Origin of the sequence: Desulfobaculum xiamenense, from assembly GCF_011927665.1 — a bacterium.
Lineage (GTDB): Bacteria > Desulfobacterota > Desulfovibrionia > Desulfovibrionales > Desulfovibrionaceae > Desulfobaculum > Desulfobaculum xiamenense.
This window is the reverse complement of record NZ_JAATJA010000001.1, coordinates 1477387-1708072: the sequence shown is the minus strand read 5'-3', so window position 1 is coordinate 1708072 and position 230686 is coordinate 1477387. Positions and strand designations below refer to the sequence as shown.

198 protein-coding genes, 3 tRNA genes and 1 pseudogene (2 of these 202 running past the window's edge) are annotated in these 230686 nt (G+C 63.9%); 101 read left to right on the top strand and 101 right to left on the bottom strand.

The annotated features are described in order from the left end of the window. From GGQ74_RS07755 to GGQ74_RS07745, 3 genes are all read right to left on the bottom strand, one after another. Positions 1–143, bottom strand: partial view of a sigma 54-interacting transcriptional regulator gene (locus tag GGQ74_RS07755; protein ID WP_167940911.1) — the 5' end (the start) only. It extends 1978 nt beyond the left edge of the window; only the first 143 of its 2121 coding nucleotides appear in the window; the start codon lies at positions 141–143; its stop codon lies beyond the left edge, outside the window. A 654-nt stretch (positions 144–797) separates the two neighbouring features. Then, positions 798–1190 carry a hypothetical protein gene (locus GGQ74_RS07750; RefSeq protein ID WP_167940910.1) on the bottom strand — a complete coding sequence of 131 codons (393 nt, stop codon included), beginning with the start codon at positions 1188–1190 and terminating at the stop codon, positions 798–800. Positions 1191–1192: 2 nt separating this feature from the next. Next, entirely contained in the window at positions 1193–1957 is a 765-nt protein-coding gene (locus GGQ74_RS07745; protein WP_167940909.1) for a hypothetical protein, read from the bottom strand. A gap of 183 nt (positions 1958–2140) precedes the next feature. Between GGQ74_RS07745 and GGQ74_RS07740 the strand changes: the two are divergent. Continuing rightward, positions 2141–3309 (top strand): annotated as a pseudogene (locus tag GGQ74_RS07740) (IS3 family transposase). 14 nt (positions 3310–3323) lie between these two features. On the opposite strand, the gene GGQ74_RS16580 reads toward GGQ74_RS07740, so the two are convergent. Both GGQ74_RS16580 and GGQ74_RS07735 read right to left on the bottom strand, forming a co-directional pair. Then, positions 3324–3596 carry a DUF6538 domain-containing protein gene (locus GGQ74_RS16580; protein ID WP_425338086.1) on the bottom strand — a complete coding sequence of 91 codons (273 nt, stop codon included), beginning with the start codon at positions 3594–3596 and terminating at the stop codon, positions 3324–3326. Positions 3597–3731: 135 nt separating this feature from the next. After that, a tRNA-Ser gene (locus GGQ74_RS07735) sits at positions 3732–3823 on the bottom strand. A 359-nt stretch (positions 3824–4182) separates the two neighbouring features. Between GGQ74_RS07735 and GGQ74_RS07730 the strand changes: the two genes are divergently transcribed. Then, positions 4183–4854 carry an arylesterase gene (locus GGQ74_RS07730; RefSeq protein ID WP_342448592.1) on the top strand — a complete coding sequence of 224 codons (672 nt, stop codon included), beginning with the start codon at positions 4183–4185 and terminating at the stop codon, positions 4852–4854. 19 nt (positions 4855–4873) lie between these two features. On the opposite strand, the gene GGQ74_RS07725 is transcribed toward GGQ74_RS07730, so the two are convergent. Beyond that, positions 4874–7411, bottom strand: coding sequence for an ABC transporter permease (locus GGQ74_RS07725; RefSeq protein ID WP_167940907.1), 2538 nt, complete (start codon positions 7409–7411; stop codon positions 4874–4876). Beyond that, positions 7408–8100, bottom strand: a complete 693-nt coding sequence (locus GGQ74_RS07720; protein WP_167940906.1) for an ABC transporter ATP-binding protein — start codon at positions 8098–8100, stop codon at positions 7408–7410. The genes GGQ74_RS07725 and GGQ74_RS07720 overlap by 4 nt, the downstream gene beginning before the upstream one ends. A gap of 237 nt (positions 8101–8337) precedes the next feature. Between GGQ74_RS07720 and GGQ74_RS07715 the strand changes: the two genes are divergently transcribed. Both GGQ74_RS07715 and GGQ74_RS07710 read left to right on the top strand, forming a co-directional pair. Next, the gene (locus GGQ74_RS07715; protein WP_167940905.1) at positions 8338–8766 is read left to right on the top strand and encodes an FKBP-type peptidyl-prolyl cis-trans isomerase; all 429 of its coding nucleotides are present in this window, start codon (positions 8338–8340) and stop codon (positions 8764–8766) included. Positions 8767–8805: 39 nt separating this feature from the next. After that, entirely contained in the window at positions 8806–9384 is a 579-nt protein-coding gene (locus tag GGQ74_RS07710; RefSeq protein WP_167940904.1) for a GDSL-type esterase/lipase family protein, read from the top strand. Positions 9385–9395: 11 nt separating this feature from the next. Here the strand turns inward: GGQ74_RS07710 and GGQ74_RS07705 are convergent, their stop codons facing one another. From GGQ74_RS07705 to GGQ74_RS07660, 10 genes are all read right to left on the bottom strand, one after another. Beyond that, positions 9396–9623 carry a hypothetical protein gene (locus GGQ74_RS07705; protein ID WP_167940903.1) on the bottom strand — a complete coding sequence of 76 codons (228 nt, stop codon included), beginning with the start codon at positions 9621–9623 and terminating at the stop codon, positions 9396–9398. Positions 9624–9720: 97 nt separating this feature from the next. Continuing rightward, entirely contained in the window at positions 9721–11076 is a 1356-nt protein-coding gene (locus tag GGQ74_RS07700; protein ID WP_167940902.1) for a tetratricopeptide repeat protein, read from the bottom strand. A gap of 168 nt (positions 11077–11244) precedes the next feature. Further along, complete coding sequence (gene rnhA / locus GGQ74_RS07695; RefSeq protein ID WP_167940901.1) at positions 11245–11727, bottom strand: ribonuclease HI; 483 nt, start codon at positions 11725–11727, stop codon at positions 11245–11247. Continuing rightward, complete coding sequence (locus GGQ74_RS07690; protein WP_167940900.1) at positions 11724–12233, bottom strand: TPM domain-containing protein; 510 nt, start codon at positions 12231–12233, stop codon at positions 11724–11726. Before GGQ74_RS07690 ends, rnhA begins: the two co-directional genes overlap by 4 nt. Positions 12234–12319: 86 nt before the next feature. Next, positions 12320–13579 (bottom strand): ABC transporter permease, encoded by a 1260-nt coding sequence (locus GGQ74_RS07685; RefSeq protein ID WP_245168145.1) that lies wholly within the window; start codon positions 13577–13579, stop codon positions 12320–12322. Then, on the bottom strand, positions 13572–14246 hold the full coding sequence (locus GGQ74_RS07680; RefSeq protein WP_167940898.1) for an ABC transporter ATP-binding protein: 675 nt from the start codon (positions 14244–14246) through the stop codon (positions 13572–13574). The genes GGQ74_RS07685 and GGQ74_RS07680 overlap by 8 nt, the downstream gene beginning before the upstream one ends. Next, the gene (locus GGQ74_RS07675) at positions 14247–15482 is read right to left on the bottom strand and encodes an efflux RND transporter periplasmic adaptor subunit (RefSeq protein WP_167940897.1); all 1236 of its coding nucleotides are present in this window, start codon (positions 15480–15482) and stop codon (positions 14247–14249) included. Positions 15483–15533: 51 nt separating this feature from the next. Then, positions 15534–17285, bottom strand: a complete 1752-nt coding sequence (locus GGQ74_RS07670; protein ID WP_167940896.1) for an aldehyde ferredoxin oxidoreductase N-terminal domain-containing protein — start codon at positions 17283–17285, stop codon at positions 15534–15536. Next, on the bottom strand, positions 17278–17730 hold the full coding sequence (locus GGQ74_RS07665) for a 4Fe-4S binding protein (RefSeq protein ID WP_167940895.1): 453 nt from the start codon (positions 17728–17730) through the stop codon (positions 17278–17280). The genes GGQ74_RS07670 and GGQ74_RS07665 overlap by 8 nt, the downstream gene beginning before the upstream one ends. Before the next feature lie 53 nt (positions 17731–17783). Further along, a complete protein-coding gene (locus tag GGQ74_RS07660) occupies positions 17784–19151 on the bottom strand; it encodes a phosphomannomutase/phosphoglucomutase (RefSeq protein ID WP_167940894.1) in 1368 nt (455 codons plus the stop codon). Between the two features lie 269 nt (positions 19152–19420). Between GGQ74_RS07660 and hflK the strand changes: the two genes are divergently transcribed. Next, on the top strand, positions 19421–20437 hold the full coding sequence (gene hflK, locus GGQ74_RS07655; protein WP_342448591.1) for an FtsH protease activity modulator HflK: 1017 nt from the start codon (positions 19421–19423) through the stop codon (positions 20435–20437). Next, positions 20437–21288, top strand: a complete 852-nt coding sequence (gene hflC, locus GGQ74_RS07650) for a protease modulator HflC (RefSeq protein WP_167940892.1) — start codon at positions 20437–20439, stop codon at positions 21286–21288. Before hflK ends, hflC begins: the two co-directional genes overlap by 1 nt. 86 nt (positions 21289–21374) lie before the next feature. Here hflC and GGQ74_RS07645 read toward each other — a convergent pair whose 3' ends face one another. The 4 genes from GGQ74_RS07645 to GGQ74_RS07630 form a co-directional block, all read right to left on the bottom strand. Further along, the gene (locus GGQ74_RS07645; protein ID WP_167940891.1) at positions 21375–22928 is read right to left on the bottom strand and encodes a hypothetical protein; all 1554 of its coding nucleotides are present in this window, start codon (positions 22926–22928) and stop codon (positions 21375–21377) included. A 61-nt stretch (positions 22929–22989) separates the two neighbouring features. Next, positions 22990–24546 (bottom strand): hypothetical protein, encoded by a 1557-nt coding sequence (locus tag GGQ74_RS07640; protein ID WP_167940890.1) that lies wholly within the window; start codon positions 24544–24546, stop codon positions 22990–22992. A 46-nt stretch (positions 24547–24592) separates the two neighbouring features. Beyond that, the gene (locus GGQ74_RS07635) at positions 24593–26125 is read right to left on the bottom strand and encodes a prepilin-type N-terminal cleavage/methylation domain-containing protein (protein ID WP_167940889.1); all 1533 of its coding nucleotides are present in this window, start codon (positions 26123–26125) and stop codon (positions 24593–24595) included. 50 nt (positions 26126–26175) lie between these two features. Continuing rightward, positions 26176–26934: a prepilin-type N-terminal cleavage/methylation domain-containing protein gene (locus GGQ74_RS07630; RefSeq protein WP_167940888.1), complete on the bottom strand. Its 759-nt coding sequence runs from the start codon at positions 26932–26934 to the stop codon at positions 26176–26178. Between the two features lie 243 nt (positions 26935–27177). Here GGQ74_RS07630 and GGQ74_RS07625 point away from each other — a divergent pair, with 243 nt between their 5' ends. From GGQ74_RS07625 to GGQ74_RS07545, 17 genes are all read left to right on the top strand, one after another. Beyond that, the gene (locus tag GGQ74_RS07625) at positions 27178–27813 is read left to right on the top strand and encodes a hypothetical protein (RefSeq protein WP_167940887.1); all 636 of its coding nucleotides are present in this window, start codon (positions 27178–27180) and stop codon (positions 27811–27813) included. A gap of 2 nt (positions 27814–27815) precedes the next feature. Then, positions 27816–28736 carry a UshA-like (seleno)protein family 2 gene (locus tag GGQ74_RS07620; RefSeq protein ID WP_167940886.1) on the top strand — a complete coding sequence of 307 codons (921 nt, stop codon included), beginning with the start codon at positions 27816–27818 and terminating at the stop codon, positions 28734–28736. A 296-nt stretch (positions 28737–29032) separates the two neighbouring features. Continuing rightward, positions 29033–29794 (top strand): prepilin-type N-terminal cleavage/methylation domain-containing protein, encoded by a 762-nt coding sequence (locus GGQ74_RS07615; protein ID WP_167940885.1) that lies wholly within the window; start codon positions 29033–29035, stop codon positions 29792–29794. A gap of 65 nt (positions 29795–29859) precedes the next feature. Further along, on the top strand, positions 29860–30627 hold the full coding sequence (locus GGQ74_RS07610) for a prepilin-type N-terminal cleavage/methylation domain-containing protein (RefSeq protein WP_167940884.1): 768 nt from the start codon (positions 29860–29862) through the stop codon (positions 30625–30627). Between the two features lie 54 nt (positions 30628–30681). Beyond that, positions 30682–31410 (top strand): prepilin-type N-terminal cleavage/methylation domain-containing protein, encoded by a 729-nt coding sequence (locus GGQ74_RS07605; protein WP_167940883.1) that lies wholly within the window; start codon positions 30682–30684, stop codon positions 31408–31410. Positions 31411–31610: 200 nt separating this feature from the next. Beyond that, on the top strand, positions 31611–33323 hold the full coding sequence (locus GGQ74_RS07600; protein ID WP_167940882.1) for an ExeA family protein: 1713 nt from the start codon (positions 31611–31613) through the stop codon (positions 33321–33323). Between the two features lie 70 nt (positions 33324–33393). Further along, a complete protein-coding gene (locus tag GGQ74_RS07595) occupies positions 33394–35040 on the top strand; it encodes a GspE/PulE family protein (RefSeq protein ID WP_167940881.1) in 1647 nt (548 codons plus the stop codon). Between the two features lie 39 nt (positions 35041–35079). Beyond that, complete coding sequence (locus tag GGQ74_RS07590; RefSeq protein ID WP_167940880.1) at positions 35080–36306, top strand: type II secretion system F family protein; 1227 nt, start codon at positions 35080–35082, stop codon at positions 36304–36306. Between the two features lie 19 nt (positions 36307–36325). Then, entirely contained in the window at positions 36326–36832 is a 507-nt protein-coding gene (locus tag GGQ74_RS07585) for a hypothetical protein (protein ID WP_167940879.1), read from the top strand. Positions 36833–36871: 39 nt separating this feature from the next. Further along, positions 36872–38776, top strand: coding sequence for a hypothetical protein (locus tag GGQ74_RS07580; protein ID WP_167940878.1), 1905 nt, complete (start codon positions 36872–36874; stop codon positions 38774–38776). Beyond that, the gene (locus tag GGQ74_RS07575) at positions 38777–39439 is read left to right on the top strand and encodes a SctD/MshK family protein (RefSeq protein ID WP_167940877.1); all 663 of its coding nucleotides are present in this window, start codon (positions 38777–38779) and stop codon (positions 39437–39439) included. A 105-nt stretch (positions 39440–39544) separates the two neighbouring features. After that, positions 39545–41167, top strand: coding sequence for a hypothetical protein (locus tag GGQ74_RS07570; RefSeq protein ID WP_167940876.1), 1623 nt, complete (start codon positions 39545–39547; stop codon positions 41165–41167). Then, positions 41164–41976, top strand: a complete 813-nt coding sequence (locus tag GGQ74_RS07565; protein ID WP_167940875.1) for a tetratricopeptide repeat protein — start codon at positions 41164–41166, stop codon at positions 41974–41976. Before GGQ74_RS07570 ends, GGQ74_RS07565 begins: the two co-directional genes overlap by 4 nt. A gap of 298 nt (positions 41977–42274) precedes the next feature. Beyond that, on the top strand, positions 42275–44686 hold the full coding sequence (locus GGQ74_RS07560; RefSeq protein WP_245168144.1) for an HD domain-containing phosphohydrolase: 2412 nt from the start codon (positions 42275–42277) through the stop codon (positions 44684–44686). Between the two features lie 47 nt (positions 44687–44733). Next, the gene (locus GGQ74_RS07555) at positions 44734–45933 is read left to right on the top strand and encodes a cyclic nucleotide-binding domain-containing protein (protein WP_167940873.1); all 1200 of its coding nucleotides are present in this window, start codon (positions 44734–44736) and stop codon (positions 45931–45933) included. Next, on the top strand, positions 45930–46745 hold the full coding sequence (locus GGQ74_RS07550) for a MotA/TolQ/ExbB proton channel family protein (protein ID WP_167940872.1): 816 nt from the start codon (positions 45930–45932) through the stop codon (positions 46743–46745). Before GGQ74_RS07555 ends, GGQ74_RS07550 begins: the two co-directional genes overlap by 4 nt. After that, positions 46742–47437 (top strand): OmpA/MotB family protein, encoded by a 696-nt coding sequence (locus tag GGQ74_RS07545; protein WP_167940871.1) that lies wholly within the window; start codon positions 46742–46744, stop codon positions 47435–47437. Before GGQ74_RS07550 ends, GGQ74_RS07545 begins: the two co-directional genes overlap by 4 nt. Positions 47438–47533: 96 nt before the next feature. Here the strand turns inward: GGQ74_RS07545 and GGQ74_RS07540 are convergent, their stop codons facing one another. Next, positions 47534–49261: a hypothetical protein gene (locus tag GGQ74_RS07540; protein WP_167940870.1), complete on the bottom strand. Its 1728-nt coding sequence runs from the start codon at positions 49259–49261 to the stop codon at positions 47534–47536. Between the two features lie 292 nt (positions 49262–49553). Further along, on the bottom strand, positions 49554–50534 hold the full coding sequence (gene fliM / locus GGQ74_RS07535; RefSeq protein ID WP_167940869.1) for a flagellar motor switch protein FliM: 981 nt from the start codon (positions 50532–50534) through the stop codon (positions 49554–49556). A 413-nt stretch (positions 50535–50947) separates the two neighbouring features. Here fliM and GGQ74_RS07530 point away from each other — a divergent pair, with 413 nt between their 5' ends. Then, positions 50948–52060 carry a response regulator gene (locus GGQ74_RS07530; RefSeq protein WP_167940868.1) on the top strand — a complete coding sequence of 371 codons (1113 nt, stop codon included), beginning with the start codon at positions 50948–50950 and terminating at the stop codon, positions 52058–52060. A gap of 97 nt (positions 52061–52157) precedes the next feature. On the opposite strand, the gene GGQ74_RS07525 is transcribed toward GGQ74_RS07530, so the two are convergent. The 4 genes from GGQ74_RS07525 to GGQ74_RS07510 all read right to left on the bottom strand — a co-directional run bounded on the left by GGQ74_RS07525 (position 52158) and on the right by GGQ74_RS07510 (position 57198). Next, a complete protein-coding gene (locus GGQ74_RS07525; protein ID WP_245168143.1) occupies positions 52158–53270 on the bottom strand; it encodes a permease in 1113 nt (370 codons plus the stop codon). A 31-nt stretch (positions 53271–53301) separates the two neighbouring features. Then, the gene (locus tag GGQ74_RS07520) at positions 53302–53658 is read right to left on the bottom strand and encodes an ArsR/SmtB family transcription factor (RefSeq protein WP_167940867.1); all 357 of its coding nucleotides are present in this window, start codon (positions 53656–53658) and stop codon (positions 53302–53304) included. Between the two features lie 195 nt (positions 53659–53853). After that, positions 53854–56859, bottom strand: a complete 3006-nt coding sequence (locus tag GGQ74_RS07515; protein ID WP_167940866.1) for a PAS domain S-box protein — start codon at positions 56857–56859, stop codon at positions 53854–53856. Positions 56860–56997: 138 nt separating this feature from the next. Further along, on the bottom strand, positions 56998–57198 hold the full coding sequence (locus GGQ74_RS07510) for a hypothetical protein (RefSeq protein ID WP_167940865.1): 201 nt from the start codon (positions 57196–57198) through the stop codon (positions 56998–57000). Positions 57199–57477: 279 nt separating this feature from the next. Here GGQ74_RS07510 and GGQ74_RS07505 point away from each other — a divergent pair, with 279 nt between their 5' ends. The 3 genes from GGQ74_RS07505 (at position 57478) to GGQ74_RS07495 (ending at position 62396) form a co-directional block, all read left to right on the top strand. Continuing rightward, entirely contained in the window at positions 57478–58680 is a 1203-nt protein-coding gene (locus GGQ74_RS07505; protein WP_167940864.1) for a hypothetical protein, read from the top strand. A 184-nt stretch (positions 58681–58864) separates the two neighbouring features. Continuing rightward, positions 58865–59347 (top strand): Lrp/AsnC family transcriptional regulator, encoded by a 483-nt coding sequence (locus GGQ74_RS07500; RefSeq protein WP_167940863.1) that lies wholly within the window; start codon positions 58865–58867, stop codon positions 59345–59347. Positions 59348–59372: 25 nt separating this feature from the next. After that, positions 59373–62396, top strand: a complete 3024-nt coding sequence (locus tag GGQ74_RS07495) for a proline dehydrogenase family protein (RefSeq protein ID WP_167940862.1) — start codon at positions 59373–59375, stop codon at positions 62394–62396. 89 nt (positions 62397–62485) lie between these two features. Here the strand turns inward: GGQ74_RS07495 and pspF are convergent, their stop codons facing one another. Next, positions 62486–63514: a phage shock protein operon transcriptional activator gene (pspF, locus tag GGQ74_RS07490; RefSeq protein ID WP_167940861.1), complete on the bottom strand. Its 1029-nt coding sequence runs from the start codon at positions 63512–63514 to the stop codon at positions 62486–62488. A gap of 204 nt (positions 63515–63718) precedes the next feature. Between pspF and pspA the strand changes: the two genes are divergently transcribed. The 14 genes from pspA to GGQ74_RS07420 all read left to right on the top strand — a co-directional run bounded on the left by pspA (position 63719) and on the right by GGQ74_RS07420 (position 79259). Further along, a complete protein-coding gene (pspA, locus tag GGQ74_RS07485) occupies positions 63719–64396 on the top strand; it encodes a phage shock protein PspA (protein ID WP_167940860.1) in 678 nt (225 codons plus the stop codon). A 57-nt stretch (positions 64397–64453) separates the two neighbouring features. Beyond that, positions 64454–64711, top strand: coding sequence for a hypothetical protein (locus tag GGQ74_RS07480; RefSeq protein ID WP_167940859.1), 258 nt, complete (start codon positions 64454–64456; stop codon positions 64709–64711). Next, the gene (locus GGQ74_RS07475; protein WP_245168142.1) at positions 64692–65150 is read left to right on the top strand and encodes a PspC domain-containing protein; all 459 of its coding nucleotides are present in this window, start codon (positions 64692–64694) and stop codon (positions 65148–65150) included. Before GGQ74_RS07480 ends, GGQ74_RS07475 begins: the two co-directional genes overlap by 20 nt. 192 nt (positions 65151–65342) lie before the next feature. Continuing rightward, positions 65343–67490 (top strand): methyl-accepting chemotaxis protein, encoded by a 2148-nt coding sequence (locus tag GGQ74_RS16480; RefSeq protein ID WP_167940858.1) that lies wholly within the window; start codon positions 65343–65345, stop codon positions 67488–67490. 400 nt (positions 67491–67890) lie between these two features. Beyond that, the gene (locus GGQ74_RS07465; protein WP_167940857.1) at positions 67891–70032 is read left to right on the top strand and encodes a methyl-accepting chemotaxis protein; all 2142 of its coding nucleotides are present in this window, start codon (positions 67891–67893) and stop codon (positions 70030–70032) included. A gap of 598 nt (positions 70033–70630) precedes the next feature. After that, positions 70631–72772, top strand: coding sequence for a methyl-accepting chemotaxis protein (locus GGQ74_RS07460; protein WP_167940856.1), 2142 nt, complete (start codon positions 70631–70633; stop codon positions 72770–72772). Positions 72773–72882: 110 nt separating this feature from the next. Then, on the top strand, positions 72883–73263 hold the full coding sequence (locus tag GGQ74_RS07455) for a c-type cytochrome (RefSeq protein WP_245168141.1): 381 nt from the start codon (positions 72883–72885) through the stop codon (positions 73261–73263). After that, on the top strand, positions 73263–74234 hold the full coding sequence (locus GGQ74_RS07450) for an SCO family protein (protein WP_167940855.1): 972 nt from the start codon (positions 73263–73265) through the stop codon (positions 74232–74234). Before GGQ74_RS07455 ends, GGQ74_RS07450 begins: the two co-directional genes overlap by 1 nt. Continuing rightward, complete coding sequence (gene ctaD, locus GGQ74_RS07445; protein WP_167940854.1) at positions 74227–75852, top strand: cytochrome c oxidase subunit I; 1626 nt, start codon at positions 74227–74229, stop codon at positions 75850–75852. The genes GGQ74_RS07450 and ctaD overlap by 8 nt, the downstream gene beginning before the upstream one ends. Further along, positions 75842–76444 (top strand): cytochrome c oxidase subunit 3 family protein, encoded by a 603-nt coding sequence (locus tag GGQ74_RS07440; protein WP_167940853.1) that lies wholly within the window; start codon positions 75842–75844, stop codon positions 76442–76444. The genes ctaD and GGQ74_RS07440 overlap by 11 nt, the downstream gene beginning before the upstream one ends. Positions 76445–76459: 15 nt before the next feature. After that, entirely contained in the window at positions 76460–76747 is a 288-nt protein-coding gene (locus GGQ74_RS07435) for a cytochrome C oxidase subunit IV family protein (RefSeq protein WP_167940852.1), read from the top strand. A gap of 6 nt (positions 76748–76753) precedes the next feature. Next, the gene (gene coxB / locus GGQ74_RS07430; protein WP_167940851.1) at positions 76754–77968 is read left to right on the top strand and encodes a cytochrome c oxidase subunit II; all 1215 of its coding nucleotides are present in this window, start codon (positions 76754–76756) and stop codon (positions 77966–77968) included. Continuing rightward, positions 77968–78792 (top strand): protoheme IX farnesyltransferase, encoded by an 825-nt coding sequence (locus GGQ74_RS07425; RefSeq protein ID WP_167940850.1) that lies wholly within the window; start codon positions 77968–77970, stop codon positions 78790–78792. Before coxB ends, GGQ74_RS07425 begins: the two co-directional genes overlap by 1 nt. 38 nt (positions 78793–78830) lie before the next feature. Next, a complete protein-coding gene (locus tag GGQ74_RS07420; RefSeq protein ID WP_245168140.1) occupies positions 78831–79259 on the top strand; it encodes a DUF4079 family protein in 429 nt (142 codons plus the stop codon). A gap of 86 nt (positions 79260–79345) precedes the next feature. On the opposite strand, the gene GGQ74_RS07415 is transcribed toward GGQ74_RS07420, so the two are convergent. The 3 genes from GGQ74_RS07415 to fusA form a co-directional block, all read right to left on the bottom strand. Continuing rightward, a complete protein-coding gene (locus GGQ74_RS07415) occupies positions 79346–81004 on the bottom strand; it encodes a ribonuclease J (RefSeq protein WP_167940849.1) in 1659 nt (552 codons plus the stop codon). Then, on the bottom strand, positions 80997–81701 hold the full coding sequence (locus tag GGQ74_RS07410) for a lysophospholipid acyltransferase family protein (RefSeq protein ID WP_167940848.1): 705 nt from the start codon (positions 81699–81701) through the stop codon (positions 80997–80999). Before GGQ74_RS07410 ends, GGQ74_RS07415 begins: the two co-directional genes overlap by 8 nt. Positions 81702–81948: 247 nt before the next feature. Then, the gene (gene fusA, locus GGQ74_RS07405; protein WP_167940847.1) at positions 81949–84003 is read right to left on the bottom strand and encodes an elongation factor G; all 2055 of its coding nucleotides are present in this window, start codon (positions 84001–84003) and stop codon (positions 81949–81951) included. Positions 84004–84338: 335 nt separating this feature from the next. On the opposite strand from fusA, the gene GGQ74_RS07400 reads away from it, so the two are divergent. Both GGQ74_RS07400 and GGQ74_RS07395 read left to right on the top strand, forming a co-directional pair. After that, positions 84339–87290, top strand: coding sequence for a PAS domain S-box protein (locus tag GGQ74_RS07400; RefSeq protein ID WP_167940846.1), 2952 nt, complete (start codon positions 84339–84341; stop codon positions 87288–87290). After that, the gene (locus tag GGQ74_RS07395) at positions 87287–87679 is read left to right on the top strand and encodes a response regulator (protein ID WP_167940845.1); all 393 of its coding nucleotides are present in this window, start codon (positions 87287–87289) and stop codon (positions 87677–87679) included. The genes GGQ74_RS07400 and GGQ74_RS07395 overlap by 4 nt, the downstream gene beginning before the upstream one ends. 87 nt (positions 87680–87766) lie before the next feature. On the opposite strand, the gene flgM is transcribed toward GGQ74_RS07395, so the two are convergent. From flgM to GGQ74_RS07380, 3 genes are all read right to left on the bottom strand, one after another. Beyond that, positions 87767–88072 carry a flagellar biosynthesis anti-sigma factor FlgM gene (flgM, locus tag GGQ74_RS07390; protein ID WP_167940844.1) on the bottom strand — a complete coding sequence of 102 codons (306 nt, stop codon included), beginning with the start codon at positions 88070–88072 and terminating at the stop codon, positions 87767–87769. A gap of 141 nt (positions 88073–88213) precedes the next feature. Further along, the gene (locus GGQ74_RS07385) at positions 88214–88438 is read right to left on the bottom strand and encodes a hypothetical protein (RefSeq protein ID WP_167940843.1); all 225 of its coding nucleotides are present in this window, start codon (positions 88436–88438) and stop codon (positions 88214–88216) included. A gap of 120 nt (positions 88439–88558) precedes the next feature. Beyond that, a complete protein-coding gene (locus GGQ74_RS07380) occupies positions 88559–89092 on the bottom strand; it encodes a hypothetical protein (protein ID WP_167940842.1) in 534 nt (177 codons plus the stop codon). A gap of 134 nt (positions 89093–89226) precedes the next feature. Here GGQ74_RS07380 and GGQ74_RS07375 point away from each other — a divergent pair, with 134 nt between their 5' ends. Next, positions 89227–89520 (top strand): hypothetical protein, encoded by a 294-nt coding sequence (locus tag GGQ74_RS07375; protein WP_167940841.1) that lies wholly within the window; start codon positions 89227–89229, stop codon positions 89518–89520. Positions 89521–89541: 21 nt separating this feature from the next. On the opposite strand, the gene GGQ74_RS07370 is transcribed toward GGQ74_RS07375, so the two are convergent. Continuing rightward, a complete protein-coding gene (locus tag GGQ74_RS07370) occupies positions 89542–90339 on the bottom strand; it encodes a tetratricopeptide repeat protein (RefSeq protein WP_167940840.1) in 798 nt (265 codons plus the stop codon). A 214-nt stretch (positions 90340–90553) separates the two neighbouring features. Between GGQ74_RS07370 and GGQ74_RS07365 the strand changes: the two genes are divergently transcribed. Both GGQ74_RS07365 and GGQ74_RS07360 read left to right on the top strand, forming a co-directional pair. Continuing rightward, on the top strand, positions 90554–91102 hold the full coding sequence (locus GGQ74_RS07365; protein WP_167940839.1) for a TlpA family protein disulfide reductase: 549 nt from the start codon (positions 90554–90556) through the stop codon (positions 91100–91102). Positions 91103–91227: 125 nt separating this feature from the next. Continuing rightward, positions 91228–91590, top strand: coding sequence for a hypothetical protein (locus GGQ74_RS07360; protein WP_167940838.1), 363 nt, complete (start codon positions 91228–91230; stop codon positions 91588–91590). 57 nt (positions 91591–91647) lie between these two features. Here GGQ74_RS07360 and GGQ74_RS07355 read toward each other — a convergent pair whose 3' ends face one another. Together GGQ74_RS07355 and GGQ74_RS07350 are read right to left on the bottom strand one after the other, a co-directional pair. After that, on the bottom strand, positions 91648–92586 hold the full coding sequence (locus GGQ74_RS07355; protein WP_167940837.1) for an HD domain-containing protein: 939 nt from the start codon (positions 92584–92586) through the stop codon (positions 91648–91650). Between the two features lie 175 nt (positions 92587–92761). Beyond that, positions 92762–93208, bottom strand: a complete 447-nt coding sequence (locus GGQ74_RS07350; RefSeq protein ID WP_167940836.1) for an arsenate reductase ArsC — start codon at positions 93206–93208, stop codon at positions 92762–92764. A gap of 144 nt (positions 93209–93352) precedes the next feature. Between GGQ74_RS07350 and GGQ74_RS07345 the strand changes: the two genes are divergently transcribed. The 4 genes from GGQ74_RS07345 to GGQ74_RS07330 all read left to right on the top strand — a co-directional run bounded on the left by GGQ74_RS07345 (position 93353) and on the right by GGQ74_RS07330 (position 99925). Next, entirely contained in the window at positions 93353–93925 is a 573-nt protein-coding gene (locus GGQ74_RS07345) for a manganese efflux pump MntP (protein ID WP_167940835.1), read from the top strand. Between the two features lie 146 nt (positions 93926–94071). Continuing rightward, positions 94072–95286, top strand: coding sequence for a response regulator (locus GGQ74_RS07340; protein ID WP_167940834.1), 1215 nt, complete (start codon positions 94072–94074; stop codon positions 95284–95286). Further along, complete coding sequence (locus GGQ74_RS07335) at positions 95276–96478, top strand: HD domain-containing phosphohydrolase (protein ID WP_167940833.1); 1203 nt, start codon at positions 95276–95278, stop codon at positions 96476–96478. The genes GGQ74_RS07340 and GGQ74_RS07335 overlap by 11 nt, the downstream gene beginning before the upstream one ends. A gap of 123 nt (positions 96479–96601) precedes the next feature. Then, on the top strand, positions 96602–99925 hold the full coding sequence (locus tag GGQ74_RS07330; protein ID WP_167940832.1) for a diguanylate cyclase: 3324 nt from the start codon (positions 96602–96604) through the stop codon (positions 99923–99925). 37 nt (positions 99926–99962) lie between these two features. Here the strand turns inward: GGQ74_RS07330 and GGQ74_RS07325 are convergent, their stop codons facing one another. Both GGQ74_RS07325 and GGQ74_RS07320 read right to left on the bottom strand, forming a co-directional pair. After that, positions 99963–100241, bottom strand: coding sequence for a hypothetical protein (locus GGQ74_RS07325; protein ID WP_167940831.1), 279 nt, complete (start codon positions 100239–100241; stop codon positions 99963–99965). A 13-nt stretch (positions 100242–100254) separates the two neighbouring features. After that, positions 100255–100452, bottom strand: a complete 198-nt coding sequence (locus GGQ74_RS07320) for a hypothetical protein (protein ID WP_167940830.1) — start codon at positions 100450–100452, stop codon at positions 100255–100257. Positions 100453–100605: 153 nt separating this feature from the next. Between GGQ74_RS07320 and GGQ74_RS07315 the strand changes: the two genes are divergently transcribed. Then, on the top strand, positions 100606–101511 hold the full coding sequence (locus GGQ74_RS07315) for a DMT family transporter (protein ID WP_167940829.1): 906 nt from the start codon (positions 100606–100608) through the stop codon (positions 101509–101511). Positions 101512–101591: 80 nt separating this feature from the next. Here GGQ74_RS07315 and GGQ74_RS07310 read toward each other — a convergent pair whose 3' ends face one another. Further along, the gene (locus tag GGQ74_RS07310; protein ID WP_167940828.1) at positions 101592–102914 is read right to left on the bottom strand and encodes a M48 family metalloprotease; all 1323 of its coding nucleotides are present in this window, start codon (positions 102912–102914) and stop codon (positions 101592–101594) included. Positions 102915–103501: 587 nt separating this feature from the next. On the opposite strand from GGQ74_RS07310, the gene GGQ74_RS07305 reads away from it, so the two are divergent. The 11 genes from GGQ74_RS07305 to GGQ74_RS07255 all read left to right on the top strand — a co-directional run bounded on the left by GGQ74_RS07305 (position 103502) and on the right by GGQ74_RS07255 (position 113992). Continuing rightward, a complete protein-coding gene (locus GGQ74_RS07305; protein ID WP_167940827.1) occupies positions 103502–104107 on the top strand; it encodes a TetR/AcrR family transcriptional regulator in 606 nt (201 codons plus the stop codon). Then, positions 104101–106230 (top strand): SulP family inorganic anion transporter, encoded by a 2130-nt coding sequence (locus GGQ74_RS07300; RefSeq protein WP_167940826.1) that lies wholly within the window; start codon positions 104101–104103, stop codon positions 106228–106230. Before GGQ74_RS07305 ends, GGQ74_RS07300 begins: the two co-directional genes overlap by 7 nt. Before the next feature lie 15 nt (positions 106231–106245). Next, on the top strand, positions 106246–107454 hold the full coding sequence (locus GGQ74_RS07295; protein ID WP_167940825.1) for a response regulator: 1209 nt from the start codon (positions 106246–106248) through the stop codon (positions 107452–107454). 75 nt (positions 107455–107529) lie between these two features. Beyond that, positions 107530–109236 carry a sensor histidine kinase gene (locus GGQ74_RS07290; RefSeq protein WP_245168138.1) on the top strand — a complete coding sequence of 569 codons (1707 nt, stop codon included), beginning with the start codon at positions 107530–107532 and terminating at the stop codon, positions 109234–109236. An 11-nt stretch (positions 109237–109247) separates the two neighbouring features. After that, a complete protein-coding gene (locus tag GGQ74_RS07285; protein ID WP_167940824.1) occupies positions 109248–109628 on the top strand; it encodes a response regulator in 381 nt (126 codons plus the stop codon). After that, positions 109618–110244, top strand: a complete 627-nt coding sequence (locus GGQ74_RS07280; protein ID WP_167940823.1) for an ATP-binding protein — start codon at positions 109618–109620, stop codon at positions 110242–110244. Before GGQ74_RS07285 ends, GGQ74_RS07280 begins: the two co-directional genes overlap by 11 nt. Before the next feature lie 46 nt (positions 110245–110290). Then, a complete protein-coding gene (locus tag GGQ74_RS07275; RefSeq protein WP_167940822.1) occupies positions 110291–110722 on the top strand; it encodes a response regulator in 432 nt (143 codons plus the stop codon). A gap of 634 nt (positions 110723–111356) precedes the next feature. After that, the gene (locus tag GGQ74_RS07270; protein WP_167940821.1) at positions 111357–111722 is read left to right on the top strand and encodes a response regulator; all 366 of its coding nucleotides are present in this window, start codon (positions 111357–111359) and stop codon (positions 111720–111722) included. Positions 111723–111755: 33 nt separating this feature from the next. Continuing rightward, positions 111756–112184 carry a response regulator gene (locus GGQ74_RS07265; RefSeq protein ID WP_167940820.1) on the top strand — a complete coding sequence of 143 codons (429 nt, stop codon included), beginning with the start codon at positions 111756–111758 and terminating at the stop codon, positions 112182–112184. A gap of 212 nt (positions 112185–112396) precedes the next feature. Then, positions 112397–112738: a response regulator transcription factor gene (locus GGQ74_RS07260; RefSeq protein WP_167940819.1), complete on the top strand. Its 342-nt coding sequence runs from the start codon at positions 112397–112399 to the stop codon at positions 112736–112738. Between the two features lie 294 nt (positions 112739–113032). After that, positions 113033–113992, top strand: a complete 960-nt coding sequence (locus GGQ74_RS07255; RefSeq protein ID WP_167940818.1) for an AEC family transporter — start codon at positions 113033–113035, stop codon at positions 113990–113992. Between the two features lie 94 nt (positions 113993–114086). On the opposite strand, the gene GGQ74_RS07250 is transcribed toward GGQ74_RS07255, so the two are convergent. The 12 genes from GGQ74_RS07250 to GGQ74_RS07195 all read right to left on the bottom strand — a co-directional run bounded on the left by GGQ74_RS07250 (position 114087) and on the right by GGQ74_RS07195 (position 127208). Beyond that, positions 114087–114869 carry an amidohydrolase family protein gene (locus tag GGQ74_RS07250; protein WP_167941038.1) on the bottom strand — a complete coding sequence of 261 codons (783 nt, stop codon included), beginning with the start codon at positions 114867–114869 and terminating at the stop codon, positions 114087–114089. 207 nt (positions 114870–115076) lie between these two features. After that, on the bottom strand, positions 115077–115697 hold the full coding sequence (locus tag GGQ74_RS07245; protein ID WP_167940817.1) for a 2-oxoacid:acceptor oxidoreductase family protein: 621 nt from the start codon (positions 115695–115697) through the stop codon (positions 115077–115079). After that, the gene (locus GGQ74_RS07240) at positions 115694–116527 is read right to left on the bottom strand and encodes a 2-oxoacid:ferredoxin oxidoreductase subunit beta (RefSeq protein ID WP_167940816.1); all 834 of its coding nucleotides are present in this window, start codon (positions 116525–116527) and stop codon (positions 115694–115696) included. The genes GGQ74_RS07245 and GGQ74_RS07240 overlap by 4 nt, the downstream gene beginning before the upstream one ends. Positions 116528–116530: 3 nt before the next feature. After that, on the bottom strand, positions 116531–117685 hold the full coding sequence (locus GGQ74_RS07235) for a 2-oxoacid:acceptor oxidoreductase subunit alpha (RefSeq protein WP_167940815.1): 1155 nt from the start codon (positions 117683–117685) through the stop codon (positions 116531–116533). Further along, positions 117682–117927 carry a 4Fe-4S dicluster domain-containing protein gene (locus GGQ74_RS07230; protein WP_167940814.1) on the bottom strand — a complete coding sequence of 82 codons (246 nt, stop codon included), beginning with the start codon at positions 117925–117927 and terminating at the stop codon, positions 117682–117684. Before GGQ74_RS07230 ends, GGQ74_RS07235 begins: the two co-directional genes overlap by 4 nt. A 438-nt stretch (positions 117928–118365) precedes the next feature. Next, positions 118366–119061: an amino acid ABC transporter permease gene (locus GGQ74_RS07225; RefSeq protein WP_167940813.1), complete on the bottom strand. Its 696-nt coding sequence runs from the start codon at positions 119059–119061 to the stop codon at positions 118366–118368. Positions 119062–119073: 12 nt separating this feature from the next. Then, positions 119074–119775: an amino acid ABC transporter permease gene (locus tag GGQ74_RS07220; RefSeq protein ID WP_167940812.1), complete on the bottom strand. Its 702-nt coding sequence runs from the start codon at positions 119773–119775 to the stop codon at positions 119074–119076. 80 nt (positions 119776–119855) lie between these two features. Continuing rightward, positions 119856–120683, bottom strand: a complete 828-nt coding sequence (locus GGQ74_RS07215) for an ABC transporter substrate-binding protein (RefSeq protein WP_167940811.1) — start codon at positions 120681–120683, stop codon at positions 119856–119858. An 86-nt stretch (positions 120684–120769) separates the two neighbouring features. Further along, entirely contained in the window at positions 120770–121498 is a 729-nt protein-coding gene (locus tag GGQ74_RS07210) for an amino acid ABC transporter ATP-binding protein (protein ID WP_167940810.1), read from the bottom strand. A 394-nt stretch (positions 121499–121892) separates the two neighbouring features. Next, entirely contained in the window at positions 121893–123656 is a 1764-nt protein-coding gene (locus GGQ74_RS07205) for a chloride channel protein (RefSeq protein WP_209280081.1), read from the bottom strand. Between the two features lie 44 nt (positions 123657–123700). After that, positions 123701–124060, bottom strand: a complete 360-nt coding sequence (locus GGQ74_RS07200; protein ID WP_167940809.1) for a hypothetical protein — start codon at positions 124058–124060, stop codon at positions 123701–123703. A 142-nt stretch (positions 124061–124202) separates the two neighbouring features. Further along, positions 124203–127208 (bottom strand): hypothetical protein, encoded by a 3006-nt coding sequence (locus GGQ74_RS07195; RefSeq protein WP_167940808.1) that lies wholly within the window; start codon positions 127206–127208, stop codon positions 124203–124205. Between the two features lie 212 nt (positions 127209–127420). Here GGQ74_RS07195 and GGQ74_RS07190 point away from each other — a divergent pair, with 212 nt between their 5' ends. Further along, positions 127421–127705, top strand: a complete 285-nt coding sequence (locus GGQ74_RS07190) for a hypothetical protein (RefSeq protein ID WP_167940807.1) — start codon at positions 127421–127423, stop codon at positions 127703–127705. A gap of 171 nt (positions 127706–127876) precedes the next feature. Further along, on the top strand, positions 127877–128320 hold the full coding sequence (locus tag GGQ74_RS07185) for a cytochrome c (protein WP_167940806.1): 444 nt from the start codon (positions 127877–127879) through the stop codon (positions 128318–128320). A gap of 38 nt (positions 128321–128358) precedes the next feature. On the opposite strand, the gene GGQ74_RS07180 is transcribed toward GGQ74_RS07185, so the two are convergent. Continuing rightward, entirely contained in the window at positions 128359–129471 is a 1113-nt protein-coding gene (locus GGQ74_RS07180) for a PAS domain-containing response regulator (protein WP_167940805.1), read from the bottom strand. 389 nt (positions 129472–129860) lie between these two features. Between GGQ74_RS07180 and aroL the strand changes: the two genes are divergently transcribed. After that, positions 129861–130427, top strand: a complete 567-nt coding sequence (gene aroL, locus GGQ74_RS07175) for a shikimate kinase AroL (protein ID WP_167941036.1) — start codon at positions 129861–129863, stop codon at positions 130425–130427. 112 nt (positions 130428–130539) lie between these two features. Here aroL and GGQ74_RS07170 read toward each other — a convergent pair whose 3' ends face one another. Further along, complete coding sequence (locus GGQ74_RS07170; protein WP_167940804.1) at positions 130540–131646, bottom strand: polysaccharide deacetylase family protein; 1107 nt, start codon at positions 131644–131646, stop codon at positions 130540–130542. 112 nt (positions 131647–131758) lie between these two features. On the opposite strand from GGQ74_RS07170, the gene GGQ74_RS07165 reads away from it, so the two are divergent. From GGQ74_RS07165 to clpB, 3 genes are all read left to right on the top strand, one after another. Further along, the gene (locus GGQ74_RS07165) at positions 131759–132736 is read left to right on the top strand and encodes a DnaJ C-terminal domain-containing protein (RefSeq protein WP_167940803.1); all 978 of its coding nucleotides are present in this window, start codon (positions 131759–131761) and stop codon (positions 132734–132736) included. Positions 132737–132781: 45 nt separating this feature from the next. Continuing rightward, the gene (locus tag GGQ74_RS07160) at positions 132782–133096 is read left to right on the top strand and encodes a chaperone modulator CbpM (RefSeq protein ID WP_167940802.1); all 315 of its coding nucleotides are present in this window, start codon (positions 132782–132784) and stop codon (positions 133094–133096) included. Between the two features lie 84 nt (positions 133097–133180). Beyond that, positions 133181–135772, top strand: a complete 2592-nt coding sequence (gene clpB, locus GGQ74_RS07155; RefSeq protein ID WP_167940801.1) for an ATP-dependent chaperone ClpB — start codon at positions 133181–133183, stop codon at positions 135770–135772. Positions 135773–135877: 105 nt separating this feature from the next. Here clpB and GGQ74_RS07150 read toward each other — a convergent pair whose 3' ends face one another. Next, positions 135878–137047 carry an ATP-grasp domain-containing protein gene (locus GGQ74_RS07150; protein WP_167940800.1) on the bottom strand — a complete coding sequence of 390 codons (1170 nt, stop codon included), beginning with the start codon at positions 137045–137047 and terminating at the stop codon, positions 135878–135880. Between the two features lie 123 nt (positions 137048–137170). On the opposite strand from GGQ74_RS07150, the gene GGQ74_RS07145 reads away from it, so the two are divergent. Further along, the gene (locus GGQ74_RS07145) at positions 137171–137455 is read left to right on the top strand and encodes an FmdB family zinc ribbon protein (RefSeq protein WP_167940799.1); all 285 of its coding nucleotides are present in this window, start codon (positions 137171–137173) and stop codon (positions 137453–137455) included. Here GGQ74_RS07145 and GGQ74_RS07140 read toward each other — a convergent pair. Next, complete coding sequence (locus GGQ74_RS07140; RefSeq protein ID WP_167940798.1) at positions 137452–139149, bottom strand: radical SAM protein; 1698 nt, start codon at positions 139147–139149, stop codon at positions 137452–137454. The two genes, GGQ74_RS07145 and GGQ74_RS07140, sit on opposite strands and share 4 nt — an antisense overlap. A 142-nt stretch (positions 139150–139291) precedes the next feature. Between GGQ74_RS07140 and GGQ74_RS07135 the strand changes: the two genes are divergently transcribed. Next, entirely contained in the window at positions 139292–140479 is a 1188-nt protein-coding gene (locus GGQ74_RS07135; protein ID WP_167940797.1) for a cation:proton antiporter, read from the top strand. Positions 140480–140997: 518 nt separating this feature from the next. Here GGQ74_RS07135 and GGQ74_RS07130 read toward each other — a convergent pair. From GGQ74_RS07130 to mraZ, 16 genes are all read right to left on the bottom strand, one after another. After that, positions 140998–142356 (bottom strand): peptidoglycan DD-metalloendopeptidase family protein, encoded by a 1359-nt coding sequence (locus GGQ74_RS07130; protein ID WP_209280080.1) that lies wholly within the window; start codon positions 142354–142356, stop codon positions 140998–141000. A 129-nt stretch (positions 142357–142485) separates the two neighbouring features. Beyond that, entirely contained in the window at positions 142486–143787 is a 1302-nt protein-coding gene (gene ftsZ, locus GGQ74_RS07125; RefSeq protein ID WP_167940796.1) for a cell division protein FtsZ, read from the bottom strand. A gap of 59 nt (positions 143788–143846) precedes the next feature. Next, positions 143847–145073: a cell division protein FtsA gene (gene ftsA / locus GGQ74_RS07120; protein WP_167940795.1), complete on the bottom strand. Its 1227-nt coding sequence runs from the start codon at positions 145071–145073 to the stop codon at positions 143847–143849. Between the two features lie 43 nt (positions 145074–145116). Then, positions 145117–145923, bottom strand: a complete 807-nt coding sequence (locus GGQ74_RS07115) for a cell division protein FtsQ/DivIB (protein ID WP_167940794.1) — start codon at positions 145921–145923, stop codon at positions 145117–145119. Further along, the gene (gene murB, locus GGQ74_RS07110; protein WP_167941034.1) at positions 145920–146774 is read right to left on the bottom strand and encodes a UDP-N-acetylmuramate dehydrogenase; all 855 of its coding nucleotides are present in this window, start codon (positions 146772–146774) and stop codon (positions 145920–145922) included. Before murB ends, GGQ74_RS07115 begins: the two co-directional genes overlap by 4 nt. Positions 146775–146823: 49 nt before the next feature. Then, positions 146824–148194: a UDP-N-acetylmuramate--L-alanine ligase gene (murC, locus tag GGQ74_RS07105; RefSeq protein WP_167940793.1), complete on the bottom strand. Its 1371-nt coding sequence runs from the start codon at positions 148192–148194 to the stop codon at positions 146824–146826. A 31-nt stretch (positions 148195–148225) separates the two neighbouring features. Continuing rightward, positions 148226–149305 carry an undecaprenyldiphospho-muramoylpentapeptide beta-N-acetylglucosaminyltransferase gene (gene murG / locus GGQ74_RS07100; protein ID WP_167941033.1) on the bottom strand — a complete coding sequence of 360 codons (1080 nt, stop codon included), beginning with the start codon at positions 149303–149305 and terminating at the stop codon, positions 148226–148228. After that, positions 149305–150444, bottom strand: a complete 1140-nt coding sequence (gene ftsW, locus GGQ74_RS07095; protein WP_425338085.1) for a putative lipid II flippase FtsW — start codon at positions 150442–150444, stop codon at positions 149305–149307. The genes murG and ftsW overlap by 1 nt, the downstream gene beginning before the upstream one ends. Further along, on the bottom strand, positions 150441–151733 hold the full coding sequence (gene murD, locus GGQ74_RS07090; protein ID WP_167940792.1) for a UDP-N-acetylmuramoyl-L-alanine--D-glutamate ligase: 1293 nt from the start codon (positions 151731–151733) through the stop codon (positions 150441–150443). Before murD ends, ftsW begins: the two co-directional genes overlap by 4 nt. Positions 151734–151739: 6 nt before the next feature. Then, positions 151740–152816: a phospho-N-acetylmuramoyl-pentapeptide-transferase gene (gene mraY / locus GGQ74_RS07085; RefSeq protein WP_167940791.1), complete on the bottom strand. Its 1077-nt coding sequence runs from the start codon at positions 152814–152816 to the stop codon at positions 151740–151742. Next, a complete protein-coding gene (locus GGQ74_RS07080; protein WP_167940790.1) occupies positions 152813–154213 on the bottom strand; it encodes a UDP-N-acetylmuramoyl-tripeptide--D-alanyl-D-alanine ligase in 1401 nt (466 codons plus the stop codon). Before GGQ74_RS07080 ends, mraY begins: the two co-directional genes overlap by 4 nt. After that, the gene (locus GGQ74_RS07075; protein ID WP_167940789.1) at positions 154210–155649 is read right to left on the bottom strand and encodes a UDP-N-acetylmuramoyl-L-alanyl-D-glutamate--2,6-diaminopimelate ligase; all 1440 of its coding nucleotides are present in this window, start codon (positions 155647–155649) and stop codon (positions 154210–154212) included. The genes GGQ74_RS07080 and GGQ74_RS07075 overlap by 4 nt, the downstream gene beginning before the upstream one ends. Before the next feature lie 7 nt (positions 155650–155656). Then, on the bottom strand, positions 155657–157621 hold the full coding sequence (locus GGQ74_RS07070) for a penicillin-binding transpeptidase domain-containing protein (protein ID WP_167940788.1): 1965 nt from the start codon (positions 157619–157621) through the stop codon (positions 155657–155659). Beyond that, positions 157618–157935, bottom strand: a complete 318-nt coding sequence (locus GGQ74_RS07065; protein ID WP_167940787.1) for a hypothetical protein — start codon at positions 157933–157935, stop codon at positions 157618–157620. The genes GGQ74_RS07070 and GGQ74_RS07065 overlap by 4 nt, the downstream gene beginning before the upstream one ends. After that, a complete protein-coding gene (gene rsmH / locus GGQ74_RS07060) occupies positions 157932–158915 on the bottom strand; it encodes a 16S rRNA (cytosine(1402)-N(4))-methyltransferase RsmH (protein WP_167940786.1) in 984 nt (327 codons plus the stop codon). The genes GGQ74_RS07065 and rsmH overlap by 4 nt, the downstream gene beginning before the upstream one ends. A 21-nt stretch (positions 158916–158936) precedes the next feature. After that, complete coding sequence (gene mraZ, locus GGQ74_RS07055; protein WP_342448590.1) at positions 158937–159398, bottom strand: division/cell wall cluster transcriptional repressor MraZ; 462 nt, start codon at positions 159396–159398, stop codon at positions 158937–158939. Between the two features lie 522 nt (positions 159399–159920). On the opposite strand from mraZ, the gene GGQ74_RS07050 reads away from it, so the two are divergent. After that, entirely contained in the window at positions 159921–160913 is a 993-nt protein-coding gene (locus GGQ74_RS07050) for an HD-GYP domain-containing protein (protein ID WP_167940785.1), read from the top strand. Between the two features lie 105 nt (positions 160914–161018). Here GGQ74_RS07050 and GGQ74_RS07045 read toward each other — a convergent pair whose 3' ends face one another. The 3 genes from GGQ74_RS07045 to GGQ74_RS07035 all read right to left on the bottom strand — a co-directional run bounded on the left by GGQ74_RS07045 (position 161019) and on the right by GGQ74_RS07035 (position 165199). Next, the gene (locus GGQ74_RS07045) at positions 161019–162395 is read right to left on the bottom strand and encodes an aminopeptidase (RefSeq protein WP_167940784.1); all 1377 of its coding nucleotides are present in this window, start codon (positions 162393–162395) and stop codon (positions 161019–161021) included. A 69-nt stretch (positions 162396–162464) separates the two neighbouring features. Beyond that, positions 162465–163880 carry an L-seryl-tRNA(Sec) selenium transferase gene (selA, locus tag GGQ74_RS07040; RefSeq protein ID WP_167940783.1) on the bottom strand — a complete coding sequence of 472 codons (1416 nt, stop codon included), beginning with the start codon at positions 163878–163880 and terminating at the stop codon, positions 162465–162467. 14 nt (positions 163881–163894) lie between these two features. After that, on the bottom strand, positions 163895–165199 hold the full coding sequence (locus tag GGQ74_RS07035; protein ID WP_342448589.1) for a bifunctional folylpolyglutamate synthase/dihydrofolate synthase: 1305 nt from the start codon (positions 165197–165199) through the stop codon (positions 163895–163897). A 182-nt stretch (positions 165200–165381) separates the two neighbouring features. Here GGQ74_RS07035 and GGQ74_RS07030 point away from each other — a divergent pair. After that, positions 165382–165458, top strand: a tRNA-Arg gene (locus GGQ74_RS07030). 295 nt (positions 165459–165753) lie between these two features. Here GGQ74_RS07030 and GGQ74_RS07025 read toward each other — a convergent pair. After that, entirely contained in the window at positions 165754–167307 is a 1554-nt protein-coding gene (locus tag GGQ74_RS07025; protein WP_167940782.1) for a TolC family protein, read from the bottom strand. A gap of 450 nt (positions 167308–167757) precedes the next feature. Between GGQ74_RS07025 and GGQ74_RS07020 the strand changes: the two genes are divergently transcribed. Then, the gene (locus GGQ74_RS07020; RefSeq protein WP_167940781.1) at positions 167758–168501 is read left to right on the top strand and encodes a YkgJ family cysteine cluster protein; all 744 of its coding nucleotides are present in this window, start codon (positions 167758–167760) and stop codon (positions 168499–168501) included. A gap of 29 nt (positions 168502–168530) precedes the next feature. Here the strand turns inward: GGQ74_RS07020 and GGQ74_RS07015 are convergent, their stop codons facing one another. Beyond that, positions 168531–169016, bottom strand: a complete 486-nt coding sequence (locus GGQ74_RS07015; RefSeq protein WP_167940780.1) for a VOC family protein — start codon at positions 169014–169016, stop codon at positions 168531–168533. Between the two features lie 198 nt (positions 169017–169214). Between GGQ74_RS07015 and selB the strand changes: the two genes are divergently transcribed. Next, positions 169215–171122 carry a selenocysteine-specific translation elongation factor gene (gene selB, locus GGQ74_RS07010; RefSeq protein WP_167940779.1) on the top strand — a complete coding sequence of 636 codons (1908 nt, stop codon included), beginning with the start codon at positions 169215–169217 and terminating at the stop codon, positions 171120–171122. Positions 171123–171197: 75 nt separating this feature from the next. Here selB and GGQ74_RS07005 read toward each other — a convergent pair whose 3' ends face one another. After that, entirely contained in the window at positions 171198–171686 is a 489-nt protein-coding gene (locus tag GGQ74_RS07005; protein WP_167940778.1) for a hypothetical protein, read from the bottom strand. A 316-nt stretch (positions 171687–172002) separates the two neighbouring features. Here GGQ74_RS07005 and GGQ74_RS07000 point away from each other — a divergent pair, with 316 nt between their 5' ends. Continuing rightward, positions 172003–172173: a hypothetical protein gene (locus GGQ74_RS07000; protein ID WP_167940777.1), complete on the top strand. Its 171-nt coding sequence runs from the start codon at positions 172003–172005 to the stop codon at positions 172171–172173. 73 nt (positions 172174–172246) lie between these two features. Here GGQ74_RS07000 and GGQ74_RS06995 read toward each other — a convergent pair whose 3' ends face one another. Together GGQ74_RS06995 and GGQ74_RS06990 are read right to left on the bottom strand one after the other, a co-directional pair. Further along, positions 172247–172735 carry a hypothetical protein gene (locus GGQ74_RS06995; protein ID WP_167940776.1) on the bottom strand — a complete coding sequence of 163 codons (489 nt, stop codon included), beginning with the start codon at positions 172733–172735 and terminating at the stop codon, positions 172247–172249. 329 nt (positions 172736–173064) lie between these two features. After that, a tRNA-His gene (locus GGQ74_RS06990) sits at positions 173065–173140 on the bottom strand. An 85-nt stretch (positions 173141–173225) separates the two neighbouring features. Between GGQ74_RS06990 and murA the strand changes: the two genes are divergently transcribed. Continuing rightward, positions 173226–174479, top strand: a complete 1254-nt coding sequence (gene murA, locus GGQ74_RS06985) for a UDP-N-acetylglucosamine 1-carboxyvinyltransferase (RefSeq protein WP_167940775.1) — start codon at positions 173226–173228, stop codon at positions 174477–174479. Positions 174480–174614: 135 nt separating this feature from the next. Here murA and GGQ74_RS06980 read toward each other — a convergent pair whose 3' ends face one another. Beyond that, positions 174615–175556, bottom strand: a complete 942-nt coding sequence (locus GGQ74_RS06980; protein ID WP_245168137.1) for a Gfo/Idh/MocA family protein — start codon at positions 175554–175556, stop codon at positions 174615–174617. 194 nt (positions 175557–175750) lie between these two features. Between GGQ74_RS06980 and lpxB the strand changes: the two genes are divergently transcribed. Next, positions 175751–176908 (top strand): lipid-A-disaccharide synthase, encoded by a 1158-nt coding sequence (lpxB, locus tag GGQ74_RS06975; RefSeq protein WP_342448588.1) that lies wholly within the window; start codon positions 175751–175753, stop codon positions 176906–176908. A 29-nt stretch (positions 176909–176937) separates the two neighbouring features. Beyond that, positions 176938–179442 (top strand): DNA internalization-related competence protein ComEC/Rec2, encoded by a 2505-nt coding sequence (locus GGQ74_RS06970; RefSeq protein ID WP_167940773.1) that lies wholly within the window; start codon positions 176938–176940, stop codon positions 179440–179442. On the opposite strand, the gene GGQ74_RS06965 is transcribed toward GGQ74_RS06970, so the two are convergent. The 4 genes from GGQ74_RS06965 to GGQ74_RS06950 form a co-directional block, all read right to left on the bottom strand. Further along, positions 179424–180446, bottom strand: coding sequence for a glycosyltransferase family 2 protein (locus GGQ74_RS06965; RefSeq protein ID WP_167940772.1), 1023 nt, complete (start codon positions 180444–180446; stop codon positions 179424–179426). The genes GGQ74_RS06970 and GGQ74_RS06965 overlap by 19 nt on opposite strands. Before the next feature lie 110 nt (positions 180447–180556). After that, complete coding sequence (locus GGQ74_RS06960; RefSeq protein WP_167940771.1) at positions 180557–180943, bottom strand: DUF3568 family protein; 387 nt, start codon at positions 180941–180943, stop codon at positions 180557–180559. A gap of 191 nt (positions 180944–181134) precedes the next feature. Then, complete coding sequence (locus GGQ74_RS06955) at positions 181135–182034, bottom strand: PP-loop family protein (protein WP_167940770.1); 900 nt, start codon at positions 182032–182034, stop codon at positions 181135–181137. A gap of 4 nt (positions 182035–182038) precedes the next feature. After that, positions 182039–182236 (bottom strand): hypothetical protein, encoded by a 198-nt coding sequence (locus tag GGQ74_RS06950; protein WP_167940769.1) that lies wholly within the window; start codon positions 182234–182236, stop codon positions 182039–182041. Between the two features lie 218 nt (positions 182237–182454). On the opposite strand from GGQ74_RS06950, the gene GGQ74_RS06945 reads away from it, so the two are divergent. From GGQ74_RS06945 to GGQ74_RS06930, 4 genes are all read left to right on the top strand, one after another. Continuing rightward, positions 182455–182820 carry a response regulator gene (locus tag GGQ74_RS06945; protein WP_167940768.1) on the top strand — a complete coding sequence of 122 codons (366 nt, stop codon included), beginning with the start codon at positions 182455–182457 and terminating at the stop codon, positions 182818–182820. Positions 182821–182932: 112 nt separating this feature from the next. Beyond that, on the top strand, positions 182933–183565 hold the full coding sequence (locus tag GGQ74_RS06940) for a site-2 protease family protein (RefSeq protein WP_342448587.1): 633 nt from the start codon (positions 182933–182935) through the stop codon (positions 183563–183565). A 10-nt stretch (positions 183566–183575) separates the two neighbouring features. Further along, positions 183576–184571, top strand: a complete 996-nt coding sequence (gene trpS, locus GGQ74_RS06935) for a tryptophan--tRNA ligase (RefSeq protein WP_167940766.1) — start codon at positions 183576–183578, stop codon at positions 184569–184571. A 126-nt stretch (positions 184572–184697) separates the two neighbouring features. Beyond that, positions 184698–185957: a glycosyltransferase gene (locus tag GGQ74_RS06930; RefSeq protein WP_167940765.1), complete on the top strand. Its 1260-nt coding sequence runs from the start codon at positions 184698–184700 to the stop codon at positions 185955–185957. Positions 185958–185992: 35 nt separating this feature from the next. On the opposite strand, the gene GGQ74_RS06925 is transcribed toward GGQ74_RS06930, so the two are convergent. The 4 genes from GGQ74_RS06925 to GGQ74_RS06910 form a co-directional block, all read right to left on the bottom strand. Next, positions 185993–188245 carry a methyl-accepting chemotaxis protein gene (locus GGQ74_RS06925; RefSeq protein ID WP_167940764.1) on the bottom strand — a complete coding sequence of 751 codons (2253 nt, stop codon included), beginning with the start codon at positions 188243–188245 and terminating at the stop codon, positions 185993–185995. 163 nt (positions 188246–188408) lie between these two features. Beyond that, the gene (gene mltG, locus GGQ74_RS06920) at positions 188409–189434 is read right to left on the bottom strand and encodes an endolytic transglycosylase MltG (RefSeq protein ID WP_167940763.1); all 1026 of its coding nucleotides are present in this window, start codon (positions 189432–189434) and stop codon (positions 188409–188411) included. Further along, complete coding sequence (gene ruvX, locus GGQ74_RS06915) at positions 189431–189850, bottom strand: Holliday junction resolvase RuvX (RefSeq protein ID WP_167940762.1); 420 nt, start codon at positions 189848–189850, stop codon at positions 189431–189433. The genes mltG and ruvX overlap by 4 nt, the downstream gene beginning before the upstream one ends. A gap of 11 nt (positions 189851–189861) precedes the next feature. Next, complete coding sequence (locus GGQ74_RS06910; RefSeq protein WP_167940761.1) at positions 189862–193431, bottom strand: FAD-binding and (Fe-S)-binding domain-containing protein; 3570 nt, start codon at positions 193429–193431, stop codon at positions 189862–189864. Between the two features lie 186 nt (positions 193432–193617). On the opposite strand from GGQ74_RS06910, the gene GGQ74_RS16475 reads away from it, so the two are divergent. After that, positions 193618–194253, top strand: a complete 636-nt coding sequence (locus GGQ74_RS16475; RefSeq protein ID WP_167940760.1) for a CPBP family glutamic-type intramembrane protease — start codon at positions 193618–193620, stop codon at positions 194251–194253. A 63-nt stretch (positions 194254–194316) separates the two neighbouring features. Here GGQ74_RS16475 and cysQ read toward each other — a convergent pair whose 3' ends face one another. The 3 genes from cysQ to GGQ74_RS06890 form a co-directional block, all read right to left on the bottom strand. Next, entirely contained in the window at positions 194317–195096 is a 780-nt protein-coding gene (cysQ, locus tag GGQ74_RS06900; RefSeq protein WP_245168136.1) for a 3'(2'),5'-bisphosphate nucleotidase CysQ, read from the bottom strand. 26 nt (positions 195097–195122) lie between these two features. Further along, positions 195123–195599 (bottom strand): acyl-CoA thioesterase, encoded by a 477-nt coding sequence (locus GGQ74_RS06895; RefSeq protein WP_167940759.1) that lies wholly within the window; start codon positions 195597–195599, stop codon positions 195123–195125. Between the two features lie 91 nt (positions 195600–195690). Beyond that, a complete protein-coding gene (locus tag GGQ74_RS06890) occupies positions 195691–198162 on the bottom strand; it encodes a PAS domain S-box protein (protein ID WP_167940758.1) in 2472 nt (823 codons plus the stop codon). Between the two features lie 149 nt (positions 198163–198311). Here GGQ74_RS06890 and GGQ74_RS06885 point away from each other — a divergent pair, with 149 nt between their 5' ends. Further along, positions 198312–198899, top strand: coding sequence for a peptidylprolyl isomerase (locus tag GGQ74_RS06885; RefSeq protein ID WP_167940757.1), 588 nt, complete (start codon positions 198312–198314; stop codon positions 198897–198899). Positions 198900–198993: 94 nt separating this feature from the next. Here GGQ74_RS06885 and GGQ74_RS06880 read toward each other — a convergent pair whose 3' ends face one another. From GGQ74_RS06880 to GGQ74_RS06865, 4 genes are read right to left on the bottom strand one after another with little or no spacing between them, the layout of a single operon-like run. Continuing rightward, positions 198994–199632: an ABC-type transport auxiliary lipoprotein family protein gene (locus GGQ74_RS06880; RefSeq protein ID WP_167940756.1), complete on the bottom strand. Its 639-nt coding sequence runs from the start codon at positions 199630–199632 to the stop codon at positions 198994–198996. Next, positions 199629–200789 carry an MlaD family protein gene (locus GGQ74_RS06875; RefSeq protein ID WP_167940755.1) on the bottom strand — a complete coding sequence of 387 codons (1161 nt, stop codon included), beginning with the start codon at positions 200787–200789 and terminating at the stop codon, positions 199629–199631. The genes GGQ74_RS06880 and GGQ74_RS06875 overlap by 4 nt, the downstream gene beginning before the upstream one ends. Continuing rightward, positions 200786–201550: an ABC transporter ATP-binding protein gene (locus GGQ74_RS06870; protein ID WP_167940754.1), complete on the bottom strand. Its 765-nt coding sequence runs from the start codon at positions 201548–201550 to the stop codon at positions 200786–200788. The genes GGQ74_RS06875 and GGQ74_RS06870 overlap by 4 nt, the downstream gene beginning before the upstream one ends. Position 201551: 1 nt before the next feature. Beyond that, a complete protein-coding gene (locus tag GGQ74_RS06865) occupies positions 201552–202691 on the bottom strand; it encodes an ABC transporter permease (protein ID WP_167940753.1) in 1140 nt (379 codons plus the stop codon). Positions 202692–202934: 243 nt separating this feature from the next. Here GGQ74_RS06865 and GGQ74_RS06860 point away from each other — a divergent pair, with 243 nt between their 5' ends. The 10 genes from GGQ74_RS06860 to GGQ74_RS06815 all read left to right on the top strand — a co-directional run bounded on the left by GGQ74_RS06860 (position 202935) and on the right by GGQ74_RS06815 (position 215183). Beyond that, entirely contained in the window at positions 202935–203537 is a 603-nt protein-coding gene (locus GGQ74_RS06860; protein ID WP_167940752.1) for a TetR/AcrR family transcriptional regulator, read from the top strand. Positions 203538–203609: 72 nt separating this feature from the next. Beyond that, on the top strand, positions 203610–204971 hold the full coding sequence (locus GGQ74_RS06855; protein ID WP_167940751.1) for an efflux RND transporter periplasmic adaptor subunit: 1362 nt from the start codon (positions 203610–203612) through the stop codon (positions 204969–204971). Continuing rightward, entirely contained in the window at positions 204968–208087 is a 3120-nt protein-coding gene (locus tag GGQ74_RS06850) for an efflux RND transporter permease subunit (RefSeq protein ID WP_167940750.1), read from the top strand. The genes GGQ74_RS06855 and GGQ74_RS06850 overlap by 4 nt, the downstream gene beginning before the upstream one ends. 60 nt (positions 208088–208147) lie before the next feature. Beyond that, a complete protein-coding gene (locus tag GGQ74_RS06845; protein ID WP_167940749.1) occupies positions 208148–208831 on the top strand; it encodes a Crp/Fnr family transcriptional regulator in 684 nt (227 codons plus the stop codon). Between the two features lie 16 nt (positions 208832–208847). Continuing rightward, the gene (locus GGQ74_RS06840) at positions 208848–209375 is read left to right on the top strand and encodes a PH domain-containing protein (RefSeq protein WP_167940748.1); all 528 of its coding nucleotides are present in this window, start codon (positions 208848–208850) and stop codon (positions 209373–209375) included. Between the two features lie 243 nt (positions 209376–209618). Continuing rightward, complete coding sequence (gene hcp, locus GGQ74_RS06835) at positions 209619–211238, top strand: hydroxylamine reductase (RefSeq protein ID WP_167940747.1); 1620 nt, start codon at positions 209619–209621, stop codon at positions 211236–211238. A gap of 174 nt (positions 211239–211412) precedes the next feature. Continuing rightward, positions 211413–211970: a cytochrome c3 family protein gene (locus GGQ74_RS06830; protein WP_167940746.1), complete on the top strand. Its 558-nt coding sequence runs from the start codon at positions 211413–211415 to the stop codon at positions 211968–211970. A gap of 35 nt (positions 211971–212005) precedes the next feature. Then, positions 212006–213394, top strand: coding sequence for a multiheme c-type cytochrome (locus GGQ74_RS06825; RefSeq protein ID WP_167940745.1), 1389 nt, complete (start codon positions 212006–212008; stop codon positions 213392–213394). A 186-nt stretch (positions 213395–213580) separates the two neighbouring features. Beyond that, the gene (locus tag GGQ74_RS06820) at positions 213581–214351 is read left to right on the top strand and encodes an ATP-binding protein (protein WP_167940744.1); all 771 of its coding nucleotides are present in this window, start codon (positions 213581–213583) and stop codon (positions 214349–214351) included. Between the two features lie 148 nt (positions 214352–214499). Next, the gene (locus tag GGQ74_RS06815; protein ID WP_167940743.1) at positions 214500–215183 is read left to right on the top strand and encodes a flagellar brake domain-containing protein; all 684 of its coding nucleotides are present in this window, start codon (positions 214500–214502) and stop codon (positions 215181–215183) included. A 57-nt stretch (positions 215184–215240) separates the two neighbouring features. On the opposite strand, the gene GGQ74_RS06810 is transcribed toward GGQ74_RS06815, so the two are convergent. Continuing rightward, entirely contained in the window at positions 215241–216575 is a 1335-nt protein-coding gene (locus GGQ74_RS06810) for a sensor domain-containing diguanylate cyclase (protein WP_167940742.1), read from the bottom strand. Between the two features lie 181 nt (positions 216576–216756). Here GGQ74_RS06810 and GGQ74_RS06805 point away from each other — a divergent pair, with 181 nt between their 5' ends. After that, a complete protein-coding gene (locus GGQ74_RS06805) occupies positions 216757–218160 on the top strand; it encodes a sigma-54-dependent transcriptional regulator (protein ID WP_167940741.1) in 1404 nt (467 codons plus the stop codon). A 225-nt stretch (positions 218161–218385) separates the two neighbouring features. Further along, a complete protein-coding gene (locus GGQ74_RS06800; protein ID WP_167940740.1) occupies positions 218386–220398 on the top strand; it encodes a HAMP domain-containing methyl-accepting chemotaxis protein in 2013 nt (670 codons plus the stop codon). A gap of 121 nt (positions 220399–220519) precedes the next feature. Here GGQ74_RS06800 and GGQ74_RS16270 read toward each other — a convergent pair whose 3' ends face one another. Together GGQ74_RS16270 and GGQ74_RS06795 are read right to left on the bottom strand one after the other, a co-directional pair. Next, the gene (locus GGQ74_RS16270; protein WP_342448599.1) at positions 220520–222520 is read right to left on the bottom strand and encodes a ribonucleoside triphosphate reductase; all 2001 of its coding nucleotides are present in this window, start codon (positions 222518–222520) and stop codon (positions 220520–220522) included. Next, positions 222444–223193: an anaerobic ribonucleoside-triphosphate reductase activating protein gene (locus tag GGQ74_RS06795; RefSeq protein WP_167940739.1), complete on the bottom strand. Its 750-nt coding sequence runs from the start codon at positions 223191–223193 to the stop codon at positions 222444–222446. The genes GGQ74_RS16270 and GGQ74_RS06795 overlap by 77 nt, the downstream gene beginning before the upstream one ends. Positions 223194–224274: 1081 nt before the next feature. Between GGQ74_RS06795 and GGQ74_RS06790 the strand changes: the two genes are divergently transcribed. Next, entirely contained in the window at positions 224275–224748 is a 474-nt protein-coding gene (locus GGQ74_RS06790) for a response regulator (protein WP_167940738.1), read from the top strand. A 78-nt stretch (positions 224749–224826) separates the two neighbouring features. Here the strand turns inward: GGQ74_RS06790 and GGQ74_RS06785 are convergent, their stop codons facing one another. Then, on the bottom strand, positions 224827–225954 hold the full coding sequence (locus tag GGQ74_RS06785) for an iron-containing alcohol dehydrogenase family protein (RefSeq protein ID WP_167940737.1): 1128 nt from the start codon (positions 225952–225954) through the stop codon (positions 224827–224829). 389 nt (positions 225955–226343) lie between these two features. Here GGQ74_RS06785 and phnD point away from each other — a divergent pair, with 389 nt between their 5' ends. The 4 genes from phnD (at position 226344) to phnE (GGQ74_RS06765) (ending at position 229795) form a co-directional block, all read left to right on the top strand. Next, positions 226344–227348: a phosphate/phosphite/phosphonate ABC transporter substrate-binding protein gene (gene phnD, locus GGQ74_RS06780; protein WP_167940736.1), complete on the top strand. Its 1005-nt coding sequence runs from the start codon at positions 226344–226346 to the stop codon at positions 227346–227348. A 103-nt stretch (positions 227349–227451) separates the two neighbouring features. Further along, complete coding sequence (gene phnC, locus GGQ74_RS06775; RefSeq protein ID WP_167940735.1) at positions 227452–228219, top strand: phosphonate ABC transporter ATP-binding protein; 768 nt, start codon at positions 227452–227454, stop codon at positions 228217–228219. Then, positions 228216–229004: a phosphonate ABC transporter, permease protein PhnE gene (gene phnE / locus GGQ74_RS06770; RefSeq protein WP_167940734.1), complete on the top strand. Its 789-nt coding sequence runs from the start codon at positions 228216–228218 to the stop codon at positions 229002–229004. The genes phnC and phnE (GGQ74_RS06770) overlap by 4 nt, the downstream gene beginning before the upstream one ends. After that, complete coding sequence (phnE, locus tag GGQ74_RS06765; protein WP_167940733.1) at positions 229001–229795, top strand: phosphonate ABC transporter, permease protein PhnE; 795 nt, start codon at positions 229001–229003, stop codon at positions 229793–229795. The genes phnE (GGQ74_RS06770) and phnE (GGQ74_RS06765) overlap by 4 nt, the downstream gene beginning before the upstream one ends. Before the next feature lie 189 nt (positions 229796–229984). Here the strand turns inward: phnE (GGQ74_RS06765) and GGQ74_RS06760 are convergent, their stop codons facing one another. Then, positions 229985–230686, bottom strand: partial view of a motility protein A gene (locus GGQ74_RS06760; protein ID WP_167940732.1) — the 3' portion only. It continues 303 nt past the right edge of the window; 702 of the gene's 1005 nt are visible here — the last part of the coding sequence; its start codon lies beyond the right edge, outside the window — the gene reads right to left on this strand; its stop codon occupies positions 229985–229987.

Genomic DNA, 230686 nt, shown 5'->3' with positions numbered 1-230686 from the left:
CGGCCCCAAAGGCTGCGAGGCAGGGTGTTCTCTCCAAGGAGGAGAACGATTCTGCCGTCGCTATCCAGGCGGATGATGCACAGCCCGGGAAGCGGCAAGGCGTCTGCGTCGGCGATTGGCAAGTGGGGGGCGTAGTTCTGCATGCTGTGGGATGGAACGACGGATGTCGTTGAACGTTGTGGTGAAGTTGAGAATCATTTTCATGCTGAAAACGTATCGCTATGCCAAATGCCATGTTCCGTCAATGGCTGCGGGCAGCGCCGTTTCGTGGGGCGCGGCTTTTCGCGGAGATGCCGACGCGAATGGAATCCCTGCGCGGGGATACGGTGGGGACGAAGAACGCTGCTGGGAGCGTTACGGGGGGGGCGCTTTTACAGGTGATATCACTTGCGCTAGGGCGCGATCGGCGCGTCGCCCCAGGTGCCTGCCCCGGTAACGTGCTGGGGCGGCACGGTCGCGGGAGCGCTCATCGCTCGTGGCGAATGCGCAATGCGGCGGGGGGCAGTGGACATAAAAAAGCTCCCCGGACGGTAACATCGCGGGGAGCTTGGAATTTGCTTGGGCCTTCGAACGGTATCGGAGGGGGAGGGGGAGGGATACACAAATTCGCACCCAACCACCCCGAAATCAAGAAGCGTTAACCCACCGTTTTTACGATAGGAATCACTCGAAAAAATCTGACACTTCGTTGCAAGCGATTTTTGCTAATTTGCCCCAGACTTTCCCCAAAGGCAAGTCGCTGCAAATTAGAATCGAATATTACAATAGTATCAGTTTTTTAATAGCTTGCTTTGCTCCTAACAAGCTTTGATCACTGACTGCCTAAATACTCGCCCCGCAAATTTCAGCTTATCACAGTTAATAGTAAATGTTTGAGAAGGGAAATAAGCACCTCCCTCATCAGGCTGTAGTAAGCATAGGTTCGGCATCCTTCCAAGCAACCCTGACAAGTAGACCATTAGTAACGAAGCAAAAGTTGAATGGCTAGGAAGGATTAAGGTAATTGAGACAGTACCATCAAGAGGAATATCTATTTGTTTTGTAATTTCTTTAAACTGCCCATCTAAATCTTCTGAGAAATCAATCAATTTAAAAAATATTTCTTGAAGATAGTCGTAATCTTCTTCAAGCTTCGTTTTAGCCTCAATATTAAGCGGATGTCCTGATATGTTAATTAGAGCAGATTTCATTATTAGCGTGTCCTATTTTCGCAAGTAACCTTTAAGCCTCGTTCAATAAGGTATGGGATGATCGAAGGCTCAAATTCCATCGAATAAAATTTAATAGTTCCATCTTTGTGGAGGTTATACAAAAAATTACGCCCACCACTAGGAAGATAAAAAGTATAGGCATTATCTCGAATTTGGCAATCAGTCACTGTCAGCGATTTTTCAACTTTCTTTGCAACTTCACCTCGCTGCACATTTTCCTTATTACCAAAACGCTCCATAATATCATCGATTAACCATTCTTTAGGGCATTTATCACCACCAGCATTGGGGGTCTTATATGCAATAATTCTCGTATTTTCTGAAGAATACCATATCAATCGAGAAAATTCTCGCATAATTCCTAGAAGGGTATCTCTGTGGGGCTCTTTAAAGTGCTCAGGATGGTCAAAGCCTCGAAGGTAAGCAGATACACCATTTGCATTCTTTAACCCATCAAGAACCCGTCTCATCCACTCTTCATCGGAAATTAACAAACTTGCTTCACTAATCTTCGTCTCAGAAGGCTTTGTATGTAAAACTCTCTTGCCAAGCCGCAATAAGGTCATTGCTAAGCAAAGAGAAAAACACACAATAACAAGCGAAATAAGCCCCTGAAATAAATATGGGGGAAGACTCTTTTCAATTCCCATAATCGCAAAAGCCACTCCAACAGAAATGACTGCAAGAATGCTAGGATCAACACTCTTCATGCGAGAAATCATTTTCAACTCCGCTACTTCTATCACACCACACCTCGCCAAAATTTGATCAACATATAGAAATAATTCTGTAAACCAATTAAACAGCTTTGCCAATACCCTTCATTTCAGTTTTGTTAAATAAGTATTGTGAGATGGATCACTAGAGGTGAAGTGGTCCCCAAAACTCGGACGGGTGTATAAGTTGGAGCCGAGACAAGCGGAGGGATCATGTCCAAGAGCAAGAGAAATCGTTACTCGGCGGAATTCAAGGGCAAGGTAGCCGAAGAGGACTTGAAAGGGGAAGAGGCACGGGCTCAACTGGCCGTCAGGTTTGACGCTCATCCGAATTTTGTCGCTCAATGGAAGAAGCAGGCTCAGGAAGGTCTGGTAGGCATTTTCTCCGGCAAGGTCGAAAGGCAATCCGCAAATAACGACTTGCAGATCAAAGAACTCCACGCCAAGATCGGCCAGTTGATCGTGGAGCGTGATTTTTTAGCCAAAGCCTTCGGTCGTTGAGCCTCGCCCGAAGGAGAGGGATGGTCGAACCTAGTCATTCCCGGCTCAGCATCGCTAGGCAATGCCGTCTTCTTGGCTTTAGCCGCTCCGGTTTCTACTATGAGGAAGCTGGCGAGAGCGGGTTGGATATGACGCTCCCGCGTTTGATAGACGAGTAGTTTCTTGAAACGCTCTGGTGTGGACGCAGATAGATGACTCGCCGTCTTCGACAGCTCGGCTATGAGGTTGGGGGCAAGCGAATTCGCCGACTGATGCGCAAGATGGGGGTGATGGCGATTTACCAGAAGCCGCGAACGAGCCAACCACATCCGGCGCACAAGGTATATCCGTACTTGCTACGTGGGATCGCAGCCGAAAAGATCAATCAAGTCTGGTGCGCCGACATCAGCTACATCCCGATGCGTCGTGGGTTTCTGTATCTGGTGGCCATAATGGACTGGCACAGCCGGAAAGCTTTGTCTTGGCGGTTGTCGAACACCATGGAGACCGACTTCAGTGTGGCGGCGCTAGAGAATGCGCTTCGACTGTACGGGAAGCCTGACATTTTCAATACCGATCGGGGCAGCCAGTTCACGAGTTTGGAGTTCACCCAGGCGCTTAAAGACGCTGACATACGGATATCGATGGATGGCCGAGGTCGCTGGATGGATAACGTCATGACCGAACGCCTCTGGCGATCCTTGAAATACGAATGTGTCTATCTGCAGGCTTTTGAAACGTGAAGCGAGGCAAGAATGGGCATTGGCAACTGGATCAGCTATTACAATGGCGACCGTCCGCATTCCAGCCTAGGCGGCAGGACGCCTGACGAAGTATACTTCGGAAGACCAGAGCTAGGGGTGGGGCCATTCCTGCCTCTGCCTGCCTCTCAGGCGGCATAACTGGGCAACTGGCTTCACCTTATTGAGGCCGCCAACCTGTCCGAAGGATGGGGACCACCTCTAAGATCTTCATAATCAAGAGCTGTGCTTTGCTTCGTAGCTAACTCATGCCATCGCCTTTCAATAGATTCACGCAGACCTTTAGCGACACGAACAGCCTCCCGCTTGTCAGCGGTTCTTAAGCTCTTCTTGATTACCTTCCGATTATTCTCGAAAGCTTGATACTCAGATGGGATACGAAGACAAAAACGCCAGCCGCTACCGTGGCGTTCAATGTTTTTCGGCATAGATATGTGCCCCAGCTACTGAGTCACGAATGGGTGAAAATACCCCATTAGTGCCCCATTAAGTGCTACTGGAAGCGTCAGGCAGACATTAGATACAAGAAAACCCCTTGATAAATCAACGGGTTAATCTCTTAATGGCGGAGGGGGAGGGATTCGAACCCCCGGTGAGCGTGAGCCCACAACGGTTTTCAAGACCGTCGCAATAAACCGAACTCTGCCACCCCTCCGGTAGGCGCAGGGGTGGAATATATTCGGGAAATGGGGCAAAGTAAACCATTTCGGGCGGTCTCGGGCCGAAGGCGGGAGTTTTGGGCGTTGTGCGTGTGGTTTCGTCTCGTTGGTGCGCGGCGTGCTGGCGGGGCTGGATTCGCGCTGGGCGTAGGCTTCGGACGCTTTTCGCCGTGTGGGCGATGGGTGTGGGCGTAGTGATTTCGTCGCGCCTGTTTGTCCGTCGGTCACCCGCTTGCATTCCATGTGGATGCCGGTCCGCCGTGGCGCTCTTTCGTCACATGCGGTGAAATCTTCCATCGCGGTTGGCCCGTCGTTTGCCATGTCGGGGGCCTTGCGAAAGCCGGGGGAAATGCGCGTGAGTCAGTTGCTGAAAGCCGTATCCTGTGCGCTGGTTGTGCTGGTCGCCATCTTCGCGGTGTCTCCGTTCGCTTCGGCGCGGACGCTGTCGCTTCTGGCCTTTGGGGACAGCATCACCGCCGGGTACGGTCTCGGCGCGGACCAGTCCTACCCGGCGCGGCTGGAAGCCCTGCTTCGTGCGCAGGGGGTGGACGTGCGGGTGATCAATGCCGGTGTGTCCGGCGACACGACGTCCGGCGGACTTGCCCGTCTGCCGTGGATTCTTGAATTGCGTCCCGATGCCGCCATTCTCGCCCTCGGTGCCAACGACGCACTGCGCGGACTCGACCCCACCCTGACCCGCGACAATCTCTCCCGCATGCTGGAACTCTTCGCCGAGGCCGGGGTGCCCGTGCTGCTCGCGGGAATGCGCGCATCGGGAAACAATGGCGACGACTTTCAGCGCCGTTTCGACGCCCTGTATCCCGCACTTGCTCACGAACATGGGGTGGTCCTGTATCCGTTTCTGCTGGACGGCGTGGCTCTCGACTCCGCCCTGAACCAGAGCGACGGCATCCATCCCAATGCCGACGGCGCGCAGCGCATCGCGCTGAATCTGTTCCCCTTTGTTCTCGACCTTCTCGATGTCGCCGCGTCGCAGCCGCATTCCGCCTCGTCGCCCGCGCCCTGATTTCTTCCTCCCCACGTACCTATTCGTTGCGCAGCACGGTCCACGCGCTTTGCGCCAGTGTCCGCCGCACGCCAAGAAGCCCCAGCATGACGGTCGCCGCCACGCCGCCCGCCGGAATGGCGAGCATTGGTCCGACGGGCAGAATCCATTGCGTTTCGAGGACGAAATGCACGAAGGTCCACGCCCCGGCCACGCCAAGCGCCGTTGCGAGGAGCGCCGCGGCCGCGCCGAGCAACGCGAATTCGAGGGTGAGGGCGAGCATGATGTCGCGCGGCGTGGCTCCGAGGACCTTGAAGATCACGGCGTCGCGGTGGCGGGAGCGCAGATTCGCCCGCAGCGCCTCGGACAGCACGAGCAGCCCGGCCAGTAGCGTGACAGCCGCCGTGGCGCGCACGGCAAGCCCGATGTTATCGATGATGCCCTGCACGTCCGCCAGAACGCGACGCATGGAAATGACGACGACGTGCGGAAAACGCTTCGTGAGCATGGCGAAGAGCGACGCCTCCGCGCCCGGTTCGGCGTAGGCCGTGGCGATGAAGGTGTAGGGCGCGTTCTCCAGCACTCCGGGGCCGAAAATGATGGCGTGGTTCACGGCGGCGGTCGTCCAGTCGATATGCCGCGTGCAGACGACGCTCGCCGTGATCGGACGGCCGAGGATGTTGACGGTCAGCGTGTCGCCAAGGCGCATCCCGAAGCCCTTGGCGATGTCGTGATCGAGGCAGATGACGGGCGGCCCCGCGTAATCGCCGTCCCACCATGTTCCGGAGGCGAGGGTGATCTTGTCCGGCTGCGCGTGGGCGAAGGTCAGTGAGCGGTCGGAATTGAGCGCCCACGCCACGGATGGGTCCACGTCCTCGGGTCGGGCGGGGCGGCCGTTGATGTGGGTGATGCGCCCGCGCACGGACGGCTCGCGTTCGAGGCGCGAGACGCCGGGGATGTCCAGCGCCGCCTGCGCAAGTTCCGCCATGTCCGCCCGTGGGATGTCCACGAGGAAGTAGGACGGTGCCTGTCCCGGAGTGCGTCTGCCAGCGATGTCCTGAATGTTGCCGTCCACGAGCGCCACGCTGGTTAGGACCGTCAGCCCGAGGCCGAGGGAGAAGATGACGCTGCCCGTGGACGCGCCGGGGCGGTGGATGTTGGCCAGCGCCTGACGCAGGTGGGGTTGCGCGGGCGAGGGGATGCGGCTGGCCGTGCGGCGCACGATGCGTGCGTAGACGAAGAGGACACCCGCACAGATGACGGCCGCAGCGGCGAAACCGAAGGTTACCGCGCGCGCGTCGGCGGTGAGCCATAACAGCGCGAAGAAGGCCAGCGTTGCGAGGGCCGTCGCGCCGATGGCGGCTGGCGTTGGGCGCTGCGGGGCGGCGTCCGCATAGCCCCGGAACAGCCGCGCCGGACCGATGCGCCCCGCCGAGGATAGCGGCCACAGCGAAAAGGCCAGCGCAGTGAGTAGCCCGTAGGCCACGGCTTCGACCATGGGTTCGAGATGCAGACCGTTGCCGATGGGCACGCCGAGGCGCTCGGCCAGCGGCTCGGCAACGGCCGCCGCTGCAGCGGCCCCGCCGACGGCACCCGTTACGCAGCCCGCGAGGGCCAGCGCCAGAACCTGCGTGAGGTACACGCTGGTGGTCATGCGCCGCGACGCGCCAAGGGCTTTCATCACGGCGATGGTCCGCAGGCGTCCGGCGAGAAATCCCCGCACCGCGCCCGCGACGCCCACGCCGCCGACAAGCAGTGCCGAAAGCCCCACGAGGGTCAGGTACATGTCCATGGTGTCCGTGAAGCGCCGGAGGCCGCGCGCGGATTGGTTGAAGCGGTGGATACGCCAGTCCGCGCCGGGATGGGCGGCTTCCAGTTCGCTTTCCAGCGCGGAGACCTGCTCCAGCGTGGCGACGCCGGGCAGGCGTAGGTTCAGGACGTGACGGGCGAGGGTGTCCGGCCGGAGGAGTCCTGAGGCGGCCAGCCCCGAGGTGGAGATCATGATTCGTGGGCCGAGGCCGAAGAATTGCGACACGCGGTCCGGCTCGCGCAGGATGACGTCCGTGACGCGCAAGTGCCCCTCGCCGACGTTGATGACGTCGCCGAGGTTGATGCCGAGCCGGGCGAGGAGTTCCTGTTCCACCACCGCGCCGTGGATGCCGCCCTTCAGGGCGAGGGCCGTGGCGAGCGGTTTGCCCGAGGCCAGTTCGACGGAGCCGTAGAGGGGGTAGCTTGCGTCCACGGCCTTGAGTTCGGCGAGGGTGGCCGCGCCCGAGTCGGAGCGGGCCATGGTGCGCATGCGCACGATGTGGCTGACGCGCCCCCGCGCGGCCAGGAGTTCGGCGACGTCGGGCGGCGGAGCAAGCTGGGAGCGGATGATCTGGAGGTCGCCCCCCAGCAGGCGGCGCGCGTCGGTGCGCAGCCCTGCGTCCACGGAGGCCGAGAAGGAGCCGACAGCGGCGATGGTTGCCGCGCCGAGGGCGAGACAGGCGAGAAAGACGGCGAATCCCCGCGCGCCGCCGCGCAGTTCGCGCCGGGCAAGGCGCAGGGCGAGGCCGATATCCGTCGCGATGCTCATGGCACGCCGCCGTTCAACTTGCCGTCGGCCATGCGCACGGTACGCGAACAGCGTGCTGCGAGCCGCTCGTCGTGCGTGACGAGGACGAGGGTGGTGCCGAAGCGTTCGCGTAGGGAGAAGAGCAGGTCCATGATGCGCTGGCCCGTTGCGGCATCGAGGTTGCCGGTCGGCTCGTCGGCCAACAGAAGCGGCGGCTCGGGAGCGAAGGCGCGGGCGATGGCCACACGCTGCTGCTCGCCGCCGGAGAGCTGCGAAGGATAGTGCCGCGCGCGTGCGGAAAGGCCCACCTCGTCGAGGCACTGGGCCGCGCGGGCGGCTGCGTCCGGGCGGCGGGAGAATTCGAGGGGCAGGGCGACGTTTTCGAGGGCGGTCATGGTCGGCACCAGATGGAAGGCCTGAAAGACCACCCCCACGTGGGCACTGCGGAAGCGGGCCAGCGCGTCTTCGCCGAGGGTGGCGAGCCGATGCCCGGCCACGGTGATCTCGCCGGAGCTTGGGTGTTCCAGCCCGGCTAGCACCATGAGCATGGTCGTCTTGCCGGAGCCGGAGGGGCCGACCACGCTGACGGTTTCACCGGCGCTCACGCGAAACGTCACGCCGCGCAGGATGTCCACGGTTCCGCCAGCCGCGCCGAGCGAGAGCCGGACGTCGCGCATGTCAATGAGGGCATCGGAGGCGTTCGCTGTCATGCGGATTCCCCGTTGGGAGGTTGAAGGCGTTTGGTTCGATAATGCGGCAATGTGGGCGCGCAGGCAAGGGTGGGCGCGGTGTTGCGGTTGCGCCGCGCGCCGCGAGCGGGTAGGGTGGTCGGGCCGTGGGCGCGCGCCGACGGCATCGACTCCGGGGCGTCGTCGAAGCGGACGATGCCCTTCGCGAGACATGAAGAAATAACGCCGCCAAGCGGCACATGCACAAGGAGAGGCACAATGCCCCAGGCCAAGAGCGGCGATACCGTCCGCGTTCACTACACCGGCACGCTCGACGACGGAACCGAATTCGATTCCTCGCGCGATCGCGACCCCCTCGAATTCGTCGTCGGCGCTGGAGCCGTCATCGCCGGTTTTGATAACGCCGTGGACGGCATGGAGCCCGGCCAGAGCAAGTCCGTGCACATCCCCTGTGCCGAGGCCTATGGCGAATACGTGCAGGAAGCCGTGGCCATGATCCCCCGCGAGCACTTCCCCGATCACATCGTGCCCGAACTCGGCATGGCGCTGCAGATTCCGCAGGAAGGCGGAACTCCGGTGGTGGTGACCGTCACCGCCGTGACCGACGAGGCCATCACCCTCGACGGCAACCATCCTCTGGCGGGCAAGGATCTCACCTTCGAGATCTCCCTCGTCGAGATCGTCTAGTACGCGAAAGGGGGGCCTTGGCCCCCCTTTTTTCATGGCATGAAGCAGGATCGACAGCTCACGCTTCTCGCCTTTGGCGACAGCATCACCTCCGGCTGGGGGCTGCCCTTCGGGCTGTCCTTTCCGTCGCTTCTGGAAGAGCGCCTGCGCGAGGCGGACGGCATCGCCATCCTCGTGCGCAATGCGGGTGTGCCGGGCGACACCACGGCCCATGGCCTGTCGCGCCTGCCCGGCGAACTCGTGCGCGGTCCGGATTGCGCCATCCTCGCCCTCGGCATCAACGATTTCCTCGCAGAGCGGCCCGTGGAACGGGTGGAGGCGAACCTCGACGCCATGCTCGCGCTCTTCACGCGAAGCGAGGTGCCCGTGCTGCTGGCCGGAGTGCGCGGCATCGGCGTGTTCGAACCGGACTATGCCGAGAATTTCGCGGCCATTTTCCCTCGTCTGGCGGCGCGATACGACGCGCTGCTCCTTCCCGATCTACTCGACGGGGTGGCGGGCATTCCTGCCCTGAATCAGCCCGACGGTCTGCATCCCAACGCCGACGGAGCGCGGCGTATCGCCGACGGTGTGCACCCGCTGGCGCTGCGCCTCGTGGAGCGCTGTTTTCGCGTGTAGCTGCGTCCGGTCTATTCCTCTCCGAGCAGGATTGTCTTCAGATCCTCAAGCGTTCCCTTCCACGCCACATGCTGGCCGATGGACAGGCTGATCACCGGAGCCTGATCCGCGTTGATTTCCACGACGATTTCCTCGTCGGGCAGGGCGAAGACGGCTTCGGCCCATGCCTCGGCGGGCAGGCCGGACACTTCGCAGTCGTGATCCGTGCGCAGGTCGCACGATATGCGTCGTTCACTCATGATGCTCACTCCTTGAATCCGTATGGTGCCGCAACGGCGGCGGGCGGATTGTGCGACATGGCGGGATGATGCGCAAGTGGCGCGATGCGTCGGCGGCTCACTCGTCCTCGCCGATCATCTCGCGGATGAGCTTCTCGTTGCGCTTCGAGAGGTCCTTGAACTTGCAGCCGATGATCTTCGGCGAGACGCGACGCACAATGGCCGAGAGCTTCTTGAGCTTCACGGTGCCCATAACCACGAGGTCGAACTCAATGACCTCGCCTTCCTGAAATTTTGCGTTCATGGGCTTGAACCCGATGCCGCCGAGGCTCACGTCCACAACGGGCAGGCTTTCCTGCGTGCGGGGCAGGCGCACCGCACGGTCCGCGAACTGTAAGCGCTTGTGCCTGCGTTGTTCGGAACCGTCTTTTTCCGCCACGGCCTCGTCGAGAATCTGGACCTCCAGCTCTTCGGCTTCGCTGCGCTTGCCGTAGTACCATTCCTCGCCGGTCAGCTTCAGGAACAGGTCCTTGGCGGCGGGGATTTCGCCGAGGGAATCGAGAATGGCGCGCAGGGTTTCCTCGGCGCGTTCGTTCTGGCCCGTTTCCATGTAGGCTTCCGACAGGCTGACGGCGATGTCCGGGTCCGATGGGGCCAGCGCGTGGGCGTGCTCGTAGGCGGCCACGGCCTCCTCGCCGCGCGTTTCCTGACGCAGGCGGTCGCCAGCGGCCTTGAAGGGGTTCGGCGCGTCGGGGATGGCCTTGCGCACCTCGGTGTAGAGGCTTTCGGCCTGTGGGGCGTTGCCCGTGTAGGCATAGATTTCGGAGGCCTTGAGCAGATGGCGCATGGCTCCGTCGATGTCGCCCTTGCCCCGGTGCGCCTCGGCAAGGCCCTTGTAGGCTTCGGGGAAGTCCGGGGTGCGGCGCAGGGCGGCGGCTAGCTTCTTCATGGCCACGTCGAAGCGCCGCATGCGCAGGTCCTCCCACGCGGCGGCAAAGAGCTTTCGCGCCTCGGCCTCGGGTTTGGAGAGTTGCGGCGGTTGCGGTTTTGCCTCGGTCTGGGCGGAGGCCTGGTCCGGTGCTGATGGCGTTACGCCGGTGCGCTTGAGCGCCTTGAGCACCTCGGTTACGAGGTCGCGCGGGCCGAAGGGCTTACGGATAAAGCCCGAGGCACCGGCCTTGGCGGCGCGGGTGAGTTCGTCGGGCGATTGGTCGCGGATCATTATGACGATGGGGATGTGCTGACCCGAGGTGCGCAGCTTGCGCAGCAGGACGAAGTCCGCAGCGGCGACGATGCCCCAGTCCAGCACGGCGGCGTGCGCGCCGGGGGTGCGGATGCGCTCCCACGCCTCGCGGACGTCGGCGGCCATGCGGGGTTCGGCCATGCCCGCATCCGTGAGCACCTTGTGCAGCAGGTCCCGCGCCGTGGCGTTTGGTTCGGCCACAACGAGGCACAGGGTTTCCAGTCCCGGCATTGTTCCCCCGCGCGTCAGGGCGTGAATGACAGCGCAAGGATACACGATGCTTGCGCGTTCGTCACCGTGCAACGCAAATGCGCGGATACGGCGTCGCCAGCGCGAAACGAAGCGCCCCGGACGGTGCGGAACCGTCCGGGGCACATGGTATTTCGGAAGGTAGGGAAATCAGGCGGTGTAGCCGGTGTCCACGGGCTGACCGGGCGTGGCCGCCGCAGTCTTGGCGAGCACGTCGCAGCGTTCGTTGTCCGGATTGCCGCTGTGGCCCTTGACCCACTCGTAGCGGATGGTGTGGGCCTTGAGCAGGGGGATGATCTTCAGCCACAGGTCCTTGTTCTTGACGGGTTTCTTGCCCGCGGTCATCCAGCCCTTCTTCTGCCAGTTGGCCAGCCAGCCCTGTCGGATGGCGTCGAGGAAGTACTTGGAGTCCGAGTAGAGGACGACGCTGCATGGGCGCGTCAGCGCCGTGAGCGCCTCGATGACGGCCGTGAGTTCCATGCGGTTGTTCGTCGTCTGGCGGAAGCCGCCGGAAAGCTCGCGGGCCGTGTCGCCGAAGCGCAGCACCGCGCCCCAGCCGCCGGGGCCGGGATTGCCGAGGGCGGAGCCGTCGGTGTGGATGATGACGGTCGTCCTGTCGTTCGATTCGGTCATTTGTCGTCCTTGGCGTCGAGTCCGATGAGGCGTTCCCACGTCATGGCCAGCGCCTTGACCAGCCCCGTCGGCCAACTGTCGTTTTCGAAATGGTAGGGCATGTGCCTGTCGCGCAACTCCGCGATGAATTCGTGGCCCAGCGCGCGTTCGACCAGCGGCGGCATGACGATGGTGGTCGTCTTGTCGCGCACGTCCAGCCCGAAGAATATGGTCTTGGAGTCGAGGACCGGAACCTCCACCGGGCCGTCGGCGATTTTGATCCGCAGTTCGAGGCCGAATTCCTTCTCGAACATGCGGGAGAGTTCGAGGAGATTCTTTTTTTGCTCCTTGCTGAGCGTGCCCGTGGCGTCGTGCAGGGCGGAGCGGGCCTGGATGACCTCGATGGCGCGGTCGAAGTGGCGGGTGTAGAGCCAGCCGACACCGACGAACACGCAGATGAGCAGCATGATGCGCAAAAAGCGCATGCCGCCGGATTCGTCCTTGGGCGGCAGCATGTTGAATCGCATGGGAACTCCTTGGCGGGTGTCGTTCTGCGGGGCGGATGGGTCCGCCGCATCGGTCCGGGGAAAGGTATGCGTTGCGCCTGTGCGGGTCAAGACGCGGCTGGCCCGGCGTCTCGCCGCAGGGCGGAGACGGGGTCCATGCGCGCGGCCATGCGTGCCGGGCGGATGCCGAAGATCACGCCGATGAGGGCCGAGGAGCCAAGCGCGATGCAGAACACCTTGCCCGAGAATTGGATGTCCAGAATGCCGAGGCGGGTGAGGGCCTGCCCGAGGCCCATGCCGAGCCCCATGCCCAGAAGCGCCCCGGCGGTGGTCAGGATGATCGCCTCCATGAGGAACTGCATGGTGAGCATCCAACCGGTGGCGCCGAGGGCCTTGCGCAGGCCGATCTCCGTGGTCCGCTCCGTGACGCCGATGTAGAAGAGGTTGGCGAGCACGAACCCGCCGACGACCATCGCCACGGCGGCGGTCACGCCGAGGAAGGCCACCAGCCCGCCCTTGAGCATGCTGATGAAGCCGATGATCTCGTCGGCGGTGAGGATGGAGAAGTCGTCCGCGTCGTCCGGCCCGAGCCGGTGCAGATGGCGCAGCAGGGAGCGCAGGTTCTCCACGTGGGTGGGCATGTATTCCGGTTCGTGGAATTTCACGCGCAGGGCGCGGAAGTATTGCCTGTCGAGGTTGAAGCGCTGGGTGAGGGTGGTTAGCGGTAGCACCACGCGTTCGTCGATGTTGCCACCGCCGCCGGTGAAGCCGCGGTAGGCCAGCTTGCCCACCACGAGGACGGGGATGTCCTTTAGGTAGATCACCTGTCCCACCGGCGAGCGGTCGCCGAAAAGTTCCTCGGCCACGGCGTCGCCGACGAGGGCGATCTTCGCGCCGCGCGCGACGTCCTCTTCCGTGAAGTCGCGCCCTTCGGAAAGCGGCCAGTTCCAGACGTCGGAATAGCCTTCTGTCGCGCCGACCACCACGGGGATGACCATGTTGCGGTTTCCGGCGCGGGCCGTCACGTTGCCCTGCCCGCGCATGGGCACCACCAGATACGCTCCGGGCAGGGACTGGCGCAGGGCGTGTACGTCGGACCACGAGAGGGTGTTGGTGCGTTTGCCCAGCGCGTTGCTCTGGATGTCTCCGCCGAGGATGAAGGCCGCGTCTGGCCCGAACATGTCCATGATTTCCATGGTGCGGCGTTCCGCGCCGTCGATGGCGGTGACGATGACCGTTAGCGCCGCGATGCCGAGCCCGATGGCCGTCACCACGAAGGCGCTGCGTAGCTTGTAGGCCCACACGGCTTCCGTGGCGAAGCCCGCGGCCCGCACCACGTGCCGCCAGACAACCGCGACGCTAGGCAATGCGCCCGTCCGCAAGGTTGATGCGCGTGCGTGCATGGCGTGCGGTGTCCTCGTCGTGGGTGACCATGACCACGGTGGTGCCGTCCGCGTTGATGCGCGAGAGAAGGGTCATGATTTCCGCGCTGGTCGTGGAGTCGAGCTGTCCCGTGGGTTCGTCGGCGAAGACCACGCGGGGGCTGTTGAGCAGGGCGCGGGCCAGCGCCACGCGCTGCTGCTGACCGCCGGAGAGCTGCGAGGGGCGGAAATCCGCCCGGTCGGCAAGGCCCACCAGTTCGAGCAGCTCCTGCGCGCGCGTCGAGAGGCTGCGGCGCGACTCGTGGCCGTACAGCCCCGGCAGCAGGACGTTTTCGAGCGCCGAGGCGTAGGAGATGAGATAGAAGCTCTGGAACACGAAGCCGAAGTGCCGGTTGCGCAGCATGCTGCGGTGGTCGTCGTCCATGTCCGCCACGTTTTCGCCTTCGAGAACGTAGTTGCCGGAGGACGGACGGTCGAGCAGGCCGAGGATGTGGAGCAGGGTGGACTTGCCCGATCCGGACGGTCCCTGCAGGGCCACGAAGTCCCCGGGCATGATGTCGAGGCTTATGCCCTTGAGCACTTCGGTGGTCATGTCCCCATGGGCGTAGCTGCGGCGGATGTCTTCGAGGCGGATGATCGGCGTGGCGGACATCTAGCGCTTCTTCCCCTTCTTTGCGTCGCCGGGTAGCACGAGTCGGGTGGCCACGGTGTCGCCCTCGGCGAGACCGTCGAGCACTTCCGTGGAGTTCGCGCCGGAGAGGCCGAGGGTCGGCGTTACGCGGACGGCCTTGCCGTTTTTCATCACGAACACGACCTGTTCGCCATTCACCCACTTGAGGGCGGCGTTGGGCAGGGCGGGCACGTCCTTTCGCGTCTCGACCACGATGCGGCACTGGGTGGTCATCTCCGGGCGCAACTGGAGGGCGGTTTCTCCGTCGATGGTCACCAGCGCCTGATAGTAGACGATGTTGTCGCGCACTTCGGGCTGGGGGTAGATCTGGTCGATGGCACCGTGGAAGACCTTGTCCGGGAAGGCGTCCACCTGGAATTCCACGGGCATGCCGTGGCGGACCTGCCCGATGTCCGTCTCGTCGACGTAGATCCACATTTCGAGGCGCGTGGGGTCGAGCACGGTGATGAGGTTGGTGACTTGCAGGCCGGAGACCACGGTCTCGCCCTCCTGCGCCGTCACCTGACTGACCACCCCCGCGATGGGGCTGTGGATCGTGGTGTAGGACAGGCGGGTGCGGATGGAGTCGAGGCTGGCCTCGGCCTCGGCCACGCCGCGCTCGGCCTTTGTGCGTTCCTTGCCGAATTCGCCCCGGATGCGGGCCAGCGCGGCCTCGCGGGCGCGAAGCTGGCTGGCCTTGACCTCGGCCTTCTGGGTCGCGTCGTCGAGGGTGTCGCGCGGGACGAGGTCCTGCTCGAAGAGGCGCTGCTGGCGGGCGAGGAAGTCGCGGGCGTAGGCGTCCTCGGCACGGGCGGCCTCCAGTTCGGCCTCGGCTTCCGCGATCTGCAGGGGGTAGACCGTGCGCACGCGGGAAAGCTCCGTGCGGGCGCGACCGAGGCGTGCCTCCGCCTCGGCCTGCTGGGCGCGCAGTTCGCGGTCGTCGATGACGGCGATGAGGTCGTTCTCGCGCACCTCGTCGCCGACCTTGACCCGCATCTGCGTGATGCGGCCGGTGGCCTGCGCGCCGATCTTGACGATGGCGCCCACCTGCGCCTTGACGATGCCCGTCGCGTCGAGCTGCTTTCGCACCTCGCCGCGCTGGATGGTCGCCGTGGAGAGAACTTCCGGAGCGCCGGAGTCGCGCCCAGAGAGCCAGACGAAGACGATGCCCGCTGCCAGAGCCAGTGCCAGAACGATGAGGATGAGTCTTCTTCGCACGTGATGTTCCTGTCGAGTCGGAGTCTTGTGAACGGGAGACGTGCGTCGAGGCTACTCTTCGCCGCCCGCGAGGTCCAGTATGGCCGCGGCGTACTTCTCCTTGAGCTCGTTGAGGAAGGCTTCGTCCATGGTACCCTTCCATGTTTCCACTTCGAGGAAGCGGCGGGGAATCTTCACCGCGCGCGGGTCGAATCCGCAGGCGATTTTCATTCGCCAGCGCAGGATTTGCATCTCGCGGGCCAGCTCGTCCAGTCTGTCCGCCGCGTCGGAAAGCCCAACGGACCGGAGCGCCTCGCGCAGTCTGTCCGCGTCGTAGACCTTGCGGGCGAACAGACACGAAACCATGCTCGTGAGCATCACGCGCATGCGTTCGTCCTCGATCATGTAGGCCACGGCGTCGTCCGCGTCCTTCTCACCGGGTTTTTTCTTCTGATCGTAGGAGTATGCGCCGCTGTCGAGGTGCGAGTGCCTGAAGCCGAGGGCCTGTGACACGAAATAGACTTCGCCCGTGGCGTAGCCCGCCATTTCCTGTCCGAGCACGCAGGCGAAGTCCTCGCCGCCGTAGTGTGCGGCCGCCTTCAGCGTGCCCTCACCGAGCAGGCGGTAGAATTCGTTGACGCGTCCGCCAAGCAGCGCGACGGCGTCCGCGAAGCCCGCCTTTTCGCCGTTCACCAGTGGAACGAGGGTTTCCTTCTCGGTGATGATGCCCTTGTCCAACGCCTCGGCCGCCCACGCCAGCGCGACGCCCGCGCTCATGACGTCCAGCCCCTGCCGCTCGCATTCGTCGAGGATGGTCAGCACGTCGGAGGCCGCTGTCAGCCCGAGCATGGAGCCGCAGGCGAAAATCGGCTCGTAGTCGTAGGAGACCTGGCGGTAGAGGTATTCGTTTTCGTCGGCGAATTTCTCGCGCAACAGGCCGATGTGGATGCAGCCCACGGGGCAGCCCGCGCAGGCCGTCTGACGCAGCAGCAACTGTTCCGCGAAGCGTTCTCCGGAGATGCCGTCGATCTCGGGGCGGGTGGTGTGGCGCAGGTTGTCCCACGGCAGAGCGCGCAGTTCGTTGAGGGCGAGCAGGTTCTCGGCGGTGCCGAGGTTATGGTACTTGCTCATCATGCCGGTGCTGGTGACCTGCGCGTAGATTTCCTTGAACTGCTTCTTGTACTCCTTGCCGTCCGGCAGGGGGAGTTCGCGGTCGCCGATGACGGCGATGCCCTTCAGGTTCTTGGCCCCCATCACCGCGCCGGAGCCGAGCCTGCCGAAGTGGCGGAAGGAATCGACGTTGATGCAGGCGTAGGCCACTTGATTCTCGCCCGCCGGGCCGATGCGGATGATGCTGCCGTGGCCGTGGGTGGGGGTGCGCTTGCGCAGGTACTTGCCCGCGCTGAACACGTCGCGCCCGCGCAGGTATTCCACGCCTTCCACGTGCAGCTTGCGCCCGCCGATGGACAGGAAGGACAGTTCCTTCGCCTGTCCGGTGACGACGATGGCGTCATACCCAGCGAAGCGCATGGACAGCGCGAGCCTGCCCCCGGCGTGGGATTCCGCGTACTCTTCGTTGTAGGGCGACTTGAAGGCGCACACGACCTTGCTCATGAGCGGGAAGATGCCCGTGAGCGGGCCGATGGCGAAGATAAGCGGCTGGGACGGATGATGGGCCGGGAGCTTCGGGTCGCCGTAATGCTCGAAGAGCGCGGCGGCGAGGCCGGAGCCGCCGAGGACCTGACTGACGGGCGCGAAGTCGGAGCGCTTGCCCTGTCCTGTCTCAAGATCGACATGCAGGATGTGGAATGGGCGATCACTCATCGTGTCCCTCCTCGCCCGCCTGTGCGGGCTGCGGTCCGGTCGTCCCGACCTCGACGAGTTCGAGGCACTCGTGTGGGCAGAAGGGGACGCAGCGGCCGCAGTGTATGCAGACGTAGGGAAGCCCGTCCTCAAGGCTCATGTGGATGGCGTCCACGGGGCAGGCCTTGGCGCATTCGCCGCAGCGGATGCACAGTTCACGACGCACGCGCACGCCGCCGCCCTTGCGCTGGGCAAAGGCCCCGGTGGGGCAGGCCACCGCGCAGGGCGCGGGATCGCAGGCCAGACAGTAGCGCGCTTCGAAGCCGGTGGTCAGGCCGCCTGCGGAACCGATGCGGATGCCAGCCCGTGACCAGGACAGGCAGTCATGCACAAGGCGCGAGCAGGCGAGCGAGCACGAATGGCAGCCGATACACCGCTCCATGTGGCTTGCTCGAAGTATCTTCATGATTCGGCCTCGGCGTCGTGCCGGGCGTGCCCGGCACGACGGTCTGTTTCAGGTTAGGACATCTCGCGTATCCACTGGGCCAGCGGTACCTCGATGACCTTGCGGATTTCCTCCAGACGCTCGGGGGATTCGGCCTCGAAGCGCAGCACCAGCACCGGCTGGGTGTTGGAGGCGCGCAGAAGGCCCCAGCCGTCGGGGAAGGTGATACGCACGCCGTCCACGTCGATGATGTCGTAGAGCTTGCGGAAGTGGTCCTGCGCGCGGCGCACCACGTCGAACTTGATGGCGTCTGGGCAGTCGGTGCGGATTTCCGGGGTGTTGTAGGTGACGGGCCAGTCCGCGAGGTAGGTGCTGAGCGCCACGCCGGGCTTGCCGCTCACGATCTCCACGATGCGAAGCGCGGCGTAGCAGCCGTCGTCAAAGCCGTAGTAGCGATCGGCGAAGAACATGTGGCCGCTCATCTCGCCGGCGAGCTGCGCCCCGGTCTGCTGCATGCGGGCCTTGATGAGGGAGTGCCCGGTCTGGCCCATGATCGGAACGCCGCCGTGGGCAGCGATGTCCGCGTACATGAGGTGTGTGCATTTGACCTCGCCGATGACCGTCGCGCCGGGGATGCGTTCCAGCACGGAACGGGCGAAGATGGTCAGCAGCTTGTCGCCGTAGATCATGTCGCCCTTCTCGTCGATGACGCCGATGCGGTCGCCGTCGCCGTCGAGGCCGATGCCGAGTTCCGCGCCTTCCTTCTTCACCCGTGCGATGAGGTCGGTCATGTACTTGGGAACGATGGGGTCCGGGTGATGGTTCGGGAAGTCGCCGTCCGGCTCGCAGTACTGGTCGATGACCTCGGCGCCCACACGCTGGAGCAGTTCGCGGCAGACCTCGCCCGCCGCGCCGTTGCCGCCGTCGAGCACCACGCGCACCGGGCGTTTCAGCTTGATCTGGGCGGCCAGTTCGTCGAGGTAGGAGGGCACGATGTCGTGCTCGGCGGCCACGCCGTTTCCGGTCTCGAACTGACCGGCGGCCATGATGCGGTAGATTTCCTGAATCTCCTCGGAGTGGATGGTGGTCTCTCCGGCCCAAACCTTGAAGCCGTTGAATTCTGGCGGATTATGGCTGGCGGTGATCATGACGCCCGCCTTGTAGCCGAGCGTCTTGCAGCCGAAGTAGAACAGCGGGGTGGCGACCATGTTGAGGAAGAGGACGTCCACGCCCGTGGAGGTCAGACCGCTGATGATGCTCTTCTGATATTGGGGCGAGGAGTGCCTGCAATCGTGAGCGACGACGGCCCGCGTGTATCCGTGGCGCTTGAAATATGTTCCGCAGGCCTTGCCGAGTGTTTCGACCCATTGTGCGTCGAAATCGACATCCACGACGCCGCGGATGTCGTAGGCCCTGAATATCTCCTGATTGACCGCTTTCATCTCTCCTCCGTATTTGTTGGCATTTCCGCACGCATAGTGATTGCGGAACCGGGCTTTAACATACTACACTTAAACGTGCGTGTGCGTTTTTTCAAGCGCGGGACCCCTCAATTGGAAACCCCCGCCGTTGCCGCTCCGTGCGGACGAGGGCGGGGGTGCTGGTGTCACAGTCGGCTTGACCTGTGTAATCATAAGACTTAATTGGTGCCATTATGAATTGGGATTGGGAAAAACTCCAGGAAAAACGGAAGAGACAGCCGGGCAGCGGTATGCCGAACATCGGCGAAGTCAACGTCGACTGGGACCGCTTCAGGAACTTCAGGTTCCCCGCCTGGAAGATTGTTTTCGGGGTCGCGGCCCTTCTGTGGCTGGCCTCGGGCATCTACATCGTCGGACCGGACGAGGTCGGCGTGGTCCAGCGCTTCGGCGCATTCGACCGGCAGACGGAACCCGGCCCCCACTACAGGTGGCCATTCCCCGTCGAGAGCGTGCAGACGCCCAAGGTCACGCAGATCCGCCGCGTTGAGGTGGGCCTGCGCACTGTCGGCCGTCGTGCCGCCTCCTCGCCGAGCCAGTTCCAGGATGTGCCGCAGGAATCGCTCATGCTCACGGGTGACGAGAACATCGTCGACGTGCAGTTCATCGTCCAGTATCTCATCAGCGATGCGCGGGCCTTCCTGTTCAACGTCAAGGACCAGCACGAGACCGTGAAGAGCGTCGCCGAGGCCGCCATGCGCGAAGTCATCGGCCGCAATCGCATCGACGCGGTGCTGACCTCCGACAAGCTGGCCGTGCAGAACGAGGCCCGGGACCAGATGCAGGAAGTGCTTGATCGCTACGGCTCCGGCGTGCGCGTGGTGGCCGTGCAGTTGCAGAACGTGCATCCGCCTAAGGAAGTCATCGACGCCTTCAAGGACGTGGCATCCGCCCGCGAGGACAAGAGCCGCTTCATCAACGAGGCCGACGCCTACAGAAACGACCTGCTGCCCAAGGCGCGCGGTCAGGCGGCCGCGCTGCTCAACCAGGCCGAGGCCTACAAGCAGACCCAGATCAAGAGGGCCGAGGGCGAGGCCGCGCGCTTCGTCTCCGTGCTCAAGGAATACGAGAAGGCCAAGGACGTGACCCGCAAGCGCATGTACCTCGAAACGATGGAAAAGATTCTCTCCAACCCCGAGATGGAGAAGATCATCATGTCCGACGAGGCGCTTCGCGGAGCCGTGCCCTACCTGCCCCTGTCGCCCCTTGGCGGACGTTCCGCCGCTGCGGGCAAAGGAGGAACCAACTAATGGCTCCCAACAAGTCCATTCCTCTGCTGGTGCTTCTGGCCGTTCTGTTTCTGGCCGGATCGCAGAGCATGTATACCGTCGATCAGACCGAGATGGGCATCGTGCTCCAGCTCGGCAAGCCTGTGGGTGGCGTGAAGGGCCCCGGCCTGCATCTCAAGGTGCCCTTCATCCAGAACGTCATCTTCTTCGACGCGCGCGTGCTCGAATACGACGCGCGGCCCGAGGAAATCCTGACCAGCGACAAGAAGGCCATGCTGGTCGACAACTACACCAAGTGGCGCATCGTGGATCCGCTCCAGTTCTACCGGACGCTTCGCACGGTGATCAACGCCCAGTCGCGCCTTGACGACATCATCTACTCCCAGCTGCGCGTGGCCCTTGGCCGCTACACGCTGGTGGACGTGGTGGCCGACAAGCGCGCCCAGATCATGCGCGAGGTGACCGCGAGGTCGTCCGAGCTGATCGGCGAGTACGGCATTGAGGTGGTGGACGTGCGCATCAAGCGCACCGATCTGCCGCCCGAGAACGAACGCGCCATTTTCGGCCGCATGCGCGCCGAGCGTGAGCGGCAGGCCAAGCAGTACCGCTCCGAGGGCACTGAGGAGTCGGCCAAGGTCAAGTCCGCCGCCGACAGGGAACGTGCGGTCATCCTCGCCGATGCCGAGCGCGAGGCGCAGGTGCTACGCGGCGAGGGCGAGGCCGAGGCCACCCGCATCTTCGCCGAATCCCTCAAGCGCTCGCCGGAGTTCTTCGCCTTCAAGCGTAGCCTCGATGCCTACGAGAAGAGCTTCAAGGACAACACGCGCGTGCTCCTGACGCCCAAGAGCGAATTCCTCGAATTCATGCGCTAGCCCAAGCGGCCAGCGTTTAGGACAATCGAAGGCCCGTCTCCCCTGTGGAGACGGGCCTTTTTCGCGCTTGGGATTTCTTGTGCAACCTAGGGCTTGAAGCGGATGCGGAAGTCCGAGATGGAGGCGTTGTAGGTGGAGTATTGCGAGCTGTAGGTCCAGCCGAAGCGGAAGCGGTACAGCTGGTTCGCGCCTATGCCGAGGTTCGTGGAATTGGTGATCTGTGGGGCGTCTGTGGCCGGGACGTAGGAACCGAAGTTTTCCAGATCGTCCGTGAGGTCGGCGCAGTCTGCGTTGGTGCAGTTGTGCCAGACGCGGATGTCGATGTCCTGCGTGGTGGCGTTCCAGTCCACCTCCATGCGGAAGGGGATTTCCTGAAAAGCGGGAGCGGTCAGTTCTAGCCAGTAGGGGACGCCCTCGTCGTACACGCCATCCGTTCCATTGCGCGGGCCAACGGTGTCGTCCGGGTTTCCCGTGCCAGCTCCGGTCCGGGCGGTGTGGGTGGCGTCATCGTTGCGGTTGGCGTTGTTGCGCCAGTAGAGGATGGCGACATGGTTGCCGGCCTGATTAGCTCCCGAGTATGCCGGATCACTTGTCCCACTGTGATAGTTGGCGTCGAACTCCACGCCGACTTTGGGCTGGTCGATGCCGTCAGTACCGCCGCGCTGCGAGGCGTAGCCGAGGTCGTCGCCCGCGCTACCGCCGCACAGGCGGGCGGGGTCGTCATTCAGGTTGTTCGTGGAATTCACTCCGCAGAAGGCGAAGGTATGTCCGCCGCCTGCCTCGCCCATGTTCCACAGGAAGTAGGCGCGGAAGCCCGAGCCGAACAGGCATTCGCCGTCGGTGCAGTTGGCTTCGGTGGCGTTGCCCATGTACCACAGGCATGCGATGTCGTCGGAGCCTGTGCGGGTGATGGTGAATCCGTCGCCGTCTACATTGAGGTCGAAGGGGGTTCTCCCGGCGCTGCGGGTGACGTAGCCGTCGCCCGGTGCGCTCAATGGAAACGCGCCCATGTCCTGCTCGAAGGAGACGTCTGATCCGCCGGGGCCGGTGTGCTCCGCGTCGTCGCAGTTCACCTTGCCATGCAGATAGGTGAGCTTCACGTATTCGAAGAGGTCGTCGAACTGCCGGGTAGCGTCCTCGGTGCTGGTGTCGCCGAGGGGCTGGACGGGCAGGGTGGCCGTGCCACTACCGGGCAGGGCGTTGAAGTCGCGCTGGGTGTTGGGGCCGAAGCTGGCCACCGCGAAGGCCACGTCCGCAACCGATGCCCCGGAGGGTTCGGTGACGGTGAGCAGTGTGGCGTTGTTCGCGCAGATGCCGGAGTTGGTGAGCTTGGAGCCGCCGCTCACGTCAGCAACGAAATAGTACAGGGGCTGGCCCCACGCGTCCTTCTGGGTGGCGATGACCGCTGGCACGACATTGCCCGTGCCCGGCGTGGGCAGTGCGAAGCTGGGCGAGGCGAGCATTTCGCCGATGATCTCGTCGCGGGCCTGCCGGACGAGGTCGCGGCTGTCGGCAACCTTGTCCGTGCCTATCTGCGAAAGGATGCGCGGCAGCGTGGTCGAGACGATGAGCCCGATGATGACCACGATGATCGCCATTTCGATGAGGCTGAAGGCATTTCGCCAGGGTGGATGATCCATGCGCTCCTCCTCTTTCGTCTTCGATGGGGCTGCAATGCCCGATGCGCATCCGTTTCCCCGGTCAGGGCTTGAAGCGGATGCGGAAGTCCGAGATCGTGGCGTTGTAGCTCCCGTTCTGTAGGCTGTAGGTCCACCCGAAGCGGAAACGGACCAATTCGCCCGGGCCTATGTCGAGAGTGGTCGAGTTGGTGAGTTGGGGGGCATCCGTCGCGGGGTTGTACGATCCGAACGTGTCCAGATCGCCGGAGAGGTCGCCGCAGTCGGCGTTGGTGCAGTTGTACCATGCGTCGATGTTCATGACCTGCGAGGTCGCGTTCCATTCCACTTCGATGCGGAACGGAATTTGTTGCGATGGGGCGGTGTTCTCCAACCACAGGGCGGTGCGTTCGTCGTATACGCCATCTGCACCCACCGTTGGGGAGTTGTCGGCCGGGTTGCCGGTGCCGGGTTGGTTGTGCTCCCAGTGGTAGGTGTCGTCATTGCGGGTGTTGTTGTTGCGCCAGTAGAGGATGCCCACATGGTTCGCGCTATCGTCGGCGATGCCGAAGACTTGCGGGTCGCGGTAGGAACTGAAGGTGCTTGTTGCATAGGCGTCGAACTCGATGGCGGCCTTGGGCGGGTCTATGCCATCCGTTCCGCCGCGTTGTGAGGCATAGCCGAGGTCGTCGCGGGCCGAGCCACCGCAGAGCCTTGTCGGGTCGCTATTGAGCCCCGTGGTGGAATTGACGCCGCAGAAGGCGAAGGTGTGTCCGCCTCTCGACGTGCCCATGTTCCACAGGAAATAGGCACGGAAGCCCGATCCGAAGAGGCATTCGCCATTGGTGCAGTTGGCCTCGGAAGCGTCACCCATATACCACAGGCAGGCGAAGTCGTTGGTTCCCGTATTGTCCACGACGAAGCCATCGCCGGTGAGATTGATGGTAAAGGGAAAGCGGGAACCGGTCGTTGGTCGCACATAGCCGCTCCCCCCGGCGAGGGGAAAGTCATCCATGTTGTCGCTGAAAGACACGTCCGATCCGCCGGGACCGGTGTGCTCCGCGTCGTCACAGTTCACCTTGCCATGCAGATAGGTGAGCTTCACGAATTCGATGAGGTCGTCGAACTGCCGGGTGGCGTCCTCGGCGCTGGTGTCGCCGAGGGGCTGGACGGGCAGGGTGGCCGTGCCGCTACCGGGCAGTGCGTTGAAATCTCGTTGGGTGTTGGGGCCAAAGCTGGCCACCACGAAGGCCACGTCCGCAACCGATGCTCCAGAGGGTTCGGTGACGGTGAGTAGCGTGGCGTTGTTGTCGCAGATGCCGGAACTGGTGAGCTTGGACCCGCCGCTCACGTCAGCAACGAAATAGTACAGGGGCTGGCCCCACGCGTCCTTCTGGGTGGCGATGACCGCTGGCACGACATTGCCCGTGCCCGGCGTGGGCAGGGCGAAGTTGGACGAGGCGAGCATTTCTCCGATGATCTCGTCGCGGGCCTGCCGGACGAGGTTGCGGCTGTCCGCCACCTTGTCCGTGCCTATCTGCGAAAGGATGCGCGGCAGCGTGGTCGAGACAATGAGTCCGATGATGACCACGATGATGGCCATTTCGATGAGGCTGAAGGCATTCCGCCGTGGTGCGCGCATGCGCTTCTCCTTGGACGGGCGTCCCTGTTTGTTTTGTGGAGTAGGCCTAACGGAAACGGAAGCCGAAGTCGGCGATGGTGATCTCCTGACTGTTGAAGCTGGAGACCGTCCAGCCGAAGAGGATGCGGTCGAAGGAGCCGAGGTCGTTGTCGTAGTATATGGTGGAGTTGGCGTAGGGGGCGGTGGTGTCGGTGTAGTCGGCGGTGAGGTCACTGAATGTGGTGCAGTCCGCGGTGGCGCAGTCGCGTATCCATGTCTTGATGTCGTAGCGGTAGATGTGCTGGACCGCGTCCTCGATGGTGCGGTTGGCCTCCACGCGGACCGAGTATTCGAAGCCGTCCTCCCATTCGGTGACCGAGGCCGGGATGTACACGCCGTTTTCGAGGGCCGCGTTGGCCGGGTTGCGCGCCTGCGTGGTCAGCCCGGCATTCGTGTAGGCGTTTGGGGTGCTCACGGTGGCGTTGTGCTGGTTGTCGTTGTCGCGGGTTGCGCCCCAGTAGACCACGGCGAGGTGGTTGCGGGCGTCTGTAGGCAGAAGCTGAGTGTCCCACGCGTCGCCGTCGTTGGGGAAGGCGTCGATCTCCACGCCGAGCTTGGGCGGGGCGAGGCTGCCATCGCCAGCTCCGCCGGTGCCGGAATAGGCGAGCCGCGCGCCGGATATGCCGCAGTCCGCCGGGGTGTTGTCCGTGGCCTGTACCACGGCGAAGGTGAAGCCGTCGCCAGCGGTCTTACTGTCGCCGCTGGTGTCCGGGGTGACGTGCTTGAAGGTGAAGAAGGCCCGGAAGCCGTCGTCGAAGTCGCAGGTGCCGTTGGTGCAGTTGCCGCTGGCCTCGCTGCCCTGGTACCACACGCAGCCCGCGTCGCCGCTGCCGGTGCCGTCGCCGAGGGTTACCGTTCCCGCTTCAAGGTCCACGCTCACCGCGCCGGAGGAACTACCGGGCGGAGAGATGCCGGTGGCTTGCCCGCTGAAGTCCGCGATGTTCTTGCCGAAGCTCACGTCGGAACCGCGCGGCACGAAGGACTCGGTGGCCGTGTTGGTGCAGACCTTGTTGCGCAGGTAGTTGTAGGACACAAACTCCACCACGTCGTCGTAGTTGAAGCCCTGTCCGTCCGTGCCGTAGGTGCGCGGGTCGGTGACGGTGAAGTCCGTGTTGGTGGCGTTGGTGGTTTCGAGGTTGTTGTTGCGGCCCGGACTGATGAGCACGAAGGCGATGTCCGTGAAGGAGTCCGTGCCGCCGGGATTGACCTTGTCCACCTGCATGCCGTCGGCCAGCGAGGAGGAGCACAGGTCCGTGCCCGTCATGCCGGAGTCGGCGACGTAGATGATGGTGTTGCCGTAGGGGTCCTTCTCCACGCCGAGGTCCGAGAGGCTGGTCGGCAGCACCTTGTTGATGAGGGCGTAGCCGATGATCTCATTCTTGATCTTGGTCATGAAGTCCTTGGCCGCCACGCTTTTCTCGTGCTTGATGAAGTCTGTGACGATGGGCAGTGTGAGCCCGATGATGAGGCCCATGATCACGAGGACGATGGCGAGTTCCACCAGCGTAAAGGCCGTCTTGCGGCGGGGTCTCGTGTGCACGTCGCACTCCTTTGGCGCGTCGACGCTGCGCCGTTTGCCGTGTCCGGCAGCTAGTCGGAAAGGATGCTCCTCAATTCCGGGGCGGTGACGTAGAGATAGAGATCGTCGTCGCCTCTGTCCGGGTCCGCTCCCGCGTAGTCCGGCAGCGCGCCGAAATCGAAGTTCGGCGGGTCGTCTGGGTCGAGGACGGCGATGTGCTGCGTTCCTGCGCCTTCCTCGAAGAGCTTGCGGTAGCTGTCGTCGTCGAGCTGACCGTCCTTGCCGGGACTGACGAGCACGAAGACGATGTAGCGCACGGTGTTGCCGTCCTTGTCCACGATGATGGAGCGCGTGGAGGACGGGGCCGTGGCGTTGTGCCCCTTGGCGGGATTGTCGGTGATGTAGGCCGGGGCGCTTTCGCCGAGGGGGGTGTCGCTGGGGTCGCGCACGCCTTCGATGAGGAACAGCCGATTGCCCCATGCGTCGAGGAATCCGCACATGCAGGCGTCCACGTCTTTGCCCGTGGCGTTGACGTTCGCGGGGTCGCAGTCCGTGTTGTCGGTGCGGCCCGCCGTGGCGTCGCCGGAATAGGACGGGTAGGCGTTGGAGTAGTACATCCGCTTCACCAGACAGTTGCGGACCTCGATGAGCACGGCGTTGGTCTTGCCCAGTCTGCGCCCTTCCCACACGGTGACCCATGCGAAGCTCGACGCGGAGATGAGGATGCCCACGATGACCACCACGATGGCCATTTCGATGATCGTGAAGCCGCGCGTACGCGCAGGGGCGGTGACGCCCCCCGGGCGATTTCCGTTCCGGATGTTCTGCATATTCTTTAATGTCCCGGAATAGATGATTTTTGATTTGGTAACACCATGACACGTTTTATGCGTGATGGCAATACGGGTGCATGAAAAATGGCCGTTCATGCATATCCAGCGCAATAGTCCGGCGTTAATTGCTGTTGGTTGCTTGTGATGGATTCGATCAGACTTTTGATGAGTCTTTTGCGTGTCGTCTTGAAACGGTTCGCATTCTCACGTAATGTTCGTTGAATGAGAGAACTCCATTACATGGATCGCCACATTCGGCGGGTTCGCGAAGTCGCGCATGGTCGGAACTGGCGGGTCTGTCGCGCCGGGCGGCGCGGCTTTGCGATTTCCGAGCTGCTCGTCGGCGTGTTGCTGCTTTTCGCGGTGCTGCTGGGGTTGCTCTACATCTGGACCACGGACGAGGGCACGCAGGGACGCGGGCTCGACGTTACGCCCTATCGGACGGCAAATGCCGTCTACGCCTATAATCTTCTTGAAAGCTACCGCGTCGCGGTCATGAATTACATTGACATGTACGGGCATTTGCCGGGCGACGAAGGAGCCGTCAACGGCACGGGCCGCGGGGACTGGCGCATAGAGCGCGCCCTCGGCGAGGACGCGCTTGCCGTTGCCGAGCTTCACGCCTCCGGCGTCGTGCCGACGGCGAACCCGCGCGTGCGCGGGTGTGCGCTTGATCTGTACTGGGTATCCCTCGTGGCCGACGGCAGGGAGCTTGGCGGCGCGAACTACTTCGTGTTGCGCGGATTCAACGCCGACGAGGCACGGGCCATGGATTGGAAATTCGACGACAAGCGCGCCGACGCGGGGAACATTCTCTATTCTCCTGTGGATGACGAACATGTGGATCTGTTCCTGAAAATCAAGCTGGATGGGTGAGCATGAGGCAGCGTTTCTTCTCCTGTGGACATGAAGATGGCGGATCGAATCGTGTGGTCGGTTTCGTTGTCGGGCTGTGCATTAGCGTACTCGCATGGGCAGGGGTGTGTTTCGCGGCGGAGCCTGTGCCGTTGTCCATCGTGTTCACGGGGAACACGCTTGGCTGGTACGAGGCCTGCCCCACCTGCGGCGGGCGCGGCGGCATCGGCGGGCTGGGGCGCAGGGCGACGGTCTTCGCGGATGTCCGTGCACAGCAGGGCGAGGCGGTGCTCTTTCTGGGTGGGGCCTACGAGTTCATGCATTTTCGCAAGGACGCCAAGGGCGGACAGGACCTCGCGAACGCGCTGGTCACCGCCTACGGCATGCTGGACTACGACGCATTGACCATCGCGCCCGCCGAGGCGAGGTGGTTGGCCGATGCGGGCGTGGATATGCGCGAGGACTGGACGACGCTTGGCGACGCGCCGAGGACTGCGGTCATTGAGCGCGCGGGGGTGCGCGTTGGAGTCGTCATGTTTCCCGCGCCTGCGGATATCGTTGCCGGGCCGGATGCCGCGCGGAAGGAGCAGGCGGTTCGCGCCGCGCGGGAGCTGCGGCCCAGCGTGGACATCCTCGTCGGCATGAGCCCATGGGGCGAGAAGGCCGAAGCCGCCTTTCTGCGTGAGTACGATGGAGCCGTGGACCTGCTTTTCGGTACAGGACCGGGCATGGGCGATGGCTTCCGGATGAGTCCCGGCGGCGGAACGCTCTGGCTGCGCAGTGTGTTCGATGGCAGGGGGGTGATGCGGGTCGATGTGCTGCGGCGTCCGACGGCGGGTGAAGGAAACTTTGCACTAGTCGAGGATTTTCGTGTGACGAGCATCGCGTTGGATGGTACGGTGAAATATGACATCCGTGTAGCCAACCTCTTTAGTTGGCTGTAGCGGGATGGTGGGAAAGGAGGGAAATTGCTCGCATTTGCTATGCGAGCGCAATAATTGACATTGTTAAAAAGATCAGCGTTTCCAGAGTGTTGCAACAGGTCAGCGAAAAGGGCTGATGAATGCAATACGGAACAGAAGGCGTCGGTTGTTGACGTTGGAGTGTGCCTCTGGCACATACTGTAAATAGGGGGAATAGCCCTTACGGCCGCATGGAACCGAGCCGGAAGCCGCTGCCTGCGAGGCACGGTTGGCTGCCCCGGCTTCAATGCATCAGCAAAAGCGCGGGAGGAACAGGAATGCGTTTGCTTCAGGCTGAAAAAAGGAAGGTCTCCGGCTTCACGCTCGTGGAGATGGCCATCGTGCTGGTCATCATCGGCATCATCCTTGCGGGCGTGATGAAGGGACGCGACATCGTTCGCGGCTCTCAGGTCAAACAATTTTCACAGGGGTACGCCCAGAAGTGGGTTACCATCGCCTCCACCTACTACGACAAGGTGGGGCAGCACTTCATGGACGGGCAGGACAACGGCAATAGCGTCGTCAGTTCGCCAAATGGCGAGATGGATGACGTGATTCTCGCCTCGGCAGACGCCAACTACTCTGCGGCGAGCCGGGCCACGGGATTGCAGGCCCTGCGCAACGTGGGCATCACTCCCTGCACCATGATCAAGAGTGACCTGAACAACGACGCGGCCACCACCAGTTGCGACAATGGCTACAACATCTGGGAGCGCACGGTCGAGGGCGAGTGGAGTGGTAAGTCCACCGTGGGCGTGGCCTTCTTCAACTTCCTCGTCAACAACGCGCGCCGCAACTGCGTGGTCATCGGCGGAGTGCCCGTGGACGTGGCCATCGGTCTCGACACGCTGATCGACGGTCAGGCCGACGGCGAGAACGGGCTGTGCCTCAACATGTCGAACTACGCCACCGCGTTCAACCCCGGTGACTGGCAGGACATCACCGACCCCGGCGGGACCACGAGCCTGAGCCTGTACAGGTGGCCTGATCAGGACGAAGCAGCCAAGCTGGCCAACGTGGTGCTGGTGCTGGATTTCTAGGCCGTTTCCGGGATACGGCGCCAAGCGCCGCAACATGACCAACAAGCCGACTGGAGGCAGCAATAATGAGGTCCATCAAGGAATACCGTGAAGGCAAAAGAGGCTTCACGCTGGTGGAAATGGCCATTGTCCTCGTGATCATCGGCATTATCCTCGCCGGCGTGATGAAGGGGCGCGACATCGTTCGCGGCTCCCAGATCAAGCAGTTTTCGCAGGGCTTTGCCCAGAAGTGGCTGACCATCGCCTCGACGTATTACGACAAGAAGGGCCAGCCCCTGTTCGACGGCCCCACCAACGGCAGCAATGCCACGACCACCCCGCCCGACGGGCGCATGGACGGCCGCATGCTGGCCCAGCCCGCTGGCGGCGAGGCCGGACAGTTCGCGGATGACCGCGACAACGTGCTGACCTATCTGCGCCTCGTGGGCATCGAGCCGTGCACCATGATCAAGAGCGATCTGGAGGATGCCAGCGCGGATTGTGGAGCTGGTGGTTACAACGTCTTCGAGCGCATGGTGGACGGCGAATTCACTGGTAAGCAGCGCGTGGGCGTGGGCTTCTACAACTACGTGATCAGCACCGGCGGTCCCAACCGCAATGTCGTGCTTATTCAGAACGTCCCCGTGGATGTGGGTATCGGTCTGGATACGGTCATCGACGGACAGGCCGATGGTCAGGGCGGAAGCTGCATCGTCGTCAACCTGAGCGCCGCCAATGCGGACTACTCGACGAACGCCTTCACTCCCGCAGCCACGGGTTCGACGGTGACTCCGCTCGCCTGGGGAACGGACAGCACGATGCTTGCCGTCATCGGACTGGTGCTGGACTACTAGGAACGTTTCACGGGCTTTCGAGAAAAGCCGTCATCGAGAACATGGGGGAACGTCATGGAAAAGCGCGTAGTGAAAGGCTTCACGCTTGTTGAAATGGCCATCGTGCTGGTCATCATCGGCATCATCCTTGCCGGCGTGATGAAAGGCAGGGATATCGTGCGCGGCTCGCAGGTCAAGCAGTTCTCGCAGGGCTTTGCCCAGAAGTGGATGACCATCGCGACCACGTACATGGACAAGACCGGGCAGGCGCTGGCGGATGGCACCGCCAACGGCGGTACCGCCGCCAATGCCAACGGCTACATGGACAACCTGTTCATGGGCACCAACAACCTCACGCAGTACGACGAGGTGCTCAATGCCACGCGGGACGTGGGCATTGAACCCTGCACCATGATCAAGACCGACCTCGCCAACGACACGAACAACAACTGCCCCAACGGCTACAACGTGTTCATGCGGAACGTCGAGGGTGAGACCAGCGGTAAGTCGCGCGTGGTCGTCGGGTTCTATGCCGAGCAGATCGGCGCAAACGGTCCGTTCCGCAATATCGTCGTGCTCCAGAATGTGCCTTCCGATGTGGCGCAGGGCCTCGATACGCTCATCGACGGACAGGCCGACTCGGCCAACGGCGCGTGCGTGGGCATTGCCAGCGCGACGACCGAGGTCATCAACGCGGCTAACGCCGCGCTTGGCACAGGAGGCGCGCTGACGCTGCTTACGAGCTATCCGTCGGCAAACTCCGCGAACAAGTATGTCGTTGTGGGACTCGTACTCGACTACTAGGCGGGGCCGCCTTCGTGATGAAGCGATGAATGGGACGGCAGGCTCCGCATGTGGGGTCTGCCGCCCTTTCGATGCGGGGGCGCTGAGCCACGCCCGCAGACGGGTTTCGAATCATCTTCCACGCGGTGCGACGGCGCGGTGGGGCCGTGCCGGAAACGGACAGTTCGCGTTCACCTTCATGCGATACGCAAGGGCCGGACATGACCAACGACATCTTCCAAGCACTCGGGCTGGACCGCAATCCGTTCTCCATGGCCGCCGACACGGATGGATACTTCCACACCGAGGCGACCAAGCAGATTCTCGATGAACTCGCCTTCGGCATCCTGTCGCGCAAGGGCTTCCTGTTGCTTACCGGCGAGGTGGGGGTGGGCAAGACCTCGCTCCTCTACCAGCTGCTGCGCCGTCTCGACGGCGAGGAGTTGGCCACGGCGTGGATATTCAACACCATGCTCAACAAGGAGGAACTGCTGCTGGCCATCGCGCGCGATTTCGGCATCGACGCGCCGCGCACGGCCAACGTGGCCGGGCTGGTGGACCTGCTCCAGACCTTTCTCGTCGAGCGCAATTCTGAGGGACGCAACTGCGCCATCATCGTGGACGAGGCGCACAATCTGAGCCTGCCCGCCATGGAGGCGCTACGCATGCTCTCCAACCTGGAGTTGGAGGGGCGAAAACTCGTCCAGATTCTGCTGGTGGGGCAGCCGGAACTCAAAGCCCGGCTCGATGAGCCGAAGCTCCGGCAGTTGCGCAGCCGCATCACCATCTACAAGGAGCTTCTGCCGTTTAACCGCGAGGAAACGGGGCGCTTCGTCAACTTCAAGCTGTCGAGCGCCTCGTCGCCGTTTCGGCTGTCGGGTGCGCCGCTCAAGATTCTGCACATGGCCACCTGTGGCAACACCCGCATGATCAATCTGGTCATGGAACGGGCGCTCTACGCGTCTGTGGCCTTCGGGGAAAAGGAGCTGTCCGCGCGTGCACTGCGGGCGGCTGTTGCCGAGATCGGCACCTGTCAGGTGGAGGTGGCCGAGCGGATGGGCGCGGCGCGGCGACGCGTGAACCTTGCGTTGACCGGCGTGGCGGCCGCGGTGGCCGTCGCGTTGGCGTTCGCTCCGCTCATGCCCAGCGGATCGGGGCAGACGAGCGTTGCCCGCATGGCCATGACATCGGTGCTTTCAATGCAGCTCTTGGACGAAAAGGAAAATGATGCTGGCAAGTTGGATGCGGATAGCGCATTCGTGAACGTTGATGGGCGCAGCGAAGGGACTGTGTCTGCTGATGAGCAACATGGCGTTGATATTGAAAATGTGAAGATGCGTGTCGCAAATTCAGAAAATGCATCGTCAATGGCCATTCAGGTTGCGGCTGTAGAAGAAAATAGAAACTTGACAGCCGATACTAAAACTGCGACATCATTAGATACTGGGGTAGAGTCCGTCCGGAGCGATGCGTATCCCGAGGAGTACGGTAAATTCCTCGGCGCGGCGGGGCTTGAGAAGCATCTGGCCGATCTGGACCGGGCTGTCAGAGAGGGGAAGATCGACATTCTCGAAGAGGTGCTGCCCGAGCCGTGGCAGGTTCTCGAACTCGACAGGCTGCCTGCCCAGACGGGCATGACCTTCGCCTCGTTCCCCTGGAAGAAGATCGTTCGGGACGACCCTGCGTGGCTGGTGCTGTGGGAACCGCCCTTCGTGGTGCAGGACTTCTACTACGGCTATCGCAATGAGGACATCCTGAAGCTCCAGAAGATGCTCAAGGTCCTCGGGTACTACTGGGGACCGGACGACGGAATGGTCGGCCCCGTCACATGGCGCGCCATCAACGGCTTCCAGAAGGACATGAAGCTCAAGCGCACCATGTGGCCCGACCCCGAAACGGTGTTCTGGCTCATTGTCATGTCGAAGCAGGGCTGAAGCCGCCGCCCCGTTGGCGGGCGGCCCCGGCACTCGGACGCCGGGAAACCATCACCATAAAGGTGGATATATGGCCGGACCCATTCGAATAGGCGACCTGCTCCGCGACAGGGGATTCATTGGCGACGAGCATATCCGCTACGCGTTGCAGGTGCAGCGCGTGACGAAGGAGAAGCTCGGCCAGGTGCTGACGCGTACGGGTCTCGTCTCCGAGTACGACCTCGTGCATACCGTGGCCCAGCAGCTCGAACTGGACCACGTGAATCTCGACAGCATTTCGCCGGATTTCCAGCTCCTCAAGCGCTTCAACCGCAACACCTGCCTCGCCATGCGCATCTTCCCCTACGGTGTGCGCGACAATCAGGTCGTCGCGGCCATTTCGGACATTCCCGAGTCCAAGGCGGAGCAGTTCATCGTCCGCGCAACGGGCATGAAGCCGCTGTTCACCATGGCCGAGGAAAGTCGCGTCATCTCCGCCATCTACAATTTCTTCTATTTTTTGGACAACCCGGTCGAAAAGCTCATGCAGCGCGAGGTGGGCATCATCGCCGCCGACACCAGCCGGACGGTCAGCCCCGACACGCTCATCAACTACATCCTGCTTCTGGCGGTTAAGCAGCGCGCCACGGACGTGCATCTGCGGCCCATGGCCCGCGGCATCGCCGTGGCCTTCCGCGTGGACGGCGTGCTGCGCAACATGGCCTTCCTGCCGCCGCAGCTCTCTCGCGTGACCACATCCATCAAGCTGCAGGCGGGCATGGACATCGCCGAGCAGCGCCTGCCGCAGGACGGCCGCTGGACGGCGAACCTCCTCGAACGGCGCTACGACATCCGCGTGTCGTCGGTTGTGACGCCCTTCGGCGAGAACATCGTCATGCGTCTGCTCTCGCAGGAGCGGGCCAGCCTGTCGCTGCCCGCCCTCGGCTTCCTTGAAGATGACGTGCGCACCATCGGCAGGCTGTTCGACGAGCCGTTCGGCATTTTGCTGCTCACCGGCCCGACCGGATCGGGCAAGACCACCACGCTGGTCACCGGTCTGACCACGCTGGATCTGCTCGGCAAGAACGTGATCACCGTCGAGAACCCCATCGAATATGTGGTGCCGCTGGCGCGGCAGACGCAGGTCAACGAGGGCGCTGGGTATGGCTTCTCCAACGCCATGCGCCACTTCCTGCGTCACGACCCGGACGTCATCCTCATCGGCGAAATGCGCGACGAGGAGACGGCGTCCACGGCTCTCACCGCGGCCACCACCGGTCACCTCGTGCTGTCCACCCTGCATACGAACACGGCCATCGGCTCCATTCCGCGCCTTCAGGGCCTCGGCATGGATACGCAGATGCTGGCCGAAAGCCTCATCGGCGTGGTCAGCCAGCGTCTGGTGCGCACCATTTGCCCGCACTGCAAGGTGGAATACGCGCCGTCGCAGGAGGAGATCGACTACCTCGGCGAGACCGTGGAGAAACTCTACCGGGGGCAGGGCTGCGAGGCCTGCAACCACTCCGGCTACATCGGCCGGACGCTGGTCTACGAGATTCTGGTCGTGGACCGCGATGTGCGCGAGGCCATGGAAAAGGACATCGAACTGACCCAGCTGGAGGACATGCTTCGGCGCAAGGGATTCAAGACCATGTTCGACATAGGCATCGTGAAGGCGCGAAGTGGCGCGACCACGGTGGAAGAACTGCAACGCGTGCTCGGAAAGACGCGCTACTAGCGTCGCCCGGGCCACAACCGGAAACCAGCAGGATAGAGCATGCCAATATTCCGGTTCAAGCTCCTGACCGCACAGGGCAAGGTCGATAGGGGAGTGGTGGAGCTTCCCTTCGACGACGACGCCCCGGCCATCCGCTATCTGGAGCGGCAGGGCGGGGTGGTCATCGCCATTCAGCGGCTGGGCACCGTGATGTCGTGGGTCACGAAGTTGGCCACGCAGGGCTTTGCGCGCGTCAGCCGTTCCGACCTCGCCGAGTTTTTCAACAATATGTCTATGCTGCTTGGGGCTGGCGTTCCCGTGCTGTCGTCCATGGACGAGATCATGCAGGAGATCAAGAACCCGATGCTGCTCATGACGCTCAAGTTCATGCGCACCGACATCGAGAGCGGGCAGACCTTCGGCGAGGCGCTGGCGCGTCATCCCAAGGTCTTCAACCCTCTCGTGCAGTACATGTGCCGCATCGGCGAGGAAACCGGTATGCTGGACCAGATGTGCAAGAAGTCTGGCGAGCACCTCGAACACATCGAGGAGATCGTCAGCGGCACCAAGCGCGCCTTGGTCTACCCCGGCTTCATCCTCGGCGTGGTCATCCTGTCGTGCTTTTTCTGGTTCTATTTCGTGGTGCCGCGCATCGTGAAACTCTTTTCGGACATGGGCGTGGCCACGCCAACCCCCACGCGCATACTCATCGCCATTTCCAACTGGTTCCAGCTCTATTTCGGATGGACGGTCATCGGCGTCGTGGGCAGCGTGATTCTGCTGAACTACGCGCGGAAAAAGAGCGTGCGCGTGCATTACGTGATGGACTACATCGCGCTGCGCATCCCCATCTTCTCGACCATCATTGAGACGTCCATCATCGCGCGCGTCACGGAGTATCTGGGCATTTTGCTCGGGGCGGGCGTGGGCGTGCTGCGCACCCTCGAAATCATCACCGAGTCCATGACCAACATGGTCTACAAGGGACGGCTCATCCTCGTGCAGGATGGCGTTCGCAACGGCAACCCGCTTTCGGACTCCATGAAGCAGTCCGAGGCACTGCATCCGTTCGCCGTGCGCATGGTGTCCGTCGGCGAGCAGACGGGCCGCATAGAAGAACAGACGGCCTACGTGGCCAAGCTCTACCGGGACAAGCTCGCGGCGTTGGTGGAGGTTCTGGGCAAGACGCTGGAACCGGCCATGCTCGTGTTCATGGGACTCCTGTTCGGAGCCATTTTCGCGGGCCTGCTGCTGCCCATCTACGACATGATCGGCAAGGTCGGCTAGCCGGCCGCAAGGAGACGGTATGCGTTGGATCGTCAGTGTGATTCTGAGCGTGGCGTTCGCGGCGGGCATCGTGCTGTTCTATCAGGTGTGGATGGACTTCCGCGTTTCGCAGGCGGAGATCGAGTTCCTCAACACCGAGATGCAGAACTACCGCCGCGTGGAGAAGCTCTTTGCCGAGCAGGAGGAGAAGGTCGTGGTGGTCAATGGGCTGTGGGAGCAGATTCAGCAGGTGGGGCTGGCCCCGGACAACTGGTTGCTCTATCCGCTGTCCATCGGGCGGACCATGGAATGGCGCGATCTCGAAAAGCTTCTGTACCTCGCGTCCAACGATCCGGACAAGGGCGGGTACTGGTTCCGCCCCACGGCGCTTCGCGTGACGCGTGTCGTCGTCGCTCCGGAATCCGCTGAAGGCACGGCGCCCGCGCAGCCTCCCGCCGGCGAGAAGCCTGCGGCGGGAGGTCCACTGCCGAAGCAGATGTACGAAACGGTCATGCAGGGCGAGTTCATGATCCCGAAGAACAGGTAGCGCGAATCCCACAGGCATTTAGCGAAGCGGGGACCGATGATGACTGATCCCAAGAAGAATACCGGGCGGCAGCCGGAAGAGATCGAGGAAGGCACCGGGACGACACAGCCGGGAGTGCCGGAACTCGAACTTGAGGACATCTCCTGGGAACTCGAGGATTCGTCCGCTGCGGGCAAAACGCCGCCGGAACCCGAGGCGCCCGAACCTGCGCCTGCGGCCCTCGATCCCTTCGCGTCCGAGGTCGCCGACGAGGCACGCGCCGACATGGAGGCTACGGCCGGGGAAGAAGCGGCAACTTCCGACGAAGGCTACGCCCTCGTTGATGAGGAGTACGCGGAGCAGGATGCCGCCCCCGAGGAGTACGAGACCGACGCGCAGGAGGTTTCCGGCGAATACGGGACCGAAGCCGAATCCGCCGAACTGGAGCAGGAGCCGGAGCCAGCCTACGAGGAGGAGGCTCCGCAGGAGGTCGGATACGAACTCGAATCCGAATCTGCCCCCGAGCCTGAACCCGAGCCTGAACCCGAGCCGGAGCCGCAGAGCGTCGCGCCTGCCGCACCACCGCGCATGGAATACGAGGAGGACGAGGAGAGCGCGGAGGCGACCTATAGCCGCGACTGGGGCTGGAAGACCAGCCGGTCTGGATTCTCGCCCTTCGTGTTTGAGCTTGGCGGCGTGAAGCACATGTTCAGCTCGCGCGGCATCGACATCATCGAGGATATTTCCGCCCTTGGCGGCTACTTCAAATACCTTGTGGACAATGTGGACGCGCCGGGCATGGGGCTTCTGACCCTGTCTACGGAGTTCAAGTACGCCGGGGTGCTGGCGCGCAAGAACCTTGAGGAGTCCGGCGAGCTGACGCCCGAAGGCAGCCTGCACATCTTCTCGCGGCGCAAGCTGGAGGGCGGGCAGGTCAGCGTGTTCTACGAGGTGCTGCCCCGCAACCGTCATGTCGGACTCATGGAGCTGTACAACAGTTCGGTCGACGGTTTCGTCATTCTCGACAGCGTGTCCATGATGTACGGGCTGCTGCGCAGGAAGGGGCGCGGTGTGCATGCGCTGGCGCTGCACCTGCCCGGAACCATCGTGCTCGTCGCGGGCAAGAACGGCGACGTGCATCTGGCCCGGCGCTACACCCTCGTCGGCGACGACGAGCAGGCGCTGGTGGAAGGCATCTTCGCCCTCGAACAGGACCTTGTGGCCCTCGAAAAGAACATGGGCCAGAAGATTAGCCACGTGGACTGGACCGAGGCCCTGACACCCACGCTGGAGCTGCCGCAGCCCGACGTTGATATTCCGATCATTCCCACGGCCGTGCACGAGTTCACGCTCAATGGCGAACGGGTGTGGTCTGCGCTGCCGCAGGTCGTGTCCGCCGTGCCGACGAGCGGCAACCTCGGCCCGAAGGAAGAGGCCTACCTGCGGCCTCTGGAACAGGCCGAAAAGTGGCTGTGGGCCGTTCTGCTGGCCATGGCCCTTGTCGCGGGCGCGGGCGTGTACGCCATTCAGGGCGTGCGTGGGCAGGTGAAGTCGCAGGTGCAGAGCATCAAGATGCAGATGAACGAGCTGGAGAATCGTCTGCGCTCGCGGGCGGTGAATGTGGCCTTCGAGGACGTGGACCCGGCGCTGAATCTGGCCAACGGGTTCCGTCAGGCCGCGTTGTCACCGCCTTTTGGCGAGATGTGGAACTTCCTCTCGTCGCTTCGGCCCGGTTCCATACGGGTGGACGGTCTGGAACTGCGCTACTCGCAGGATTTCGTGGATGTGCGGCTTGAGGGGCAGGTGGAGATGGAGCTTGCCGGGGCGCAGCAGGTCTTCACGGCCTACATCGAGGACATGGAGCGCGCGGGCTTCACGGTGACGGGACAGCAGCTCGATCTGGACCTCGAAGGAAACTACTACACGCTCAACGTCCGTTGGCCTCTGACCGAGAAGGGGGACTAGATGCACCCAGGCAGGCGGAACATACTCATACGCTGGGTCGGGTACGGCATCGTGGTGCTGGGGACGGTGGGGTGGCTCGCCACCAAGGATCACCAGATCCCGACGTTCAAGTCCACGGTGCTCGAACGGCTTGCTCCCAAGCAGGTCGCCATACCCACCGACGAGGCCACGAAGGCCATCCGGGCCGCCATCGATGTGCTCAAGGGGGCCAAGGCCACCTATGCCAAGGTCGATGTCGTGGACCCGGCACTCATCGTGCTCGAAGAGGAGGTCCTCAAGGAGCAGGGGCGCCAGAGCCTTCAGCTTTCGTCCATCTCCATCGGACCGAAGAGCCGCCACGTGGTGCTTTCCGGCGCGGTGTACCAAGAGGGGGACACGCTGCCCGACGGCAGGCTGATCAAGCGTATCGAGCCGGATGCAGTTGTCTTCGGCGTTGGCGACACCGAGGAACGCCAGAACTGGCAGCCGCCCTTCAGGGTGGAGCTGCGGCGTCCCGAAAGGGACAAGACCGAAAAGGTCTTCGACCCCACGCAGACGCAACCCGGAGCCGAGTCCGTCGAAGGGCACGCCGGCACCGGAACGGTAGATGTCGGGCAGTTGCCTCCGGACCTGACTCCGGATCAGGCATTGCAGATTCTGCAGCAGCTCGGGAAACAGAAGTAGGGGCGCGGCATGCTCGAGACTATACGCAATACGACAGTGAGCGGCTCAAAGGGCAGGACCATATCCGGGCCTCTTTCGTCCGGGAGGGGGGGCAAGGTGCCGACCATGCGCAGGTACATGATCGTTTTCGGTCTGATGGCGATGTCGCTGGGGGTGCTTTCGTGCGGTAATCCGTCCACGAAACAGCTTGAGACGAACCTCGAGTACGACGCGCTCTACAAGAGCATCCGCTCGGAGAACGAGGAGTTCCTGAAGGCTCGCGCGCAGGAGGATCAGCTGCAGGCGGAGAAGGGCCTTCTGGCGGAAGCCATCGAGCCGGTGCTCCCGGAGTTCAACCCGCTGGAGGAGACGCGGATTTCCATCAGCGTGCAGGAAGAGACCATCCACAATGTCCTCTTCCTTATCGCGCGAAACTCCGGGCTGAATCTGGTCATCGAACCAGGCATCAGCCTTGAGAACCGCATCACCATCAGCTTCGAGGACGCCTCGTCGGCCCTCGTGGTGGAGAAGCTTCTGGAGGCCTACGATCTGGCGTGGGAGGTGAAGGACAACATCCTCTACGTCCAGCGCTGGAACGAGCGGACCTTCGAGCTTGATTTCGTCAACGTCACTTCGGAGGTCACCACCGCCAGCGGCGGCGACATCTTTGGCAACCTCGGTTCCGAGGGCGCAAGCGGCGAGCTCAAGGGCGAGTTCACGCTGGCCACCACCATCGGCGGCACGCTGGAGGACGACTCGCTCTACGGCCTGATCCTCGAAACCGTGGACGCCATCATCAATGAGGCCAGCGGCAACATGCAGGGCGGCGGCGGAGGCGGAGGCGGCGGTGGCGTGTCATCCGACGAGAACGGTTTCTTCGCCCTCGATCCACTGGCCGGTCAGCTCTACGTGCGCACCACGCCGGGCAAGCTGCGTGCCGTGGCCAAGATGCTCAACAACCTGAAGGCCAAGCTGTCGCGGCAGGTGGTCATCGACGCGCGCATCCTGCAAGTGGTGCTCGACGACGAGTGGAATCTCGGCATCGACTGGAGCTATGTGGACCAGCGCCTGAGCGCGGGCGATTCCGGCTCCACCTTCGAGTTCCTGAGCCGCTCGAACAAGGCCTTCGACCAGCGCAACTGGGCGGATGACAAGACCATCCTGCGCATGACCGGCTTCACCAAGGGCGATATCGCCATCAATGCGGCCATCGAGGCCATGCAGACCTTCGGCGGCGTGAAGACCGTGGCCAACCCGCATGTGCGCGTGCGCCACGGGCAGCCCGCGCTGTTTACCTCCGGCGAATCGGCGAAGTACGTCAGCGCCATCAATCGCGAAATCGACGATAACAACAAGACGACCTACAGCGTGGAAACCTCCACGGTGTTCAACGGCGTGATGCTCGGCGTCATCTGCTTCGTCAACGACGATAACAAGATCGACATGCAGGTCTACCCCATCAAGAGTGAGGTGGACCCGTCGAGCCTGACGCGCGTTACGGTCACGGCGGATGACGATCAGATATCCCTGCCCAAGGTCGAGGTGAAGAATGTGAGCACCAACGTCCGCGTGAGCGACGGCGACACCATCATCCTCGGCGGCCTCATCGACAAGGTCACGGGCAAGACGGATACGGGCGTTCCCGGGCTGGCGCAGGTGCCGGGACTCGGCTGGCTGTTCAAGAGCCGCGCCCAGTCCGAGCGGGTGCGCGAACTCGTGATCATCATGAACATCAGGATAGTGCAATGAGCGTCATCTACCGCAGTCTTCAGCAATTGAAGAAGGAAGAGGCGGCGCGGGAGACGCGTCAGACGCCGCAAGCCGTGGCTCCGCGCATGAGCAAGCTCGTGCTTCGGGCGCTGGCCTACACGGCCGTGCTCGTGCTGCTGGTCGGCTCCGGCCTGTTCTTCATCAAGCAGGAGGTGCAGCAGATCGAGATTCCGCCGCCGCCGGACCTGCCCACCGCGCCGACGGCGAAACTTCAGGAGCGCGGCGCGGCGGTGGAGAAGATTCTGGAGGGCGACATCAGCGCCGAACTGGCGCGGCCGACGCGGCAGATGGATTCCGGCATTCAGGAGCCGATCATCAAGCAGCGGCTCTATCGCCCCCCGCAGGAGGAAACCGCGAAGGAGGCCGTGGACCTCACCAAGCCCACCAAGGCTCTGGAGACCCATTTCGCCAAGCGCGCGCGTTCCAATGAGGAGGTGCTCTCGCTCCAGCGCAAGCTCATCCAGTCCTCCGAGACGGGCGACCTGAGCACGTCCAAGGATCTGCTGGATAAGATGACCACGGAGATAGGCCGCAAGGAGAGCGCCACCAAGTACAAGTGGGAAGGCTATCTGGCCCTCAAGGAAAAGCGCTATGCCGACGCCGAGAACTACTACCGGCGCGCGGTGGGCATTCGTCCCGGCGACTTCGTGAGCAATCTGAACCTTGCCTATGCGCTTCTGGGGCAGGACAAGCGTGACGAGGCCATTGGCATATACCGTGCGCTTGTGGAGCGTTACCCCATGAACGAGAAGGTGCTGCAACTCGGGCGCATTCTCGGTGAGCGCTGATGAATTTTTGCATCATGGATCATCGAGGCCCCGCAGGATGAAACGCCTGCGGGGCCTTCGTCCTTTTCGGGCGATGTCATGGGCGTTGCGTAGTGCTCCCGCACGAGGGGGTTTCCGCGAATTGGCTTGTGCATGAACGTTGTATCGCGTATGTTTTGCATATGAAATCGGCATGATGGAACATGGATGGCGGCGCATTTTTCCGCTGGCTGGCAACGGGAATGTTCTGCAAAAGGCGGTTGTTATGGAATCACGTGAACGCGGAAGCGGCGCAACCTCTCCCATGAGCGGAGAGGCATTGCACGATCACCTGAGTACCTACGCCGAGATCGGCATGGCGCTTTCCGGCGAGTCGGACGTCAACCGCCTGTTGGAGATGATCGTCTACGAGGCCCGAAAGATCACCGGGGCGGACGCCGGGACGCTGTACATGGTCGGCGACGACGGGTCGCGGCTCGATTTCGTCATCCTCCAGAACGAGACCATGAACACCCGCATGGGCGGCACCACGGGCGTGAGCATCAACCTGCCGCCGGTGCCGCTGTACGTGGACGGCGAGCCGAACCACGCCAACGTCTCCTCCCATGTCGCCGTCACCGGCGATATCGTCAATATCGACGACGTCTACGAGTCCGAGGAATTCGACTTCACCGGCCCTCGCAAGTACGACGCCGCCACGGGCTACCGCTCCAAGTCCATGCTGGTCATCCCCATGCGCAATCACGAAAACGAGATCATGGGCGTGCTCCAGCTCCTCAACGCCACCGATCCGACAAGTCCGGACGGCATCGGCGGCTTCACGGACGACCGCGTCATGCTGGTGGCCTCGCTGGCCTCGCAGGCCGCGGCGGCGCTGACCAAGACCCAACTCATCCAGGATCTCAAGGACCTCTTCTACGCATTCATCAAGAGCATCGCCAACGCGATTGAAGAAAAGTCCCCCTACACGGGCGGTCACATCAACCGCGTGGTGGATATCACCATGATGATCGCCGAGGAGATCAACCGTCTCGACGAGGGACCGTTCAAGGACGTCTTCTTCACCGAGGACGAGATGGAGGAGCTTAAGCTGGCGGCGTGGCTTCACGACGTCGGCAAGATCATCACCCCGGAATACGTGGTGGACAAGTCCTCCAAGCTCGAAACCATTTTCGACCGCGTGCACATGGTCAAGGCGCGGCTCGACCTCATCGCCAAGGTCATGGAAGCCGATTTCATGCGCCGCATGCTCGACCTCTACGAGTCCGGCTCCCCCGATTTAGCCGCACTGGACGCCCTGCACACGGAGCGCGACGAGGCGCTGGCCAAGCTGGCGGACGATAGCGCCTTCGTGCTGTCCTGCAACGAGCCGGGCGAGTTCATGAGCGACGAGCGCATCGAGCGGCTCAAGGGCATTGCGGCCAGAACTTTCACCGTGGATGGTGAGACGCAGACCTACCTCACCGATGACGAACTGAAGAACCTCTGCATCCGCAAGGGCACCCTCACCGGCGAGGAGCGGGGCATCATCGAGAACCATGCCCGCATGACGGGAAAGATGCTCGGCGAACTGCCCTTTCCCAAGAAGCTGTCCCGCGTGCCGGAGTACGCCAGCGCTCACCATGAGAAGATGGACGGCACGGGCTATCCGCTCGGGCTATCGGGTGACGAATTGGCCCTGCAGTCGCGCATCATGGCTGTGGCCGACATCTTCGAGGCGCTCACCGCCAAGGACCGTCCCTACAAGAAGCCCATGCCGCTGTCGCAGGCGGTGAAGATTCTTGGGTTCATGAAGAAGGACAAACACGTCGATCCGAACGTGCATGACCTGTTTCTCTCTTCCGGCCTCTTTCGCGAATACGCCGAGCATGAACTCAATCCCGACCAATTCGACGAGGTGGTCGTCAACCCCTGCCTGACCGAGCGTCGGGTGCTCATTGCCTCGACCGCACCCGAGGAGGGCGTGGAGGATATCCTGACTGGCTGGGGGGCGCAGATCGAGCGTGTGGCGGACGCCGCGCAGGCCGAAGGGCTGCTGCGCGAGGCCTTCGAGAAGGGCGAGCCGTTCAAGCTAGCGATTCTGGATGCGGACCTGCCCGAAGGCGGCGGATTCGCCGTGGCCGAGGCGTTGGTCAAGGTTCCGGGCTTTCCCGCGTGGTCGCTGGCGGTGGTCGCGTCCGGGCATGTTCCGGGAAATGCCAGCCTTGCGGTGGGATTGGGGCTTGCAGGGTACTTGGTCGCTCCTGTAGAGGTGGAGGAGCTTCGCAAACTGGTCCAGTGCATGGAGGAGCGGGCGAAGCGGGCCGCCGTGGCCGTTCACGCCAAGATGTGCCGCCTCGACGAGGATGACGGTGCGTCGCGCCGCATTCTCGTCGTGGATGATTCAGCCAACTCGCGGATGCTCGTGCAGTACTATCTCAAGGGCACACCCTATGAGGTGGAGTTCGCCGAGAGCGGGCGGCGGGGTGTGGCGGCCTTCGGGCAGACGGCCTACGCCCTGGTGCTCATGGGCTCCCAGCTTGCGGACATGCCCGGACATGCGGCCATCGACGCCATGCGGAGCATGGAACGCGAGGCCAGGCTGTGTGCGACGCCGTTCATCGCGCTGACTCCGCACTATGTTGCGGATGCCGGGCCGGAGAGCCTACGTGTGGGATACAATGATTTTCTGGCGAAGCCCATTGCCAAGCAGGACCTCCTGGCGATGGTCGATCGATACATGAACCGATAGGCGCGGGTGGCGGTCCACAAGCATCCCGCGCACGGAAAAGACGCCGAATGGACCTCAATTCCTCCACGAAATACAAGACGCTCCACAAGGGGCAGATCATCTTCAAGGAAGGCCAGAAAGGCTCCGTCGCCTACATGCTCAAGAAGGGGACGGCGACGGTCTTCCGTACCCAGAACAACAAGCGTCTCGTGCTGGCCCGCATTCTGCCCGGACAGGTCTTCGGCGAGGAGGGCCTCTTTACTGCTGGCCCGCGTAACGCCTCGGCCGTGGCCGAGGAACCGTGCGAACTCATCGTCATCGATCAGGACGTGTTCCGGACCATGCTCCTCAAGTGCCCCGGTCCGATTCAGCGGCTGATGCGTTCGCTGGTGGAGCAGGTGCACGGCATGCAGGGCAGGCTGGCCGAGAGCGTGACCAGCAACGTGCTGACCAGCGTGTGTGGCGTGCTGGAACTCATGCATCGTGCGCTGTGCGCCACGGAGCGGACCAACGGAAGCAGGCATGGCGTGAGCTATGCGGAGCTTTCCCGCCAGTGCAAGGACATTCTGCTCGTCTCCCAGCTTGAGATCGACGAGATATTGGCACGGCTGGGTAAGCTCAAGATCGTGGAAATCACCGACGTGCGCGAACCGGTCATGAAGCGCGACGCGCTGGGCCGCATGCGCCGCCAGTCCGATTTTCTCAAGGATCGCTACGTAGCCATTCCCGAGCCGGACAAGTTCATGACCGTGGTCCGCAATCTCAGTCAGGAAATGGGCGGCGCGCGTCCGCCATTCACCGAATGTCTCGAATTCGTGGATGTCTACGATTTTGCGAAGAGCGTTGGGGCCGACCCGGAGATCATCTACCGCAAGATGGGCTACAAGGAGATTCCCGAGACCTATTTCTTTTTCCACAAGCCCACCGTGGACGAGTGGGCCAAGGAGATGGGCGAGGAATTCTTCAAGCGCGTCAAGCGCAAGCGGGTGAACGTGGACGAACTGGAGACCGTGGACGACATCGTCCACGTGGACAATACCACCCTGCAGGAGGCCTTCTCGCGCATCGGCTATCACAAGATGGCGCTTTTGGCCGCGATGGCTGGTGAGGAGGCGCGCGGAAAGATTTTTGGCAACCTGTCGAAGAAGATAGCGGCCATCGTTCGTGACGAGTCCGGCTCCATGGAAGGGGTGGAGGAAATGGAAGCCGCTGACGCCGAAGACGAACTCATGGAGATCATCAGGGACATCAAGGGGAGCACCAAGTGAACGTCGCAACGCTGATCGGCATCATCTTCGGCATGGCCGTTCTCGGCTTCGCCACATGGTTCTCCACCGCCAGCGCGTGGGTCTTCCTGAATGGTCCCGGCCTCGCCATCGTCCTTGGCGGCACTGCGGCTGCGACCTTCATCTGCTATCCCATGCGCGAGGTTGCTCGCGTGTTCCAGATCTTTCTCATCGCCCTCGGGCGCGAGGAATTGCCCATCGGCGAGTACATCGGCGCGCTGCACAACCTCGCCGATGCCGCCTCGCGCGGGGGGACCATGCGCCTTGAGAAGAAGCTCCCCGGCATCGAAAACGAGTTCATGAAGGACGCCGTGCAGATGCTTGTGGATGGCTACCCGCGCGAGGAACTGCGCGAGATTCTCGATACCCGCATCCATCAGACCTACGAGCAGGAAATGTCCGCCGCGGGCATCTATCGCACCATGGCCCGGCTGGCCCCGGCCTTCGGTATCATCGGCACGCTCATCGGCCTCATCGGCATGATGCAGGCCATGGGCTCGAACCTGCGCGAGATTGGCCCGGCCATGGCCACCGCGCTGACCACCACCCTCTATGGCATTCTGCTCGCGAACATGGTCTTTCTGCCCATCGCCGTGAAGGTGGAGAAGCGCATCGAGGAGCGGGCCATTCTCATGTCCGTCATCCGCGACGGCATGCTGTTCATCAAGGACCGCACGCCCGCGCTCATCGTGCTCGACAAGCTCAAGGCCTACCTGCCGCCCCGGCGCTGGGGGTCCATCAGCGTTTCGCGCAAGGCTGCGCCCGCGCGTCCGGCATCGGGCGGTCGGGCATGATTCGCTTCTCCGAGCGCCGCGCCGCCAACGAGCGCGATGCCGGGAGCTGGGAATTGTCCTTCGCGGACATGATGACCCTCATCCTGTGCTTCTTCATCCTCGTCGTGGCGGTGAGCGAGGTGGACTCGCGCCAGTATTCGCAGGTTGCCGAATCCCTTGGCGACGCCATGAACGTCCGCAAGCCCGCCAACGCCACCAAGGCCGAGGACGTGCCGGAGTCCGTGCGCATCCGCATCCGCACCCTCGCCCAGATCGAGAAGGACCTTGCCCAGCGCATCGGGCATGAGCGCGACGCTGTGGATATCGAGAAGCGTCCCGACGCCGTGGCCGTGAATCTGCATGGCGCGGTGTTTTTCGACCTCGGCAGCGCGGAGTTGACCCCGCGTGCGCTGGCCACCCTCGATCACATTCTTCCCGCCCTGCAGGGTGTGCCCTATCGGCTGACCGTGGAGGGCCACACGGACGACATTCCCATCCAGTCCGAAATTTTTCCTTCCAACTGGGAGCTTTCCGCCGCGCGTGCATCGGCCGTGGCGCGCCACCTCATCGACAAGGGCTTTCCGCCGGAGCAGATACAGGTGAAGGGACTGGCTGACACGCGGCCCAAGTTCGCCAACCGCGACGCCTTCGGCAATCCCATTCCCGAAAATCAGGCGCGTAACAGGCGCATCGTGCTGCTTGTGGAGCCCTGATCCGCAGGCGCGTTTTCTAAAGCGATGCGAACCGCATGAAAAAGGCCGGACATTGTCCGGCCTTTTTTGTGTGCAAAATGCGGCGTGGCGGGGCGGTCAGCGCTCGGCGACGAGCCGTGCGGCTGCGGCCCGCAGTTGCGCGGCGTCCATGCCTGGCTTGAGCGACGGATGGTACATGAGGCGCAGAGCGTTGGCGTCGGCATCAGGAAGTTCGCAGGACCGCTTCTGCACGGAGGTGCAGGCCGTGGAGAAGACGCTGTCTCCAGCGCCGGGCACGCAGCCCGTGACGCCGAGGGCGCGAAGCGTCTCCCGCAGGATGGTGCGCGGGGTGGCGGCGTCGCGGTAGAGCACCACGTTGGCCGATTCGATGCTCTGGTCCGGTGCATAGGTGTTGCGGGTGTAGCCGTCGAGTCCGTCGCCGCCGTCGAGCAGGAAGACCGAGATGTTTGGCTCGAACTCCGTGACACGCAGGGAGATGCTCACCGTCTCCTTGAGCACGGCGTTGATGCGCTCTACGGCGTCGGCCACCATGGCGCGCTCCCGGTCGTCGCGCGCTCCGAGGATGCGCACCCGCGCGTCGCCGGTCCACTTGGTGAGGATCATGCTGCGCGCCGGTGTGCCGTCCTGCGCCATCTGGTCGTCCTTGTCGTGCAGGGCGAGGAGGACGAGGCGGTCTATGGCCGCGTCGTCGAAGAGTCGTATGGGCTGTGGGGCGGGGCGGGCGGTTTTCGGCGTGCGCGTCGGGCTGACCGCCGCCACGAGGGCCACGGGCGGAGCCGGAGGCGCGATGCGCGTGTCGCTGGGGGAGCAGGCCGGGGAATATGGATGGAAATCGGTTTCCGGAGCGGCTGCCTGCGCCGGCGGCTGTACCGGGGACTTTGACGGAGCGAGGGTTACGACTTCGAGGGGCGGCTCGACGGACGCGTGTTCCTCGGCTGCTGCGGTGGTGTCGGAATCTGCCGCTGTCGGTGCCGGTGTCGCTGTCGCTGTCACTGTCGCCATTGGAGCTGGGGCCGGTGCCTCGGCCTGCGCGTCCGCGATTGCGGCGGGATGGGCGGAACTAGGCGTTGGCGTTGGCGTGACACTGCGGGGAACTTGCTCGCCCGCAGGGGGAGCGGGTTCCGGAGTTGCGGTAGGCGTCGGAGCCGTACTGAGGGACGGCGCGGGGGCGGCTTTGGGCGTGGGCGCGTGTGTCTGCGCCGCAGGCGTGCATGGTTGTCCCGCGCTGGGTGCGACGGCTTGGGGTTTGACTGTGGAGGGCGCGACGGTCTGTGGCGCGACGGGCTGGAGCGTGTTGGGCTGTGGCGCGCTTGGCGTATCGGTCAGCATGCCAGCATCCGTGGCGGGCGTCGTGACGGACCGGTGCTGCTGTGACATTTCGGGAGCAGGCGTTGCGGCGACGGGGGGTGTGGCCTGTGGCGTCGTGTGTTTGCCGCCGTCGCTGCGGATGCGGTAGCGCTTGTCCATGTCGGCTGGCGGGGTCGGTGCCTTCGGAGCCGTTGGGCCGGGGACCGGGGCGACGGCGGCAGGCGGCGCGATGGCCGGTGCCTTGGGTGTCGCGGCGATGGGAATCTGCCCCGTCGTTTTCGCGGTTGGCGTGTTTGCGCCGGGGCCGGGCGATTTCATGAGGCTCTTCCAGTCCACCCGGTCGGTCGCGGTCCGCTCGCGCGAGAGGAGTTTGTCCCAGTCGATATCCGGGGAGGCCTTGCGTTCTCGCGCGACGGCCTTCCAATCCACGTGGTCCGAATCGCCCCCTGCGGCCGGAACCGCCGGGAGGATGGTCGCGATGAGCAGGGCCAACGTCACAATGCGGGGCGTGCGCATGCCGGATTCCTCTTCACTGGTGTTGAGCCGTGCGCGCCGTGTGCGGAGCAGCGCCGGGCCGGAAATGAGTCACGCATGACCCTAGTTGAAAATGTCTTTGGAGCCAAGAGCTTGCGTGAGATTGCGTGGCGTGTGCGTGCGAAATCGCTGTTCGTGTCGGGCAGGCCTCGAAATATGCGGATGGAGGGGATGGGGACGGCCTGATGGCGCGTCTTCTGGTGTATGGTGTGCCGCAAAAGAAAATCCCGCCGGGGGCGGGATTTTTTGTCGTGGATGGGGGCTGACGGTCTGGTTAGGCGTAGCGCGGCTCTTCCTCGCGCACGACCTGAAAGGCCTTGCTGCCCTTGACCGTTCCGGGCAGGCCGAAGAATTTTTTCACGCCCTGCACCTCGGCGGTGAGCAGTTCCTCTGTGTCCGTGTCGAGGAGCAGAATGTCGCCGATGTCGAGGTTGAGGAGCTGGCGGCCGGTGATTTTGCTGCGGCCCAGTTCGATGACCAGTTCCACCGGCGTTTCGAGCAGGCGCTCTTTGAAACGCGCGATCCACGCGTGGTCCACCTCAAGGCGTTCCGACTGGAAGGACGCGTGCAGCTTGGAGCGGATGGGTTCGAGGGTGGCGTAGGGCAGGCAGGCGATCATCGAACCGATGGCGTTTTCCAGTTCCACCTCGAAGGTGACCACGATGACCACGTCGGACGGCGGAACGATGGCCGCGAACTGCGGGTTGATCTCCGAGCGCGTCAGCTCGATGTGCACCTCGTGCACGGGACGCCACGCGTCCTCCATGTTCGAGAGGGCGATCTTGACCACGCGGTCCACGATGGCCTGTTCGATGGGCGTGAAGTCGCGGCCCTCGACCTTGGGCTGGCTGCCCGCGCCGCCGAAGAAATTTTCCACCAGCGCGAAGACCAGCCGCGAGTCCACGACCAGCAGGGCGTTGCCGCGCAGGGGGTCCATCTTGAAGATGTTGATGGACGTGGGCACCGGCAGCGAGCGCATGAAGTCGCCGAACTTCGACATGTCGATGGAGATGGGGTTCAGGTCCACGCGCTTGCGCATGGCGTTGGCCAGCGCATTGGTGCACAGCCGCGCGAAGCGGTCGTTGACGATTTCGAGAACCGGCATGCGGCCGCGGATGATGCGGTCCTGGTTCGCGAGGTCGAACGATACGACACCGGAGTCGTCCTCCGGTATTTCCGCCTCCGCTTCGATTTCGCCTCCGGAAAGGCCTCGAAGTAGCGCGTCGACTTCGTCCTGATCGAGAATCTTGCTCATTTTTCCGCCTCTTGCCTGTTCAACGGGCGGCAGAAAACGCCGCCTCGGAAAATGTCGTGCCCATACACTACGGTACGCCGCCGCCATGCGCAATGCCTGATAAGCGGCGGTAGCGCAAGGGATTGTCCGTTGGTTCGCGCGGCTTGTCGCGGCGCGTCGGCTTGTGCCCCTGTGCGTGGTGCGCCAAGCGATGCAAGACGCGAACCACTCGCTGCGAAATTATCGGGATGGACCGCCGTGCCCCGCTGTGCGGGCGGATGGGGGTGATTCGTGCGTGTCGCATCCCATGGATGACGTTGGAAATTTGACGTGAACCCGCGCTGGGCGGTTGCCCCCCGGGGGCGGGGAAAAGTCTGGATCAACCGGCACATCTTGGGTTAATCCCTTGCAAAATCGCATGCGGAAACCTACAAATGACATATCAACCATTTTCAAGCAGACGTCTGTGGGGCACGAATGTGGGCATAAGCTTCAAACAGGTGGCCATAGTCTCGGGGATGGAGGACCATCTGCGCCGGGACAAGCTGACCATGCAGAAGTTCCGCCCTGGGCGCGTGCTTACCTTTTCGTCCGGTGAGGAGGCGCTTGCCGTGCTCGGCGGCGAGGACGTGGACATCGTTATCTGCGACACCCGCCTGGCGGACATGGACGGCACGCACTTCATTCGCATCCTGCGCCAGATCCCACGCTTCCGGACCACCCCGGTGATGATGGTCACCACGGAGAACGCCAAGAACGCCGTGCTCGACGCCATTTCCTCGGGCTGTACGGGCTATGTGCTGCGGCCCTATTCCTTCGAGACGTTCCAGCGACACATCGTCATGGCCCAGCAGCTTCAACGCTTCAGCGAGATCGAGGTGGAGCAGCTCAAGGCCGCGCAGGATATGGTGGCGCAGGGCGACTTCGACGACGCCATCGAGGAATTCGAGGAAATACTTACCCTGCAGGACGAGGCCCAGAAGTACTACGACATGGGCTGCGACTATCTTTTTCGGCAGAAGTTCGGCAAGGCCATCGTCTCCTTCAACAAGGCCCTCAAGATCAATGACCTCTTCGCCGAGGCCTATCATGGTCTCGCGCAGGCCTACATGGGCAAGGGCGATTCCGAGAAGTACAAGAACTACATGCAGAAGGCCGCTGAGGTCCATGCGCAGTTCGACAGGATGGAGGAGGCCAAGACCCTCTTCATCGAGATTCTCAAGCACGACGTGCGCGCCCCCAATCCGTACAACACACTGGGCGTGCGGCTGCGGCGCAACGGTGACTATCCCGGTGCGGTGCATGCCTACAAGCGGGCGCTCGAATTGACGCCGGACGACGAGAACGTCCACTACAACCTCGCCAAAGCCTTCCACTACATGGGCGACCGGGAGAAGGCCACGACGGAGCTTATCGATGCGTTGCAGTGCAACAGCGATTTTCCGGAGGCGCTCAAGTTTCATCAGGAACTGCTCGGCACGCCGTGGCGCGGCGTCGCCGTGCGGCGTCCGGCGTCGGAGGTGTCGCAGACCATCAAGGACGTGTGACCCGTCGCGTTTCGTCGGACTTTCATGACGCGAACGGCCCGCCGTTCTCCCTTTGGAGAGCGGCGGGCCGTTTCGTTGTCGTGAGGGAGCGATGGAGCTAGAGCACCATGTTGAAGAGATAGCCCACCAGCAGAATGCCGCAGCCCACGACGCCCACGAAGACGCCGATGAGGCGGGGCTTGAGCACCCTGCGCAGGATGACGATTTCCGGCAGGGACAGGGCGATGACGCTCATCATGAACGCGAGCACCGTGCCGAGTGCCGCGCCCTTGGCGAACAGCGCCGAGGCGATGGGGATGATGCCCGCGGCGTTGGTGTAGAGGGGGATGCCGAGGGCCACGGCGGCGGGGACGGACCACCACGCGCTCTTGCCCATGAACGAAGCCATGAATCCTTCCGGCACGTAGCCATGGATGCCCGCGCCGACGGCGATGCCCGCGAGAACGTAGGGCCACACGCGGGAGACGATGTCGCGCACGGCCTCCAGCCCCTTGTCCATGCGGTCCTGCCTGCCCAGAGCCTTCTGTGCGCCATTCTCGGTCGTCGCCAGCCGCACCCAGTCCTCGATGTGGTTCTCCATGCCGAGCCTGCCGATCACCCAGCCCGCCACAATGGCCACGGCAAGTCCCGTTACGAGATAGAGCGCGGCCACGCGCCAGCCGAATAGGCCATAGAGCATGACCACGGCGATCTCGTTGACCATGGGCGCGGAGATGAGGAACGACAGCGTGACGCCGAGCGGAATGCCTGCCGTGACGAAGCCGATGAACAGCGGAACGGCCGAGCACGAGCAGAACGGCGTGACGATGCCGAGACAGGCCGCGAGGATGTTGCCGATGAATTCACCGCGCCCGGAGAGAAGCCTGCGCGTGAGCGCCGGAGTGAAGAAGCTGCGCACGATGCCTACCGCGAAGACGACCAGCGTGAGCAGCATGAGCACCTTCGGCGTGTCGTAGAAAAAGAAGCGCACGGCCTCGCCGAAGTGGGTCCCCGGCGTCAGGCCGAACAGGTCGAACGCCGCGAAGTCCGCCGCGTCGGGCAGCCATGCGTAGATCGTGCCCCATAGGGCGAGCCAGACGGGAAGCAGCCCGTAATGGGCGAGGGGGGAGCGGCGCACGGGCGTTGCTCCCTGCCCCGCGCACGCGCATGGTTCGCTTTCGGGACGGGGGGCGGCGATGTCTGCCATCGGTTTCAGTTCGAATTGTGCCATGGTGGTATGTCCTGTGCGGGCGGACGTGCCGTCAGCAGGATTTGGGGGTTGCGCAGAGTTCGCTGCGGTCGAATTCGTGCAGCCGGGCGATGAGGGCTGCGGTTTCGGGGTCGGCGTCCAGCCAGCCGTCGAGATGGTCGAGCATGGCGCGGGCGTAGGGCGAATCCCCGTCGGCCAGCGCGTAATCGACCCACGGGCCGTTTCTGCGGCGTAGCACGAGTCCCGCGTCCTCCAGTACCTTAAGATGGCGGGACACGGTGGGCTGGGCCAGCTCCAGCGCCGCGCGCATCTCGCAGACGCACATGCCGTGGCGATGCTGGAGCATCTTGAGAATTCGCACCCTGCCGGGATCGGACAGGGCCTTCATGACGGCGATGAATTGGTTCATGCGGAGTCCTCCATATGTATGAATTGCTATATGACGATATGGAGAGGCGTGTCAAGGTGCGTGGAGGATGGGGGAGGGGCGGGAAATGCGTGGGAAAGGGCGGTGCGGGCGTGGCGCGTTTGGCGAGATGTGTCTGGGAGGGGATGCGTCTGGCCCGGTACGTCTGGTCCGGTACGCTTGGAGTGAGGCGGGGCGTCAGCAGGTTCCGCCGATGGGCATGTCCGGCATGTCCGGGTCGTACTCGGCCACCCTGTTGCGACCGGCGTGCTTGGCCGCGTAGAGCGCCTTGTCGGCCCGGGCCATGATGCAGTCTATGTCCGTTTCCTCGGGCAGGATCGTTGCCATTCCTATGGAGACCGTGAAGGTGATGTCGTGGTGCTCGTAGCTGACGGCGGTCCGCTCCAGTTCCTCGCGCAGGCGTTCGGCGGCGCGCATGGCGTTGTCGCGGTCCGACTCGATGACTAGCGCCGCGAATTCCTCTCCGCCCAGTCTGCCGAAGAGGTCACTCTCGCGCAGTACGTGTTTGCATACGCGTACCAGCGCCTTGAGCACTTCGTCGCCAGCGGCGTGGCCGTAGGTGTCGTTGATGGTCTTGAAGTGGTCGATGTCGAGCATGAGGAAGGCGGGCGGGGTGCCGTAGCGCTGGGAACGGTGCAGTTCCTGCCCTGCGCGTTCGAGGAAGCAGCGGCGGTTGTTGGCTCCGGTCAGCGGGTCGGTGGTGGCCATGCGCTTGAGTTCGGTCTCCAGTCGCTTGCGGTCGGTGATATCGACCATGGAGACGATGACCTTGCCCCATGAATCCTCGTATCCCGGCGCGACGCTCAGGTGGATGGACACATGGCGAATGTTGCCCTTGAGGGTGTGACGGGTGGTTTCGATTGTTGCGTGCAGGCGGCCCTTGGCGAGGTTAACGAGTTCCTCGCGGAAGGACGACATGTCCGCGTCGGTGAGGAAGGTTTCCAGGCCGGGCAGCAGCTCGAATTTGCTCTCGGCCTCGAAGATGGCCAGCGTGGCCTGGTTGACGTCCAGAAGCCGGACCAGCGCCGCGCATTGCCGCACGGCCTCGTCGTGGGACGCGAAGTAGGTGTCGAAGTCGAGCACGCCCGAGTCGGCGAGGTCCTCCATGTACTGTTTGACGAGGGAAAAGTCCTCCTCCCATAGCGAGATGGGCGAATTCTCGAACAGCCCGCGAAAGCGCGCCTCGCTTAGGCGGAGCATGATGTTGCTGCGTTTGCGATCGGTGATGTCGCGACAGATGGCCTCCACGGCCACGGGCTCGCCCCTGTCGTAGATGAGCTGCATGTTGCACTCGGCGGTGAGCACGTGCCCGTCCTTGCGACGCAGGGCGATTTCGCGCAGCCGGACCTCGCGCTTCTGCCGCAGTTCTTCCATCAGTTCGTTGCGCATTTCCGGGGATGCGTGGATGTCGTTCATGTTCATGTGCAGGATGTTTTCGATGTCGTAGCCGAGCATGGACGGCAGGGCCTTGTTGACGAGAATGGGCCAGCCTTCGAGATCGCCGAGGTAGTAGGCGTCTTGCATATTCTCGAAGATGCGACGGAATTTTTCCTCGCTGAGCTTCAGGGCGTCCTGCATGCGGTTCTTCTCCGTCACGTCGTGGATGACGGAGTAGAGCAGTTGCGTGCCGCGGTATGTGACTGGGCCTGTGTAGACCTCGACCTCGCGGACGTCCCCGTTGGCAAGCCGATGGCGGAAGGTGAAGTGGTCGCGCTGCTCGGTGCGGGCGCGGTGCATTTCGTGGAGCGTTTCCTCGGGCGAGAGCATGTTGATGTCGGTGATGCGCATGGAGACGAGGGTGTCCCTGTCGTATCCGTAGAAGTCGCAAGCGGCGGGGTTCGCGTCCCGGATGGCTCCGGTTTGCGGGTCGATGATGAGCATGATGGAGTGGTTGTTCTGGAAGAACGTGCGGTGGTACTCCTCGCTCTGGCGCAGCGCCTTTTCGGCCTTCTTGCGGTCGCTGATGTCACGGATGGTGGCCATGATGGCGTCCCTGTTCGCGAACTGGACGCGTCGCAGGAAGACTTCCATGTCGAAGGACGATGCGTCGCGGGGGCGGCGCCCCTTCCATTCGAAAAGCCTTGGTTCTCCCTTTCGTGCCTGTTCCCAGAATACGGGCAGAAGGCCGGATGGATTGTCGGGGCTGGAGAGGTCCTTCTCGATGGACATCCGCAGTGCCTCGGCGCGTGTGAGGTCGAAAATGGACAGCATGGATTCGTTCACGTCGATGATTGAGCCGTCGAGGTCGTGGATGACGACGGCGTCGTAGGTGCTGTCGAAGATGCGGCGAAAGCGTTCCTCGGAGCGCTGTGCCGCGCGTTCGGCGTTTCGGAATTCGGTGATGTCGTTGAGGATGACGGTCAGCGTGACGTGCTCGTCGCCGTAGCGTTCGAGGGGAGCGCAGGCGATGTCGAAGCTGAACATCCTGCCGCCGAGTGAAATTTCGCGTTGCATCCGCAGGGCACCGGGGCGACCGGGAGGTGGCAGCGCCTCGGCCAGCCACGGGAGCAGGTCGCCGATGTAGGGCGTGGCGTCCGTCGGGGCGGGCGCATGGCCGCCTTGCGGGGTCTCGCCGCGCGTGCGGTCTACTAGCAGTTGTGCCGCATGGTTCATGCGATCCACATGGTACATCGCGTCGAGCAGGAAGACCGGCGAGGCGAGATTCTCGAACAGGTGGACGTAGCGGTTTTTTTCGCTTGTCAGCTCGCGGTTTCTGCCCTGAAGTTCGGCAAGTGTCGCATCGTGCGAAAGCCCGGTCCATTCCACGCACAGTGCCATCTCGAAGCGGTCGAAGGTGCGCAGGATGAAGGCTGCCATGGCGGTGCGCCTGTCCTCGGGGGCCTTTTGGTCAACGAGATCGAGATAGGCTTGCCGGTAGTACTTGAGTAGCCCCAAAAACATTTGCAGGGGGACACCGCGCGTGCGGTGACGGATGGCTTCCTTTACCCCGAAGGCGGTGATGGGGTCGTCCTCGAAGTCCTCTCCGGGCGGGAACTGGGGCAGTGTGTCGCCGTGGAACGCGCAGGCCTTTGTCATGGCATCGGACAGTCCGGCCACGGACATGCGCCAGTCCTCGGGCCGCGAGGATGTGCTGGCCGTGTAGCCGTGCTGCTTCGCATGGGCGAGGATGTGCTCAAGGAGCCAGTCCTCTTCCTGCGAAATGAGTCTCGACAGATCCTGCATGGCGACTTCCCTTCGGTGGACCGATGGTCTGGAGTCTGTGCCCGCGTGGTGAACATGAGGGCATCATATCGAGAATCGCAGAGAATGGGGGGCAAGGCAAGGGTGCTGGCACGGATGAGGCACCAATCGCTGTGGTGTTCAGTCGGGGTGGTATAGGGCCTTTTCCTGCTCCACCCACCATGGCTCCTCGCGCGGGTAGTAGAGGGGGCAGTTGCGGGTGTCGATGCGCGTATAGCCCCACGGCGCGGGGTTGTCGTGGCAGGCAGGGGCGGCGGTGAGACGATCAATGCCCACGGTCAGCGCGATGCTCAGTACGAGGAAGAGAATGGTCAGTCGCAATGTGTCGAGGCTCCGCTGGGAAAAAAGTGCAGCATGGGGCGGGGCATGCATGAAATATGCCCGTGTAGCGGGGCAATTCGGCGGCACGCGATTTTTTGTGCCCGTAACGTCTCGGCATTTCGTCCAGAGTCGCTCCCGTCGGGTGCCCAGCGTCGAGGAAACGTTGCACAGCCTTGCTTTCCGCATGTGGAACGGGTAGGGTTCCTCATGTGTCGCGCCTGCGACACGAGATCGACATCCACCCGTGACCCGGCCGGTCACCGAAACCATACTCGACATATGAACACGAATACATCTCTGCGCCGGGGGCTTGCCTCGGCACTGCGCATGGCGGGCGGCACGCTGATCATGCTGTGTCTGCTCAATGCCATTTTCATTGGTGCGGCTTTTGCCTCCGGCAGCGGCTCCATGCTCGAACCCAAGGCCCGCAGCGCCGCCGAACCGTCCGTTCCCGAGAACGTGCTCGCCGCCGTAGAGGGCCTCATCGGCATGACCAAGGACCCCTCGCGGCCCTTCGACGCGGCGGCGGCGGCTCCGCTTCTTGATTTCGTTGCCGAATCCGGGCGCACCGGGGACATGACCCTGCCCGACCGCGACGGAGCCAATGGCGTGTGCGTCAGCGAGACCATCGGAAGTCCGCTCTCGCGCATTCTCCAGTATGGCTACAATCCCGAGATTCCCGCCTATGTCGTGCTGCCCTCTGTGGTGCGCGTCAGCGGCTGGTACCCCGGAAGCGATATGGTCAATTCCCGCCCCCGCCTGTGGGAGCAGCTGGAATCGCTGACCGAGCCGGTAGTCCTGCGCGGGCGCGAGTTCGAGCAGATCACCCCGGATGTGTTCAGCGGCGGCTACTACAGCTATGATCTGTCCCGCCTGCTGGTGCTTACGCGGCACAACGGGCGCGGCGTGCTCATCTCCATTTCCCGGCAGGACGGTCCCTCGTCCGTGGGCCGCAAGGGCGCGGTGCTCGACGACGCATCGTGGCACTACCTCTATTCCAACGAGGAGGGGCTGACCAAGGGCGGCATCGGCTGGATGGATACCTACATGTACGATTCCGCTTCGGTCTCCGTGTATGTCGAGGGGGGCGCGGACAGCGCCCAGACGTCCACCATGGTCTTCAAGTGGCTCAAGGCTGGCTGGTCCGGCATCAACGTGGTGCGCCCCAAGCACATCATCACCGGCTGCCGCCGCTTCACCGAGGCCTTCCGGCAGGTCATGGAGTCCGACCGTCTGCCCGACGCCACGGCCATCGCCTGCAAGGTGCGCGAGTTCATGACCATGACCAACGACGAGCTGGAATCCATGCTGCAAGGCTACGCCCGCGAGATAGAATCCCGCTGGGGCGACAACCCCCTGCTGCGCGAGCGCACGTTCGCACGGCTCATGAAGGGGGACAGCTACATCGCCGCCCTCTCGCGCGACGAGCGCATCAGCCTGCTCATCAAGGGCTATCTGCGTTCGGCGCTTGGCGTGTCCTGATCGGGCACCCTGAATCGTTATGCATGCGAAACGGCGCTTCCCCATGCGGGGGAGCGCCGTTTTTTCGTGTGGCGCGCGGTGGTGGGGCGTATCGATCCATTGCGTCGTTTCGTCGCCGCACGGCCCTAACTGCCGAATTCCATTCTTGACAAGTGCGTGTGTTTCGAATCTTCTTCTGTACGTTATGAGCAAAAGAAAAATCGACGAGACTGACAGACGGATCATCGTTGCGTTGCAGGAAAACGCGCGCGTGCGCAACGCGGAGATCGCCCGCCGTATCGGCATGGCACCTTCCGCCGTGCTCGAACGCATCCGCAGGCTCGAAGCCAGCGGCGTGATCCAGGGCTACGAGGCCCGCATCAATCCCATGGCCATCGACTGTGGGTTGACCGCGTTCACCTTTGTCCGGTCCGAGGAAGGGGTCGGCTCCACGCTCGCGGGCGAGGAACTGGCCAAGATTCCCGAGGTGCTCGAAGTGCACCACACCGCCGGGCATGATTGTTATCTGCTCAAGGTCCGCGTGGCGGACACGCAGGCGCTGGGACAGCTACTGCGTCGCATCGGGCAGGTGGAGACCGTGCGCGATACGCGAACGACGATCGTCCTGACGACGGTCAAGGAAACGCTGGAGCTGCCGCTTGGCGGCGGCGCGGAGGAATCCCGCTAGACTGCACATCCATCAGGGAGTTGGCATGAATACGTCGGAACTGGAGACACGGATCATCGAGCGAGGCAGGACGTTCTTCGAGGCCATGAATGGCGAGGCCCCTTCCGTGTTCGACAAGGGCTGGTGGACTGGAAAGGTCATGGACTGGAGCATGCGCGACGAGGACTTCAAGGTGAAGCTCTTCCGCTTCGTGGACGCGTTGCCCGCCCTGACCACCAACGAATCCCTCAACCGGCACATCCGCGAATACTTCGCCGCCGATTCCGGCGAGTTGCCGCCTGTCCTGCGCGCCGGGCTCAAGAGCGCCAGCGTGGTGGGGCGGCTTCGCGGCAACTTCGTGGTCAAGGGCATCTCGAAGAACATCGAGCGCCTCGCCCGCCAGTTCATTGTCGGTGAGGACGCGAAGGAGGCGGTGAAGACGCTCCAGCGCCTGCGCAAGGACGGCTTCGCCTTCACCATCGACATCCTCGGCGAGGCCACCGTGGGCGAGACCGAGGCCGAAGCCCGCCTGCAGGAGCACCTCGACCTGCTCGCCGCGTTGGAGGTGGCCCGGCGCAAGTTCAAGCCCCTCGGCGGCTCCAACGGCGAATTCGACTGGGGCGGCGAGCCGATCATCAATCTTTCCGTGAAGGCCTCGGCCTTCTGTTCCCAGTCCTTCCCCCGCGATTTCGAAGGCTCCGTGCGTGGCATCTACAACCGCCTCGCCCCGGTCTACCGCCGCATCATTGAGATTGGCGGGGCCATGTGCATCGACATGGAGTCCCTCGACCAGCGCGACATCACCATCGAGGTCTTCAAGCGGCTGCGGTCGCACGACGAATTCCGCCACTATCCCCACCTCGGCATCGTGTTGCAGAGCTATCTGCGCGACGTGGATGACGACGTGGCGGGGCTTGTCGATTGGCTGCGCTCCGAGGGGCTGCCGAGCACCATCCGGCTGGTCAAGGGCGCGTACTGGGATCACGAGGTGGTCCGCGCGCGTCAGCAGGGCCTCGCCGTGCCCGTATACACCGTCAAGGCCGAGACCGACGCCGCCTACGAGCGCAACGCGCGGCGCATCCTCGAAAATGCGGACATCTGCCGCCTTGCCTGCGCCTCGCACAATGTGCGGACTATTGCCGCCGTCATGGAGATGGCCCGCGAGCTGGGCGTGCCCGAGGAGCGTTACGAATTTCAGGCGCTATACGGAATGGCCGAACCGGTGCGCAAGGGACTGCTCAGCGTGGCCGGACGCGTGCGGTTGTATTGTCCGTACGGTGAACTGGTGCCCGGTATGGCCTATCTCGTGCGCAGGCTGTTGGAGAATACCTCCAACGAGTCCTTCCTGCGCCGAAGCTTCGCGGACGAGACGGAGACGGACAGCCTGCTGGAAAATCCCGAGGAGACGGCTCGTCGCGAGCGTGCCGCGCGTCCCGTGCGTCCGGACAGCGGACCTGGCGTCGCGCCCTTCGTCAACGAGCCTGCGGCGGACTTCACGCAGGCCGCCGTGCGCCACGCCTTTCCCAAGGCCATCGCCCGTATCCGCCGCGAATTCGGGGCCACGCATCCGCTCTTCATCGGCGGGGAGAATGTCGTCACCGGCGACGTGCTCGATTCGTACAATCCTGCGGACGTGTCGGAGATCGTCGGGTCCGTGTGTCAGGCCGGTCCCGCCGAGATCGACGCCGCCATCGCCGCGGCCGAGGAGGCGCTACCCGCGTGGCGCGCCACGCCGGTGGCCGAGCGGACCAAGTGTCTGTTCGAGGCCGCCCGCATCGCCAGAAGCCGCATCTTCGACCTCGCGGTGCTTCAGGTGCTGGAGGTGGGCAAGCAGTGGGATCAGGCCCACGCCGACGTCGCCGAGGCCATTGATTTCTTCGAGTACTACGGGCGCGAGATGCTGCGCCTTGGTGCCGACCGGCGCATGGGCCGCGTGCCGGGCGAGGTGAATCGCTACCGCTACCGTCCGCGCGGCGTGGCGGCGGTCATCGCGCCGTGGAATTTCCCGCTGGCCATTTCCGCGGGCATGTGCTCCGCGGCGCTGGTCACCGGAAACTGCGTGCTCTACAAGCCGTCCGGCCTGTCGTCCGTGACTGGGCGCGTGCTGGCGGATCTGTTCGTCGAGGCCGGAATTCCTGCCGGGGTGTTCAACTTCGTGCCGGGGCGCAGTTCGGTCATGGGCGATCATCTCGTGGGGCACCCGTCCGTGAATCTCATCGCCTTCACCGGCTCGGAGCGGGTGGGGCTGCACATCATGCAGATGGCCGCGCAGGTCGCTCCGGGACAGCGGCACCTGAAGCGCGTGGTGGCCGAGATGGGCGGAAAGAACGCCTGCATCATCGACGACGACGCCGAACTGGACGAGGCCGTCAGGCATGTCCTGTATTCCGCATTCGGCTATCAGGGGCAGAAGTGCTCGGCCTGTTCGCGGGTCATCGTGCATGAGGCCATCTACGACCGGTTCGTGCCCCGGCTGGTGGACGCGGCGCGTTCCATGCGCATCGGCCCCGCCGAGGACCCGGCCTGCGTCATGGGGCCGCTGGTGGACCGTGTGGCGCAGCAGTCTGTGCTGGAGTTCATCGACGTGGCCCGCGCGGAGGGGAGCGTGCTCCTCTCGCGTATGCCGGACGGCGGTCCGGGCGGTGTGGACGCCTCGCAGGGCTGCTATGTGCCGCTGACCATCGTCGAGGGCATCACGCCCGAGCACCGCATCGCGCAGGAGGAGGCCTTCGGCCCCGTGCTGGCCGTCATGAAGGCCAAGGATTTCGATCAGGCCATCGAGTGGGCCAATTCCACGCGCTTCGCCCTCACCGGGGCGGTGTTCAGCCGCAGCCCGGCGCACCTCGAACAGGCGGCGCGGGATTTCGCGGTGGGCAATCTCTACCTCAATCGCAACTGCACGGGCGCGCTTGTCGAGCGTCAGCCCTTCGGCGGATTCGCCATGTCGGGCATCGGCTCCAAGGCGGGCGGACCGGATTATCTGCTCCAGTTCATGGAGCCGTATGTGGTCACGGAAAACACCATGCGCCGGGGCTTCGCGCCCATAGGCAGCGACGACGACTGGGTCTGATACGTCGTTCGGACAACACGCATGCAACGAAACCCCCGCCGGAAACGGCGGGGGTTTTTCGTTCTGCGCGGGTGATTTTGCGTGGGTGATCAGTCCGCCAGTTCCGGCGTGTACTTGCGGTAGAGGGTGCGGAACTGGTTGTAGGTCAGGCCGAGGAGTTCCGCCGCCTTGCGCTGGTTATGGCGCGCACGGTCGAGTGCGTCGGTGAGAAGGGCGATTTCGAATTGACGCACCGCCTCGGGGAATCCGCCATCCGGCAGGTCCGCCGAAGGCATGGACTCCGGCGCGGACGACGCGGGCGGTGTCTGGCGCGTCTCGTCGGCGCTTGGCATCTCGCGGGGGCGGAAGGGCGAGGCGAATGGGTCGAGCTGGATGTCGTCGATGCGCTCACTCTGGGCGCGGTAGGTGGCGCGTTCCACGGCGTTTCGCAATTCGCGGACGTTGCCGGGCCAGTCGTGGGTGAGGAGCGTACGCTGCGCGGTGGCGCTGAACGCGGGCACATCGCCACGCCCAAGTTCGACGGCCATGCGCGCCGCGAAATGCGTTGCCAGCAGGAGGATGTCGTCGCGCCGGGCGCGAAGGGGCGGGATGGTCAGCACCTCGAAGCTCAACCTGTCGAGGAGGTCGCGCTTGAAGCGCCCGGCTTGCGCCAGCGCGGGGAGATCGGCGTTGGTCGCGCCGATGATGCGCACGTCCACCCGCAGGGGGGTGGAGCCGCCCACGCGGTCGAACTCGCCGTATTCGACCACGCGCAGGATCTTTTCCTGTGCGGTCAGGGGCATGTTGCCGATTTCGTCGAGGAAGAGGGTGCCGGAGTCGGCGGCCTCGAAGCGTCCGGCGCGGCGGGCGGCCGCTCCGGTGAACGCGCCGGCCTCGTGGCCGAAGAGTTCCGATTCGAGGAGGGATGGGGCAAGGGCCGCGCAGTTCAGCGTACCGAACGGCCCCTGCCACCGGGGCGAGAGAAAATGCAGGCGTCTGGCGGCAAGCTCCTTGCCTGTGCCGCGCTCACCGACGATGAGCACGGGCCTGTCCACGGCTGCGGCTTGGGACAGGTGCTCCATGAACCCGAGAAAAACATCCGATTGCCCGATGACTTCGAGGGCTGCTGAAGCTGCCATGCGCCTGATTTGGTGGTCGTATTGACCAATGTTTGGAGGTAAAATGCAATAGTTGGTGTAAACTAACACCACGGCGTGCTCGTGTCAAATGGAAAAAGAGCTTTTATTTCGGTATGTTATGTCAAGATGCACGGTTGGCATGCTTGGTGCTTTTCCCCATAGAGCGATTCATGATAACCGGACAACGACCGCAGGAGGAAAACCATGGGCGTGTTCACCCGATTCAAGGATATCGTCAGTTCCAATCTCAATTCGCTTCTGGACCGCGCCGAGGATCCCGAAAAGCTCATCCGGCTCATGGTGCAGGAGATGGAGGAGACGCTGGTCGAACTCAAGTCGTCCTGCGCGAAGTTCATGGCTGACAGGAAGAACCTCGAACGCGAGTTCGAGGGCGTGCGCGAGAGCGCCACAAAGTGGACCATGCGTGCCGAGTTGGCCGTGGACAAGGGGCGCGACGATCTCGCTCGCGAGGCTCTGGCCGAGAAGGCCGTGTGGCAGCGCAGACTGGAAAGCCTTGACGAAGAGGCCGCGCATCTGGATGCTCTTGTGGAGCAGGCCCGCGATGACATCGCCCGCCTTGAGGACAAGCTCGCCTCGGCCCGCGAGAAGCAGCGCCTGCTGGTGCAGCGCCACGCCCGCGCCACAGAGCGCAAGCGGGCCGGACACACGCTGACGCGCGCCGAAAGCGGCGACGCCATGCTCCGTTTCGACAAGTTCGAGAGCCGCATCGAACGTCTGGAGGCAGAGGCCGAACTGGCTGCGCCCGCTAGACGGACGAACCTCGAAGACGAATTCGTCCTTCTGGAGAAGGAAGACGGCATAGAGGCGGAACTGGCCCGGATGAAGCAGGCGGCGCAGAACAAGGACTCCGGGGAACGCTAACATTATCCCGGCGGCCCGCGCGGCCCGCGCGGGTGCAACACGAAGGAACGGGACCCTATGCATCATTTCGGAATCTGGTTCATCCTGCTGCCTCTGGCTGTGGTCGTGGGTATTGTCTTTCTGGTCGCGAAGATGTTTTCCGGCATCTTTTCCCGCAGCGAACCGCAGGAGCGGGTGGACGAAACCCGCATGATTCAGGAGATGTACAGCAGCATGAACCGGCTGGAGGAACGCATGGACGTGCTGGAGACCCTGCTTTTCGAGCAGGAGAAGCGCGACGAGGGAGGCAAGGCCGATGCGCGCAAGGACTCATAGGGGCTGCCGGGGCGACGGTATGAACGGACGCCAGCGCGGTAACGGCTGGGAGTCGTGGAACTGCGGTCCAAGGCGCGGCGGGGCGGGGCTGTATCGCTCGCGCAATGCCGTGTTTCTCGGTGTGTGTCAGGGCTTGGCCAACCATTTCGATATTTCGGTCTTCTGGCTTCGGTTCTTCACGGTGCTTCTCGTGCTGTTCACGGGGCTGTGGCCCGGCGTGTTCCTGTATTTCATGGCCGCGATCATCATGCGGCGCGAGCCGGTAGTGCCGGTGCATTCGCCCTCGGAGCGCGAATTCTACGACTCCTACGCTCGCTCGCGGTCACTGGCTCTTGGCCGGTTGCGCGAGAAATTCGAGCGCCTCGAACGCCGTATCCGGCGCGCCGAGGACATTGTGACCTCGTCCGATTTCCAGTGGGAGCGCCGCATGCGCGGCTAGTTTCCGGATACGCACGCTGATGAACGGGCGCGGCACCCTTGAGGGACCGCGCCTTTTTTGCGGCTGTCGCGCAGGGCGTCGCTCCGGGGAAGACACGGCGTGGCGGGCATGCTACCATGGTGGGAAAGTGTCGGTCCGGCCGAGTGATGCGGGGATTTTGGGCGGCGGATGCCGAGGGGCAAGGAGGACGCAGTGTACTCGTTTCGTTCCATCAAGGGGAAGATCGTCTTCTCGTCAGGGTTGTGTCTGGTGGTGACCATTCTCGCGGTCATCGCGTATTCGACGACGTCGTCGCGGACCGAGGCCTTGCGTACTGCGCTGGGTGAGGCCACCAATCAGGCCACCATCGAGTCGCTCAAGGTGCGCAGCCGGTTCGAGGTCGGCCTCGACGCCGCGCGGGGCCTTTCGCAAACCTTCCTTGGCATCAAGGAGGAGTGGACGGAGCCGTCGCGCGATGTGCTCAACGGCATTCTGCGTACCGTGGCCGACGGCAACGACGATCTCCTCGGAACGTGGACGGTGTGGGAGTCGAACGCGTTGGATGGGCGCGACGCGGAGCACGTGAAGTACGACGAGGGGCACGATCAGACCGGACGGTTCGTCCCCTACTGGAACAAGGTGGGCGGGCTGCATCTGGAGCCGTGCTCCACCTACGAGGACCCGCAGGCCGGATCGTGGTACTTCCGCCCGCTCAACTCCGGGCGTGAAACGGTGCTGGAGCCGTTCGCCTACGAGATTGGCGGCAAGACGGTCATGGTGGTCAGCCTTGCGGTGCCGGTGCGCGTGGACGGCACGTCTATCGCCGTGGCCGGGGTGGACCTCGCCGTGGATTTCCTTCAGACGCTTGCCGATTCCATCGAACTCTTCGGCGAAAAGGCCGACGTGGTTCTCGTGAGCCATGCCGCGACCATCGCCGCCCATACGGGGAAGCCGGAACAGGCGGGCAAGGCGCTCTCCGAGGTCTTCGCCGACGCCGACGACGTGATGCGGCGCATCGAGGGCGGCAAGCCGTTCCATGACTTCGCGGACGGGCGGCTGCGCATCGTCGTTCCCATGACTTTCGGGGCCAGCGGGACCTACTGGGCCGTGAGCATGTCCATTCGCGAGGGCGTCATCTATTCGGTCGCCAACGCCATGGCCATGCGCTCCACGCTTATCGGCGGGGCGTGCGTCGTGGGCGCGCTGATCGTGTTGTGGTTCGTCGCGGGCGTGCTGGCCCGTCCCATCCGGGAGACGGCCCACGCGGTCAACGGCATCGCCGAGGGAAATCTCGATGTGCGCCTTGCCCCGCGCGGGCGTGACGAGGTGGCAGTGATGCAGGGTGCGGTCAACGTCATGGCCGGAAAGCTGCGCGAGAACATCGCCGAGATCGAGAGTCAGGTCATGCTGGCGCAAGAGAAGACCGCGCAGGCCGAAAGCGCCATGGCCGAGGCCGAGCAGGCCAAGGCGCGGGCCGAGCGCGCGCGGGCGGAGGGCATGTTGCAGGCGGCGGAAAAGCTCGCCAGCGTGGTCGAGCGTATCTCCACCGCCACGGAGGAGATTTCCGCGCAGTCGGACGAGATCCGCAAGGGCACCGAGGTGCAGCGCGAGCGCATTTCCTCGACGGCCACGGCCATGGAGGAGATGAACGCCACGGTGCTTGAGGTGGCGCAGAACGCGGGCAACGCCGCCGAGCAGGGGTCCGACGCGCGGGACAAGGCGCAGGAGGGCGCGGATGTCGTGGAGCGTTCCATCAAGGCCATGACCACCACCCAGCGTCAGGCCCAGCAATTGCGCGACAACATGGCCCAGCTCGACGAGAAGGCCAAGGCCATTGGGCATATCATGACCGTCATCGACGACATCGCGGACCAGACGAATCTGTTGGCGCTGAACGCTGCCATCGAGGCCGCCCGCGCGGGCGACGCCGGGCGTGGTTTCGCTGTCGTCGCCGACGAGGTGCGAAAGCTCGCCGAGAAGACCATGACCGCCACCAAGGAGGTCGGGGATTCCATCAAGGCCATCCAGCAGGTGGCGGACAGCAACGTGTCGTCCATGGAACTGGCGGTTAAGGACCTCGACGATGCCGTGGACCTCGCCAATCGTTCCGGTGAGGCGCTCAAGGCCATCGTGGTGGGCACGGAGTCGTCTGCCGGGCAGATTCAGGGCATCGCCACCGCGGCAGAGGAGCAGTCGGCCGCCAGTGAGGAGATCAACCACTCCATCGACGAGATCAACCGCATCGCCATGGACACTGCCCGTAGCGTGGAGGAGTCCACCGAGGCACTGCGTGAGTTGGCGCAGCAGGCCAGCGACCTGTCGGCGCTCATTCAGGAACTTCGGGACGAGGCGGAAATGTAGGCCGCCTAGCCACTGTCTTGGCAAGGCCCTCGCGATGGACGCATCGCGGGGGCTTTTTGTTGCATGGTCGAAAGAAGCGCGGATGGAGCGAGCTGTGTGGCGCGAATGTTGCTCCATAATGGCGGGGCGTTGCGTGCGGTGGACATGCGTTTTGCCTTGTTTCGTGACGCCTTGTGCGTACGGACGTAGATGCGGCGCGGTGTCCGGGCGTTCTGTCGCTGTGGCGATGGACGCGTGGTCCGCATCGGGGCGGCGTCGGACATGGCGCGACTCGCGGTGAGTGTGTCGCATTGGGCGACATCTCTGTCGTACGCAGACCCGGCAGTCTGGAAAAGCATCAAGGATGGGGTGTGCCACGTGTTTTGGGCGAGTCCCTCATCTGACATTCGGGGAGGAAACCGTGTTCGCTTTTCATTCGATCAGAACGAAGACTATGTTCTTTGCGGGGCTGTGCCTTGTTGCGTCGCTCATGACGGTATTGGCCTGCTCGACGTATTTGGCCCGTGAGGCCGCACAGGAAAATGCCCTGCGCGAGGCCACCGCGCAGGCGCGGATGGAGGCATCCCGCATCCGTGAGCGCATCGATACGGGCTTGACCATCGCTCGTAGCACGGCACAGATGCTGGCAGGGTACAGGAAGGACACCGCTGGCGCGGCCGAGCGCAGTCAGATCATCTCCATGCAGTACGAGATCGCCTCGCTGAACGAGGCCGTTCTGGGCGTGTGGTCCGGCTGGGAGCCCAATGCCTTTGACGGGCGTGACGACGAGTTCCGCTCCGCGCCGGGCTGCAAGGCTGACGGCCGTTTCGTGCCCTACTGGAACCGCGTGGGTGGCATGCATTTCCAGGACATCAAGGCCGACCTCGACTCCGGCGCATGGTACACGAATCCCCGCGATAGCGGCCGCGAGACCGTGCTCGATCCCATCGTGTACGACATGAGCGGTCAGCGGGTGACGGTGGTTTCGCTGGCCGCACCCATTCGCGTGGACGGGCGGTCCGTAGGTGTGGTCGGCGTGGATGTGACGGGCGATTTCCTTGAGGAATTGGCCGACTCAGTCACCCTGTTCGGGGTGCGTGCGGAGGTGACCCTTGTCAGCGGCAGTGGCGTCATGCTGGCCCATACCGATCGGCCCGACGCCATCGGCAAGCCGTACGCCGATGCGGAGCCCGAGGCGCGAATGATTATGAAAGCCATGTCGCGCGGTGAGGAACGTCATTTTTCCCGCAACGGTCAGCTGCATATCGCCGTGCCTGTGTCGTTCGGAAAGAGCGGAACCATCTGGGGACTGGCCCTTGAAGTGGACGAGGACATCATCTTCGACCGCGCCAATGCCATGGCTGTGCAGACGGCGCTCATCGGTGGCGGCTGCCTCGCGCTGGCCATGATTGTGCTGTGGTTTCTCTCCGGTCGCCTTGTGCGCCCCATTCAGGATACCGCCGTGGCCGTCAAACGCATTGCCGACGGCGACCTCGACGTGAAGCTCGACGTGCGCGGGGACGATGAGGTGTCCAACATGCAGGCTGCCGTGAATGTCATGGTGGAGCACCTGCGCAAGAATATCACCGAGATCGAGAATCAGGTTCGCGTGGCGCGGGAGAAGACAGCACAGGCCGAGGCGGCCATGGTCGAGGCCGAAGAGGCCGGACGTCGCGCCGACCGGGCGCGCTCTGAGGGCCTTTTGCAGGCCGCCGACAGGCTCGGGGTGGTGGTGGAACGCATTTCCACGGCCATGGAGGAAATCTCCGCCCAGTCCGAGGAAATTCGACGCGGTACCGATGTGCAGAAGGACCGTATCGCCTCTACGGCCACGGCCATGGAGGAGATGAACGCCACGGTGCTGGAGGTGGCCCAGAATGCAGGGGATGCCGCCAATCAGGGCGCATCCGCCATGACCAGCGCCCGTGACGGGCGCGAGGTGGTCGGCAAGTCCATCGAGGCAATGGGTACCACCCAGAAGCACACCGACGAATTGCACAAGGCCATGGAGCAGCTCGACGAGCAGGCCCGTGCCATCGGCAGCATCATGAACGTCATCGACGACATTGCGGACCAGACGAACCTGCTGGCGCTCAACGCCGCCATCGAGGCCGCTCGCGCGGGCGACGCCGGGCGCGGCTTCGCCGTGGTCGCCGACGAGGTGCGCAAGCTGGCCGAGAAGACCATGAACGCCACCAAGGAAGTCGGCTCGTCCATCGTGGCCATCCAGAAGGTGGCCGAGAGCAACATCACGTCCATGGAGCGTGCCACCAAGGATCTTCAGGGCGCGGTGGAATACGCCAACCGCTCCGGTGAGATGCTTGGGACCATCGTCACCGGCACCGAGGCGGCCGCCAGCCAGATTCAGGGCATCGCCACCGCTGCGGCCCAGCAGTCCGCCGCCAGCGACGAGATCAACCGCTCCATCGAGGAGGTCAATCGTATCACGCTGGACACTGCGCGCAGCATCGAGGAGACCGTTGACGCCCTGCGCGAGATGACCCAGCAGACCGCCGGTCTGGCCACACTCATTCAGGAGCTTCGCGACGAGGCCGAAATGTAAAAGAGTGCGAGGAATTCATGAAAAGGCTCCACAGCTATGGCTGTGGAGCCTTTTTTATGGCTTCTGGCCGACGGTCGGTGTGCTTTGTCGTGGATCGCAATGAGTTGCCACGCGGGGAGTTTCTGCGTTGGTCGCGATGTATCGCTCGTCCTGTCGGCTACACTGTGTCGTCTGATCGCGATTATGAAAATATGCTGCTTCGGGCCTAAAAAGTTTAGTGGATACACTTTTTGATTTCAGTAAGTTATGGAGAGTGATCGTGTTCAGAATATCAGTTTTTGGATTTTAGTGATATGTCAGTTTATACCAATATGTAAAAATGTGGTTGCATGGCGCATTGATGCATGGCAAATCTCTGCGTCCACTATTTTTGATGTAGACAAGCTGACCGACGGGATGGGTGAGCGGTGCGCAGGACGTTCCGGCACGCAAGCTCGTGCGGCAGTGCGGGCGCTGCGTGACAGTGCCGGATTGGCTGGAGTGCGAGAGATCATCACCATGCAGGGCCGCTGCTCCGCTGAGCGGACATGCGCCCTGCGCGACGAGTGCGTGAAGCGCAACCGTCGGAAAGTGTCATTTCCATTTTCAGGAGGATTTCGTGTTAGCGTTTCGTTCGATCAAGACGAAGACTCTGTTTTTCACGGGTATGTGCCTTGTGGCGACGCTTATGGTCGTCATCGCCTGCTCGACCTATTCGGCGCGCGAGGAAGCCCTCGAGATGGCCGTCCAGGAGGCCTCCGCACGGGCAACCATCGAGGCCGATAAGATTCGTTCGCGCATCAATCAGGGCCTGACCATCGCGCGCAGCACGGCCAATACCTTCGAGGGCTACAAGAAGGACACCTCGGGCACGCCCGAGCGCAGCCAGATCATGGCCATGCAGTATGAGCTGTCCGCCCAGAACGAGAATGTGCTCGGCGTGTGGTCCGGCTGGGAGCCCAATGCCTTTGACGGCCGCGACGCCGAGTTCGCCGCCATCGAGGGCAACCGCCCCGACGGCCGCTTCGTGCCGTACTGGAACCGCGTGGGCGGCATGCATTTCCAGGTCATCACCGTCGATATCGACGCGGGCAAGTGGTATACCGACGCGCGCGACTCTGGCCGCGAGGCCGTGCTCGACCCCGTCACCTACAAGCTCAACGGCGAGACGGTGACCCTTGTGTCGCTGACCTCGCCCGTGCGCCTCAATGGCCGGTCCATCGGCGTTGTCGGTGTGGACCTTGCCGCAGACTTTCTCCAGAAGCTGGCCGACTCCGTCACCCTGTTCGGCACCCGTGCCGACGTTGTCATCGTGAGCCACAGCGGCGTCATGATCGGGCGTACCGATCATCCGGATGCCATCGGCAAGCCCTTTGACGACGTGGAGCCTGATGCCCACAAGATCATGAGAGCCATGTCTCGCGGCGAGAGCATGCATTTCTTCCGCGACGGCAAGTTGAACATTGCCGTTCCCGTGCCCCTTGGCGAGGGCGGAACCTCCTGGGCCGTGTCCCTCGCTGTGGATGAGAATCTCATCTTCGCCCCGGTCAACGCCATGGCCCTGCAGACGGCGCTCATTGGCGGCGGCTGCCTCGTGCTGGCCATGATCGTGCTGTGGTTCCTTGTGGGCCGTCTGGCCCGCCCGATTCAAGACACGGCCTCTGCGGTTAACCGCATCGCCGAGGGCGACCTCGACGTGAAGCTCGACGTGCACGGCCACGACGAAGTGGCCGACATGCAGGTCGCCGTGAACGTCATGGTGGAGCACCTGCGCAAGAATATCGCCGAGATCGAGAATCAGGTCAGCGTGGCGCGGGAGAAGACCGCACAGGCCGAGAAGGCCATGGCCGAGGCCGAAGAGGCCGGACGCCGCGCCGACCGGGCGCGTTCCGAGGGCCTTATGCAGGCCGCCGACAAGCTCGGCGTGGTGGTGGAGCGCATCTCCACGGCCATGGAGGAAATCTCCGCTCAGTCCGAGGAAATCCGGCGTGGCACCGACGTGCAGAAGGATCGCATCACCGCCACGGCTACGGCCATGGAGGAGATGAACGCCACGGTGCTCGAAGTGGCCCAGAACGCCGGGCACGCCGCCAATCAGGGCGCATCGGCCATGACCAGCGCCCGCGACGGGCGCGAGGTGGTCGGCAAGTCCATCGACGCCATGGGCACCACTCAGAAGCACACCGATGAACTGCGTGTGGCCATGGAGCAGCTCGACGAGCAGGCCCGCGCCATCGGCAGCATCATGAACGTCATCGACGACATCGCGGATCAGACGAACCTGCTGGCGCTGAACGCCGCCATCGAGGCCGCCCGCGCTGGCGACGCCGGACGCGGCTTTGCCGTGGTCGCCGACGAGGTGCGCAAGCTGGCCGAGAAGACCATGAACGCCACCAAGGAAGTCGGCTCGTCCATCGTGGCCATCCAGAAGGTGGCGGAGAGCAACATCACGTCCATGGAGCGCGCCGCCAAGGATCTTCAGGGCGCGGTGGAATACGCCAACCGCTCCGGCGAGATGCTCGGCACCATCGTCACCGGCACCGAGGCGGCCGCCAGCCAGATTCAGGGCATCGCGACCGCTGCGGCCCAGCAGTCCGCCGCCAGCGACGAGATCAATCGCTCCATCGAGGAGGTCAACCGCATCACGTTGGACACCGCGCGCAGCATCGACGAGACCGTTGACGCCCTGCGCGAGATGACCCAGCAGACCGCCGGTCTGGCCACCCTCATTCAGGAGCTTCGCGACGAGGCCAACGCCTGATCGTACCGATTCATCTGACCCTACGGCCCCCCGCGACGCTTGCGTCGCGGGGGGCTTTTGTTTGGGGCGATGATGACGACGGCATGGGAAAGTGCGCTTCCGGGGTGAAAATGTCCCCTGCCTGTGGTATGGTCACCGATGGTGGATTCTCCATCATCGAAATCAATCCCATGGAGGGACGAATGCGCTATCTTGTCGTTGTTTCAGTGTTTTTCTTTATGCTGGTCATGGGGGTCTTCGCTACCGCGCAGGCGGACGGGCGCGGCGTGTACGTGAAGTGCATCGGTTGCCACGGCGTGGACGGCAGCAAGCATGCCTTGAACGTCAGCCCGCCCATCAAGGGCCAGAGCGCCGGGGAGCTCGAACGCAAGCTCTTCGGGTATCTGGACGGCAGTTTTGGCGGCGACAAGAAGATCGTCATGACCAACGTGCTGAAGAAGCTGTCCGAAGAGGATATTCGGGAGGTTTCGAAGTACGTGTCGGAGTTCTGATGCGTTGGCTACGGGCGTGGGCGCTATGCCTCGCGCTGTGGCTGTGCTGCGTCGCGTGGGGCGGATGGCCTGCCGCCGCCGGCGATGGGGCGGTGCCGCAGCCCGTCGAATCCGCAGGCATGCACCACGCGGAACATGGGGATGCGCATGCTCCGGCCGAGCATGGGCACGAAGCCGCGAAGGTCCCGCCCGGTCACGACCACGAGGCCATGATGCGCGAGCTGGCGACATCCGCTAGCGACGCGGCACCCACTCCCGAGATGGACGTGGGCGTTGACGAGCATCTGGGCGCGTATCTACCCGAGGGGTTGACCTTCACCGACTCGGATGGCGATGCCGTGGATCTGCGCGCGGCGGCGAGCGTTCCGAGCATCATCCTGCCTGTGTACTTCACCTGTCCGAGCGTGTGCAATCTGATGCTTTCGTCCTTCGCGCGGATTCTGCCCGAGGTGCCGCTCGATGCCGGACGCGAGCTGCGCGTCATCGCCGTGAGTTTCGACGAACTGGATACCCCGGCCGTGGCCGCCGCCAGCAAACGCAACTACATGGCCGCGCTGCGCGGGGGATTCCCGCCGGAACACTGGCTGTTTCTCACCGGCGACAAGGCGACCATCGACCGCGCCATGGACGCCATCGGCTTCGGCTTCGCGCGCCGGGGCGACGCCTTCGTGCATCCGGCCGTGGCTGTGGCCGTGGCGCCGGACGGGAAGATCGTACGCTATCTCTACGGCACGGACTTCCTGCCCTTCGATGTGACCATGGCCGCCACCGAGGCCGCGCAGGGGCGGGTGGGCCTGTCCGTGAAGCGCCTTCTGTCCTATTGCTTCGACTACGATCCGCAGGGGCGGCGCTACGTGTTCGACACGATGCGCGTGGTTGGCGGGTCCATCCTCGGCCTCGCGCTGGTGCTGTTCATCGTGCTCATGCTGGCCGGGCGCAGGACACGCGGCAAGGGGGAACGCGATGGCTGATTCCGGGGCTGCGGGAAACGGCTTCCTCGGGCCGGTGGCGGGGGCGGGGCACGTGCGGGCGTGGTTGTTCTCGACGGACCACAAGCGCATCGGGCTGCTCTATCTGACGTGCATCCTCGTCATGTTCGTGGTGGGGGTGCTCCTCGGGCTGGCAATCCGGCTGGAGCTCATCGCTCCGGGCGAGACGATCATGGGCGCGCAGACCTATAACGCCGTGTTCACCCTGCACGGGGTGGTCATGATCTTCCTTGTGGTCATCCCGAGCATTCCCGCCGCATTCGGCAATATCATCCTGCCGCTGCACATCGGTGCCGAGGACGTGGCCTTTCCGCGTCTCAACAACTTTTCGTGGTGGCTCTACGTCATCGGGGCGTGCATCGCCGTGAGCGCGCTGTTCACCGGCGACGGCCCGCCGGACACCGGCTGGACCTTCTACGTGCCGTTCTCCGCCGTGACCACCACCAACGTGGGGCTGGCCGTGACGGCGGTGTTCATCCTCGGGTTCTCGTCCATCCTTACCGGACTCAACTTCATCGTGACCATCCACCGCCTGCGCGCGCCGGGCATGGGCTGGGGGCGGCTGCCGCTCTTCGTGTGGACGCTCTACGCCACGGCGTGGATACAGGTGCTGGCCACGCCCATCCTCGGCATTACGGCGCTCCTCATCGTGGCGGAGCGGGTGCTCGGCATGGGCATTTTCGATCCCGCGCGCGGGGGCGATCCCATCCTCTACCAGCACCTGTTTTGGATCTACTCGCACCCGGCGGTGTACATCATGATTCTTCCCGCCATGGGCGTGGTTTCCGAGATCATTCCCGTCTTCTCGCGAAAGCGCATCTTCGGGTATGGAACCATCGCCGCGTCGAGCCTCGCCATCGCCTTTGCGGGATCGCTGGTGTGGGCGCATCACATGTTCACCAGCGGCATGAGTGACACGGCGGTGCTCGTCTTTTCGCTTTTGACCTTCGTGGTGGCCATTCCTTCGGCGGTGAAGGTCTTCAACTGGGTGGCGACGCTCTACAAGGGAGCCATTCGTCTCGAACCACCGTTGACCTTCGCGCTGTGCTTCGTGTTTCTGTTCTGCGTGGGCGGGCTGACCGGGCTGGTCCTCGGCAGCGCGGGCACGGACGTCCACGTGCACGACACGTATTTCGTGGTGGGGCATTTCCATTACGTGATCTTCGGCGGCACGGGCTTCGGGCTGTTCGGGGCCATGCACTACTGGTTCCCCAAGATATTCGGCAGGATGTACGACCGCCGCAGGGCGAACGCGAGCGCGCTCATCCTCGCCGTGGGACTGAACGTGCTGTATTTTCCCATGCTCATCCTCGGGCTTCAGGGCATGCCCCGGCGCTATTACGATTACCTGCCCCAGTACACGGACATGCATGTCGTCTCCACCGTTGGCTCGTGGATTGTGGCCGTCGGGCTTGCGCTGATGTTCTGGAATCTGTGGCGCGGGCTCCGCGCTGGTCAGCGCGTGGGAGCCAATCCGTGGGGCGCGGCCACGCTGGAGTGGACCCTGTCCTCCCCGCCGCCGCATCACAATTTCGCGCGGGAGCCTGTGGTCACGGCCGGGCCCTACGAGTTCGCGGAGGTGCGCCTCGATGACGCATGAGGTGCAGCCTGACTACATAGGCGCGAAGATGGGCATGTGGCTGTTCCTGTTCACCGAGATACTGCTTTTCGGCGGGCTCTTCGTGCTGTTCGCCGTGCACCTTTCGCGCTATCCGGCCGGGTTCCACGCCGGAAGCGCGACGCTCAGCGTTCCCTTTGGCAGCGCGAACACGGTGGTGCTCATCACCAGCAGTCTGACCATGGCCCTTGCGGTGACGGCTGTGCAACGTGGCGAGCGTCGCCGGACGCTGGCGCTACTCGGCGCGACGGTGGGGCTGGCGGGCGTGTTCCTGATCAACAAGTTCTTCGAGTGGAGCGCCAAGTTCCAGCACGGCATTTACCCTGGCTCGGAGCACATGCTGGAGATGGAAAAGGGGCAGGCCGCGTTCTACGCGATGTACTACGCCATGACCGGCCTGCACGGGCTACACGTGGTCATCGGCATGTGCGTCATCGCGTGGGTGATGGGGCTGGTGGCGGCGGGGCGTGTGCACCGGGACCGCTTCGTGACGTTGGAGAATGCCGGGCTGTACTGGCATCTGGTGGATCTGGTGTGGATTTACCTGTTCCCGCTCTTCTATCTTGTGACGTGAGGCGGAGGCGCAGGCATGGACGACGGCGGACGGCATCACGTGCTTCCCTACCGGCTACTGGTCGGCGTGTGGGGCGGGCTTCTGACCCTGACGGGCATTACCGTGTGGGCCTCGACAATTGATTTCGGCTTTCTGAATGTGGTCATCGCCCTGACCATAGCCACGTCCAAGGCGCTCTTGGTGGTGCTGGTGTTCATGCATCTGCGCTACGAGAACCGCACGTTTCACGCCATGGTCCTGACGGCCTTCGTCATCCTCGCCATCTTCATCGGCTTCACCTTCTTCGATACGGCGTACAGGTAGGTGGGCATGAATTCCGTGGTCAACGCAGTCGCCAAGGTCGATCAGGCTTTTCTGTTCATCCTCGCGGTGTCGGTGGGCATACTGCTGTTGGTTACGGGGCTGATGCTGTGGTTCGTCTACCGCTACCACCATTCACGCCACCCGCGGGCCGAGGAGGTGCGCGAGAGCGTGTGGATGGAGGTGGCATGGACCATCATCCCAACCATCCTCGCCATGGGCATGTTCTGGTTCGGCTGGGATAGCTTCCGGGCCTTGCAGTCGGCTCCGCAGAGCGCGTTGCAGGTGCGGGTGGAGGGGCGCATGTGGTCGTGGGCCTTCATCTATCCCAACGGACGGCGAAGCGGCATGCTCTACGTACCGCAGGGCACGCCGGTGCGGCTGTCCATGACCTCGCTGGACGTGCTGCACAGCTTCTACGTGCCGGCATTTCGTATCAAGCGCGACACCGTGCCGGGCATGGCGACGTATGCGTGGTTCATGCCCGAGCGGGAGGGCGACTACGACATCCTGTGCGCCGAATACTGTGGGCTGAAGCACGCCAACATGCTGGGCACCGTCCGGGTGGTGGCGCGCGAGGCCTTTGACGAATGGTACGCGGGAACCGGTGCGCGCGGCACCGCGCGCGGCGAGGAACTGCTGGCGCAGTACGGGTGCACGGCCTGCCATTCCCTCGACGGTACCGATGGAGTGGGGCCGACCCTGCGCGACGTGTTCGGCATGACGCGCGTGCTGGTCATGCCGGACGGCTCCGAGCGCGAGGTCCGAGTGGACGGGGACTATCTGCGTCGGGCGATCCTCGACCCCGGCGCGGAATTGCTCAAGGGCTATCAGCCAGTGATGCCGCCCTACGAGGGGGTCATCCCCGATGAAGACCTGCGGGACTTGATCGGCTGGATATCCAGCCGCAGCGAGGGCGTGGACGCCGGGCGCGAGGTCGCCGAGGCGCAGGGTTGCCTTGGCTGCCATTCCACGGACGGTTCCGAGGTGGCGGGGCCGAGTTTCAAGGGTCTCTTCGGACGCCGGGGCATGGTCGAGCGCGCTGGACGGCGCGAGGAAGTCACGGTGGACGAGGCGTACCTGCGTGAGGCCATCGTTGAGCCGCAAGCCGCCGTGCCGGAAGGATACCAGCCCATCATGCCCGCCTACACGGAGCTTTCAGCCGAGGACATGGACAGCCTGCTGCGCTGGCTCACGTCCCTCGGGAAGCGGGACGGCGGATGATGCGCGATGTCGTTGCGCTCGTGCGTCCTCGGATTTCGGCGATGGTCGCCGGGGCTGCCGCCTTCGGGTATCTGCTGGCCGGAAACGTGTCGGTGTGGCGGCTTGTCGGTGCGGTAGGCGGGGCGTTTTTCCTCTGCGCGGGATGTTCGGCCCTCAATCAGGTGCAGGAATGGCGTATCGACGCGCGCATGTCCCGCACCGCCAGTCGGCCGGTGGCTTCGGGACGCATGACGCCTGCCGCTGGGGCTGGGGCGGCGGCGCTGACCATGGGCCTTGGGGCCGGGCTGTACTGGATGGCGGGTGGCGCGTTGGTTCTCGCCGTCTGCGCCGGGGTGGTCGCGCTGTACAACGGGCTGTACACGCCGCTCAAGCGCCATACGAGTTTTGCAGTGCTTGTCGGCGGCGTGGCCGGTGCGCTGCCGCCGTACACGGGCTGGCTGTGCGCCGGTGGAGAGCCGCTCGACACGGGAATTCTGGGCGTGGGGCTAATGATCTACCTGTGGCAGGTGCCGCACTTCTGGATGCTGGCCGAATTGCACCGGGAGGACTTCGCGGCGGCCGGGTTGCCGGTGACGCCACTTCGGATGCCGCGCAGAATTTTCAACCCGCTCATGTATCTGTGGGTGGTGGGATATTTCACCGCCGCGCTGGCCCTGCCGGTTCTGGTCGATGCGCCTGGGGCGGCGCTTGGCGTGACGGCGGCCAGCGCCGCGTGCGGCGTGGGCGTTGGTCTGTGCGGCATGTGGGGGCGCACGGGGCGGGCCATGGTCTGGCTCAACGCGTCATTGCCATTGGTTTGCGTGGCCGTGCTGCTGGGGCTGTAGACGCCGCGTCCGGCGGCGCATCCCGTGGAGGGACGAGAATGTTGCTGTGGATTCATCCCGCGCTACAACTGGCGTGTACGCTTCTGGCCTGCCATGTGCTGTGGCTCGGGGCGCGGCGGTTCATGGCGCTACACCTCGGGCGCAAGAGGGTGTTCAACTGGAAGCGCCACGCTCTGCTGGGGCGGGTGGTGCTCATCGTGTGGTTCGTCGCCTTCGTGTGGGGGGCGGCCATGACGCGCATCCAGTGGGGATCGTCCGACCTGACGGGCACGCATTACGTGGTGGGGCTCGTGATGTTGCCGCTTCTGATCACGGGGTATGCCACCGGCGAGGTGCTCGACCGCAAGCGGGCGCGGCGTACGGTGCTGCCGCTGGTCCATGGCGCGAATAATCTGCTGCTCTTCGCGCTGGCCGTGTGGCAGGTGGTGACGGGCGTGTGGGTGGTGCGGACGTTTTTGCTTTCCTGACGCTTTTGCCAGACGCGAAAAAAGGCCCGCCATTATCGGAATGGCGGGCCTTTTGGCGTTCAATTTTGGTGTGTCGTGCGGGCGCGCTAGATCTGCATCACCAGCGGCACCACCACGGGGTCGCGGTCGATGACGCGGCGGAAGAAGCGGCGCAGCGAGGAGCGGATGCGCTCCTTAAGCTTGCTGGTGTCGCCGGGCTGCACGTTCTCGAAGATGTCGAGGACGATGCATTTGGCGTCTTCCAGCAGGTGGCTGTACTGCTGCTCGAACACGAAGCCCTTGGAGGAGATGTCCGGGCCGACGAGGATTTCGCCGGTCTCCACGTCCACGACGAGGGTCACGATGACCATGCCCTCGCCGCCCAGAAGCTGGCGCTCCTTGAGCACGGTCTGGCCCACGTCGCCCACGCCCTTGCCGTCCACGAGAATCTGGTCCACGGGCACGCGCTCTTCGAGGCGGATGCCGCCATCGGCCAGCAGGGTGAGCGGATCGCCGTTCTCAAGCACCATGGCTCGTTCCGGGGCGACGCCGCATTCCCGCGCCAGCCGGGCGTGCTTGACCAGATGGCGGTATTCGCCATGCACGGGCACGAAGAACTTCGGCTGCACGGTTTCGAGCATGATCTTGAGTTCCTCGCGATGGGCGTGGCCCGATGCGTGGATGGCCTGTACGCTCTCGTAGAGCACCTCCGCGCCGAGGCGGTAGAGGTTGTCGATGACCTTGGTGATGGCGCGGACGTTGCCGGGGATGAAGCGCGAGGACATGAGCACGAGGTCGCCCTCGTGGATGGACAGCTCGCGGTGCTCGCCAGAGGCGATGCGCGAGAGCGAGGCCAGCGGCTCGCCCTGCGAGCCGGTCACCAGCAGCACGACTTCGGAGTCGGGCAGGGAGGGCAGGTCTTCCATGGCAATGAAGGTGCTGTCCTTCACGCGCAGGTAGCCGAGTTCGCGGGCCAGTTCGATGTTGCGCACGAGGCTTCTGCCGTTGACGGCGACCTTGCGCCCGAACTGCGCCGCGAGGTCGAAGACCTCCTGCATGCGCTGGATGTGGCTCGAAAAGAGGGTGACGATGATGCGCCCGTCGTGGCGGGAGAAGATGTCGTGCAGGGAGTTCTTGATCTCTCGCTCGGTGAGGGCGAAGCCGTCGCGCTCCACGTTGGTGGAGTCGGAAAGCATGAGCGCGACCTCCCCGTCCTCGGCGAAGTGCTTGAAGCCGTCGAGGTCCGTGGCCACGCCGTGCAGGGGGTAGCGGTCGATCTTGAAGTCGCCCGTGTGCACGATGCGCCCCGCCGGGGTTTCGATGCCCATGCCGAATCCGCCGACGATGGAGTGGCAGACCGGAAAGAAGGTGACTGCGAAGTCGCCAAGCACGATGCGGTCGTGCCCCTCGACCTTGCACAGGGTGGTGGTGTCGAGCTGGTCGTGCTCGCGCAGCTTGCCCTGAACGAGACCGAGGGTGAATTCGGAACCGTAGACCGGCGCGTCCACGTGCTGCAGAAGCCACGGCAGCGCGCCGATGTGGTCCTCGTGTCCGTGGGTGAGCAGAATGCCCTTGAGGCGTTTCTTGTTCTCCACGACGTAGTCGAAGCGGGGAATGACCACGTCGATGCCGAAGAGGTAGTCCTCCGGGAACATCAGGCCGCAGTCGATGAGAATCATGGAGTCTTCCGTCTCCATGACCATGCAGTTCATGCCAATCTCACCCAATCCGCCAAGGGGCGTGAGGGTGACGTTCTTTTCAGCCATTGAGTTGCTCCGTGTAGGCCGCGCTCATCGCGCGGTACAGGTCTTCCTTGAATATTTCGCGTTCTTTCAATGTGTAGCGCCCCTGCGTGCTGATGGGCGGCAGGGCGCGGATGGTTATGGTGCGCTGCGGTCCGAAGCACAGGTTGTGCTTGGGCAGTGCTTCGCCGGAGCCGGAGATGGTCACGGGGACCACCGGCAGGCCGGTTTTGAGGGCGATGATCATGCCGCCGATCTTGAATTCCTGCAGGCAGGAGAGATCCGTGGCGCGTGTGCCCTCGGGAAAGATGACGATGCTCTGTCCGGCGCGGACGCGTTCGGCCGCCTTGTCCACGCTTTTCATGGCGCTTCTGCGGTTGCCGCGGTCGATGGGAATGTTGCCGGCATTGATCATAGCCTTGCCGAAGAGCGGAATGTTGAAGAGCCCCTTCTTGGCGACGAAGCCGATCTGCCACGGCGCAAGGGCCGTGGTCAGCGCTGGAATGTCAAGCTGGCTCTGATGGTTGGCCATGAAGATGTAGGTCTGGTTCGGGTCGAGATCGCCAAGACGCACGTCGAGGGTGATGCCCGTGCAGTGGATTGCGGCGCGGCCCCATGTCCGTGCGCACCATTTCGCGGCGCTCGGCACGCAGATGGCCAGCAGGGTCAGTGCGGCCGTCAGCGGGAGGTAGCGGGCGTAGAAGAGAATGGTTCGAAGCATGATGAAGACGTTTTCCTTGTTGCCGGGATGGTTTCGGAGAGTGCCCGGTCCCCGGCGATGGCAATGTACTGGAAATGACAACGACAAACAAGGCGCGGTTTCCCACCGGTCGCGCGCGGATTTTCCGGGGACTGCCGCGGCGTGCGGCGTGGGGCGGTGGTCTCTTGCATTTCTGTGGACGCGTGAAACGAAAAGAGGCCGCCCCGCGCAGGGCGGGACGGCCTCGGGCCTATCGAACGGGGGAGAGCTATTCCTCGGCTTCGGCGGCGGCGACGACCTTGTCGGTCACCTGCGGCGGAGCCTCCTCGTAGTGATCGAACTCCATGGTGAAGGTTCCCTGTCCACCCGTCATGGAGCGCAGATCGGGAGCGTACTTCAGCACTTCCTCCATGGGAACGTGGGCCTTGATCTCGGTGACGCCGCTTTGCGAGTCGGAACCGAGCACCTTGCCCCGGCGGCTGGAAAGGTCGCCGATGACGTCGCCCATGAAGTCGTCGGGAACGAAGACGGAGATGAGCACCACCGGTTCGAGGAGCACCGGGCGCGCCGTTTCGGCGGCCTTCTTGAAGGCCAGCGAACCGGCGATCTTGAACGCCATTTCCGACGAGTCCACCGGATGGAAGGAGCCGTCGTAGAGGTGCACCTTGAAATCCACCACCGGATAGCCAGCAAGGATGCCACGTGCGGCGGCCTCCTGGATGCCCTTGTCCACGGCGGGGATGTACTGGCGCGGAATGGCACCGCCCACGATCTCGTCCTCGAACGTGTAGCCCGTGCCGCGTGGCTGGGGTTCGAGGCGGATGAAGCAGTCGCCGAACTGGCCGCGCCCGCCGGACTGCTTCTTGTGGCGGCCCTGCACGTCGGCCTTGCCCTTGAAGGTCTCGCGGTAGGGAATCTTGGGGGTCTTGAGCCGGATGCCGGTCTTGTGGCGGCGACGTGCGCGCTCCACGGAGATTTCGATGTGCAACTGGCCCATGCCCGAAAGCAGGATGTCTCCGGTTTCGGCGTCGCGCGTCAGGTTGAGGCAGATGTCCTCGTCGAGGAGCTTCTGCACGGCGGTGTAGACCTTATCTTCCTCACCCTTTTCCTCGGGCGCGAGGGCGTAGGAGATGAGGGCCGGGGGCAGGGCAGGCTTGGCCAGCGTGAAGGGGTCCTTCTCGCTGCACAGCGTGTCGCCGGTGCGCACGGTCTTCAGCTTGGCCACGGCCACGATGGCTCCGGGGCCGACCGCGTCCTTGGAGGGCTTCTGGTTCTTGCCCTCTAGGAGCAGAAGCGAGCCGATGCGTTCCTTTTCGCCGTTGGTGGTATTGAGCAGCGTGGAGTCTGCGGCGAGGGTGCCGGAGAGGACGCGCAGAACGGACAGTTGCCCCGCGAAGGGGTCGGCCAGCGTCTTGAACACGAAGGCCGCCACTGGAGCGTCAGGGTCGGATGCGCGATCGCCGTCTGTGCCGGGCCACGGCGTGTGATCGAGCGGCGAGGGGAAGACGTCCTGCACGAGGTCGAGCAGGATGGAGCCGCCCATGTTCGAGAGCGCGGAGCCGCAGACCACGGGAACCAGCTCGCCGGAGAGTACGCCCAGCCGCAGCCCGCGCACGATGTCCTCGGGGGAGAGTTCGCCTTCTTCGAGGTACTTCTCCATGAGTTCCTCGTCGCTCTCGGCGATGTTCTCGATCATGGTTTCACGCAGGGTTTCGATGTCCGAGGCCATGTCGCCGGGCAATGCGCCCTCGCGCACCGCGCCGTTCTCCTCGAAGAACAGCGCCTTCAGGTTCATCACGTCCGCCACGCCGGAGAACGTCTCGCGGGAGCCGATGGGCGCAAAGAGGAGCACTGGCTTGATGCCGAGCATGCTCTGGAGGCTGTCGTAGGCCATGTTGAAGTCGGCCCTGTCGCGGTCCATCTTGTTGACGAAGATGAGGGCGGGGCGCTTGGCCTTCTTGACCTCGGTCCACAGGCGTCTGGTGAGGGGTTTGGCTCCGTCCACGGCGTCGACGACGAACAGCACGCCGTCGGTGGCCGCGAGGTGGTAGGCGATATCGCCCGTGAAATTGTTGTCGCCGGGAGTGTCGATGAGAAAGTGGGGGTTCTTCTTCCAGTCGTAGGTGGCGAAGGCTGGCTGGATGGAGCCGCGGCGCTTGATTTCCTCGGGTTCCGTATCGAGGGCTGTTGTGCCCTCCTCGATCTTCCCGAGGCGGTTGATGACACCGGTCTGGAGCAGCAGCATCTCGGCGACCGTGGTCTTGCCACTGCCGCCGTGTCCTACAAGTGCGTAGGTCCTTTGGGTGTTTTGCGCATCCGACATTGGTCTCTCCCTTTGCTGTGTATTAATTCCGGGTGACCGCAGCGCCTCAAGCGCACCGCCGAACCCGGAAACAGGTCCGCGGATGTTATTTTTCAAGGTGTTAGAGCTATACGAAGCAGGATTCAAAGTTGTCAAGCTCAACCGAAGCGGGCATGATGATTAAAATGGGCCGCTGGAGCATTACGGCAGCGATTTGGCCCGTCGTTTGGACAAGGTTCGCCGTCGATGGCATAACGAGAAAAAGGACCCGGCCAGCCCGGGGCCTTTCGAATGACAGACGGAAGGCGCGCGGGAATGTCCCGTGGATGGAGTGAGCGGATGGCGGAAGAGAGGCCATGACCATACTGACGAGAATCATCGCGATCATGGTGATCGTTCTGGTTTTCTGCCAGCCTGCGGCCTCCCGCGTGGAGCCTGATCCGCTCACGCCAGTGGAGCGCGCATGGATCGAAAAGCACGCGGATTCCATCACCTTCGTCTATGACGACAAGTTCCCTCCCTTCGAGTTTCGCGACGGACGCGGGCGTTTCGCCGGCCTTGGGGCGGACTATCTGCACCTCATCGAGCAGAAGCTCGGCGTCACGTTCAATACCCGCACGCATTCCGACTGGAACGTGGTCCTCGGGTGGCTGCGCACCGGCGAGGGCGACGCCATCACCATGCTCACCAAGACGCCGGAACGGACGGCGTTTCTTATCTACACGGAACCCTATGTGGACGTGCCCTGCGTCATCGTGGTCCGGCGCGACAATCAGGACGTGCAGCGGTTGGAGGATTTGCGTAACCGACGGGTGGCCGTGGTCAGCGGCTACGCCATCGAGAGTTTCATCCGCGACAACTACGGCGATATCTTCGAGATAGTCCCCGTGCCCAACGCCCAGTCCGGCCTGCGCGACGTGTCGTTCCAGGCCGTGGACGCCTTCGTGGTCAATACGGGGCTGGCGGCCTACTACATCGGTCAGGAGGGCCTCTCCAACCTCAAGGTCGCCGGGGATGCCGTCTTCACCTACAAATTCCGCATGGGCGTGCGCAAGGACATGCCCATCCTGCGCGATGTCCTGCAGAAGGGACTCGATCTCATTACCGAGGAAGAGCGGCAGGACCTGCGCGAGCGCTGGTATTCCATCAGCACGGACACGCATCGCCTGACCATCGTCCTGCGTGTGGTGACGGTGGGGCTGCTGGTGGCCGTGGGGACGGTGGTGGGGTTCTCGGCGGTGAACAGGACGCTCAAGCGCAAGGTGCGCGAGCGGACGCTGGCGTTGGAACGCGAGCTGGACGAGAAGATGCGCATGGCCGAGAACCTGCGCCGTAGCGAGGAGCGCTACGAGCTTGTGGTGCGTGGGGCCAACGACGGCATCTGGGACTGGGACGTACGTAGCGGCGTGGTCTATTTCTCCCCGCGCTGGAAGGCGATCATCGGGTATCAGGATCACGAGATCGAGAACCGCGAGGACGAGTGGCTCTCGCGCATTCATCCAGACGATCGCACCATGGTGCTCAAGGCCAATGCCGACTGCCGCGATGGTGTCGTGGAACAGTTCGAGGTGGAATATCGCCTGCGGCACAAGGACGGCACCTATCGCTGGGTTCTTGGCCGCGGCATCGCCGTGCGTGACGAGACCGGCACGGCCTACCGCATGGCTGGGACGCACTCCGACATCACCGGGCGCAAGCGCGCCGCCGAGGAGCTTTCGCGATCAAATCGTCTCTTTCGCGCTGTGCTGCATCAGGCACCCTTCGGTATCCAGATTGCGCAGGGCAATGCCCAGTCGTGGCTGCTCACCGCCTCCAACCGCGAGGCGAACCGTATTCTTGGCTTCCCCGATGAAGGAGTGGGCACCACGGGCATGGTGGGTGGGGAATTCGTCAATCGTCAGAATGTCACCTTTTCCATGTTCTCCACGTCCGGCGACCAGTTGGGGCTGGAAGAGGCCCCGTTGGTCAAAGTGATGAGCCGGGGCGAGAAGACGAGCGGCGGGGAATTGCTGATGCGTCGCGCCGACGGCCGCGAGTTGGTCATTCTCGTCGATGCCGCGCCCGTTCATGATGAGGATGGACGTCTTGTGGCTGGCGTGAGCATCTTCGTGGACATTACGGAGCGCAAGCGCGCCGAGGTGGACCGCAAACGGCTTCGCAATCTTCTGCAGGCCATCATCGACTCCATGCCGTCGGCGCTCGTCGCCGTGGACGCGCAGGGGCTTGTGACGCAGTGGAACCGGGAGGCCCGGCAGTTGACCGGGCGTGGCATGTTCGATGCGGTCGGTCGCCCGCTGGAGGAGGTCTTCCCGGATCTTGCGGGCGAGATGGAGCGCATCCGCGAGGCCATGCGACGCCGTGAGACCCGAATCTTTCCGCGCCGTCCGCGCATGACGGCGGACGGGCAGCGCTACGAGGATGTCGCCATCTATCCGCTGCGTTTCCAGGGGCTGGGGGGGGCCGTGGTGCGCGTGGACGACGTGACTGAGCGCACGCGTATCGAGGAGATGATGGTGCAGGCGGAGAAGATGCTCTCCGTGGGTGGGCTGGCCGCGGGCATGGCGCACGAGATCAACAATCCGTTGGGCATCATCATGCAGTGCGCGGAAAGCTCCCTGCGGCGCGTTTCGCCGCGTATCAAGGCGAATCGCGAGGTCGCCGAGCGTCTGGGGCTGGACCTTGATTCCATGCGCGAGTACATGGAGGAAAGGGGCATCACCGGGTACATGCAGGGCATACGTGATGCCGGAATCCGCGCGGCGCGCATCGTCGCCAACATGCTGGAGTTCAGCCGACGCAGCGAATCGCGCGTGCAGCCGTGCAACCTGAACGCCATGCTGGATTCGACGCTGGAGCTGGCCGCCAACGATTACGATTTGAAGAAGAAGTTCGATTTCAGGCAGTTGACCATTACCCGCGAGTACGATCCGGACCTGCCGAACGTGTCGTGCAGTTTTACGGAGATTGAGCAGGTGCTGCTGAATCTGTTTAAGAACGCGGCGCAGGCTCTGGCGGAGATGAAGGAACGTCCCGAGACGCCGGGGATGGTCATCCGTACCCGGCGCGAAGGGCACATGGCGGTCATCGAGGTGGCCGACAACGGTCCCGGCATGGAGGAGAACGTGCGCAAGCGCGTCTTCGAACCGTTCTTCACCACCAAGCCGGTGGGAACCGGAACGGGGCTTGGGCTTTCGGTGTCCTATTTCATCGTATGCACGAACCACGGCGGGCAGTTCGACGTGGAATCCGCGCCCGGCAGAGGCGCGAAGTTCACAATCAGACTGCCACTGGGAGAAAGCGAGACATGAGCTTCGAGTCACCCGTCATACTCATCGTCGATGACGAGGCTCTCATCCGTGCGACTCTGGCGGATTTCTTCGAGGATTGCGGCTTTGACGTCCATACCGCGGGGAGCGGGGAGGAAGGACTGGAGAAGCTTGCCGCACTCGCCCCGGATTTCGTGACGGTGGACATGCGTCTGCCCGGCATGGATGGGAACGATTTCATTTTGGCCGCGTTGGCGATCAGGCCGGGCCTGCGGTTCCTCATCTTCACCGGTTCGGCGGACTACGTGCTGCCCATGCCGCTACGCAACGCGGGGCTGACGCCGGAGCACGTATTCATGAAACCCGTGCAGTCGCTGGAGGCGTTGCTCGGCGCGCTGGAGAAGCTTTACGGGTTCAAGGCCGAATTGTGAGGGCTTGCCGCGTACGCCGGTGCAATGCCGATGGACGCGGAAATGCTCCCGCCCTTTGCCGGGCGGGGGAAGAATGACGGGGGCTGATCAGCGCCAGAGGTCCAGCTCTTCCGAGACGATTTTCTCGGCGATGGCGCGCCCGTTTGGGGCGTAGGTTCCGTTCTGAACCATGGCCTTGAGCCGGGCGACCTTGTCCTCGCGGATGCCGGTGGAATCCGCGGCGGTTTCGCGCGCGGTGGAGAGCAGCCGCGCCCCGTCGCTGACGGAGACGGCGTCCCTGCTTTTGGGCGTCGAATCCTTGACGCCGGACGCGAGCTCCTCGCGTTCCCGGTCCTGCTGGATGCGGAACTGGTCGTACGGTGTCCTGCCGACTCCGATTCCCTTGATGTTCACGTTCGTCCTCCCCGGACCCTGATGGCACGCATCGGGTCTGTCTTCCAGATTATGCATCGCGAGCCTTTCGTGTCAATTCGCATGGCGCGCATACCATGGAAGATATGCAGACATCGTGCCACCATGTGGCCCGTGAGGAGCTCAGACCTCCAGCCCCACGGACTGGATGAGCTCCCCGCGCGAATTGTAGACCGGCGAGGCCTCAATGGCGACGAGCTTCCCTGCCATCGCCGGGTCGGCGTAGACCTTCCGGCTCAACCGCGCCCTCTGGATGTTCTTCATCGCCTCGGCCAGCGTCTGGCCCTTACGGACCGGCGCGACAGGCCATTCCCTTGACGCATCGTTGACGATACTGATCCCGGCCATGACGAAACCTCCCTGTTTCGGAGATGGCGTTCAGCATGTGCGTTGCTGCCGATGCATGTTCTATCGGCGCAATGTGGCGAAATCTTTAGAGTGCGCGTGCGGCTTGGGTTCCCTGGGAAATTACGTTCCCGGACGGGCGTTCTTGAGGCGTGGGCAGTTGGCTGTCAGAGCGCAGGTGGGGCATCCGCCGCGCCACGGCATGGGGGTGAGCACGGCGTAGCGTCGGCCGAGGACGTTCTCGTCCGCCCAGTCCAGCCCGAGGCTGCGTATGGCTTCGGAGACGGATGGGTCGGGCGGTGGCACCGGGGCGCAGCCGTTGTCGGCGATCTGCGGCACAAGTTCCGCCGCCGCGCTCATGAGCAGGTCGAGGGCCAGTACATGCAGCAGGAAGGACCAGCGCGGCGCGTCGGGCCATGAGGCGTCGATGTCCGCCTCGACCTCCTCGTCCAGCCATGCCAGCAGGCGGCTTCCAGTGGGGGAGGCGATGACGACCGCCGTCAATTTCCCGGTCCATCGTTCCCACTGTGTGGCCAGTTCCGCCCGTTCGTCCCGCGTGAGCGTCGTGGCCTGTGAAAGGGCCAGAAAGCGCTGCGTCTCGAAAACGGGCTTCGGATAGAGCGGCGTGATGCCGGGGCGTGCGGTGGCGTGCGTCATGTGGAGAGCATAGCGCACAACGGCGGCGGCGTCAGTAGCGTGAGGCTTTACACCGTGGGCGGGGTGCCGTAGTTTCGAAGATGGAGGCACTCCCCGGCGCGGCAGGAGCCGTCCTGCGGGAGTGGACGATCCTCATGCTGTTCACTGATGACAATGCGCATGCGGCGGCTTTCCGTAGGATGTTCGTCCGCCTGCCACCCTACACCATGTACAATCTGCGCGAGTCGCGCGCGGCCGAACTCGTGCGGCGCGAGGCTACCTACGACGCGGGGTTCGCCCAGCGCACGGAGCCGGGGATGCCCGTGCATACGCGCATGGCGTCCAACGCCGCGCTCAATCTTGATCCCGCAGCCGGGCACGGCGACGCGTTCGGCCCGCGCAGTCTTCCCGAGTCCGATACTGGGCTTGTCATGCGCGCCCGCGCGTAGGTGGGGTCGGTCCGGCCTTTCTCATATTCCGCTGATAACGATGGAACTGTCCTTGTCGGGCCTGAGGCGCAGGAGAGCCTTGCGAAGCAGCCGCGCCTCGCCGAGCGCCGGATTCAGGCGCAGGCATTCTTCGATGGCGATCATGGCCTTGTCGATGTCCTGTGCCTCGTAGTGGGCGCGGGCCACGTTGAACAGCAGGTGGTCGTCGTTCTCGCCGAGTTCCATGGCCCGTGTGTAGTAGGCGATGCATTCGCGGAACATGCCGTTGCGGCGCAGGCGGATGCCGAATTCGTTGAAGAGGTGCTTGTGCGCCTCGGTGAAGGCCGCGTCGAGGCTGACGATCTTTTCGAGGGTGCTGCGCGATTTGTCCAGTTCGCCTTGTTCGAGGTAGGTCAGGCCGATGCCGAAGTTGGCGCGGATGTGATCCTCGTCCACCTCAAGGGCCTGAACGTACTGGAATTCCGCGCTGTACAGTTCGCCCTTCTCGCGGTGGTCGTCGGCCACGTCCACGGTCTGCTCCAGTTCGCGCATGCGCGGGGCGACTTGCGACATGAACATGTCTGGTTCCGGCACGAAGTCGCGCAGCACATCTTCCGGGGTGGTGGGAACGGCGTTGCCGGTGGGCACGAGGTTCTTATTCACGGGACGCATGGTCGTGTCGCCGTTCTCGGTGCGCTCGACGAACCAGAGCTTCTTGGTGACGGTCCTGCGTTTGGTCGCGCCGAAGCCGACAGTGGCCGACACCTCCTCGGAAAAGACCCCGGCGAAGGGGCAGGGGAGATGGTCCAGGGCTGGTGGGGTGATCGGGGGGGCTGTCATGGGCGATACGTTGCGCTGACGCGGCGATGGTTGACGGTCGTGAGTCGTGCTCGTTTCATCCATGAATAATCCGACAGCATGTGGCGCGGTGAAAGGTCGGCAGAATGGATGTGTGGCCGAATATCGCCGTGATTGGCCGATTTTCGCAGCAAAGCTCGACGAAACGCCGAAAATGTCGCGTATGGTTCGTTCGCGCGTGATTGTGGAGGGTTGGATGGCAAAAAAAGATGCAGGTGTTTCGTTCGGACTGTGGTGGCGGGCTGCGGTGCCGGTCGCGCTTGTGCTGCTGGTGGCATGCATGCCGTGGTCCGCGCGGGGAGAATACCTCGGCACCATCGACGCGCGGGGAATCGAGCGTCTGATCGCGCAGGCGCAGGGGCGGGCCGTGGTGGTGTCGTTCTTTGCGACGTGGTGCAGTCCGTGCCGCGAGGAGACGCCGGAGTTCATCGCCCTGCGCGACGAGGTGTCGCATGAGGACCTGCTCTTCGTTGGCGTATCGCTCGACTTCGATGAGGAGGCGCTTACGGGGTATGTTCGAAGCGAGGGCGTGAATTATCCGGTGTATCTCGCCGAGCCGGGCGTTGCCGCGCATTTCGGCGTGGAGGGCATTCCGGCGCTTCTGATCTGGGACGCGGAAGGGACGCTTCGGTCCGCGCAGGCGGGCTACCTGCCACGCGAGGAAATGCGCGCGCTGGTCATGCGCTACATTGGGCGCGGGGCGGATGTGTCGCAAGGGCGTTCACGGACAGCCTCGGGCGGTTGAGTCACGTGCGAGCGCGGAATTTCGCGCGGAGTCTTGCGCGGGGGCGTCGGGGAAGATAGGCTGGAGGCAAGCCTTGCCCGTGGGCATCTGCACCCTACGGGCGCGACGCAACAAGGAGTAGGCCCATGACACGACAGTTTTCCTTTGTGAAGTACGAGAACGAGGTGCTTCCCGAGTACCGGGATCGACTCAACAAGGCGGAATCATCGGAGGATGTGCGCAATACCTTCGCCTACATGGTGCAGGAGCTGTTCCGCAGGGCGCTCGACGGGCGCGACGTGCTGGAGTTCGACGACGTCGTGCTCGCCCCGGATACGGCCGAGGGCTACAGCATGAGCGAGCAGGTCATGGCGCGGGAGGAGATCGCCTCGCTGTGGGAGGACTCCGACCTCGGGCGCGTGCTGGGCGATCTGGCGGATTCGGCGCAAAAACGCATCATCCGCCTCGAAAAGCACGAGGAGAAAACGGATTCGAAGATACGGAACTGATGTTCCGGGATCGAAGGCACACCCCGCTTCGGCGGGGTGTTTCGTTTCGTGGGAGCGCTACTTGCCGTTATGCAGCGTGCCGCCTATGCCGTTGCGCTTGAGGGATTTGAGGAAGCAGTCGAAGGAGTCGCCGCACGTTTCCACAAGGTGTCGCAGGTGGCGGAGATTCTTCCTGATGGACACCTGGTAGAGGTCGCAGTCCAGCCCGTGGGTCTTTTTGAAATGCGCATGCATGTAGCCGCGCATGCCGCCGAGGGCGGTGTCGAGGCGAGGGCGTGCCACGCTGTCGTAGAAGGCCTGCGTCTTGGCCAGCAGGTCCAGTTCCGAATCGAAGCCAGGCAAGCCCGCCTCGCGGAATTCCTGAAAGAGCAGCAGGAGTTTTTCGAGATAGTTGCGGTCCGCAATCTGAGCGATGAGGTCCGCCGAACCGACGATGCGCCCGGCCGTATGCGACTGGCGGGTAGGGAACGGAATGTCCTTCGGGTGCAGGGTCAGGCGGGTGCAGTCGATGACGCAGGCGAGTTCGGCAAGGCGCACCTCGCCGACATTGCGCGCGGACAGGTAGCTGCGCATGAGGGTGATGGAGCGGTCCTCGTGCCCGACGGTGTATTTCGCGCCGGAGCCTTCCGTATCCGCGTTTTCCTGGAGAAGGCCCATGTCGTGGAAATAGGAGCCGAGGATGGCGAGGGCGAAGGTGTCCGGATCGCTGTCTCCATCGAGAAGGTGGATGCCGTGCAGCAGGCGGGCGGACGCAAGCACGACGGACAGCGTGTGCTCCAGATCGTGGTAGCTGGTGTTGCTGGCGCGATAGCCGGGATAGCGCCCGGCGAAGAGACGCAACGTGTCGGCATGCAATTCCTTGAGCAGGGCCGGAAGCGAACCGAAACCGCAGTCTCGATGTATGCGCTCGACTTCGGCGATGACGGCCGATGCGTCTGCCGGGTTGAGCAGGTCGTAGAGGTGCGGGACGTCCTCGACCGGGATGTTCTGTGGCATGCTGTCTCCGCGATGGTGCGCATCCTGTCGCCATCCGGTCCGTTTTGGGGACAAATCCTGTGATGACGAAGCGTTGCATGTCATATGCCGCAAGGCATGACATATGGATTCGAATCCTACTCGAAATGATTGAAGATTGTAAAGCGGGTGGAGGCACGAACGGCCTCGGGGCGGATCAGCGCGCGGTGATGAGGGCCGCAAGAGTGCCGATGAACTCGCGGATTTCGTCGCGCACCCTGCGATAGGGGGCGAGGGCGATGTCCGGCGGAGAGCTTTGCGCGGCAAGGGATGGCGGATCGTCGAAGCCCCTGTGTAGGACGCGTGGCGCTCCGGGGAAGAAGGGGCAGGCCTCGCGGGCGTGGCTGCACAGCGTGATCACGAGATCGAACTCGCGGATGTCGAGTTCATCTATTGTCTTGGAGAACTGGGCGGAGATGTCCACGCCAACTTCGGCCATGGCTGTGACGGCCCGAGGGGCGAGGCGGGTCTTCATGACTCCGGCGCTACGCACGGTGAACTGCGGATGCATGGCGCGCGCGAACCCTTCGGCCATCTGGCTGCGGCAGGAGTTGCCCGTGCACAGGAAGAGAACTTTGCCTGCGGATGTGGATGACGCGTTCATGGGTGGAGCCTAGCACGGCCGTGTGACGATTGCGAGACGGCGGAAGGCTTCGGACCTTGCCAACCGTGGCGTGATGTGTTCTGTGTGGCCGCGGCGGCTGGTGCTTCGACCAGTCCGCATAACCTCTTCGGATTCCGAACTCACATGATCGAAATACTCGCCATAGCCGTGGCTCTCGCCATGGATGCCTTTGCCGTCGCCGTCGCCACCGGCGCCGGGCTTTCCCGTCTGACCCCTCGCCATGTGTTTCGTCTGGCATGGCACTTCGGGCTGTTTCAGGCCGTCATGCCCGTGGCCGGGTGGTGGATGGGGCTGACCGTACGGTCCTTTGTGGAGGACTGGGCGCACTGGTGCGCGTTCGGACTTTTGGCCTTCATCGGCGTGCGCATGTTCGCCGAGGCCATGAACGACGAGTGCGAATGCCGTGACGACGACCCCACCTGCGGGGCTACACTCGTCATGCTGTCCGTGGCCACGAGTATCGACGCACTGGCTGTCGGCGCGGGCTATTCGCTCATGGGCCGTCCCATTCTCATGCCCTCCGTGGTCATTGGCGTGGTCGCCTTTGCGTTCACGGCGGCGGGTATCTGCCTCGGGCGTCTGCTCGGCGCGGCATGCAGCTTCGGCCGCTACGCTGGCATGATCGGCGGAATCACCCTTGTCGGCATCGGGCTGAACCTGCTGCGCGAGAAGGGCGTTTTCGCGTCCCTTTTCTAGTCGCGTCGCGCCGCTGGCGCTTCCTTTTCACTTTTCCCTCTGCACGTGTTTGCGTTTTGACGTATGATGGTTCGAGGACCGTCGTGCGCGGGACGTGTCGCGCCCGGCGTGTTCGGTCCGCTTCCGCGTGAATGTGGGGAATCCGCATGCTCAGACGCATACTCTTCGTCGATGACGAACCGAATGTCCTGTCCGGCTTGCGGCGCATGCTGCACGGCATGCGCCGCGAGTGGGACATGCGCTTTGCAGCGAGCGGAGCCGAGGCCCTGACGCTGCTCGCGAGCGAGCCATTCGACGTGGTGGTGAGCGACATGCGCATGCCCGTGATGGATGGCGCGGCGCTTCTGCACGAGGTCATGGATCGGCACCCCGGCGTGGCGCGCATCGTACTGTCCGGTCATTCGGACCTCGATCTCGTCGTGCGTTCCGTACTCCCCGCCCATCAATACATCTCCAAGCCCTGCACGCAGGAAAAGCTCTGCGAGATCATCGCGCGGGCGCTTTCGGTGCAGGAGCTGCTTTCGGGTTCCGACATCCGCGAGATGGTCTCGCGCATCGAATCGTTGCCCTCGCTCCCGGAATCCTGCCGTCTGCTCAACGAGGAGCTTGCATCGCCGGAGCCGAGTCTTGCGCGGGTGGGTGCCATCATCTCGCGTGACATCGCCATGAGCGCCAAGGTGCTCAAGCTGGTCAACTCGTCGTTCTTCGGCTTCGCCGCGCACATTGCCAGTCCCGAACAGGCGGTGACCATGCTCGGGCTGCGCATCATGCGGGCGCTGGTGCTTTCCGTGCACATTTTCACCGAATTCGACAGCGCGGCCCTGCGTGACGTTTCGATTTCGCGGCTGTGGGAACATAGCATGCGCGTGTCCATGGTGTGCCGCAAGATAGCCTCGGCCATGGGGCTCGATCAGGTGGGGCAGGATCAGTGTTTCATTGCGGGGCTGCTGCACGACGTCGGAAAGCTCGTGCTCGCTGCGACGCTTCCGGAGCGCTACGCCGGGGTCATCGCCTGCGTCCGGCGCGAGAACCGGCTTGTGCGGGAGGTGGAATTCGAGACGCTCGGCACCACGCATGCCGAGGTCGGGGCGTACCTCATGGGGTTGTGGGGGTTGCCCGATCCGGTCATCGAGGCCGTGGCCTTCCATCATGCGCCCATGCACGCCGAGGGGGGAATGCGGCCTGTGGGCGCGGTGCATATCGCGAACTGGCTGGACCGCGAGTGTCATGTCATCAACAGCGAGTATGCCCGTGAATCGCTGGACATGGAATTCGTTGAACGGCTTGGTTGCACGGATAGACTGGAGCAGTGGGCGGGCTTCGTCGAGGCCGCGGAGGAGGGGACGGGCGATGAGCGATGAGCGGCGCAAGATTCTTTTTGTCGATGACGACGCCAACCTGCTGGCCTCGTACGCCCGCCAGTTGCGTAAGCGCTACGACGTGGAAACGGCGGAGAGCGGCGCCGCTGGCCTGCGGGCCGTGGGCGAGCTCGGACCGTTTTGCGTCATCGTCTCGGACTTCAGGATGCCGGGCATCGACGGTCTACAATTCCTGTCTGCCTGCCGGGAGGTCTCGCCCGATTCCTCGCGAATCCTTCTTACCGGGTTTGCGGAGTTGGAAGTGGCCATCAAGGCCGTGAACGAGGGGAGCATCTTTAGGCTGTTGACCAAGCCCTGTCACCCCGAGATTCTGGTTCGTGCCCTCTCCGACGGTGTGCGGCAGTACGAGCTGGTGCAGTCCGAGCGGGAGTTACTGGAGGAGACGGTGCGCGGCAGCGTGCGCGTGCTGAGTGACGTGATCGGACTCACTCGGCCTGATGTGTTCGGGCAGATTTCACGCATCATGCCCCTTGTGCGAAAGCTATCCATTCTGATGGACGATCCCCAGCCGTGGATGACGGAAACGGCGGCCATGCTTTGCCTTCTGGGGTTCATCACGCTCCCTGAGAAGCTTGTGCGCCGCGTGAATCTGGGGCGGACGCTGACGTCCGAGGAGTATGCCATGTTCGCCGGGCATGCGGAGGTGGCGTCCCGGCTGGTCATGCGCATTCCGCGCATGGAGGAGGTCGGGCGCATCATCGCCTATCAGGACAAGTTCTACGATGGACGCGGGCTTCCGCAGGATGCCGTCGCCGGCGATCTTATTCCCCTTGGAGCGCGCATTCTCAAGGTGTTGCTGGATTTCGACCGCGCCGTCGAGTCCGGTATGAATAGGCCAGAGGCGTTGACGGCGCTGGGGGGCCGTCACGGCTGGTACGATCCGCGCATCGTGTCCACCCTTGGCTCCATGGTCAAGGACGAAGGGCAGTACTGCGTGAAGACGGTGAACATGGATGCCCTGCAGGAGAGCATGGTCCTCGCGGAGGACATCATGCTCGAACGTGGCGGAAAGCTTGTTCGCGTCCTTGCGCGCGGGCAGGAGATGAGCCGGGTGACCATCGCCTATCTTCGGAAGTACCAGCAGAATTTCTCCATGTCTTCGAAGGTGCGGGTCATCATACCATGGGAATGCGTCGAGGATGAGTCGGCTTCCTCGACGCCGGAGTCGTCGTAGTTCTGCGGTTTAGAAGGCGATGTGGACACTTCGGATATCGTCATGGTATCGAGACGCGAAGGACGGCAGAGTTTCTCCCGCATGCCGTTCCTTTCGCGAAGTCCTGTCTTCTCTGGAGATTCAATGTTTCCAATCATCCTGAATTGTTGCGCGCGGCGCATGCTTGCGATCGCGGTCATTGTCTGCGCTCTGCTTGCCGTGGTCGAACACGCTCGTGCGGATATTCTGGACCATTCGGGTGCGGACGCGACGGATACTGTCGTCGTGCGCAGCGTCGAGCTTCCGCGTTACATGGAGTTGAGCGGCGGCGCGCCCTCGGGGTTCGCCGCCGAGTTGTGCCGCGAGATCGCCTCCCGTAGCGGTGACGAGGTCCGCTTCGAGCTTGGCACATGGCGGCAGGCGCTACATTGCGCCGAGGCGGATGCCTTGTGTGCGGCCATTCCCGTGGCGCAGTTGCCGGGGCGCGAGGCCCGATTCAAGTGGGTCGGCCCGATCAGCTACGAACGGACATGGCTGTTCGCCGCGCAGGACTCGAACATCAAGTTGCGGACGCTTTCGGATGCGCGCCGCATGAGTGGGATAGCCGTGGTTCACGGCTCGTCGCATGAGCATATCCTCGTGGAGGCTGGGTTCGCCAACGTGGTCAGCTACGCCAGCCTGCGCCAGTGCATCGACGCCCTCGGCGAAGGGCGGGTGCAACTCATGGTCTGCGACGAATCCATGGTGCGCGGGTTGGCCAGCGCGGCGGGCTACGGCCCGGATGCCTTCAAGCCCGCGTTTCTGCTGCGCGAGAACCCGACCTACATCGCCTTTTCCCGCGACACGCCGGATTTCGTGGTGGAGCGCTGGCAGATCGAACTGGGCAACATCAAGCGCGACGGTACGTACGCGCGGCTCATGGAGACGTGGTTTCCGGAATCGGAGGCTGGGCAGACCGGGTCCGGCGTCTTTTCACGGATTGTCCTTTCGGATGCCGAAAAGGCGTGGCTGGAGCGCCACCGCACGGTTCGTGTGGTCGTCGATCCCGACTATCCGCCTTTTGATTTCAAGGCCCCGGACGGACGCCACCAGGGTGTGGCCTCGGATTATCTAGCGATCATTTCGGGTATGACCGGCCTGCGCTTCGAACTGGTCGAGGCGAGCACGTGGCCCGAGGCCCTGACGGCCATTCGCAGTGGGCAGGCCGATCTCATCCCCGCCATGATTCGGACGCTGGACAGACGGCGTCATTTCGAATTTACGGACCCGTTTTTGCGTTTCCCCATCGTGGTGTTCACGCGTACGGAGCATCTGTTTTGTACGGGGCTTGACGATTTCGGAAAAGAAACGATCGCCACGGTCAAGGGCTATTATCTTCAGGAAAATCTGCGCAGGGACTACCCCGACATCCGCATTGCCGCCTACGATTCCGTGCGCGCCGCGCTGCGGGCCGTTTCGTCCGGCGAGGCGGAAGCCTTCGTGGGTAATCTGGCTGTCGCGTCCTTCATTGTCCGGCAGGAGGGGCTGACCAATCTCAAGGTCGCCTGTCGGGTGAGCAACGCCCCCGAGGCCCTGTGTATGGGGGTGCGTCCGGACTGGCCGGAACTGGCGGGCATCATTGACAAGGTGCTTGAGGCTGTCCCCATGCAACAACGCACGGCGGTCTATGACCGATGGGTTGCGTTGCCAGTGGACTCAGGGCCTGATCTTTCCCGGCTACGCAAGTGGGGGCTGAGCGTGGGGGTGCCGCTCGTGGCACTTTTCGCGGTGATGCTGCTGGTCAACTGGCGGCTGCGGCGTGAGGTGCGCGAGCGCAGGCGTGCGGAGGCCGGGCTGGCCGATAGCGAGCGGCGCTATCGCGATCTTTTCGACAATGCGCAGGTGGGCATGTTCCAGTCCCATTCCGGAAGCGGAGAGGTGCTACGCGCCAACCGGTGTGCCGTGCAGATGTTCGGCTACGATGACTCCAGCTGCTTCGAGGCGGAGTTCCATTTTCTCGAAAGCTTTGTGGATCACGATGATCTCGCCCGGTTGCGCGAGCGGCTGGACGAGGCCGGGCATGTCGCCAACTTCACGACGCGCATGCGCCGCCGCGACGGGGCGGTGATCTGGGTGCGAACCTCGCTACGACGGGACCGACAGTCCGGCGTGGTGACCGGCGTGGTCGACGACGTGACCTCGCGCCGTCAGATGGAGCACAAGCTGCGCGAGAGCGAGGAACTGCATCGCAGCGTGGTCGAGAATTCCAATGACGGCATCGCCATCGTGGACGAGAATCTGCGGCTCGTCTTCTTTAACCGCAGGGCGCGGGAGCTGTTTGGCTTCTCGGCGGAAAGCCCTGTCATGGCGGACTTTTCGCGGGCCTTCCTTGAGGTGGATAGGTTGCGCGTGATGCGCGAGGGGATTGGCTGCGCGTCGGGGACCTGTCAGGCGCGCATGCATGGGGCCGATGGCAGGCCGCTTGACGTGGAGATATCGTCATCGGGCATCGTCTACGAGGGACGGCCTGCCGCGCTTGCCGTCATTCGCGATATCACGTCCCGCAAGCGCGCGGAGATGGCGCTACGCGAAAGCGAGGAGCGCCTCGCTCTCGCGCTGGACAGCGCGGACTACGGCCTGTGGGAAATCTGGCCGCAGACCGGACGCCTTGAACTGCCCGTGCGCATGTTCTGCGAGAACTTCGGCTATGAGTCGCAGGATGTGCCGCTGACCATGGAGGACACCCTCTCGCACGTGCATCCCGAGGATGCGCGGACGCTACGCGAGGCGTTGCGCGCCTTCGTCAGTGGGGAGCTGGACCAGCTTTCGACCGAATTCCGACTGCGCGACAGGTCCGGGCAGTGGCGCTGGCTCAACGTGGCAGGGCGCATCGTGGAACGCGGCGCAAGTGGTGAGGTGGCACGCATCATCGGCCTGTGCACGGACGTCACCGCGCGGCGTGCGGCGGAGGAACGTCTGCGGGAACTGGCTGTGACCGATGGGCTGACCACGCTGTTCACGCGCAGGCATTTTATGGAGTTGGCCGAACGCGAAGTGCGCCGGGCCCGTCGTGGTGGCACCACCGTGGCGCTCCTCATGATGGATGCCGACAATTTCAAGAGCATAAACGATACTCACGGCCACGCCGTGGGCGATGCGGTGCTGCGCGGGCTGGCCCGCGCCGGAAGTGCCGTCGTGCGCGAGGTGGACATCTTCGGACGGATCGGCGGCGAGGAATTCGCCATTGTTTTGCCGGATACCGAGATGGAGCGGGCATGCGCCGTTGCGGAGCGGCTACGCGCGGCCATTGGCGGCCTGTCCGTCCCACTGCCCGACGGCCGAGGGGCCATCCGGTTCACGGTGAGCATCGGCGTGGCGGTGGCGGACGGCGAGGAAAGCCTTGAGGGGCTGTTCGCGGCAGCCGACGAGGCCCTGTACCGCGCCAAGTCCGAGGGGCGCGACAGGGTGGCCGTGGCGCGGCGCGATTGAGCGCAACGCAGGCGCGTTTCGCGTGTCTCGCTCCCCGTCAGACCTCCTGAATGGGGTGGACTTCCTTGCAGTAGTCGTCCCAGTCCGCGCAGGTCTTGGAGATGTCCTCGATGTGGAGCTTGCCGCACGACGCGCAGGTCAGCTCCATCCTCGGCGCACGCCCGCCAAGGGCCTTCTGTTTGCGTCCGCTCAGTTCGAGGGGGGCGTCTCCGGGAGTGGATTCGAGGGCCTTCAACTCGCGCGCGGTGAGGTGCAGCGTCGCCTTCACGCCACAGTCCGGGCATTCGGTGCGCACGGTGTATTTCTTCTCGCCCATGGCGTCCCTCCGTTCAGGCTTCGTTGAAGTGCCCGCACTGGGTGCACATGAAGGAGCATATCCTACCCTTGCCCTCCACCACCTCGCATTCAACTTCCTCCATGTTGGAGCAGTTGCCGCACTGGACGAGCGCCATGCCGCTGACGGGATCGTAGCGGTATTCCTCGCCGTCGATGACCACCGTTTCCGTGAAGCGTTCGAAGTCGATCATGGGGGTACCTCCATGTTGCGATATTCGCCGGGGGCGGGGAGAAGGTCAAGAGGGCGAAGCGGTGGGCGCGACGGACCGATGATCGCTGTTGCCGGGGATGACGCTTGCGGGTAAGGAGTATCGCCCCGACCATGTCGGGCGTATGGAGATGATATGGGGAGTTCGGAGAGTCAGGCCGCACCGGGGCGCGGCATTTCGAAGGGCGTGCTGTGCGTCGCGGCGGGCACGGTTTTCTTCAGCATGAGTAGCGTACTGGTCAAGATGGCCGGACAGCGGCTGCCGTTCATGGAACTGGTCCTCGGGCGCAGTGTGTTCGGCCTTGTGCTGTGCTGGTGGCTGATGCGCCGGAGCGGCGTGCCGGAACTCGGGCACAACCGACGGCTCCTGTTCCTGCGCGGTGTGCTCGGATTCGGCGGGCTGGCCGCCTCGTTCTATGCCATCACGCACATGCCGCTGGCCGACGCCATCGTGCTCTTCTACAGCAATCCCGTCTTTGCCGTCGCCATTTCGCTCTTCTTTCTCGGCGAGCGTCTGGACGCTCGCGCCGTGGCCTGCATTCCGCTGTGTCTGGCCGGGGTGATGCTCGTGACGCGCCCGCCGATCATCTTCGGAGCCTCGGGGACGGACGTCGCCGGGCTGGCCTACGGCGTGGCGCTGTTCGCGGCGGTCTCTTCGGCCGGGGCGTACACCACCATGCACCACCTCGGGCGTAGCGAACATCCGCTGGTCATCGTGCTCTACCTGTACATCGTGTCCATTCCGATTTCGCTTGTGGCGAGCATTCCGGGCTGGGTCGCCCCCACGTGGACGGAATGGGCCATGCTGGCGGGAATTGGAACGTTGACGCAGGTGGGGCAGATGCTTCTCACGCGCGGGCTTGCGATGGAATCCACAGGGACGGCCACGGCCACGGGCTGCCTGCAGGTGGTGTTCACGGCGTTGTGGGGCATGCTGTTTTTTGACGAATATCCCGATGCGCTGGCCCTTGCCGGGGCGGGATGCATTGTGGCCAGCACGCTCGTCCTGTCCGGGACCATACGCCTGTGGCGGCGGGCCTGACGCGGCGAGCGTCGTCGGTATGCGCAAAAGGGGGCGGCATCCGTGGATGCCGCCCCCTTTTGCGTGGTGGAACGGAAAACTTAGCGCTTGGGGCGGATGTAGCCCCAGTTCTGGAGGCGGCCGTAAGCGTGGGTGGCGAATTCGCCTTCGCCTCCGCTTTGCAGGAAGCGGGAGTATTCGCGCGCGGCGGCGTCGCGCTGGCCCATGGATTCGAGGCAGACGCCCTTGAGATAGACGGTGTTGGCGTTGCCGGGGAGCATGCGCTCGTAGTCGTGGAAGGCGCGAAGAGCCCCCGCACTGTCGCCGAGGCCGAGGCTGGCCATGCCCTTCATGTGCAGGGCCTGCGGTTCGGCGGGCTTCACCTCGTGGGCGGTCTTGGCGTAGCGGGCGGCTTCGGCGTCATGCTTCAGGGCGAGCTGACACTTGGACATCATGAGCAGGCCCGCATAGTCGTCGGGCATGTCCTTGAGCGCCTGCGAGAATTTTTTTTCCGCGTCGGCGAACTGTTTCTTGCCCATGTGCTTCTCGCCGTCCTGCAGGGCTTCGATGGCTTTTCGCCTTGCGCGCAGGCTGGCCGTGGAGTCCATGAACCGTTCGCGGCCCAGGGGCAGGCCCTTGGCGTTGGCGTAGAACTCGTCCATTTCGTTGATGGCGTTCTCGCGGCGTTCTTCGCTCATGGGATGGGAGGCGAAAAGCATGTCCAGCGCACTGGGCTTCTTGTCGTGCAGGTCCACGAGGTGCTGTTGCAGGCCGACCATGCCCTTCGGCGAGTAGCCACTCTTGACCATGTATTCCATGCCCAGCGAGTCCGCCTGCCGTTCGTCCTCGCGGCTGTAGAAGGCCAGTAGCGCGCCGGAGGCCACGCCGCCAAGCCCTGCGGCCAGCGCCGCGTAGCTTTTCTGGCGTGTGCCGACGTAGGCGGCAACGCCCGTGGCGAGGGCCGAAATCACCATGCCCTTGGACATGCGCGAGGCGGTGTGCCGGGCGTTGACGTGGCCGAGTTCGTGGCCGAGCAGGGCGGAGAGTTCCGCCTCGTTTTCCAGCGTGAGCATGATGCCGCGCGTGCAGGCGATGGAGCCGCCAGGAAAGGCGTAGGCATTGACGTACACGGCGTCCACGCAGTGGAAGTTATAGGGCATGTCCGGGCGGTGGACGTGACGAGCCATGGCCGCGCCCGTGGACGAGACGTAGGCGTTGAGCGCGGTGTCGGACGTTGTCCCGTAGTCCGTCGAGAACTGGTGCGGGGCGTTTTTCTTGTCGACGTCGATTTCCTGCGAGGGCGACATCAGCATGAACTGCTGCTGTCCGGTCACGGGGTTGGCGGCGCATCCGGTCAGCGCTCCGGCCGCCGAAAGACCTGCCAGCTTCAGGAATTGTCGTCTGCTTAGAATGTCGGTTGGCATGCGGGCCTCCTTGGGTGCCTTCGTGCCATGTACCACGCCGCGCCCCGGCGAAACAAGAGACACGCCGGTGGTTCCCTCGGGCGATTCGATGGTATGCTCGGGTGAAGAGCGTGATTCGCGCGTCTCGCGGAAAAGGCGGCGCTGGCCGAGGGGCGGCGTGGACGGGCGCGATGTAGAAAAATGGCCTTGTGTATGTCTATTTCGCGTCCATAGCCCGCAATGCAGACATTTTCCATGGGAAGTGTCTTCCGGATGACCGTTTTTAGGAATGATGCGATGTCCGGTACATGCGTCAAGTCAATGCACAAGCTTGGGGAAAAAGTCACAAAATGTATGGGAATGCCGAACATTGAACTTTCGGGGATGCCGCCGGGAACCCGCGTCGTGCCTGACACCGTGGGCGTCACTCCTTGCGTAGTGGAAATTCGTTTTCCAATTTATCGAATGAATACGGCGTGTTATTGTACAAATAAAAGTATTCACTCATATATATGCTGCGCTTGACAATGTGAAATCGAGAACATAAGGGAGAGAAGTGCCGAGTGGATACTCGGGAAAACCGAGTGAGCACTCGGGTAGGAGAATGCATGTCGTACAAGCGCAAGATACTGGAGACGGCCGCGGAACTGTTTGCAGCCAAAGGCTACAAGGATACGTCCATAGCGGAGTTGTCCCGGCTCACCGGTGCGGCTGAAGGCACGATCTTCCACCACTTCAAGAACAAGGAACAGATTTACATCAGTGTTCTCGAAGAGGTGAAGAATGCCATCGTCGGACGGGTCGAGGACGGGGTGGCCGCCAAGGAGGATCGTAGCGGGCTGGAGACCGTGCTGGAGCTTGTCGCCCTGTTCTTCCGTCTCTCCGAGGAGATGCACGTGGAGTTCAGACTCCTTTTCCGCTCCCATCTCTATCATCTTGCGGGCACGAACCCCGGTCTGCGGCAGGATGTCGAAGCGATCTACAACTGTTTCGTGGATATTCTGGTGGACGCCCTGCGCAAGGGAGTGCGCGACGGTTCCATCCGCCAGAACGTGTCCGCGCAGCGGGAGGCCCTGATCCTGTTCTCCATGATCTGCGGCCTGTTGCGCTTTAAGATGCTCAACCTGTTTCCGGTGCGTTCGCTGTATGGTGATGTTATGATTTCCTGCGAAAACATGCTGAAACCACAACCGATGGAAGGGTGTTCATGCTGACCCGAATCTTTCCGTTCCTGTCCTGGATCAAGGGATATGGAGCGCAGCAGTTGAGGGCCGATCTCACGTCCGGCCTCACGGTGGCGCTGGTTCTCATCCCGCAGTCCATGGCCTACGCGCAGCTTGCCGGGCTGCCCGCGTACTATGGTCTCTACGCGTCGTTCCTGCCGCCGCTGGTTGCGGCGCTGTTCGGTTCGAGCCGCCAGCTCGCCACCGGCCCCGTGGCCGTGGTCTCGCTGATGACGGCTGCCTCGTTGGAACCTTTGGCTACCGCGGGCAGCGAGGCCTTCATCGCCTACGCGGTCCTGCTCGCCTTCAGCGTTGGCCTCTTCCAGTTCCTGCTTGGCGCGCTGCGCCTCGGGCTTGTGGTGAATTTTCTTTCGCATCCGGTGGTCAACGGCTTCACCAACGCCGCGGCCATCATCATCGCGTCGAGCCAGCTTTCGAAGCTGTTCGGCGTGTACGTGGACAAGGCCGATCACCACTACGAGACCATCATCCGCGTGGTTCAGGCCGCCGTGGATTACACCCACTGGCCCACACTGGCCATGGGCGTTTTGGCGTTCGTCATCATGATCGGCCTTAAGCGCATGGCACCCAAGGCACCAAACGTGCTTGTGGCCGTCGTGGTTACCACTCTTCTGTCGTGGGGGCTTGGCTTCGAGCACAACACCAAGGCCGACATCAACGCCATCCGCTCACCCGAGGCAGTGGAAGCCGTGGTGGCCTTCAATGAGGTCACCAGCACCATTCCCAAGCTCGGCGAGGCACGTACGGATCTGAACACCCGCTACGCCCATGCTGTCGAGACGCAGGGTATGCACTCCATCGTCGCCCTCGACCTCAAGCATGACATTGAGGTCACCAACATTCGCATAGAGGACCTCAAGCGCAAGGCGCACCTGTGGCGCACCAAGCTGCGCGGCATGAAGTTCGACGGCGTGGCCGAGGACGGCGGACTGGCCTTCTATCTCGCCGGAACGGCCCCGAATCCCGAACAGGCCGACGGCCGCGTGTGGCGTCTGAAGATCGGCAACAAGGTCGTCGACACCGAGGCCCTGTCCATGATGGGCGGCGGAGCGGTTGTCGGCACCGTGCCGAGCGGCCTGCCCACGCTCACCGTGCCGCATCTCGATCTCGGCGCGATGCTCCAGCTTCTGCCCTTTGCGGCCATCATTTCGCTTTTGGGCTTCATGGAAGCCATCTCCATCGCCAAGGCCATGGCCGCCAAGACCGGCCAGCGCCTCGACCCGAATCAGGAACTCATCGGTCAGGGACTGGCCAATATGCTCGGTGCCATTGGCAAGAGCTATCCGGTCTCCGGCTCCTTCTCGCGCTCGGCGGTCAACCTCGCCTCCGGCGCGGCCACGGGCCTCTCCAGCGTGTTCACTTCGCTGGTCGTGGTCATCGTGCTCATGTTCTTCACGCCGCTTCTGTACCATCTGCCGCAGTCCGTGCTGGCGGCGGTCATCATGATGGCAGTCATCGGCCTGCTCAACGTGAAGGGCTTCGTCCACGCGTGGAAGGCTCAGTGGTACGACGGCGCCATCTCCATTCTGTCCTTCATGTGTACGCTGGCCTTTGCCCCCCATCTGGACAAGGGCATCATGGTTGGCGTGGTGCTTTCGCTCGGCGTGTTCCTCTACAAGAGCATGCGCCCCACCGTGGCCAGCCTGTCCATGTCTGCGGACAAGGCGCTTCGCGACTGCTCCGTGCATGGTCTGCGCGAGTGCGAGCATGTGGCGGTGGTCCGCTTCGACGGCACCCTGTTCTTCGCCAATGCGAGCTACCTTGAGGACCGCATCACGGACATCCTCCAGACCAAGCCGAACCTGCGCCACATCCACGTGGTCGCCAACGGCATCGCCGATATGGACGCCTCCGGCGAGGAAGCGCTGTCGCTCATCGTCAAGCGCCTGCGCAGCGCCGGCTACGGCGTGTCCTTCTCCGGCGTGAACGAGAAGGTGCAGGCCGTCATGAAGCGCACGCACCTTTACGAGTCCATCGGCGCGGAGAACATCTACGCCACCCAGGCCGATGCCCTGCCCGTCATTCATGCCAAGGCGCACGAGGGGACCGCTGAAAAGGATTGCCCCCTGACCGTGGCCTGTCCGGTCAACTAGCAAAGGAGACCCATCATGGCTGTGATCGACATCTTCAATGCGGCATACGTGAAGTCCGAAGAGGTCGCCGCCCTCGTGGCCGCCGAGTTGGGCCTTGCGGCGGTGCGTGACGCGGAGATCCTCTCCGCCACATCCGAGCGCTTCGGCATCGCCGAATCCCGCCTGCACCGGACGCTTTTCGGCAAGCCCAGCGTGTTCAACTCCTTTACCCACGAACGCGAGCGCAGCGTGGCCTGCATGCGCGCCACGCTGGCCGAACAGTTGCGCCGCGATGACCTGCTGCTCTTCGGCTGGACGGGGCTGCTCATTCCCCGCACCATATCGCACCTCCTGCGGGCGCTTCTTGCGGCGGACCTGCCTTTCCGGGCGTCCGTGGCCACCGCGACAGAGGGCGTCAATGCCGAGGAGGCCATGCGACTTGTTCACAAGGCCGACGAATCGCTGTACACGTGGACGGAGTACGTCTGCGGCGGAAATCCGTGGGACGAGAGCCTCTACGACGTCGTCGTTCCCATGGGAAAGAAGAGCGTGGAGCAGGCCGCGGAATTCATCGTGGACAACGCTCGCCGCGCGGTGCTGGTGCCCACGGCGCAGTCCTCGCAGGCGGTGACGGACTTCGCCCTCGCGGCGCGCGTCGAACTGGCGCTGGCCGAGGAAGGGCACAGTGTGGGCGTCGAGGCCAAGAATGGCGTCGTCTCACTCACCATCAATAAGAACGTGATCATGCTGTCCCGCCTTGAAGAGGAACTCAAGCGCCTCGTGTCGCCGGTCAAGGGCGTGCGGGACGTGGTGACCCGTGTGGGCAAGGACTTTTATCAGGCGGACATCTACCGCCGGGCCGACTTCAGCCTGCCGAGCAAGGTGCTTCTGGTCGATGACGAGCGCGAGTTCGTCGAGACCCTCTCGGAGCGCCTCACCATGCGCGACGTGGGTTCCGCAGTGGTGTACGACGGCAAGCAGGCTCTGGACCTCCTGCAGGAGGAGGAGCCGGAAGTCATGATCCTCGACCTCAAGATGCCCGGCATGGACGGCATCGAGGTGCTACGCCGCGTGCGGCGCGACCATCCCAATGTCGCGGTCATCATCCTGACCGGACATGGCTCCGACAGGGATCGCGAAACCTGCATGGCCCTTGGCGCCTTCGCCTACCTGCAGAAGCCCGTGGACATCGACGTGCTGTCCTCCACGGTGAAGAGCGCGTACGACAAGGTGCGTGCGTCCTAGCGAATATCGGGCGAATATCCGGCGGAAGGGGCCGCGAGCCTCTTCCGCCGATGCGGGAAAGCGGGAGTGTAGCGAATGCTGAGGTTGATCAAGCGATTGCAGCCGGATTTCTGGGTCAGCGGCTCGGACGATCAGGGCATTCTCAACTACCGACGGCTGTGGGCCATGGTGGTGGGGATCATGCTTGTGGTCTCCATTTTGCCGTTGGTGGTCATGTCCTTCACGGACTACAGCATCAGCCGCAGCATGGCCAAGGCCGAGAACTCGCACCGCATCATGCGCCTCGTCTCCAACAGCCGCCGTTCCGTGGCGGCGTTTCTGGAGGAGCGACGCTCCGCCCTCGAATTCGCCGTGCGCCATCTTTCTCGAGGTGAGCTTGCCGATAGCGAGCGTCTGGGCACCGTGCTCGGCGACCTCAAGGCCACCTTCGGCGGCTTCACCGACATCGGCTTCGTCGGTTCCGACGGCATCCAGAAGGCCTACGCCGGTCCGCACAAGCTTGTGGGGCTCGACTATTCCGGGCAGGACTGGTTCCGGCAGGTGCTGGCCCGTGGTGTCTACATCAGCCCCGTCTTTCGCGGATTCCGCGACATTCCGCACATGGTCGTGGCGGTGCGCCACGATCAGCCCAATGGTGATTTCTACGTGCTGCGTGCCACGCTCGACACGCAGCGCTTCAACGATCTGCTGCTGGCCCTCAATATTGGCCCCGGCGGCGACGTGTTCATCATGAATTCCGACGGCTTCCTCCAGACGCCGTCGCGGCGCTCCGGTTCGGTGCTCGAACAGGCGCACTATCCCGTTCCCCCGTATTCCGAGACCACGCAGGTGGTGCAGGTCCAGTCCGAGGACGGCACGCCCATGCTCATGGGCTACGCCTACATCAAAGGCTCGCCCTTCATCCTTTCGCTGGTCAACGAGAGCCGCATGGCCATGAATCCGTGGTGGGCCGTGCGCGTGCAGATGTTCGGCTTTTCGGCCTTGAGCATCACCATCATCGTCATCGTCGTCCTCGGCGTGGCGACAACCCTTGTCCGCCGCGTGCAGGAGGCGGACCAGCGCCGCACCGTGGCCATGCACCGCGCCGAACACGCCAACAAGCTCGCGTCCATCGGACGCCTTGCCGCAGGCGTCGCACATGAGATAAACAACCCGCTTGCCGTCATCAGCCAGAAGGCCGGACTGATGAAGGATTTGCTGACATTTCCCGATCTGACGCCCGCCAACCGCGAGCGCCTCGTGGGACTGGCCGACGCCGTCCTCGGGTCCGTGGAGCGCTGCGGCACCATTACGCACAGGCTGCTCGGCTTTGCCCGGCACATCGACGTGCGCCTCGAAACCGTGGATCTCGAACCCATCATTCGCGAAGTGCTGGGCTTCCTCGAAAAGGAGGCGCAGTACCGCAACATTTCCGTGGACGTGCGGACCGCTCCCGAGGTGAAGCCCATCGATAGCGATCGGGGGCAGTTGCAGCAGATATTCCTGAACATCATCAACAACGCCTTCGCGGCGGTGGATGATGGCGGCAGAGTGGACATAGAGGTCACCAGCGTGGACGAGGCGCACATGGCGGTGCGCATCGCCGACAACGGCTGCGGCATCAATTCCGAGCACATGAAGCGCATCTTCGACCCCTTCTTCTCCACCAAGGGGGACAAGGGGACGGGCCTTGGCCTGTCCATCACCTACGGACTCGTTCAGAAGCTCGGTGCGGAAATGCATGTGGATAGCGCGGAGGGCGAGGGCACTGCCTTCACCATCGTGTTCCCGGTGAAAAAGTAAGGGAGGACAAGGTGCGGATACTGCTTGTTGACGACGAAGCCGAGCTGGTGGAAACACTGGCCGAACGCCTCGAACTTCGGGGCATCGACGCCGACTATGCCCTGTCCGGTGAGGAGGCGCTTCGGCTGTCCCGAGAAAACATTTACGATCTGGCCGTGGTGGACATGAGAATGCCCGGTATGAGCGGACTCGATATCATGAAGGTCATTTCCGGCGAGCATCCGCAGATGCGTTTTATCTTCCTGACCGGGCACGGTTCGCACGACGACTGCGTGGCCGGGCGCGAGGCCGGGGCCAGCGCGTATCTCATGAAGCCCGTGCGCCTGAGCGTCCTGCTCGAAAGCATTCAGGCCGCCCTGGACGGCCGGGAGGTGGAAGGCGATGTCTGCTGAGAATCGTTGCTCTGACACCGGGCTGGCCTGCTTCGGTAGGGTGGTTGCCAGCGCGTCCCACGAGTTCAAGAATCATCTGGCGACGATTCGTGAGAAGGCCGGGCTGCTGTCCGATTTGCTCGCCATGTCGGCGCGCGGACGGGAGGTCGATCCCGCGCGGTTGGCCGGGCTCGCCGCCGACATCCAGCAGCGAACCGTCGAGGCCGACGAGGCCGTGAAGCGGCTCAATTCCTTTGCGCACAGCGTGGATACCCTCCTGTGTGAGGTGAATGTCGACGCGCATGTGCAGCTCGCCGTGGGCCTTTTCGCACGGCTGGCTGCCCAGCGTGGTGTCACCGTGGATGTGGACGCGACGAGTGGGGTGGAGCTGAGCACCAGCTCCTTTGCGCTGTTGCAGACGCTGTTTGCGTGTCTTGACGCGGCGACGGCCGTTGCCGGGAGCGGCGCGACACTTCGGGTGTCCGTTGCCGCCGTCGGACGTGGCGCGCGCATCGGCTTTGCGGGGACGGTCCCGCAGGAAGTGCCTGATGTCGCTCCGCTGCTTGAAATGTTGAATGCGGAACTTGTGACTGGCCCCGAAGTTGGACTGGAACTGCGGCTTTCGATCGGGGCGTGATGCCACGGCATCGCGTGCGGAAGCGAAACGTAAGGAGAGTGTGACAATGGCCGATGTGAACGTTCTGCTTGTTGACGACAACAAGGACTTCGTCGAGACCCTGGCCGAGCGCATGCAGGCCAGAGGCATGAATGCCGCCGCCGTGTTCGATGGCGGTCAGGCCCTCGCCGCAGCCGAAGCCCGCCGTTACGACGCCGTGGTGCTTGATCTTCAGATGCCCGGCATGGACGGCATCGAGACCTTGAAGCGCCTCAAGGAAATGAACGACGAGTTGCAGATCATCCTGCTTTCCGGTCACGCCACGGTGCAGCTCACCGTCGAGGCCATGAAGCTCGGAGCGCTCGACTTCATGGAGAAGCCCGTGGATCTGGCGACCCTCGTGGAGAAGATCCGTGTGGCGCAGGCCAAGCGCATGGTCCTCGAAGAGGCCCACAACAACGAGAAAATCAACGATATCCTTTCCCGTTCCGCCTGGTAGGGCGAGCGGGCAGACATACGCACGCGTGGCCAGGCGGTGGCCGCGGTTGTGCGCGAATTTCCCGGCGCTGCAAGGGCACCGCATCACCGGGGACTCTCCCTGACCATCAAGAAGGAAGACTGCGTCCGTCATTTCATCACCTCCTCTCGACGGGCGTGACAACAAGGGAGAATTCCGGAGGGCCGAAGCGGTGGTGCGCGACGGCCCTCCGGAAATCACTTTTCATCGCCGTCGGGATTGGCCGCCTCTCTGGCCCGTTTTCGCAGGGCTTGTTTTCATTCATCACGTCCCTCTCTTATCCCTTCATCACCGCATGCGTCGGCGTGACGGGCGATTTCGTCGATCCGGCCGAGCGGCCGATCTTTCGGCGGGGGCGCTCCACGCAGTGTCCGCGTCTGTCCGGATGAACAACGTTTCATGCGAAATTCCGCACAAGCTCACATGTTTCGCCGCCCCCCATGGACGCGACGGATGTGGTATGCTACGCACCATGACTTCGTACCATTGGTGCGTTGTGATGCTTGCGACCTCATGGGTAAGGGGTTGCATGCCGTCCGCCGGTTCGCGGCGGGGCATGCAGTGCGCATGAGACGCTTTTTGCTCTTTCCGTTGAAGCGAAGGGAGACTAGAATAGATGCGACTGCTCGTTGTTGGTGAAGACGCGGCGTTGGCCGCCGACTTCGCCGAACGTCTGACCCGGTTGGGGGTGCATGTCGATGGGGCCGCAGATCCCCGGCAGGCGCTCACCCTTGCCCGCATGATCCGCTACGACGTGGCGCTTATCGCGGGGGACATGCCAAGTGTCAGGCGGGCGGATATGGTCAAGGGACTGCGGGGCCTGCAGCCCACGCTGTGCGTGATCTCGCTTGGCGAGGCGCGTTGCGGCGGGCATGAGATCCCGGAGTGCGAGTGTCTTGCCCCGCGTGCCTACAGGTTGCTGTCGCTGATCGGGGCCGCGTTGGAAGATCAGGCCGCCTTTCCGGCGGCGATTCCGGCCTAGCCGGGAGGAACCACGAATCGTCCGGAGTGCCACATGACCCAGCCTAGAGTCCTTCTCGTCGACGACAATGTGGAGTTCGTGACCACGCTGGCCGAGCGCATGCAACTGCGCGGACTCACGGTCACGGCGGTAACCAGCGGTGGCGACGCCATCGACAGAATCGAGCACAAGGTGTTCGACGTCGTGGTCCTCGACCTGCGTATGCCGGGCATGGACGGCATCGAGACACTAAGGCGTATCAAGGAACTCAACGACGAGGTCCAGATCGTCATCCTCTCCGGCCATGCCACCATCGAACTCGGCGTGGAGGCCATGAAGCTCGGCGCTCTCGATTTCGTGCTCAAGCCCGTGGACATCGACCTGCTGCTCTCCAAGATATCGCTGGCGCAGGCCCGCAGGCTCATCCTTGAGGAAGAGCACAACGAGCAGAAGATCAAGGACATTCTGGCTCGTCACATCTAGTGATATTTCGATTTTCGGTGAGGGGCGGACCGGGCGTGGCGCGGTCCGCCCCTTTGCGCCCTGTACCATGGTGGGCGCAACATTCGCACATGGTACGTTTTTTTTCTGGACAGCCAGATTGTCCGGTGCTAGACGGTCCTCTCCGCACCGAGGTTTGATTGAACAATCAATCAGTATTTGGTGCGTGACCCCCCTGTGCAGGAGAGAAAGGCATGCGCATTCTCGTGGTGGAAGACGAACGGAAACTGCGTTTCCCCCTGGCCGAACGGCTCGCCGCAAGGCGGATCGATGCGGACTGCGCCGCTGGCGCGCGTGAGGCCGTCATGTTTGCACGCATGATGCGCTACGACGCCGCCGTGATCGACGTGCAGGACGCGGCCGGAGAGGGCGCTGGCATCCAGCGGGCCCTTACCCGCATGCAGCCTTGGATGCAGGTCCTCGTAGTGGCAGGGCAGGGAGCTGGAAAGGGTTCCATGCCCGGCGCGGAATCCGAGGTCATCGTCACGAGACTCGCCCGGGCCCTTACCCGTGGCGACGATGCACTTTGTGCCTGAGTCCTGAACTTTTGTGTATTTCGAGACAAGGGAGGCCGATTTCGGTCTCCCTTTCTCCTTTTGGAGACGAGCCGTGTTGGTGAACCAAGCCGTTTCGATGGGATGGGAGTGCCATCCGCCGCCGTGGGGCGGCGTCTCCCGCGCACGGGTGTGAGCGTGCGCATGAATGACGATGTGTGCGGAGCGCGAAGCGCTTCCGCGAGTGGTCCCGGTCGGTATGTGTCGACCGGGCCGAATTTTTTCGAAACCCGCAGTGCGGGAAGGGGCGCAGATGGCGTCCCGTGGAGTCCCTAGATGTTTATGATTGTTGTTTCCTCTCTGGTGCCGTTGTTTCTCATGGTCCTTGCGGGCTGGTTCGCCCGGAGACGGAACATCCTCGCCGCCGGTGCCGCTTCGGCCCTTAACGATTTTGTGTATTACTTCAGCTTCCCCGCGCTGATCTTCGTCTCGCTGGCCACCACGCCCATCGCGGAAATCTTTCAGGGTAGGTTCATCGCTGGCTTCACGCTGGCCATGATTGCCTCGTACGTGATCATGTTCGTCATTTCGAGCATGCTGTTCAAGGCGCATCACACCGAGAGTTGCCTGCGGTCCACCTCGGCCAGCTATCCGAACTGCGGCTATCTCGGCTTTCCGATCATGCTGTCCCTGTTCCACGGCAGCAAGCAGGCCTACGTGGCTTCCACGCTGGCCGTGCTGGTGCCCACGCTGATCATCATGCTCGTGGTGGCGGAGTTCGAGTACGACCGCTCTCATGGCAGCGCCTCGCTCAAGGCCATGGCCGGTCGCGTGTTCATGTCCATGGTTCGTACGCCAGTCATCCTGTCCGCCTTCGCGGGTGTCGGCTTTTCGCTGACGGGGTGGACCATTCCGGAATTTTTGGCCAGCGCCATGCGTAACTTCGGCATGGCCTCCATTCCCTGCGCGCTGTTCGCCGTGGGCATGCTGGTGGCCCGTATGGAGATGGAACTCAAGGTGCGTCACGTGTTGTCCGTGAACATCGTGAAGATCATCATCCAGCCCATCCTTGCCGCTGCGTTCCTCATCCTGTTCGAGGTGAGCGGAAAGATGCTGCTCATGGGCATTCTGCTGGCTGGCATGCCCACCGCCGCCACGGCGTGCATCCTGTCGCAGGTCTACAGGACGTGCGAGACCGAGACCTCGGCCACGGTCTTCATATCCATGCTGCTCTACGCGCCGATCTTCGCGGCCACGGTGTTCGTGGCCGACGGATTCGGGCTGGCCGTCGGCTAGCTCGGGCGTAACGCGAAGCCTTAACGGGCGCGGCGGGAAACCGTCGCGCCCGTTTTTTTGTGGCGGAAAGGACTGGCCGGATGGCGGCCGGGGATCAGAGCAGGGCGTGGGCGTTGGTGAGCAGTTCGTCCATCTCGCCCGAGGTGAGCGACAGGCGCGTCTTCAGGTGCTCCATTTCGTCGCCGGGATCGAAGAGCGGGTAGTCGCTGCCGAAGAGGATGCGCTCGCGCGGGTGGCGGCGCACGATCTCGTGGAGCGTGGCGTCGTCGATGAGGCACAGGGTGCTGGAGGTGTCGATGTACACGTCGGAACCGGCAAGCCCGTCGAGCACCCACTGCCAGTGCATGAATCCGCCCATGTGCGCGGCGATGATGTCCAGCTTCGGGAATTCGCGGTGCAGGTTCAGCACCTTGTAGGGGTCCGAGGGATTGCGGCCCGGGGGCTGACGGTCGCCCACATGGATCATGACCGTGAACCGGCCCGCCATGGCCTCGAAGATGGGCTTCATGGCCGCGTCGTCCAGCCAGTAGCCCTGAAAGTCCGGGTGGAGCTTGATGCCGTGGATGCCTGCGGCCTCCAGCTGATCGAGCGCCCATTCCCAGCGGTCGAAGCCCGGGTGAACGCTGCCGAAGGCGATGATTTCCTCGTAGCGCGTGGCGAGGTCGATGGCCCAGTTGTTGGCTGGGATGACCTGATCGGGCGTTGTCGCGGCGGTGTGGACCACTGCGCGGTCGATGCCCGCCCGGCGGATGCGCGTCAGCAGGTCGCTGACGACGCCCGTTCCCACGGGCGGAAGGCCGTAGTGCCCTTCGAGCTGCGCCAGCACCTTATCGGCTATCTTGGGATGGAATGCGTGGGTGTGGATATCGTAGAACATGACGGGGAAGTGTGTACCCATTGCATGCGAAATGCAAGACGCTGCGGGTGCGGCGATGGATATGCGCAGCGATTTTCGGTCGCGAGGGAAACGCGGCGGCACACAGGTGGCAGGCCGGGGCGCGCAGCGCCTTGGCCGGGATGACGACGCGACGAGGCCGAACGTCGCGCTGCGGCGTCCGGCCTCGGGTGGTTCGATGCGGTTGGGCTAGTCGCGGTCCGTGTCGCGCATGGACTCGCCACCGCCGGGCTGGGTCCATACTGCGGGCGGTTCGCCGAAGGTTGCATTGGCGGCGCGGTAGCCCATGGTGAAGGCCTTGATGTTCACGTCCACGATTTTTGCGGGCAGGGACTCGGCAAGCGTCTTCTTCATGATGTTGCGCCGCGCGAAGGGCAAGAGGAAGGTGCACGCGCCGAGTACGATGGTGTTCATGGCCTGCACGAGGCCCAGCTTGTCCTGCGCCATCTCCGTGAACGGCAGGCCGAGGTACTGGTTGGTGGGCACCTGCTTGACCAGCGAGGTGTTGACCAGAAGTGCGGCCTGCGGCTTGAGCAGGTGGAAGTACTTGTTGCACGCCTCCTGCGAGAGGGCCACGAGCAGGTCGAGCTTTTCGGTCTTTGGGTAGCTGATGGGATGGGTACTCACCACGAGGTCTGTGCGGCTGGCTCCGCCGCGCGCCTCGGGACCGTAGCTTTGGGTCTGGGTGACGTGAAAGCCGTGCCCAAGGGCCAGCGCCTGCCCCATGACCTTGCCGAGGGTGATGACGCCCTGCCCGCCGAGGCCGGACAGGCAGATTTCGAAGCGGTCGATCTGATACTGCATCTTCATGCCTTCCCCCCGGCGAGTTTGCGGCGCATTTCGGCGTGGCGGTCCTCCAGCGGGAGCTCGTCGCGTTCGGCGAAGATGCCGATGGGGATGCGCTTCGCGGCCGTCTCCGGCGAGAGCTTTTCGTAGGATTCGAGGGGGACGGCGTTCTTCTTGAGCCACATGTACATGTCCACCGGGGTCTTGAAGGCGTTCTTGCGTCCGAACTGGGTGTGGCAGGGGGTGAGGATTTCCACCACGTTGAAGCCCCGGCGGGTGAGGGCCTGCTGGACAAGCCGGTCAAGCGTCTTGACGTGGAACACCGTGCCGCGGGCCACGAAGTTCGCGCCCGCCGCCGTGGCCATGTTCACGATGTCGAAGGGCTTTTCCAGCGCGCCGTAGGGCGAGGTGGTGGTCCAACTTTCGGTTGGCGTGGTGGACGAGCACTGCCCGCCGGTCATCCCGTAGATGAAGTTGTTGAGCACGAGCACGGTCAGCCCGATGTTGCGCCGCGCGGCGTGGATGAAGTGGTTGCCGCCGATGGACAAGGCGTCGCCGTCACCCATGACGACGATGACGTGCATGCCCGGCCGGGCCATTTTGATGCCCGTGGCGATGGTCAGTGCGCGGCCGTGCACGGCGTGGACGGTGTTGAAGTCCACATAGACGGCCATGCGGCCCGAGCAGCCGATGCCCGCCACGAGGGCCACGTCGTCCTTGGCGATGGATAGGGCGTGGACGCTGCGGATGAGGGAGCCGAGCACGATGCCATGCCCGCAGCCGGGACAGAAGACATGGGGGAACTTCTTGTCGTGGCGCAGGTAGTGGTGGATGAGCTGTGTCACTTCGGCCATGGTCTACCCCTTCCTCAGTTTGTCGTGGATTTGGGATGGCGTGATGATGCTGCCGTCCACGCGGTTGATGGTCACGACCTTGGCGCGGCCGTTGTTCACGCGCTTCACCTCGCGCGACATCTGGCCCATGTTCATCTCGGGGACGATGACGGTGTGGCAGGTGCGCAGGTGGCGTTCGAGGGCCGCGCGGGGGAAGGGGAACAGGGTGGAGAGCTTGAGCAGTCCGGCCCGGATGCCCTCCTGCCGCGCTTGCGTCACGGCCAACTGCGCCGAGCGCGCCACGCTGCCGTAGGCCACCACCAGCGTTTCCACGTCGTCGCAGTGGTAGTCGTCCGTGATCTGGATATCGAAGAAGAACTGATCGATCTTGCGGAACTGGCGTTCGATGGCCTGCACGATCTCGTCAGGCTTGCCGGTGGGGAAGCCCTTGTCGTCGTGGGTGAGACCGGTGACGTGGAAGCGGTAGCCGGAGCCGACGGGCGGCATGGGCGGCACGCCGCGCACGGTTTCCTCGAAGGGCTTGTACCATTCCGGCGGCATGGACGGTTGCAGGCGCTCGATGACCTCCAGCGTGCCTGGGGTGGGGATGACGATCTTCTCGCGCGTGTGGGCCGTGACTTCGTCGAGAAGCAGGATGACCGGCACGCGGTAGCGTTCCGCGAAGTTGAAGGCCCGTACGGTCATGTGCAGGCACTCCTGCACGTCCGAGGCCGAGAGCACGATGATGGAGTGGTCACCGTGGGTGCCCCAGCGCGCCTGCTGCACGTCGCCCTGCGCGGGGCTGGTGGGTAGGCCGGTGCTCGGCCCGCCGCGCATCACGTTGACCAGCACCAGCGGCACCTCGGCCATGCACGCGTAGCCGATGAGTTCCTGCATCAGCGAGAAGCCCGGACCGGAGGTGGCGGTCATGGCCTTGCGCCCGGCCAGTGAGGCCCCGATGACGGAGCCGAGGCTCGCTATCTCATCCTCCATCTGCATGAATACGCCGCTTTCGGTGAGCGGCAGCCGCGCGGCCATGCCTTCCATGATCTCCGAGGACGGGGTGATGGGGTAGCCGCCGTAGTAGCTGCATCCCGCCAGAAGCGCTCCCTCGACCACCGCTTCCGCGCCGAGGGCAAAGATTTCCCGGCCCTTGCCGTTCTTGCGTTTCGAACTCATTCTTCCCCTCCTTCGGTCGCGGTTGCACCCTTCTTCGGGGTGACGACGATGGCGAAGTCCGGGCAGTGGAGTTCGCAGAAGCCGCAGTTGATGCAGTCCTCCTCCCGAACGGCCTTCGCGCACCCCGCCACGGGGTCCAGCTCCAGCACCTTGCCGGGACAGAAGGCGACGCACAGCCCGCAGGCCTTGCACCAGTCGGGGTACACGGTGATCTTCGTCTGTCCTTTTTTGGTCTTGGCCATGGTTCTTCCCGCAGGCTGGACGGTAGGCAAACAAAAAGGGCAATCCTCAACTGAGGATTACCCTTTACGCCGTATTCAGAATGGGCTGGCCTGTTGCACGAAAGCCGTCCGCCATGTGTCTGTGGTTGTAGCACCTTCGAAACAGCCGATGAATGCTACCTGTAGCGCATGTGCACAGTATCCGCAACATCATTTTAGAAAAATGCATGGCGACGATGTGGATGTGTCAAATCATGCATATGGTCGAGGCTGTGTGTCGTGCGGTATGGAGATGTGACACATACGTTCCTGTTGCGCGGGCTTTGAGCGATAAATCCTTCGCATCGGTCGGAAAATGGTGCGTCTTGCTGCGTGTCCCGTCTGGTGGGTGAACGATGAAGCGCCGGTGCGGATGTCTCCGCATCGGCGCTTTCGCGTTCGTGTAGTGGGGCGTCGCGCTCAGCGGCCGCGTGCCTGATAGCGCGCGAGCTTGCGCTCCAGCCTGCGGCTCAATGATGTGAGTACGTAGCAGACGATGAAGTACATGACGAGGATGGTCACGAATATCTCCATCGGTGCGACGAGCACGCGGTTGTTGACCTGATCGGCCGCGAGCATGAGTTCCGGCACGCCGATGATGGAGGCGAGGGATGTGTCCTTGGTCAGGCTGACGAACTGGTTGACGAAGGACGGAATCATGTTGCGCAGCGCCTGCGGCAGAATGACGTGGCGCAGCGCCTGCGCATGGGAAAGCCCGGTGCCGCGTGCGGCTTCCATCTGGCCGCGTGGCAGGGCCATGACGCCCGCGCGCACGATCTCCGCCACGTAGGCCCCGGTGAAGACGATGAACGCCACCAGCGAGCTTTGCAGCGAGGGCACGGGGTGCCCGAGGATGACCGGCGCGAGGAAGTAGAACCAGAAGATGAGCATGAGCAGTGGGATGCCGCGGATGATCTCGATGTAGATGAGCGCCGGGATGCGCACCCACGCGTTTCGCGACATGCGCATCAGTCCTGCGCCCAGCCCCAGCCAGAACGCGCCGAAGATGCCGCCGAGGGCGAGGAGGATGCTCATGGCCAGCCCGCCCAGCGGACCCTCGGGATAGGCCCCGATGAGGAAGTAGTCGAAATTGTCCCAGACGATGTTCCAGTTCATGTGTCTCGCTCTCTAGTACTTGATGGTTCGCAGGAAGTGGCGGTTGTACTGCGTGATGCCGAACGAGACCACAAGGGAGATGCACAGGTAGATGAGCGTGGACACCGTGAAGGCTTCGAAGCCGCGGAAGGTGTAGGACTCGATCTGCCGCGCCATGTAGGTCAGCTCCATGATGCCGATGGTCATGCACAGCGACGAGTTCTTGATGAGGTTCAGCGACTGGGAGATCAGCGGCGGAACGATGATCCGAAACGCCTGCGGCAGAACGACGTAGAGCTGGGCCTGAATGAAGGACAGCCCCGTTGCGCGCGACGCCTCAAGCTGTGTTCTGGGGATGGAGAACACGCCGGAGCGCAGTTCCTCGGCGATGAAGGCCGAGGTGTACACCGTGAGCGCGATGACGCCGGAGGCAAACTCGAAATCGCCCGCGTAGAGCCATTCCTTGACCGGCTGGGGGAACAGCGGGTCCGAGCCGAAATACCAGAAGTAGATCTGCACCAGAAGCGGCGTGTTCCGGAAAAATTCGGTGTAGGCGAGGCTCAGCCACACGAGGGGGCGCACGCCGGACATCCGGAGCACCGCGATCACCGTGCCCATGATGAGCGACAGGATGAGGGACACGGAGGAAATCTTGAGGGTGAGAATCAGCCCGTCGATGATCCAGTCCGCATACTGGCCGGTGAGGACGAGCTTCCAGTCGAATACGTAATTCAATGTGGGCCTTCCGCAGGGTTTTCATTGCGGGCCGGGGCGCGTGGGGCGTCCCGGCCCATTGGGCACGGATTGGGGGAGGACTACTCCATGGCTCCGGGCCAGATTTCCATCTTCCAGGAGGTGGGCAGGTAGTAGTTGGTGTCGGGGCCGAACCACTTGTTGTAGACGGTCATGTACTCGCCGGACAGCCACATCTGGGCCAGGGACTTGTTCACGAAGTCGCGGAAGTCGGAGTCGTTCTCGGGCAGGCCGAGACCGTAGGGCTCGTCGGCGATGTAGTCGCCAGCGATCTCCCACATCTCGGGGTTCGGGTCGGAACCCTTGAGGCCGAGGAGGATGGTGGAGTCCGTGGTCACGGCGGCGACCTTGCCCTGCTTCAGGGCGAGGAAGGCCTGCGGGTAGCCCTCGAAGGAGATGACGGTGCAGTCGGGCTGGGCGGCCTTGATGTTCTTCTCGGAGGTGGAGCCCTTGGCGGTGCCGACCTTCTTTCCTGCCAGATCGGCCACGGAGGCGATGCCGGAACCCTTTTTCACGAGGATCTTCTGGCCGTCCATGAAGTAGGTGATGGAGAAGTCGATGACGTCGTCGCGGGAATACTTGTGGGTCATGGTAGCGGCGGCGATGTCGATGGAACCCTGCGTCAGCATGGGAATCCGGGTGGCGGAGGTCACGGGGGCCAGTTCCAGCTCCACGCCGAGCTTGTTGGCGATGTAGCGGCAGATGTCCACGTCCATGCCCACGAGCTGCTTGCTATCGGGGTCCACGAATCCGAAGGGCACCACGGCGTCCTTCACGCCGCAGATGAGCTTGCCTCGGGCCTGGATGTCCTCGATCTTTCCGGCGAAGGCCGCGGTGGCGAGAAGTATCAGGCACAGGCTCAGTACGGAAACCAGAATCCTCTTCTGCATCTCTCTTCCTCCATGCGTAGGTGTTTGCCGCGGTGATCCGCGGAAAATATGCGACAGGGACGGCAGCCGGCGCGTGGGGCGTCCGGCTACAGGATTTCCCGAAGGAACGCCCGCGTGCGCTCGTGCGTGGGATTGGCGAAGAACGTGAGGGGTTCGCCCTGCTCGATGACCTCGCCGCCATCCATGAACAGCACGCGGTCGGCCACCTCGCGCGCGAAGCCCATTTCGTGGGTCACGCAGACCATGGTCATGCCGTCGCGGGCCAGATCCTTCATGACGTTGAGCACTTCGCCAATCATTTCCGGGTCGAGGGCGGAGGTTGGCTCGTCGAAGAGCATGACCTTGGGGCGCATGGCTAGTGCGCGGGCGATGGCCACGCGCTGCTGCTGGCCGCCGGAAAGCTCGGCCGGGTACTTGTGGGCCTGATCGGCCAGCCCCACGCGTTCGAGGAGCGCAAGGGCGATGTCGTTGGCCTCGCCCTGCGGCATCTTGCGCACCTTGGTGGGCGCTAGCGTGATGTTTTTCAGAACGGTGAGGTGGGGGTAGAGGTTGAACTGCTGGAACACGATGCCGATTTCGGTGCGCAGTTCGTTGACGTCGACGTTCTTGTCGTGGAGGTCGCGGCCTTCGAAGGTGATGGTGCCTTTCTGGTAGTCTTCGAGCCGGTTCACGCAACGGATGAGTGTGCTCTTGCCGGAGCCGCTGGGACCGCAGACGACCAGCACCTCGCCCTTGTCGACCTTTTCGTTGATTCCCTTCAGGACGTGGAAGTCGTCATACCATTTGTGGACGTTCTTGAATTCGATGATGGACATTGGACCTTCCGGCTCGGGGTTTATCGACTGACAACGCGCGGCGGGCCTTGCGCGACGCGGCTTCCCTGCGCTTTTTCGTGCGTGATTTGACGCGACTGTGAAAATGAAAAAACGTTTCGGGACGGATATTCATTGGTCAAATTGACTGTTTTGTCAAGCATGGTGGAAAAAGTGGGGGTTTGGTCAGTTGATCAATTTGAGTTTTAACAAAAATGTCTACACGGACATCACGGGGCGGGAAATGCCCCGGCCCGTGGTCGTTGACGGAGGTTGGAGCGGCTGCGGGGGCCGCGCGAAACGCACCGGGCGTGCGGGACCGGATGGTATCGCGATGCGCCGAAGGCGGCCGCCATGGCCGGGCGTAGCGGCCGCGCCGGGAGCGTGAGCGCAGCGGTCAGGAATCTTCGATTTCGCGGCGGATGACGGCCTTGTCGTAGGCGGCGAGGACGTCCTTCTGGCGTAGGGTGCCGATGACGCGCCGGTCCGCGCCGTGGCGGACCACCGGCAACTGCGAGATGCCGTGTGTGCTCATGACGCGCAGGGCAGACTGAATGCTGTCGTCCGGGCGGACGGTGACTACGTCGCGCGTGGCGACGTCCTGTGCGATGACGAGGCGGTGCAGGGCCTCCTCGTGCATGATGGGGCGGATGTCGCGGAAGGAGATGATGCCGGTGAGGTTTTCGTCAGCATCGGTGACGTGCAGGTAGGAGACGTCGGCGTTTCTGAATGTGGCGATGATGTCGATGAGCGGCATGGATTGCGGGATGATGGCCGGGTTGGGGGTCATGAACCGCCCCACCCGCAGGTTGCGCAGGATGTTCTGTTCCATGCCGCCGGAGATGTCGATGCCGCGCATGCGTAGCTTGATGGTGTAGATGGAGCCTTCGCGTAGCGACGAGGCCACGAGGGTGGCGATGATGCAGGTGATCATCATGGGCAGGATGATCTTGTAGTCGCCGGTCATCTCGAAAATGATGAGGATGGCGGTGATGGGCGCGTGGGTGGTGCCCGCCACCACCGCCCCCATGCCCACCAGCGCGTACGCGCCGGACGGTGCAGCCACGGCGGGGAAGAGCTGGCCTGCGGCCCAGCCGAAGAAGCCGCCGCACATGGCTCCGATGAACAGCGACGGCGCGAAGATGCCGCCCGAGCCGCCGGAGCCGAGGGTGCATGACGTGGCCATGATTTTTACCGCGATGAGCGTGAGGAGCATGAGTCCCGAAAGCTGGCCGGTGAGGGCCATGTTCATGCCGCCGTAGCCGACGCCGAAGGCGTGGGGCCACTGGAGGATGATGCCGCCGAGGAGTAGACCGCCGATGGCGGGCTTGAGCCAGTTGGGCAGAGGGAGCTTCGCGAACAGGTCCTCGGCCTTGTAGAGCGTGGAGATGAAGGCCACGGCGCACAGCGCGGCGAAGATGCCCAGAAGCGGGTAGATGCCGAATTCCCACAGCGAGCGGATTTCGTAGAGCGGGAGTTGGAAGGTGGGCAGGTCGCCCCAGTAGTGGCGGGAGATGGCCGTGGCCGTCACCGAGGAGAGCACCACCGGCGAGAACGAGGCCAGCCCGAAGTCGCCCACCAGCACCTCCAGCGCGAACAGAACGCCCGCGATGGGGGCGTTGAACGTGGCGGCTATGCCCGCCGCCGCGCCGCAGCCGACCATGGTTCGCTGCTCCATGACCGGAACGCGGAAGTACTGTCCGATGGTGGAGCCGATGCTCGATCCGATCTGGACCATGGGACCTTCGCGCCCCGACGAGCCGCCCGAGCCGATGCACACCGCCGAGGCCAGAATCTTGATGAGGGCCACGCGCTTGCGGATGCGTCCGCCCTTGAGGGCGAGGGCGGTCATGACCTCGGGAACGCCGTGCCCGCGTGCCTCGCTGGCTCCGAAATGCACGACGAGTCCGACGATGAGCCCGCCGAGGGCGGGCGTCAGCGCGAGACGCCATCCCGGAATGGCGGCGGCGAAGCCGAGGATGTCACCCCGTTGCTGGTAGAAGACGTATTGCGCCCATTGCAGGACGTGATGGAACAGAATGGCCCCGTAGCCGGAAAGAACGCCGATGCAGATGGCGAGGAGCAGGCCGAAGACCCGCGTGTCGAAGACGAGGCGGCGAATGCCGGCGGATATGTCGAGGCAGGCGTGGGGAATTCGCAACGCTCGCAGGCCCTCCTGTTGCGCGATCGGTTGCGGCGTGTGCGCTACACGTCCCTGAAGCGGGGAACCACGCGTGTTCTGAGTCCCATGCGTTCCAGCGCCCGTGCGTGGTCATCGGCGGCGGGGCGTTCCACGTGGCGTCCGGCCACGACCTGCGCGGTGTCCGTATTATCCCATACCCAGATGTATTCGCGCATGGTGAGGCCGTGCGCGTCGAGCATTTCACGCAGTTCGCGGCGGGCGAGTTCGCGCTGTTCGAAGTCGTCCGGATTGAGGGCACGCCCGCAGACGAGCACCCACCAGCCCTCCTCGGGCTGGTCTTCCGGCGGTCCGTCGTGGATGATCCTGCGCAGGGCGATGGTCATCGAGTTGATGAGTGCGGCAATGTCCGGGATCGGGGTCATGCGTCCACCTCCGGAGAGCGGCCGGTATCCCTTGTTTGTGAATAATGTGCATAACATGCCGGAAAAAGACAATAGATAAATGATCAGCCCGGCGAATGGGCGGGAGTTCTTCGGAAATGTGCGGCGGGCGGGGGCTTTGTGTTCAGACGCGTTTTTTGGGGGCGGGGGTCGAGAGCTTGTTGTAGGCGCGGATGATGGCGTAGCGCCATTCGAGGTCCGCGCGCAGGGCCTTGATGATGGACTTGGCGTCCTTGCCTTCCAACGCTCCGCTCTCGAAGCGGCGCTTGAGCTCGGCGGCGATGAAGGAGTCGAGGCTTAAAAGCAGCAGGATGGCCGTGCGGCGCGTGTCGAGGCCGAGGGCATCCAGCGGGGCGTTTTCGAAGGCCATGAGCGAGGCCACGAATTCCTGATCGCGCTCCAGTTCCGCTGGTGGATTCTCCACGCGGGTCTTTCGCATGTGGGAGATGATGTCCGCAATGCCCTTGCTGCATATCTGCTTGAGGCCAGCGGCGAGCTTCTTGCGCGCTTCAGGATCGCCCTCGTCGCCGAAGCGGGACATGGCTTCCTCCACCGTGCAGCTCGTGCGCAAGACGTCGTTGAGCGAGAGATTGGCGAGGGATTCGCTGCTCTTGGCAAGCTCCGCAATGGCGAAATAGACCGGTTTGAGGAACGTGGACACGGTGCGCTTCATTTCCTTCGATTCCACGCAGGAATTCATGAACAGCAGGAAGCGCCCCGGCGAGGCGAAGACCTTGTCGATGGTCAGACACGACTCCGAAAGCTGGCGCAGTGTGGCGACGTCGTTGCGCAGGGTCTCGACGTCCACGAGATGCCGGGGGCGGGTGAGCACCATCCCGAGTTCGGCGAGGCGTTCGTCCTTCAGGAACTTCAGGGCCTCGTGCAGGTCGTCGCCCACGGTGCCGCTCTCGGCGGCGTTGCGGATGGTCTCGAAGCGCTTGAGGACCTCGCGCGTCAGTTCGCGTCCCGAGTCGTCGAGCAGGCATTCGTTCTTCGCGTCGGCCTCTCCAAGGACGATGCGCAGGAAGTATTCGAGCTTCAGCAGGTTGCCGACAAGCGCGTCGGCGTAGTCGTCGATGAACGAGCGGCCGACGCCGAGAGCCAGACAGGCGCGCCCGAGACGTCCGCGGATGTTCATGACCACGTCGGCTGGCAGCGCGGCGCGCACCTGCTTGCCGCCGTGTTCGGCGTCGGAGGCGGGGCTGACGCTTAGCGCGTTGTAGCGGCGGACGGTTTCGAGCACGAGCAACATGAGGCGGCGCAGCGCGGGCATGAGTTCGCCGGGGGCAAGCTCGCGCAGTTGTTCGGCGATGGCGGAGCTCATGGGGCGCTTCGGGTCCGGGCGGCCCTTCCATGCAGCGCGGATAATGTCGAGCCGTTCGCGGGCGTAGCTCGACAGGCGCGGGATGAGTAGGTCAACCATGCGTTCTGCGTCGAAGGGCAGGTCCTTGAGCTCGGCCTTCTGCATGGCGAAGAGTTCGTTGAGAAGGGCCTTGTCGTCCGCGAAGTCCTTGTCTTCGACGGTGAAGGGGACGCTCACGACCTTGCGGATGAGTTCCTTGGGGCGCGTCTGCTTGAGGATGCGCACCTCGTTTTCGATGCGGTCGAGGTTTGCGATGGCGTCGGCATCCTTCGCGAGAAGCTTGCGCAGGTGGGTGAGAGCTGCTCCCGGCGCTTCGAGGAAGCGCTCGAAGGAGATGCGCTGGCAAGCGGAGAGCTGTTCGGCGAGGCCATTGAAAAGGTCGGGAATGTTGCCCGCCACGGAGGCGAGGTTGGCGCGCGAGTCGTCCGAGCGGAAGGTCACGTGGAGAAAGCGCGCCGTGGTTAGGCCGTCGGCGAGCAGGTCGTTGGCGTCGGTATCCTCGTCGATAAGATGTGTGATGTACTTGAGGTCGTTCTGGATGAGTTTTTCGTTGATCTTGTGGCGCGGGCGCGAGGCAAGTTCCCCTGCAGCGGTGACTTCCTCGTCCGTGATCTCGGAGATGGCGGCGGACACGGTGTCCGCGTTGATCATCGGGGCGGAGAACGGCGCGCGCACACGGGCGAGCTTGTCGATGAGGCTCGCCGCGGCAGCCAGCGCGGGGTCGTCCGGCGCGGGGGGCTTGACCATTTGGGTGCGCGCCAGGTCGAGATAGAAGGCGATCTTGTCGATGTTCTCCTGCGTGCGGGAGACGCTCTTGGCCACGAAGTCCGCCCCGAGGCCGAGCATCAGACAGATGCGGCTCAGGCGGGCGTGAATCTGGTCGAAGGCTGCGGCGTCGATGCGTTCGCGCCGCACCAGCCGCCATTGGCCCGTCTGCCAGATGTATGTGCTGAGCACGTTTTCGCCGGCCAGTTCCCAGCTTTGGGTGGCCCCCTCGTGCGGGGTGAGCACAAAGATGTCGTTGCGGATGCTCAGGCGGTGCCCAGCGCGAAGTCCCCACTTGATGAGCTGTTCAGGCGTGAAGGGAGTCCCCAGCGGAGACTTCACGCCGTAGAGGCTCAGCCCGCCCTCGATGACCAGCGGCGGCGGGTCCTGTCTCAGCAGCTCGTGGTGGATGTGCAGATCGCCCTTCACGGTGAGCGAGGCTGTGAACGCGGCGTTGACCACGCGCGCGCCGCGCGCGATGAGGTCGCCGTTGACGGTGTGGATGTCGTCCTGGATGTGGAGAGAGCGAACGTCGTCGGCGAGCATGAGGTTGCCGAGCCATTCGCCTTCGCGGTAGAGGATGGCGATGGTGCCGGTCTTCGGGTCCGCGCCCATGCGCGTCTTGGGGGCGAGGGTTTCGAGGAAGTTCTCCCACTTGTCCCTGTTTTCCGGCGTGTTGCGGATGCGCACCTCGGGCAGGAAGGAAATGGTGTAGCCGCTTCCGGCCTTGCCTACCTTCACGTCCATGAGCCAGAAGCGCCGCTCCATTTCGGCCTGCGCCTTCTGGGCGCGGGCCACGGCCAACTTCGCGATCTTCTGCGTGCGCTCCTCCAGCTTGTCCGCGGCGAGGCTCAGGCCGACCTTCTTGAGTGCCTTGTTGATGAAGGCGGTGATGCTGCGCAGGGCTTCTCCCTCGTCCTGCTTCTCTTCGAGAAGTTTCAGGTACAGGGCGCTTATGCGGTCGATGAAGGTGTTATCCGCGGACTTCTTCTGGGTGCTCATGCGTTCGGATGCTTCTCTTTTGGGCGAATGGGTGGATTACCGCCGGGTGCGTCATGCGGGCGGAACCGCGAGAGGCAGGCCCCTCTTGGAGTCGGAACTGCCGAAAAGGGCGAGACCTTACCAATCTTAAGACTTAAGCCGATGGCGTAAAGCCGTCAAGCGTCGCGCATTCCCGGCTGGCGGGGCTTTTGGGCGACGCTGAAGGAGCTGGAATGAAGAGGCGTTGCGAAGACTTGTTGCCCTCGGTGGGGGCGGCCTCGAATGGCACCTTGCGTCGTCCGCAGGATGTCGTTGCACATGGGACCGATGATGCGGCGTTGCGCGTTTCAGCGGCAGACACCGTGGAGGCTGACGAACCCGATCTGGTGGCGTCCATAGCCGAGAACCTCATCGCGCGCAATCGCCGTCAGTATTCGAAGGTTGACGACATGCAGGAGCGCAACCGCAAAAGCGTGAGCGCGGTGGTGGACAGGCTACTCGGGGCGGACGACGAGTAGACGTCCGCAAATCGTGTTGCGCATGAAAGCGCTGGTCTGCTACACTTGCCGCATTGTCCCAAACCATGCCCGCTTCGTCGGAGCGTCCCTCGGGACGGAGGGAGTGGGCATAACCGTCGTTCTCGGGGGGAGGTCATGCGTAGCAGAACCGGAGCAATTCTTGTCCTTTGCATGTCGATGACTCTTGCGGCCTCGGCGCTCTTTGCGCAGACGGCGCTCATGCCGGGCAAGAGTTCTCCGCAGGATATCGTGGCGGCGCGCAAGTTTGCCATGCGCTCCTTCAACGCGGATTTGCGCGACATCCGCCTCAAGATCGAATCGGGCGACGTGATCGGCGTGGTCAGCCCCGCCCTGTCCGTCTCGGCCAAGGCGCAGCTCATTCCGCTGGTCTTCGTCGATCGCCACGAGAGCGCCTACCCCTTCGAGGGGTCAAACAAGTATTTCAAGGGGGCCGACACGCAGTCCTTCCAGGCCGCGGCCGAGTACCTCAATGCGCAGGCGCAGAAGCTTCTGCGCATCGCCTCGGACAAGGACGCCAAGAAGGCGGACCAGCACCTCAATCGCGTCAAGCGCGCGTGCGTGGACTGCCACACCAAGTACCGGGGTGAAAGCTAGCCAAACGAGCGGGCGTTCGGGGGCGGCGGACTGGAGGATCATCCTCCCTGCGTCAGGGCCATGGTGCCCTGATAGTAGAGCAGTTCGCCGTCCTCGTCGCGAACCTCGCGTACATTCTGGCGCACGGTGATCACCGTGCCGTCCCGCCTGACCACCCGCGTGCGGAAATCCCGTACCGCGCCGTGCCTGCCAAGCAGTTCCAGCAGCCGGTCCCGCTGGGACGCATCCGCATAGACCTCGCGGCTGATGTTGCGGATGCCGTCCGTGACCGCGCTGACTGATTCGTAGCCCAGAAGTTCCGCCAGCGCCGGATTGGCCAGCATGAATCGCCCCGTCGGTGTGGAGATGAACATCCCTTCCACCGCCTCCATGAAGAAGCTTCGATAGCGCGATTCCGCCTGCCGCAGGGCGCGGATGGCCTTTTCCCGAGGCGAGATGTCGCTGTAGATGGCGCAGATGCCGTGGTTGCCGTCGGCGAGCGTCACGGGGACGCCGATGGCGATGACCTCTACCGGGCTTGCGTCCTTGCGCAGGCGGGTGGTGCGGCGGCGAATCATTTCGCCGTTCTGCACCCGTGCGGTGAGGGACATGAATTCCTCCCGCCTGTCCTGCGGCATGATGCAGTCCGAAAGCCGCCTGCCCCGCATCTCGTCGATGGAGAATCCGAACAGCCGCGTGAAGGCGGCGTTGATGTCCACCACGTGCTCCTCAATGTCGAGCATGGCCACGGCGTCGAGGCTGTGGCGGTACGCCTGCGCGAAGTGGTCGGCGAGCGGCGATTGGGTGCTGGCGCGGCGCAGGGCTGCGTCGCGCAGGGCGCGGCTCGCCGAGGCGGGAAGGCGCCCGATGTCGCTCGTGTGCATGTAGTCGTGGGCACCGGACTCGACGAGCTCGCGGCCCCGTTCGTGGGTCATCGTGTTCGATATGACGATGACGGGAATCGTGGCCGGGATGAGGTTTCGTAGCGGCGCGTCTGCGTCCCGGCGGATGATCAGATCCGGGCCGTCGCCTAGCATGCGACGCAGCGCGTCGTCATTCGCAGCCGTTTCGATATGGAAGCGAAATCCAGCTTCGGCGAGTGCCTGCGAAATGAGCGCCGTGTCGTTCGGGTTCGGATTTGCGAGCAGGATGCGCAACGTTGTGTTCTGCATGTGGACTCCCCCTGTTCATCGGGGTGATGCGCGTGGAGTCGGAAAAAGCCTGTTCCAACCCTACCGCCTGCAATACCCTGTTTTGAGAAAAGTGTCAGCAATTCGAAGCACTTTTTTTGATTGCTCTGCGCATGGCTTGCCTCGATCGGGGCCTGCGGGTAAGACAATGGCGCGGCCGGAAGTGTCGGCCGCGTTTTCGCGACACGTGGCGGGAGGGTGCGACATGCGCCCCCGCACCATACACGATGCCGCCATGGGTCGTCGTTTCGCGGTGCTTCGCGGGTGCGGTCCGTTGGCGGTCCTTTGCGCAGGGAGACGACATGGCGAGATTCATCACGCCCGAAGGGGCGATGTGCAGGAAAAACGACGTCGCCGACGAGGGACGGGTTATGACCTTCGGGAATGTGCCGCGTCCGGTGGACTTCGGCGAGCGGACCAACGTCTACCTCGTGGGCCTTCGAGCCAGCGGCAAGACGAGCCTCGGTCGGGCGTTGGCGAAGCGTCTGGGGAGGGAGTTTCTCGACACGGACGAACTGGTGCGGCAGGCGGCCGGGCGCGACGTGGCCGACATCGTCGCCGAGGGCGGCTGGGAGAGCTTCCGGCGCATGGAGCGCGAGGCACTGCGCGGCATAGCCGCCGACGCCGGGGCCGTGGTGGCCACGGGCGGGGGCATCGTGCTCGACGCCGAGAACCGCGCCTTCATGCGCGCGGGCGGTCCGGTGTTCTACCTCATGGCGGACGTGGCGCTCCTGATGTCCCGTCTGGCGGTCGACCCCGCCGAGGGCCAGCGCCCCGCCCTGACGGACCTTTCGCCCGAGGACGAGATGCGTGCGACCCTTGCTGAGCGCGAGCCGCTGTACCTCGACGCGGCGACCTTCGTGCTACGCGCGCAGGACCCGCTGGACGAGTTGGTCGAGGACGTGCTGGACAAGTTGCGCCTGCTGCGACGCGGCTAGCGCTTTCCCGTCGGCGTCTGCTGCCGGATGATCGGATTTTCAAGTGAACAAGGCCCCCCGCGTCGTTGACGTGGGGGGCCTTGTTCATGTCGCCGGTCTGGCTGGGCGTATGCTATCTCTTGTGGAAAAGCCCGTAGGTGCGGGCCACCAGCGGGCGCGAGTAGATGGCCAGCCGCGAGAGCAGCCATGCGGGACGCCGCGCGCGGGCCTTGAAGCGGTTCACCGCGTCGGAGACCATGCCCGGAGGATTGGGGCCGATATTGGTGGTGAAGAGCACGGTGAAGCCAAGTTCCTTGGCGATGCGCAGGCTTTCGTCGCTGTATGCGCCCCACGGCCACGCCAGCACGTCGGCCTCGCGGCCGAGTTCGGTGCGCAGCATGTCGCGGCTCGCGCGGAGTTCCTCGTAGATGCGCTCCTCGAATTCGGCGTGCGATTCGTAGCTGCCCAGACGGCTTTCCGGAATCTCGCGGATGCGACGCAGGAGGTCCTGCGCACGGCCCGGTTCCTTGAAGTGGTCGAAGGCGGTGGCGAAGTCCTGCGGAACGCTTTCGCGCACGAGGGCGTAGAGTTCTTCGGAAGGCTTGAAGGCGCGGTGCTTCATGGCCGGGCCTTCCTCGAACTTGGGCAGACCGAAGAGCACCGGGGCGTCGAACCTGTCGAAGGTGCGCTTTCTGCCGCCGGGCATGAACAGTCCGGAGAAACGCGGGCTGGTGAAGACGGAGCGGTGGTAGTGGGTATGACCGGCCACGCGGACGGTGCCGTCGGTCTCCATGGCGCGGGCCTCCTTCCACGAGAAGAAGAGGTCCGTGCGCACGCGCAGGCCTTCCTTGCCGGTGCGGAAGGGATTGTTGACCTGCGGCAGGTCGTCGAGGCCCACGTAGCCGTCCCACACGTCGGACAGGGTGGGGCGGGGGCGCTCCTCGTGCACGATCTTGTTGGTGACCGCGAAGATGACGCCCTTGTGGCCGTGCTCGCGCAGTAGGGGCCATGCGTAGACGTAGTTGTCGAGGAAGCCGTCGTCGAAGGTGATAAGTACGGATTTCTTGGGCAGCGAGCGGCCTTCGCGCAGGAAGGCGGCGGCCTCGTCGAGGCCGATGCCCCGGTAGCCAGCCCTGGTCATGGCCTTGAGGTGGTCCTCGAAAAGTTCCGGGGCCACGGAGATAGCGTCGGGCCAGGAGCTGATATAGTGGTACATCAGGACTGGCAGGCTTTTCAGCATTGTATTCGGATTCCCCTAACGAGCTTGGATACTTGACTGTCGCCTGAAGCGGCTTATCTCTCACGATAGGCCGCACAAGGACATCATGCGGTAGCAAGGAGTGCTAATCGAGATGAGCGTCGAATTCAAGGATTACTACGATATTCTGGGCGTGGCCAGAGGGGCCTCCAAGGAGGACATCTCCAAGGGGTTCAAGCGCCTCGCCCGGAAGTACCACCCCGATCTCAATCCCGACAACCCCGAGGCCGAGGCGAAATTTAAGGAGATCAACGAAGCCTACGAGGTATTGAAGGACCCCGAGAAGCGCAGGCTCTACGATCAGCTTGGCCCCAACTGGCAGCATGGTCAGAACTTTGAGCCGCCGCCGGGATTCGAGAACTTCCGCTTCACCTCCGGCGGGGCGGGGTTCGATGGCGCGGGCTTCAGCGACTTTTTCGAGACCATCTTCGGTGGCGGTTTCGGTGGGCGCGGGGCGGGTTTCCGTCAGGACCCCTTCGGCGGGTTCGGCGGAGCGGGCTTCCGACCCGGTCCGGCCAAGGGGCAGGACATCGAGAGCACCCTCGAACTCACGCTGGAGGAGGCCTACCAAGGCGGGGCCAAGAGCATTTCACTGCGCGAGAATGCGCCCGGACCCGGCGCGATGGGTGGGCGGACCCGCAGGCTCGAAGTCACCGTGCCCGCTGGCGTGCGCGAGGGCGCACGCATCCGCCTGTCCGGACAGGGCGGTCCGGGACGGCAGGGCGGCCCCGCTGGCGATTTATACCTTCGCGTATCCATCCTGCCGCACGAGCGGTTCAAGCTCGACGGCGTGAACGTGGTGCTCGACCTGCCGCTGGCCCCGTGGGAGGCCGCCCTCGGCGCGACGGTCACAGTGCCCACGCTGAACGGTGCGGTTGAAATGACGGTTCCCGCCGGAATGTCCAGCGGGCAGAAGATGCGCATTCGCGGTCGCGGTCTTGGCACCGGAGCCGGACGTGGCGACCAGTTCGTGCGCGTGGTCATCCGCACACCGGGCAAGATCGGTGAGCGCGAGCGCAAGCTATGGGAAGAACTCGCGCGGGAGTCGGATTTTTCGCCAAGGGATTTCTGACCCTGCGGCATGGCCGCGGAACGACGCACAACGGGAGCATGACGCATGGACCTGACCAAGCTGGAAACGGGCGCAGTGCCCGAACCATCGAATCTCGTTACATGGGTGTCGTTCATCGAACTCACGGCGGTGCATCCGTCCCGGTTGACGGAGCTTATCGACATCGGGTGGGTGGAACCGCTGGAGACGTCCGCGCGCGGAGTCCTCTTCCATCAGCGCGACGTTTACCGCGTGCGCAAGCTCGTGCGCCTGTGCGCCGACCTCGAGGTCGGCGTCACGGGCGGGATGATCATCGTCGACCTCTTGGCCCGCATCGAGAATCTGGAACACAAGGTTCGCGAACTCGAACGACTGGTCTAGGTTCGCGACGTCTCGGGCCGGAGAGTCTTTTTCACGCGCCGAACCGTTGCGGCGCGATTTGGAATGATCGGAGGACAAGCTGCTATGGATCTGAACAAGTTCACGCAGAAATCGCAGGAAGCCATCAGTCAGGCGCAGGATGTGGCCGTCAAGTTCGGCCACCAGCAGATCGACGCCGAGCATCTGCTTCTGGCCCTTGTCATGCAGGAACACGGGATCGTCGGCAGGCTGCTCGAAAAGGCCGGGTACGACCCCGCCGCCTACGCCGAGGCCCTCAAGCGCGAGCTGGCCAAGCTGCCGCGCGTGTCCGGCCCTGGCGCGGCACCGGGACAGGTTTACGTCACCCCCCGGCTCAACGAGTCCCTTGTCCGCGCGCAGGAATTGGCCAAGCAGATGAAGGACGAGTACGTCAGCGTGGAGCACATTTTCCTCGTGCTCGCCGACGATCCGCAGTCCACGGCCATCGGGCGGGTGAACAAGCAGTTCGGCATCAACCGCGAGAAGGTTCTCGGCGTGTTGACCGAAGTGCGCGGCTGCCAGCGCGTGACCTCGGCCAATCCCGAGGACACGTACGAAGCGCTCAAGAAGTACGGGCGCGACCTCGTGGAGGCCGCGCGCAAGGGCAAGCTGGACCCCGTCATCGGGCGCGATGAGGAAATCCGGCGCTGCGTGCGCATCCTCTCGCGGCGTACCAAGAACAATCCCGTGCTCATCGGCGAGGCTGGCGTGGGCAAGACGGCCATCGTCGAAGGCCTCGCCCAGCGCATCCTCAAGCAGGACGTGCCAGAGGGGCTGAAGGACAAGAGCGTCTTCGCCCTCGATATGGGCGCGCTCATCGCCGGTGCCAAGTACCGTGGCGAATTTGAGGAGCGGCTGAAGGCCGTGCTGTCCGAGGTGGAGAAGTCCGCCGGGCGCATCCTGCTCTTCATCGACGAGTTGCATACCATCGTGGGCGCGGGCAAGACCGAAGGCTCCATGGATGCGGGCAACCTCCTGAAGCCCATGCTCGCGCGCGGTGAACTGCATTGCATCGGCGCGACCACCCTCGACGAGTACCGCAAGTATATCGAGAAGGACCCCGCACTGGAGCGGCGTTTTCAGCCGGTGGTCGTGGACGAGCCGAGCGTGGAGGACACCATCTCCATCCTGCGCGGCCTCAAGGAGCGTTTCGAGGTCCATCACGGCGTGCGCATCGCCGACGGTGCCATCGTGGAGGCGGCGACCCTGTCGCACCGCTACATCACTGACCGCCAGCTTCCGGACAAGGCCATCGACCTCATCGACGAGGCCGCGGCCATGATCCGTACGGAGATTGACTCGCTGCCCGCCGAATTGGACCACATCAACCGCAAGGTCATGCAGCTCGAAATCGAGCGCGAGGCCCTGCGCCGCGAGACGGATGAGAAATCCCGCGAGCGTCTCGGCCGCCTCGAACGCGAGCTGGCCGACCTGAAGGACGAGCAGGGGACCCTTGCCGCCCAGTGGGAGCATGAGAAAGGTTCCATCGAGGATGTTCGCCACCTTAAGGAGAACATCGAGAAGACCCGTCACGCCATTGAGGAGGCCGAGCGCGCTCTCGACTACAACCGCGCCGCCGAACTCAAGTACTCCACGCTGCCCGACCTCGAACGGCGACTGGCCGAGCGCGAGGGCAAATCCGGCGACGGCGCGCGCCTGTTGCGCGAGGAGGTCGGCCCGGACGACGTGGCGCAGGTCATTGCCCGCTGGACGGGCATTCCCGTGTCGCGCCTGCTTGAAAGCGAGCGCGAGAAGCTCCTGCGGCTGGAAGATCAGCTTCACGAGCGCGTGGTGGGGCAGGACATTGCCGTCACCGCAGTGGCCGACGCCGTGCTGCGCGCCCGCGCCGGACTCAAGGACCCCGGACGTCCCATCGGATCGTTCATCTTCCTCGGCCCCACGGGCGTGGGCAAGACCGAACTCTGCAAGACCCTCGCCGAGGCGCTGTTCGACACCGAGGAGAACATGGTGCGCCTCGACATGTCCGAGTACATGGAAAAGCACACCGTGGCCCGGCTCATCGGAGCGCCTCCGGGATACATCGGCTATGACGAGGGCGGCCAGCTTACCGAGGCTGTGCGGCGCAAGCCCTACTCTGTGGTCCTCTTCGACGAGATCGAGAAGGCGCACCCCGATGTGTTCAACACGCTGCTCCAGATTCTCGACGACGGACGGCTCACGGACAGCCATGGCCGCACCGTGGACTTCAAGAACACCATCATCATCATGACCTCGAACCTCGGCTCGCAGTACCTGCTGGACGGCATCAACGCCGACGGCACGCTCAAGCCCGGCGTGGAGGAGCAGGTGATGGAGACGCTGCGCATGGAGTTCCGCCCGGAGTTCCTGAACCGCGTGGACGAGGTGGTCAACTTCAAGCCGCTTCTGCCTGAACAGCTTAAGAGCATCGTCGAGCTGATGCTGCGTGGCCTGCGGGCGCGGCTGGCTGAGCGCAAGATGACCCTCGCGCTCACCGAGGCGGCCAAGGACTTCATCGCCGAGGCGGCCTATGAGCCGTCCTTTGGCGCGCGCCCCCTGCGTCGTTATCTTCAGGCGCACATCGAGACGCCGCTGGCCCGCGAGATCATCGCCGGGCGCATCGACGACGGCCACGACATTACCGTGGACGTCGCGGACGGCGGCCTCGTGTTTCGCTGATTCCCCGCATCGCCGGGGTTGGCATGAATGGAAGACCCCGGCTGCGCATGGCGCGGCCGGGGTCGTTTCGTTTTCGTGATGTGTGGGGCGGTCACTTCGCCCGCGCTAGCGCAGGGTGAGGAACTCGCCCATGTCGGCGTGGAGGATGGCGTCCAACTCGGCGACGTTGTCCGCGCGGGTGCGCACGTGGATGAACGCGAAGAGCGGGTACTCCAGCCAGTTGATGGGGCGCAGCTCCAGTGGCTCCTCGAAGCGACCGGCAAATGCCTCGTAGTCCACGTCGAGGACGTCCTCGCCCTTCACTCCGGCGGGCAGGTCGCCGATGATGTTGGCCCACACGTAGCCCTCGCGCTCTGCGAGGATGGATTTCCAGTCCGGGCGTTTTCCGGACAGGTAGAAGTCGTAGGTGTCGATGCCCCACGCGTGGCTGGCGATGTCCGTGACGCACCAGCCCGCGAAGCGCATGGGATTGATCTCGATGGGCACGATCTCGCCGTCTTCGCGCACGCGCAGTTCGGCGTGCATGGGGAAGTTGCGCAGCCCGGCCAGACTGCCGATGCGGCCAAACCATTTTTCGAGGATGGGCAGCCACTGGCGCATGATGTCCGCGGAGGTCACGTACAACCGATCGCTGACGTCCTTCCCGGACGAGAAGACGTGATGCAGGATGTCGAGGATGACGGGGTCGCCAGCGTCGTCGAAGTAGACGTCCACGGCGTATTCCTCGCCCTCGATGACTTCCTCGATGATGAATTCCGAGAGGTCGAGCACCTGCAGGGGGTACATGCTGCGGATGTCGTCCACCTCGGCGCGGATGGCGGCCACGGCCTCGTGCCATTCCTCGGGCGTTTCGGCCTTGTGCACGCCGAGGCTGTAGAATCCCACGGCGGGTTTGACGATCACCGGTAGCGGAAGTTCAGTAGGGTTCACCGCGCCGAGTTCATCGAAGGGCACCGCGCGGTAGAAGAAGTCGGGGTTCTCGCCGCGCAGCAGGTCGCGGCAGCGCGCCTTGTTCTTGAACATGGCGATTTTTTCGGGCAGACCCGTGAAGGCGAGATGCTCGGCGACCCAGTCGATGGCGTTTTCGGAATTGCAGTACACGCGGGGCAGTTCCCCATCGCGGATACGGCGGATGCATTCCTGTGCGTCCACGGTTTCGATGCCGCTTCCGGCAAGCATCTGCTGGGCGCGGGGCGTATCGCACACGCAGTGCCCATGCTGACGGATGGAGTCCTTGAGGAATTCGGAAACATATGGTTTCTCAAGCAGAATCATGAAACGGTCCCCTTATCGTGTTGCGTCGCGAATGTCTGCCGCTGGGCGACATTCCCGTAGAATACATCCTTGACTTCACGCTGTCGTGAAGTATGTAATCCCCAGCTGAACAGGAGTTGAACGATGCCTCTTTTCGAATACGAATGCGAGAAATGCGGAGCGCAGTTCGAGGAACTGGTGGCGCTCGAAGCGCCCGCGCCCGTCTGTCCTGAATGTTCCAGCAGCGCTACCCGGAAGCTGATCTCTGCCACCACCATTCATTTCGAGGCGGCAAGCCCCCTCGATCGCAAGCCTGATGCCAAGGTTCAGCAGAACGTGCAGAAGGCCATGAAACGCAAGGCCGTCGCGGCGGCAGCCTGTCCCGGCAAGGCCGGTGGCGGTTGCAGCGGCTGCGGAGGCGCGCGCTAGCGTCCCTCTTCGCCCTCGCCGTACAGCCACGTTCCCATTCCGCAGGCATTGCATCTCGTGCAGTCCACTCGACCGCACAGAGGCGATGCCTGCACGTTTTTGTAGCGCTCCCATTCCTTGCGCAGAAAGTCGCGGTCCACGCCCGTGTCGATGCATTCCCACGGGAATTTCTCGTCCGCGCCGCGCTCCCGGTCCAGATAGTCGGCGGGGTCGCCGTCCCACTCGCGCAGGGCATGCTTCCAGCCCTTGCCTTCCAGTGCGGCCAACTCGATGAGGTCGAAGACCTTTTCGTCACCGCGCGCAAGCAGTCCCTGCAAGCGTGACGGTCCGGGCTTGTCCACGCGCACCTGCACGCCCTTCACCGGCTTTACCGCCTTCTTCAGCCACTTCATGGCCTGATCCAGATGCGCCTCCGAGGCCATGGGGGCCCACTGGAAGGGCGTCCACGGCTTGGGCACCAGGCTACTCACGCCGAGGGTCACATGGCCCACGCCCGCCTTCTTTCCGCCGCGTCCGGCTTCTATGGCCGCGTTGATCTCGTGCAGGAATTGCCCGAGCTCCCTGTAGTCGTCCTCGGTCTCGTCGGGCCAGCCCGCGATAATGTACAGCTTCAGGTGGTTGAACTGCAGGCGGCTGATGCGTTCCACGGCTTCGAGAAATTTCGTTTCGTCCAGCCGCTTGTTGATGGCCTTGCGAATGCGGTGGCTTGCGCCCTCCAGCGCGAGGGTCACGCTACGCGTTCCCGTGCGGCGCAAAAAGGTCAGGAATTCTTCGGTCAGGCCGTCATAGCGCAGCGAGGCCAGCGAGAACTTGGTCCCGCGTTCGTTCAGCCATTGCAGGAAGGGGAACAGGTCCGGCCAGTCCGTGAGCGCCGTGCCCACCAGACCGACCTTGCCGGGATTCACCCGCTCCACGATGTCCCTGAGCACCTCGACGCGCGCATGTCTTGGCGGACGATAGATGAAGCCCGCCGCGCAGAATCGGCAGCCGTACGGGCATCCGCGGTTGACCTCCAGAAGGAACATGTCGCGGAATTCCGATTCCTGCGTCACGAAGCACGAATGCCCCGGATTCGGCAGATCGCGTTCCGTTCCGGCCAGCACCCGGCGTACCGGGAGTTTCGAGAGGCCGGGGACGTATATGCCGTCGCGCTGGGCCACGGCCTCCAGATACTCCCGTAGGTCCCGTCCCTCAAAGGCGTACTGCGCCGCCTCGGCCGCGAGGTTCGCGAAACCGACTTCGGCTTCTCCCGCCCAGAACAGGTCCACCGCCGGGGCGACCGGGGCGGGATTAAGGAAGGCCAGCGGGCCGCCCGCCAGCACCAGCGGCCAGCCCCCGCGTTCGCTTGAGCGCACGGCGATGCCTGCCCGGTCGAGCACCTCGACCATGTCTCGGTATTCCTCTTCGAAATTCAGACTGAAGGCGATGACGGGGAAGGACGACAGCGGGCGGTTGGAGTCGTACGCGCGAGGTTCCTCGTCGCCACCTTCCCAGAAGAACCGCTCCACGATGAGGGCCGGATGTTCGTTCAGCAGTTTCCAGACCACCTGCCAGCCCAGCGTGGACAGCCCCAGACGGGCCGGACCGGGAAAGACGAGGGCAATCGGCAACCTGCCGCCCCACTCCTGCGCACTCGGACGCGCAAGGCCATAGTAGACGCCGGATTCCGGCGGATAGTTCGTCGTAGCGCTCATGCGGCGGTTATATACGCATCGCGCCGAAACGCAAACCTTCGCCGAGGACGGGGCGTATTGGCGGGCCGGGCTTCCCCGGAGTCCTAAAGCGGGGTATGCTTGCGCGCAGTGTCTTTTGTTCGAAGCAATTCCGGAGCCGTCCATGCCGTCCGAGGCCATTTTTCTGATCACGCTTGGCGTGCTGTTCCTCATCGGACTCGTGACCCATTACATCGGGCAGCACACCTTCGTGCCCCGTGTTTCCGCGCTGCTGCTTTTCGGCTTTACCCTCGGACCGTTCGGCTTCGACATCATGCCGAACCTTGGCGAAAGCTGGTTCCCCCGCGTGGCGGACATGGCGCTGGTCATGGTTGGTTTCATGCTTGGCAGTTCCATGAATCGCGATGCGCTGATTCTCTGCGGGCGTCGCGTTCTGAGCTTCTCTCTGTCCGTCGCCATCGCCTCGTCCCTTATCGTCTGCCTCGGGCTGTATCTGATAGGGGTGCCTCTGCATCTTGCCCTGCTGCTTGGGGGCATCGCCAGTGCAACGGACCCGGCGGCCACGGCGGACGTGGTTCGCGAGTCCCACGCTGGTGGACCGTTCTCGCAGACGCTGCTCGGCATTGTCGCCGTCGACGACGCATGGGGGCTCATCATCTTCAGCCTGATGCTTGCCGCCGCGCAAGTCGTGGTGGGGGCCGGAGGACCGCTGGCCGTCTGTCTTCATGGGCTTTGGGAGATCGGTGGGGCCTTGCTCATCGGCGTGTTGATCGGCGTGCCCATGAGTTACCTGACGGGGCGCATTCAGCCCGGCGAGCCAACCCTCGTGGAGGTGTTGGGGCTACTGTTCCTCTGTCAGGGCATCGCCTTGTATCTGCATGTTTCCTATCTGCTTGCCGCCATGACCATGGGGGCTGTCGTGTCGAACGTGGCCCGGCATCACAAGCGCCCGTTCCATGCCATCGAGAATATCCAGTGGCCGCTTTTGGTCCTCTTCTTCATCTTTGCGGGGGCTTCGGTCCGCATGGAGGGGAACGGCGGCATCATCGGCGTCACCGCTGCCTATTGCGCATTGCGTGTGCTGGGGCGTTTGGTCGGAGCGTTGGTCGGGGGATGGCTCTGCCGCGCACAGCGGCATTTTTCCCTATTGATGAGCATGGCGCTCATGCCGCAGGCCGGGGTGGCACTCGGAATGGCGCTGGTCGGCGCAATGGCCTTTTCCATGGAGCATTTCATGCTTCCCGTCGTGGTCGCGGCGACAGTGGTCTTCGAGATAGTCGGGCCTATGCTTACGCGGATAGCCTTGAAACGGATGGGGGAAAGCGGGGTGGACAACGCAGACCGCTCATGAGCCGACTAGCGCGGGGAATCATGGCGTGGAGGCGCAGTGGTTGGCCGTATCGTTCATTGACGGGTGCAAGCCGTAGGCTCCGCCGGCCAAGGGGCCGCTGGCCCCTTGGAACCCCGATCTGCGATGGACGGGGTTCCCTTGGCGGGACGTTCGGCTTTGCGCGACGACACCCTCGTTGGGATTCTCAAGGGCCCACGGTCTTTGAGCGGGTCCGGGGTAGCGCCCCGGTCGCCGAAGGCCATGCCCCGCGCAGCGGATAGGCGCTGTGGCCGACCGTATCGTTCGTTGACGGGTTCAAGACGTAGGCTCCGCCGGCCAAGGGGCCGCTGGCCCCTTGGAACCCCGATCTGTGATGGACGGGGTTCCCTTGGCGGGACGTTCGGCTTTTAGTGACGAAGCCCTAGTGAGGATTGTCAAGGGGGTCAGCCCCTTGACCGGGTCCGGGCAGCGCCCGGCCGCCGGAGGCCATGCCCCGCGCAGCGGCACGGGGCATGTTGGCGTTTGCGTTGCGCCACGCGCTAGTTGACGGCGCTCGTCTGGGTGCCGGGTGCGGCGGCCTGCATGGGTTCGACACCGTCGAGCTGTGCCGCGAGGGGCGCGATGGTTTCGCGGAAGAATTGCATCCTGTCCGTGGGCACTGGCGCGGCGGACGGGAACTTGAGGGTACGGGGGTTCACGAAGCTGCCGTTGCGCTTCATGCGGAAGTCGAGGTGCGGGCCGGTGGCGTAGCCCGTGGCGCCCACGTAGCCGATGACCTGTCCCTGTCGGACGCGGATGTTCTTCTGCATGCCTTTGGCGAAGCGGCACATGTGCATGTAGGTGGTCTCGTAGACGCTGTTGTGGCGAATCTTGATGTAGTTGCCGCCGCCCTTGTCCCAGCCCTTGCCGATGATGACGCCGTCGCCCACGGCCTTGATGGGGGTTCCCTTGGGCGCGGCGTAGTCGATGCCGGGGTGGGGGCGACGGATCTTGAGGATGGGGTGCAGTCGGCTCATGGAGAAGCCGGAGGAGATGCGCCGGAAGGCGAGGGGGGCCTTGAGGAAGGCCTTGCGCAGGGAATTGCCTTTCTCGTCGTAGTAGGTTTCGACGCCTTCGTTGTCTGCGAAGAGGTAGCCCCGGTAGCGCTCGCCCTGATTGACGAACTCGGCGGCGGTCACGCGTCCGTAGCCGGAGAATTCGCCATCGCGGTAGCGTTTTTCGACGAGGGCGCGGAAGGAGTCACCGGAGCGGATGTCGCGGATGAAGTCCACGTCCCACGCGAAGATGTCGGCGAGACGCACGGCGAGAGCGGCACTTTCGCCTGATTTGTCCACGGCCTCGAAGAGGGAGGACTCGATCTCTCCGCCGACGACGGCGGTGCGAATCTCGTAGGGGATGGCCTCGCAGGCGGCGTTGAAGCCGTTGTCGTCGCGGGTGACGATGAGCTTGTCCTCGGCGTCGATTTCGTATTCGAAGCGCTCGAATGCGCCGTCGAGCGTGTGGATGGCGTAGGGCTGGCCGACGCGCATCTGGGAGAGGGCGTAGGGCTTGCGGCACGCTGCGGCGAGGTCGTGGATTTCCTGCGGGGAGAGCCACTGTTCAAGGAGTTCCGAGGCGGTCTGACCGCTGTCCACGACACCGTCGATGGTTTCGCGGACGTGGAGGGGGGCGGCAGGCGCTTCAGGAGCGCTTGAGGAATCGGTCTGCGCAACGCAGCCGGGGGCGGAATCGGCAGGGGCGGAGGCGTCGTCGCCGGAGGGGGAGCCGCCGCGCAGGACGACAGAGGCGATGACGATGCAGGCCGCGCAGCCGAGGAGGGCGGCAGCGAGGATGCGCTTGCGGTTGAGGGGGCCGGTTCCGGTGAACGTGTTGCTGCGAGGGGTCCGATTCTGGTTCAAGGTGTCTCCTTCAGGCGCGCAGGCGTCCCGAATCCCTTGCTGTGCAAGGGGACAAGTCCGGAGACCGGCCGGGGGCGGCGTATGACCGCCCCCGGCCCGGGTCTCCCCGGGGGAGGATACGAAGAAGGCCTAGTCGGCCTGAGCTCTCAGGAATGCGGGGGTTTCGAAGTCATCTTCGTCGAAGACGAAATCCTCCTGTCCGTGGGAGCCAATCTGCGGGTTGGTGCCGCCCTGTCCGCGTTTGCCGCGGCGCAGGTAGGCGGGGGTCTGGATGTCGGAGTCGCTTCCGACGAAGTCCGCGACGCGGGAGAGACGCTCGTCGTTGAGGGGGAGCTGCGTCTCGTGATGCATGGTGGACGTCTTGGGCGGGGCAGAGACGGTGCCGGTCTTGCCGCGCATGTCCTTGGCGGAGCCGCCCTGCATGTTCTTGAGCATGGCCAGCGCGTCCTTGCCGCCGACGATGGGCATCTGCTGCGGGGTCTCGATGCCGGTGGCGATGACGGTGATGCGCATCTCGTCGGTGCCTTCCTGCTCGAAGACGGTGCCGAAGTAGATGCGTGCGTCCTCGTGGGCAGCTTCGGAGATGGTGCTTGCCGCCTCGGCCACCTCGTCGATGGCGAGGTCCGGTCCGCAGGTGATGTTCATGAGCACGCCGCGCGCGCCGTCGATGGAGACGTCTTCCAGAAGCGGGCTGGTGATGGCCTTCATGGCGGCCTCGCGGGCGCGGGATTCGCCGCGCGCGATGCCGGTGCCCATCATGGCCAGTCCGGATTCGCTCATCACGGCCTTCACGTCCGCGAAGTCGAGGTTGATGAGGCCGGGGATCATGATGAGGTCGGAAATACCCTTGACCGCGTAGTAGAGAACCTCATCCGCCTTCTTGAGCATGTCGAGGAAGGTGGCCTTCTTGGACGCCAGCGAGAGCAGCTTGTCATTCGGGATGGTGATGAGGCTGTCCACGTTGTCCGAGAGGTTCTTGATGCCGCGCTCGGCGCTTTCGAGCCGGCGCTTGCCTTCGAAATAGAAGGGCTTGGTGACCACGCCCACGGTGAGCGCGCCCATTTCCTTGGCGACCTGCGCGATGATGGGAGCGGCACCGGTTCCGGTTCCGCCGCCCATTCCGGCGGTCACGAAGACCATGTCCGCGCCGTTGAGGTGCTCGCGGATGACGTCGATGCTTTCCACGGCGGCCTCACGGCCCACCTCGGGGTCCGCGCCGGCACCGAGGCCCTTGGTCAGCTTCTCGCCGAGCTGGATCTTGAGCTCGGCGCGCGACTTGTTGAGGGCCTGCACGTCCGTGTTCGCGGCGATGAAGGTGACGCCCTTGAGCGCGGAGTTGATCATGTTGTTGATGGCGTTACCGCCACCGCCACCAGCGCCGACGACCTTGATTTTGGCCGACTTTTCGTTTTCGAGTTCGAGGTAATCCATTCGTATCCTCCTTCCCCTGTTGTATGTCGTCCGGCGGGAGCGAATCCCCCGGTCCCCCTCTACTTCACGTCGATGAACCACTTGCGCATCTTTCCGAGGATGCGGTTGAACATGCCTTCGTCGCGAATGCGGAAGCTCTGTTCCGCACCCTCCTTTTCAGCGCCGAAGAGCAGAAGACCTGTAGCCGTGGCGTACATGGGGCTGTTCACCACGTCATGCAACCCGCCTATCTCTCGCGGATAGCCGATGCGGGTGGGCATGTTGAAAATCTGTTCGCCGAGGTCCTGCATGCCCTCGATGAGGGCCGTGCCGCCGGTGAGCACCACGCCCGCGCCGAGCTTGCCCTTGAAGCCGGAGCGGGTGAGTTCCTGATCCACGAGCATGAGCATCTCCTCGATGCGCGGCTCGCAGATGTCCGCCAGCACGCGGCGGTTCAGGCGGCGGGGATCGCGGTCGCCCACGCTCGGCACCTCGATGAACTCGTCGCCGGCGACAAGCTCCGCCAGCGCGCAGCCGTAGCGGGTTTTGATCTGCTCGGCGGCGGCCATGGGCGTGCGCAGGCCGAAGGCGATGTCGTTGGTCAGGTTCTGTCCGCCGATGGGCAGCACCGAGGTGTGCTTGATGGAATCCTCGGAGAAGATGGCCAGATCGGTGGTTCCGCCGCCGAGGTCCACGAGGGCCACGCCGATTTCGCGCTCCTCGGGGGTGAGCACGGCCTTGGCCGAGGCCAGCGCCTCAAGCACGATGTCTGCCACGTCAAGCCCGGAGCGGTGGCACGAGCGCACGATGTTCTGGGCGGAAGTCACCGCGCCGGTGACGATGTGCACCTTCACTTCGAGGCGAACGCCAGCCATGCCCAGCGGATCGTGGATGCCGTGCTGGTCGTCCACGATGAACTGCTGCGGCAGGATGTGGATGACCTCGCGGTCGAGCGGGATGGCGACGGCCTTGGCCGCGTCGATGACGCGTTCCACGTCGCGCTGAGCCACCTCGCCGCCCTTGACGGCGATGACGCCATGGCTGTTGAAGCCCTTGATGTGGCTACCGGCAATGCCCGCGTAGACCGAGCGGATGTCGCAGCCAGCCATCAGTTCGGCCTCTTCGAGGGCCTTCTTGATGGACTGCACGGTCTGCTCGATGTTGACGACCACGCCCTTGCGCAGCCCCGTGGACGGGCTGGTGCCGATACCGACGACATCCACGCCGTCGGCGGTCAGCTCGCCGACCACCGCGCATATCTTCGTGGTACCGATATCCAGACCGACTATGAGTTCAGACTTGGCCATGTCGTTCTCCTTGCGAATTTTCCCGCCGGGGCGGGGCAGGCGCTTAGGCCTTTACGAAGACCTTGCCGCCGACGATCCGTATTCCGCGTACGCGGTCCGCTTCGCCGCGCCGGACAAGGTCGTTCCAGACCAGGCCCAGCCTGTGAATATTCCTCTCCCAGCCGTCGCGCTCCACGACGAGCGTGAGCGCAGGCTCATCGAAAACAAGTTTCACCGATCGTCCGCCGAGCCGTATCAGGCTGGCCTTCGCCGGATCGACGGGCATGCCGCTTTCGGCGATGCCCGCGATGAGCGCGGTCAGTTCCGGTCCCATGGGTTCGCCGCCGTCATCCGTGTCCAGAAGCGGCAGCGAAATCAGCCTGTCCGGTCCGACCCGGTCGATGACCATTCCTGCCTCGTCCACATAGGCCAGCCCTTCGGCGGTGCGCATCCAGTAGGCCGGGCGTCGCTCGCGGATGGTGATCTGGAGCTCGCTTGGCGGTACGCGGCGCACCATGACAATCTCCGTCCACGGGTTCGCGGTCAGCCGTTCCTCGATGTCCGAAATCTTCAGTTCGAGGACGTTCTGCCCCAGCCGCGCGCCGGAGATTTCGATGACCTCGTCGGGCGTGAGCCGCTGACAGCCGGTGACCACGATGTCTCGCAGGGCGAAGTGGGGGCTGACGGTCAGCCAGCGGAAACCCACCAGCAGACCGAGGCTCACCGTGGCCAGGAGCACCGCGACGACGACCATGACAAGGAGCCAGACCAGCGCCCGTCCGGGCCTGATCACCGTTTCCCGCCGCGCCTTGAAGCGGTTGCCGCTTCGTGCGGCCACGCGCCCCTTGCCGCCGGGGCGCAGCAGGGTCATGGGATGACCTTCACTTCCAGCTCAAGGTTCACGCCGTGATCGGCGGCGACGGTCGCCTGAGCCTCGGCGATGAGTTCCAGCGCCTGTGCGCTGGTGCCACCGCCGGTATTGATCAGAAAGTTGGCGTGCACCTCGGAGAACGCCATGCCGCCGAGATGTCTGCCGCGAAAACCGGAGCGGTCAAGCAGCCGCCCTGCTGATTCGCCCGCCGGATTCTTGAACACGCATCCTGCGCTCCATGCGTCGAGGGGCTGGGTGGAGCGCTTTGTGTTCATGATTTCAGTCATGCGCGCCTTGATGGCTTCGCGCGTTGCCTCGACGACGTCAACCTCCACGGCCAACACGAGGAACCAATGGTCCTCGGTGCGCGGGGCAAAATGCCGGTAGCCGGTGATGACGTCTTCGAGGTCCGCCCAGCGAAGCCCGCACTGCGGCGAGAACAGCAGCACCCGGCGCATGACGGCGCGCATGTCCGTGCCGTAGGAACCGGCGTTCATGGCCACGGCTCCGCCGACGCAACCGGGGATGCCCGTCAGGCCTTCCATGCCGGAAAGGCCCTTGCCAGCCAGCCACGAGAGCAGGGCGGGCAGGCCCATGCCCGCATCCGCGCGCACGGTGGTCCGCTCGCCGGATACGCTGACGATCTCGGGCTTTGCGGGTTCGGGGACGCGCACCAGCGTCAGCGGGAGTTCGCCATCGCGGGCCAGCAGGTTGGACCCACGGCCGAGCATGAGGGGCGTACCGCCGAGGGTGGAAAGCATCCCCGGCAGCGCGTCGAGATCACGCACGTCCTCGACGTGCACTTCGGCGATTGCCGTGCCGCCGAGCCGCAGCGTGGTCAGCTCGCTCATGGAAGGATTCTGGCGTACCGTGAGTCCCACTGCCTGTCTCCGTTCGTCTTTAGGCTTCGCTTTCGCCGAGCCAGCTCATGCCGACCTGCCAGATGTTGCCTGCGCCGAGGGTCATGAACACGTCGCCGGGATGCAGCACGTCGGGCAGCGCGGCGGTCATGGCCTCGAAATCGTCATAGAAGTTCACTTCCGTATCCGTGACCTGCCGGATGCCCTGTGCGAGGCTCTGTCCGCTCACGCCGGGGATGGGCTTCTCGCTGGCCGGGTAGATTTCCGTCAGCAGCAGGGTGTCCACCGCGCCGAAGGCCTTGCAGAAGTCGCCGAAAAGCGCCTGCGTGCGGGTGAAGCGGTGGGGCTGGAAGGCCACCACGAGCCTGCGGTCCGGGTAGCACTGGCGGGCGGTTTCGAGGGTGGCCATGATCTCGGTGGGATGGTGGCCGTAGTCGTCGATGACCAGCACGCCGTCGCGCTCGCCCTTGCGCTCGAAGCGCCGTCCCACGCCGCCGAAGTTGGCTAGTCCGCTGATGATGGCCTCCTTGGGCAGGCCAGCCTCGATGGACACGCCGATGGCGCCGAGGGCGTTGAGCACGTTGTGGCGGCCGGGCTGGCCGAGGATCACCGCGCCCCAGAATTCGTCGTTGAAGTACACGTCGAAGCAGCTTTCGGCGTCGCACTCGCGGATGACCGCGCGAAGCTGGCAGTCCTCGCCGAGGCCGTAGGTCATCACCGGGCGCTTCACGCGGGGAAGAATCTCGCGGATGACGGGGTGGTCGCCGCAGACGACGTTCAGGCCGTAGAACGGCACGTTGTTCATGAAGGCCACGAAGGTGTCGCGGATGGCGTCCATGTTCGGGTAGAAGTCCAGATGGTCCATGTCCACGTTGGTGACCACGGTGACGATGGGCGCGAGGCACAAGAACGAGCCGTCGGACTCGTCGGCCTCGGCGATGAGGTATTCGCCCTCGCCAAGAAGCGCGTTGGAACCGAAGGTGTTCAGGCGGCCGCCGATGATGACGGTGGGGTCGAGCTTTGCCTCGGTGAAGATGGTGGCCAAAAGCGAGGTGGTGGTCGTCTTGCCGTGGGTTCCCGCCACGGCGATGCCCTGACGCAGGCGCATCAGTTCGGCCAGCATCTCAGCGCGGGGGATAACGGCGATGCCGCGGCGGCGGGCCTCGATGACCTCGGGGTTGTCCTCGCCCACGGCGGTGGACTTCACCAGCACGTCGGCGTCGCCGAGGTTCTCGGTGGCGTGGCCCTTGAACACCGTCGCACCCAGACGGGTGAGGCGGCGGGTCACGGAGCTTTCGCCGAGGTCGGAACCGCTGACTTCGTAGCCCATGTTGATGAGCACTTCGGCGATGCCGTTCATGCCGGAGCCGCCGATGCCTACCATGTGTATCTTCTTGATCTTGTTCTTCATCTGTTTCGCTATCTCGTGCGGGAGGTTCCCGTTATGCGTTCGTCATGTTCTCGATGCCTTCCGCCAGTTTGGCGGCGGCATTCGGTGCGCCGAGTGCGCGCGCGGCGTCGGCCATGCGCGCCAGTCGTCCCGGCTCCGAAAGAATGTCCGTGATGAGCTGCGTGAGGTCCTTTCCCGCCAATTCCGCCTGCGGCACAATGATCGCCGCGCCGCTGTCGGCGAGGAAGCGCGCGTTCACGGTCTGGTGGTCGTGCGTGGCGTAGGGGAAGGGCACCAGCACCGAGGGCTTGCCCGCCACGGCCAGCTCGGCCACCGTGGTCGCGCCGGAGCGGCACAAAACGATGTCCGCCCAGCGGTAGGCGTCCTTCATGTCGCGGATGAAGGGGGCCACGCTGGTCTCGGTGTCCACGCCAGCGTTGGTGTAGGCCGTCTTCACGCGGGCGAGGTCCGCCTCGCCGGTCTGGTGGCGCAGTTCAAAGCCCGCATCGCGCAGGCCGGAAATATTGGCGATGACCGCGTCGTTCAGGGCGCGTGCGCCGAGGCTGCCCCCCACCACCAGCAGGTGGCGCGTGGTGCGCTGGACGAAAGGCTCGTCCGCCATCTTGCGGATGAGGTCGCGCACGGGGTTGCCGGTCAGGATGCATTTCGCGGCGCTAAAGGCCTTGTGCGTGTCCGGAAAACTCAAAAATACGCGCTTGGCGAGTTTGGCCAGCAGGCGGTTGGACGCGCCGGGTACGCTGTTCTGCTCATGCACGGCGCAGGGAACTCCACGTAGCCGCGCGGCGAGAACCGGGGCGAAGCTGGCGTAGCCGCCGAAGCCGACCACCGCGTCCGGAGCGAAGGAGCCAATGATGCCAATTGCCTGAACCACGGCCCGCGCCATGCCGAACAGGGCGGAGACGGCCTTGAGGCCGCGCCCCAGCACGCCGCGCACCGGCAGGCCGACGAATTCGAGCCCCGCCTCGGCCGCGAAATCGGCTTCGCGTCCGTAGCGTCCGCCCACGAACAGGATGCGGATGTCGGGATGCCGCCGCTTGAGCTCCTCGGCGACGGCCAGCGCCGGAAAGATGTGTCCGCCCGTGCCGCCGGTGGTCAGGATGACGCGCTTCATCATCCGGCCCTCCTACGGGAGAGGTTGAGCAGCATGCCCACGCAGAAGCAGGACACGAAAAGGCTCGATCCGCCGTAGCTCAGAAACGGCATGGGCACGCCCTTGGGCGGTGCCGCGCCGAGCACGACGGCCATGTTCATCACCGCGCCCATGGCGATGACGAGGACCATGCCGAGGGCCGTGTAGCGGTCCTGGATGTTCTCCTGCGAGAGCGCCACGACGAAACCGCGCCACAGGAGCGTTCCCATGACGAGAAAGACGAGAGAAACGCCGATGAAACCCAATTCCTCACCCACCACGGCCATGATGAAATCGTTATGCGCCTCGGGCAAAAACAGCAGCTTCTGCTTGCCCGCGCCAAGGCCCGCGCCGGTCCAGCCGCCGGAGCCGAAGGCATAGAGCGACTGAACGAGCTGGTAGCCCGAGTCCTGCGCGTTCTCGAAGGGGTGCAGAAACGCCGTCCAGCGCTTGATGCGGTACGGCTCCTGCGAGATGAGCAGCCACGCGCACCCACCGCCGAGAATCACGGAAGAACCGAGGTACACGAGGCTCGTCCCGCCCACAAGACTCATGAGAAAAAGAATTCCGCACAGGAACACCGCGCCGCCGAAATCCGGCTGGAGCAGCAGCAGTCCGCACAGCATTCCGGTGATCATCACCGGCGGCAGGAAGCCCACGCTGAAGGTCTTCACCTGTTCCTGCTTGTGGCTGAAGAAGTAGGCGAGGTAGAAGACCAGCCCAATCTTGGCGAATTCCAGCGGTTGCAGGGAAAAGCCGCCAAGGCGCAGCCAGCGCCGCGCACCGCCCGCCTCCACGCCAAGCGGCGTGAGGGTTAGCACGATGAGTAGCGCTGCCCCGACCAGCCACAGGTAGGTCAGCGCGTAGAAGGCCCGGCGCGAGACGAAGTAGCACAGCGTCATGATGCCGAGGCCCGCCACGGTGAACAGCGCCTGTCTGCGGAAGAACATGTACGGATCCCCCCACTGGCGGCTGGCCATGACGCCTGAGGCGCTCATGACCATGACCATGCCCGTGCACAGGAGCATGAGCGCGGCGCACAGCAGCACATAGTCGAAGCGCTGTCCGGCCGAGCGTTCATGCGTCTGATCGGGCCTGTCCGTCGTGGGGGTCGCGTTCACGAAAGCTCCCTGAAGATGCGGCGCAGGTCTTCGCCGCGTTCCTTGTAGTTGTTGTAGAGGTCGTAGCTGGCCGTCGCGGGCGAGAGCAGCATCACGTCGCCCTGTTCCGCGCGCTCCATGAGCCATTCAACTGCGCGCTGCATGTTCGGCTCCCAGCCAAGGGGCACGATGCCTGTCCAGGCCTTCTCGAACACCTCGCGGCTGTCGCCGAAGAGGCACACGGCCCGGACCCGACGTTTGAGGAGCGGTGCCAGGGCTTCGAGGTCGCCGCCCTTGTACTTGCCGCCAGCCAGCAGCAGGATGGGACGGTCGAAGGCTTCCAGCGCGGCCTTGAGCGAGGCCACGGTGGTGGCCTTGGAGTCGTTGATGAACAGGACGCCGCGCGTCTCGCCCACGCGTTCGAGGCGGTGGGGATGCTGCACGAAGGTGTCCAGCGCCTCGCGCATGTCGCGCTCGGTGACGCCGAAGCGTGTCAGTGCCTGAAACGCCGCCTCCATGTTCGCCTGATTGTGCGCGCCGGGCAGGCGGTCGCACTCGAAGCGGTCCGTCGCTTCGAAGAAGTGCAGGCGGGCGCGGGTGAAGTGGCGGGATTCGAGGTCATCGCGCATCTCGGCGGGCAGGACGGCGAGGTCCTCGTCCTCCATGCGGGCGAAGAGATTCAGCTTGGCCTGCAGGTACTCCTCCATGTCGGCGTGGAAATCCTGATGGTCCACGCTCAGGTTGAGGAGCACCGCCACCTCGGGCCGGAAGGTTGTGCAGTTCTGGGCCTGGAAGCTTGAAACCTCCAGCACCAGCGCGTCGGCTTCGTCTCCGGAGAGCACATGGTCCGCCAGCGGGGTGCCGATGTTGCCGCCCTCGAAGACTCGAAGGCCCATGTGGCGCAGCACGTGGGCGCACAGGGCCGTGGTGGTCGTCTTGCCGTTGGTGCCGGTGATGGCCAGCACGCGACCCTTGGCGTAGCGCCCGGACAGCTCCAGTTCGGAGATGACCTCGGGGGCCGCGTCGATGGGGAACAGAGCACGGATCTTCCCAGCCTGAACGCCCGGCGAGAGGACGACCATGTCCATACCCTCGAAGTATTCCGGCAGATGCGGGCCGGTCATGATTTCGATGCCTTCGGCCGTGGCGCGCGCGGCGAAGTCGGCGCTCACGTTCTCGGCCTTGGCCTCCAGCAGCCGCACGTTCGCGCCGAGGGCGCGCAGCAGAAGCGCAGCACCCTGACCGGAGCGTCCTGCGCCGACCACTGCGGCGGCGGTACCGGCAAGTCGTCCCTTGAGTTCCTCGCGCATGTCCGGCTACCTCAGCTTCAGGGTTGAAAGGGCCATGAGTCCGAGCAGGATCGACAGAATCCAGAAGCGCGTGATGATCTTGGATTCCGGAATGCCCTGGAGTTCGAAATGGTGGTGCAGGGGAGCCATGCGGAAGATGCGCTTGCCGCCGGTGAACTTGAAGTAGCCCACCTGAAGAATGACGGAGAGCGTCTCGATGACGAACAGGCCGCCCACGATCACCAGCACCAGCTCGTGTTTGCACAGCACGGCGATGAAGCCGAGTGTCGCGCCGATGGACAGCGACCCCACGTCGCCCATGAAGACCTGCGCGGGGTAGGCGTTGTACCACAGGAAGCCGAGGCCCGCGCCGACCAGCGCGCCGCAGAACACGGTGACCTCGCCCATGCCCGCCAAATAGGGAATCTGGAGGTACTTGGCGATTTCGGAGTGCCCGGTGACGTACACGAACAGCGCGAAGCAGCCGCCAGCCACGATGCTCGGGCCGATGGCGAGGCCGTCGAGGCCGTCAGTGAGGTTCACTGCGTTGGACGAGCCGACGATGACCAGCACGGCGAAGGGCAGGTAGAACCAGCCCAGATCGGGGCGCAGGCCCTTGAAGAAGGGCAGCGCGAGGTGCGTGTCGTACGCGGGCTGCTGGATGAGGAAGAACATGGCCACACTGGCAACGAGCAACTGCAGGCTCAGCTTGCCGAGCGGCGAGAGGCCCTTGTTCCGCTTGCGCACTACCTTCAGGTAGTCGTCGATGAAGCCCACCGCGCCGAAACCGGTAAACACCAGCACGGCCAGCCACACGTAGGGGTTGGTCAGGTCGGCCCACAGGAAAACTCCCGCCAGTAGCGAGAAGCCCATGAGCAGGCCGCCCATGGTGGGGGTGCCTTCCTTGCACATGTGCTTGGCCACGTCTTCATGGATGTGCTGGCCGCACTTGATGCGCCGCAGCCAGTCGATGAAGGCCGGGCCGATGACGATGGTCAGCAGCAGCGCGGTCAGAAGTGCCCATACGCCACGGAAGGTGATGTAGCGGAAGACGTTGAAGAGGCTTATGTCGCTCGAAAGCGGGTACAGCAGATTGTAGATCATGCCCTTGTTTCTCCGTTGAGCCAGTCGGTGAGGGACTGGACGTAGCGCTCCATCTTCGTGGAGCGCGACCCCTTGAAGAGGACGACGCCGCCGGACAGCCCGAGTTCGGCGAAGGCGTCGGGGAAGTTTTCCGGCGAGGGTGCGGTTGCGAACGCGCCCTGCCAGTTGCCGTCGGCGAGGCCTGCGGCCAGCGCGTCGGCGTGGTCGCCATTGAAGAACACGGCCTTCGCGCCAGTGGCGGCGATGGTGCGTCCAAGTTCGCGATGCAGTTCTGCCGCGTCGGGACCGAGCTCGCGCATCTCGCCGAGCACGAGCGCCAGCGGCGTCTCGCCCGCGATGTCTGCCGCGCATTTCACCGCGCGTTCCATGGACAGCGGGTTGGCGTTGTAGGTGTCGTCGATGACGGCCCATCCGCCGACTACGCTGCACGCGCTGCGGTGCTCGGGCAGACGGGCCTTTTCGAGACCGCGCCGGATGGCTTCCGGTCCCGCGCCGAGGTCGTGTGCCGTGGCCGCCGCGGCCAGCATGTTTTCGGCGAAGTACTCGCCGAAGTAGGGCAGGTGCAGTTCAATCTCCACGTCGTCGAGGCGCAGGGCGTAGCGGCCGCCGCTTCGGTCCGCGCCGAGGTAGCTGGCGTGGAAGCGCTCCGAGCGGCCCTGCACGGAGAGGCCCACGGTGAACGGGAAGCGCGTGGTGGCATGGGCCCACAGTTCGGGGTAGTCCATGCTTACGTAGGCGCGCCCGCTGCGGCGGGTGTAGTCGAGCAGGTCGGTCTTGCAGCGCGCAACGCCGTCGAGATTGCCCAGCCCCTCCAGATGCACGGGGCCGATGTTGCCGATGACGGCGCAGTCCGGGCGTACGATGTCGCCCAGTTCGTGCATGTCGTGCGGGTGGCTGATGCCAAGCTCCAGCACCCAGAATTTTTCCGTGCCGCTGAAGCCGAGCATGCACATGGGCACGCCGAGCTGATTGTTGAAATTCTTGTAGTTCTTCGCGGTCTCGCCGACCTCGGAGAGGATGGAGGCCAGCATTTCCTTGGTCGTGGTCTTGCCTGCAGAACCGGTTACGGCCACGACGATGGCCGAGGTGCGCGAGCGCCAGAACGCGCCGAGGCGGCCCAGCGCTGTCAGCGTGTCCGTGACGAGCAGGACGCTCGCGCGGTCATGAAGCTCCGGCAGCGGGCGGTCGGCCAGCACGGCGATGGCGCCGTTGTCCACGGCCTGCGACGCGAAATTGTGCCCATCGAAGTTCTCGCCGGGCAGGCACACGAAGAGATCACCGGGACCGACGGCACGACTGTCCGTCTTCACTCCGGTGATTTCGCGTCCCTGCGCGGACGGTTCGATGTCGCCGCACGCGCCCATGGCGGTGGCGGCCTGGACGAGGGTCAGATTCACCCCAGTATCTCCCTGACGACCTCCGCGTCGCTGAACGGATGGCGTTCGCCGCGGATTTCCTGATATGTCTCGTGGCCCTTGCCCGCGATGACCAGCACGTCGCCCTTGCGCATTTCGGCAAGCGCGGCGGCGATGGCCGTGCGGCGGTCGGAGTCCTCGATGACGTGAGCGCAACGCGCCAGACCGGGCCGGACATCGGCCATGATCGCGAGAGGCTCCTCGTTGCGGGGGTTGTCGGAGGTCAGGATGGCCACGTCGGCATAACGGGCCACGGCTTCACCCATGAGTGGGCGCTTGGTCCGGTCGCGGTTGCCGCCGCAGCCGAATACCACGAACAGCCGCCGGAAATCCAACTCTCCAACGCACGAAAGAACATTCTCGAGCGCATCCGGCGTATGAGCGTAGTCCACGAAAACGTCAAGCCCCCCTGCGTTGGGAATCCGCTCCAGACGGCCCGGAACACCATGGAAATCTTCGAGGGATTTCAGTTCCTTGGGCTTCACGCCAAGGGCGAGGGCCGCCCCCTGCGCGGCAAGCAGATTCGATGCGTTGTGCTTGCCAATGAGGGAGGAGCGCAGCTCCCAGCGCTGGTCGCCGTATTTCATGGCCAGATGCAGTCCGCGCGAGGACGAGGACACAATGTCGCCCCACAGGCCGCCGTTGCCGCCGGTGGCGGGGTAGTAGAGGCCGTAGCCGGTGCACTGCGGGCAGCGCTCCAGCAGGATGCGTCCGTAGGCGTCATCCACGTTGACGATGCCGGCCTTGTTGCGGCGCGGCAGGTCGCAGAACAGGCGCGCCTTGGCGTTGAAGTAGGCGTCCATGGTCTTGTGGTAGTCCAGATGGTCCTGCGTGACGTTGGTCAGCACGGCCACGTCGAAGGCCAGCCCGGCCACGCGGTCCTGATCCAGCGCGTGGGAGGAGACCTCCATGACCACGGTGTCCACGCCTGCGGCGGCCATGTTGGCCATGATCTCGTGCAGCTGCCAGCAGTCCGGGGTGGTCATGGACGCGTCGAGCACGAATCCTGGCCAGCGGTAGTTCACGGTGCCGATGACGCCGACCTTGCGGCCTGCGGCGGTGAGCACGTGCTCCATCAGATAGGTGATGGTGGTCTTGCCGTTGGTGCCCGTCACGCCGACCAGCTTCTGGCCGTGCTCCGCGGTCTTGAAGTATGCGGCGGCAAGCTCGCCGAGGGCGACACGTGGGTTCTCGTGCTCCACGAGGCGCGCGTTCGCGCCCTCGGGCAGGCGCGTGCCCGGCAGTCCCACGACCCATGCAGCGCCACGCTCAAGGGCGTCTGAGATGAAGGCGGCTCCGTCCACGCCGACACCCGGCACGGCCACGAAGACCTCGCCGGAGCGAACGCGTCTGGAGTCGGACCGGACCATGAGTCCTGCGGCCACGGCCGAAACAAGCTCGTTGAATGTCGAGTTCATATGTCTATCAACCTCGCCCCTGTGTGTCCGACAGCCAAAAGACGGCCTTGCCTGTCTTGTTCCATGGCGTGCCGGGAGCTGGGCTTTGCTTGCCGATGATGTACCCGTCGCCGCGGAGATCCGGCATGATTCCCGCGGTCGCGAAAATTTCAATGGCCCGTCGCAGGGGCAGACCGACAACGTCTGGGACTGCCGATGCAGTCCGTGCGTTGCGACCGGCCGCGATGGATGCTCGAAGCGCTTCGCGCGCCGGCTGTGCATCACCTGCGTCGGCGAATGGCGTATCGGCGGCGACCTCGGGCAGTTCGCCCAGATAGGCCAGTGCCTTTAGCGCGATATCCCGCACCGCCGGTGCCGCAACCACGCCGCCGTAATGCTGCGGATGCGGTTCGTCAACCATAACCATCACGAGATAGCGCGGGCGTTCGGCCGGAAACAGGCCGACGAAGGATGCGAGATACTTGCCGCCGTAGCCGCCGGTGGCTGACGCCTTCTGCGCGGTGCCGGTCTTGCCGCCGACATGCATGCCCTTGATGCGCGCCCGTGTGCCGGTGCCTTCGCCTTCCACCACGTCCTGCAGCATGGTCAGCACCTGCGCGGTGACCTTGGAATCGAAGACCTTGAGGGCCGGTTCGTCCGGTTCCACGTTGGTCTGAAGGCGCAGGGGGCGCAGCACGCCGCCATTGGCGAGGCACAGGTAGCCGCGTGCCATCTGTAGCGCCGTTACGGCCACGCCCTGCCCGAATGCGGCCGAGGCGAGGTCCACGCGCTGCCAGCGTCCGGGGTCGCGCAGGATGCCCCGGCTTTCGCCGGGAAGGCCCAGCTCCAGCCTGTCGCCGAAGCCGAGCTTTTCCAGATAGGAATGCACGCGCTGCGCGCCGAGGGTCAGCCCGATCTTCGCCATGCCGATGTTGGACGACAGGCGCACGATGTCCGAGACGGTCAGCGTGTCGTAGTCGTGGGTGTCGCGGATGGTGATGCCGTCGAGGGTGAAGCGTCCGTTCTCGCAGTCGAAGACCGAATTGGGGCGGACAATGCGCTCCTGAAGCGCGGTGGCCACGATGAACGGCTTGAAGGTCGATCCCGGTTCGAGGGCGTCCAGCGCGATGCGGTTGCGCCAGATGCCGGGGCCGTATTCCCTGTAGATGTTCGGATTGAAGAAGGGATACTGCGCCCATGCGAGGATGGAGCCGGTGCCCGTTTCGACCACCAGCGCCGTGCCGGAACTCCCGCTGTAGCGCGTGACGGCCTGCTCCACGGCCAGTTCGGCCACGGCCTGAATGTCGGCATCGATGGTCAGGCGGATGTCGGTGCCTCGGGCAGATTCCTCATCACGGCCGCCGTTGAGGTACAGCCTGCGGCCACGGGCGTCGCGCTGGACCACGTTGCGGTCGGTGGTGCCGGCGAGTTCGCCGTTGAGGGACTTTTCGAGACCTTCGAGGCCTTCGCCGTCCAGCCCGCAGAAGCCGAGGAGCTGCCCCGCGAGGTGTCCGTTGGGGTAGAGACGCTTGTACTCGGTGACCAGATGGATGCCGGAGTAGTTGAGCGCCGCGACCTTGGCGGCCTCGCGGTCGCTCACCTGCCGGGCGATCCAGATGAAGGGGCGTGCGTCCGTGAGGTCCTTGACGAGGCGGGGCGCGGAGACGCCGAGAATCCTCGCGAGGTCGCGGGCGGCGTGCACGGGCTGGTCCACTTCGAGCGGGCGCGCGTATACGGAACTGCACTGGACGCTCTGCGCCAGCACGCGGCCACGGCTGTCAAAGATCCTTCCGCGTTCGCCGCTTATGAATTCGCTCACCAGATGCTGGCGGCTCGCCCGTTCGGCCAGCATGCCGCCTTCGAGCACCTGCACCTGAAAGGCGCGCGCCCACAGGGCCAGCCAGCACAGGCCGAACACGACGGCAACCACCGCGAGCCGGACTCGGCTCCAGTCGCGCGTTTTGGCATGACGCGGCGAATAGGTGGCCATCATGGGCGCTCCTGTTGTTGCGGTTCCGCGGTGGCGGCCCTGTCGTCAAGCCTCCGGATGCGTCCGGGAGACGCGGGGCCGAGACCGAGTTCCTCGGCGAGCTGCCGCAATCCATGCGGCGAAAGAAGGTTGTCCCGCTCGACCTCCAGCTTGGCCACCAGAGCTTCCCGCTCTTCCAGCGTGTCCTGCTGCTCCTTGAGGTTGTAGGCGAGGTCCATGCGTTCGATGTTGCACCAGACCATGACCAGACCGAGAAGCAGGGACAGCAGCAACAGGAGGGCGACCACGCCGTTGCGCCAGTCCCTGAGCAGTTTCATCTGTCCGGATCCTCGGCGGCCAGTTTCTCGGCCACCCGCAGCTTGGCGCTGCGGGAGCGTGTGTTGACCGCCAGTTCCGCCTCGCCCGCCGTGACGGGTTTCTTCGTCAGCACTTCCAACTGCTGCACATGGCCGCACACGCAGATCATCTGCTGGCGCGGGCACAGACAGCCCTTGGACTCGCGCTGGAAGAAGCGCTTCACGATGCGGTCCTCAAGGGAGTGGAACGAGATGACCGCCAGCCGCGCGCCGGGCTTCAGGTAGCCCACCACGCGTTCGAGGAAGTCCTCAAGCTCCTGAAGCTCCTGATTGACCTCCATGCGCAGGGCCTGAAAGGTCCGCGTGGCGGGGTGCAGGCGTGCCGTGGCACGCATCTTGGCCGGGTAGGCGTTCTCGACGATGCTTGCCAGCTCCAGCGTGGTTTCGATGGGCTTCTTCTCGCGGGCTTCGATGATGGCGCGCGCGATGCGCCCGCCCATCGGCTCCTCGCCGTAGCGGCCGATGATCTGCTTCAGGCGTTCGAGGCTGGCCTTGTTGACCAGCGAATATGCCGTGGTGCCGTCGCCCAGCGTGCCCATGCGCATGTCGAGCGGGCCGTCGTCGATGAAGCTGAATCCGCGCTCGGGATCGTCGATCTGGAGCGAGGACACACCGATGTCCACCAGCGCGCCATCAAGGGAGTCCCAGCCCACCTCGGCCAGCGCGTCCTCGAAATGACTGAAACGGCAGTGTGCGAAATGCACCTGCCCCGAAAAGCGTTCAAGCCGCTTCTGTGCGAGTTCGAGCGCCTGCTCGTCGCGGTCGCAGCCGAGCACTTCGGCCCTGCCGCCCGCCGCTTCGAGAATGGCTTCGGTATGGCCGCCCATGCCGAGCGTGCCGTCCAGATATCTGCCGCCTGGACGCGGCGCGAGATGCGCGATCACCTCGTCCTTCAGGACGGGGATGTGCACCTTTGCGGGGTCGCCGTAATCGACACCCATAATTCTTCCCCCCGCGCGCCTCTACAGCCGCAGTTCAAACCCCTTCTCGGCAAGGGCGGACATATCTTCGTCGAATGTCGCCTCCATCTCCTTGCGCTTGGCCTCGAAGGTGTTCTGGTTCCAGATTTCTATTTTCCTGCCGACTCCCGCGACGACCACGTCCCTCTCCAGCCCTGCGTACTGGCGCAGATGCGGCGGAACGAGCACGCGGCCCTGCTTGTCCAGCTTCACTTCCATCGCGCCGGAGATGAAGAAGCGCTGGAAGTTGCGAAGCCGGGAGTCGAGCATGTTTATCCTGTTGAAGCTGTCTTCGATGCGCTCCCACTCGGGAAGGGGATAGCCGACCACGCAGCCATCGAAATTGGTCAGCATGAGGGACTCCTCGGAACCCATATCGGCCGCAGCCGTGCGGAATTCCGGGGAAAGCATGAGCCTGCCCTTCGGGTCGAGGCTCCGGTAGAAATGTCCCCTAAACATGCTCATTCGCGCACCCATACCCACTTTTTACCACAAATTACCACCAAACACCGTGAGCATGTCAAGGGAAAAACATGGGCGCTCTGGACGCTTCCGGCAAATTTTCAGGAAAAGTGCGCCAAGTCAACAATCGCAACGCGTATGCACCAGAGTTTCGAGATGACGCATATCCACTGTGAAAGGCGATTCATTGCAGACGGCAGCCGGTGGATTGTGCAGTGAGCATCACGGATGACTGCCGCATCCTTCGGTAGAGAAATGGCAGTGACATATTTTGTGGCGATATTGGACGGCGTGTTGAATGGAATGTGTCGCGGCATGTTTCGACGTTTTGCCGCGAATGTCAGGGTATGACTGGTGGAGCAGAGTTTTTCGGGCACTGGCGGGGATGATGCGCCAGCAACAATCGCGGCACAACCGCACTTTCACATGCGGGAAAAGTATGGTATGGAGCCGAATTGAAGCCGACTGCGAACCTGCTCGCCGCAGGACGAAATCCATCATCATGCCCACGAGGTGCCAACGCCCATGGTTGCGCTCAAATCGACCATTCTGGATAATCTGGACGAGGAATACTATCAGATCACGCCCGAGATCCTCGCCAGCTTTCCGAAGTTCCGTCCGCCGCTCAATATCTACCGCCTCAAGGAGGATACCGCCCAGATCCTCATCCACAAGAAGGCGGGGGAGCGTGTGGACAAGGACGAGCAGGAGACGCTCGCCGAACTCTGCGCGCAGGGCAACATTTTTCTGGCGCGAAGCGACCATGGCATCTACTCGAAGCACATCAGCAAGCAGCTGGACCTCGTGCTTCAGGACGAGCACCTCAAGGAAGGCGAGATAGCCGAGATATTCAGCCACGCGCTGACGGATCGCATCGCCGAATTTCTGGAGCAGCCGGTCAAGCCCGTCTTCGACAAGCTCTACACCGACTTCATGGTCCTCACCGAGTATCTGTGGACGGACTTGAACCGTATCAAGGCATTTACCCGCCGCATGCATGCGGAGCACACCCTGCCTAACCACAGCTTCAACAGCGGGTGCATGGGGCTGTGGCTGTTTACCAAGGTCTTTCCCGGCGGCTTCAACCGCCGCGTGTACGACAAGGTGACCGTGGCCCTGTTCCTGCACGATATGGGCATGTCCAAGATTCCGCCCTTCATTCGCGAGAAGCAGAAGCCCCTGACGCAGGACGAGCGTTCCAAGGTGAACCTGCATCCCCTCGTCGGGTCCAAGCTCGCCCTCAAGCTGGGCCTCAAGTACGACGAGATGCAGCAGTGCGTCATGGAGCATCACGAGCGCCTCGACGGATCGGGCTATCCCTCCAAGCTGCGTGAGCTGAGTCCCCTTGGGCGTATCTGCGCCGTTGCGGATTCCTATTGCGCCATGATTTCCAAGCGCCCCTACGCAGAGGCCATGGAGCCGAAGGTGGCCGTGACCGAACTCAAGAATCGTGCCGACAAATACGAACCCAAGTATGTGAACTTCCTGCACAAGGCCGTGTTCCTCAACGACTGGTAACGGCGGGGCGGGCGTTTCCGACAAGCCGCGAGGCGTATGTCTATGAAAAAAGGGCGGCCGGTCCTGTGACCGGGCCGCCCTTCGTGCGTCGTATGGCCGCGTTTCCTAGCTCTGGAGGAACGCGCGGTAGGCGAGCATGGTGGCGTACACGTCGACCTTAGAGGCGATCTCGAAGGGCGAGTGCATGGCCAGCACGGAAGGACCGAAGTCGATGATGTCCATGCCGTAGACGGCGAGGTACTTGGCAACGGTTCCGCCGCCGCCGAGGTCCACCTTGCCGAGTTCAGCCATCTGCCACGGGATGCCTGCCGCGTTCAGCACGCCGCGAATCCAGCCCACGTATTCGGCGTGGGCGTCGTTTGCACCCACCTTGCCGCGGTGGCCGGTGAACTTGCAGAACACGGGACCATGGCCGAGCAGCGAGGAATTGAGCTTCTCGTGGACTTCCTGATAGTCGGGGTCCAGCCCGCCGTGCACGTCGGCGGAGACGGCCTTGGCTTTCATGAGCACGTGGGACAGGCGAGTGCCGGGTTCCCACGCATCAATGAGGTCTTCGAGGCAGTACTCGAAGAACAGGCTCTTGGCACCGGTGGAACCTTCGGAACCGATCTCCTCCTTGTCCCAGAACAGCACGATCTGGGTGTGCTCGGGCTGCTCGGAGGTCAGCAGGGCCTCAAGGCCGGTGAACACGCAGATGCGGTCGTCATGGGCGTAGGAGCCGATGAGGGAGCCGTCCAGACCAACGAAGCGGGCGGGACCGGCGGGCACCACCTGCAACTCGGCGCTGAAGAGGTCTTCCTCGACGATGCCGTATTTGGCGTTGAGCAGGGTGAGCACCTGCTTCTTGATGCGCTTGTCGTCCTTGTCGTCCTCGTCCTTGGCGGCAGGGGCGTGGCCGAGCACCACGTTGAGCTTCTCGGCTTCGAAGGCCTTGGACAGGGGCTTCTCCACCTGGTCGTAGGCGAGGTGGGGCAGCAGGTCGAGCACGGTGAAGACCGGATCGTTCGCGTCCTCGCCGATGTTGACCTTCACCACCTCGCCGTCCTGCCGGACGATGACGCCGTGCAGGGCGAGGGGGCGGGACAGCCACTGATACTTGCGAATGCCGCCGTAGTAGTGGGTCTTGGCGAGGCCGATGTTGCAGTCCTCGTAGAGGGGATGCTGCTTGAAGTCGAGGCGCGGGGCGTCGGCGTGCGCGCCGAGCAGGCGGAAGCCCTCGGACAGCGGGCGCTTGCCGCGCCGGGCGAGGAACATGGTCTTGCCGCGCATGATGCGGAAGACCTTGTCGCCCGCGAAGTCCTCGCCGTAACCGGCGTTGCGGACGATGTCCGTCACGTAGTCCACGGTTTCGCGTTCGGTCTTGCAGCGGGTGAGGAAATCGACGTAGCGCACGGCGAGGTCGTTCATGGCCGTGGCGTGCTCGGGGCCGTCGAAGACCTCCCAGCAGTTCCGGGATTCGAAAGTCAGCGTGTTGTCAGCCATTGCATATCCTCTCTTGTCGTATGGATGCCGTCTGGCGCATGGCGGGTTCCGTCGTGCGCCGATGTGAAATCAGTTTCCGCCGTGGGCGAGGCGGGCGAAAGCCTGCGCCAGCGCCGAGGCGACCATGGAAAATTCCGCGTCGTCGATGGTGCGCGGGTCGAGGCACAGTGCGTCGTCCTGCGTGCGGGCCACGAGGGGCGGGTTGGTGTCCAGCAGGGCGTGACGCAGCGCCTCGGGGGCGATGTCCGTCGTGGGGACGATGCGCACCAGCGTGGTGGGCAGGTCACGCTCCGGGAAGGAGCCGCCGCCCACGCGCGACTGGCCGGGGATGAGCGCGAAGTCCGCCGCGTCGCCAAGCTCGCGCTGGAGCCGTCTGCGCAGGCGAGCGGCACGGGGCTTCAGTTCCTGTGCGCTGGCGGAGATCATGCGCAGGGTGGGCACCCGGCGCGGGGCGTCGTCCATGTCGAGGTACAGGCGCAGGGTGGCTTCCAGCGCGGCCAGCGTCATCTTGTCGATGCGCATGGCGCGGTTCATGGGATTGGCCTTGATGCGCGCGATGTGCTCCTTGCGGCCGACGATGATGCCCGCCTGCGGTCCGCCGAGGACCTTGTCGCCCGAAAAGGTCACCACGTCCACGCCTGCGGCTACGACGCTCTGCACTGTCGGTTCGTCCAGCTCGCCGGACGGGAAGCGGTACAGGCTGCCGCTACCGAGATCCTCGATGACCGGCAGGCCGTGGCGATGACCAAGCTCCGCCAGTTCGGAGGTGGGAACGTCGCTGGTGAAGCCCACGATGCGGAAGTTCGACGTGTGCACGCGCAAAAGAGCCGACGTGCTTTCGTTGATGACCCGCTCGTAGTCGCGCAGGTGGGTGCGGTTGGTCGCGCCGACTTCCACGAGCGTCGCGCCGCTCTTGGCCATGATTTCTGGAATGCGGAACGAGCCGCCGATTTCCACGAGCTGCCCGCGCGAGACGGGAACCTCGCCGCCCTTGGCAAGGGTTTCCAGCACGATGAGCACGGCGGCGGCGTTGTTGTTGACCACCAGCGCGGCTTCAGCGCCGGTGAGGCGGCACAGCAGGTCCTCCACGTGGCTGTAGCGGCTGCCGCGTTCGCCGGTGGCGAGATCGAATTCGAGATTCGAGTAATGGGCGCAGGCCTCGGCCACGGCGACGGAGGCTTCCGGCGCGAGGATGGAGCGGCCGAGATTGGTGTGGATGACCACGCCCGTGGCGTTGAGTACGCGGCGGAAGTGCGGCCGCGCGCCAGCCCGCACGAAGGCGGTCAGCGCAGGGGCCAGCGCGTCGAGGGTGAGGCTGGCCGGTTCGGTGACTCTGCCGTTTCGGATGTCGTCGCGGCAGGAGTCGAGGAAGTCGTTGACCAGCCCGCGCACGAGGGTGCGCGGCAGGGCGGAGATGTCCGTCGCGTCGTCGAGCCGCTGGAGGACGGCGTCCACGGACGGGAGCTGTCGGTAGAGATTCTGCATTGTTCCTTCCGGGGTCAGAGTGGGAAATCCGTTGCGGATTCGCACAGATGCTCGGGATGCAGGGTAAAGAATGCAGCCAGCAAATACAAGGAGCCGCATACCAGCACCGGGCCGTCGTCTTGCGCCGTCTGTGCGAGGGCGTCGGCAATGTCGGCCACGGGCCGCGCCTTGGGACCGATGGCGCGGGCGATGTCCGCCGCTGCGCGGGCGCGGGTGTTGCCGGGCAGCTCGGGGACGAGCACGGGGCAGTCCGCCAGTCCCGCCACGAGGGGCGCGATGGTCGCAAGGTCCTTGTCCGCAAGGCAGGCGAAGACGATGGACGACGGGCGGATGTTGCAATCGCGAAGCGTACTTGTGAGCGCGGCAAGGGCGTGCGGGTTGTGCGCGCCGTCGAGGATGATCTCCGGCGAGCCGGGGATGCGCTGGAAGCGGCCCGAGACCGTGGCCCGTGAGAGGGCGCGGGAACAGGCATCCGAATCCACGCCGAATCCGCGCGAAGGGGCGAGGGTGAGCCACGCCGCCAGCGCGAGGTGGGCGTTGGCGAACTGGTGCGGGCCGGGCATGGCCGGAATCAGATCGCAAAGCTCCGGAAGGGTCGGGTCGACCGGACGCGCCGCGCCGATTGCATACTCATAATGAAGAACGTCCGATACCGTGGACAGGGTGGTTCCGATGGCGCGGGCGCGCTCGGCCAGCACGCGGGCGGCGGGTTCGGCCTGCGCGGCGGTCACTGCGGGCACGCCCGGACGCATGGCTCCGGCCTTGTCCGAGGCGATGGCTTCGAGGGTGTCGCCGAGGATGGCTTCGTGGTCCATGCCGATGCCGGTGAACACGGTGACGTCGGTGCGCAGGGCGTTGGCGGCGTCGTAGGTCCCGCCTAGTCCGGCTTCCATGACGGCCACGTCCACCCCGGCGCGGGCGAAGGCCAGCACGGCGAGCACGGTGATGAATTCGAAATAGGTCAGCGGATTGTCGCGTGAAGCGTCCATGACCTCGTTGCCGAGCCTCGCCCATGCGTCGCCGGAGAGCATGCGTCCGTCGATGCGGATGCGTTCGCGCGGGTCGAGGAAATGGGGCGAGGTGTAGAGACCTGCACGCAGGCCGTGCGCGGCGGCGAGTTCGGCGATTGTGCGCGATGTCGACCCCTTGCCGTTGGTGCCCACGACGTGGAACACGGCAAAGGAGGGCGAGGTCAGCCCCAGTGCGGCAATGGCGGCCTCGACCCGCGAAAGGCCGAAATCCATATGAAACATGCCGAGCCCGTCGAGATGGGCGAGCACGTCGTTGAAATCATTGAAACGGGAAGTCAGGACGATCACCTCTTCGAAGCGGCATATGCCGCGTATTGTCTGGCCGGACGGAGCGCGCGGGGTGCGCCACTCCTAGGTCCGATGCGCGCGGATGGTACGCTCTCGCCCCATGCCTCGCAACCGTTTTGCCCTTTGCGCTCCAAGGGCTTGACCCCTTGCCCCGCCGTGGCGTATAAGACGCATCCCAACGCGCGCCAGTAGCTCAGTCGGATAGAGCAGCGGCCTTCTAAGCCGCTGGCCGAGGGTTCGATTCCTTCCTGGCGCACCACGCAATTTCAAAGGGGCCATGCCGTAAGGCATGGCCCCTTTTGCGTAGTGGTAACGGAATGGTAACCGACGTGCAATTGCGGGTGCTGTATCCTACCGTGGAGAGTGGTCCCTTTTCGTCGCGTGGAAATAATATGGTAAACGGCCTGAGTTTTTTGTAACTCAGGCCGTTTTTGTTGTGCTCCTGATTGCGCTTTAATACTCCCGAGAGGCGGCCATGTGCCCGGGTTGGTGGAGTTCGGGGCGACATGATGGGCGGTTGGCTATTCGGGGATCGACAGTCTACTCCGTTTTATTCACTTCCTCTTCCCCTGCTCCGTCTGCCGTTCGAGGAGGGTGCCGACGGCGGCGCGGAAGCGGTATTGGGCGAGGATGTATTCGACGCGTGCGTCGATGAGGTCGCTTTGGGCCTCGGTGGCCGAGAGTTCCGCGTCGATGAGGTCGAAGTTGCCGGTGCGGCCTTCAAGGAAGTTTGACCGCGCCAGTGAGCGCTGGCTTTGCGCCTCGCGGGTTCGTTCGGTCTGGAGCGTGATCTGGCTGAGTGAGCGCTGGAGCTTACGGAATTCGCGGCGGACTTCGGACGCAACGCTGTCGCGCGCCAGTTCGAGGGCAATGCGCGCCGAATCCACGTCCACGAGGCTCTGGCGGTAGGCTGACTTGTCCCTGCGTCGGAAGATGTCCGCCGAGACGTTGGCCCCGAGGGACCATGCGTCGCTGTCGAAGGTCATGCTGTCCTGAAGCTCCTTGTCCGTTCCCGTGCGCGAATAGCGCAGGTTCACGTCGAGCTTGGGCAGCAGTTCGTGCTTGCGGATGCCGGACAGCCGGTAGCGCTCGCGTAGGAAGTCCTCCGACTCCTCGATTTCCACACGGTTCTCGCCGGCGGCGTCCACGGCGGCGTCCACGGACACGTCGAAGGGCGAGACGATCATTGGCGCGTCCACCGCGACGGTTGCGGAAAGCGGCAGGTCGAGCGCCAGCTTCAGGTCGTCCAGTGCCAGTTCGAGGGCTTCAGTATTGGTAATGATGTCGTTTTGCGCCTTGCGCAGTTGCGTTTGCGCGCGCAGAACGTCCACGGGATCGGCCTTGCCTGCGGCAGCGTGTTCCTTGGCCAGCCGTGCGAATTCCTCCAGCCGCTCCGCCGAGGCCCGCGCCGTGTCGAGTAGTAGCTTGCGACGCATGACGGCATAGGCTGCGCCTGTCGCCTCCAGTATCACATCCACCCGCTTGAGATAGAGTGCCCGCCGCGCCTTGCGTACGCCGAAGCGCGCTTCCTTCACCGCGTTGAGATTGTAGTCCCGCCCCAGCCCGCGCAACAGCGGCTGCGTGAGCGAGATGCCCATCCCTGACACGTATTCCCGGTCCTCGCCGCTTTCGTCGGTACGCTCTGCGAAGGGGCCGACCTCCACCCGCGTGCCTTCCTTGAATCGCTGACGCAGCACCACACCGGCCCGGTAGTTGCGGCTGTCCGTAATCTCGTCGCCGCCCAGCAGGCCGATGTTGGCGGTGGGCGTGATTTCGTACTTGAAGTCGGATTCCTCGGATTCGAGGGACAGTTCGGACGACCGCAGGTTCTCGCGGAAGGTGCGGATGTCCCGGTTGCGTTCGAGGGCGAGGCTGATGACGTCCTCCAGCCCGAGTTGCAGATGATCCAGCTTGACGGGAATTGTGGCGTTGGACGGTGCGCCCACTTCCGCAGGGAGTGTGGGGTTGGGCGGCGAGGCGTTGTTCCCCTCGGCTGTCATTGGAAATATGGGCGGCAGCATGAGCGGCAGTGCGGCTGCAAAGACGAGGGCGGTACGACGCATGAGCGACAATACGGCAAGTCTGGTGTCGATGCTGCGCGTGGTCATGTTCGCTCCGATTCCGTTTTCGCCGTGCGGAGAGTGCAGAGCCTGCCGGGCATGACGTCCGGGGCCGTCGCGGCGTGGCTGGACGTCAAGGATAGCACATCGGCGGCGTTGAGGACCACAGGGGAAAGGCGGGCGGGGGCGGGGATGCGGGAACGCTCGGCTGTCGATGTAGACGGGGGGCGCATTGCGCCGGATGTCGGAAATTGCGCTGAAAGAAAAAAAGCGCGGCGTACGCCGAAGGGATATGCGCAAACGCTGCGAGCGCATGCCGGGCAACAGTTTCGGCAGGATATACGTTTTCGGATACTAAGTTGTTGTCAGGCTTCACAAAAATTGCGGGGCGTCCTATGGTGGGCCTAAAATCATGTGCCGATCCGGCATTCCCGCCGTGTGCGTTTCGGGCACGGGACGCGGGAGCGTAGCCGGGTCGGGGAAAGCCCCGGAGGAATCATGGACGGTAAGGCAAGACTGTTCCTGACTCGTGAGGAGGCCGTGGAGGCCATCCGTATCGATTTCGAACAGTATGCCCCCCAGCTTGGTTTGTTTGCCTCGCTGTATCCCTTGGTCGCGGACGGTGCCGCGAGCGTGGGACAAAGAGACGGCGTCAAGGGAATCAGCATCACCCGCACCAACGGAGGCCGGGATTTCATCCCCGGCGACGAGGCAGGGCAACGCATCTGGGATGCGCTGTGCCGCGCGAAGCTCGACCTTGCCGAGCTTGCGCGGGTGTGTGGAAAGGTGTTCTGGGGACCGACGGAGGTTGGGCCAGAGTGCCCGGGAGGCGAGCGGGGTATCTGGCTTGAGACCGGGGTGGAACGCTTCCGGTGTCGCCGGTGCGGAACCTGCTGCTTCACCCTCGATTTTCGCTGCGAATGCACGCAGGATGACCTCGCCCGCTGGAAGGCCAACGGGCGCGAGGACATCATGGAGTGGGTGGGCGACGTGTTCGTTGACGGCCAGTGGTTGCGCAACCGTTTGTGGGTGCGCCCCGGCACGCATCTGCCCGTCGAATACTGCCCGTGGATGGTTCAGCGTCCGGACGGCGGGTATTCCTGCGGTATTCAGGACGTGAAGCCTGACGTCTGCCGCGACTATCCGGGCAGCGTGAAGCACGGCGCGCTCACCGGCTGCAACTTCTTCGCGGACGAGCAGCGCTGCTACCGCGAAATGGACAAGATTCGCGAGGAGTCCTGATCCTCGCGCGAATGGCTCGACGCTTCGCCTCAGCGCGGAGCGTCGAGCGCCTGAATCATCTCGATGGGCAGCATGGTCCGTGCTGCCGTCTCCTGCGCCGAAAGTCCCTGCGCGAGGAAGCGCCGCGCCACGAAGGGCATCGGCTCGCCGAACTCCACGACATGGCCGTCCGGGTCCAGCACGCGGAAGTTGCGCTGTCCCCACGGTTCCTCGCGGATGGGGTGCACCGCCTCGATGGCCTCGGCGGTGAGGCGCTCCCACGTCGCATCCAGTTCTTCTGTCTCGAAATACATTTCGAAATTTTTGCGTCCCTGCGCCTCGGTCGTTTTTACAGGCGTCTCGCCGAAGATCGTCTCCCGCGCGGCGGATGCCTGCCACAGCGAGAATCCCCTGTATGCCGCGTAGGCGTCCCCCACGGCGAAAAGCAGGCTCTGGCCGAGAATGTCGCCGTAGAAGCGGCGCGATGCCGCAAGGTCACTGACGAAGACGGCTGGTCCCTCGAAGCTGGGTGTCATGGCGTTCCTCCTTTTATCATGCAAATACGGTAGACTATCCGTTGGTGGTGCGCCAGTCCAGAGTGCTGCGCCGGGATGGGCGGTCGGTTTCGTCGAGGGCGCATGCCATGGCTTGAGCGGGGCGCGTTTTTACCATAGAAGGAAGGACTTGCGACTAACGAGAGCATCGGGGCGCGCCCCGTGAAGGAGTTCTGGAACATGCCTGTCATCATGGGCACGGCTGGTCATATCGACCATGGAAAGACCACGCTGGTGAAAGCCTTGACCGGCATCGACTGCGACCGGCTGGCCGAGGAGAAGAAGCGCGGCATCACCATCGAACTCGGCTTTGCCCACTGGGACATGCCCGGCGGGCAGCGCCTCGGCATCATCGACATGCCCGGGCACGAGCGGTTCGTGAAGAATATGGTGGCCGGCGCGTCCGGCGTGGACTTCGTGGTGCTGGTCATCGCCGCCGACGAGGGCGTCATGCCGCAGACGCGCGAGCATCTGGAAATCTGCACGCTGCTTGGCGTCACGCGCGGCATCGTCGCGCTGACCAAGGCCGACATGGTCGACGAGCAGTGGATGGAACTGGTGCGCGAGGATGTGGCCGGGTTCCTTGAAGGGACTTTTCTCGAAGATGCGCCGCTCGTCGCCGTTTCCGCCCATACCGGCGCGGGGCTGGAGGAACTGCGCACCGTGGTGGCCGACATGGCCGCGAGCTTCGGCGAGCGACCGCGCACTGATCTCTTCCGCCTGCCCATCGACCGCGTGTTCACCATGCGCGGACATGGCACCGTGGTCACCGGCACCCTTGTTTCGGGGAGCGTGAAGGTCGGCGACGAGGTGGAGATCAGCCCCCGAGGTCTCATGAGCAAGGTGCGTGGTCTTCAGGGCCACGGCGAGAGCGAGGATGCCGCCTCGGCGGGGCGACGCACCGCCATGAACCTTGCGGGACTCGAAGTGGACGACCTGGAGCGCGGGATGGTTGTGAGCCGTCCGGGAACGCTCTTTCCGGCCAACGAATGGGACGTGGAGCTGACTTATCTCGCCTCGGCGGGCAAGGAACTCAAGCACCGCAAGGAACTGCACCTGCACCACGGCACGCGGGAGGTCATGGCCCGCATTCATCTTTTCGATCGCGACGCGCTGCGCCCCGGCGAGACGGCCCTGTGCCGCCTGCGCTTCGACGACCCCATGGCCGCCGTGTATGGCGACCGCGTGGTGCTGCGCTCCTTCTCGCCGCTTCGGACCATTGCGGGCGGGCGCATCATCAATCCCATCGCGCGCAAGGCCCGGCGCTTCACGGATGAGACCATGGAGCGCCTCGCGCTACTGGCGTCCGGGAGTCCCGAGGATCTCGTGCGGACGCAGCTTGCGCTGGCCGGGATCGAAGGCGCGAGCTTCGCGCGGCTCATGGTGCTGACGGCGTTCGACACGCGCACGCTGGACAAGCTGCTCCAGCAGCTTATGAGCCGAGGCGACGTGTTTCTGGTGGACCGCGAGGCGCGGCTGTATGTGTCCGGCGACGTGGCCGGTGCGCTGTGCGACGGAGCCGAGGCCGCCATTGCCGCCTACCACAAGGCCGAACCCATGAAGCAGGGCATCGTGCGCGGCGAGTTGGCCTCCTCGTGGGGCCGCGCGCTTTCGGAGCGGCTGTTCCACTTCGTGGTGGAGCGGCTGGTGAAGCAGGGCCGCGCCGTGGCCGAGGCCGAAACGCTTCGTCTGCCGCAGCACAAGGTGTCCCTTGCGGCGGATCAGTCCCGTCTGCGTGAGACAGTGCTTGCGGCCTATGCCGCCGGTGGCGAGGCTCCGCCCAACGTGCGCGACGTGCTGGAGCCGCTGGGGCTGGTCTTCAAGGACGCGGCTGCCGTGTTCCGACTGCTGGTGGAGCAGGGCGAGCTGGTCAAGATCAAGGAAGACATGTACTTCCACGCTCCGGCCATCCACGGCCTGCGCGACAGGGTGGTGGCCTTCCTGCGCGAGAAGGGCGAGATGGGCGCTCCCGAGTTCAAGGACCTGACGGGCATGTCGCGCAAGTTTGCCATTCCGGTCATGGAGTATCTGGACAAGGAGAAGGTGACCATGCGCGTGGGGGACAAGCGCGTTCTGCGCGGCGCGTAGGGCTTGCGAGTTTGGCTTTTTGGCGGCGGCTTCCGTTCATGGCGGGAGCCGCCTTTTTCGTGGTTGGCTGTCGCGTCAGCGTGGAGCCGGGAAGCCGTGCAGGGCGGAAATGGTGATGATGCGCGGGCCAGAGCCGGAGTCGAGTCGTTCGAGGCGATGATAGCGCTCCACGCAGTCCCGTACGGCACGGGTAATGGAGTCCGGGAGACTGGCGCGGCGGACGGTCCGGGGGCGCAGGGTCACGGCGTCGCCGTCCTTCATGTCGAGGGAGAGCGTGAAGATGGGCAGCAGCCCCTCTCGGCCGGGACCGGCCGACTCGTGCGTGGCGGCGATGGATATCTGCGCGTCCCTGATGAGGTCGCCATGGGCGGCCAGCGCCTCTTCAACTGCATTCATGTCCTCGGGGGCAAGCAGAAACGGGCATCCGGGTTCGGGATAGGTCACGGAAAGCGGCACAGTGGCTCGCACCAGTTTTTCGCCGATGTGGATCAGGCCGAAATACTGGAGAAAAAGCGGGATGAGCAGGGTGCACACCGCGCCGAGTATGATTGCCAGTGTTCTCATTGCGTGTTGTTGGTTGAGCAATCACTATAGCCGGGAATGCGCGCTGTGTCGCCACATTTGGGCGATACACGTTGCTGGTGCTAGCAACGGTTGCGACAGCATCTCTGATGACGTACGGCATGGCACCTTGTGCAGAACGTGCGGTGATGCTTGTCTTTTCGTTCTTGGCGGGGTAGATGGGCCTAAAGGGTTGTTTAATATTTTCGATCACCTGCAACACGATGGTTCTGCCGCCTTGACCGTGATGAGAGTTGGCCGCGTTTCGGCCCGATTTACAACCAATCCGAGGGTTTACCGGGATGGAGTCAGACACCGCATGATGGTGGCGTCTCCGGAGATGTATGAAACGTTCATTCAGGAAAACGGGTTCTGGCGGGAAGGTGCATTCGAGGACCGGGACCTGCGCGAGAATTTCGTCGTCCTGCAGGATTCCCACGAGGCGTGGAGCATCTTTTCGCAGGCCTTGAAGGAAGTGGGCTACCTCTAGCCCCGCATGATGCGTGATGTGTCGGCCGGTCTATGGACCGGCTTTTTTTTGCCCCTCGCCTCGCGGTGGTCGGTCAGGAGATGATGATGGAGCGCATGCGGTTTGTGGAGGATTTCTCCATGGCGCGTTGGTAGGCGGCCACGCCGCGGTCGATGTCGCGGACGATGCCGGAGGTGAGGTCGGGCGTTTTGGTCTGGCGGCTGCGGATTTCGATGTTGTCGCCGGAGTGGGTGCGCATGGCGATGGTGTAGGCGGCCATGCGTACGGTTGGCGTGGCGTCGAGTCCGGCCGAAAGGGCGCTTGCGTCGGCGAGGAAGATGTCCGCGTGCGCGAGGATGGCCTCGTGGCTGTTGAGCGCGCGGGTGAGGGCTGTGGTGTCGAGTGCCTCGCGCAGGCCGTCGGTAGCCGGGGCGCAGTGAATTTCGTGCGCCACGCGCGCGACAGGCACGAAGCTTGTCGGTCCGCCCGATGCGAAGCGCAGGTCGAGGCGGTTGGGCATGAGGAGGATGAGTCCTACAACGGTCAGCAGGATGGCCGCTGCGAGAATCGCGGCGAGACGCATGGGCATGTCCTGAACGTGTGTCGAGTGGTGGAAACGGATGAAGAGATGCAACCGGATGCGGGATCAATACATGAGATGAACGATTCGGGCAAGTTGCACGGTGGCTGCCGTGGCGCGGGATGCTGTCCGTCCGGTGCGCTTTGCGGCGGCGTCCCTTGGCGGCGTGGGGAGGCATGCATCCCGTAGTTGACAAAATCGGCCCGTGCAATAAAAGTCCGTTTGGCCGACGGGCGCCGGGCTTCATGCGCGGCAGGTGGTCCTTCGCAGCGGTGACAACCGGCGAAGGGCAACAAAAAAGCCCCGTCGAAAGACGGGGCCTTAATGTCGGCTGGGGTGGGTGATGGGACTTGAACCCACGGCCACTTGGGCCACAACCAAGTGCTCTGCCAACTGAGCTACACCCACCGTGTGTGGAGGCACTGATAGACAAGGACGGCCTCGCGGTCAAGCAATTTTAGCGATTGGATCAAAAAAAGGCGAAGATTTTTTTATGGAAAAACTCATCATCGAGGGCGGTCGTCCCCTGGAAGGGCGGATTCGGGTCAGCGGTTCCAAGAATGCGGCGCTGCCGATCCTCATGGCCAGTCTGGCCGTTGACGGCCCCGTGACCTATACCAATGTTCCCAATCTGCGGGATATCAATACCACCCTGCGGCTTCTCGAACTTCTCGGTTGTGCGACGACCTTCGAAAATGGCGTGGTGACGGTCACCCCCGGCACGCTCGTGCCCGAGGCTCCGTACGAGCTGGTCAAGACCATGCGCGCCTCCGTGCTCTGCCTCGGTCCGCTTCTGGCCCGGCTGTGCGAGGCGCGGGTGTCCCTGCCCGGCGGCTGCGCCATCGGCTCGCGCCCCGTGGACCTGCACATCAAGGCGCTGGAGAAGATGGGCGCGACCTTCGACCTCGACGCCGGATACATCTATGGAAAGTGCGACGGCCTGCACGGCGCGCATATCCAGTTCGACTTCCCCACCGTGGGCGGCACCGAGAACCTGCTCATGGCCGCTGCGCTGGCCGAGGGCGAGACCGTGCTCATCAACGCCGCGCGCGAGCCGGAAGTGGTCGATCTGGCCAACTTCCTTATCGCCTGCGGTGCGAAGATCTCCGGCCACGGCACCAGCATCATCACCATCGAGGGCGTGAAGCGTCTGTCGGGCTGCGAGTACCGCATCATGCCCGACCGCATCGAGGCCGGAACCTACCTCTGCGCCGCCGCCATCACCGACGGCGAGATATTCCTTGAGGACTGCCCCGTGTTCGAGCTGGAGGCCGTCATCGCCAAGCTGCGCGAGATGGGCGTGTACATCGAGGAGCGCGAGGGCGGCGTGCTGGCCCGGCGCAACGGCGGCGGCATCCATGGCGTGGACGTGGTGACCCTGCCGTTCCCCGGCTTCCCCACGGACATGCAGGCCCAGCTGATGGCCCTCATGTGCCTCGCCAAGGGATCTGGCATGATCAAGGAAACCATCTTCGAGAACCGATTCATGCACGTGCAGGAACTCAAGCGCATGGGCGCGAGCATCACTCTGGACGGACGTTCGGCCATGGTGCGCGGCGTGGCCGGGCTGATCGGCGCTCCGGTCATGGCGTCGGACCTGCGTGCTAGCGCCTCGCTGGTGCTGGCCGGTCTGGCCGCCGAGGGCACCACCGAGGTCCAGCGCATCTATCACCTCGACCGTGGCTACGAGAACATCGAGCAGAAGCTCGAAGCCGTGGGCGCACGCATCCGTCGCGAACAGGAATAGCCGACGCGGGCGGGGTGGGGCGGCCACGCCGCCTTGCCCCGCGCCGTCGTCATGCGGATAGGAAAAGGCCCCCCGTCGCGTGTGCGGCGGGGGGCCTTTATCGTCTTGGAAATGCCGTGGCGGCGGGCGCTGGCCCTACTTCGCGGCGGGCGCGTCGAGAACGCGCTCGATGGTTTCGAGCACGTACAGGCCGTCGCGGCCGGTGATGGGCAGTTCGTGGCCCTCGCGCAGCGCGTCGAGGAAGGCGCGCAGTTCCAGCGGTACCGGCTCGCGGAACATGACCGGCCACTCGCGGACCATGTAGTGGGCGTCGTAGCCCTCGAATTTGCTGTACTCCTTGACCTCCTGGGTGACCAGATTGGCGCGGATGTACTTGGTCTTGGTGGCCACGCTGATGCAGCGCGACTTGTAGGGCGTGACCCAGTTGGTGTTGATCTGGGCGAGCACGCCATTGGTCATCTGGGCGGTGATGAGCGCGGAGTCCTCATGCTTGCCCATGGTCGAGGACGTGACGGCGAAGACCTTCTCGTACTCGGAGCCGGTGATGAAGCGGATGAGGTCGATGTCGTGGGAGCCGAGGTCCTTGATGACGCCCACGTCCTGAATGCGGGGCGGATAGGGACCGACGCGCTCGATGTTGATGGAGATGACGTCCTCGCCCTCCACCAGTTCCTTCACGCGGCGCACGGCCTGATTGAAGCGCTCGATGTGGCCGACCATGAGCGGCAGGCCTTTTTCCTGCGCCTTCTCGATGAGCTGGCGACCCTCGGCGGCGGAGGCGGCCAGCGGCTTCTCGATGAGCAGCGGGATGTCCTTCTCCATGACCTTGAGGCCCACGGGGAGATGGTACACGGTGGGCACGCACACGCTCACCGCGTCCAGCGGCTGGGCGAGAAGCTCGTCGAGGTCGGAATAGGTCTTCACGCCGAAGCGCTCGCGCACCTCGGCCAGTGTCTTCTCGTCGGTGTCCATGACACCGACCACTTCGACGTCGGCCATCTCGGAGTAGACCCGGAGATGGATCTTGCCCATCCATCCGAGACCGATAACGCCGACACGCATGGTCTTCTTGCTCATTTGTCCTGCTCGCTTGAATGATGCCCTGTCGGGCGTTCGAATAGGATGATCGTCCGTCTCCGGGGGTCCGTTTCCGGGCAGCGGCGGTGGGCGGGCGTCGTCATTGTCATCGCGAAACATTTCGCTTATTGGTGCGGTGGCGTGTAACAAATTTTCCGCGCCCTGCCAAAGATTGAATTCGTATGGAAAAGATGATGGAAAAACGCGGTATTGGAAAGACGATCTGGATCAGCGCTGGCGAGGCATCGGGCGACATGCACGGTGCGCTTCTGCTTGCGGCCCTGCGGGAACGCGGCGTGGCCTCGGGCCTTGGGGGCATGCGCTTCACCGGCATGGGTGGCCCGGCCATGGAGGCCGCAGGCTTCGACAAGGCCTTCGACATCGGCGAGCTGTCCCTCATGGGGCTGACCGAGGTGCTGGCGCATCTGCCGCGCATCCTCGGCCTCATGCGCCGCATGTATCGCCGCATGCGCGTCGAGCGCCCGGCGGCGGTGGTCTGCATCGATTCGCCGGATTTCAATTTCTTCGTGGTGCGCATGGCGCGGCGGCTGGGAATCCCGGTCTTCTACTACATCTGTCCGCAGGTGTGGGCGTGGCGCACGGGGCGGGTGAACTTCCTGCGCGAGAAGGTCGAGCGCGTGCTGTGCATTCTGCCCTTCGAAAAGCCATTCCTCGCCCGGCACGGCTTGGAGGCCGACTATGTTGGCCATCCGCTCACGGATCAGATTCCCCTTGCGGAGCTTGACGCCATGTCGCCGGAGCCGGGCCGTGTGCTCATCCTGCCTGGCAGCCGCCGCAAGGAGATCGGCTCTCTGTACGACGAATTTATCGCCGCCGCACGGCTCATGCGCGAGGCCCGGCCGGAGCTGACCTTTGCGGTGGTGCGCGCGCCCGGCGTTGCGCGCGAGACGCTCGCGGCGCACCTGCCTGACGATTTCCCCGTGGAACTTCTCGAACCGGAAGCGCGCTACCGCGAGATGCGCCGCGCCGAGGCGATCATTGCCGCATCGGGCACGGTGACCCTTGAAACCGCGCTGGTGGGCACGCCCACGGTGGTGGCCTATCGCCTGTCGCCCATGACCTTCGCCGTGGGGCGGATGATCGTCGATGTGCCGTTCATCAGCCTGCCCAATCTCATCCTTGGCGAAGAGGTCTTCCCTGAACTGTTGCAGGAGGACGCTTGCGCGCGCGTGGTGGCCGAGCGGACCCTCGCCATGCTCGAACCAGAGCGGGGCCGGGCCGTTCGCGGCAGTCTGGCGCGGTTGCGTGAGCTGGTGGGAGAACCGGGCGCGCCGGAGCGGGCCGCGTCCATCATTCTTGAACGCCTGCGCGGGGCGGCCTCGGGCGCGTAAACCGTTCCGGACCGCCCACGGGAGGGGGCATGGACGCATACGGGCAGGACGCGCGAGGCGCAGCGCCGACCGTGCCGGGGCTTGTGCCGTGGCAGGTGCTCTTCCTCGCGTTGACGTTCGGACTCTTCGCCCCCCGCCAGCCGCTGGCCGCTGCGTGCGCGCTGGCGCTCCTCGTTGCCTTTTCCGATTTCCCCCGGCGGATGGTCTTCCGCGCTTTTCCTCTCCTTATCGGCTTCGGCGTCGGCTGGTTTCTGGCCAGCGCCGCAATGCCGCACATCCCCACCGATATCCCCACATGGATGCTCGAACGCGAGACCGTCCGCGTGACGGGCCGCGTGGCCGGAACCGAGTCCTGCCCCGGCCGGATGCTGCGCGTGCTCGTTGACGATGCCAGCGTGGTTCGTGCTGGCGGCGAGGTCGTGCCCGTTCCCGGACGCTTCCTGTGGAACTGGCAGTATCCGGCGCAACGCCCCGCACCGGGGGCTGTGGTCTCCGTAACCACGCGCGTGCGCCCGGCAAGGGGCTACCTCAACCCCGGCGGGTGGGACACCGCCTTCCACTGGGCGCGTCAGGGCGTGTTCTGGCGCGGCTGGAGCAGCGGGAGCAAGGGGAATCCGGAGGTCACGGCGCGCGACGACGGGCTTCGGGCGCGGCTGGCGCGGGCGGTTGCCTTCGGCGGTGACGGCGGGAGTGACGTCGGGCAGGGGCGCGCCGTGCTGGCCGCACTGCTCACCGGCGATCGTTTCCACATATCGCAGGAGACGACGGACCTTCTGCGTCGGGCCTCGCTTTCGCACAGCCTTGCGCTGTCGGGCATGCATGTGGGCTTTGCCGCCGGAATCGGCGTGGGATTGGCGTGGCTTGCGGGTTGGCTTGCCCCGTCCATTCTGCTGCGCGTGCCGCGCCCGAAGCTCGCCGTACTGTGCGCCGCGCCCTTCGTGGCCGGGTACGTGTGGCTCGGCGGCGCGTCGCCAAGCCTTGTGCGCGCGGGCATCATGTTCGCGGCCTGGGGCGTACTGCTCTTTGCCGGGCGCGAGCGCGTGCTGCTCGACGGTCTGTTTCTCGCCCTCGCGCTCATTCTGGGCGTAAGTCCTCTGTCCGCATACGATCTCGGCCTACAGATGTCGGCCTGCGCCGTCGCGGGCATCGCCGTGTTCGGGTCGCCCCTGTGGTGCGTCGTCGAGAAGGCGTGCGAACGCGTGGCGCGCGGCGCGGCGGGGCTGCGGCCCGTCCGGCATGGCGACGGCTACGGCAGGCGGAGCCTTATCGAACGCATCCTGCGCGGGGTGTGTGGCATCCTGATCATGAGCGTGTGCGCCAATCTCGCGCTGTTGCCGCTCATGGCGTGGAATTTTGGGGTGATTCCGCTGGGGTTGCACCTGAATCTTTTGTGGCTACCGCTTCTGGGACTGGTGGTTATACCGCTTGGGCTGTGCGGGCTGGTTCTTTTTCTGCTGCCGGGGCTGGCCGACGTGGCGCAGGTTGTGTTTGGCGCGGCGGCGTGGCTGCTGGACTGCGGCCTTGGGGTGCTCTCGCGGCTCGACGCTGTGGGTGCCATGCCGGAGCTGGCCGTGCTGCGCCCGCTGTGGCCGCAGACCCTCGGCTATGCGCTGGCCTGCGTCGCGGTGGTCTTTGCAGTGAATCGGCTGTCGCGCAGAGCCATGGCCGCCGCGCTGGCGGGGCTGGTCCTGCTCGTTGCGCCGTCACTGGTTCAAGGTGTTGCGGACTCCCACGAGCGTGTGGCCCTTGTGCTCTACGATACGGGGCAGAGTCAGGCGCTGTGCGTGGAATGTCCGGGCGGACGGCGTGTGCTGGTGGACGCCGGAGGCGGCATGCCCGGTTTCGACATCGGGCGGGCGGTGGTCGGTCCGGCCTTGAGCCTTGGGCGTGCGCCGCGCGTTGATCTCGCGGTTTTGAGCCATCCTGATACGGATCACTACCGGGGCTTTACGCACCTGCTGAAGCTCTTCGACATCGGAACATTCGTGGATAGCGGCATCTGGCCCCATGGCGAGGAGGTCGCGGGCCTGCGGGCACTGGTGCGCGAGGCCGGGGTGCCGGAGCGCATCGTGCGCGCCGGAGAGCGTCTCGACCTCGGGCCGGACCTGTGGCTCGACGTGCTGTATCCGGACGAGCGTCGCAAGGCCGGGGGCAACAACGCCTCGCTTGTGCTGCGGCTGGTGTGGAAGGGGCGTGGGCTGGCGCTTTTGCCGGGGGATGTGGAGATTCCAGCCATCGGCGGGCTACTGGCGGGTGGGGCGGACGTACGTTGCGATGTGCTGGTCCTGCCGCATCACGGCAGCCGGAGTAGCTTTTCGCCGGAACTTTATGACCGCGTCGCGCCGAAGCTGGCCATGGCCTCGGCGGGATTCATGAACTATCGCCGCTATCCGAACGCCGAGGTGCGCGAGGCGCTGGCGCAACGCAAGGTGCCGCTTATGACGGTGGCGGACTGTGGGCGGATTCGCGTGGTGTGGGACGGGGCGGATTCTCCGCCGCGCGTGGAGCGGGCAGTCTATGCGGCGGGAAGGTAGTCGCGCCCGATGGCGTAGCCCTGCGCGGCGAGCATGCGGGCGATGCGCTCGCGCGCGCCGCGATTGGCCACGTAGGACAGCATGAAGCAGTGCCCCGGACCGGGCAGATCCTCGTGTGCGATGACCGGGCGGCCGTCGATGACCATGCCGATTTTTTTCGGGTCTACATCCACGTAGGCCGCGATGGCGACGCCGTGGGCGAGGAGCATGTCCGCGCGGCGGCGGGTGGGGCGACCGGCACCGAGCACGTAGACCTCGGGATGCTGCGGATTGTGCGCGGCGAGCCACCGGGCAAGGTAGTGCGCCTTGACGCGGTAGAAGGCCTCGGGATCGTAGCGCGTGTCGTTGCGGGTGAGGCGGGTCGGCGGGTCGTTCCATGTGACGAGGGTCTGCGGGAGCTTTTCCATGCGTACCCCGGCGTCCAGCCAGCGCAGCCACATGTCGTAGTCCTCGGGAAAGTCGCCGTCGCGCGCGCCGCCAAGGCGCTCTGCCAGCTCCGCTCGGAACATCACTGCCGGATTGGCGAAGGGCAGGTCCACGAAGCGGTTGAGGGCGATGTCCTCGGCGCTGACGAGGGTGTTGGTCCAGTCCACATGGTGGGCGTATCCCGCACAGGTTTCCCGGCAGCCGCCAAAGGCCACCCTGCAGGCGACGAGTCCCGTGTCGTGGTTGGCGTCGAGATGTGCGGCCTGAAGGCGTAGGCGTGAGGGATGGCAGACGTCGTCGGCGTCCATGCGGGCGATGTAGCGCCCGGTGGCCTGTGCGATGCCGGTGTTGAAGGCATGGGCCACACCCGCGTGGGGTGCGTTAACGACGTGCAGACGCTCGTCCCGCCGCGCATGGCGGTTCAGGATGTCGGCGGTGTCGTCCGTGGAGCCGTCGTCCACGGCGATGATTTCGAAGTCGTCCATGTCCTGCGCGAGGAGGCTGTCCAGACAGGCCGGAAGGCTCTGGGCGGCGTCGAAGGCGGGCAGGACCACGGAAACGGTGGGGTGTCGCGTCATGATGGTATCCGTCGGGAGCACCATGCATACCCGTTTCGTGCGCCGTTGCCAACGCGAAACGCCCCGGACCGTCGATGCGGACCGGGGCGCGGATGTGCGAGGCGTTCGGCCTAGATGACCGACATGTTCTTGCGGATTTCCTCCAGCAGGCCGCTCAGTTTGTAGACGTCCACCCGGTCGTCGGACTCGAACCTGAGTTCCGAGACGTCCACGGAACGGTAGTGGATGGTGATCTGGATGCTTTCGCCTTCGGATGTGAAGGTCTGGATGACCGCGACGAGGTTGTCCTTTTTGTTGAAGGCCACGGGCAGTTCAAGGGTCTTTAGGGCCTTGAGCACGGCGGCGTGAAGCTCCGTGACGGTGCCCGGTTCCTCCGACGCAAGCTTGCCGAACGTGAAACTGTAGGACGCCCCTTCCGGAACGGGGCCCTTGCCGCATCCTGCGGGAACGAGCATGGCAGCGCAAAGCGCGAGCACGATGAGAGCCGATTTCCGCATTGCCTTCCCCCCTGGGCGTATTGGTTGCCGCAGTGCCGCCGCGTGGCGCATGCGGCAGTTACAGTTTCGGTACCATAAATCTACCTACCTTAAAAAGGTGGGTAGGGCAAGGCGGGGTGCGTAAAAGAAGGGAAAGGATGACGACGCCCCGCGACATGCGGCGGGGCGTCGATCGGTGGCGTGGAAAAGGGCTAGTCCCGCAGTTGTTCCTTGAGACGGCAGATGTTGCACACGCCCGCCGAGGTGGGATAGCCGCAGGATGTGCAGGGGGCGAGGCTGTCGCCGTCGCGCTTCTCGGCGGCCTCGAAGAGCGCCTTGGCGTTCTTGAGGAACGTTTCGTAGAAGCTCAGCTTGCTGCCGGGGCTGTGCTCCTCCAGCGTGTTGAGCAGCTCCTTGCGCACGGGGAAGCTCGCTCCGGCGCTGTAGGGGCACACGGCGGTGCTGTGCTCGATGCCGTTGAAGAAGCAGTAGGCCGCGGTCTCGAATTCCGAGAGGCGGTACAGTGGGCGGTACTTGGGCGCGAAGCCGCCGGAGGCGGGCAGGGCGGGGCTTTGGTCACTCAGGTACGAGACGTCCCAGCGCAGCGTGTTGGCGAGCAGGCGGCCCACCTCGTCATCAAGGTTGTGCCCAGTGCACAGCGCGGTGAAGCCCTCGTCGAGGGCGACCTTGTTGAAATAGTAGCGCTTCACCTTGCCGCATACGGAGCAGATGGGGCGCTTGACCTTGTGCTTGACCTCCGTGATGGACAGGCCTTCCTCGGCCATGGAGACCACCCGTAGCGGTGCGCCGAGGCCCTCGCAGAAGCGCTCCACCATTTGGCGGGCATGGGGCGAGGAGCCGTTGATGGCGAGGTCGATGTGCAGGCCGGTGACGTTATACCCCTGCACGTGCAGTTCGCGGAACAGGGCGAGGGAGTCCTTGCCGCCCGAGAGCGCCACCAGCACGCGGTCGTTTCTGGTGAACATGCGGAAGTGCCGGATGGCACGTTCCACCTGCCGCGAGAAGAACTCGTTGAAGCACTCGGGGCAGAACCCTGCGTGATGGCTGGGCAGGGCTACCTGGGCCGTTTTCTTGCAGCGTGAACACTTCATGCGTCTATCCCCTCGAACCCACCATGCGGATGGTGATGTGATCCTCGTTGTCTATGGTGCGGTCCTGAGTGAGCATTTCGTCGCCGCGGATGATGAGCGCGTCCGTGCGCCGCAGTCCCAGCCTGTTGAGGAGCTGGAGGACGGTGTTTGGCTTCTGGATTTCCCGTGTTTCACCGGCGGGAATGATGTGTATGGTAATCATGTGCTCTCCATAAATCGTACCGGAATGATCAGAATTGCCTGTCTACAGGCATCGGGCGGCAGGTGCAAGCATTTTTCGGCTGCGGCAAATTTCGGATTCCTTTTTCGTGGATTTTGTGGCTAAATTGATGAAACGCGAGACCTGCAACGTGGTCGGTACCGCAAGGTAAACATTTCGGGGCGAGGCCGCAAACGGTCCATTCCGCCCGCGGAGGGGCCATGAGCAAGAGAAAAGTCCTGGTTGTGGACGACGAGAAGCACATCCGCATGCTCTACCAGGAAGAGCTTCAGAACGAAGGCTACGAGGTGGCGACTTCCGATGGCAACGAGGAAATCCTCGACGTGCTCGACCGTGAGACACCCGAGGTCGTCGTCCTCGACATCAAGCTCGGAAACAATCGCTCCGGGCTGGATCTCCTTCAGCAGATTCGCAGCCGGGAGCAGAATCTTCCCGTGATTCTGTGCACCGCGTACGACAGCTTCCAGCATGACCTCAAGTCCATCGCCGCGGACTACTACGTGGTGAAGGCCGTCGATCTCGGCGAGCTGAAGTCCAAGGTTTCCGCAGCACTCGACAACGCATAGCGCGGGCCATGCCCGCGCCCGCATTCCCGATTCGCCACACGCCCGTCGGCTTGCCCCCGGCGGGCGTTCGTGGTAATCCGCAAACCCCATGTTCGACATATCAGAAGCCATAGTGCGAATCGCCATACTGGCGGTTCCCTTTCTGCTCGCCGTGACCTGCCACGAGGTGGCACACGGTCTGGCCGCCTACTGGTACGGCGACCCCACCGCCAAGTTCGCCGGAAGGCTGACCTTCAACCCCATCCGTCACATGGACCCCATGGGGACGCTGGTCTTTCTGCTTACGGCGCTGACCTCGGGCTTCATCATCGGCTGGGCCAAGCCCGTGCCCATCAACCCCCGGAACTTCCGCGACATCCGCAAGGGCATCATCGTGGTTTCCGCAGCGGGCGCGGCCATGAACTTCCTGCTAGCCGTGGCGCTGTACGCCGTCTTCGCGCTCATGCTCGCCTTTCCGCCCGCGCCGGGTGGCATGGGCGAGTTCTTCTTCGTTCCCCTCGTGAACATCGTCCGCTACGGCGTGCTGATCAACGTGATTCTCGGCGTGTTCAATCTGCTGCCCATTCCGCCGCTGGACGGCAGCAAGATTCTGGCCGAGCTTCTGCCGCCGCGACTGGCCTACAAGTACATGCAACTGGAACGCTACGGGTTCATCATCCTGCTGGTGCTGGTCATGACCGGCATGCTCAGGTTCGTCTTCGCGCCCGTACTGTCTGTTCTCGCACCGCTACTGCACATGATCTAGGACCAAAACAATGACGCACAGCAAGAAACGCATCGTCTCCGGCATGCGTCCCACCGGGGCGCTTCATCTTGGCCATTACTTCGGCGTTCTCCGCAACTGGGTGAACCTTCAGGACGAGTACGACTGCTTCTTCTTCGTGGCCGACTGGCACGCGCTGACCAGCGAATACGCCGATCCCCGCAAGATCAAGGGCTTCGTGCCCGGTCTGGTCAAGGATTGGGTGGCCGCCGGTCTCGACCCCGCGCGCTGCGTCATCTTCCAGCAGTCGCAGGTCAAGGCCCACGCCGAACTGCACCTGCTGCTGTCCATGGTCACGCCGCTCGGCTGGCTGGAGCGCTGCCCCACCTACAAGGATCAGAAGGAACAGCTGGCGCAGAAGGACCTCAACACCTACGGTTTCCTCGGCTACCCCGTGCTTATGACCGGCGACATCCTCATGTACAAGCCGGAGTTCGTGCCCGTGGGGCAGGACCAGCTGCCGCACATGGAGCTTTCGCGCGAGATCGCTCGCCGTTTCAACTTCCTGTACGGCGACTTCTTTGTGGAGCCGCAGGCCCTGCTGACCGAGGATTCCAAGCTGCCCGGCCTCGATGGCCGCAAGATGTCCAAGAGCTACGGCAACTCCATTTCGCTTAGCGAGGACATGGACTCCGTGCGTCAGAAGCTCATGACCATGCTCACGGACACCAACCGTCTGCGCAAGGCCGATCCCGGCGATCCCTGTGTGTGCAACCTGTTCCCCTACCACAAGATTCTCACCGACCCCGAGCGTCTGCCCGAGATCGAAGAGGGCTGCCGCAACGCCAGCTGGGGTTGCGTGGACTGCAAGAAGCTGCTGTTTGAATCCATGGAGCGCTTCCTGGCCCCCATCCACGCCCGCCGTCGCGAGCTGGACGAGAATCCCGACCGCGTGTGGGAGATCCTGCGTGACGGCAACCGCCGCGCCGAGGCTGCCGCAAACGAGACCATGGACGCCCTGCGCGCCCACCTCAACTTCGATTTCTAGGCCGGATTCCTCCGGTTTCCGCTTTTCCACGGCCCGCGTCCATATCGGACGCGGGCCGTTTGCGTTGTGGCGCGCGCGATTTCGTAGACGCTTTCGCAAGTGGTCGAAATGCCTTACGGTCGGCGCATGAATATCGCGCTCATTCTGCACGAGACCCCGGCCCGCCGTCTGGGCGGCGTGGAACTGTATGTGCTGTCCCTTGCGCGGCAGTTGACCGACGCCGGGCATGAGGTGACGTGCTGGTATCCGCGCCCGGAAGGCGGGGCGCTTGGCGCGGTGGAACGGTCCGTCGTGGACGGCGTGCCCTTTCATGGCGTGGCCGTGCCCGTGCGCCGGGACGTTGCCTCGCGCTTCCGGGACGACGAGGTGGGGGCCGCGCTGGTTTCCCTGCTGCGGGAGCGTGGCACGCAGGTGGCCCATTTCCATCACCTCATAGGGTTCACCGGCAGCGCGCTGGACCTGAGCGTTAGGGCCGGGATTGCGAGCCTCTTCACCGCGCATGACGCATGGGCCTACTGCAATCAGTGCCACCTTGTCCGGCACAACGGCCACGTCTGCACCGAGGTGCCCGTGGACGCCGCGACCTGTGCGCGGTGTCTGCTCGGTCGCGTGCCGGGGCTGGCGCGCATTGCGCCACTTGCGGTCATGACGCGGCTCATGGATTTGCGAAGCCGCTACCTGAGCGCCGTAATCGGGCGGGCAGACGTGGTGCTTGCGGCCTCGGAGTATACGCGGGGGCATCTGACCGGGGCGGGGGTTCCGGCAGAGCGCGTGCGGCTGTTCCCGCTGGGGGTGAGCGTGGACGGCGTTGAGACGGTGCGTGCGCGCCGCACCGGGCGTCGCGGTCCGTTGCGCGTGGGGTATCTGGGGCGGCTGACCTTCAAGAAGGGGCTTGATGTGCTGGTGGAGGCCTTTTCGCGACTCGCTCCGGGCGCGGCGACGCTGGACGTCCATGGGCACGCGGAGCAGGGCGCGTATTGCGAGCCGATTCTGCGGCGGATGATGGGGCTGCCCGGTGCGACCTACCGGGGAAACTACGGACCGCCCGATCTGGCGGGCATTCTGGCCCGGCTGGATGTGGTAGTCGTCCCCTCGCGCGAGGAGAGCTATTGCCTTGTCGCGCGCGAGGCCTTCGCCGCAGGCGTGCCGCTGGTGGCGTCGCGCCTGCCCGCCCTTGCCGACGTGCTCGACGACGGCGTGAACGCGCTGGTCGTTGCGCCAGGGGACGCAGGGGAACTGGCCGACGCCCTGTCGCGGTTGGCTGCGGACGAGGCCCTGTGCGCCAGCTTGAGCGCGAACGTCCCGAGCGTGCGCACAGTTGGCGACGACGCCCGGGACGTGGTGGATATGTATCGGACCATCCTGTCCGAACCCGACAGAATGTAGCAGGCGCGGCGGTCAGTGAGCGCCGCGCCCCGCGATCAGCTATTCTCGTCCTTGATCCTCTCGATGAGCCCGGCGAGATCCGCCGCCAGTTGCGCCAACTCCTGCAGGGCCTGCGTGGCCTGATCCATGCCGTCGGCGATGTTCCCCGCGATGGCGTTGATTTCGTCCACGACGCGGTTGATCTGCTCGCTGGCCGCGGATTGTTCCTCGCTGGCAGTGGCGATGTTGCGGACCTGATCCGCCGTGCCCTCGGAGAGGGACACGATGCTCGCCAGCGCTGTTCCCGATGAATCCGCCAGCCGAGTCGCCTCCTCCACCGTTTCCACCGCGTTGTCAACGTGCGCGGCGTTGGTGCGGGCTGAATGCTGGATGGCGCCGATGGAGTCGCCGACCTCCTTGGTGGCGGTCATGGTCTTTTCGGCGAGCTTGCGCACCTCGTCCGCGACGACGGCGAAGCCGCGCCCGGCGTCTCCGGCGCGGGCGGCCTCGATGGCGGCGTTCAGCGCCAGCAGATTGGTCTGGTCCGCGATGTCGGTGATGACGTTCATGATCTGGCCGATGGCTTCGGCCTGAACGCCGAGGGTGTCCATGTCCTTCTTGAGGGTTGAGGCCAGCTTGTGCACCGAGGTGATGGCCGAAACCGCCTGCGTGACGATGTCGCGCCCTTCCATGGCCTTGCGGCGGGTCTGGTCCGCGTTGTCGGCGGCGTTGCCTGCATTGCGGGCCACTTCGAGCACCGTGGCGTTCATCTGGTCCATGGCCGTTGCGGTTTCGCCGATGCGCTGCTTCTGGGTGGTGGTGCCTACGCGTATTTGCTCGGACTGCGAAGACAACTCCTCCGAGGCCGTGGTCACGCGTTCGACGATGGATTCCAGCGCTCGCGCGGCTTCGAGCATGCCGTCTCGTTTCGCCGTTTCCGCTTTGGCACGGGCTTCGTCGGCCTCCTGCTTGGCGATGCGGGCGCGCCCGGCCTCCTCTTCGGCCTCTTCGCTCTTGAGTTCGGCCTCGCGCATCTTGGCCTTGAGGCTGTCCACCATGGCTTCGATGGATTCCTTGAGCCGAAGCACCTCGCCACGGAATGTGCCGCTCATTGTCGCATCGAGGTCGCCTCGGGCCACATTGCCGGAATAGTCCACCACCGCGTCGATGGGCTTCTTGAGCCGCATGCGCATCAGCACGACGATGGCCGCCATCACGAAGGTGATGAAGGCCACGCCGAAGAGGCTTGCCTTGTTGAGCATGGCAGACACGGCGGCGTCGAAATCGTCGCGCTCGCGCACAATCTGCGCCTCGACTTCGTCCATGTACACGCCCATGCCGATCACCCAGCCCCACGGTCTGAACAGCTTCACGAAGGACAGCTTCGGGAAGTTCCCGGTCTGTCCGGGCTTGGGCCACTGGTAGTCGACGAAGCCTTCCCCGTCCTCCCGCACGGCATTCACGAATTCGACGAAGATGGCCTTGCCGGTGGGGTCCTTGATGTCGTCGACCTTCTTGCCGTCAAGCTCCGGCTTTTCGGGGTGCATGATCATGCGCGGTTCGAGGTTGTTGATCCAGAAGTAGTTGTTGTCGGCCAGCCGCATCCGCTTCACCTGTTCAAGGGCTTGTCGCTTGAGATCCTCGGTGAGGTCCTCGACCCACGCGCCGGTGCCGACGATCCAGCCGAGTTCCGGGACGAGCTTGACGTAGGAGACCTTGACCTTGGCCTCGGTCTCTCCGGGCTTGGCCCACATGTAGTCCACGGTCCCCTCGCCCGAAGCCTTGGCGACCTTGGACATCTCGGCGAAGAGGCGCTTGCCCTTCGGGTCCGTGGCGGTGCTCATGTCCTTGCCGTTGAGCTGTGGGCTTATGGGATGGGCGATCATGTGCGAGTCGGTGTCGGTGATCCAGAGGTAGTTGCCGTCGTCGTAGCGCATGCGGACGATGTGGGCCTTGAGCCGTTCGAGCAGTTCCGCACGAGGGAGGGAGTTCTTGTTGGCGTGGTATTCCTCGGTGAGCAGGCTGTGGGCGGTATCGACGATCTTGCGCAGTTCGCGGGCCTTGTCGCGTTTGAGTCCCTCGATGTCCATGGATTGGTCGTGGAAGCGATTGACTGTGGTGTAGGCGAGCTGCACGACGTCCTGCAGGCTGTACTGCTCCATCTGGTAGACGTTTTTGCGTGTGACGTTCGCCCGTTCGCGCGAAAGGCGGTGGATATCGAGTGTGAGGTACGTGTAGAAGAACAGCCCCTCGATGACGAGGGCGGCTGCCACGGCGATGATCATTTGGACCACGATGGACTTGCGCATGCGGGCCTCCATGACGGACGGTTTGCCCAAGCATAGCATGGTGGGGCGCATACGTATACCTGTTGTCGAAGAACGGTGCTGTCGTGTGGAGACCGTGCAATGCAAAACGCCCCGCATCGGCATGCCGATGCGGGGCGTGAATGGCGCGTGTGTTGGCCGATGATTAGGGATTGGCCATGCCAAGCTGGTACTGGCGCACGGCGCGGTTGTGCGCGTCGAGCGTGGCACTGAAGAAGTGGCTGCCGTCGCCCTTGGCCACGAAGAAGATGAAGTTGTTGGGTTCCGGATTCATGGCCGCTTCGAGGGATTGCAGCCCCGGCGAGCAGATGGGGCCGTAGGGCAGTCCGGGTAGCTTGTAGGTGTTGTAGGGGTTGGTCTCGTCGCGCAGGTGTTTGCGGGTGAGGTTGCCGTCGAAGGCAGTGCCGAGTCCGTAGATGACGGTGGGGTCGCACTGCATGAGCATGCCGATCTTGAGCCTGTTGGCGTAGACGCCAGCGATGCGCGGACGTTCGGAGGCGGTGCCCGTTTCCTTCTCCACCATGGAGGCCAGCGTCACGATGCGGCGCAGTTCCTCGGGAGAGGGCAGGCCATTGGGCCACAGGCGGTGTCCGGCGGCCTTCCAGAACATGGCCAGCATCGCACGGACGACGGGAGTGGCGTCGCCCCCGTGCGGGCGCGGGAAGTGGTAGGTCTCCGGATACAGGAAGCCCTCGGCGCTTTCGAAGGGAATGTGGTAGCGCTCGAGGATTTTTCGGTCGTGCACGGCGCGTTCGAAGCTCTCGAAGGAGCCGAGACCTGCGTGCTCGACGATGCGGCCGACCTGCCACCACGTGAGGCCCTCGGGAATGGACAGCCTGTGCAGGCGCACCCGGCCCGAGGTCAATTCCGCGAGCAGTCTGCGCGGCGTCCAGCCCGTGTTGAGGCTGAACTCGCCTGCCTTGATGGCACCGACCTTTCCGTCGTACCGGGCGAGCATCCGGAAGTGCTTCACGTTGGTGACGAGGTTTTCCCGCGCGAGCAGGCGGGCGACCTGATCGAAGCTCTGGCCCGGTTCGACGGTGAAGATCACTTCACGTCCGGGCGTTTCGGGGGCGGAGGAGAGGAAGGAGTGAACCTTCCATGCCGTCCAGCCTGCCATGGCGAGGGCCACGGCGGCCAGCACGGCGCAGGCGACGAGAGCCTTTCTCATGCGTTGCGGCGCTCCTGTGACAGATGGGATTCGAGGATGCGCACGGCGGCCTGCTGATCGAGCACCTTCTTGATCTTGCCGCGTTTCATGCCCGCCTCGATGAGATCTTCCTCGGCGGCGACGCTGGACAGCCGCTCGTCCACGAGGTGGATGGGCAGTGAGGTGCGCCGCGCGAGGCTGGCCTTGAAGTTGAGAACCTGCCTCGTGATCAGGGTCTCCTCCCCGTCCATGGACAGGGGGAGACCCAGCACGATGGCTTCGACACGTTCCTTTTCGAGGATGTCCGCCAGTTCGGCGAACAGTGCGTCACGCGTGGTGCGCACGATGGTCTTGTAGGGAAAGGCCATCATGCCCAGCCCGTCGGTGATGGCCAGGCCCACGCGTTTGAGTCCGAAGTCGATACCGAGAATGCGCATGCGTCGTTCCGTCAGTTCCGGTCGCCGGAGAGGTTGACGGGGCGCACGCCGGGGCGCGACCCCACGTTGCCGATGGCCGACAGGAGGTCCTTCTTCCACTTGGCTCCGCCGAGGCGCTCGGCGAGGTATTCCAGCGTGTGGATGACGGGACGGTTGTCCTTCATGGCGATGAGGCTCCTGCGGATACCCATGCGGCACGAGGGGCAGCCCACCACGATGGGGCGTTTCGCCGGGTAGTCGGCGAGGTCGAGCTTGAGGCGCTCCTGCTTCTCGGCGCGCAGCTTGTTGTAGAGTTCCGGGGTGGTCATGGCGCCCATGCCGGATTCGCCGCAGCAGCCCGGAGAGACGCGGACCTTGCAGCCCGAGAGGTCCGCCAGTGCGGCGGCGTAGCGTCCCGAGGCCTTGGTGGCGGGAACGCCGGACCACTCGGCGTGGCAGGCCGCGTGGTACAGGAGCGGCTCTTCGCAGGCGGGCGCGTTCTCGAACAGCTTCGGCGCGTTCTCCATGACGAACTGGGTCACGTCGCGATGGACCAGCGGCGTGGCGAAGGTTTCGAGGTGGTATTCCTTGAGGCCCTCGCGGCAGGTGCCGCAGGAGGTGAGCACGTGGCGCACCGTGAGGCCCGCACCGTTCGCCGCGCGCATCAGGTCCGAGAGGCGGTCGATGTTGCGCGAGCGGTTGGCGTTGAATTCTTCCTCGCATCCGGCGGTGATGAGCGGGTAGCCGCAGCACATGTGCTCCGGCGGCAGCACTACGGGGATGCCCGAGCGCAGCAGAATGTAGAGACCGGCCAGACCGATGGAGCTGGAGAACAGGCTCGCTCCGCAGCCGGGGAAGTAGAGCACCGCGTTGCCGTTGTCGTCGTCGCTCCGGGGCACGAAGAACGACCCGCGCGAGAGGTGCAGCGCGTCGTCGAGGTTTTTGAGGCCAAGCGCCGGTCCCTTGCCCTGGAACATGGGGTTCACGGCCTTCTCGCGCCACGAGGTGGGCAGAAGCGTGATGGAGCGGTTGGCCGCCGTCTGTCCGATGGCGGCCAGCTTGGCCGCGGCGGGCACGCGCTTCGCGGGATTGCCCACTAGGAAGTGCAGGACGCGCGTCTTGATCGGGTGGCCGCCCGCGCCCTTTTCTTCAAGGAAGGTGCGCATGTGCAGGGTGACTTCGGGCGTGTTGATCTTCACCGGGCACACGGCCATGCACTTGCCGCAGGCCGTGCAGTGGTCCACGAGCGTGCGCAGCTGGTCCATGAGCGAGCGGTCCGGCTCGCCGCCGATGACCTGCGAGTAGTAGATGGCCTCGATGAGTGCGCCGAGGCTGATGTTCTTGTTTCGCGGGTGGTGGATCAGCGAGCGGCTGGGCGTGTACATCGGGCAGACCTGCTTGCACTTGCCGCAGCGGGTGCAGGTCTGGATGTTGGTCAGCATGCTCATCAGGCGTTCCTTGTCGGCGAGGCCGGTGTTGGAGATGTCCTGAATGAGCTTGTTGAAGGAGAAGGTGTAGGTCGGCGCGGGCAGCTCGCGGGTGGTGAGCTTGCCGGGGTTCAGGATGTCCTTGGGGTCCACGCGGCGCTTGTACTCGGACAGGGCGCGGATGCGGTCCTCGGGCAGGAAGCCGATTTTGGTGATGCCGATGCCGTGCTCGCCGGACACCACGCCGCCCATGGCCATGACGGTGTCGGCCACCATGTGGATGGCTTCCTCGGCCAGCGCGAGCATCACCGGGTCGTTGGAGTTGACCGGGATGTTGACGTGGCAGTTGCCGTCGCCAGCGTGCATGTGGTTGGCGATGATGATGCGCGTCTTGCGCATGTTCTCGTGGACGGCGTCCAGCTCCTCGCCAAGGTCGGAGTAGCGGCTCTTGAGGTCGCGGAAGAAGTAGTAGGCCTGCACCTCCAGCTCCTGATCCGAGATCTCGCTGGTGCCGACGTCACCGTTGATGATCTTGGAGGCGAAGGTGAACTCCATGTTGATGAAGCGGTCCTCGATGCCGATGCCGGGCAGGCGTCCCACGTCCTGCAGGGCGGCGCGGTAGGCCTTGGCCATGTACAGGAGGTTCAGTCCCTCGATGAAGTCCGAGAACTCGGGAATGACACCGAGGGGGATGACGATGTCCTCGTTGATCTTGAAGCCCGAGGTCCGCTTGGAAATGGCGGACAGGCGGTGGCGGTCCTCCCAGAAGACTTCGGCCTCGCGCTCGTCGCGCGCGGCGAGGACGTCCACGTCGTCGTAGGGCTCCACGATGTCCACGATGCGCTTCACCGCGCCGTCGAGGGCCGTCTCGTCGTTGGAGTCGAGCTGGAGGATGAGCACGGAGATCGGCTCGCCCTCGTAGCGGGTGGACTTCTTCTTGTACTCGATGGCCTGCACGTACTTGGTGCCGAATTCCTCAAGGGCGGAAATCTTGACCAGATCGCCTTCCTTGCGGATGTCGTCGCGCAGGGCCACCACGTCGCGGATGACGTGCATGGCCGGGCGCATGGTGCGGCCGAAGAATTCGAGGCACAGCACGCGCGAGTGGGCAAGGCGCTCGTGGCAGGTGAAGCAGGCTTCGGTGATGATGCCGTCCACGCCTTCCTTCTGCACGCCGGGCAGGCCGCCGAGGAATTTGTTGGTGACGTCCTTGCCGAGGCCTTCGGCGCGCACGTCGGTTCCCGCGAGGGCCACGGTTTCCTTCAGCTCGCCGTGCTCGTTCAGGATTTCGAAGACGGCCGTCTCGTGCGGCATGATCTTGTGGCCGGGGTGGTCCTTGCGGCGCACCTCGATGAGTTCGCCCGAGGGCATGACCATGCGGTAGGAGAGGATGTTGTCGATGGTGGTGCCGTATTCGAAGGCGAAGGGGCCGCCGGAGTTCTCGGAGACGTTGCCGCCGATGGACGACGCGGACTTGGAGGCTGGGTCCACGGTGAACAGCATGTTGCTCTCGGCAGCGGCGCGGATGGCGTCGATGGTGATGATGCCGCTCTGACAGCACAGGGTCATGGCCTCGGGGTCGCGGTCCAGAACCTTGTTCAGGCGGGCGAGCCCCAGCACCACGCTACGCCTGCGCGCCGGGATGGCACCGCCGGTGAGGCCGGAGCCGCCGCCACGCGGGATGAGCGAGAAATTCATGGCCCCGGCGAGGCGCACCAGATCGCGCACCTGCGCCGTGGTCTCGGGCAGCGCCACGAACAGGGGCAGTTCCATGCGCAGGTCGGTGGCGTCGGTGGCGCATTCCACGCGCGAGTTGGGGCGGATGTCGATGGCCTCTTCGGGCAGGAACTGGCGGGCGCGGCGGATGACCTCTTCCTTGAACTTGAGGTCGTCCTTGAACTGGTTCCAGAAGCGGAACATGCCCGTGGCGAGCACGGAGGAGTATTCCTCGGAAAGGGCGAGCTTGGCGCGGCTGAAGGATGCCTGCGCGCTTTTCCAGACCATTTCCGGGTCGATGAAGGGGTTGTAGCGGATCAGGAAGAGTTCGGCGGCGAGGTCCAGTGCGGTTTCGCGCACCGCCTCTGGCCATCTCTTGAATTCCTTGTAATCGAGGCCCAGTACGCGGGGCACCAGGCGTTCCGGGGCTATGGAAATGTGGGGGCCTTTGTATGGCATGCGATACACCGTCGTTGGGGTTGTTTGTGGAGCCGAACAGTATAGGTGCGACGCTTTGGGTTGACAAGTCGCGTTTTGCGGTGTCCCCCCGGTGGGGAAGCGGCTTGTCGCGTCCCGCTGCGCTGTGGCATGATGGAAAGGATTGTTTGTCCGACTCCGCGCAACTGTCAACGCTGGGAGACATCCGTGTCCGGAAAGCCACGGGCGCTGGTCGTCATGTACGCGCTGGTCGTCATGCCATTTTTCCTGAACGATTTCGGGAACGTATTCGCGAGCGACTTTCGGATGTGGCTTCTTGCGGACTATGTTTTCGGAAAGATTCTTCCGGCGGGGCTTCTGCTCTGGCTGGCGGCGGGAAAGCTGGTGGCACCGGACGATTTGGGATTACGCCCCGTTGATGCGGGGTCCTTCGTCTTTTACGCGTTGCTGGCGAGTCTCGTGCTCATCCTTATGAGCACATGGGGCATGGACGCGTTGGACGTCGCATTGCCGCAGTGGCAGGCACAGAATGTCCATGGCTTGAGCGGTTCGTCCCTGCGTAACGTGGATATGTGGGTGGGGCTGTTCGTGGTGTCCATCGTGGAGGAGATCGTGTTCCGCGGGCTGGCATGGACAGCACTGTCGTCCGTCCTTGGCACGTCGGGCTGGGCGGTGGCCGCGTCGGCCGTCGTCTACGGGCTGTCGCACTGGTCGCTCGGCCCGGCCGAGGTGTGCGGCGGCATCATCACCGGGGCCGCGCTGACGCTGTGCATGTGGCGCACGGATAGCGTCTACCCGCTGATCGCGGCGCAGTTCCTCATGAATGTCTTGTACATTCCCTGAGCTTGATGACGCGGCGAAAGGGCGGAGATGAACGGCGCATTGCCGTCCATCTCCGCCCTTTCGTCATTTCCATGCGGCGAAGAATCCGCCGTTGGCGAGGTCTTCCTTGTTGTAGGGGAAGTCGCCGCCGTCCGGCGCGGTGAAGCTGCCGCCCGCACCGAGGATCAGCGCGTGCCCGGCTGCCGTGTCCCATTCCCAGGTCACGTTGAAGCGCGGGTAGAGGTGTGCCGTGCCCTCGGCCAGCAGGCAGAACTTGACGGCTCCGCCAGCGTCGATGCGGCGCGTCACGCCGTTTCGCGCGGCGAAGGCCTCGGTCTCGGGCGCGGGGTGCGAGCGGCTGGCCAGAAGCACCGGGCCGCCCGGTCCGGGGGCTGCTGTGGCGATGGGCTGCGCCTCGCCGCCGTCGTGCCTGCGGAAGGCCCCGAGGTGCGGGCCGCCCCAGTAGGTCACGCCGCGCACCGGAATGCGCACGATGCCGAGCACGGGGCTGCGGCCCTCGACGAGGGCGATGTTGACGGTGAATTCACCGTTGCGCTTCACGAATTCCTTGGTGCCGTCGAGGGGATCGAGCAGGAAGAAGCGTTGCCAGCGGCTGCGCTCGGCGATGGGCAGGTGGATGCCCTCCTCGGAGAGCAGCGGGATATCCGGGTACAGTTCGCCGAGGCGTTTCGAGACGAAGACGTGCGAGGCGCGGTCGGCGCGGGTGATGGGCGAGTCGTCGGGCTTGAGCTCGACCTCGAAGCCTTCCTCGTAGATGTCGAGGATGATGCGTCCCGCCTCCTCGGCGGTGGCGCACAGGGCGTCCGCCATGGCGGCGAGGGCGTTTGCGTTCGTGGTGTTCATGGGATGCTTCCGATGGAGCGGGGCGGTTAGCCCCGGTGTTTCTTGCGCTCGCCAAGGCGGACCTTGCGGCGCTGTTCGGCCTCGTCCCTGCGGCGCAGGTCCTCGGCGGTTTCGGAGATGAGCGCTGGCGCGGTCATGGGCTTTCCGTTCTCGTCTAGTGCCACGTAGGTCAGATAGGCCGAGACGGCATGCCGCAGCTCGCCGGTGTGGATGTTTTCCGTTTCCACCCGTACCCCGACCTCCATGGACGAGGAGCCCACGAGGTTCAGGCTGGCCCGCACATGGACGAGGTCGCCCACGAAGACGGGGGTGAGGAAATCGAGCCTGTCGATGCTGGCGGTGACGACGTTGCCCCGGACGTGGCGCATGGCGACCACTCCACCGGTCGTGTCGATGAGCTTCATGACCACGCCGCCGTGGACGTTGCCCGCGGGGTTGGCGTCCTGCGGGAGCATGAGCTGGGACATGGAGATGCGGCTTTCGCGTACGGTCTTGCCGGGCATGGAACCTCCCCGAGTGCTGGAGTGCGGTGCGGAACATCCGCAATCCGCCGACGATACACGAGAATCGACCGGTTTGCCATGGGGAAGGTGCTCAGGTGCACACGGGGGCGGGGGCGTCGGCCCACAGCGGCAGGCGGACCGTGACGGTGGTTCCGCGTTCATCCGACGTGTCGAGCCCTATGCAGCCGTTGTGGGCGCGGGCGATGAGCAGGGCAGAATAGGTGCCAAGCCCCGTACCGCCGGACTTGCCGGAGGTGGCCAGCTTCTCGAAGAACCTGTCGCGGATGTCCTCCGGCACGGCTCCGGCGTTGTGGATGGCGATGGAGCCGTTTGAGTCGTCGATGTATATTTCGACGTTCGAGCCTTCCGGTGCGGCTTCCACCGCGTTTTTCAACAGATTGAGGAGCATGGAGTACAGGAGCAGTTCCTCGCCGAAGACGGTGTAGGGCGCATCCTGCGGCATGCCGCCCAGACGATGGGTCACAACATTCAGTTGGCGGGCGGTGCTCACCGGCGTGAGGTCGGCGACGATGCGCGCGATGAGCCGCGTGGCATCGACTGGTTCGCGCTTGAGCTGGTAGGTGCCGCGTTCCATCTTGTAGATGTCCATGGAGCGGTTGATCATGTCCAGCATGCGGTAGCCGGACTTTTCCAGTTCGTCCACCAGTCGCAACTGGGGCGGGGTGAGGTTGCCGTCCTCGCGCAAGAGCTGCGGGACGTAGATGAGGTTATGCAGCGGATTCTTGAGGTCGTGGCGCATGATCTGCTCCACATCCTCGCGCAGTTGCTCCAGCTTGTGGCGTTCGGTGACGTCGTCGACGATCCAGATTACGCCGCGTGAAAGGTTCGACGTGTCGAGGGTCTTGCCCGTGAATTCCGCGCGGAAGATGGTGCCGTCCTTGCGGCGCATGTCGTATTCCGCGTGGACTGTTTCCCCTCTTGTGAGCTTGTCGATGAACATTTGCGCGAAGCGGGAGTAGCTCTCGTCCGAGACATGGATCATCCGCGAGGATTGGCCCTTCAGTTCATCCTCCGTATATCCGAACATTTCGCAGAAGCGGTCGTTGGTCATGGCCATGAGTCTGTCGCTGCGGGTGAGGAGCACGCCAACCATGGAGTTGTCGAAGATCGCCTCGAAATCCGCCAGCGCCTCGTGGATGCGCTGTTCCTGCCGCTTGCGCTCTGTGATGTCGCGAAACCAGAAGATTCTGCCACGGTAGCGTCCCGAGGCGTCACGAAGTCCACGGGACCGGCGTTCGATGATGCGTCCGTCGCGTAGGGGAATTTCGGTGCCGGTCTCCTCCTCGTCCGGGTGTTCGCACAGCCACATGAAGTGTTCGCGGATCGCACCGGGGTCGAAGACGAGACGGTCGGCCTTGGCGAAGGCGCGTTCCATGTGTTCGATGCGCATGTCTTCAGGCTCCACGCCCCACATGTCGAGGAACTGGTGGTTGAAGGACGTGGGAATCATGTGCTGGTTCTGGACGAGGATGCCGTCTGGAGAGGTGTCCTGCTGGGCGCGCAGCACGAGGTTCTGGTAGCCGACACGCTGGGCTTCGAGACGGCGCAGGAAGGCTACGCCCGCGCTGACGAAGGCCAGACCGAGTAGCGCTATGAAGGCCGTGCGCTGGAGGCGTAGGTACGAGAAGCCGCTACTGACGTCGCTGGTGAGCGCCGACAAGCCGATGATGAGGCGGCGGTTGCCGAGGAAGGCTGTCTCCCATGCCAGCAGACGTCCGGGAGATCCATCGTCCGGCAGTTCCACGGCGTTTCCCGCGACGCTGTCGAGGACGGTGGTCTGGAGTTTGGCGGGGATAGGGCCATTGGCGAATTCGGGATCAAGCAGGCTGCGTCCGAGGATGGGGCGCTGGTTGTTGAACAGGAATCGCCCATGCGAGTCCACCAGAAAGACTTCGCCGTGTTTCTGAAGCCGCAGGGGAGAAATGTAGCTGTGGATCACCGTGTCGATGTTTGCGGCCGCGGCGAGGACGCCGCACAGGGTGTTGCCGTCTTGCACGGGCACGAGCAGGGCGGCGAAGCGGTTCGTCGCGGTGATGTGGAAGTCTGGCACGAGGATGGTCGCGTCGGGCCGTGCGAGTTCGTTCCATGATTCCTCGACCCAGCGCAGGGTTTCGCGCTCGGCGGCGATGGCGCGCTGCGACGCGGCCACGGAGAGGAAGCGGGCCGCTTCCGGCGTCGGGTAGTATCCGAGCAGGAGCAGTTCCGGGAAGCTTGCCCGAAGCGGCTCGAACATCGCGATGAAGGTCTCTTCGGGTTGCGAGCCGGAGAGCACCGCTGGGATGGTGTGCTGCGCGATGTGACGGACCGATGCGCACAGCGAGCGGAAGCGCTCCTCCATGGCGCGGCGGGCGAGTTGCGTCGTCGTGGCCTGCTGGTGGTTGAAGATGGCCTCGTATTCCGATGCGGCGTGGTGGTCCACCGTGTAGGCGAGTGTGGTGAAGGCGGCGAGCACGCAGACAATGCCGATGCCGTAGAAGGCCATGGTGACGCGTTTTTTGCGCGTGGCACGCTTGAGTGGCGATATGGGCAGTTTTTGGACCATATCTTGGAATACAGGAAAATGTCGTCAGCGGGAAGATGCGGGGTGCGTGTCGAGGGCGTCTCGACACCTTTGACATGCCCGGCCCGCTCCCGTACGCACAGGGGGCGGACGCGAATTCGAACCAACGAGATCAACGAAGGAGCAACAGAATGAAGGCTTTGCGCATCCTCATGGCCGCCGTGGCCCTGACCATCCTCTGCGCGGGAGCGGCTTTCGCCGGAAAACCGGGTGCCGGTCCCGTGATCGTCATGGAGACGAACATGGGCACCATTATGCTCATGCTGGACGAGAAGAAGGCCCCGGTCAGCGTGGCGAACTTCCTCGCCTACGTGGACGAGGGCTTTTACGACGGCACCATATTCCATCGCGTCATCGATGGATTCATGATTCAGGGCGGTGGGTTCGATGCCACCATGGCACAGAAGGCCACCCATGCCCCCATCGCCAATGAGGCCGCCAACGGACTGGACAACGACCGGGGCACCATCGCCATGGCCCGCACCATGGACGTGGACAGCGCCACCAGCCAGTTCTTCATCAATACCGTGGACAACGCCTTCCTGAACCACAAGGACGGCTCGTCGCGCGGCTTCGGCTACGCCGTGTTCGGCCGGGTCATCCGGGGCATGGACGTGGTGGACAAGATTTCCGGCGTGGTCACCGGACGCAGCTCCGGCATGCAGGACGTGCCCCGCGAGCAGGTGATCATCACCCGCGCGTATCGCCACGAGGGTTGATGCGGCGAGCGCCTGCAAAGCGCGAGAGATTCGAAGGCCCCGGTCAGCATGATGCCGATCGGGGCCTTTTTCGTTTTTTACGAAGGGCGGGACGTCAGGGCTGCGGGAGTGTCGCGATGTCCGCCGCGAGGCGGGCGAGAATGGACGACACCGCCCGCTCCATGGCCTTGGCGTAGGCCTGCGCCGTGCGCGCGCCAAAGGGCATGCGTTCGGCATAGGTCCGCGTCAGGACGATATCGTAGTCCGTGTCGCTGTCTTTGAGCAGGAAGAACTGCATTTCCAACACCGCGGCGGGGTCTCTCCCCTCGCGGAAGTCGCCGTGCATGGTCACGGCGGTGGTTTCGAGGACGTAGTCCGGACGCAGGACGCTGGCCTCGGGCGAGACGCTCGCGAACAGCGCGGCGGCGCCCATGGCGTCGCGCAGGGCCTGCGTCAGCATGTCCGCCGGTGCGACGAGGAACTGGTCGTAGTAGTCGATGGAGTAGGTGGTCTCCCCGGTGCGGAAGATGAGTTCGCGTCCGGCGAAGCCCGGCGAGACCACGGCGCGGCGCACCTTGAGCACGCCGGGGCGAGCGGTTGCGGCGGGCTGGGGGAGTTCCGGGCGCAGGACGTAGTGGCGGATTTCCGGTGCGGGCTTGGACAGCCCCGTGGAACAGCCCGCGAGGAAAAGTGTCAGGAGCATGCAGCACAACAGCGCGGAAGCCTTGTGCGCGGAGAGTGGCGAATGTGTCACGGCATGGTCTCCGGGGTGATGCGTTTGGGCGGTGCGCCGAGGATGAGGCGCGAGGGGTTCTGGCGCGCGTCGCCGGTGATGGCGCTCAGGTTGTCCATGACCTTGCGTGCGTCCTGCAGAATGGCGCGGATGGTGGCGGATTCGCTGTCCGTGAGGTCGCTCACCGTGCGCAGCGTGCGTTCGAGCTGCACCGTGGAGCGGCGGATGTCGCGGGTGGCGGCGCGGATGTCGTCGAGCACCTGCGGCACGTTCTCCACGGACTGTTCGAGCTTGGGATTGCTGAACAGCGAGTTGATGCCCGCGCTGGCGTGTTCGAGGTTCGCAGTGACGTTTCTCGCCTGCTGGAAGGTGGCCACGAAGTTCTCTTCGGAGCTTTGGACCATGCGCCGCGCACCGGCAAGGGTCGCCGCCGCATCGGGGATGAGCGCGTCGAGACGCTTGTCCGCCAGCAGGACGTTCACGCGGCGGAAGCCGTCGCGCAGTTCCACGAGGTTTTCGCGGACCAGTTCGCCGATGGTGGCGACGTCCTCCTCGTCGAGTCCCGCGTTCACCTTGTCGAGGATTTCCGCGAGGCTGTTGCCCATGCGGCGGAAGTCGATGCTTTCGAATTCCTTGAGGCCCTGACCGATGGAGCCGAGCGCCGCTTCGAGGCGGCTCATGGTGCTTGGCGCGGAGGGAATGTAGGGGTGGGTCGGCTCCCACGTGATGGGCAGGGGCGGATTCTGCTGGGGCGGGAAGAAGTCCAGCTCCACGAAGGCAACACCGGTGAGGCCCTGCGTGGTCAGGCGTGCCCGCAGGCCGCTTTCCACGGGCTTGCGCAGGAAGAGCGTCTCGCGCGAGGCCTTCTGGCCGAAGAAGCTGGTGGCCAGGTCGCGATCGAGGGCCATGTCCACCAGCACGTAGCGTCCGAGCTCCTCGGCGTTGTCGTAGCGCGCCCAAACGAAGCTGATGTCCTCCACGGTGCCGACCTTGACTCCGCGAAACTTCACTGCGCCGCCCACATCGAGACCCTGCACCGATTCGTCGATGTAGGTCTCCACCGTGAGGGTGTCCTTGAAGAGTTCGCCGACGCCGAGGTAGATGATGGTGGCGGCCAGCAGGCCGACACCGGCGAGAATGAATGCGCCCAGCCGGAAATGGTGACTCGTGGTGCTCATCGTGACTCGTTTTCCGCTTCGCGGTTGAAGAACTGGCGGACCCACGGATTATCCGAATGGTCGCGCAGGTCGGCGGGGCGTCCCTCGGCCACGATGCCCCGCGTACGTTTGTCCAGCATTATCACCCGGTCCGCGATGGTGTAAATGCTTGGCAATTCGTGCGTGACGACCACGAAGGTCATGCCGAGGCCGTCGCGCAGGTCGAGGATCAGTCGGTCCAGCCCGGCCGAGGTCACGGGGTCCAGCCCGGCCGATGGTTCGTCGAGAAAGAGGATGGACGGGTCCAGCGCCATGGCCCGCGCTAGCGCCGCGCGCTTGCGCATGCCGCCCGATAGTTCCGAGGGCATGTGCTCCTCGAAGCCGGAAAGGCCCACCAGCGATAGCTTCATGCGCGCCATGAGGTTCATGGCCGCGTCCGGCAGGTCGGTGAATTCCTCCAGCGGCAGGCGTATGTTCTCCAGAAGCGTCATGGAGCCGAAGAGCGCGCCGGACTGGTAGGTCACCCCGAAGCGGCGCAGGATGGCCCTGCGTTGCGGACCCGTGGCGGAGACGATGTCGTCCCCGCCGATGAGCACCTGCCCCGAAAGCGGCGGACGCAGGCCGATCACGTGTTTGAGTAGCGTGGACTTGCCGCAGCCGGAGCCGCCGAGCACCACGAAGACCTCGCCGGGGCGCACGTCGAAACTGACGTCGTCGAGGATGACGGTGTCGCCGTACCCGGCCGTGAGGTGGTCCACCCGGATGATCGTGTTGTCGCCCATATCAGATTCCAAGTGCATAGTAGATGGTGGCGAGAATGCCGTCCGACACGGCGATGAGCACCAGTCCGCTGACCACGCTCGATGTCGTGGATTCGCCCACGGCGCTTGCGCCGGTGCCGGTCTCCAGTCCGCGCAGGCAGCCCACTCCGGCCACGAGCACGCTGAACACCAGCGCCTTGAACAGGCCTCCCATCACGTCGCCGACAGTGACGTTGGACAGGGCGCGCGTGGCGTAGACGACGAACGGATACCCGAAGCCGGTCACCACCACCGCGCCGCCGAGCAGTGCGAAAAGGTTGAAGAATATCGTGAGAAATGGCGTGACGGTCATGGCCGCCAGCACGCGGGGGACCATGAGGAACTGCACGGGGTCGAGGCCCATGGTGCGCAGCGCGTCTACCTCCTCGTTGACGGTCATGGTCCCGATTTCGGCGGCGAAGGCCGAGCCGGAGCGACCGGCCAGCAGGATGGCCGTGACCAGCGGTCCCAACTCGCGCAACATGGATAGCCCCAGCAGGTTGGCCACGTAGATGTCCGCGCCGAAGCGGCGCATGGGCACCGCGGACTGGAAGGCAGTGATGAGCCCCATGAGGAAGCCGATGAGCGCGATGATGGGCAGCGCGTTCACGCCTGCCGTTTCGCAGGTTCGCAGGTAGTCGCGCCAGCGCACGGTGCCAGGTCGGAAGAGCGAGTGCCACAGCGCCCGAGCGCTTTCGCCCACGAAGGCCACCAGCGCGTACATGTCGCGCCCGATAGCGCTGGCCTCCCGGCCGATCTGCGTGATGAGTCCCTTTTCTGGGGCCGGACGCGCCTTGGGCGAAAAGTCCCCGCCCGTCAGCAGTTCCACGAGGTGCGCACGCTCCTCCGACAGGCCGCGCAGTTCGGCAGTCGTCCCGCGCGACGCCGCGACGGCCCGCAGTTCCGCCACGAGGGCGGCTCCTGACCCGTCGAGGAAGGTGACGTGCGTCATGTCCACTGTGAGAGGCGTGGCGCTCGCCGCGCGGGCGATACGCAGGGCCTCGCTCCAGACGGCGGCCGTTCCTGCGGCGTCGAGACGGCCGGACAGGGCGAGTCCGCCCTCGTGCAGGGCTGAAACCGTCGCCGTTGGGGCGGCGCGATGTGTGGTGCGCTCGGTCTTCATGATTGGGTAATATAAACGTAACCCCGCGCATCCGCAATATTTCCCGCAGGAGGGTCGGCTGGCGGCGCGGCGGGGACCGGGGCGACCGCTCCGGTTTCCATATCATGTATGGAATGAGGCTTTACAACGCCCGTGGTCTGTCGATTTTCAGGATGTCGTCGATATTCGGAAACGCGATTGACGAACTCCGGTTTCCGTGTGACAAGAAACTTGAGAAACCACAAAAGTTTCCGGAGTGCAGAAATGAACGATCAGGCGACACGGGAGCGCATCCTTGAGGTCGCGGGCGAGAAGTTCCAGCGCCACGGCCTGCGCCGGGTGACCATGGACGACATCGCCCGCGAGATGCGCATGAGCAAGAAGACGCTCTATAAGTATTTTGGCGGCAAGGAGGAACTGGTGCGCGAACACGTGGAGCGCACCCTGTGGGCGCGTCTGGACGAGGTGTTCCACGCCATGGAGGACGGGGAGAGCGTGCGCGGTTGCTTCGGCAATGTCTACCGCTGCATCCTGCGGATGTCCTCGGCGGTGACGCGCGTGTTCATGGTCGATCTCAAGGCGGAGTATCCCCAACTGTGGGAGCGCATTCACATCCGCCGTTCGCAGGGGCTTCGCAGATATGCGCAGCTCATCGCCCGTGGTGTGGCGCGCGGAGAGGTCCGCTCCCAGATAGACCCGGACATCGCCACCGAGATCATCCAGTGCGTCATCAATACCTATATGGTGCCCGAAACCTTCGAGCGCGGCGTCGATCCCGGCGATATGGCCCGAACATGGTTTACGATGTTGACCAGTGGGCTGTTTATCGAGCCGCTCGATCTGGCGGGCATCGACTCCAAGGATTAGACCATTTGTCGAAACGCGTTTGCGCGGGAGCGTCGGGCGCGTGGTGCACCGTTTCAGGAATGGAGAACGGTCATGCAATTCTCTCGCAGAATGTTGGCCCTGCCCGTGGCGGCACTCGGCATCGTGCTGTTCGTCGCGCTGGTGAGGACGAAGTCCGGTCCCAAGCGGCTGGATGTGGACGAACGCGCTCGTGCCGTGCGGGTGATCACCGCGCCGGAGGTGGCCCTCGTGCCGCGTGTCGTTGGCTATGGCAGCGTGCGGCCAGCGCAGGTGTGGGAGGCCGTGGCCGAGGTGGGCGGGCGCGTCGTGGAGATGCATCCGAGCCTCAAGCGCGGGGCCATCCTGCCCGCCGGAGCGGTGCTTCTGCGCATCGACCAGACCGAATACCGACTGAAAGTGGCCGCCGCCGAGGCCGAGGTGCAGAGCGCGCTGGCCCGGCTGCGCGAGCTTGAGCAGAAGAAGATCAACACCGAGCGGCTGTTCGCCGTGGAGAGCGAATCCCTGACCCTTGGCGAGGCCGAGTTGCAGCGCCGCCAGCGGCTCTTGGAGACCGGAACCATCTCCCGCTCCGAGTATGATCGCGAGGAGCGCAGTTGGCTGGCCCAGCGAAACGCGGTGCAGGGTTACCGCAGCACGCTTGATCTCATCCCCGCCGAACGCCGCCAGTTGTCCGCCGCCCTCGACGCGGCGCGCTCCCGCCTGGAGGATGCGCGGCTCGATCTCGGGCGGACGGTCATCACCGCGCCCTTCGAGTGCCGCATCGGCGAGGTGGGCGTGGAACTGTCGCAGTATGCAAAGGTCGGGCAGACCGTGGCCGTTGCCGATTCCATCGGGGCCTCGGAAGTGTCGGCGCAGGTGCCCATCGCCGCGTTTCTGCGTCTGGTGCGCCCCGGACCCGTGCCCCTCGTGCGTAACGGCGACATCGACATGGACGACATCCGCCGTGCCATCGGCGTGGACGGCGTGGTGCGCTTGAATCTTCCCTCCGGCCCCGTGGAGTGGAAGGCCCGGCTGTCGCGCCTGTCCGATTCCATCGACCCGAAGACCCGCACCGTTGGCGTCATCGTCGTCGTGGACGATAGTTATTTCTCCGCTCGTCCGGGCGAGCGTCCGCCGTTGGTCAAGAACATGTATTGCGAGGTTGAGTTGCGTGGGCGTCCGCATTCGGCGACCGTGGTGCTGCCGCGCTCCGCCGTGCGCGAGGGGCGGGTGCGGGTGGTTGGCGCGGATTTACGCCTTGAAACGCGTGAGGTGGCGGTGGATGCCGTGCAGGGGGATCTGGTGGCCCTGCGTTCCGGTGTGCAGCCGGGCGAGCGTGTGGTGGCCACGGACGTGATACCGGCCATAGAGGGCATGCTGCTCGAACCCGTGGATGACGCGGAGCTGCTGGCCCACGTCATCCGAGAGGCTTCCGGGGGGGCGGGCACGCCATGAGGTGGCTTAACGCGGTCATAGCCTTCTTCGCGGAGCATCCCACGGCGGCGAATCTGCTGATGGGCATCTTCCTGTTCATGGGGGCGCTCACGGTTTCGGATCTGCGCCGTGAGACGTTTCCCGATTTCACCGCGCCCGAGGTGGAGGTGAGCGTGGTCTACCCCGGAGCCACGGCCGAAGAGGTGGAAAATGCCATTTGCCAACGCGTGGAGGACGCCGTTGATGGCGTGACCGGCGTGTACGAGGTGCGCAGCGAGGCACGCGAAGGTCTGGGCCGCGTGGTGGTGGAAATGGTGGAAGGCGGCGACATGCCGCAGTTCATCGACGACGTGCGTACCGAGGTGGAGGCCATCGACGACTTTCCCGACGAGGCGGAGGACCCGGTCATCAAGCAGCTCGGGCGTACGGACCCCGTGGTGTCCGTGGCCGTCACCGGGCCGATGCCGGTTTCCGATCTCAAGCTCTACTGCGAGGACCTGAAGGACCGCATGCAGCTTTTGCCGCAGGTCTCGCAGATCGACATCCTCGGCTTCTCCGATCATCAGTTGCGCATATCCATTCCCGCAGCCGTACTCATGCAGCATGGGCTGTCGGCGGACGACGTGGCGCGGCGCATCGCCGCCCGCAGCGTGGACCTGCCCGCCGGAAGCGTCGAGACGCGCGACGCCGACGTCCTGGTCCGCTTCGGGGACGAGCGCCGCGGCGTGCGCGAACTGGAGGACCTGACCATCTTCTCCGGTGCCACGGGTGCGGAACTGCGCCTTGGCGACATCGCCCGCATCACGGACACCTTCGAGCTGGACGAGCAGAAGATCGTCTTCGACGGCATGCGCGCCGGGATGCTCCAGATCAACAAGACCAAGGGCGAGGACGCGCTGCGCATCATGGACGCCGTGTCATCGTTTTTGGAACGCGAGCGGCTCGCCGCGCCGCCCACGGTGCATTTCACCCTCACGCGAAACGTCTCGAAGATCGTGCGCGATCGGTTGCAGATGCTGGTGATCAACGGCTTCGAGGGTCTCGCCCTCGTGTTCCTGACCATGTGGCTCTTCTTCGCCTTCCGCTTCTCGTTCTGGGTGTCCATGGGGCTTCCCGTGTCCTTCCTCGGGGCGGCCTTCGCGCTGGACGGGCTAGGGCTGTCGCTGAACATGATCTCCATGGTAGGCCTGCTCATGGCCACCGGTCTGCTCATGGACGACGCCATCGTCATCGCCGAGAACGTGGCCGCGCACATGGCGGCGGGCAAGTCCGCGCGGCTGGCGGCCGTGGACGGAACGGCGGAGGTGGTGCGCGGCGTGTTCTCGTCCTTCGCGACCACGGTGCTCATCTTCGGGACCATCGCGCTGCTCATCCGGGGCGACATCGGCAAGGTGCTGTGGGTCATGCCGGTGGTGCTCATCATCACTCTCGGTGTGAGCCTCGTGGAAGCCTTCTTCATCCTGCCGCACCATCTGGCGCATTCTCTGTGCGGGCACGAGCACGACACGCGCTCGCGCTTTCGCGAGGGCTTCGACGCGCTGTTTGTCCGTCTGCGCGAGGAGGGCCTTGGCCGCGCCGTGGATTGGGCCGTGCGCTGGCGCTATGCGTGGGTGGCGGCGGTGTTTGCGACGTTTTTGCTTTCCATAGGGATGATCGCCGGAGGGCGGCTCAAGGTGCGGGCCTTTCCCGAGATAGACGGCGACGTGCTCGAAGCCCGCGTGCTTATGCCGCAGGGAACACCGCTGGCGCAGACCGAGGCCGTGGCCGGGCGCGTGGAGCAGGCGCTTTCGCGCGTCAACGACGCCCTGCGTGATCGACAGCCCGATGGGCGCGACCTCGTCGAGCACGTGAACGTCCAGTATTCCGTCAACAACGACTCCGGCGAACAGGGACCGCACCTCGTCACGGTGAGCGCGGACCTGCTCTCCGCCGAGGAGCGCGACGGAACCATCGACGAGATTTCGGAGCTGTGGCGCGGGGAGGTCGGCACCGTGCCCGATGCCGTGTCCATCACCTACAAGGAACCAGCCCTCGGTCCCGGCGGCATGGCCATCGACATCCGGCTTCAGGGACCGGACCTGCATCGCCTGTCGCAGGCCTCGAACGAACTGCTCGGTTGGCTTGGCGGCTATGACGGCGTGTTGGACCTCATGGGCGACCTGCGGCCGGGCAAGCCGGAAATCCGCGTGCGCCTGCGCGAGGGGGCGCTGGCTCTGGGCATCGACGCGGCAACCGTGGCTCGGCAGTTGCGGGCGGCCTTTCATGGCCTCGACGCCGCAGAGGTGCAGGCCGGAGCGGAAAGCTACGCGATCAACGTCCAGTTCCCGGCTGGCGATCAGGATAGCCTGGCCGACCTCGACGGGTTCCATGTTACCGCCGCCGACGGCACGCAGGTGCCGCTGTCGGTGGTGGCCACGCTTGAGGAGGGCAGGGGCTTCGCGCGCATCGCGCGGGTGGACGGGGTGCGCACGGTCACCATCCGGGGCGATGTGGATCTGCGCCGGGCCAACGCCCGCGAGGTTGTGGCCGACACGGGGGAGCACTTCATGCCTGGGCTGCTGGAACGCTATCCCGAAATCGGTCTGAGCCTCGAAGGACAGGCGCGGGAGACGAAGCGTACCGGCGGCTCGCTCCTGCGCGCGCTCGGTATCGGCGTCTTCGGCATATTCGTGCTGCTGTCGTTCCAGTTCCGCAGCTACATTGAGCCGGTGGTGGTCATTTCGGCCATCCCGCTGGCCTTCATCGGCGTGGTGTGGGGGCATCTGCTCATGGGGCAGGAGTTGGCCATGCCGAGCATCATGGGCTTCGTGTCGCTGGCGGGCGTGGTGGTCAACGATTCCATCCTGCTGGTGGAATTCATCAAGATACGCATGGCGGATGGTCAGCGTGCCTCCGAGGCCGCGCGGGTCGCCAGCCGGGGGCGGTTCCGCGCCGTGGTGCTGACCTCCATGACCACCATCATGGGCCTTGTGCCGCTACTCCTCGAACGGAGCCTTCAGGCGCAGATTCTCATTCCGCTGTGCATCAGCATCGTGTTCGGGCTGTTGGCGTCCACGGTGCTCGTGCTGCTCGTAGTGCCCGCGCTGTACGCCATTCTCGCCGATCTCGGGCTGACGAACGGCGACTCTCCGCCCTGAGTCGGTCCCTTTGCTCCCGGCGGCAAGTGGTGCTACAACCCGGTCAGAGGGCGCAACGACATGGAAAAGATCGAATTCATGGCAACGCTGCCCCTGTTCAAGGGGCTTCCCGATGACCATATGCGGGCCGTGGCCGACATCGCCGTGGACACGCGTCTTGCGCGCGGGCGGAGCATCTTCGCCGAGGGTGACGAGGCCGACGGCTTCTATGTGGTCTTCGAGGGGCAGGTGAAGATATTCAAGGTCTCCCCCGAGGGGCGGGAGCAGATCATCCACATCTACGGACCCGGCGAGACCTTCGCCGAGGTGCCGGTGTTCGAGGGTGGACGCTTTCCGGCCAGCGCGGAGACCACGGCGGCATCGCGTCTGCTGTATTTTTCGCGCGAGGGGCTGTTGCGGCTCATCGAGCGGGACGCCGGAGTCGCCCTGAACATGCTGGCCATCATGGCCGCGAAGCTGCGGCGTTTTACGGTGAAGCTCGAAAATCTCACCCTGCGCGAGATGCCCCAGCGTCTCGCCGCCTATCTGCTCGATCTGTCCGAACGCAGCGCCTCGGCGAGCGAATTGGAACTGGACATTGCCAAGGGACATCTGGCAAGCCTGCTCGGCACCGCGCAGGAGACGCTCTCGCGCGTGCTACGGCGCATGAGCGATGCGGGAATCATCGCCGTGGACGGCCGTCGTATCGTGCTGGTGCGCATTGAACGCCTTGAGGCACTGGCCTCGGGCGAGGAACGCTTGTGAATCGAGAGGATTTTTCATGAATAGACTCTTCCCCGTGCCCATGCGCGGCGTGGTGATTGGCATGCTGCTCGTGTTCGCGGCCTCCGTCACCGCCGCCACCATCTGGAGCTTCCGCTCCGGCATCATGTGGACCGGCATCTGTCTTCTGGCCGTGGCCGTGCCCATCACGGCGCTCTACTGGTACATGCTCTACGTGAACCCCTCGCGCACGCGCATCATCGTGGATGAGGGACGGGTGTTCGTCGAGGCTCCGCCCTTCCTGCGCGCCACCGTCACCCTCGATACCGTGACCCGCGCCTTTGTTACAGACCTCGACACGGACGAGACGCTCAATCCGCTGAAGAAGGAGCGCTGCATGGCCTACTTCGGCTACCGCTCCGGCATGTTCATGCTGCCTGCGGGCCGCGAGGCCGTGGTGGTCAGCCGCTCCTCGCGCGTGTTGTGCCTCAAGACGCCTGATTTGTTCTACATCCTCGGCCCAAAGGATCTCGACGGACTCGTCGAGGCCGTTCGCGCCAGCATTCCGGTGGACACCGGCAACTAGCCGGAAGCCCTTTCGCCATCTCGGGGGACGCGTGGTCATGCCGCGCGTCCCTTTTCTTTTGCGCGGCGTGGGGGATCATGGTTTGATTCCCGTATGCGATCGAGCCACCGCGTCGTGCCGCCATTGAAAATGTTCCGCGAAAGCGGGCGTTTTGACCTGCGTCAAACACTCTCGCCTCCATCACGGGTAGCACTCGGGGAAGACGTGAACGCAAACCCTGCGATACCAACAGGAGGATGAGACATGTTCTGTTACCAGTGCGAACAGCGGGCCGCCGGGGCCTGCACCAAGATTGGCGTGTGCGGAAAGAAGCCGGACGTGGCCGCCCTTCAGGATCTGCTGACCTATCTGCTGCGCGGCCTCGCCGTGGTCGCCCGCGAAGGGCGGCGCGTGGGCGTGACGGACCGCGAGGCGGACCGCTTCATGGCCGTCGGCCTTTTCTCCACGCTGACCAACGTCAATTTTGATCCGGACCGCTTCCACGACCTTGCCGCCCGCGCTATCGAATTGCGCGAGGGGCTGAAGGTCCGCGTGAAAGCTGCGGGTGGAGCCGCCACCTACGCCGAGCGCGCCGCGAACTATACTCCCGCCGCCGGGGCGGACCTCGCGGCCGAGGGCGAGCGCTGCGGGCTGGGCGTCGATCACTCCGCCGATGCGGATATCCGCTCGTTGCAGCACACGGTGCTCTTCGGTCTGCGCGGTGTGGCCGCCTACGCCGATCATGCGCGGATTCTCGGGCAGGAGAGCGACGAGGTGTACGCCTTCATGCACGAGGGCATGGCCGCCATTTACGACGATCTGGACCTTGGCGCATGGGTGGCGTTGGCGCTTCGCACCGGCGAGGTGAACCTCAAGGTCATGGAGCTTCTGGACGCCGCCAATACCGGAACGTACGGGCACCCCGTGCCCACTGAGGTGCCGCTTGGCCCGCGTAGGGGTAAGGCCATCCTCGTTTCCGGGCATGACCTGAAGGACCTGCGCGACCTCTTGGAGCAGACCGAGGGCAAGGGCATCAGCGTCTACACCCATGGCGAGATGCTGCCCTGTCACGGGTATCCGGAACTGAAGAAGTTTGCCCATTTCCACGGGCATTACGGCACCGCGTGGCAGAACCAGCAGAAGGAATTCGCGGCGTTCCCCGGTGCCATCCTCATGACCACAAACTGCATCCAGAAGCCCGCGTCGTCGTACATGGACAACATCTTCACCACCGGCCTCGTGGGCTGGCCCGGCGCGACGCACGTGAAGAACGGCGACTTCGGACCGGTCATCGACAAGGCGCTGGCCATGGACGGATTCGCCGCCGACGAAGACCGGGGCAGTGTGCTGACCGGCTTTGCCCACAACGCCGTGCTCGGCGTGGCCGACAAGGTCATCGACGCGGTGAAGTCCGGCGCGATCCGCCACTTCTTCCTCGTCGCCGGGTGTGACGGGGCCAAGCCCGGTCGCAACTACTACACCGAGTTCGTGGAGAAGGTCCCCGCCGACTGCGTGGTGCTGACCCTCGCTTGCGGCAAGTTCCGCTTTTTCGACAAGAAACTCGGCGACATTGGCGGCATCCCCCGCCTGCTTGACGTGGGGCAGTGCAACGACGCCTACTCCGCCATCCGCATCGCCGTGGCCCTTGCCGAGGCCTTCGGCTGCGGTGTGAATGATCTGCCGCTGTCCATGGTCCTCTCGTGGTACGAGCAGAAGGCCGTGGCCATCCTGCTGACACTGCTGCATCTGGGAATCAAGGATATCCGTCTCGGGCCCACGCTGCCGGAGTTCATCACGCCAAACGTCCTTGGCGTGCTGGTCGAGAATTACGGCATTCGGCCCATCACCACGCCGGACGAGGACCTCGCGGCTATCCTCGGATAATTGCCTCGCCGACATTGCCTGACATGACGGGCGGGAACTGCGCATGGTCGCGGTTCCTGCCCTTTTTCGTTTCCAATGGTTTTTCGAAATGGGTGGTCACACAGTGGGGGATGGGGTATCATCCGGAGTATCTGCGCGCTGTGCCGCGTATGGATCACAATCCGGAGGGGCGTCATGAAGGGATGGATCAGGCCGGTTGTGTGGATCGCGTTCGGAATAGTGCTCGCGTTTCCGCTGTTCAGCATGCTGTATTACACGATGGTGCGCACATCGACGCCGCAGTTCTGCGCCTCGTGCCACGAGATACGTTTTGCCTACAACACGTGGAAGACGTCGAGCCATGTCAACAACGGTCAGGGCGCCGTGGCGGACTGCATGGACTGCCACCTCCCTGCGCCGCAGGATACCGTGAATTTCTTCTACATGAAGACGGCGCACGGCATACGTGACGTGGTTCTGCACTTCGTCAAGGGATCGGATGCCTACGACCACGCCGTGCAGCGCGAAAAGGCCTATGCTTCGTTCAAGAACGAGCAGTGCCAGAAGTGCCATCGCAACATCCTGCATATCCCGGACAGGCGAGGGGCCATGCTGGCTCATCGTTCCGTGTTGTACCCCATGCCGGGATACGAGAAGCGGTGCGTGGATTGCCATCGCGATCTGGTGCATAACCCACGGCATTTCTATGATTACAAGCAATTGCGGCCGAACGCGTCGCTAGCGGGACTGTAGGCCGTGTCAAAACCGGACGAGCCGAGGAGGAGGCCATGAAGAAACGCAGTGTGCCCGCGGCGCTTGGCGTCGCGCTTGTGGTGGTGGCCGTGACTGCGGTCGCCGCTCTCGCCCAGAACTATCCGAAGGTGCGCGAGTTTCGGCTCGAACGGGCCATGCCCGCCGAGGCCGAGGCCTGCATCGAGTGCCACCGCACCGAGCATCCGGGGCTGTATGCCGACTGGGCGCGTAGCCGTCACGCCAGCGCGGGCATCACTTGTCTGGACTGTCATCAGGCCGATCCGGTGGACAAGGACGTCAGTCAGGAGCACTACCGTCAGTACGAGCGTAGCGATACCCCGTGGGGCCGCAAGGAGTACAAGGTTCCCGTGGCCGGGGTGGTCACGCCCAAGGACTGCTCGCGCTGCCATCCCGACGAGGTGAAGCAGTATTCGCGTTCCAAGCACGCCAATACCATAGAGATCATCTGGAAGATCGACCCGTGGCTGAACAAGGGCATGAACTCCGACAACGAGCGCAAGACCGGCTGTTTCTACTGTCACGGCACGGTGCTTAAGATGAAGGACGGCAAGCTCGATTCCGCCACATGGCCCAACGTCGGCGTGGGGCGTGTGAATCTGGACGGCTCCCTCGGAAGCTGCACGAGCTGCCACACCCGCCATCGTTTCTCGGTGATGGACGCCCGCAAGCCCGAGGCCTGCGGCCAGTGTCACCTCGGTCCTGACCACCCGCAGATCGAGATATTCACCGAATCCAAGCACGGCGATATCTACGCCGCCTTCGGCCACGAATACACGTGGGATTCCGCACCCGGCACCTGGACACCGGGCGTTGATTTCCGCGGGCCGACCTGCGCCTCCTGCCACATGTCCGGCGCGGGGACCGTGCGCACCAGCCATGACGTGACCGAGCGTCTCTCGTGGGAGACGCAGGCTCCGCTGACCGTGCGCCCGCAGGACTTCAAGCCCTTCCCGGCGCGCACGGATTGGAAGACAGAGCGCGACAAGATGGCCGAGGTCTGCGGACAGTGCCACGGCCGCAAGTGGATCGACGACTTCTACGTCGATTTCGACAAGGCGGTGGAGGAATACAACGAGGGCTATTTCAAGCCCGCCAAGGCCATGCTCGATCAGCTCTACGAGAAGGGGCTTCTGGATCAGAAGACCTTCTTCGACGAGAAACTGGAGGTCGAGTTCTATGAACTGTGGCACCACGAGGGCCGTCGGGCGCGCATGGGCGCGATGATGATGGCCCCGGATTACGCGTGGTGGCATGGCTTCTACGAATGCAAGCACCGCTTCAACGGGTTCATGGAGGAGGCCAACCACCTTATCAAGACCGGCTCCAAGGCCTACGTGTATCCCACTTTCCCGGGCACCGGTGGCGACACCACTCGCCCGCCGGAAATCTTCGGCAAGCAGTAACGACTACGCGGCCCCCGCTCCGGAAGGAACGGGGGCCGTTTGCTTTCGTGGCGGGGGCTATGGATGGGAACATGCCGGAAACTTCACCAATTGACCTGCGTCAAGGCGGCGTAGGCGGCGATTTCGTATGGTCGCATGAACGGGGCGGAGTGCCGCTTCCGAAAATGCAACAGGGAGAATTGCGACATGGCTGCGATCATCCGCAAGATCATCGAGATAGACGAGGAACTGTGCAACGGCTGCGGGCAGTGCGTGCCCGCCTGCGCCGAGGGCGCGCTGTCCATCGTGAACGGCAAGGCCCGTGTGGTGCGCGATATGTTCTGCGATGGCCTTGGGGCCTGCCTTGGCGAGTGCCCCACCGGGGCGCTGCGGATCATCGAGCGTGAGGCCGATCCTTTCGACGAGGAGGCGGCCATGGCGCATGTGGAGCGTACGCGCGTGGCTGCCGGGGGCGGGTGTCCGGGCACGGCCCTGCGGACCTTCGCGCCTCACGGGGGCGGGTGCCCCGGTTCCGCCATGGCGACTTTCGATGCCGCTTCCGGCGCGGCGTCGGCCGACGCGCCATCCCGTGTCGGCGACCTCATGCATTGGCCGGTGCAGATTCGGCTCATTCCGCCACACGCGCCGTTTCTGAACGGTGCGGACCTCATCGTCGCGGCGGACTGCGCGCCCGTGGCCATGCCGGATTTCCATGCGCGTTTCGTGGGCGGCAACGCGGTTATGATCGGCTGTCCCAAGTTCGACGACGCGGGGTATGTGGAGCGGTTCCGGCAGCTCTTTTCCACTGCGGACGTCAGGAGTGTCACCGTGGTGCGCATGGAGGTGCCATGCTGTCAGGGGCTTCCCGTCGCGGTCCGCGAGGGGCTGCGCCAGAGCGGGCGCGATGTGCCGTATCGTGAGGTTGTGGTGGGGCGCAGGGGCGACATTCTTCCCGTCTCGCAGAGGGAGTCACAGTGAAGCGCCGAAGGGAGGGGTGGCCCCGTTCTGTGCCGGAAATCGTATGTGCGATGTGGCGGAATTGCTTGCGCAATGGCGGTGAAGCGGTATAGAAATGGAAGAGTTGGGGTGTGCGGTGAAAACGGTGGACTAACGGGGCGGAGGGGCAGTGGCGAGGAAGCGTCCGGAAATCGAGTCGAAGCAGGGCAACGATCTCAACATCAGCATCGGAACGCGGATGCTGGTCGAGCCTGCGGGCATGGGCGACCGCTTCAAGACGGATTTCGTCGGGATGGTGCGCGGGCAGTATCTCATCGTCCGCGTGCCGCGCATTCCTGGACTCAACGATTATCTGTACGTCGAGAAGGTCGTCACCGTGCGCTATCTGCACGAGGGGCAGGTCTTCGGCTTCGGTTCCGAGGTGCTGTGGAACCTCACAGCCCCGTTTCGGCTGCTCTTTCTGCGCTACCCCAAGACCATCGAAACGCTCAACCTGCGCAAGGCCCAGCGCGTGGACTGCTTCCTGCCCGTGCAGGTTGGTAGCGGCGAAGGGGAGGGGCAGTATGTCCAGTCCGGCGGCATGATGCTCAACCTGAGCGCTGGCGGCTGCCAACTGGTGCTCGACAGCGCGGAGGACGCGGAGATGCCATCCTTCGCGGTGGATTCGCGCCTTGATGTCTCTTTCACCATGGTCGGTTCCGACCGGAGCATAAAGCTCACTGGCAAGGTCAAGAACGTGTCCCTGCATCGAAGCCGCATGTATCTTGGTGTGATGTTTCACGAATTGGACGATGAGCACCGTATGGCCATCAACACCTACGTCGAGAGCGTCAACGACTATCTGCTGGATTGATTCCGGCCGGTTTCTTCCCTCTCCATTCTTCCCCATCCAAGTCCCGGTACGCCGGACCTATCGTGCGACGACCCTGTCGCGTCCCTCTCCCTTTGCCTCATAGAGGGCCGAGTCCGCTCGTGAGAGCAGTTCGTCCAGCGATTCGCCGTTCCCCTTGTACTGGGCCACACCGATGCTGACCGTGATATGGAACGGCCCCTTGGGCGAGTGCATGGCGTGGTTCGCCACGGCGGCGCGAATGCGTTCGGCCGCCTGAATGCCCGCCGCTCTCGGCGTGGCCGGGAGCACCGCCGCGAACTCCTCTCCGCCGATGCGTCCAAAGGCGTCGACCTCGCGCAGGATGTTCCGGCAAACCTTGACCAGTGCCTTGAGCACCTCGTCGCCCGTGGCGTGGCCGTAGGTGTCGTTGACGTTCTTGAACAGGTCGATGTCGAGCATGAGCAGCGAAAGCGGGTGCCCGTAGCGCCGTGAGCGTTCGATTTCCTTCTGGGCGAGTTCCATGAAGTGGCGGCGGTTGAAGGCCCCGGTCAGCGCGTCGTGGTTCGCAAGATGCACGAGGCGCGCTTCGGCGCGCTTCTTTCCCGTGATGTCCCTGTAGAACCAGATGCGCCCGTGCAGAGTGCCCGCCTCGTCGCGTAGGCCACGGGAGTGGCGTTCCAGCATGCGCCCGTCGGTCAGGGCAATTTCCGCGCCCTGTTCGGCCTCCTCCGGGTGTTCACGCAGATGCTCGTGCACGGCGTCGAAGCCTTCGCGGTCCGTGATGCGGGAGCGCATGTGCGCAAGCACGGCGCGATAGTCGTTGCGCGGCAGGCTCTCCGGCGTGATTTCCCACAGTTCGTAGAAATGGCGGTTGGCGAGGATGACCCGGTCCGTGAAGTCCACGGCCACGATGCCGTCCGGCGAGACCTCCTGTTGCGCGGTGAGTAGCGCGTTGCGCCAGAGCATGGCCAGATGGCCTTCGATGGCCTCGCGTAGTTTGTCCAGCAGGAAGATGCTGTCCTCGCTGTGCTTTTTTTCCTTGAAGTCCATGGCGCACAGCGTGCCGAAGACGGAGCCGTCGGGCATGAGAATTGGGACGCCCATGTACGAGACAAGACCGTAGTCCACGTCCGGGTTTCCAGCCCAGCGTGGGTCCTTGAGCGCGTTGGGCACCACGAGTCTCTCCCTGCGGCGGATGATTTCCTCGCAGTAGAATCCGCTGCCCCCCAAGGGGGCGCGTTCGCCGGGGCGGAAGGGGTTGCCCTCGGTGCGGCTGGCGATGAGCACCTCGATGTCCGGATCGTCCACGCGGGTGATGAGCCCGACGGGAACCCCGATGGTGCGGGACATGACATCCACGATGTCCTGCCAACTGGACATGATGTCCTCGGTGATCATCTGCTTCTTCGACATGTCACGCCTCCGGGGGGCTCTTCCGATGCCGGGTGGGACCGCACTTCGCGTATGATGACACTTTCGCCGACGAGGTCGCATGTGTCAAATGGGGGCGGGCGATTCATTGCGCGGCGTTGGCTGATTGCCGGTGGTGGTATATGATGGGGGTCTTCGTCCGTTCAGTCGCAAGGAGCACGGCATGGCAAGCGTCCTCGTTGTGGATGTCGATCCCTTTATCAGAGAGTATCTGCGCAATGCCCTTGAGCGCACGGGGCATATCGTCTCGGCGGTCGAGTCCGTGGAGGCTGCGGGAATGGCCGGGCTGACCCGGCGATTCGACGTGGCCTTCCTCGACGCCAATCTGCCCGACGGGGACGCGATAGGCATGCTCGGCGCGTTTCGCAATCGTCTCGACGGGCCGGAGACCATTGTCCTTTCGTCCATGGCGGACCCGGATCTCGCGGAGCGCGCCATGCGGGCCGGGGCGTGGGATTTCATCGTCAAGCCATGTTCCCTCGACCGCCTGACGCATTCGTTGCGTCGCGCACTCATGTATCGCGCCAAGCGCAGTGAGGCGCTACCGCCGCGCCTTCGCAACTGCGGCATCGTCGGCAACAGCGCGGCGATCAGGCAGTGCCTCGAACAGGCTGGCTTGGCGGCTGCCGGACGCGCCGACGTGCTCATCACCGGCGAGACCGGCACAGGCAAGGACATCTTCGCGCGGGCCATCCACCAGTCGTCGGCGCTGGCCAACAGGCCTTTCGTCGTGGTCGATTGCGCGGCGCTGCCTTCAGGGCTGGCCGAGAGCATCCTTTTCGGTCATGTGCGCGGGGCCTTCACCGGAGCGGACACCACACGATCGGGACTCATCCGGCAGGCCGACGGCGGCACGCTGTTTCTCGACGAGGTTGGTGAACTGCCGCCGGAGGTGCAGTCCACGTTTCTGCGCGTGTTGCAGGAGCGGCGCTATCGTCCCGTTGGTGCGCGCCACGAGGAGGCGAGTGACTTCCGGCTCATTGCCGCCACCAACCGTGAGCTTGCGGATATGACCGCCGCAGGGCGCTTTCGTAGCGACCTGCTGTTCCGGCTCAATTCCTTTGTGCTGCGCCTGCCCCCCCTGCGCGAGCGGCGCGAGGATATCGCCGCGCTCGCCGTGCATCTACTGGCCCGCGAGGCCCGGCGGGACTGCTGCGAGGTCAAGGGCGCCAGTCCCGAATTCCTCGCCGTGCTTGCCGCGCATGACTGGCCGGGAAACGTCCGCGAGCTGGTGCATGTGCTGCGGGCCGCCATTCTCGCCGCCGGAGGCGAGCCGACTCTGCATCCTCAACATCTGCCGGTGGAACTCAAGGTCTGCTACATGCGCGGTGCCATGGGCGATGCTGGCGAGTCCGCGCAAGACCGCGAACCGCAGGGCCACGTCTCCGGCCAGCCCATGGCGTGGCGCGAGTATCGGCGACGGGTGCTCGATGAGGCCGAACGCCGCTATATGGCCGACATCATGCGCCATGCCGGGGGTGACGCCCGGCGTGCCATGGAGCTTTCCGGGCTGAAGAGCGCCCGTTTCTATCAGCTTCTGCGCCAGCACGGGCGCGATCTGTCCTGATTCCTTCCAGTCTGTTTTTTTCGGAATGTGAGTCCGATTTCATCGCAATGCGCAGTGTGCGGAGTTGTGTTCCGTTGCGTTGCTCGTGATATGTATTTGAAATGTTTTATGTGGTGTTTGGCGGAATTGTGGAACGGTTCTTGATGTGCGTCCTTCGATGGAATGAATGATGGGTTCGGCGCTTGTCGAACGTCATTGTACAAAACCGCAACAAGGGGGGCGCGGATGCTCAAGAACATGAAGCTCGGTGTGAAGATGACGCTCGGCTTCGCCGTCGTGCTTGTTCTGACGGCCATGGTAGCCGGGGTGGGGCTTCGCGGCATGACTGGCGTGAACGACCGCGTGGACAAGGTCGGTTCCATGACCCGTCTCGTCGCGCTCATTCTCGATGCGCGGTTGCAGGAAAAGAACTTCATCATGCGCGGCAGCAAGGAGTATGTGGAGAAGCAGGTCGCCTTCATCGAGGATTTGCGTAACGAGGCGAAGCTGGTTCGGGCCAAGTTCTCGGACCCGTTGAACATCGAGCAGGTCGATACCATTGTGAACAAGGTCAATGATTACGGCAAGGCCTTCGGCGCGTATGTTGATCTGAACGGCAAGCGTGACGAGACGATGGGCGTCATGCGGACCGTGGCCCGTGACGCGCTGGCCAAGACCGAAGAGATCGGCAAGAGCCAGAAGGCAGCCTACGAGGTCCTCGCGGCCAGTGGATCAGCCACCCGTGAGCAGTTGCAGGCCAAGTTGCTCAACGCCGACGACGCGGCGCATTTCATTAGGCTGTTCATCGACGCCCGCAAGAATGAGAAGGAAGTCATCATTTCTCGTGAGGACAAGTTCCGTCAACTCGTCAACGGCAACATCGCCACCATCCTCGAAGGGTTGCGCAAGATGCAGGCCCGGATGGACAACCCGCGCGACGTGGCCATGGTCGAGGGCGTCATCGCCGCCGTGCAGAAGTATCATGCCGCATTCACCGAGTACGACGCCATCATGGCGAAGCAGAAGCAGGCCGAGGACTCCATGGTCCTCGCGGCGCGCGAGGCGCGCGGTGTGTGCATCGAGGCTCGCAAGGATCAGGAAGGCAAGATGAGCGAGGAGATCAATTCCTCGAACATGATGATCTTCACCGGTGCTGGCATTGCCGGTGCCATCGGCATTCTTGCCGCTCTCATCATCACTCGCGCCATTACCGGTCCTATCCGCCAGGGCGTGAGCTTCGCGCAGTCCATCGCCGATGGCGACCTCGGCGCGAAGATCGAACTCGACCAGCGCGACGAGATCGGCATGCTGGCCGGAGCGCTGCGCAACATGGTCCGCCGCCTGAGCGATGTGGTGGGCGAGGTGCAAAGCGCGGGACAGAACGTGTCCACAGGCAGTCAGCAGCTTTCCGCCTCGTCGGAATCCCTTTCGCAGGGAGCGACCGAGCAGGCCGCATCCGTGGAGGAGATTTCCTCAAGCATGGAGCAGATGACGGCCAACATCCGTCAGAACGCCGAAAACGCCCTGCAAACCGAAAAGATCGCCATCCAGTCCGCCACGGACGCCGAAACCGGCGGCAAGGCCGTGACCGATACTGTGGATGCCATGAAGCAGATTGCCGACAAGATTTCCATTATTGAGGAAATCGCCCGTCAGACCAATCTGCTGGCGCTTAACGCGGCCATTGAGGCAGCGCGGGCCGGTGAACATGGCAAGGGCTTCGCCGTCGTCGCAGCCGAGGTGCGCAAGCTCGCTGAGCGTAGTGGCGCAGCGGCCGCGGAAATCAGCGAGCTGTCCTCGTCCAGCGTGGAGGTTGCCGAACGCGCGGGCGAGATGCTGACCAAGATGGTCCCGGACATCAAGCGCACCGCCGAACTGGTGCAGGAGATCGCCGCGGCCAGTAACGAGCAGAACTCCGGCGCGGAGCAGATCAATCAGGCCATTCAGCAGCTCGATCAGGTGGTGCAGCAGAATGCATCCGCCGCCGAGGAAATGGCTTCCACCTCCACGGAGCTGTCGAGTCAGGCGGAACAGCTCCAGCAGACCATGGCCTACTTCCGGCTGAACGGGCACGGCTCGGGTGGCGGCGTGCGTGCCGTGGCCAGTCGTTCGGCGATGCCATCGCGCCAGCTTGGCAGCGCATCCCATGCTCCGGCCCGCCCGGCCGCCAAGCCCGCCCCTGCCTCGTCGTCAGGTTCGTCCGGCAGCGGCATTTCGATTGATATGGGCGAGGGCGACGACGAGTTCGAGCGCTTCTGATCGCGCAACCGCGCCGGGCGGCACAACGGTTCGTCCTGCGTATGATGCAGTAATCGTACAACGAAAAAGGCCCCGGCTCGTGAGAGCCGGGGCCTTGTCATATTCGGGTGTGGAGTGTCGATCAGCAGTGGTCGCAGACGTGCTCGAAGGTGACGCGATCGTCGTATTCGGCCTGCTTGCCCTTGTTCCAGCGGCTGACCGGGCGGTAGTAGCCCACGATGCGGGTGTACACCTCGGCCTCCTTGCCGCAGGTGGGGCAGGTGAAGTGTTCGCCGGGGATGTAGCCGTGCTCGTTGCAGACCGAGAAGGTCGGCGTGATGGAGAGGAACGGCAGCTTCGTGTTGGTGAAGGTGCGCACGATGAAGTTCTTCAGGGCAGTGGTGTCGCTGACCGCCTCGCCGAGGTAGGTGTGGAACACCGTTCCGCCGGTGTACATGGGCTGCAGCTTGTCCTGATGCTCCAGCGCGAAGATGACGTCGTCGGAGATGCCGACGGGCAACGCGGTGGAGTTGGTGTAGTAGGGCACGCCGTTGCCGGAGGCATTGATGTCCGCGTAGAGGGCCTTGTCGATCTTGGCCAGCCGGTAGCTCGTTCCCTCGGCCGGAGTGGCTTCGAGGTTATAGAGGTGGCCGGTCTCCTCCTGGAAGCGTGCGGTGATGTCCTGCAGATGCGTGAGCACGCGCTGCATGAGCCGCGTTCCGCCCGGAGTCTCGATGCCCTTGCCGAGCAGGTTCTGGCAGGCCTCGTGTCCGCCGACAAGCCCGATGGTGGAGAAATGGCCGTTGAAGCCATTCTTCAGGTAGCGGTGCGACCACGGGAACATGCCGCGTTCGAGGTTGTCATTGATGAGCTTACGCTTGAACTCCAGCGAGTCACGCGCCAGCTCTGCATATTCGCGGATGAGGTCGAGGAAGTCCTCCTCGCCCTGTGAGAGGTAGGCGAGCTTGGGCAGGTTGAGGGTAACCACGCCGATGGAGCCGGTGAGGTCGCCCGCGCCGAAGAGTCCGCCAACCTTCTTGCGCAGCTCGCGCAGGTCCATCTTGAGCCGGCAGCACATGGAGCGCACGTCTTCGGGGCTGATGTCCGAGTTGATGAAGTTCTGGAAGTAGGGGACGCCGTACTTCGCAGTGAGCTTCAGCAGCAGTTCGCCGATCTCGGACTCCCACGGGAAGTCGCCGGTGATGTTGTAGGTGGGGATGGGGAAGGAGAAGATGCGGCCGTTGCTGTCGCCGTTGAGCATGACTTCCAGGAACGCCCTGTTGATCCACTCCATCTCCTGCTCGTACTCGCCGTAGGTCGAATCGAGGAGCTTGCCGCCGACGATGACCGCCTCGTTCTTGATATGCTTCGGGCAGGCGAGGTCGAAGGTGAGGTTCGTGAACGGGCTCTGGCCGCCCCATCGCGAGGTGGTGTTCAGGTTGAACACGAACTTTTGCATGGCCTGCAGCACGTCGTCGTAGTCGAGACCGTCGTGCCGGATAAAGGGCGCGAGGTAGGTGTCTACGTTGTTGAAGGCCTGCGCACCGGCCCACTCGTTCTGGAGCGTGCCGAGGAAGTTGACCATCTGGCCGAGCGCAGAGTCGAAATGCCGGGCCGGACCGGCGCACGAGCGGCCTTCGAGGTTGAAGCCTTCAAGCAGCAGATCGCGCAGGCTCCAGCCCGCGCAGTACCCGGCCAGACCGAAGGACAGGTCGTGGATGTGGAAGTAGCCGTGCTCGTGGGCAAGGCGCACTTCCTCGGGATACTTCTCAAGGGCGTAGCGGGCCTGAATGGAGCCGGAAAGGTGCAGCATCAGTCCCTGGAACGAGTGGGACATGTTGGCGTTTTCCGCGACGCGCCAGTCCGCCTTGGACATGTAGTTGTCGATGGTGTCCTTGACGTTCAGGTAGGCGTTGTCGTGCGCGCGGAACTCGCGGCGCTTCTCGCGATAGATGATGTATTTCTTGGCCACGGCGTAGAGGCGGGACTCCATGAGTACCTGCTCCACCATGTCCTGCACGTGCTCCTGCTCGGGAACCTCGATGCCAGCGAGCTTTGATTCGACCTTACGAGCCAACCGCTTGGAGAGCAGCGGATCCTTGATGCCGTTGGCCTTGAGGGCCTTGAATATGGCATTCGCAATCCGATCCCGCGACCATGTCTCCAGGCAACCGTCCCGTTTGAGAATCTGTTTGGGCATCTGGCGTCCTCCGAGGTGCAACGTACTTTTGTTCGGTTAGGGCAAAACCCGCGGGCAGATAGCCGCGGACCGTCTCGATGTCTTCGTCCGTGAGCATGGGGACCTTGGTGGTCCTGAAGTAGAAGCGTCCGGGAGCGGAGCGCGCGAGGTCGAATATCTGTTCGATGTTCGCGCGCGCTTCGGCGGCGTCGACGGCGTTGCCCGTGAGGGCGGGATATTTGGCGAAGGGGCCTTTCACGTCCACGGCGAAGGTCTTGACCAGATCGGTGGCCGCCAGCTCGCGCACCACGTCGGGTCGCATGCCGTTGGTGTCGAGCTTGATGGGCAGGCCCGCCGAGCCGAGGTCGGCGAGGAAGGTAGAAAGCCCAGGCACGGTGGTCGGTTCGCCGCCGGTGACGGTGATGCCGTCCAACCATTTCGCCCGTCGGGAGAGGAACCCGAGCAGGGCGGTCTTGTCGATGCGGGGCAGGCTTTCGTGCCGCCAGGCCATCTCGCCGTTATGACAGGTGGGGCAGTGCAGGTTGCACCCCCCGAGAAAAACCACGCAGCACGTGTTTCCGGGCCAGTCGCAAAGGCTGAATCGCTCGAAACCACGTACGAATTTCCAGGGTTCCATGTGCCGCGTTCCTGATCCTTGGTGTTTCATCGGTTCATGTCGAAGGCCGCAGGCGACACCGATGCGCGAGCGGCGGAATGCAAGGCGGTTTGAGTCTCGTTTGCGGCGTTCATCTGGCCGTCTTCATCGGCTTCGCAGGGTGTGCGAAAGGCCGACGAGGGGCGGGCGTCTGGCCGTCCGGCGGTTCGGGCGGCGGGTGCCGAAGCGTTCCTTGCTGTTTGAAAAAGTAGTTATTTGAGGGAGTTAAAGAAACGTAACAAAGTCTCAAGAACATAGTCCAAAAGGGCGGGGAGGTAAAGGGGAGTCCCGGAAAATGCTTGTCGTCGAAAACGCAAGTATTCCGTGCGGTTTTGCGGATGATGTGGATGATGGCGAAGTCATTCACAGTGTTTTTCACATGTGGTTTGCGGCTATCATCCTGAAATAGCGTCTAATGTATGCTCCGCTTGTGGAAAAGAATGTTCCGCCGCTGCATGGTAATGGCAGAAAATGCGTGTAAATCGGAGCTATGAAAATCTTTGAAGACGTATTCTGAGCTCGTTGCATATAAGCTTCCAAAATGGAGAAATGCAGGCAACGGGTGTGGAACGTGGTGTTGGGTTGTGGACGACGGGCGTAGCGGAGTGTGGGACACAGGAGGCCGTGCCGGTCGCGGGGCGTGAGGTAGGGGGTAGAATCAGTCATGTCATTGTGGATGAATGCTGTAATGCATCGAATTAAATGGGATTATGTGCAGAGTTGTGCAGGGAGGACGCTCTGGCGATGCATGGCAAATGCGTTGACAGTTTTGAATCATGCATTTTGTTATGACGACACGCTGATCATGCTTGGGTGCGGGAGGTGTCGAATGTATTGACAAAAAAGAGGAAATGTTCTTTACAATCTACAAAGGTTGAAAGATTTGCGGAGTCGTTTCGGTGGAAGACGTGTGTTCCAGGTTGTGGAATGGCACATTTTGTGCCGTGGCCGTCCATGGAGGTGTTGTTTCCGGGGGGTGGCATCCCGGGAATGACGCGCTCCGCCGAACGCCGGATGTTTCGCTTTCCGTGCGCCGCGAAGCATCCCGAGGGTTGTTGAACGCATGGAAGAGAAAAAGGTGAATCCATCGGTTTCCTGTCGTGCGGCGCAGGGGGATGCAGCCGTCGGAGTGCCCGATCTTCCGCGTCTCAATATCCTGCTGGTCGAAGACAACGCCGTGAATCAGACCTTTGCGTTGATGATACTGCGGCGCTACGGGCATCGCGTGAAGGCGGTGTCCGATGGTCGAAAGGCCATCGAGGAGCTGTGCAAAGCGTCATATGATCTCGTCCTCATGGATATTCGCATGCCGGGCATGAGCGGAGACGAGGCTGCACGAAGCATACGCAAGGCGGACTCCGGTGTTCTCGATCCGGAAATCCCCATCATTGCGATGACGGCTCATAGTACGCCGGAGGATGTGCAGTCGTTTATGGATGCTGGTATGGACGGATTCATAGGCAAGCCCATGACATGGGAGATGGTGTTGCATGCCATCCGCGAAACGCTGGTGCGCCGGGAGAGACTTCCCGGCTGAAGCGCGCCGCGCGAGTGGAGAAGGTTCGGCCCCCGTTCGAAAGGACGGGGGCCGAACCTTTTTGGCGTTGGGCGCCGGTCAGGCGAAGAGGCGGTCGAGCAGCAGGGTGACGTGCTCTGCCGTGATCGTCAGCGGGTTGGCCTTGGTTGAGCCGGAGACGAGGGTCTCCTCGATGACGGCGGCGCGATCCGGCAGCGGTTGACCCGAGAAGGGATTGCCGATGTCGAATTCGTCGAGCATGGCATGGATGGCGTCCAGCAGGTCCGTGCCGATGGCGCGGGACATTTCATCGTAGCGCTCGCCCATGGCCTCGCGGTTGAGTTCCACGGCGAGGGGCAGGCATACGCCGCAGGTCAGTCCGTGGGGTTGGTGGTAGCGCGCGCCCAGCGGGTGGGCCAGACCATGCACCACGCCGAGGCGCGACGAGGCGAAGCCCAGTCCGGCGAGATAGCTGCCAGTGAGGATGCCCTCGGCGTGGGCGGGGGCGACGTGCCCGGCGTCCCTCGCGCCGCGGTAGGCCGGTGCGAGGTTCGTGCACAGCAGTTCGAGGCCCCTCAGCGCAAGGGCTTGCGAATGCCATGTCGCGAAGCGGCTGGTGTAGGACTCCACGGCCTGCGTCACGGCGTCGAGCCCCGAGGACGCGACGACGGACGCGGGGCAGGATTCGAGGAGCGAGGGATCGAGCAGGACGAGGCTGGCGGTCATGCTCCGTGAGCGGAAGGATTTCTTCACGCCGGTCTGCGTATTGGTGAGGACGGCCACCGGAGTCGCCTCGGAGCCTGTTCCAGCCGTGGTCGGCACGGCGATGAAGGGCAGTCCGGGGCCATCGACCGGCGCACCGTCGTGATACTGGACGCTCGGCATGGGCAGGGCATGGAGTCCGGCGCAGGCCTTGGCGATGTCGAGCACGCTGCCGCCGCCAACGGCCGCTATCCACTCCGCGTGGTTTTCGCGGGCAAAGGCGAGCAGGGCGTCCAGCGCGTCGAGAGTCGGTTCGCCACCGGGATGTTCCCACGGCAGGCAGGTGATGTTGGTCGGCGTTGCGTCGAGAATATGGCCGAGCACGCCGCTGCGGCGCAGGCTGGCACCATGGACGAGCACGCCGCGCGCGCCGAAGCGGGATGCGTGCAGGGCGACGCTGTGTGCAACGCCCAGCCCCGAGCGGGTTTCAGCGGGAACGACAAGAACTTCGGGAATCGTGAGCATTGTGTCTCCGAAATCACGAGCGGCCACGTGGGCCGATTGCTGGTTTTGACGCCTTTTGGAGCGTCGTGCCCGGTGTCACTTTGTGGACGGCCGGACGACGTGGACGCCAACTGCCTTGAAAGATAGAAAAAGGCAATCGAAGTTGGTTGGCGGTAGTGAGAAAAAGTATAAAAATTTTCATCGCCAGAAGGCAATAATCTTGTGAAAACGCCATTTTTCATATAAGGGGGCGCTGGCGGCTATTCAAAGGAAAGAGCCGTTTTGCCGGAACGTTCCGGCGCTCTCTAAATGTGTGTGCACTGCCGAAGACGCTCCGGCGTGCAGGTTGCCGACGGCATGAGGTCTGGGAATCCGTTTCCCGTTCACAAACCTGATTGAGGAGGGCTGTGATGGCCAAGAGAATTCTTACCGCTCTGCTGGTCGTGTTGATGGCTGCATGGGCTGCTGTTGCGTATGCGGACGATTGTCTGAATCGTGGTCAGCTCGACGAGATGTACTGTGACGGGGACAACGACCTCGTCGCCGATTCCCCCAAGGATCCCTCGCAGTGGAAGGATCCGAGCACGCTGGTCTTCACCTACACCCCTGTTGAGGACCCCGCCGTGTACAAGGACGCCTTCGCCGATTTCCAGGCCTACCTTGAGAAGGCCACCGGCAAGCGAGTCGTGTACTACACCGTTCAGTCCAATGCCGCCGAGGTCGAGGCCATGCGCTCCGGCCGCCTGCACATCGCGGGCTTCTCGACCGGCCCCACCGGCTTTGCCGTCAATCTGGCGGGTTACGTTCCCATGGCCGTCAAGGGCTACGCCGACGGCTTCCAGGGCTACAACCTCATCATGATCGTCCGCAAGGACAGCCCCTACCAGAAGATGGAAGACCTGAAGGGCAAGGTCGTGGCTCACACCTCCGCCTCCTCCAACTCCGGCAACCTTGCGCCGCGCGCGCTGTTCCCCAAGCTGGGTCTGGTTCCGGACGAGGATTACCGTGTCGTCTACTCCGGCAAGCATGACCAGTCCGTCATGGGCGTGGCCCACGGCGACTACGATGCCGCTCCCGTCGCTTCCGACGTGTTCGAGCGCATGGCCGCCGCTGGCCGCATCAACAAGGACGATTTCCGCGTCATCTTCCGCAGCCCCAAGTTCCCCACCTCGTCCTTCGGTTATGCTCATGACCTGAAGCCCGAGCTGGTCCAGAAGATCGTCGGTGCGTTCCACACCTACCGCTTCCCCCCGGCGATGCAGAAGACCTTCAAGGGTGCCGACCGCTTCTACCCCGTGACCTACATGGCCGACTGGCAGGTCATTCGTGACATCGCCGAAGCCACCGGTACCGCCTACAACAAGGCGGGCCTGAAGAAGATGGCCGAGAAGGAAGCCGCGAAGGCCAAGAAGTAAGTGTCTGCAACCCGCTGAAAACGCGGGATGTTCATTCCAGACCCGGAAGGGCGAAAGCCCTTCCGGGTCCACACGTGTAAGGACCCCGAGAAAAGTGTCTACGATGAACGATTCTGAGCGCTCCCTGCGTATCGAAAACCTGGTTAAGGAATACGTGCCCGGAAAGCCCGTCCTCAAAGGAATCTCCTTCGAGGTCGTCGGCCGTTCCACCACCGCCATCATAGGCCCCTCCGGCACGGGCAAGTCCACCCTGATTCGCTGCATCAACAGGCTGATCGATCCCACCAGCGGAAACATTAGCATTTCCGGGCTGGACATCACTGGACTTTCCGGCAAGGACCTTCGCGTCGCCCGCCGCCGTATCGGCATGGTCTTCCAGGAGTTCAACCTGGTCGAACGTCTCTCCGTCATGGAGAACGTGCTGTGTGGCCGACTCGGCTACCTGCCCGTCTGGCGCGCGTGGCTGCGCAGGTTCCCCAAGGATGACATCGAGCGTGCGTTCCACCTGCTCGACAGCGTTGGTCTGATCGACTTCGCCAACGCCCGCGCCGACAGCCTTTCCGGCGGCCAGCGTCAGCGTGTCGGCATCGCCCGCGCACTGATGCAGGACCCGCACATCCTGCTGGCTGACGAACCCACGTCCTCGCTCGACCCCAAGACCTCCGTGGAGATCATGGAGCTTCTGACCAAGGTCTGCACCGACCGTCAGATTCCGCTCTTGATCAACATCCACGACGTGACCCTCGGCAAGCGCTTTGCCGACCGCGTCATCGGCATGAGCAAGGGCCATGTGGTGTTCGACGGAACTCCGGACGCTCTCGAACCCCGCCACCTTCAGGAAATCTACGGCGGCAAGGACTGGCTGCAATGAGCGCTCAGGCAATGCGGAGGGAATCGCCCTTCAAACCGAACTGGTGGGCGCGGCTGGGCTATCTGCTTGCCTTTGCCTATGCGCTCTATGCCATGTCGTTTCTGGATATCTCGTGGTCCCGCTTCATCTCTGGCCTCGGTAACGGCGCGGATTTCCTATCGGAAATGGTGCCGCCGAACTTCGAGCGCTGGAAACTGCTTGTCGGCAACCTGCTCGAAACCATCCAGATCGCGGTCATTGCCTCGGCCTTCGGCGTGCTTTTCTCGCTTCCGATCGGCCTGTGCTCGGCCCGAAACCTCATGCCCGACTGGCTGACCTGGCCCGCACGAACAGTCATCTGCATCTGCCGCTCGTTCCACCCCGTGATTTTCGCAATTCTGTTCGTGAAGGCCGTGGGCTTCGGACCTCTGGCCGGCATTCTCACTCTCGTGTTCGCGTCCATCGGCTTCATCGGCAAGCTGTTCGCCGAGGCCATCGAGGAGATCAGCCTCAAGCCCGTCGAGGCTCTGCGCGCCGCAGGTGCCCCGTTCATGAGTGTGCTCGTGTTCGGCGTGCTGCCGCAGGTGTTCAACCGCTTCGTGGGCTTCGCGTCGTATCAGTTCGACGCGAACCTGCGTAACTCCACGATGGTCGGCATTGTCGGCGCGGGCGGTATCGGCGGCACGCTGTTCGCCGCGTTCCAGCGCTTCGACTATGACTTCCTCTGCGCGATCCTGATCTCGATCATCGCATTGATCATGGTATCGGAATTCCTGTCGGTGAAAGTGAAGGCATTGTTCCGATGAGCAACACCAGAAAATGGGTGCGCCTGACCCCCGCCGAGCGGCTGGGCCGGTTCGCCTTCTACCTTATCGCTGTGGCCGCGTTCATGATGTCGGTGAGGACCGTCGAGGTCATCCCCGAATTCCTGTACGACGCACCCCTGCAGGTGCAGGACCTCTTCTCGCGCATGTGGCCCCTCGACTTCGCCTATTATCCCGAAGGGCTCCACGGTCCGCTGCTGGAGACGCTGCACATCGCCTCCCTCGGCACGCTTCTGGCCATCGTCATGGCGTTGCCCGTGGGCCTCATGGCGGCCGAGAACATCACGCGCGTTCCGGTGCTCAACTGGTTTGCCAAGCTGATTCTCGTCTCCTCGCGTACGGTCAACTCCCTCGTGTGGGCACTGCTGTTCGTGGCCGTGTTCGGTCCCGGCGCTCTGGCCGGAACCGTGGCCATCGGCTTCCGCTCCATCGGCTTCTGCGGCAAGATGTTCGCCGAGGCTCTGGAAGAGGCCAGCGAAGGCCCCGTCGAGGCGCTTAAGGCCGCTGGCGCTCCGTGGCTGACGGTGTTCCTCAAGGGCTACTGGCCGCAGGTCGCTCCGGCGTTCTGGGGCATCCTGCTCTTCCGCTGGGACATCAACGTCCGTGAGTCCTCGGTCATCGGCCTCGTGGGTGCGGGTGGCATCGGCATGGCTCTCGACACCGCGCTGAACCTCTTCGAGTGGGACCGCGTCGGCGTCGTGCTGGTGTGCATCTTCTCCATCGTCATCCTCGCCGAGATCCTGGTCACCAACATCCGCAAGCGCATCATCTAGCGTTCCCCCGAACGCTGGATTCGCCTGAAATGCAGAGGGGACGGAACATCATGTTCCGTCCCCTCTTTTCATTGCGAAATGGTGGGATTCGGGTTCGAGGGGCCGGGCGTCCCGCTGACATCGTGCGTCCGTCTTCTCAACGTCAATCGCCCCGGCTGGCGTCAGCGCGGGAGGTGTCGCCTCAGTCGATCAGGTCTTCGATTCGGTGCCCTTGCCGGAACCGTTCGCCGTCGGGCCGGCCGGGGCCTGGCGCGTGGCGGGCCGCGCTGGGGACGTGCCGTTCGCGGCGGCTGGGGCCGGTTTGGCTTTGGGTACCTCGGCCTGCGCGGTGGGAGTCGATGTCGTGGCGGCTGTCGCGGCCGCGGGACCGGCTTCGGTCTGGTGGCGTGCGCGGGCGAGGCGCACGTACTTGCGGCGCAGTTCGATGAAGCTTTCGTGCGCCTCGTTGCGCGAGGCCGGGGTGAGGAACGAGGTCAGCTTGCGTTCGAGAATGTGGGTGTTCGTTTCGCCCTTGATGGCGCAGACGCCCTCGATGATGATCTGTTGCAGCAGCAGTTCGCGGTCCGTCTTGGCCCGGATGTTCTCCGCGCAGGGCGAGAGGATGAAGTTGCCGAAGAGGATGCCGTAGAGGGTGGAGATGAGCGCGATGGGGATGTAGCGCAGCACCTCGCCCGTGTCGCCGAGGCCCACGAGTAGGCCAATGAGGCCGATGACGCTGCCCGCGAGGCCAAAGGCCGGGGAGTAGGTGGCCATGGCCCGGAAGATGCGCTCGTTGTGTTGGCGGCGGACCCGGAAGAAGTGGCTTTCCGTGGTCAGGATGTCGCGGATTTCCTGTTCGGGGTAGTTGTCGGCCAGCATGCGCAGTGCGTCGCGCAGGAAGAAGACCGTGGC

Excerpts from the sequence above, each read along its gene's own strand:
- GGQ74_RS07515 (WP_167940866.1), bottom strand. The coding sequence starts at position 56,859 with ATGCAGGATCTGTCGAGACTCATTTCGCAGGAAGAGGACTGGCTCCTT.
- GGQ74_RS07480 (WP_167940859.1), top strand. The coding sequence starts at position 64,454 with ATGCATCATTTCGGAATCTGGTTCATCCTGCTGCCTCTGGCTGTGGTC.
- GGQ74_RS07670 (WP_167940896.1), bottom strand. The coding sequence starts at position 17,285 with ATGAGTGATCGCCCATTCCACATCCTGCATGTCGATCTTGAGACAGGA.
- GGQ74_RS07455 (WP_245168141.1), top strand. The coding sequence starts at position 72,883 with ATGTCCCCTGCCTGTGGTATGGTCACCGATGGTGGATTCTCCATCATC.
- GGQ74_RS06955 (WP_167940770.1), bottom strand. The coding sequence starts at position 182,034 with ATGAAGTGTTCACGCTGCAAGAAAACGGCCCAGGTAGCCCTGCCCAGC.
- GGQ74_RS07370 (WP_167940840.1), bottom strand. The coding sequence starts at position 90,339 with ATGACAGCCCCCCCGATCACCCCACCAGCCCTGGACCATCTCCCCTGC.
- GGQ74_RS06795 (WP_167940739.1), bottom strand. The coding sequence starts at position 223,193 with ATGGAACCCTGGAAATTCGTACGTGGTTTCGAGCGATTCAGCCTTTGC.
- GGQ74_RS06800 (WP_167940740.1), top strand. The coding sequence starts at position 218,386 with ATGCTCAAGAACATGAAGCTCGGTGTGAAGATGACGCTCGGCTTCGCC.
- GGQ74_RS07410 (WP_167940848.1), bottom strand. The coding sequence starts at position 81,701 with ATGCTTCGAACCATTCTCTTCTACGCCCGCTACCTCCCGCTGACGGCC.
- GGQ74_RS06945 (WP_167940768.1), top strand. The coding sequence starts at position 182,455 with ATGAGCAAGAGAAAAGTCCTGGTTGTGGACGACGAGAAGCACATCCGC.
- GGQ74_RS06980 (WP_245168137.1), bottom strand. The coding sequence starts at position 175,556 with ATGAGCAAGAAGACCATGCGTGTCGGCGTTATCGGTCTCGGATGGATG.
- GGQ74_RS07310 (WP_167940828.1), bottom strand. The coding sequence starts at position 102,914 with ATGCCAACCGACATTCTAAGCAGACGACAATTCCTGAAGCTGGCAGGT.
- GGQ74_RS07565 (WP_167940875.1), top strand. The coding sequence starts at position 41,164 with ATGAGCGTCATCTACCGCAGTCTTCAGCAATTGAAGAAGGAAGAGGCG.
- GGQ74_RS07610 (WP_167940884.1), top strand. The coding sequence starts at position 29,860 with ATGAGGTCCATCAAGGAATACCGTGAAGGCAAAAGAGGCTTCACGCTG.
- GGQ74_RS07355 (WP_167940837.1), bottom strand. The coding sequence starts at position 92,586 with ATGCCACAGAACATCCCGGTCGAGGACGTCCCGCACCTCTACGACCTG.
- GGQ74_RS07295 (WP_167940825.1), top strand. The coding sequence starts at position 106,246 with ATGGCTGTGATCGACATCTTCAATGCGGCATACGTGAAGTCCGAAGAG.
- lpxB (WP_342448588.1), top strand. The coding sequence starts at position 175,751 with ATGGAAAAACGCGGTATTGGAAAGACGATCTGGATCAGCGCTGGCGAG.
- GGQ74_RS06870 (WP_167940754.1), bottom strand. The coding sequence starts at position 201,550 with ATGGGCGACAACACGATCATCCGGGTGGACCACCTCACGGCCGGGTAC.
- GGQ74_RS07315 (WP_167940829.1), top strand. The coding sequence starts at position 100,606 with ATGGGGAGTTCGGAGAGTCAGGCCGCACCGGGGCGCGGCATTTCGAAG.
- GGQ74_RS07255 (WP_167940818.1), top strand. The coding sequence starts at position 113,033 with ATGTTTATGATTGTTGTTTCCTCTCTGGTGCCGTTGTTTCTCATGGTC.
- GGQ74_RS07520 (WP_167940867.1), bottom strand. The coding sequence starts at position 53,658 with ATGAACCAATTCATCGCCGTCATGAAGGCCCTGTCCGATCCCGGCAGG.
- GGQ74_RS07195 (WP_167940808.1), bottom strand. The coding sequence starts at position 127,208 with ATGAGCACCCAGAAGAAGTCCGCGGATAACACCTTCATCGACCGCATA.
- GGQ74_RS07015 (WP_167940780.1), bottom strand. The coding sequence starts at position 169,016 with ATGACACCCAGCTTCGAGGGACCAGCCGTCTTCGTCAGTGACCTTGCG.
- pspF (WP_167940861.1), bottom strand. The coding sequence starts at position 63,514 with ATGGCAGCTTCAGCAGCCCTCGAAGTCATCGGGCAATCGGATGTTTTT.
- GGQ74_RS07570 (WP_167940876.1), top strand. The coding sequence starts at position 39,545 with ATGCGCAGGTACATGATCGTTTTCGGTCTGATGGCGATGTCGCTGGGG.
- GGQ74_RS07320 (WP_167940830.1), bottom strand. The coding sequence starts at position 100,452 with ATGATCGACTTCGAACGCTTCACGGAAACGGTGGTCATCGACGGCGAG.
- GGQ74_RS07180 (WP_167940805.1), bottom strand. The coding sequence starts at position 129,471 with ATGCAGAACACAACGTTGCGCATCCTGCTCGCAAATCCGAACCCGAAC.
- GGQ74_RS07045 (WP_167940784.1), bottom strand. The coding sequence starts at position 162,395 with ATGGCTGACAACACGCTGACTTTCGAATCCCGGAACTGCTGGGAGGTC.
- rnhA (WP_167940901.1), bottom strand. The coding sequence starts at position 11,727 with ATGACCGAATCGAACGACAGGACGACCGTCATCATCCACACCGACGGC.
- ftsZ (WP_167940796.1), bottom strand. The coding sequence starts at position 143,787 with ATGGATTACCTCGAACTCGAAAACGAAAAGTCGGCCAAAATCAAGGTC.
- GGQ74_RS07700 (WP_167940902.1), bottom strand. The coding sequence starts at position 11,076 with ATGCCGGGACTGGAAACCCTGTGCCTCGTTGTGGCCGAACCAAACGCC.
- GGQ74_RS07190 (WP_167940807.1), top strand. The coding sequence starts at position 127,421 with ATGAAGAGGCGTTGCGAAGACTTGTTGCCCTCGGTGGGGGCGGCCTCG.
- GGQ74_RS07440 (WP_167940853.1), top strand. The coding sequence starts at position 75,842 with ATGACGCATGAGGTGCAGCCTGACTACATAGGCGCGAAGATGGGCATG.
- GGQ74_RS07725 (WP_167940907.1), bottom strand. The coding sequence starts at position 7,411 with ATGAGCATCGCGACGGATATCGGCCTCGCCCTGCGCCTTGCCCGGCGC.
- GGQ74_RS07245 (WP_167940817.1), bottom strand. The coding sequence starts at position 115,697 with ATGAAGATGCAGTATCAGATCGACCGCTTCGAAATCTGCCTGTCCGGC.
- GGQ74_RS07720 (WP_167940906.1), bottom strand. The coding sequence starts at position 8,100 with ATGACAGCGAACGCCTCCGATGCCCTCATTGACATGCGCGACGTCCGG.
- mraZ (WP_342448590.1), bottom strand. The coding sequence starts at position 159,398 with ATGAGCATGTTTAGGGGACATTTCTACCGGAGCCTCGACCCGAAGGGC.
- GGQ74_RS06855 (WP_167940751.1), top strand. The coding sequence starts at position 203,610 with ATGCAATTCTCTCGCAGAATGTTGGCCCTGCCCGTGGCGGCACTCGGC.
- GGQ74_RS07020 (WP_167940781.1), top strand. The coding sequence starts at position 167,758 with ATGGACGGTAAGGCAAGACTGTTCCTGACTCGTGAGGAGGCCGTGGAG.
- GGQ74_RS07630 (WP_167940888.1), bottom strand. The coding sequence starts at position 26,934 with ATGCAGAACATCCGGAACGGAAATCGCCCGGGGGGCGTCACCGCCCCT.
- GGQ74_RS07345 (WP_167940835.1), top strand. The coding sequence starts at position 93,353 with ATGATCGAAATACTCGCCATAGCCGTGGCTCTCGCCATGGATGCCTTT.
- selA (WP_167940783.1), bottom strand. The coding sequence starts at position 163,880 with ATGCAGAATCTCTACCGACAGCTCCCGTCCGTGGACGCCGTCCTCCAG.
- GGQ74_RS07145 (WP_167940799.1), top strand. The coding sequence starts at position 137,171 with ATGCCTCTTTTCGAATACGAATGCGAGAAATGCGGAGCGCAGTTCGAG.
- rsmH (WP_167940786.1), bottom strand. The coding sequence starts at position 158,915 with ATGGGTGTCGATTACGGCGACCCCGCAAAGGTGCACATCCCCGTCCTG.
- GGQ74_RS07420 (WP_245168140.1), top strand. The coding sequence starts at position 78,831 with ATGTTGCTGTGGATTCATCCCGCGCTACAACTGGCGTGTACGCTTCTG.
- GGQ74_RS07620 (WP_167940886.1), top strand. The coding sequence starts at position 27,816 with ATGAGGCAGCGTTTCTTCTCCTGTGGACATGAAGATGGCGGATCGAAT.
- GGQ74_RS06885 (WP_167940757.1), top strand. The coding sequence starts at position 198,312 with ATGAAGGCTTTGCGCATCCTCATGGCCGCCGTGGCCCTGACCATCCTC.
- phnE (WP_167940733.1), top strand. The coding sequence starts at position 229,001 with ATGAGCAACACCAGAAAATGGGTGCGCCTGACCCCCGCCGAGCGGCTG.
- GGQ74_RS06865 (WP_167940753.1), bottom strand. The coding sequence starts at position 202,691 with ATGAAGACCGAGCGCACCACACATCGCGCCGCCCCAACGGCGACGGTT.
- GGQ74_RS06960 (WP_167940771.1), bottom strand. The coding sequence starts at position 180,943 with ATGCGGAAATCGGCTCTCATCGTGCTCGCGCTTTGCGCTGCCATGCTC.
- GGQ74_RS06810 (WP_167940742.1), bottom strand. The coding sequence starts at position 216,575 with ATGTCGAAGAAGCAGATGATCACCGAGGACATCATGTCCAGTTGGCAG.
- GGQ74_RS07075 (WP_167940789.1), bottom strand. The coding sequence starts at position 155,649 with ATGAACTCGACATTCAACGAGCTTGTTTCGGCCGTGGCCGCAGGACTC.
- GGQ74_RS06820 (WP_167940744.1), top strand. The coding sequence starts at position 213,581 with ATGGCTGCGATCATCCGCAAGATCATCGAGATAGACGAGGAACTGTGC.
- cysQ (WP_245168136.1), bottom strand. The coding sequence starts at position 195,096 with ATGAACACCACGAACGCAAACGCCCTCGCCGCCATGGCGGACGCCCTG.
- GGQ74_RS07265 (WP_167940820.1), top strand. The coding sequence starts at position 111,756 with ATGACCCAGCCTAGAGTCCTTCTCGTCGACGACAATGTGGAGTTCGTG.
- GGQ74_RS07395 (WP_167940845.1), top strand. The coding sequence starts at position 87,287 with ATGAGCTTCGAGTCACCCGTCATACTCATCGTCGATGACGAGGCTCTC.
- GGQ74_RS07240 (WP_167940816.1), bottom strand. The coding sequence starts at position 116,527 with ATGGCCGAAGTGACACAGCTCATCCACCACTACCTGCGCCACGACAAG.
- GGQ74_RS06965 (WP_167940772.1), bottom strand. The coding sequence starts at position 180,446 with ATGACGCGACACCCCACCGTTTCCGTGGTCCTGCCCGCCTTCGACGCC.
- GGQ74_RS07385 (WP_167940843.1), bottom strand. The coding sequence starts at position 88,438 with ATGGCCGGGATCAGTATCGTCAACGATGCGTCAAGGGAATGGCCTGTC.
- GGQ74_RS06910 (WP_167940761.1), bottom strand. The coding sequence starts at position 193,431 with ATGCCATACAAAGGCCCCCACATTTCCATAGCCCCGGAACGCCTGGTG.
- GGQ74_RS07230 (WP_167940814.1), bottom strand. The coding sequence starts at position 117,927 with ATGGCCAAGACCAAAAAAGGACAGACGAAGATCACCGTGTACCCCGAC.
- GGQ74_RS07600 (WP_167940882.1), top strand. The coding sequence starts at position 31,611 with ATGACCAACGACATCTTCCAAGCACTCGGGCTGGACCGCAATCCGTTC.
- GGQ74_RS06785 (WP_167940737.1), bottom strand. The coding sequence starts at position 225,954 with ATGCTCACGATTCCCGAAGTTCTTGTCGTTCCCGCTGAAACCCGCTCG.
- GGQ74_RS07350 (WP_167940836.1), bottom strand. The coding sequence starts at position 93,208 with ATGAACGCGTCATCCACATCCGCAGGCAAAGTTCTCTTCCTGTGCACG.
- GGQ74_RS06845 (WP_167940749.1), top strand. The coding sequence starts at position 208,148 with ATGGAAAAGATCGAATTCATGGCAACGCTGCCCCTGTTCAAGGGGCTT.
- GGQ74_RS07705 (WP_167940903.1), bottom strand. The coding sequence starts at position 9,623 with ATGAGTGAACGACGCATATCGTGCGACCTGCGCACGGATCACGACTGC.
- GGQ74_RS06950 (WP_167940769.1), bottom strand. The coding sequence starts at position 182,236 with ATGATTACCATACACATCATTCCCGCCGGTGAAACACGGGAAATCCAG.
- aroL (WP_167941036.1), top strand. The coding sequence starts at position 129,861 with ATGACCTTCGGGAATGTGCCGCGTCCGGTGGACTTCGGCGAGCGGACC.
- hflC (WP_167940892.1), top strand. The coding sequence starts at position 20,437 with ATGGCTCCCAACAAGTCCATTCCTCTGCTGGTGCTTCTGGCCGTTCTG.
- GGQ74_RS07260 (WP_167940819.1), top strand. The coding sequence starts at position 112,397 with ATGCGCATTCTCGTGGTGGAAGACGAACGGAAACTGCGTTTCCCCCTG.
- fliM (WP_167940869.1), bottom strand. The coding sequence starts at position 50,534 with ATGAGCAAGATTCTCGATCAGGACGAAGTCGACGCGCTACTTCGAGGC.
- GGQ74_RS07280 (WP_167940823.1), top strand. The coding sequence starts at position 109,618 with ATGTCTGCTGAGAATCGTTGCTCTGACACCGGGCTGGCCTGCTTCGGT.
- GGQ74_RS07275 (WP_167940822.1), top strand. The coding sequence starts at position 110,291 with ATGGCCGATGTGAACGTTCTGCTTGTTGACGACAACAAGGACTTCGTC.
- pspA (WP_167940860.1), top strand. The coding sequence starts at position 63,719 with ATGGGCGTGTTCACCCGATTCAAGGATATCGTCAGTTCCAATCTCAAT.
- GGQ74_RS07335 (WP_167940833.1), top strand. The coding sequence starts at position 95,276 with ATGAGCGATGAGCGGCGCAAGATTCTTTTTGTCGATGACGACGCCAAC.
- hflK (WP_342448591.1), top strand. The coding sequence starts at position 19,421 with ATGCCGAACATCGGCGAAGTCAACGTCGACTGGGACCGCTTCAGGAAC.
- GGQ74_RS07135 (WP_167940797.1), top strand. The coding sequence starts at position 139,292 with ATGCCGTCCGAGGCCATTTTTCTGATCACGCTTGGCGTGCTGTTCCTC.
- GGQ74_RS07400 (WP_167940846.1), top strand. The coding sequence starts at position 84,339 with ATGACCATACTGACGAGAATCATCGCGATCATGGTGATCGTTCTGGTT.
- GGQ74_RS07590 (WP_167940880.1), top strand. The coding sequence starts at position 35,080 with ATGCCAATATTCCGGTTCAAGCTCCTGACCGCACAGGGCAAGGTCGAT.
- trpS (WP_167940766.1), top strand. The coding sequence starts at position 183,576 with ATGACGCACAGCAAGAAACGCATCGTCTCCGGCATGCGTCCCACCGGG.
- phnC (WP_167940735.1), top strand. The coding sequence starts at position 227,452 with ATGAACGATTCTGAGCGCTCCCTGCGTATCGAAAACCTGGTTAAGGAA.
- coxB (WP_167940851.1), top strand. The coding sequence starts at position 76,754 with ATGAATTCCGTGGTCAACGCAGTCGCCAAGGTCGATCAGGCTTTTCTG.
- GGQ74_RS07025 (WP_167940782.1), bottom strand. The coding sequence starts at position 167,307 with ATGACCACGCGCAGCATCGACACCAGACTTGCCGTATTGTCGCTCATG.
- GGQ74_RS07215 (WP_167940811.1), bottom strand. The coding sequence starts at position 120,683 with ATGCAGAAGAGGATTCTGGTTTCCGTACTGAGCCTGTGCCTGATACTT.
- GGQ74_RS06925 (WP_167940764.1), bottom strand. The coding sequence starts at position 188,245 with ATGCGCAAGTCCATCGTGGTCCAAATGATCATCGCCGTGGCAGCCGCC.
- GGQ74_RS06830 (WP_167940746.1), top strand. The coding sequence starts at position 211,413 with ATGAAGGGATGGATCAGGCCGGTTGTGTGGATCGCGTTCGGAATAGTG.
- GGQ74_RS07555 (WP_167940873.1), top strand. The coding sequence starts at position 44,734 with ATGGACCTCAATTCCTCCACGAAATACAAGACGCTCCACAAGGGGCAG.
- murG (WP_167941033.1), bottom strand. The coding sequence starts at position 149,305 with ATGAAGCGCGTCATCCTGACCACCGGCGGCACGGGCGGACACATCTTT.
- GGQ74_RS07525 (WP_245168143.1), bottom strand. The coding sequence starts at position 53,270 with ATGGCACAATTCGAACTGAAACCGATGGCAGACATCGCCGCCCCCCGT.
- GGQ74_RS06875 (WP_167940755.1), bottom strand. The coding sequence starts at position 200,789 with ATGAGCACCACGAGTCACCATTTCCGGCTGGGCGCATTCATTCTCGCC.
- mraY (WP_167940791.1), bottom strand. The coding sequence starts at position 152,816 with ATGATCTACAATCTGCTGTACCCGCTTTCGAGCGACATAAGCCTCTTC.
- GGQ74_RS07065 (WP_167940787.1), bottom strand. The coding sequence starts at position 157,935 with ATGAAACTGCTCAGGGACTGGCGCAACGGCGTGGTCGCCCTCCTGTTG.
- GGQ74_RS07425 (WP_167940850.1), top strand. The coding sequence starts at position 77,968 with ATGCGCGATGTCGTTGCGCTCGTGCGTCCTCGGATTTCGGCGATGGTC.
- GGQ74_RS07330 (WP_167940832.1), top strand. The coding sequence starts at position 96,602 with ATGTTTCCAATCATCCTGAATTGTTGCGCGCGGCGCATGCTTGCGATC.
- GGQ74_RS07300 (WP_167940826.1), top strand. The coding sequence starts at position 104,101 with ATGCTGACCCGAATCTTTCCGTTCCTGTCCTGGATCAAGGGATATGGA.
- GGQ74_RS07210 (WP_167940810.1), bottom strand. The coding sequence starts at position 121,498 with ATGTCCATCATCGAATTCAAGAACGTCCACAAATGGTATGACGACTTC.
- GGQ74_RS06850 (WP_167940750.1), top strand. The coding sequence starts at position 204,968 with ATGAGGTGGCTTAACGCGGTCATAGCCTTCTTCGCGGAGCATCCCACG.
- GGQ74_RS07070 (WP_167940788.1), bottom strand. The coding sequence starts at position 157,621 with ATGATGGCCACCTATTCGCCGCGTCATGCCAAAACGCGCGACTGGAGC.
- GGQ74_RS07290 (WP_245168138.1), top strand. The coding sequence starts at position 107,530 with ATGCTGAGGTTGATCAAGCGATTGCAGCCGGATTTCTGGGTCAGCGGC.
- fusA (WP_167940847.1), bottom strand. The coding sequence starts at position 84,003 with ATGTCGGATGCGCAAAACACCCAAAGGACCTACGCACTTGTAGGACAC.
- GGQ74_RS07365 (WP_167940839.1), top strand. The coding sequence starts at position 90,554 with ATGGCAAAAAAAGATGCAGGTGTTTCGTTCGGACTGTGGTGGCGGGCT.
- GGQ74_RS07715 (WP_167940905.1), top strand. The coding sequence starts at position 8,338 with ATGCCCCAGGCCAAGAGCGGCGATACCGTCCGCGTTCACTACACCGGC.
- GGQ74_RS07325 (WP_167940831.1), bottom strand. The coding sequence starts at position 100,241 with ATGGGCGAGAAGAAATACACCGTGCGCACCGAATGCCCGGACTGTGGC.
- GGQ74_RS07475 (WP_245168142.1), top strand. The coding sequence starts at position 64,692 with ATGCGCGCAAGGACTCATAGGGGCTGCCGGGGCGACGGTATGAACGGA.
- GGQ74_RS07640 (WP_167940890.1), bottom strand. The coding sequence starts at position 24,546 with ATGCGCGCACCACGGCGGAATGCCTTCAGCCTCATCGAAATGGCCATC.
- hcp (WP_167940747.1), top strand. The coding sequence starts at position 209,619 with ATGTTCTGTTACCAGTGCGAACAGCGGGCCGCCGGGGCCTGCACCAAG.
- GGQ74_RS06805 (WP_167940741.1), top strand. The coding sequence starts at position 216,757 with ATGGCAAGCGTCCTCGTTGTGGATGTCGATCCCTTTATCAGAGAGTAT.
- GGQ74_RS07505 (WP_167940864.1), top strand. The coding sequence starts at position 57,478 with ATGAACACGAATACATCTCTGCGCCGGGGGCTTGCCTCGGCACTGCGC.
- GGQ74_RS07050 (WP_167940785.1), top strand. The coding sequence starts at position 159,921 with ATGGTTGCGCTCAAATCGACCATTCTGGATAATCTGGACGAGGAATAC.
- GGQ74_RS07185 (WP_167940806.1), top strand. The coding sequence starts at position 127,877 with ATGTCGATGACTCTTGCGGCCTCGGCGCTCTTTGCGCAGACGGCGCTC.
- ftsA (WP_167940795.1), bottom strand. The coding sequence starts at position 145,073 with ATGGCCAAGTCTGAACTCATAGTCGGTCTGGATATCGGTACCACGAAG.
- GGQ74_RS07625 (WP_167940887.1), top strand. The coding sequence starts at position 27,178 with ATGGATCGCCACATTCGGCGGGTTCGCGAAGTCGCGCATGGTCGGAAC.
- ctaD (WP_167940854.1), top strand. The coding sequence starts at position 74,227 with ATGGCTGATTCCGGGGCTGCGGGAAACGGCTTCCTCGGGCCGGTGGCG.
- GGQ74_RS07415 (WP_167940849.1), bottom strand. The coding sequence starts at position 81,004 with ATGGCTGAAAAGAACGTCACCCTCACGCCCCTTGGCGGATTGGGTGAG.
- GGQ74_RS07375 (WP_167940841.1), top strand. The coding sequence starts at position 89,227 with ATGCTGTTCACTGATGACAATGCGCATGCGGCGGCTTTCCGTAGGATG.
- GGQ74_RS06790 (WP_167940738.1), top strand. The coding sequence starts at position 224,275 with ATGGAAGAGAAAAAGGTGAATCCATCGGTTTCCTGTCGTGCGGCGCAG.
- GGQ74_RS07305 (WP_167940827.1), top strand. The coding sequence starts at position 103,502 with ATGTCGTACAAGCGCAAGATACTGGAGACGGCCGCGGAACTGTTTGCA.
- phnE (WP_167940734.1), top strand. The coding sequence starts at position 228,216 with ATGAGCGCTCAGGCAATGCGGAGGGAATCGCCCTTCAAACCGAACTGG.
- GGQ74_RS07545 (WP_167940871.1), top strand. The coding sequence starts at position 46,742 with ATGATTCGCTTCTCCGAGCGCCGCGCCGCCAACGAGCGCGATGCCGGG.
- GGQ74_RS06895 (WP_167940759.1), bottom strand. The coding sequence starts at position 195,599 with ATGCCCGGCAAGACCGTACGCGAAAGCCGCATCTCCATGTCCCAGCTC.
- GGQ74_RS07690 (WP_167940900.1), bottom strand. The coding sequence starts at position 12,233 with ATGCGATTCAACATGCTGCCGCCCAAGGACGAATCCGGCGGCATGCGC.
- selB (WP_167940779.1), top strand. The coding sequence starts at position 169,215 with ATGCCTGTCATCATGGGCACGGCTGGTCATATCGACCATGGAAAGACC.
- mltG (WP_167940763.1), bottom strand. The coding sequence starts at position 189,434 with ATGAGAAAGGCTCTCGTCGCCTGCGCCGTGCTGGCCGCCGTGGCCCTC.
- GGQ74_RS07575 (WP_167940877.1), top strand. The coding sequence starts at position 38,777 with ATGCACCCAGGCAGGCGGAACATACTCATACGCTGGGTCGGGTACGGC.
- GGQ74_RS07360 (WP_167940838.1), top strand. The coding sequence starts at position 91,228 with ATGACACGACAGTTTTCCTTTGTGAAGTACGAGAACGAGGTGCTTCCC.
- GGQ74_RS07150 (WP_167940800.1), bottom strand. The coding sequence starts at position 137,047 with ATGATTCTGCTTGAGAAACCATATGTTTCCGAATTCCTCAAGGACTCC.
- GGQ74_RS06890 (WP_167940758.1), bottom strand. The coding sequence starts at position 198,162 with ATGGTCCAAAAACTGCCCATATCGCCACTCAAGCGTGCCACGCGCAAA.
- GGQ74_RS07605 (WP_167940883.1), top strand. The coding sequence starts at position 30,682 with ATGGAAAAGCGCGTAGTGAAAGGCTTCACGCTTGTTGAAATGGCCATC.
- GGQ74_RS07615 (WP_167940885.1), top strand. The coding sequence starts at position 29,033 with ATGCGTTTGCTTCAGGCTGAAAAAAGGAAGGTCTCCGGCTTCACGCTC.
- GGQ74_RS07200 (WP_167940809.1), bottom strand. The coding sequence starts at position 124,060 with ATGACCCCGATCCCGGACATTGCCGCACTCATCAACTCGATGACCATC.
- GGQ74_RS07235 (WP_167940815.1), bottom strand. The coding sequence starts at position 117,685 with ATGAGTTCGAAACGCAAGAACGGCAAGGGCCGGGAAATCTTTGCCCTC.
- GGQ74_RS16580 (WP_425338086.1), bottom strand. The coding sequence starts at position 3,596 with ATGCCGAAAAACATTGAACGCCACGGTAGCGGCTGGCGTTTTTGTCTT.
- GGQ74_RS07750 (WP_167940910.1), bottom strand. The coding sequence starts at position 1,190 with ATGAAATCTGCTCTAATTAACATATCAGGACATCCGCTTAATATTGAG.
- GGQ74_RS07170 (WP_167940804.1), bottom strand. The coding sequence starts at position 131,646 with ATGCTGAAAAGCCTGCCAGTCCTGATGTACCACTATATCAGCTCCTGG.
- GGQ74_RS06930 (WP_167940765.1), top strand. The coding sequence starts at position 184,698 with ATGAATATCGCGCTCATTCTGCACGAGACCCCGGCCCGCCGTCTGGGC.
- GGQ74_RS07530 (WP_167940868.1), top strand. The coding sequence starts at position 50,948 with ATGACATATCAACCATTTTCAAGCAGACGTCTGTGGGGCACGAATGTG.
- GGQ74_RS07115 (WP_167940794.1), bottom strand. The coding sequence starts at position 145,923 with ATGACCCTGCTGCGCCCCGGCGGCAAGGGGCGCGTGGCCGCACGAAGC.
- GGQ74_RS07645 (WP_167940891.1), bottom strand. The coding sequence starts at position 22,928 with ATGGATCATCCACCCTGGCGAAATGCCTTCAGCCTCATCGAAATGGCG.
- GGQ74_RS07165 (WP_167940803.1), top strand. The coding sequence starts at position 131,759 with ATGAGCGTCGAATTCAAGGATTACTACGATATTCTGGGCGTGGCCAGA.
- GGQ74_RS07595 (WP_167940881.1), top strand. The coding sequence starts at position 33,394 with ATGGCCGGACCCATTCGAATAGGCGACCTGCTCCGCGACAGGGGATTC.
- GGQ74_RS07710 (WP_167940904.1), top strand. The coding sequence starts at position 8,806 with ATGAAGCAGGATCGACAGCTCACGCTTCTCGCCTTTGGCGACAGCATC.
- GGQ74_RS07585 (WP_167940879.1), top strand. The coding sequence starts at position 36,326 with ATGCGTTGGATCGTCAGTGTGATTCTGAGCGTGGCGTTCGCGGCGGGC.
- GGQ74_RS07435 (WP_167940852.1), top strand. The coding sequence starts at position 76,460 with ATGGACGACGGCGGACGGCATCACGTGCTTCCCTACCGGCTACTGGTC.
- GGQ74_RS07000 (WP_167940777.1), top strand. The coding sequence starts at position 172,003 with ATGATGGTGGCGTCTCCGGAGATGTATGAAACGTTCATTCAGGAAAAC.
- GGQ74_RS06840 (WP_167940748.1), top strand. The coding sequence starts at position 208,848 with ATGAATAGACTCTTCCCCGTGCCCATGCGCGGCGTGGTGATTGGCATG.
- GGQ74_RS06860 (WP_167940752.1), top strand. The coding sequence starts at position 202,935 with ATGAACGATCAGGCGACACGGGAGCGCATCCTTGAGGTCGCGGGCGAG.
- clpB (WP_167940801.1), top strand. The coding sequence starts at position 133,181 with ATGGATCTGAACAAGTTCACGCAGAAATCGCAGGAAGCCATCAGTCAG.
- GGQ74_RS07340 (WP_167940834.1), top strand. The coding sequence starts at position 94,072 with ATGCTCAGACGCATACTCTTCGTCGATGACGAACCGAATGTCCTGTCC.
- murA (WP_167940775.1), top strand. The coding sequence starts at position 173,226 with ATGGAAAAACTCATCATCGAGGGCGGTCGTCCCCTGGAAGGGCGGATT.
- GGQ74_RS06970 (WP_167940773.1), top strand. The coding sequence starts at position 176,938 with ATGGACGCATACGGGCAGGACGCGCGAGGCGCAGCGCCGACCGTGCCG.
- GGQ74_RS07580 (WP_167940878.1), top strand. The coding sequence starts at position 36,872 with ATGACTGATCCCAAGAAGAATACCGGGCGGCAGCCGGAAGAGATCGAG.
- GGQ74_RS07270 (WP_167940821.1), top strand. The coding sequence starts at position 111,357 with ATGCGACTGCTCGTTGTTGGTGAAGACGCGGCGTTGGCCGCCGACTTC.
- GGQ74_RS07500 (WP_167940863.1), top strand. The coding sequence starts at position 58,865 with ATGAGCAAAAGAAAAATCGACGAGACTGACAGACGGATCATCGTTGCG.
- GGQ74_RS06995 (WP_167940776.1), bottom strand. The coding sequence starts at position 172,735 with ATGCGTCTCGCCGCGATTCTCGCAGCGGCCATCCTGCTGACCGTTGTA.
- GGQ74_RS07495 (WP_167940862.1), top strand. The coding sequence starts at position 59,373 with ATGAATACGTCGGAACTGGAGACACGGATCATCGAGCGAGGCAGGACG.
- murB (WP_167941034.1), bottom strand. The coding sequence starts at position 146,774 with ATGAGCGAGCTGACCACGCTGCGGCTCGGCGGCACGGCAATCGCCGAA.
- GGQ74_RS07680 (WP_167940898.1), bottom strand. The coding sequence starts at position 14,246 with ATGTCCGCCACGCCGATCATCCGCCTCGAAGACATCCGCCGCAGCTAC.
- GGQ74_RS07250 (WP_167941038.1), bottom strand. The coding sequence starts at position 114,869 with ATGTTCTACGATATCCACACCCACGCATTCCATCCCAAGATAGCCGAT.
- phnD (WP_167940736.1), top strand. The coding sequence starts at position 226,344 with ATGGCCAAGAGAATTCTTACCGCTCTGCTGGTCGTGTTGATGGCTGCA.
- murC (WP_167940793.1), bottom strand. The coding sequence starts at position 148,194 with ATGAAGAACAAGATCAAGAAGATACACATGGTAGGCATCGGCGGCTCC.
- GGQ74_RS06825 (WP_167940745.1), top strand. The coding sequence starts at position 212,006 with ATGAAGAAACGCAGTGTGCCCGCGGCGCTTGGCGTCGCGCTTGTGGTG.
- GGQ74_RS07540 (WP_167940870.1), bottom strand. The coding sequence starts at position 49,261 with ATGCGCACGCCCCGCATTGTGACGTTGGCCCTGCTCATCGCGACCATC.
- murD (WP_167940792.1), bottom strand. The coding sequence starts at position 151,733 with ATGCGCGAGGAACTCAAGGGACGACTTGCCGGTACCGCCGCCGCAGTG.
- GGQ74_RS07005 (WP_167940778.1), bottom strand. The coding sequence starts at position 171,686 with ATGAGAACACTGGCAATCATACTCGGCGCGGTGTGCACCCTGCTCATC.
- GGQ74_RS07665 (WP_167940895.1), bottom strand. The coding sequence starts at position 17,730 with ATGAAGATACTTCGAGCAAGCCACATGGAGCGGTGTATCGGCTGCCAT.
- GGQ74_RS07380 (WP_167940842.1), bottom strand. The coding sequence starts at position 89,092 with ATGACGCACGCCACCGCACGCCCCGGCATCACGCCGCTCTATCCGAAG.
- ruvX (WP_167940762.1), bottom strand. The coding sequence starts at position 189,850 with ATGCGCATTCTCGGTATCGACTTCGGACTCAAACGCGTGGGCCTGGCC.
- GGQ74_RS07660 (WP_167940894.1), bottom strand. The coding sequence starts at position 19,151 with ATGAAAGCGGTCAATCAGGAGATATTCAGGGCCTACGACATCCGCGGC.
- GGQ74_RS07450 (WP_167940855.1), top strand. The coding sequence starts at position 73,263 with ATGCGTTGGCTACGGGCGTGGGCGCTATGCCTCGCGCTGTGGCTGTGC.
- GGQ74_RS07225 (WP_167940813.1), bottom strand. The coding sequence starts at position 119,061 with ATGAACTGGAACATCGTCTGGGACAATTTCGACTACTTCCTCATCGGG.
- GGQ74_RS07140 (WP_167940798.1), bottom strand. The coding sequence starts at position 139,149 with ATGAGCGCTACGACGAACTATCCGCCGGAATCCGGCGTCTACTATGGC.
- GGQ74_RS07160 (WP_167940802.1), top strand. The coding sequence starts at position 132,782 with ATGGACCTGACCAAGCTGGAAACGGGCGCAGTGCCCGAACCATCGAAT.